Raw genomic sequence first — 218723 nt, 5'->3', positions numbered from 1 at the left:
AGCGCGAGCAGGAGGAGCTGGCCGCGCTCACCGCCTTCTGCCCCGGCGCCGAACTCGGCGTCACCGTGCTCAAGCTGCCCGACGGACGGATGCCCGTCCACTGGGACGAGGCCAAGGCCGCGGTCGAGGAGCTGCGCGCACGCACCGAGCCCGACCTCGTCATCGCCCCGCGCACCGACGACGCGCACCAGGACCACCGCGGCCTCGCGCAGCTGATCCCCACCGCGTTCCGCGACCACCTCGTCCTCGGCTACGAGATCGTCAAGTGGGACGGCGACCTCGGCCGCCCCACCGCGTACCAGCCGCTGTCACCGGAGATCGCCGAGGAGAAGGTACGGCTCCTCCAGGAGCACTACCCCTCCCAACGGCACCGGCCCTGGTACGACCGCGAGGCCTTCCTCGGCCTCGCCCGGATCCGCGGAATCGAATGCCACGCGCGCTACGCCGAGGCGTTCGCCGTCACCAAACTCGCTCTCAAGCTGGGGGATTGAACCTTGCGCGTACTGCTCACCGGACACCAGGGCTACCTGGGCACCGTGATGGCCCCGGTGCTCACCGCCGCCGGACACGACGTCGTCGGCCTGGACTCCGGCCTGTTCGCCGACTGCGTCCTCGGCCCGCGCCCCGCGGACCCGCCGGGACCGCGCGTCGACCTGCGCGACGTCACCCCCGACCACCTGACCGGCATCGACGCCGTGATCCACCTCGCCGCGCTCTCCAACGACCCGCTGGGCGCGCTGGCCCCCGACCTCACGTACGACATCAACCACCACGCCTCCGTACGCCTCGCCCGGCTGGCCCGCGAGGCCGGAGTGCGGCGCTTCCTGTACGCCTCCACCTGCTCCGTCTACGGTGCGGCGGGCGGCGGCGAACTCGTCGCCGAGGACGCTCCGCTGCGGCCCGTGACGCCGTACGCGGAGTCCAAGGTGCGCGTCGAGGACGACCTGCACGCGCTCGCCGACGACGACTTCAGCCCCGTGTACATGCGCAATGCCACCGCCTTCGGCTACTCGCCCCGGCTGCGCGCCGACATCGTCCTGAACAACCTGGTCGGCCACGCCCTCCTGTCCGGGGAGGTCCTCGTCCTCTCCGACGGCACGCCCTGGCGTCCGCTCGTGCACGCCGCCGACATCGCACGGGCCTTCACCGCCGCGCTCGCCGCGCCCCGCGACGCGGTGCACGACCTGGCGTTCAACATCGGCAGCGAGACCAACAACGTCACGGTCGCCGAGATCGCCGAGCAGGTCGCCGAGGCGGTGTCCGGCGCGAAGGTGCGGATCACCGGCGAGAACGGCGCCGACCCCCGCTCCTACCGCGTCGACTTCGCCCGCTTCCGCGCCGCGATTCCCGGCTTCGAGTGCGAGTGGACGGTCAAGCGCGGCGCCCTCGAACTCGCCGACGCCTACCGCAAGCACGGCCTGACCCGCGAGGACTTCGAGCAGCGCTTCACCCGCCTCGCCGTGCTGCGCGCGGCCTCCGACGCCGGCACCGTCGACGACACCCTGCGGTGGCGCCGATGACCGAGACAGGCAGGCAGATGCACGCGCTGGTGGAGCGTCTCTACCCGCTCTGCCGGAGCATCACGGGCGACGGCGTGCGTGCCACCCTGAAGATCGTCGACGAGTACCTCCCGCTCACCGTGCACGAGGTGCCGACCGGGACGCGGGTGCTCGACTGGACGGTGCCGCAGGAGTGGAACATCCGCGACGCGTACGTCGCCGACAGCACGGGCCGCCGGGTCGTCGACTTCGCCGCGTCCAGCCTGCACGTGCTCGGCTACAGCGTGCCGGTCGCGGCGACCATGCCCCTGTCCGAGCTGCGCGAACATCTGCACACCCTGCCGGACCACCCGAGCTGGGTGCCGTACCGCACCAGCTACTACAAACCGGAGTGGGGGTTCTGCCTCTCCCAGGAGACCCTGGACGCGCTGCCGGACGGCGACTACGAAGTGCGCATCGACTCCACGCTCGCCGACGGCCACCTCACCTACGCCGAGCACGTCGTCCCCGGGCAGGTCGCCGACGAGGTCATCGTCTCCTGCCACGTCTGCCACCCGTCGCTGGCCAACGACAACCTGGCCGGCATCGCGGTGGCGACGTTCCTGGCCCGGGCGCTGGCCGAGCAGAACCCGTACTACACGTACCGGTTCATCTTCGCGCCCGGCACCGTCGGCGCGATCACCTGGCTCGCCCGCAACGCGGAACGCATCGACCAGGTCAAGCACGGGCTCGTGCTGGCCTGCGCGGGCGACTCGGGGCGGCTCACGTACAAGCAGAGCAGGCGCGGCGACGCGGAGATCGACCGGGTGCTGCGGCACGTCCTGACGGTCTCCGAACGCCCGCACCGCATCACGGAGTTCACCCCGTACGGCTACGACGAGCGCCAGTACTGCTCGCCCGGCTTCGACCTCGGAGTGGGCTCCCTCAGCCGCACCCCGTACGCCGGATACCCCGAGTACCACACCTCGGCCGACAATCCGGACTTCGTCTCCCCGGAGGCGATGGCGGACACCCTGGCGGTCTGCCGCGAGGCGTTCGGCGTCCTCGACCGCAACCGGACGTACCAGAACCTCAGCCCCTACGGGGAACCGCAGTTGGGCCGCCGCGGTCTGTACGACGCGCTCGGCGGCCGCAGCGACACCAAGCAGGCCCAGATGGCCATGCTCTGGGTGCTCAACCTCTCCGACGGCGAACACAGCCTGCTGGACGTCGCCGAACGGTCGGGGCTGCCGTTCGACGCCGTCGCCGTCGCGGCCGACGCCCTGCACGGCGCAGGGCTGCTCAAGGCATGACGCCGATGACCACGGAGCCGAGCGCGGAGCCGAGCGCTGAGCCCAGCGCACGGCGCGGCATCGTCGGCCGGCTGTCCTGGGGCCTCGCCGACCAGGCGGCCTCCAGCATGAGCAACTTCGCCGTGGGCGTCTACGTGGCCCGCTCGCTCGGGGTGACCGCGTTCGGCGTGTTCAGCCTGGCCTGGGTGACCTACGGCGTGGTGCTGAACGTCTCCCGCGGCCTGGCCACCGACCCGCTCGTGGTCCGCTTCAGCGGCGTCCCGGAGAAGGCGTGGCGGGCGGCGGCGGCCCGGGCGTCGGGCACCGCGCTCGGCACCGGCCTCGCCCTCGGCACGGCGTCCTCGGTGATCGGCCTCGCCGTGGGCGGCCGCGTCGGATCCGCGTTCGCCTGCCTCGGCGTCGTCCTGCCCGGGCTGCTCCTCCAGGACGCGTGGCGGTTCGCGTTCTTCGCCGCGGGCAACGGCCGCAAGGCGTTCGTCAACGACCTCGTGTGGTGCGTCGCGCTCGTCCCCGCCCTGCTGGTGGCGGCGCACGTCGGCAGCGTGGCGGCGTTCGTCCTCGCCTGGGGCGGATCCGCCGCGGTGGCCGGGGCGTACGGCTGCTTCCAGTCCGGGATACGGCCCCGGGTGACCGGTGCGCGCGAATGGCTCCGCACGCACCGCGACCTCGGCACCCGGTACCTGGTCGAGAACGTCAGCAACAGCGGCGCGAGCCAACTGCGGGCATACGGCCTCGGCGTCATCGTCGGCGTCGGCGCGGTCGGCGTCGTCCGGGGCGCCGAACTCCTGCTCGGCCCCTTCATGGCCGTCCTGATGGGGCTCTCCCTCGTCACCGTCGCCGAGGCGGCACGCGTCCTGCGCAGGGCCCCGCACCGCCTCGGCCAGTTCTGCCTCGTCCTCGGCGGCGGGCAGGCCGCTGCCGCGCTGCTCTGGGGCGGGGCGCTGCTCCTCGTACCCGACCGGGCGGGCGAGCTCGTCCTCGGCGACGTATGGGGCGCCGCCTCCGAGCTCATCGTGCCGGTCACGCTCGGCGTCGTCGGCGCGGGACTCGGCACCGGCGCCGCCGCCGGACTCCGTGCGCTGGGCGCGGCCCGGCGCAGCCTGCGCAGCCAGCTGTTCGCCTCCGCCTGCTACGTCACGGGCGGGCTCGGCGGGGCGGCCGCGGGCGACACCATCGGCTCGGCCTGGGGCGTCGCCGCCGCGACCGTCTGCGGCTCGGCCGTGTGGTGGCTGCACCTCCGGTGGGCCCTGCGCGAGCACCACCAGAACACCCTTCGCGAAGTGAGGACCACATGACTGCAACTCGGGGCAACCCCCGGCTGAGCATCGGCCTGCCCGTCTACAACGGCGAGGAGTACCTCGCCGAGTCCCTCGACGCCCTGCTCGGCCAGACCTACGAGGACTTCGAGCTGGTCATCTCCGACAACGCGTCGGCCGACGGGACGCAGGACATCTGCCGCAAGTACGCCGCGCAGGATCCCCGCATCCGCTACATCCGCCTCACCCGCAACATCGGCGCCGCACCGAACCACAACTACGTGTTCACCGAGTGCCGCGGTGAACTCTTCAAGTGGGCCTCGCACGACGACCTGTACGCCAGGGACCTGCTGCGACGCTGCGTGGAGGCCCTCGACGAGCGGCCGCACGTCGTCCTCGCCCACGCCGACCAGGCCGTCATCGACGGCGAAGGCAACGTCAAGGTCCCCTACGAGTACACGCTCGCCACCGACTCGCCGCGCGCACCCGAGCGGTTCCGCAGCATGCTGTTCGAGCCCGGCGGCGACGACTTCTACGGCGTCATGCGCGCCGACGTCCTGCGCCGCGTGAAGCCGCACGACAGCTACCACCACGCGGACCGCACCTTCGTCGCCGAGATCGGCCTGCACGGCCCCTTCCACCAGGTCCCCGAACTCCTCTACTTCCGCCGCGACCACCCCACCCGCGCCGAACGCGCCAACCCCTCCAAGCGTTCCCGCTGCGTCAACCTGGACCCGCGCCGCGCGGGACCGCTGCACCCCACGCCCCGGCTGCTCGCCGAGTACGTCGCCGGTTTCGTCTCGGCGATCCGCCGGGCCCCGCTCTCCGCGGCCGACCGGCGCGCCTGCTACGGCCACCTGGCCGCCTGGATGACCAGCCGGGCCCGCCCCGGCGCGGGCGAGCGGGTCGAGGACCGGACCCCGGTCGACCCGGCCGAGTCCGACGTCTCCGTCGACGCCCTCGTGGCCGGACGCGAGGGGCGCCGGGCATGAGGACCGCTTCACGGGTGGGCGTGTTCGGCCTGCTCGGCTCCGGCAACCTCGGCAACGACGGATCGCTCGAAGCCGTGCTCGGGTACCTGCGCGCCGAGCACCCCGACGCGGCCGTGGACGCGCTGTGCGGCGGCCCCGCGACCGTCACGGCCCGGTACGGGATTCCCGCCACGCGGCTGCACTGGAACCGCGGGGAGTACCGGACCGCGTCACGCGTGGGCGCGATCGCCGCGAAGGGCGTCGGCAAGCTCGTCGACATTGCCCGCACCGCCGCCTGGGTGCGCAGGCACGACGTGGTGATCGTGCCGGGCATGGGCGTCCTGGAGGCCACCCTGCCGCTGCGGCCGTGGGGTTTCCCGTACTCGCTGTTCCTGCTCTGCGCGAGCGGCCGGATCTTCCGCACCCGCGTCGCACTGGTCGGCGTCGGCGCCGCCCCGATCCGCGACCGGCCGACGCGGGCCCTGGTGCGCCTGTCCGCGCGGCTCGCCGCCTACCGCTCGTACCGCGACGACCTGTCCCGCGACGCGATGCGGGCGATGGGCGTGGACACGGCACACGACAAGGTCTATCCGGACCTCGCCTTCGCCCTGCCGACACCGCCGGCCGGTACTCCCAAGGGCACGGTCTGCGTCGGCGTCATGGACTTCCACGGCGGCAACGACGACCGCGCACGGGCCGAGGAGATCCACGGGCGCTACCTCGAAGGGACGACCCGGTTCGTCCGCGCGCTCGTCGAGGAGGGCAGGCCGGTCCGGCTCCTCACCGGCGACGCCTGCGACGCGTCGGTGGTCGAGGCGATCATCGACGCGGTGGACTCGCCGCTGGTCACCGCCGCCGAGACGGCAACGCTCACCGACCTCATGCGGGAGATGGCCGCCGCCGACTCCGTGGTGGCGACCAGGTACCACAACCTGGTCTGCGCGCTGAAGGCCGGAACACCGACGCTCGCCCTCAGCTACGCCGCCAAGAGCGACGCGCTCATGGCACGGATGGGCCTCGGCACGTACTGCCACCCGGCCCGCGAGGTCGACGCCGAGCGGCTCCTGGAACACTTCGGGGAACTGGAGAAACAGTCGGCGGAACTGCGCCGGACCCTCGCCGAACGGAACCGGCTCGCCGCACGGCAACTCCAGGACCAGTTCGACGCGTTGACCACCGCCCTGTTCGACAGGGCCCGCACCGAACGCACCTACACCGACGACGCCCACGCCCTGCGGGAGACACCGTGAAAGCCACCCGAGTCCCGGAGATCGACGGCGCGTTCCTCTTCGAGCCGACGCCCTACGCCGACGAGCGCGGCTTCTTCTGCCGCACCTTCGACGCCGACGTGGTCCGCTCCGTGGGCCTCGACCCGAACGCCTTCGTCCAGGACAGCCTGTCCCGCTCGGCCCGCGGTGTGCTGCGCGGCATGCACCTGCGCTCCGGCGCCGGTGAGGCCAAGCTCGTGCGGTGCTCGTACGGGAAGATCTTCGACGTCGTCGTGGACCTGCGGAAGGGTTCCCCGACGTACCGCAACCGGGCCTTCTTCGAGCTGTCCGACGAGTCGCAGCTGACCCTGTACATCCCCGCGGGGTGCGCGCACGGCTTCCAGGCGCTCACCAAGACCGCCGACACCTCGTACCGGATCGACCGCCCGCACGACCCGGCCGAGGACGTCACGATCGCCTTCGACGACCCCGACCTCGCCATTCCGTGGCCGCTGCCGCCCGCGAAGGTGTCCCACCGGGACCGCGAGGCGCCGAGCCTCGCCGAGGTCCTGAAGCAGAAAGAGAGCTGAACCGACCGTGGACGAACTCGCGATGGACAACGAAGAGTTCTCGCTGCCCCGGTCGCGGGCGGCGAACGAACGGCTGCACGCCATGATCCCCGGCGGCGCGCACACGTACGCCAAGGGCGACGACCAGTACCCCGAGAACCTGGCCCCGGTCATCAGCCACGGCCGGGGCGCCCACGTGTGGGACGTCGACGGCAACCGCTACATCGAGTACGGCTCCGGCCTGCGCTCGGTCAGCCTCGGCCACGCCCACCCCCGCGTCACCGAAGCCGTGCGGAAGGAGATCGACCGCGGCAGCAACTTCGTGCGGCCCTCCATCGTCGAGGCCGACGCCGCCGAACGCTTCCTCGCGACCGTGCCGACCGCCGAGATGGTGAAGTTCGCGAAGAACGGCTCCGACGCGACCACCGCCGCCGTGCGCCTCGCCCGCGCCGTCACCGGACGGCAGCGGGTGGCGATCTGCGGCGACCACCCGTTCTTCTCCGTCGACGACTGGTTCATCGGCACCACACCGATGTCCGCCGGCATCCCGGAGTCGACCAACGCGCTCACGGTGGCGTTCCCGTACGGGGATCTGGCCGCCACCGACGACCTGCTCACCCGGTACCGGGACGAGGTCGCCTGTCTGATCCTGGAGCCCGCCGCCCATGCCGAGCCCCCGCCCGGCTACCTCGCGGGCCTGCGCGAACTGGCCCACCGGCACGGCTGCGTCCTGGTATTCGACGAGATGATCACCGGCTTCCGCTGGTCCGAGGCGGGCGCCCAGGGCCTGTACGGCGTCACCCCCGACCTCTCCACGTTCGGCAAGGCGCTGGGCAACGGGTTCGCCGTCTCCGCGCTGGCCGGGCGCCGCGAGGTGATGGAGCGGGGCGGCCTGCGGCACGCCGAGGAGCGGGTGTTCCTGCTCTCCACCACGCACGGCGCGGAGACGCACTCCCTCGCGGCCGCCATGGCGGTGCAGACCGTGTACGTGGAGGAGGGCATCACGGCCCGGCTGCACGCCCTCGGCGAGCAGCTGGCCGCCGGGGTGCGGGACGCCGCGGCGAGCATGGGCGTCGGTGACCACGTCGTCGTCCGGGGCCGGGCCAGCAACCTGGTCTTCGCCACGCTCGACGGGAACGGGCAGCCGTCGCAGGAGTACCGCACCCTGTTCCTGCGCCGCCTCCTCGCGGGCGGCGTGCTCGCCCCGTCGTTCGTGGTGAGCAGCGCGCTCGACGACGCGGACATCGAACGCACCGTCGACGTGGTGGCCCAGGCCTGCGCGGTCTACCGGAAGGCGCTGGACGCGGGCGACCCCACGCCGTGGCTGGCCGGACGCCCGGTGAAGCCGGTCTTCCGCCCCCTGGCCTGACGTCAGATGTGCGTGGACGGCCGGGGGTCCGCGACCCGGTCGACCAGCCACGCCGTCACCGGGACCACCGCCAGGGCGGTGCACCAGCCGCCGAGGACGTCGGTCGGGTAGTGCGCGCTCAGCGCCACCTGCGCCCAGCCCATGGTGGCGCCCGCCACCAGCGCCGCCCCGAGCACGAGTGACAGACCGGCCGTCCTGCCGAGGCCCAGGCGGCCGGTCGCGACGAGTGCCACCGCGACCGCGAGTGCCGTGGCGAACGCGGTGTGCCCGCTCGGGTAGGACAGGTTGTCGTCGCCGTGAATGGTGCGTCCCACCACGGACTTGACGAGCGTCGTCGCCACCACGGCCAGCGCGGCTCCGACGACCACGAGCACCGCCCCGCGCCGGTGCCGCAGCAGCAGACAGCCCGCCACCGCCGCCACGACCAGCAGCGCCGCCCCGACGGGCTCACCCCAGAAGTCCGTGGCCAGGGCGACGCTCCGCCACGGCCCGCCCACACTGTCCGCCGTCGGGTCGATGAACCACCTGTCGACGCGTCCGGCCTCGCTGTGTCCCGCGTACTGGACTCCGACGACGACGACCGCCGCCGCGGCGAGGGCCGCGATCAGCCCGAGCCACGCGCGCAGCACGGCGGGCAGGGACGTGGAAGTCGTCGGGCGGCCGGTCACAGGCCCTTCCGTGGCAAGGCGGTCCACCTTCCCCTCCCGTCAGGGCCGTTGACGCGGATCGTCCCGCCACCCTAACCAACTTCCCCTCCTCATCCGTCAGTTCGATGCGGGAAAGGCCTGTTCGGTCCAGATGGTCTTGCCGGAGCGGGTGTACCGCGTGCCCCACCGCTGGACGAGCTGCGCGACGATGAACAGGCCGCGCCCGCCCTCGTCCTCCTCGGTGCTGTGGCGCAGGTGCGGTGAGGTGTGGCCGGTGTCGGCGACCTCGCACAGGAGGGTGCGATCACGGATGAGGCGTACCTGGATGGGACCTCCGCCGTAGCGGACCGCGTTGGTCACCAGCTCGCTGACGACGAGTTCGGTGGCGAACGACAGCTCCTCCAGACCCCACGCGTGCAGCTGCCGGGTGGCGAGCTCACGCGCCCGCCCCGGCGCCACCGGCTCGGCGGGCAGCTCCCACTCGTTGACCTGTGAGGCGTCGAGCTCGCGGGTGCGGACGAGCAGCAGCGCGGTGTCGTCGGCCGTCGAACCGCTCGGCAGGAGCTCCGCCACGGCCCGGTCGCAGAGCTCTTCGAGCGACGCGGCACGGTCGCCGAGAACCCGTCCCAGGGTGTCGAGCCCGTGGTCGATGTCGCGGTCACGGGCCTCGACCAGACCGTCGGTGAAGAGGGCGAGCAGGCTGCCCACGGGGAGCTCGATCTCCATGGACTCGAACGGCAGGCCGCCGAGGCCCAGGGGCGGCCCGGCCGGCAGCTCCGGGAAGGTGACCCGGCCCTCCGGGTCGACGACCGCGGGCGGCAGATGCCCGGCCCTGGCCATGACGCAGCGCCGCGAGACCGGATCGTAGACCGCGTAGAGACAGGTCGCCCCGGTCGTCACGTCGGCGTAGTCCCCGCCGGCCGCCCCCGCCACGCCCCACTGCTCCTCCGCCGACTGCGCCACCAGGTCGTCGAGCCGCGCGAGCACCTCCACGGGGTCCATGTCCAGCTGGGCGAACGCCCGTACGGTCGTCCGCAGCCGCCCCATGGTGGCCGCCGCCTGCAACCCGTGGCCGACGACGTCCCCGACCACGAGCCCGACCCGGGTCCCGGACAGCGGGATGACGTCGAACCAGTCGCCGCCGACCCCCGTCACGTCGTCCGTGGGCAGGTAGCGGTGGGCGAGGTCGACCGCGGACTGTTCGGGCAGCTGCTGGGGGAGCAACTGCCGCTGGAGGGCGAGGGAGGCGGTGCGCTCCCGGGTGAAGCGGCGGGCGTTCTCGATGGACACGGCCGCGCGGGCGACGAGTTCGTCGGCCAGCGCCACCTCGCCGCCGTCGAAGGCGGCCGCACCCGTGCCGCGCAGGAACGTGACGACGCCGAGCACGCTGTTCCCGGCCCGCAGCGGTACGACGAGCTCGGACTCGTCGAGCACGAGCCCGCCGGAGGACAGGCTGCGGTCCTGCGGAGAACCGGCCGGATACCGCACGGGGGAGGGGCCACCGGGACCGTCGGCCCTGACGGACTGTCCGTCCGGGCAGCAGCGGGCGACCCGCACCAGCGACGCCGCAGCCGCGCCGCTGGTGGCCGGCACCTCGCCATCGAGCACCGCCTGCGCCAGGTCGACGGTGACCTCGGCGGCGAACTCCGGCACCGCCACCTCGGTGATCTTCTCGGCGGTGACCTTCACGTCGAGGGCGCCCCCGACTCCGCGGCCCGCCTCGACGAGCAGGGCGAGACGCCGCTGGGCCTTGTAGCGGTCGGAGATGTCGAAGGCGTCCTCGCACACGCCGAGCACGTGTCCGTCGGCGTCCTGGAGCCGGTAGTAGGCGCAGGACCACAGGTGTTCCGTGTCCGGGTCGCTGGGCGGGCGGCCCTGGAAGTGCAGGTCGAGGAAGGGTTCGCCGGTGTCGAGGACGTGCCGCATGACCGCGTCGAGCGTGGGCGGATGCCCTCGGGTCACGAACTTCCCTTCGGAGTACAGCTCGTCGGCGCGCAGCCCGCGGAACTCGGCGAACGGGCGGCCTATCTCCCGTTCGTACGCCGTGTTGCACCAGGTCAGCCGCAGATCGGTGTCGTAGATGCCGAGGCCGACGGGGGACTGGGTGGCCAGCCCGTGCAGCAGGGCGAGACGGGCTTCCCACTGCCGGAGCGCCTTGAGTTCCGCCGCGACGAGGACGCGCACGGCCGGTCCTTCGCCCGGCAGGGTGCACACCCCGGTGGCGACGACCAGCTCGTGCCCGTCACGGTGGCGGGCGGCGCGGATCTCGTTCCCCTGGAACTGGAGCGGCGGGCCGGAGGACGTCCCGCCCGGCGCCAGAAACGTGGCCACCGGCCGCCCCACGATGTCGTGCGGCGCGTAACCGAGGAGGCGCTGAGCGGCCGGGCTCCACCCGATGACCGTGTCCTGGGCGTCGATGACCACCGTGGCGGCCCTGGTGACGTCGAGGGGACCACGGAAGTCGGCCTGCTCACGGTTGCCTGCCGTCATGGCGCCACACCAGCCCCGTTCATCTTCCAAAGAATCCGCTGTCCGCGGGGCGGGCACAACCGCGGTACGCCCAGTCAGCGGAGGACCGGCGCCGCCGCCGCTCCTGGTCTCTCGCCCGGGCCCTCCCCGCGGCCCGGTACCAGGAGGCGGCCACGACGACGGCGAGCGCGACTTCGACCAGGTCGCCGCCGTAGTACATGAGCTGGGACCCGGTGTGCAGATCCGCGGGAGTGAAGAAGGTGCCGGGCGGTGGCGTCGCGTACAGGGTCTTGGCGAGTACGGCATGCGCGGCGCCCGCGGCCAGCAGGGTCGCGCCGCGCACGCCGAGGCCCCAGCGGCGCCGCACGGGGTCGAGCCGGCAGACGGCGAAGGCGAACAGCAGCCCGGCGGCCAGTACGTGCGCGTGCACCACGCCGTGCAGCCACGGCTCGTGCCGCATGCCCGCGAACAGCCGCGTGCGGTACAGCACCCACAGCCCGCCCACGTCGAGCAGCGCCGCCAGCGGGGGAAAGACCAGCCAGCCGACGGGACGGCAATGGGCGAGCCCCAGCAGCCCGCGGCGCGCGGCGCCGGGCGCCAGGGCGCGCAGGGCGAGGGTGAGGGGGCGGGCCAGGACGAGCAGCAGCGGAGCGGCCATGCCGAGGAGGAGGTGACGGCCCATGTGCGCGGTGAACGGCCCGCCTGGCAGCGGCCCCACCGCGGCTTGGACGACGCCCGCGGCTCCGGCGACGAACGAGACGTCGCGCCACGGGGACCAGGCGTCCCCGCGCCTCCGCAGCCGACGCGCCGCGCACACATAGCCACCGGCCACGATCACCGCACCCACTACGGCGATCAGCTCCCCGGCGCCCGCCCCCGTCCCGGCACCGTGCTGACCGTGCGCGAACGTCACGACAGGGACCTCGCCCCACTCTGACGCACCGCACGGAAGGCCAGCACCCCACCGACGATCAGCAGCACGAGCCCGGCGAGGTTCCACGCCCAGTCGTACGGCGTGACGTCGACGCCGTAGCGGACCTGGTGCAGGCGCAGCAGCTTGTGGTCCACGATGCCGTCGAACACCTGGAAGGCGCCCGCTCCCAGGAAGAGTCCGGCCCGGGCGTGGGCCGGGGCGAGCGCACGGCGACGGCGCAGATCCGCGTACAGGAAGAACCCGGCGACCAGGGCGAGCAGTTCGGCGGTGTGCAGCAGTCCGTCCGACAGCAGCCCTGTACCGAGGGTGGATCGGTCGTAGAAGTGGTGCCAGTGCAGGATCTGGTGGAAGACGATCTCATCGAGCGCCGCCGTGACCGCCGCCCCGATCACTCCGCACACCACCATCGACCTGCGCGGATCGCTCCCCGTCCCGGGGGCCGTGTGCGGACGGGCCGAAGCGCTCATGGGGCTGCCTTCCTGAGGTGCGGTATCGGTCTGCTGCCGGGTACGCCTACCCGCGCGCACCGTTCGTGCGCAGGATCAGGGCGCAATCGGGTCCATGTGGCTGTGGATGTGGGTGAGCCGCCGCATTCGTGGAACCCGCGAGGCCTGAGGCGTCCGGCGGTGCCGGCGGGACGCGCCCGAACGCAGGACGGAGCAATGCGATGTCGATCGATCTCGCCGGATTCCTCGGGGTCGTACTGCTGGCCTATCTCGTGCCGGGCCCGGACTTCCTGGTGATCGTGCGGGCGGCCGCGCGGGACGCGTCCCTGGGACGCGCGGCGGCGCTGGGCGCCCAGACAGGTCTGTGCGTACACATGTGCGCGGCGGCCCTGGGTCTTTCGGTGATCGCCACGAGGTCCGCGCTGGCCTTCACGGTCATCAAGCTGGCGGGGGCGGCGTATCTCGTCTACCTGGGGGTGCGGGCGCTGCGGGACGCACGCAAGGCCGACGTCCCGGCCCCGAAGCCCACGACAGCGGCCGACGGCCGCCGGAGCAGCTTCACGCAGGGCTTTCTCAGCAACGTGCTCAACCCGAAGGCGGCTCTGTTCTTCCTCAGCGTCCTGCCGCAGTTCGTCGACCGGGGCGGCTCCCTGACGCGGCAGATCTTCCTGCTCGGCGCGGTCGACGTCGTCATCGGCGTCGTCTACTGGCTGGCCCTCGTCCGCGTCGCCGTCCGCCTGCGCACGGCCCTGGACCGCCCGGCCTGGCGACGGCGCTGGGAGCGGGTGACCGGCGGGGTGTTCATCGCGGTGGGCGTGGGGGTGGCGGTGGTGGAATGACGTCCCCTCGACCGCCCGATGGTCTAGACCGACTGCTAGCGTCTGGCGCACGAGTGGCGCGACGGATGTGGCGCCCGGGGCGAGAGGGGACAAGACGTGGTCGTCGGCAGGCAGGCGGGGCGGGCGTACATCGGATCCTTCACCGCGGCCGGGGGGCCGGGTGTGCTCACCGCGGCCGTCGCGCCGGACAGCGGTGCGCTGACCGTTCTCGGCGCCACGGACGCGGTCGCCGACCCGTCCTATCTCGCTCTCTCTGCCGACGGGCAGACCCTTTACGCGGTCAGTGAGACCTCCGACGGCGGTGTCGCCGCGTTCCGCACCGCGGGGGACAGGGCCGAGCTCACGGGGCCGCCCGTGCCGGTCGGGTCGGCGCCGACCCACCTGGCCCTGTACGACGGGCACGTGCTCACCGCCAACTACCGGTCGGGCAGCGTGACCGCGGTGCAGGTGCGGGCCGACGGGACCCTCGCCCCGACGCCGTCGAGCGAGCTCCGGCACACCGGCTCGGGACCGCACCCGCAGCGTCAGCAGAGTCCGCACGCGCATCAGGTCCTCGCCGACCCGAGCGGACGCTGGGCGGTCAGCGTCGACCTCGGCACGGACTCCGTGCGGGTCTGCGCGTTCGGCGAGAGCGGGCTGACCCTGCACCGCGAGGTGGCGCTGCGTCCGGGATCCGGACCGCGGCACCTCGTGTTCCACCCGCGCGGCGACCGCGCGTACATCCTGAACGAGCTCAGCCCCACCCTCACCGTCTGCGCCTGGGACGCCGCCGACGGCTCCCTCAAGCCGCTCGGCGAGCTGCCGATCCTGGCGGAGGCACCGGAGGGCGACACCTACCCCTCGGAGGTCGTGATCGCGCCCGACGGGCGGTTCCTGTGGACCGCCACGCGGGGCCCGGACGTCATCTCGGTGATCGCGCTCGACGGTACGGGCGACGTGCCGAGCCTGACGGCGATCGTGCCGTGCGGCGGGAAGTGGCCGCGCGACCTGGCGATCGACCCGGCGGGCCGGCACCTGTACGCGGCCAACGAGCGCTCCGGGGATGTCACCTGGTTCGTGATCGACCAGGAGACGGGCATCCCGAGCCGCACGGGTTCCGTCGCGGCGCCCGCGGCCTCCTGCGTGGTCTTCGGCTGACGGTCACGGCACGGTACGCCGATGGGCCCGCCCCCACATCGGGGCGGGCCCATCGGCGTACGTACGTACGGCTCCGCTTCAGTGCGCCGGTGCACCCGAGGGCTGCTGCGGCGTGATGCCGAGCGCCGTCGTGTACTTGGCGAGCGCCAGCTTGCCGATCGCCGGGTAGGCGCCGATCGGCTCGGCGACGGAGAGGCCCGCCTCCTTCGCGGCCGCCTCCAGCAGGGCGCTGTCGAGCTCCGGGCCGATCAGGTACGGCGCGAGGGCCAGCTGCGTCGAGCCAGAGCCGCGCAGCTGCTCGGCGGTCGCGGCGATGGCCCCCTCCTCGTCGAGCGCGGCGGCCATCACCGGCACCGCGAGGCGCGCGGCGAGCAGCATGCCGGTGATCCCGGCGGCCTGCACGGCCTCCTCGCCGCCGACGGTGGCCAGCACGATGCCGTCCGCTGCCGTCGCCACGGTGAACAGGCGGGCGCGGTCGGCGCGGGCGAGACCGGCCTCGGAGAGGCGCACGTGCAGGGCCTCGGCGAGCAGCGGGTGCGGGCCGAGGACATCCGTCAGCTCGGCGGCGGCACGGCTGTCCATGACGGCCTGGCGGAAGCGGCGCATCAGCGCGCTGTCGGGGCCCGCGAGCAGCGGCACGACGACGGCGACGGGGCCCTCGGGGTCGGCCACCTCGGCGCCCGCGGCGCGCGCACGCTCGACGCGGGCGGTGCGCTCGGCGGCCGTGTGCGCGAGCACGGAGTGCAGCGAGGGGAACTCGGGGAACGAGGTGACGGTGGCGTCTTCCGCACCGTCCAGGTAACCGATTCTGGCGTCGAGACCGGGCAGCTCGGAGCGGGCGATGCTCAGGACTTCCTCGGCAAGGCTGCGCATGGTGGTGCTGGGGGCGCCCGGCACGGCGATGACAAGTGCGGGCGCGCCCTCAGGAGCCGCGACGGGCTCCGGACGGCGGTGCCGGCCCGGCTGACGGGGGCGCGGCATTCGTACTGGCAGGCCGGATGCGGGCCCAGTGGGGGAGCTCATGCGCCCGCATGCTACTGGCTTGCGGGCCAGCCCTGTTCGGGGAGGGTGCAGGTGGGCGGTATAAGTCCGTTTTTGTCTGATGAATTACGTAGAGGTCAACTGTCACCTTGTTCATGGTCATCCGTGTCGTGTACTTCATGGTCACCCGTGTCGTGGACCGAGAGCATGCGCGGGTCGAGCGGCAGGCGCAACCGACCCCCGGCGATATCCGCCGCTATGCGCAGTGCGCCGTCGAGCGGGTCACCGGCCGCGGGGACCGGCCGCGCGTGCGGCAGTTGGTCCGCGAGTTCGGCGCGCAGGGGCGCGAGCAGTGGTTCGCCCAGGTGGAACAGACCGCCCGTGAAGGCGACTTCGCATGCGTCCGCGGCGGGGCAGACGGCGGCCGCGGACTCGGCGATGTGGCGGGCCGCGGCCCGCAGGATGCCGTCCGCCACCGGGTCGTCCGCGGCGCACTCCGCGACGTCGGGCGCGAAGGAGGCGAGGACCGCGGGCCGGTCGGCGCGCGGATAGAGCTGCCCCGGGAGTCCGGCCGGTGGACCGAATACCGCTTCGGCGCGTGCGAGGAGCGCCCGCGAGCCGCCGCGTCTGCCGTCGTGCGCCCGCATCGCCGCTTCGAGCCCGGCGCGGCCGATCCAGGCACCGCCGCCGCAGTCGCCGAGGAGGTGCCCCCAGCCGTCGGCGCGGCGCCAGGCGGTGAGGTCGGTACCGATCGCGATCATGCCGGTGCCCGCGGCGACGACGGCGCCGGGGCGGTCGCCGAGCGCCCCCGCGTACGCGGTGACGGCGTCGGCGGCCAGCGCCGTGCTGCGTACGCCCAGCGTCCGGCCGAGCGCGGCGGGCAGCGCCGCGCGGAGGTCGTCACCGAGGGTCGCCATGCCCGCGGCGCCGACCGCGACGGCCGCGATCCGGCCGCCGCCCGCCTGCTCCAGCAAGCCCCGCGCCATGGGCAGCAGTTGCTCTGTGAAGTGCCCGGCGTCGATGCCGCGCGGGCCCGTGCGCACCGGCTTCGCGGAGCGGACGGGCTCGGGACGGCGCAGGCCCTGCCGCACGTGCAGGGCCGCCCGCAGCCCCGAACCACCCGAATCGACCCCCAGCACGCACTCCGCGGGCTCCTCCGGGGTCACGGCAGCCGCCAGTCCACCGGCTGCGCTCCCTGCTGGACCAGCAGGTCGTTGGCCCGGCTGAAGGGGCGCGAGCCGAAGAAGCCTCGGTCCGCCGACATGGGGGAGGGGTGCGAGGACTCCACCGAGGGCAACTGCCCGAGCAGCGGCCGCAGGTTGCGCGCGTCGCGGCCCCACAGGATCGACACCAGCGGCTTGCCGCGCGCCGCGAGCGCCCGTATGGCCTGTTCCGTGACCTCCTCCCAGCCCTTGCCCCGGTGCGCGGCGGGTTTGCGCGGTGCGGTGGTGAGTGCCCTGTTGAGCAGCAGGACGCCCTGTTGCGTCCAGGGCGTGAGGTCGCCGTTGGTCGGCGCGGGCAGGCCCAGGTCGCTGTTCAGCTCGCGGTAGATGTTGATGAGGCTGCCGGGCAGCGGCCGCACCTCGGGCGCGACCGAGAACGACAGGCCCACCGCGTGACCGGGCGTGGGGTAGGGGTCCTGGCCGACGATCAGGACGCGGACGTCGTCGAAGGGCTGCTGGAAGGCGCGCAGGACGTTCGCCCCCGACGGGAGATAGGTGCGTCCCGCGGCGATCTCCGCGCGCAGGAAGTCCCCCATCGAGGCGATCCGTTCGGTCACCGGTTCCAGGGCCGCGGCCCAGCCGGTCTCGACGATTTCATGCAAGGGTCGTGGTGCCACGGCGTCACCCTACTGCCGTAACGGCCGGGGTGATCAACCGATGGCCGCGGCCCGCACGCACAGCACGTCCGGCAGGTGCGAGGCGAGTTGCCGCCAGCTGTCGCCGTCGTCGGCCGAGGCGAACACTTCCCCGTTGCGATTGCCGAAGTAGATGCCCGCCGGATCGCAGTCGTCGCTGCACATCGCGTCGCGCAGCACCGTTCCGTAGTGGTCCTCGTCGGGCAGGCCCGTGCTCAGCGGCTCCCACGTCTCTCCCGCGTCACGCGTGCGGTAGACGCGGCAGCGGTGGTCGGCGGGGACGCGGTCGCTGTCCGCGGTGATGGGGAAGACGTAGGCCGTGCCGCCGCGGTGGGGGTGGGCGACCACGGAGAAGCCGAAGTCGGAGGGCAGTCCGCCGCCGATGTCGGTCCAGTGCGCGCCCGCGTCGTCGCTGCGGTACACCCCCCAGTGGTTCTGCAGATACAGCCGGTCCGGATCGGCCGCGTCCCGCGCCACCTTGTGCACGCACTGGCCGAACTCGGGGTTCGGGTCGGGCAGGAACACCGCCGAGACGCCCTGGTTCGAGGGAGCCCAGCTCGCTCCGCCGTCCTCGGTGCGGAACACTCCGGCGGTGGACACGGCGACCGTCACCGCGCGCGGGTCGCGGGCGTCCGTCAACACGGTGTGCAGGCCCTCTCCGCCGCCGCCCGGCACCCACTTGGACCGGGTGGGGTGCTCCCAGAGGGGACGCACGAGCGAGAAGGACTCGCCGCGGTCCTCCGAGCGGTACAGCGCGGCGGGCTCCGTGCCCGCGTACACGACGTCCGGCTCGGCGGCCGCCGGGTGCAGCTGCCACACCCGCTCCAGTGAAGCCCCGGTCTCCTTGGGGAACTTCACGGCGGGCTTCGCCGGCTCCGTCCACGTCCGCCCGAGGTCGTCGGAGTGGAAGACGGAAGGACCCCAGTGCGCGCTGTCACCGCCTGCCAGAAGGCGCGGGGAGGGGCCTCGGGCGTCGATGGCCACCGAGTACACGGCTTGCGCGTTGAAGTACGGGCTGTCGTCGAACTCCCAGGCACCTCCTCGCCTGCGGCCGATGAAGAGGCCTTTGCGGGTGCCTACGGTCAGGATGATGTCGGGCATGCCGACCACCTCCGGGACGTCGTTGTCTCAGGTACGGGTCAGTCTGCACCCCGGCACTGACAGTCACCCCTGGAGACGGTATCCGCGCAGGTCAGAGCCGTGTGTCCAGGTCCGCGGGGCCATCCGTCGCCAGCTCGCGGGACACCTCCGCGATCGCCGCGGGCCCCACCCGGCAGCAGCCCCCGATCAGCCGCGCCCCGGCCGCCCGCCACCCCACGACCCGCCCGGCCGCGAACCGGGCGGGCCCCCGCCACGACCGTGCGGCCGCGTCCCACTCCTCCCCGCTGTTCGGATAGACGACGACGGGCTTCCCGGTGATCCGCGCGGCGAGCGCCACCGCGGCCTCCGCGTCCCCCGGGTCGCAGCAGTTCACGCCGACCGCGATCACCTCGTCCGCGTCGGCGGCGAGCGCGAACGCCGCTTCGAGGGGCTGTCCCGCGCGCGTGCGCGTGCCCGCGATGCTGTACGACAGCCAGGCGGGCACCCCGAGCCCGCGCACCGCCCGCAGCAGGGCCCGCGCCTCGTCGGCGTCGGGCACGGTCTCCAGGGCGAGGACGTCGGGTCCGGCCGCGGCGAGGGTCTCGAGCCGGGGCCGGTGGAAGCGTTCGAGCCCGTCCACGGAGAGCCCGTACCGCCCCCGGTACTCGGAGCCGTCGGCGAGCATCGCCCCATAGGGCCCGGCGGACGCGGCCACCCACACCTCCCGCCCGGCCGTGGACCCGGCGCGCCGGGCCAGGTCGACGCTCAGGGTCAGGAGTTCGCGGGTGCGTCCGGCGTCGATGCCGTGCCGTGCGAACCCCTCGTACGTCGCCTGGTAGCTCGCGGTGATCGCGACCTCGGCGCCCGCCTCGTAGTACGCGCGGTGGGCGGCCTCGATCGCGGCGGGCGCGTCGGCGAGCAGCCGCGCGGACCACAGGGCGTCGCTCAGGTCGTGACCGGCGGCCTCCAGCTGGTTGGCGAGGCCGCCGTCGAGCACGACGGGGCGCTGGGCGAGGGCATCGGTGAGTCTCACACCGCCGACGCTAGCCGAGGTGAGACGAGGGGGAAGTGACAGGCCACCCGGTGTCCCGCGCTGTTCGGCGTGCTGACCGGCGGTTCGGTCGTGGCGCACACGTCCTGCGCGAGGGGGCAGCGGGTGCGGAAGCGGCAGCCCGACGGCGGCTTCGCGGCGGACGGAGTCTCACCCGCCAGCGGCGCACGCCCCGCGCCGGATGCGCCCGGCGTGGCGGCCGCGGCCGCCGGATCGGGCAGGTTGACGGTGTCCAGGAGCCCGCGCGTATAGGGGTGCAGCGGATGCGCGTACACCTGCTCGGCCGGGCCCGTCTCCACGAGCTTGCCCAGGTACATCACGCCGACGGTGTCCGCCAGATGGCGTACGACGGCCAGGTCGTGCGAGATGAACAGATAGGTGAGACCGCGCTCGCGCTGCAGCTCCCGCATCAGGTTGAGGATCTGCGCCTGCACGGACACGTCGAGTGCGGAGACCGGCTCGTCGGCGACCACCAGGTCGGGCGAGAGTGTCAACGCCCGGGCGAGGCCCAGGCGTTGGCGCTGGCCGCCGGAGAACTCGTGGGGGTAGCGGTGCACGGTGCCGCGCGGCAGGCCGACGGCGTCGAGGAGTCCGGCGACCAGCTTCTCCTGTTCGGCGCGGCCGCCGACGCCCTGGATGACGAGCGGTTCGCGCAGGATCTCGCCGACCCGCATGCGCGGGTCCATCGCGGCGGTGGAGTCCTGGAACATCAGCTGGACGCGCCGCCGGTGCGCGCGCCGTTCGGCCCGCGACATCCGCGACGGGTCGGCGCCCTCGAAACGCACCGCGCCGCCGGTCGGCTCCTCCAGGCCGGCGACGATCCGCCCGAGCGTCGTCTTGCCGCAGCCGGACTCGCCGACCATGCCGAACGTCTCGCCCTTGCGGATCGTCAGCGACACCCCGCCGACCGCACTGACCGTCCCTCGACTGCGCGAGAACGCGCCGCCCTTGAGGGGGAACTCCTTGACCAGTGCGTCCAGTTCGAGGAGTACGTCACCGGGGGCGCGGGCGGCGGGGGCGGCCGCGGGGGCCACGACCTCGTCCTCCGACGCGGCGCTCTCGGGCACCGGGTGGAAGCACGCGAACCGGTGCTCCGCGCCCGGCGCTTCGTCGGCCACGAGCGGTGGTTCCGCCGTGCGGCACGCGTCCGTGGCGAAGGTGCAGCGCGGCGCGAAGCGGCAGCCCGTGGGGCGCGTCACGAGGTTCGGCGGCAGGCCGGGGACGGTGTGCAGTTCCGTGCCGCGGTCGGCTGCCCGCTCGGGGAGTGCGGCGAACAGTGCCTCGGTGTAGCGGTGGCGCGGGCGAGCGAACAGGTCGCGTACGTCCGCCTGTTCGGCGACCTTTCCCGCGTACATCACCGCGACCCGGTCCACCCGGTTGGCGATGACGCCCAGGTCGTGCGTGACCAGGATCATCGCCATGCCGAGCCGGGCGCGCAGATCGTCGACGAGCTCCAGGATCTGGTGCTGCGTCGTCACGTCCAGGGCCGTCGTCGGCTCGTCCGCGATCAGCAGCTTCGGCTCGCACACCAGCGCCATGGCGATGGCGACGCGCTGCCGCATGCCCCCGGACAGCTGGTGCGGGTAGGCCTTCATGCGCTCGGCGGGCTGCGGCATGCCGACGAGCCGCAGCATCTCCTGGGCCCGGTCCCACGCCTCCTTCCCGCCGATTCCGGGACGGTGCAGGAGCAGCGGCTCCGCCACCTGCGCGCCGATGGTCATCGTCGGGTTGAGGGAGGTCAGCGGGTCCTGGAAGACCATGCCGATGGTGTTGCCGCGGACGTCCTGGAGGACGGGCGCCGCGGCCGCCGCGAGGTCCCGTCCGTCGAACAGGACGCGGCCTCCGGTGATCTCGCCGCCCGGCGGCAGCAGGCCGAGGATGCTGAGCGCGGTCATCGTCTTGCCGCAGCCGGACTCGCCGACGATGCCGAGGGCCTCGCCGGGGGCCAGGGAGAGGGACACGCCGTCGAGGGCGTGGACGGTGCGTTCGCGCGACGCGATGTCGACGCGCAGGTCCTCGATGGAGAGCAGGGGTTCAGTCATCTTCGCGGTACTCCCTCTTATTTCCGCAGCCGTACTTCGAACGCGTCACGCAGCCCGTCGCCGATGAAGTTGAACGCGGCGACGACCAGGACGATGGCGATGCCCGGCGGGAAGATCAGCCACCAGTAGCCGTTCTGGGTGTAGGTGATGCCGGCCGACAGCATCGATCCCCAGTCGGCCGAGGGCGGCGGGATGCTGAGGCCGAGGAACGCGAGGTAGCTGACGTAGAGGATGGCGTCGGCGATCTGGAACGTGCAGTTGACGATGACCGTGCCGATGGCGTTCGGCACGATGTGCTTGAAGACGGCGCGCGTACCGCCGCCGCCCATCATCCGCATCGCCTGCACGTACTCGCGGTTGCGCAGCGACAGGGCCTCGCCGCGCACCAGACGGGCGGGGGACAGCCATGCGACGCCCGCGATGATCATGATGAGGACGCCCTTGCTGGGCGTGATGATGGCGGCCACCACGACGAGCAGGAACATCGCGGGGATGGCGAGCGCCGCATCTGTGATCCGCATCATCGCCGCGTCGACCCAGCCGCCGAAGTAGCCGGAGACCGCGCCGTAGACGGTGCCGAAGAGCGTGGCGAGCAGGCCCGCCGCCAGGCCGATCTCCAGGGACGTCCGGCCGGCGACCATCAGGCGGCCGACCATGTCGTAGCCGAGGTCGGTGGTGCCGAGGAGGTGTCCTGAGCTGCCGGGCGGCAGATTGGCCCGCGACAGATCGGTGTGGACCTGCTCGGTGTCGTACAGCAGCGGGCCGAGGTAGCTGAACGCGAGCAGCAGGACAAGCACCACCACGCCCGTCAGGGCGAGTTTGTTGCCGGTGAAGACCCGGAGCGTGCGGCGGGCCAGGGACGGCGTGGCCCGCGCGGCGTCCTCGTGGCCTGGCGCGGTGACAGGGGCGACCGTGGTACTCATGCCACGCTCCGTATCCGGGGGTCGAGGACGGCGTACAGGACGTCGGTGAGCAGCGAGCCGACGACGGTGGCGACACCGACGACGAGCGTCACTCCGAGCAGCACGGGGAAGTCGGAACCCTGCGCCGCGTTCCAGAACAGCAGCCCCATACCGGGGTAGTTGAACATCGACTCGACGACGAGGGCGCCGCTGAACAGCGTCGGCAGATAGAGGCCGAGGAGCGTCGCGAGGGGGATCAGCGCGTTGCGCAGAACGTGCCTGACCATGATCCGGCGGCTCGACTGGCCCTTGGCCATCGCCGTACGGACGTAGTCCTCGGTGAGGTTGTCGAGCACCGCCGAGCGCATGTAGCGGCTGAACATCGCGACGATGCCGAAGGCCATGGTGACCACGGGCAGGACCAGCCCCGTGAAGTCGCCGAGGAGCGCGCCGATCGTCTCGCCCTGCGGTGCCTCCGCCGGGAAGACGGGCATGACCTGCGCGAACAGGATGATCATGATGAGGCCGAGGAAGAACACCGGCGTCGCGTACAGCAGGAAGGCGAGGCCCGTCAGCGCGTAGTCCGACGCCTTGCCGCGCCGCACGGCCTGCACCAGACCGAGCGGGACGGCGATGACGACCGCGAGGACGGTGGAGAGGACCGTGAGGAGCAGGGTCTTCGGCAGGCGCTGCTTCAGCAGGTCGAAGACGGGCGAGTTGAGCTTGAAGGAGTCGCCGAGGTCACCCGTGAGCAGCCGCTTCACATACATCGCGTACTGCATCGGCAGTGAACGGTCGTACCCCTGCTGGTGGTTGAAGTGCTCGATCTGCTGCGGCGTGCCCTTCGGGCCCAGGATGGCGCGGGCGGGGCCGCCCGGCAGCAGGTGCAGGAGCACGAAGACGATGACGGACACCAGGAAGAGGACGACGATCGCCTGGAGGAAGCGCTTGACCAGAAAGCCGGTGAAGCCGGTCACTTCGCGGCCCCCTTCTTCTTGACGTAGTACCAGTGCTGGGGCGCGAAGGTGACGGTCGGGTTCTGCGAGACGCCGCGCAGGTCGTTGCGGATCACCGAGACCTGGTACGCGGGGTTCGGCATCCACATCACGGGCAGCTGCTCGGCGAGGTACTCCCCGTACTCGTGCACGGACTTCATGTCGGGGGAGTACTGCACGCCCCGGATGATGCGGTCCGCCTCCTTGTCGCTGTAGTTGCCGAAGTTGGCGGAGGCGCCCGTCGAGAAGAGCTGTTCGCCGCTGGGGTTGAGCGGGTAGTACCAGCTGCCGGCCGTCCCGAAGAACGACATGTCCCAGTCGCAGCCCGGGTCCTTCGCCTCGCACGGAACGGAGTTGCCGAGGACCGAGTTGAGCGGCTGCTGCCGCACGGTCAGGTCGATGCCGCCTTTGGAGAGCGACGACTTGAGCTCCTGCATCATGTTCGTCGTCTCGGTGGACCCCGACTGGGAGAGCAGGGTGAGTTCGAGGGGCGTGTCCTCGTCGATGCCCTTGCCGCATTCGTCGGCGCCCGTTCCGGGGCGTACGCAGCGCGCCGTGCCGTCCTCCATGCGCCAACCGTGCCGCTCCAGCAGCGCCTTGGCCTTGGCGACGGAGAACGGGTACTGATTCTTCTCCATCTTCTCGGACAGGTACTGGCTCTTCGGCGTGACCGGCACCGGGCCGAGTGTCGGGGTGGCGCTGCCCTGCCAGATGACGTCGCTCATCGCGTTCTGGTCGACGAGGTGCTGCATGGCCTGACGGATGTACAGCTGGCCCATCATCGGGCCGCCGCGCGTGGAGTTGAAGTTGTAGACGATGTACGTCGCCGCCCAGCCCTCCCACGGGTCGACCCGGTAGCCCTTGTCCTCGAACTTCTCCTTCTGCGCCATCACGGAGGGCGGGATGTAGCCGTAGTCGACTCCGCCCGAACGCAGCACGTTGTACTCGGAGTCGGCCGTCGTGAACGGTTTGAAGACCACCTTGTCCAGGTGCGGGCGCTCCGACTCCGGGCCGGTGAACTTCTCGTTCGGCACGATCGTGACCTGTCCGCTGTCGCGCCAGCCCGCCAGCTTCCAGGGCCCGTTGACCGTCTTCCAGAGCGGATCGGAACCGTACGAGCCGAGGCTCTTCGCGTGCTTCGTCAGCCGCGCGAAGACGGCCTTGGCACCTGCCGGGGTGCGGTCCCAGTCGCCGATCCTCCCGCCGTCGGTCTTCGCGTCCCAGGCGTGCTGGGGCAGCGCCCGCAGCAGGACCAGCTGGTTGGCGGTGAACCAGTCCGGGTTGTACGCACGGGTGAGGTGCAGCCGTACCGTGTGGTCGTCGAGCGTCTCGAACCGCTTGACGTTGTCGGGCATCGTGCCGACCGAGTAGCTGCCCCACTCCGCCTTGTTGGCCTTGACCAGGTGGAACCAGAATTCCAGGTCGCGGGCGGTGACCGGCGTACCGTCGGACCACTCGACGCCCTCGCGCAGCGGCACCGTCACGGTCTTGTTGCCGTCGCTGTACTTCGGCTCCAGGCCCAGCGTGCCGGGCCCGTGCGTGGTCAGCTCGCCCTCCGCCTCGTCCTGCACGGCGTCGTACACCGGCGTGAACAGCAGCGAATTGATCCCGTAGTTGTACGAGGCGCCGTAGCCCGGCGCGCCGATCGGGAAGATCCAGTTGGGCGTCGCCGACGGCGGCAGGGCCATCGTCGCGGTGCCTCCCTTGACGGGGGTGCCGCCGGTGGGGCCCATGTCGATGCGGCCGCCCTCGCGGGTGCAGCCGGTGAGGGCCGCCGTGAGGACGAGCAGCGCGGCCGCCGCGGACCTGAATGAGCGCATGGCGATGGGCCTCCAAGGGGTACGGGGCCGGCCCGTGCCGGAGTACGACGGGGCGGCGCCCGAACGCTAGGCCGACCGCGAAAAACAAGTCAATAGCTTCCTTCGGCAAGAAGTGGAAAAGCGGGGACCTCTGGTCAACTTGCTTCGACTGGCCCTAGTGTTCGTCCTGCTGTCGAATGAAGAAGCTCGAACAAACACTGTCGAACGAACGCTGTCGAACGAACGCAGCGAAGCAGCAGGTATGCAACTGGGGGCGGCCGCATGACCGGAACACCACTTGGCGAGCCGGGCTCGGGGCAGCACATCGTGCACCTGGTCTCGTCGGGGGCGGCCGCATCACGCGCCGACCTCGTACGCGAACTGGGCCTCGCCCCCTCCACGGTCTCTCTCCGGGTACAGGAACTCGTCGACGCCGGGCTGCTCACCGAGTCAGGCGAAGGCGCGTCGCGCGGCGGCCGCAGGCCCCGGCTCCTGCGGGTGGCCGCACAGGGCGGCGTCGCCCTCGCCGCGGATCTCGGCAGCCACCACGCACGGCTCGGCGCCGTCGGCCTCGGCGGCACCGTCACCGACGCCGTCGACCTGCCGCACGACATCACCGCGGGCCCCGAGTCCGCCGTCGACTGGCTCTGCGAACAGGCCGACGCGCACGTCGCCCGCCAGCGCGCGGAGGGCCGCACGGTACGCGCGTTCGGCGTCGCCTTCCCCGGCCCCGTGCAGCCCGGCACCGGCCGCGTCCTCAGCCCGTCCCGCATGCCCGGCTGGCACCGCTACCCCCTGCGCGACGTGCTCGCCGAACGCCTCGGCATCCCCGTCACCGTCGACAACGACGCGACGATGATGGCCGTCGGCGAACACCGCGTCGCCCGGCCCGAACTGGAGCACCTCGTCGTCGTCAAGGCGGGCCGCGGCATCGGCAGCGGCGTCATCTCCGCGGGCCGCCCGCACGACGGCGCCAACGGAAGCGCGGGCGACATCAGCCACGTCCGCGTCGACGCCGCGGGCGACCGCCCGTGCAGCTGCGGCAACATCGGCTGCCTGGAGACCGTCGCCAGCGGCGCCGCCCTGATCCGCGAACTCGCCCTGCAAGGCGTCGACGTGTCCGACACCAGCGACCTGCTGCGGCTCGTCGCGGACGGCGACCCCCAGGCCACCACCCTCGTCCGCACCGCCGGACGGCACATCGGCACGGTCCTTTCCGTCGTCGTCAACTTCTTCAACCCGCAGGCCGTGGCCCTCGGAGGCGTACTCGCCACCGCGGAACCCCTGGTCGCGGCCGTACGAGGCGTCCTCTACGAACGCTGTCTGCCGCTCGCCACGGCCGACCTGGAGATCACCACGACCGTGACGGGCGTCGACGCGGGCCTGCTCGGCGCGGGCCTCACGGCGCTGCGCCGCAACCTCCCGACCGTTTACGGACCCGCCCCCACCCCCGCACCGCAGGAAGAGAGCGCACGCGCATGACCCCCTCCGCGTCCCCGAGCCCCGGCCCCCGCCGCCTGCGCATCGGCATCGGCGGCATCGGCATCGAGTCGTCCACGTTCTGCCCGCACCGCTCCACCACCGACGACTTCCGCCAGACCCGCGGCCGGGACCTCCTCGCCCGCTACACCTGGACGCGGGCCGACTCCGACCTCGCCGCCACCGTGGAGTGGGTGCCCCTGCTGCACGCGACCTCGCTGCCCGGCGGTCCGGTGGAAGCCGAGTCGTACCTGATCCTCAAGGACGAACTCGTCACCCGCATCAGGGAAGCGGGCCCGCTCGACGGCCTGGTCTACGACATTCACGGCGCGATGAGCGTCATCGGCCTCACCGACGCCGAGGCCGACCTCACCGAAGCGGTGCGCGCCGCCCTCGACTCCGTGGGCACCCCGGACGGCACGGGCCGCCCGATGATCTCGACCGCCATGGACCTGCACGGCAACGTCTCGCGCCGCTTCGCCGACCCCGTCGACCTGCTCACCGCCCACCGCCTCGCCCCGCACGAGGACGCGTGGGAGACCCGCGAACGCGCGGCCCGCAACCTCGTGCGCTGCCTCCTCGACGGCACCCGCCCACACCGCGCCTGGGTCCAGGTCCCCGTGCTCCTGCCCGGTGAGAAGACCAGCACCCGCCTGGAGCCCGCCAAGTCCCTCTACGCCTCCCTCGCCGAGATCGAGAAGCTCCCCGGCATCCTCGACGCCGCGATGTGGGTCGGCTACGCCTGGGCCGACGAACCGCGCTGCCAGGCCGCCATCGTCGTCACCGGCGACGACGCCGACCTCGCCGCCTCCGAAGCGGAGAAGCTGGCCCGCCGCTACTGGGCCGCGCGCCGCGACTTCGTCTTCGTCGGCCCGACGGGCTCCGCCGAGGAGTGCGTCGAGAAGGCGGTGGCGTCGGACGCGCGGCCCTTCCTGATCAGCGACTCGGGCGACAACCCGACGGCGGGCGGCGCGGGCGACCTCGCCTACATGCTGGCCAGGCTGCTCGACAACGACGACATCCGCTCGGGACGGGTCACCGCGGTCCACCCCGGCATCACCGACCCGGTGGCCGTCGCACGGTGCTTCGAGGCGGGCGTGGGCGCGGAGGTCACGCTGAGCGTCGGCGGCAAGGTCGACGCGAACCACGGCGGCCCCTTCGACCTCACCGGCACCGTCGTCGCGTTGCAGCGCGCGGCCGACCAGAAGGACCGGGCGGAGGGCGGCGCGTACGACCGCGGCGTCGACATGGCGGCCGTCCGCCACGGCGGCCTCACCGTGATCCTCGTCGAGCGCCGCAAACCGTTCCACACGCTTGCCGACTTCACGGGCCCGGCGGAGGGCGGCCTCGGCATCGACCCCCGTACGTTCGATCTCGTCGTCGTCAAGATCGGCTACCTGGAGCCCGAACTCCACGACATGGCCGCGGACTGGCTCCTCGCGCTCACCCCGGGAGGCGTCGACCAGGACCTGCCGCGGCTCGGCCACCACCGGGTGGAGCGGCCGCTGTATCCGTTCGACGAGGACGCGTATGACGACGCACACGACGGTGGGGCGCCCGCCCTGACCCCGGTCCGGCTCGCCCCGCTCGCCCCGTCGGCCCCGTGCACCCCGGTCGCACCGTAAGGAGTCCCCTGTGAAGCGTGCTGCCACCCTGTCCGCTCTGGTCTGCCTGCTGGCTGTCACCGCAGCCGCGCCCGCGGCGCCCGCCGCGCCCGCCGCACAAGCCGCGCCGGAAACGGCTTCGCGGCCGGACCGGGGGATCGACCGCGGGATCAAAGGGACACTCCTCGACTCCGTCCCGAAGAACGGCGTACTGAGGGTCTGCACGACCGGCGACTACGCTCCCTTCACGAAGCTGGACCCCGCCGAAGGCACGTACACCGGCGTGGACATCGACATGGCGCGGGACCTGGCCGGAAGCCTCGACGCGAAGCCGAGGTTCGTGGCGACGACCTGGGCCGACCTGACGAAGGACGTGGCGGCGAGGCGCTGCGACATCGGTGTCGGCGGCGTCTCGATCACCCTGCCGCGCGCCCGGCAGGTCTACTTCAGCGAGCCGACGCGCGAGGACGGCAAGACACCCATCGTGCGCTGCGCCGACAAGGACAAGTTCGGCGCGGGCGCCCTGACGGACATCGACAAGCCGGGCACGACCGTGGTCGTCAACCCCGGCGGCACGAACGAGCAGTTCACGCGCGCCCACATCAAGAAGGCGACGATCAAGCTGCATCCGGAGAACACCACGATCTTCCAGGAGATCATCGACGGCCGCGCGGACGTGATGATGACGGACGCGAGCGAGACGCTCTACCAGTCGAAGGTCCACCCCGAACTGTGCTCCCTCCACCCGGAGAAGCCCTTCACGTTCTCCGAGAAGGCGTACGCGACACCGCGCGGCGACGACGAGTTCCAGGAGTACGTCGACCAGTTCGTGCACATGGCGAAGCATGACGGGACGTACGCGAAGTACGAGGGGGAGTGGATGAAGTGAGCCCTGCGGCTGGGCTGTGCGGTACACGCGGCGCAGGGCCGTACCTCCGCCGCGACGGAGGCGGAACGCACGGTCAGGCACGCGGTGCGCTTCGTGCCGGCGGCGCCGGCCGCGGTGCACTGTCCCGGACGCGACCTTGGGGGTGTTGTGGGTCGTGTGATGCGTGACGTCGGGCGGGCCATCAGCTCTCCATGAGGATGGGCGCGGGTGGTGGCGCCCACGCGGCCGTGAGCAGCGAGGCGGTGGCCGCCCGCGTATAGAGGGACGCGGCGAGCCACGCCTCCGCGTAGGCGTCGGGGTCGGCGGGGCGCAGCCGGCCGAGTGCGTCATGTTCGCGGTCGGCGGCGGTGGCCGAGAGGCGCTGCGCGGTCAGGGCCCCCGTGGTGAGGCCTACCGCCCGCAGGCGGCGCGGGAGTTCGCCGCCGGTGTCCGCCGCGGCGACCCGCCGACCGTCCGCCACCGCGCGGTCCACGGCCCGGCGGAGCAGGCCGAGTTCGGCGGGGAGGGCCGGGGGGTGGGCGGCCGGTTGTGGCGCCGCGGGTTCTGTGTGCGGCGGCAGTTGGATGGTGTCCAGGCGCCGCAGGCCGAGGTCGGCGCGGAACGTCCGTCCGTCGTGGCCGGTCCACGCGGCGGCCAGGGCGAGGACGCCTCCGGGGCGGTCGGGGGACACGCGCGCGATCACGCGCAGGGGCAGGCCGGGGCGTGCGGTGAGCAGGCGCAGGTTCTCCGCGTACGGCAGCTCGGGGCGCTCGTCCGGGGCGAGCAGGCGGAGCGTAGGGCCGCCGAGCACGGCGACAAGACCGGTTGCGGTGACCGTCCCTCGTAGGAAGACGAGGTCACCACCGGCGGACGTCCGCTCCTCGACCGGAGTCGCCAACCATGCGAGATTTCGGGCGAGTTGGTCGTGCGGAGGGCGTTGCCACAGGTCGTCGAGCGGGGACTGGGACCATGCGGCCCCCGATGCCCGGACCGAGCGCACCTTGTTCCCCGCGCCGATCCGGCCGTCCGGCGACACGGTCGGTGCGGTGAGGGTGGCGCCGCCGCCGTCGCCGAGGTCGCGCAGCGACAGCGCGCAGCCGCCGGGGACGGAGGACCCCGCCGCCCGCAGGACACGGTCCGGGCCGCCCGGCGCCACGTCGGACACGGTGCGCAGGGTTCCGTCCGGGGCCAGGGCGTAGGTCACGGCTCCCGCGTACCCCGACGCGGTCACCACCGGCTCCGTGCACAGGCCGTACAGGCGCAGGGGTTGTTCCGGCCGGTAGGCGCGGCGTGCGGTTCCGGTGAGGGTGGGGCCCGCGGAGTGCCGCGTCCGCAACTCACGCAGTACGTGCAGGAGGTCGGTGCCACGTGTCCACCTGGACGCGGCACTCCCGCTCGTGCCGCTCGAGCCACTCGGCGAGCTGGCGCAGCCGCACCACTTCGGCGTCGTCGCGCAGTTTCGCGGGGACCTGCTTCAGCGTGCGCCCCGCGGCGTTCCTGCACAGCACCCGCGTGCCGTCCAGGGTCACCGCGTACCCACCCGCCGTTTCGACCCAGCCCATGTCAGGACCCCTCCCAGACCTCCTGCTTGCCATCTCGATCACAGTAGGTGCGCCGCCGTTTGGAAACGACGGCGCGGGAAACCCGGTCGGCATGACCGTCCACAAGAACACCGTGCTCGTGCTCGACTGCTCCGAGCCCGAACGGCTCGCCGAGTTCTACGCCGGACTGCTGGGCGCCGAGGTGCAGTTGAGCAAGGACCCCGACTACGTAGAGGTCACGAACGACAGCGGGGTCTGCCTGGCCGTGCACCGGGAGCGGGACTACATCCCGCCGAGCTGGCCGCGCCCCGAGGACTCGCAGCAGGCCCATCTGAGGATCATGGTCGCCCGGTACGACATGGACGAGGCGGAACGCGAGGCGGTCGGTCTCGGTGCACGGCCCATCGACACGAAGGACAACAGCGGTCCCCGGGATACCCGGACGTACTCCGATCCGGCAGGGCACTCCTTCACCCTGGCGGCCATCCCCGAGTGAACCGGACGGTCCGGTGAACCGGACGTCCCGGGCCGCGGACGTGGCTCAGTCGTTGTTCCCCGGGATCAGGAACAGGTGGATCGACTGGTCCTTCGCGCGGAACCGTTCGTTCGCCGCGCCCTTCTTCGCCCGGTCGGACACGATCACCACATGGTCGGCCGAGACCCAGGACACGCCCTCGGGGTTGCCGTAGACCGTGCGGCCCTTGCCGTCCGTGGGGAGGCGGTGGACCTTGCCCTCGTCGACCTCCCACTTCTTGGTGTCGAGGCGGCCCACCCACAGGGCGGACGACGCCTGCGACAGGACGGCGATGCGCCCGTCGCGCACGGACACGCTGCTGTAGTCCTCGAACGGCAGTGACTTGGGCAGCCGGATCGTGGCCGTGTTCGTCCACCGCTTGCCCTCGCGCCGGAAGACCTGGATGCGTCCGCCGCCCGGCGTCCTGCCCTTCTTGCCGCCCGCGCACAAGTTGCCCTCGCACAGGGCGAGCAGGTGGCCCGTGCCGGAGCGGTCGACCCACTCCAGGCCCTCCATGCCCTTGTTGGCGTCGGAGATGTCGAAGTCGAGGTGTGCGGAGCCGATGGGCCGCAGCTTCGCGTCGTACTCCTGGACGCGGGCGCGGAAGCCCTTGGGCTTGACCGGTTCGGCCTCGCTCAGCGTGTAGTAGTGGTCGCGTGCCGCGTCGTGGGCGAGGTCCTCGAACCCCGCGTTCGCCGCCGCGGCGGCACCCTTCTTGCCCTTGCCCGCGACCTTGCCCTTGTCCGTGCTCTTGATCTGCGTCTTCTGGCGGCTGAGGACGCCGTTCTCCGGGGCCTTGGGCGACAGTTCGCTGCTGACGCGGATGAGGGAGGGCAGGTTGTCGCAGACGATCAGGAAGGCGCCGTCGCGGTAGAGGACACCGCTCGCCTCCAGACGGGTGCCGGCGCTGTCCCCGATCAGGTCCTGGATCTTGGCTTCCTTGACGAGCCGGAGCTCGCGCGCCGCTTCGGCCTTGTCCTTGCCGGTCTTCTTCGTCGCGGTCATGAGGGCAGTACCTCCATCGCGCCCGGGAACGACGCCCCACTGGCACCGTTGGGATAGGTCTTGCGCAGTTCGGCGAGCTGTTGGCGTGCGTGGTCGTAGCGCATGCGCGTGTAGTGGAAGATCCCGTACGTGAACTGCGAGCCCCGGCTCAGCTCCCACTGCCGGTACGCCGCTCGGTACACCTCGTCGTTGGTGAACTGCCGCCCGGTGAACGGCTGTCCGTGCGGGGTGGTGGCTTCGGCGTAGGCGGCGGGGGCGATCAGCTGCCACAGTCCGTCGGTCCGGCCCGAACCCTCCGCGCCGAGCAGCGCGGCGACCCGCTCGGGTTCGAACTCCGTGTCCAGGAGGTACTCGAGGTGGTCGAGGTAGTACTGGCAGAAGTCGTGGTGGCGCAGCAGGTTGGTGAAGAGCGGCAGGCGGGACACCTGGTGCGGCGCGTGCGTGATCCGGCAGTAGTTTCGGCTCATCGCGGGCCAGTCGAGCAGGTCCGTGTACTGCCACTGCGTCGAGAAGAAGTCGATGCCCGAGCTGTTGTCGTAGTCCCAGGGGATGAACGTGAAGTACGGGCGGGACATGAAGCCCGAGGGGTCGCCGAGCCTGCCGGAGTTGTAGAGGTAGTAGTTCGACGGTGTCGCGAAGTAGTTGTCCCAGCTGCCCAGGAGGACGTTGGCGCCCGCCCAGCGCAGGAACGCCGGCACGTTCAGGATCCGCTCGACCGCCTCGCGGAAGGCGTCGGAGGTGAATTTGCGTTCGTCCCCGGGGAGTTGTACGCCGTTGACCGTACGGACGAGAGCGGCGAGGTCGTCGTAGGTGGCCGCGAGCGGATCGTCCTCGTTGGTCTTCAGGCGATAGGTGCGGTCGTCCTCCCTGCTGCCCGCGGTGAAGTACTGGCGGCCGCTGTCGGCGCCGTCGGTGCCTGCGCGGTGCTCCAGGGTCGCGCAGCCGACGTCGCCGCAGTACGCCTTGTAGAGGTTGCCCTCGGAGTTCTTGCCGAAGTGGTCCTTGAGGAACTTCTTGTCGACCTGCTCGATGACCGAGAAGAGGCCCATGTAGCGGTCGTTGATCGAGAACGTGGCGTACGTGTGCTGCGCCGCCGGGATGCCCGCGCGCTCCAGAAGCCGCCAGGCGACAGCCTCACGCATCTGCGACGGGTCGTTGTACATCGCCTTGAGGTTGATCCGCTCCATGCCGAAGAGGCGGTCCTCGCTCGCGCCGACCTCGAAGTTGATCTTCCAGCTGCGCTTGGGCGCATGCGCCGTCAGGTTGCCGCTGTTGACCATCGAGAACGACGGCGTCGCCAGCAGTACGTCGTCCGGCGCGCCGCTCCGCGCCAGGGACAGCAGCGCGCCCGGCGGTGCCTCCATGACGTCGTCGGCCGTCAGGACGCCGGGCGGCCATCCTGTGACCTTGACCTGATACATGTCCTGAGCGAAGAACTCCGCTTTGTTCACGGCCGTTTCGAGGTAGGCGTCCACCATCCGGCCGATCGCGGTGACCTGCCCGTCCGCGTCGAGGAGGACGAGGCTGCCGTCTCCCGAGAGGTCGGTCTGCTCGGCGAGCAGCAGGTCGTACAACGCGCTGAACTCTGCTTTCGTCCGCAGCGCGGCGTCGGACGGACCCGCTGCCGCGTTGGCCCGCTCGGCGAACCGCCGTGCCGTGCCCGGCGGCAGCGCGGAGACCGCGACGACCTGGTTCTTGAAAGCGTCCTGGAACGTTCCCTTACCGATGATCCTGTCCACGTCGGCCTCCCTGGGGGCCCTGGGTGAACCTCTCTCTCTACGCCCGGCACCGCATGTCCGCCAGACCGAGAACCGGCCTGGTGGTCACGGATCGGTCCACCGGCACAGCAGCCGCACGAATCCGATCAGCGTGAGTGACCACAGCCCGGCGAAGGCCCAGACCATGCCGGCGCTCGACGTGGTGAGGCCGATGAAGAGGAGCGTCCCGGAGAGCGCCGCGAACAGGGCGACGGTGAGCGGGTGCGGCCTGTTCGCGAGGGCCGTGCGCGTACGGGGCCCGAGCCGCAGGAGCCACAGGCGGGCCGTGAGCTGCCGGTCCCTGCGCAGGACCGTCTCCATCTCGTCGAGGATGCGCTGCTCACGCTCCGGAAGTCGACCTGTCGACATCGTCGCCCCTCTTACGCAGTCGTCCGCAGTAAGGTCCTGGTGCCCACCATGACCCATCATGAACGAGGAGCGCGGGGAACGAGGGGCGCGCGTCGACAGTCGTGGAGGCGTCCCGCGGCCCGGGGCGGCGGCTGTCAGACGGAGCGGTGGTACTGCTCGGGTACGTGCACCTCCGCACCGAGTTCACGCCCCGCGCGCCGCGCCCACGAGGGGTCGCGCAGCAGTTCGCGGCCCAGCAGTACGGCGTCCGCCTCGCCGTTGGCGACGATCTTCTCGGCCTGCTCGATGTCGGTGATCAGGCCGACCGCGGCGACCGGCAGCTCCGTCTCGGCCTTCACCCGTGCGGCGAAGGGGACTTGGTAGCCGGGCTCGACGGGGATGCGGACGCCCGCCGCGTTGCCGCCCGTGGACACGTCGAGCAGGTCGACGCCGTGCTCCTTGAGGTCGGTGGCGAAACGGACCGTGTCGTCCGCGGTCCAGCCCGCCTCCTCCAGCCAGTCGGTGGCGGAGATGCGGAAGAACAGCGGCTTGTCCTCGGGCCACACCGCCCGTACGGCGTCGACGACTTCGAGGGCGAAGCGTGTGCGGTTCTCGTACGAGCCGCCGTACGCGTCGGTGCGCCTGTTGCTGTGCGGGGAGAGGAACTCGCCGACCAGGTAGCCGTGGGCGCCGTGGATCTCGGCGATCTCGAAGCCGGCGTCCAGCGAGCGCCGGGCGGCGTCGGCGAACTGTCCCACGATCTCGCGGATCCGCTCGACGGTGAGCTCGGTCGGCACGGGGTGGCGCTCGTCGAAGGGGACCGGGCTGGGTGCGACCGGCTGCCAGCCGTGCTCGTCTGCGCCCACCGGTGCGCCGCCCTTCCATGGGCGGTCGGTGGACGCCTTGCGTCCCGCGTGGCCGAGCTGGATCGCGGGGACGGTGCCCTGGCTCTGCAGGAAGTCCGTGATGCGGCGGAACGCGGCGGCCTGGGTGTCGTTCCAGATGCCCAGGTCGTACGGGCTGATGCGGCCGTCGGCGCTGACCGCGGTGGCCTCGACGATGATCAGTCCGGTGCCGCCGGTGGCGCGCGCCGCGTAGTGCGCGAAGTGCCAGTCGCGCGGGGCCCCGGCCTCGGCGCCCTCGGGGGCCGCGGAGTACTGGCACATCGGAGGCATCCAGACCCGGTTCGGGATGGTCAGGGATCGCAGGGTGTACGGCTCGAACAGCGCGCTCACGGCGGGCTCCATTCCTCTGGGGTTCCTCGGGGGGTGATGTGCTCCTCGTACGATAGACCTCGTAGTACGGCAGATGTCAAACTACGATGGCTCTCGTACAATGAGGCGCAGACCGCCAGAGGACGCCGTACGCCAGAGGACGAAGTGGAGCCGCCATGACGACCGCCGCCGCCGCGACCGGCAGCGCGAGCAGCAGGACGCTCGCCCACCCCGAGCCCGGGGACGTCCGCCTCGAAGCCGTGCTGCACGCGCTCGCCGACCCGATGCGCATGCGCGTCGTGCGGGAGCTGGCCCGGGAGGAGAGCGCGGGGGGCCTCTCCTGTTCGTACTTCGCGCTGCCCGTCACCAAGTCGACGTGCACGCACCACTTCCGGGTGCTGCGCGAGAGCGGCGTCATCCGGCAGATCTACCGCGGCACGACCAAACTGAACGTGCTGCGCCGCGACGACCTCGACGTACTCTTCCCCGGCCTCCTCGACAGCGTCCTGGACGCGGCGACCCGTCAGGAGACCCGCCTTGAGGGTGCAGGGGCGGGCGCCTGACACGCGCCCCTACGGGCAGCCGGGTCTGCCCGGTCGGCTCCTGACGGCCGCCACCGGCCCCCCTAGCGTCGTGGGGTGAGCCTTTGGACCTCCCTCGAACCCGCCTCCGTGACCGTCGACCCCGGCAGCACCACCACAGTGCAGCTGCGGGTGCGCAACACCGGCGACATCGTCGACGCCTACCGCTTCGAGCCGGTCGGCGACCTCGCCCCCTGGACCACGGTGGAGCCACCCGTACTGCGGCTCTACCCCGGGACGACCGGCACGGTGGAGCTGACCTTCGCACCGCCCCGCACGGCGGACGCGAGAGCCGGCGCGCATCCGTACGCGCTGCGGATCGCCCCGACGGAACACGCGGGCGCCGTCGCCGTCCCGGAGGGGAACGTCACCGTCAACCCGTTCACCGAGGTGCGCGCCGAGCTGGTGCCGCCGACGGTGAAGGGATGGTTCCGGGGCCGCCCGCAGCTGGCGGTGGACAACGTCGGCAACACCACCGTCACCGCGTCGCTCGGCGGCAACGACACCGGCGACCGCCTGTCGTACGACATCCAGCCCGGCAACGTACAGATCGAGCCGGGACGGGCGGCGTTCGTGAAGGCGACGCTGCGGCCCCAGCAGATCACCTGGTTCGGCTCCAAGCAGGACCAGCCCTACTCGCTGAGCGTGCGCCGCTCCGGCGCGGAACCGCTGAACGTGGACGGCACCTTCGTGCAGCGCGGCATCCTGCCGGGCCGGCTGGCCGGCACGCTCGGCCTGGTCCTCGCGCTGACCATCGCGTTCGTCACGATCTGGCTGACGCACAGCCCGCAGATGAAGACGGTGGCGCGGGAGAAGCCGCAGGAGTCCGGCGCGATCGCACCGGCCAGCCCGTCCCCACCGGCCGAGAAGGCGCCGCCGCCGCCCAAGGAGGACAAGGAGACCGCGCCTCCCGCGGAGTCCGACAAGGGCGGCGCGCAGGAGCCGGAGGGCGGCGGCGGTGGCGGTGGCGAGGAGGAGGCGCCCGACGAGAGGACGGCGGCCGACGCGGTGAACGAACTCGGCGAGGGCCGCCACATCTGCTACCGCGCCTTCGTGGGCGACGCCTGGCAGGAGCCCGTGTGCGACGGCGCCGAGGCGGGCACGCCCGGCCAGGACACGCCCATCAAGTCGCTCAACGTCGCCGTGTCCGGCACGCAGGGAGTCACCGGCACCGGCGCCTTCGTCGGGGAGGGCTGGCGCGAGGGCATCCCGTGGTCGGACGCGGAGGACGGCGCGGACATGTTCTTCGGCAGCACCGAGAGCGCCGACCCCGCCCTGGAGGGCTATACCTACAAGGTCAACGACGGCTCGGTGTGCAGCGACGCCTTCGTGACGGACAGGGACTGGATGGGCGAGGTCTGCACCGACCCCGGCCAGTGGAAGTACCACGGAAGCCCGATGGAGTTGAACCAGAACCTCGAAGCGGTCCGGTTCACCGTCTGAATCGTCACCGTGACGTCCAGGGGCCTCTCAGATGTAGCCCTCACGCAGCGCGTAGGCCACGACGTGCGCGCGGTTGCGCAGGTGCAGGCGCGTGGTGAGGCCGTGCATCACGTTCTTGACGGTGCGTTCGGAGTACGACAGCTTCTTCGCGATCTCCGAGGTGTCGAACCCCTCGGCCACCAGCCGCACCACGTCCACCTCGCGCTTGGTGAAGCTCAGGAAGAACCCCGGCTGGTCAGGGCCGCCCTGGTGGAGGCGCCGCACCTGCCCGATGAGCTGGCCGAGGAGGTCCGTGGGCAGGTCGCCACCGCCCTGCGCAGTGGTGAGGACCGCCTGGGCAAGCCGGTGCGCGGTGGCCTCGCGGCGCCAGACGATGGCTCCGACACCGCATTCGATGACGTCCAGGAGCTCATGCTCGCGGACCGCTCCCGCGACGAGCACGGCACGGGCGCCCTCGGCGCGCACGGCACGCCGCAGCCGAGTGAGCGCGGCCTCGTCGAGGGTGTCCTCGACGAGCAGGGTGACCGACGCGGAGCCGGCGTCGCCGCGCACCTCGACGTCGGGGTGGCGGCGCAGCTGGCTGACGACGCCCTCGCGGCTGATCGGGTCGGGGGCGGTGACGGAGACGCGGACGCGCTGGGCCTTCGGCACGGGCAGCACGGCGGGCGTGGCGGGGGTGATGGAGGCGACGGGCGCGGCGGGCGTGACGGGCGCCGGGACAGCCACGAGGGCCGGGGACGAGCTGGACAAGGGAACTTCCTCATTTCAGCGGCTTGAGACACCCCGGCAGGGCCGGGGGAGGGCGCCGCCGGTTCCGGAGAGAACCGGCGGCGCCCGGAGGTGACGTTCAGAAACCGGTCAGGTCAGGAGCACGACGGTCGGGTCAGGAGCACGACGTGTAGAAGTGCTTCCAGCCGTCGCCGGGCATGGCCGGCGGCTCGGCCGGGGTGCCCCAGGCGCCGTACTTCTGCTCGTGGTCCTGGTTGTGGTTGCCGGGGCCGCTGTTCGCCTTCGACAGGCGTACGTTGCGCTCCCACACGCCGTCACCGGCGTTGCCGAGGATCGCGAGGTCCGGGTACGCGTCGTCGCCGTAGTTGGCGATCCGGAGCTCCTTGGCCTCGCGGGAGTCGCCGATGTCCAGGTGGCGGGTGCGGGCGGAGGTCAGGTCGGCGCGCTTGAGCGGTCCGGGCCGGTAGTCGGCGACGCGGGCCGTCGCGGGGTCGTCGACACCGGACGGCTCGACGATGTTGACGACCAGGTCCAGCTTGCCGTCCTTCTGGAAGTCGGCGACCGCGGCGGTCGCGACCTCGCCCCGCTTGACGCCGACCAGCTTGCCGACGTTCTGCTTCGTGCCGAACGAGCCGTCGGCGGCCCCCCACTGGACCGTCATCTTCGTGCCGTTGAGCCCGGGGTTCGCGATCCTGTCCGGGCGGCCGTCGCCGTCGAGGTCGCCGAGCAGGGTCGTGGCGTCGGACAGGCAGGGGGCCGCCGCACGTGCGGTCGTGACGGACCGGCCCGTTCCGTCCGAATCCGACGTCCCGGCCGCACTGGCCTGGTAGCCGGTGACGGTCAGGGTCAGGGCGACCGCCGCGACCGGGGCGGCGATCAGACGTGAGCGCTTGCGAAGCATGTACGAACTCCCATGTCGTTGCCGTGAGATCCGTGCTCCAGAAGCCGTGAGCGGAACTCCCGGCGAGCACGGTCCAACCCTGCGGGGTCACCCGTCCCAACCGCCACGAATGCCGGGCAGTTGGGGACGCTGGAACGCCAAATGGGCCTCTGACCTGGGGGAACGCGGGTCGCCTGGAATGCGCGACTGGGACGCGGCCGCCCGCGGGGCCCCCGCACCGGCGCCGCTGTCCGTCGTCTCCTACGCCGTGCGATGCACGGCACCGTGCGGAGCCGTCACGTGAACTCCGACCTCGTCGCCGGGGCGCCGAACTGGCCGTCCTCGGCGGAGACCCTGATCACCCAGGGGGCCCGGGCTCCCGCGCCACGGCCGGAGACCTGCTGCGCCAGGCCGCCGCGGCGGCGCACGAGATGGGCGCGACCCCACTCGCCACGGACATCACCGTGTTCGCCGCCCGCGCCCGGATCCCGTTCCACCGGGACGGACCGGTACCCGCTCCGCCCCCGGCGGCGGCCCTGGGCCTGACCGCACGGGAGCGCGACGTGCTGCGCCTGGTGCGGCCGGACGCAGCAACCGCCAAATAGCGGAGGAGCTCTTCATCTCACCGAAGACGGCGAGCGTCCACGTCTCCGACATCCTCCCCAAACTGAACGCGTCGGGCAGCGGCGGCGGCTCACCGGCTGGGTCTGCTGGACGAGTGAGGCAGCAGCGCCGCTTGGAGCCCGTGTCATCGCCCCACCCCCCGGGCCGCCGCCGCCCGTAGCCCCGCCCAGTCCGGGATCTTGACGATGCCGCGGCCGAGTGAGTGGCCCAGTTCCGCCTCCGCGCGTTCGATGGCCAGCCAGCCCGGCCACTCGACCGGTCGCACTCCGGCCGCCCGCAGCCCTGCCAGTGGATCCGCCGGGAGCTGCCTCCGTACGAGCGCGGGGGCGTCGTCCAGCAAGGAGAGCACCGTCTCCTTGGAGCACGGGCGGTTCGTGCCGATGACGCCGGTCGGGCCGCGTTTGATCCAGCCCGCCACGTACTCGCCGGGCGCCGGGACCCCGTCGCGCAGCACCCGCCCCGCCGCGTGCGGCACCGTGCCCCGCCCCGCGTCGAACGGCAGCCCCTCGATGGGCACCCCTCGGTAGCCCACCGAGCGCAGCACCAGCTGCGCCGGGATGTCCTCGTACCGCCCCGAACCCGTCACCCCGCCCGAGCCGTCCGGCAGGGTCCGCTCGAACCGGGTCCCTGCGACGTGCCCCGTCGTCCCCGCCGCCAGGGAGACCGGCCGCAGGAAGAAACGGAGCCTGATCCGGCGGGTGAGGCCCTGCTCGGGGCGCTCGGCCCAGCCGCGCAGCACCTCCACGTTGCGACGGCTCGCCGCGGGCAGCCCCGACGGGTCGGCGAACGCGGGGTCGAGTGCCAGCTCCGCCCGGTCCACCAGGATCTCCGTGTCCGGCAGCGCGCCGAGCTCCCGCAGTTCCTTGGTGGTGAACCGCGCCTGCGAGGGCCCGCGCCGGCCCACCATCGACACCTCGCGCACCCCGCTGCCCGCGAGCACCCCGAGCGCGGCGTCCGGCATGTCCGTGGGGAGCAGTTCGGCGGCGCCGCGCACCAGCATGCGGGCGACGTCCACCGCGACGTTGCCGATTCCGATGACGACGGCGGACTCCACGTCCCGTACGAACCCGTCCTTCCCGTACGCGTCCGCCGACGCGTCCGGATGCGCGCTGTACCAGGAGACGAACTCCGTCGCGGAGAAGCTGCCCGGCAGGTCCTCGCCGGGCACCCCGAGCCTGCGGTCGGCCGCCGCGCCGACGCAGTAGACCACCGCGTGGTAGAGGCCGAGGAGCCGGGCCGGGGGCAGGGCGCCGGGGCCGATCTCGACGGAGCCGAGGAAGCGCACGCGCTCGTGCTCGAGGACCGTGCGCAGGTTGTTCTGCAGCGACTTGATCTTCTCGTGGTCCGGCGCCACCCCGTACCGCACCAGGCCGTACGGGCAGGGGAGGCGGTCGAGCACGTCCACCCGCACGTCCGGCACCCGGTCCTGCTGGACGAGGGACTGCGCGGCGTACACCCCGCTGGGACCCGAACCGACGACGGCGACCTGCAGCACGGTGGTGCTCCTTCCGCGAGACGAGCCCGGGACGGTCTCAGGATCGCACCAGGGGAGCGTGATGTCAGGGGTGCGCGTCCGTCCGAGCGGCCGTCCGCGCATCCGTCCGTGCGGCTCGGCGTCCCGTCAGAGGGCGGGCCCGGGCGCCCTCAGCCCATCTCCCGCATCCGCCCGATCTCACTCGACTGCTGCGCCACCACGTCGTTCGCCATCTCCTCGACCTGGATGTTGTTGCCCTCGGAGAGCACATCCGTGGCCATCGTGACCGCCCCGCTGTGGTGCGTGATCATCAGTTTCAGGAAGAGCTCGTCGAACGCACCGCCCTTCGCTGCGCGCAACTGCTTCAGCTGCGCCGCACTGGCCATGCCCGGCATGGTCGCGTGGTCGTGCCCGGCGTGTTCGCGCGGGCCGCCGTGCTTCTTCAGCCAGCCCTTCATCGCGCCGATCTCCGGCCGCTGCGCCGCGGCGATGCGTGACGCGAGCCGCTCGACCCGCTTCGACTCCGCTCGCCCGGGCGCGAGTTCGGTCATCTCCAGGGCCTGGCCGTGGTGCACGATCATCATCTGCGTATAGGTGAAGTCGGCGGTGTTGGGGGAGTCGTCCTCGGATCTCTGCCGCGCGGCGTCCTCCGCGGACATCGTCGCCGCGGTCTCGCCCGGTTTGCCCGGCGCGATCACCGAGGGCTCGGCCGCCGCCTTGGGTTCGGCGTCGGGCCCGCTCCCGCCGCCCCCGTCGGAGTCGCACCCCCCGAGCACGAGAACGGCTGCCGCCAGGAACGCGGTGACGGCGGATGTACGACGGTTGAGCACAGAGACCTCCTGCGGCACACGGCGACGAGTTGGGGTCCGTACTAGCACGCGGATGACCACTCGCGATCGGAAACTCTCGTTACGGGTCCGCTTCCCCCTCTGTTGATCTGTGCATGATGAGCACGATACTTCGGGTGTCCGTGAACCGTTCAACTGCGAACGGCGACAAGGGAGGACGCAGTGACCCTGTTGAACAATTCCCGAACTCGACGCAGACGCCTGGGAGTCGGAGCGGCCGCGGCCGGACTGCTGGCCGCGCTGCTGACCGCCGCACCCGCGGGAGCCGTCCCCGACCCCGGTGACAGCCCCGCCGCCCCGAAGGGCGTCTCCAAGAGCGACGAAGCCCGGACGGAGAAGGCCATCGAACGCGGGGAGATACCCGCGCCCGGCGAGGTCGTCCACTCCGCCAACATCGAGCACCTGGCCAACATCCCCAAGGACGCGCTGCCGGGCCTCAACACGGACATCGCGTTCCAGGGCAAGTACGCCTTCGCCGGTAACTACGACGGTTTCCGCATCTACGACATCAGCAACCCGAAGGCCCCGAAGACCGTTTCGCAGGTGCTGTGCCCGGGATCGCAGAACGACGTCTCCGTCTCCGGCAACCTGCTCTTCCTGTCCACGGACTCCTCGCGCAGCGACAACTCCTGCAAGAGCACCACGCAGCCCGCCACGGAGAAGTCCTCCTGGGAGGGCATGAAGATCTTCGACATCAGCGACAAGTCGAACCCCAGGTACGTCTCCGCCGTCGAGACCGCCTGCGGCTCGCACACGCACACGCTGGTGCCGGAGCGCAGGAACGTCTACGTGTACGTCTCCTCGTACTCCCCGAACGCGACGTTCCCGGACTGCCGGCCTCCGCACGACGGGATCTCGGTCATCAAGGTGCCGCGCAAGGCCCCGCAGAAGGCCGCGGTCGTGAACTTCCCCGTGCTTTTCCCCGGTGAGAGTCCTGACGGCGGCGGCAACCCCGGCGGGCCCACCAACCCGGGCGTCTCCAAGACCACCGGCTGCCACGACATCACCGTGCTGCCGTCCGAGGACCTCGCGGCGGGCGCCTGCATGGGCGACGGCATCCTCTTCTCCATCAAGGACCCGGAGAACCCGAAGGTCATCGACCAGGTCCAGGACAACACCAACTTCGCGTTCTGGCACTCGGCGACGTTCAACCAGCGGGCGAACAAGGTCGTCTTCACCGACGAGCTCGGCGGCGGCTCCGGCGCGACCTGCAACGCGGCCACCGGACCCGAGCGCGGCGCCAACGGCATCTACGAGGTCAAGGGCAAGGGCGACAAGCGCAAGCTGGTCTTCAAGAGCTACTTCAAGATCCCGCGTCACCAGGCCGACACCGAGAACTGCGTGGCCCACAACGGCTCGCTGATCCCGGTCAGGGGCAAGGACCTCATGGTCCAGGCCTGGTACCAGGGCGGCGTCTCCGTCTGGGACTTCACCAACTCCAGCAAGCCCAAGGAGATCGGCTACTTCGAGCGCGGCCCGCACACCACCGACAAGATCACCACGGCGGGCTCGTGGTCCGCGTACTACTACAACGGCCGGGTCTACTCGAACGACATCGAGAAGGGCCTCGACGTCCTGAAGATCAACGACAAGCGGACCGACTCCGCCCAGCGGGTCCGCCTGGACGAGCTCAACGTCCAGACGCAGCCGGACTACTTCGACTAGTCCCGTTCGGGGAAGCCCCGTCGGGCGGTTCGCCGCCCGGCGGGAAGCCGAGCTTCCAGTCGAGGTCGTACCGCTGGAACAGCTCGGCGCGCAACGTCTTCAGGGGCATCGGCGCACCGGGGATGAGCAGCGCGAAGACCGCGCCCATCAGGAGCGCGCGCAGCAGCGGATAGTCCCGGTCGGGGTCCTGCGACCCGTACCGCACCACGGTGTCCCGCAGCAGCTCCGCGAGACGCTGCTGCTCGGGACATTGCACGAACCCCTCCGCCTGGAGGATGCCCGCCATGTGCGTGCGCATGAGCAGCGGTTCGTCGACGGCCAGGCCCAGGATCGCGTCGACGGCGCGCGCCAGCCGCTCGTGCCCGTCCGCGGTGCGCGGCTCCCGCTCCAGCGCCTCGTCCAGCGTGCGGTGCATGAGCCGGTGCACCGCGGACTGCAGCAGTTGGCGCTTGCCCGGGAAGTAGTACGACACCAGGCCGCGGGCGGCGCCGGCGCGGTCCGCGATGTGCCCGAGCGTCGTGGCCTCGTAACCGCGCTCGCCGACCAGCTCCACCGTCGCCTGCAGCAGCCGCTCCCGGGAACGTCTGCGCAATTCTTCATTGACCGATGGACTGCGCGGGGACATTCTGTAACTCCTGCGTTGACTGGCTCCGAGCCAATATACTCAGTGCGGGCCTGGGGCAGGCAGCACCGCGGGGGAGTGTTGCCTGCCCCGGACCTCTGTGTCCCGTCCGTTGAAGAGCACGCCCCTGATGGTCATGCGCGGGATCCTCCATGGAGTCGGGGGCGGTGGGGCGGTCGGTGACCGGAGTGCGCGGTCACGTCGCGTCGGGCGTGCGTTTGCCGGGGCCGTACGTGTACGTCGCGATGGCCAGCGCCACCATCAGGGCTCCCAGCAGCCAGCCGCCCACGACGTCCGACGCCCAGTGCACGCCGAGCCAGATGCGGGTCACGCCGACGCCGACGACGGAGAGCGCGGCGAGGGCCAGGCAGGTGCGCCACAGGGCGGGGCGGGCGCCGTACATGTGCAGCACCCACAGGAGCAGGCCGCAGACGAGCACCGCCGTCATCGCGTGCCCCGAAGGGAACGCCGCGTAGTGCGCGGAGTCCACCGGGTCCGGCCAGACCGGGCGCGGCCGGTCCACCGCGGCCTTCAGGCCCTGCTGCAGCGCGGAGCCGACCGCGCAGGTGCCGGTCAGCCAGAGCGCCGGCCGCCACGCCCCGCGCAGCGCGAGCCGGATCACCACCACGGCGCAGAGCGCACGCATCGTCCAGGGGTCCCACACCCAGTCGGTGAGGATGCGGCTGACGCGCGTGATCCCGGATTCGTCCACGGCCCAGCGGTGGGTGGTGCGCGCGATGTCACCGTCGAGCGTGAGCAGCGGTCCCCACTCCAGCGAGACCAGGAGGAGCAGAAGGAGCGAAAGCACGCATAGGACCGCGGCGATGAGCGCGGCCCGGGCGCCGGGCGGTCGGGTCGGGGTGTCGGTGGGCGCGGAGTACATGAAGTGATCCTCGCCGACAGGGCGGGTTCCAGGCCATCCCGGGGCGGCAGGGCGTGGCGCGCCGCCCGCCGGAGGGCCATGGCACAGGCGCTCAGCCCAGCGCGCGCAGGCCCGGCACGAACGTGACGAGGACGGGGATCACCGGCACCAGCGCGGCCGTCGCCGTCAGCCGGAGCCTGCGGCCCGCGGTGAGGCGCGGGCGGGCCGCGAGGAGACGGTGCACGCGCTGCGGGACGTGCGCCTGATGGGCCGGACAGGGGCCGAAGACACCCCGGTCCTCGTTCAGTTCGACCAGCGCGAGGGCGATCGTCAGACGGCCGAACCGACGCGACGCCACATCGTCCGCGGCCAGCTCCACCAGCCGGTGCATCTCGTCGCGGAACGCCGCGAACACCCGCACCTGCGGGAACCCGATGGCCAGCGCCCCCGAACAGTGCAGCAACCAGTCGTGCCTGGCCTGCGCGTGACCCTGTTCATGGGCGAGCACCGCATCCAGCTGACGGCCCTTCAGGCGGCGCAACGCGGCCGTGGTGACGACCAGTTGAGGTGCCTGGCCCGGCAGCCACCAGGCGTCGGGGCGCTCGCCCTCCAGGACCACGAGACGGTTGTTGCCCGGCTCCTCGCCGGGCAACAAGGGGGAGCGTACGATCAGTTCGGCCCTGCTGCCCGCCCGCCGGACCCGCGCCCGCACGATCTCCCTGGCCAGCATGACCGCACTCCACACACCACCACAGGCGAGGACTACGGCGGTCGCGGCGGCCCAAGGGCCGGGCGCCTGCAGCGCGTACGCCTCGACCACGGCGTGCGGCGCGGGCGCGAAGAGGTGGCCGCGCACGGCCTGCCACGCGGCGGCCGCGCTCAGGGTCATCGAGAGAGCGCAGCAGAGCAGGACACCCGCCACCACGCACTGCCAGGCCCACAGCGCGACCACGGGTTCGCGCTCCGGCCAGTCGGCCCGCGCGAGCATCCGGGGGGCTACGACAGCGGTCAGGGCGCCCAGCAGCAACAGTGCGACGGGGACCATCATGGCGCCCAGCCTATGAGGGTCGGACTACCCGAGGGTATGGGCAGCCACTCCAAGTGACGCACGCCACGGCCGACACGGGCATACCTCACGTACGAGTGACGCCCCCAAACCGGACAGCGGGTGACCGTTAGGGTGCGGATGATGATCGAGACCATCGTGTTCGACGTGGGGGAGACCCTCACCAAAGACGACCGCTACTGGGCTGCGTGGGCGGACTGGCTGCAAGTGCCGCGCCACACCCTGTCCGCGCTCGTCGGAGCCGTCGTCGTCCAGGGCGGGGACAGGGCCGACGCGCTGCGGCTCGTCAGCCCCGACATGGACATCACCTCGGCCAGTCGCGCCCGCGAGACGGCGGGCCGGGGCGAGCATCTGAGCGAGGCCGACCTCTACCAGGACGTGCGGCCCGCCCTCGGCGGTCTCCAGAAACTGGGCATCCGCGTCGTCGTCGCCGGGGACGGCACGGCGCGTATGGCGGAACTTCTGCGCGGCCTCGACCTGCCCGTCGACCACATCGCCGCCTCGGGCGACTGGGGCGTGGCCAAGCCCGACCCGGACTTCTTCACGCGGGTGCTCGAAGCGGCCCAGGCCGACCCGAAGGCCACGCTCCACGTCGGCGACCACCCCGCCCACGACATCTTCCCCGCCCAACGGGCCGGGCTGCGGACGGCGCACATCCGCCGCGGCCCCTGGGGGCACTACTGGGCGGACCATCCGGACGTCGCCGACGCGGCGGACCTGCGGATCGACAGCCTCACGGCGCTGACCGAGCTGATCGGGCGGAGGTCGCAGGACGCCGCGCCTCCTACAGCGTGAGCAGCATCGCCACCATCCCGATCCCCATCGACAGCCGGCACGCCAGCGCCACCTCGGAGCGGTCCGCCCACCCCAGCACCGCCGCGCCGCCCGCAGGCGAGGAGACCGCCCGGGGGGCCAGCCGCGCGCCGGACCACAGGACGTACCCGGCGAAGTACAGCAGGAGCGCGCCGGTCAGCAACGGAACGCCGGCTCCCCCGTGCCCCGCGTGCGTGCCGGGCGCCGTGGCCATCGCCACCGACATGTAGACCATCGCGAACGCGCCGACGAGGTGATGGAGGTGGTGCGGGTCGGTCCGGGCCGCCCATACGGTGTGCAGCGCGGCCGCGCCGAACACCGCGGCGTAGACCAGCCACGCCCAGCGCGGCGGCGCGAGGACGGCCGCGGGCACGGCCATCACCGCCATCCCGAACCCCATGAGCGCCTCGCCGCCGGCCGTGCGGCGCTGTTCCTCGATCCGACTGCGCATGCGCAGCAGACAGTAGGCCCCGGTACCCGCGCAGAGCGCGACGAGCAGCCAGGCGGCCTGTGCCGGTCCGTGCACCGCACCCTCCCCTGTCGACGGTGTCAGCTGTCGAACGGTGTCGTCGGGTCGATGCCCGCGCGCGCGGCGCCGTACGCGAGCGCATGGGGGTGCACGGGGAGCACGGGGGAGCGGGCGCGGCGCGGGAACCAAATCGTTTGCGGGTAAAACACTTGCTAACCTTTTGGGTATGAGCAGTACGCCACCGTCCCCGCACCCCGAACCCGCGGCAGGTTCCGAAGCCGAAGCCGTCGCGCCCGGAACCGAAGCCGCTCCCCGCCCCGTCCGCGCCCGCAGGCTCCCGCTCGCCGGTGTGCTGCGGCCGGGCAAGCCGTCCGACATCTGGTTCAAGCCCGCGACCAGCGTCGTCGTGGCCACCGCCCTGCCGAACCTGACGCTGCTCGCCCTCGGCAGGCTCGACCTCGTGATGTACACGATGGCCGGATCCTTCTGCGCCCTCTACACCCACAACCTCCCCTACGCGGCCCGCGCCCGGGTCCTCGCCGGAGTCGTCGCGGGCATGACCGCGAGCATCGCCGTCGCCCTCGTCACCGCCTCGCTCACCGGCTCCGCCGCGGTCCTCGTCGCGGTCGGCGCGCTGCTCGCCGCCGCGCAGAAGACGCTCTGCGACGCCACACGCGTCGGACCGCCGGGACATCTGATCTTCACGTTCATCAGCTCGGCGACCCTCTTCGCGCCGCAGAGCCTGGGCCAGGTCCCCGGCCACCTCGCCCTCACCCTCGCGGGCGGCGCCGTGGCCTGGCTCGTCGGCATGGCCCCCGCCCTCGTACGCCCGCACGGACCCGAGCGCCGCGCCACCGCACGCGCCCTGCACGCCACCGCCGCCTACGCCGAAGCCGCCCACGCCGACGCTACCCGCGCCGACGCCACAGGACCCGGCACCCCCACCGGACCCGGCACCGAGCGGGCCCGCGCCGCCGCGGCCGGTGCCGTGCACGCCGCCTGGCAGTCGCTGCTCGCCACCGGCACCCGGACCGTGCAGGCCCGGCGCTCCCTGGCCCGCCTCGTCGTCCGCGCCGAGGAAGCCCTCGCCGTGCCCGAGGCCGCGGACCCCGAGACGCTGCGCTCCTGGGCGGCCGGGCTGCGCGGCACCGGCGCCGTCCCGCGCCCGCGCGGCGCGCACCCCGGCGAGGAGGCGGAGCTCCTCGGCGTCGACGCCGAACTCGCCGGGCCGAAGGTCCCGCTGTGGCGGCGGCTCGCCCCGGGCTCCCCGCTGCTGCCCGTGGCGCTGCGCACCGCGGTCGGCTGCGCCCTCGCCGGGTACGCCTCGCTCGCGCTCGGCATCGGCCGGCCGTACTGGGCCCTGGTCACGGCCGCCTCCCTCTACCAGGCCAACGTCACCCTCACCTGGAACCGCGGCGTGCAGCGCGTGGTCGGCAACCTCATCGGAGTGCTCGCGTTCGCCGCCATCGCGCCGTTCGCGCACCTCGGCCACGCCGAACTCATCGTGTGCTGCCTGGCCCTCGCCTTCGGCGCGGAGGCGCTGATCACCCGCAACTACTGGCTGGGCAGCGTGTGCGTGACGCCGATGGCGCTGCTCGTCACCGAGTTCGCACGGATCCAGCAGCCCGGCGAACTGATCCTCGACCGCGTCGTGGACACCCTCGTGGGCGCCGTCCTCGGCGTCGCGGCCGCCGTCCTCGTCACCAACCGGCGCGCCGTCGACCAGATCGAGAACGCCATCGCGGCCACCGACCGGGCGCGCGAGCACGCCGAGGCGGGCCTCGCAGGAGCGGGCGCGGTCGAACCCGCCCGGCGCCGCCTCACCGCGGCCCTCGTCGAACTGCGGGCCGCCGCGGACGCCGCCGCGGGCGAATGGTGGCAGCGAGCCCTGCCCGAGCAGCGGGTGCTCGCCGCCGAACGCGCCGGACACCGTACGCTCGCGGCGACGGTCCGCAGGCTGCACGGCCACGGCGGAGAGAACGGTCAGGGGACGCGGGCCCGCGCAGGGGCCGCCGACGCCTGGGAGGGCGCACGAGCATGACGACGGAGAACGGCCCGGTGACCGGCCACGGCGGGGACACCGTGGCCGCGGTGGTGCGGCAGTGGCAGACGGTGCGGCCCGACATCGACACCGGACCCATGGAGGTGATCGGCCGCATCAACCGCTGCGCCGCCCTCCTCCAGCAGGCCGAGGACGCGCCGCTGCGCCGGGCGGGCCTGACCCGCGCCGAGTTCGACCTGCTCGGCGCGTTGCGCCGCACCGGACACGAGCTGACCCCCGGCGAGCTGGCCCGCGAGACCTTCTCCTCCGGGGCCGCCGTCACCAAACGGCTCAAGCAACTGCAGGAACGGGAACTGGTCGAGCGGCGTGCCGACGCGCGGGACCGCAGGGTCGCGCACGTCGGACTGACCGACGCGGGACGCGACCTGGTCGACGCGATCCTCCCTGAACAGCTGGCGTACGAGACGGTCGTCCTGTCCGTGCTCGACGGCTCGGGTCAGGGGCAACTCAGCGGACTACTCGGCGAGTTGCTCGCACAGCTGGAGGGACGCCTCGGCGTGCGCAGAGGCTGAGGCGCCCTCAGGCCGCCTCCACCCGCTTCATGATCTCCTCCTGCGTCAGGTAGGCGTCCGTCATCTCGAAGTCCTTGAGCGTGGCGGGCCGCTGCGCCTGGAAACCGGTGCGTACGTAGTCGTCGCCCGCGACCGCGTTCAGGCCCCAGTTCGCGGCCGTCCGGAAGCGTGCGGTGACCGTGCGCAGCGCCCCCAGGTGGTAGCCGCGCGCCACCACCTGGGCGGGCAGCCCCGTCAGCTGCACACCGAGCGGCTTCGACACCGCCTGGATGCCGCCGAGGTCCACGACCAGGCCCATGTCCTTGTGCCGGTAGTCGGCGAGCGGGAAGCCGCGCAGGGCCGAGACGACGTTCTTCGCCGCCGCCCAGCCCTGCCGCATGGCGTGCTGCGCGGTCGGCGGGCAGATCGCGTCGCCGCCCTTGGCGAGGTCGGGTACGGCCGCCGCGTCGCCGAGCGCGAAGACGCCGTCGAGCCCGGGAACCGTCAGATCGGGGCGCACGACGAGCCGGCCCCGGTTCGTCTCCGCGCCCAGCGTCGCGATGAGCGGGCTCGGCGCGACACCCGCGGTCCAGATCAGCGTGCGGCACGGCAGGACGCGGTCGTCGGTGAGCGTGACGGTGTCCTCGGTCGCCTTGGCCACGGACACCCCGAGCGACACGTTCACGCCCCGGCGCTGGAGGATCTCCATCGCCTTGTCGCCGAGCCGCGGGCCCAGCTCCGGCATCAGCTTCGGGGCGACGTCCACCACGTGCCACTTGATCTGCGACACGTCCAGGCCCGGGTAGCGCTTGACCGCGGCGCACGTCAGGCGCTGGAGGTACGCGGCCGTCTCCACGCCCGCGTAGCCGCCGCCGACCACCACGAACTGGAGCCGCTGTTCCCGCTCCGCACGGCTGGAGCTCGCGGCGGCCAGGTCCAGCTGGGAGATGACGTGGTCGCGGATCCACGCGGCCTCGGCGAGCGTCTTGACGCCCACCGCGTACCGGTCGACGCCGGGGATGTCGAACTGCCGCGTGACACTGCCGGGCGTCAGGACCAGGTAGTCGTAGCGCTCCACGACCTCCTCGCCGTTGATCTTCCGTACGACCACCGCCTTGGCCTTGGGGTCGACGCCGACGGCGCCGCCCGGCACGATCGCGGTGCGGCGCAGCATCCTGCGCAGCGGCACGGCCACCGACTGCGGAGTGAGCACTCCGGAGGCGACGTGCGGCAGCAGCGGCAGATACAGCTGGTGGTCCGTCGGACTGATCAGCCGCAGCTCGGCCTCGTGGGGCGAGAGCTTCTTCTCCAGCTTGTGTGCGCACTCCATGCCGGCGAAACCGCCGCCGACGATGAGGATCCGGGGAGCTGCCATGTGATGTCTCTCCTGAGCGGTTGGAGATCGACTTCAGGGCTGTCGGGCCTGTCAGGGCTCTGAAAGATCTTCTGCGGACCGTACCCGTGGCCTTGTACCCCTGCATCCTGGATGGATTGCTCGTGTGACGTGCTTCACACATCTGCATCTGTACTACCCGGCTTGCGCGCCTTGCGTAAATGGCCGGCGCCGCGCCGGGGGAGGGCGGGATGCTCCCTGAGGGGCCTACGGACCGCCTCCTCCGCAGTTCGGCGGCGCCCCGGACCGGGTCACTCGGTGCCTGCCACGGCCTGGACGTGCCCCTCGTCTTCGGCAACCTCGACCGCGGCCAGCCCGCCGCGCTGATCGGCGACGGAGGTACGGGGGAGGGGACCGAATCCGAGGCGGAGACCCTCTCCGCCCGTATGCGCTCCGCATGGACCTCGTTCGCCGCGAACGGCGACCCCGGCCGGCCGGCGTACGACCGCCAACGGCGCCTCGTGCAGCTCTTCGACGCGGCGCCGAGCGTCACCGCCTGCCCGGAGGAGCCGTCACGCCTGATCTGGCGCGACCACACCTTCCCCGTGCTGCCGTTGCACGCGTCGGACGGTTCGGAGGGTCAGACGCCCGGCCGGTAGCGGATGGGGTGGTCCCGCGGGACCTCGACGAGAACGATCCTGACGCCGTCCGGGTCCGCGATCCACATCTCGACCAGTCCCCACGGCTCCCGGACCGGCGGCCGCACCACCTCGACGCCCCGCTCCACCAGCTCCGCGTGGGCCGCCGCGACGTCCGCGACCTGGAGCCACAGCCGGAGCCCCGGCGCGGGCGGGGCATCCGAGCGCCCCGACACCTCCAGGAAACCCCCGCCGAGGAAGTAGACCGTGCCGCGCTCGGGACCGGTGCCGAACTCGCGGTAGACGCCGAGGCCGAGCATCCCGCCGTAGAACACGCGCGAGCGCTCGGGGTCGGTGGGACGCAGAAGTGTCCTGCTGCTCAATACGTGGACCATGCGACCGCACCCTAGGGCCCGCGGCCCGGGGGTTAGGCTCGACGGCGCCCAGACATCACGCCAAAATTCGGAGAGCCAGGTCCATGGACACCGCCCCGCGCCCCACCCCAGGAGAGCTCACGTTCCGCGCCGCCGAAGTCGCCGACGTGGACGCCGTCGTCGCGCTCATCGAGTCGGCGTACCGCGGAGACGCGAGCCGCGTCGGGTGGACCACCGAGGCAGACCTCCTGGAGGGGCAGCGCACCGACCCGCAGGGCGTCGTCGACGTCATCGAGTCGCCGGCGAGCCGGCTGCTCGCCGTCGAGCGGGACGGCGCACTCATCGCGTGCTGCCAGCTCGAACACCGCGGGGACCACGCCTACTTCGGCATGTTCGCTGTCAGCCCGGCCCTCCAGGGCGCGGGCTTCGGCAAGGTGATCATCGCCGAGGCCGAGCGGACGGCACGCGAGACGTGGGACGCCCGCGAGATGCACATGACCGTGATCTCCGCCCGCGACGACCTCATCGCCTGGTACGAGCGGCGCGGCTACCGCCGTACGGGAAAGATGAGCCCCTTCCCGTACGGCGACGAGCGCTTCGGCATTCCGCAACGCGACGACCTGCAGTTCGAGCTGCTGGTCAAGGACCTGGCCTAGGGCCTGGGGCCTGTGTCCCTAGGCCGTGAAGCGGCCCGTCCGCTTGATCTCCGGGTAGTCCGTGGTCGCGCCGTCCAGCTGCAGCGCCCGCACCAGGCGCAGGTCGTCCTGGCTGTTCACGACCCAGCCGATGATCCGCAGGTCCGCCTTCCTGGCGCGCTCGACGATCTCCAGCGTCAGACGCCGGATGTTGAGGACGAGCGTGGTCGCGCCGACGGCGGTGGCGCGCTCCACGACATCCGTGCCGTAGCGGCTCGCGACGAGCGCGGTCCGCACGCCGGGGACCAGGCGGGCGATCTCGGCGATCGCCTCGTCGTGGAAGGAGATCACCTCCACCCGCGCGACCAGATCGCGGCGCAGCATGACCTCGGCGAGGGCGCGTGCGGCCGCGACGTCCTTGATCTCGGCCTGCAGCGGCGCCCTCACCGCGTCCAGGACCTCCTCGAAGACGGGGACGCGCTCGCCGCGGCCCGCGTCGAGCTCCCTCAGCTCGGCGAGGGTCTTCTCGGCGATCGGCCCCTTGCCGTCGGTCGTACGGGCCACGTCGGCGTCGTGCATGACGACGAGGGCGCCGTCCTTGCTCAGATGCAGATCCAGCTCGATGAGGTCGAGGCCCGCCGCTTGCGCGGCGACGAAGGAACGCAGGGTGTTCTCGGGCTCGACGCCCATGACCCCACGATGACCGATGGTGAGGAAGTTCAAGATCCACTCGCTTCCGTCGACGGAGGCTCGGCGTCCGCGCGGCCGGGGAGCCGCGCGCAATGTCGCAGCCTAATGGCCCGCCTCGGTGAAGGAACCGTGTGGACGGGGGTGAGTGGACTCCTCGGATCTGGTTCCCGCGATCCCCAGGATGAGGCCGGTGATCAGGGCGGCGACAAGGACGGCACGGGTGCTCACGGGTGCGCTGCTCCGAACGGCGGGGGACGACTGGCCCCCTCCGTCCTACCGCCGGGGGCACCGCCGGGGCGAGCCGCTTCACCCTGGCGTGGGCGAGTCCCCCACGGGTTGACCCGGCGGCGGAACGGGTTCCGCTTCGGCGTCCGGGTGGGGCGCGGGGGCCGTCGACGGCGCGTCGACGCCCAGGGCCCCTCCTCGCGCCGCCAGCTCGGACAGATCGTCGAGCATCGCCTCCGCCAGCCCCACCTCCGCCTCCAGACGCCGTTCGCTCCACCGCAGCGCGACCCGCGGATGCGACCACGCCTGGGGCCCCTCCACCCGCTCCACCCGCGCGAGGGCGTCCCTGACCTCCTTCAACTCGCCCCTGGTCTGCGCGATGTGTCCGGCCACGAGGTCCCGCAGCCGGTCGGGGGCGGTGAGGTGACCGAGCCAGATCCGAAGGAGCAGCGGGTGCTTGAGGACGGGCGGGCCCACGTCCCGGCCGCCGTCGGCCCAGCAGGCCAGCGCGGCCCGGCCCTCGTCGGTGATGGCGTACGCCCGCTTCGTACGGGGCTCCTCGGGGCCGGAGCGGCGCGACGTGGCGTACCCGAGCGCTTCGAGGCGGCGCAGCTCGGCGTAGATCTGGCTGATGGCGGGCGACCAGTAGAAGAAGCGCAGGGAGGCGTCCGCCCACTTCTTCAGCTCGTACCCGGTCCGCTCCCCGGGAAAGGAGAGCAGCCCCAGCACGGCCCACGCGGTCGGCGGCAACCCGGCGCCGCCGTCGGCGGACGCGGTGCTGTCGTGCTGCTGCGAGGTGGTTCGACGGGCCGCCATAGGGCGCATTGAAGTGAAGGGGGTGGGGCGGGCGCAAGGCTCCCACGACGCGGTCGCGTCCAGAACCTTCAGCACTCGGCCCGCGAAACCGTCGCACGCGGTCGACTGGATGGCGGTGCCGGACGCCGGGAGCCGCCGAACCGTACCGCGGCGCAAGGCCTCGCGCCCACGGAGTGACATCAGGCCGCGGGTCCCCGCCCCGGTCGACGGTTCGCCGCCAGCGTCAGTGTGCGGGCCCGCTGGGCGATCTCGTCCAGCCGCGCCGCCGGGCTGTAGACCGTCAGGGCGGAGCGCAGCTTGTCGAGGATCAGGGCGTCCGGCGTCGGCGCGGTCTCACCGTCGTACGCGAGTCCCGTCACGTCCTCTAGGCCGCTGAGCCGCAACTCCTCGACGCGCTCGGAGCGGAACACCCGCGAGCGCCGCAACGCGCCGCCCAGCGCGGAGAGCGCGACGCGCGTCCGGGCCAGCGGCGCCTCCGCGTCGACCGTGCGGATGTCGAGGAGGCCGTCGTCCAGCCGGGGCCGGTGCGTGAGCGCGAGGCCGTCCGGCACGTACTGCCCGTTGCCCGCGAAGAGCAGCCACAGAACGCGGTCGCGGCCGTCGAGCCGGACGCGCAGCGGTGCCGCGGTCCGCAGCACCTCGACGAACGACACGGCCGCCGCGGGCCACTTGCCGATGCGCCCCTCCAACTTCTCGCGCTTGTGCACGAGTTCCGGGTAGATGCCGATGCTGAAGGTGTTGACGAACCCGGCGACCTCCTCGCCCTCTCCGTCGCGCACCCGTGCCAGGTCGACGCGGACGGCCTCGCCCCGCGCGACGGCGTGCGCGGTGTCCTCGAAGGTGGGTGTGCCCACGTCCAGGGCGAAGTGGTTCAGGGTGCCACCGGGGAAGACCGCGAGCGCGAGCCCCGCATCCGCCGCGCGCCCTGCCGTGGCGTTCACCGTGCCGTCCCCGCCGCAGACGCCGAGCACCCCGGCCGCGCCGGTGGCCCGCGCCACCGCCTCGTCCAGGACCTCGCCGAGGTCGTCACCGGGACCGCACGCCACGATCTCGGCCTTCGGCAGCAGCAGCTCCAGATGCTCGCGCGCAGGCAGACGCCCCGGAACACCCTTCCCGGAACCGGAGTTGAGGACGACGACGAGCCCTTCGCCCTCGGGCAGCACGGGCGCCTTCACCCGGGTGCGGCGGAACTGGGCGGGCGAGGGGTGCGGCGGCCACCAGTAGCAGGTCACCGCGGCCGCCGCCGCGCCGAGCGCGCAGCCCGCGAGGACGTCACCGGGGTAGTGCACCCCCACGTACACCCGCGAGAACGCCACGGACGCGGCGACCGGCGCGAGCAGCGCGCCGTACCGGGGCGTCTCCAACGCCACTCCCACCGCGAACGCCGCCGCCGACGCGGCGTGCCCGGACGGGAACGAGGACGTCCACGGCGCCTTGGAGAGGCGTCGCATCGCGGGTACGGCGGTCAGGACGGGGCGGCGCCGGCGTACGGCGTACTTGGCCACGGCGTTCGTCGTCACCGAGGCCAGCGCGAGGGCGCCCACCCCGCGCCGCGCGGCGCGCCGGGCGGCGGGGCCCCCGACGACCGCGAGGGCGGCCGCCGTGCCGAACCAGAGGCGCCCGTGGTTCGCCGCCCTGCTCAGCGGCGGCAGTACCTGCTCCGCGCCCGCCAGCCGCGCCGACGCCACCCGTTCGAACCACCGCCGGTCGATGTCCCCGATCCGTCGCTTCATGGACACACTCGAGCAGGGCGACACGGCGGCGGCCCGTGATGCTCGTCCGAACGGGGTAGGTGGTTCAGTCTTGGGAGCGGCGCCCGCCTGCCGGGCGGCATCCGACCGTACGGACTCGACCGCTTCGACGCGTCCGCCGATCGCCTCGGCGCGTTCGCCGATCGCTTCGGCGCGTTCGCCGACCACTGAACAGGAACTCCAGGAGGTACACACCGTGCACGTCGACCTTTCCGGCAAGACCGCGCTCGTCACCGGGTCCACCCAGGGAATCGGCGCGGCGATCGCCGTCGGCCTGGCGCGGGCGGGCGCCGAGGTCGCGGTCAACGGGCGGTCCCGCGACTCCGTGGACGCCGCCGTCGACCGGCTCAAGGGCGAGTGCGACGGCGCCGGTTTCGTCGCGGCGCCGGGTGACCTCGCCACCGACGAGGGCGCGCAGCAGGTCTTCGAGGCCGTGCCGCGGGCGGACATCCTCGTGAACAACCTCGGCATCTTCGGCGCCGAGCCCGCCCTCGACATCACCGACGACGAGTGGCGCCGCTACTTCGAGGTCAACGTGCTGACCGCGGTGCGGATGATCCGCCACTATCTGCCGGGCATGAGGGACCGCTCCTGGGGCCGCGTCCTGAACATCGCCAGTGACTCGGCGCTCGTCACGCCCGCGGAAATGATCCACTACGGCATGTCGAAGACCGCGCTCCTCGCCGTGTCGCGGGGCTTCGCGAAGGAGGCGGCGGGGTCGGGCGTCACCGTCAACTCCGTGATCGCGGGACCGACGCACACCGGTGGCGTGGAGGACTTCGTCTACGAACTGGTCGACCGCGCGCTGCCGTGGGACGAGGCGCAGCGGAAGTTCATGACCGAGCACCGCCCCCAGTCGCTGATCCAGCGGCTCATCGAGCCGGAGGAGATCGCGAACATGGTCGTCTACCTCAGCTCACCGCTGGCGTCCGCGACGACGGGCGGCGCGGTGCGGGTGGACGGCGGTTACGTGGACTCGATCGTTCCGTAGACGGCCGTTTCGCGGTCGCGGTCGTTCTTGTAGGCGTGGGGGCGCGCCTTTGCCGGAACGGCAACGAACATCGTCCCGCCGCCGGCGCGCGCCGCATGCTCGGGGCAAGTCGTCGCCGGAACCCAGGAGTGCCCATGTCCCCCGCGCAGCAGCAGCCCTCCCCGTTGCCCCCGTTGCCCCCGTTGCCCCCGTTGTCTCCGTTGTCTCCGGGGGATCTGACCCACCGTCTGGTCCCCTCGCCCGCAGGCCGTGTCCACCTGGTGGAGCAGGGTGAGGGACCCCTCGTCCTGCTGGTGCACGGCTTCCCCGAGTCCTGGTACTCCTGGCGCCATCAGCTGCCCGCCCTGGCCGCGGCCGGGTACCGCGCGGTCGCCGTCGACGTGCGTGGCTACGGCCGTTCGTCGCGCCCCGCGGACATCTCCGCGTACCGGATGCTCGACCTGGTCGAGGACGGCGTCGCCGTGGTGCACGCGCTGGGCGAGGAGACCGCGGTGATCGTGGGGCACGACTGGGGCGCGACCGTCGCCGCGCATTCCGCGCTCGTCAGGCCGGACGTGTTCCGCGCGGTAGGCCTGCTGAGCGTCCCGTACACGCCGCCGGGCGGCCCGCGGCCGAGCGAGGTGTTCGCCGGGATGGGTGGGGACGAGGAGTTCTACGTCTCGTACTTCCAGGAGCCCGGCCGCGCCGAGGCCGAGATCGAGCCCGACGTACGGGGCTGGCTCGCCGGGTTCTACGCCGCGCTCTCCGCCGACACGATGCCGGGGCCCGACGCGCCGGACCCGCACTTCGTGAGCCGCGGCGGGCGGCTGCGGGACCGGTTTCCCGTGGTGGCGGCGGGCTCGGGTGCGCGGCTGCGACTGCCCTCCTGGCTCGACGAGCGGGACCTCGACGTCTACGCCGAGGAGTTCGAGCGGACCGGTCCGACCGGCGCGCTCAACCGCTACCGCGCCATGGACCGGGACTGGGAGGACCTCACGCCGCGCTTCGCGGGCGCCCCGATCCGACAGCCGTCCCTGTTCGTCGGGGGAGGCATGGACGCCTCGACCAGGTGGCTGGCCGACGCGATCAAGGCGTTCCCCGACACCCTGCCGGGCCTGCGCTCCTCGCACGTCCTCGACGGCTGCGGCCACTGGGTCCAGCAGGAGCGGCCCGACGCGGTCAACGGGCTTCTTACGGAGTGGCTCGGCGGCTTGGGAGACTGAAGGGCCGCGACGGGAGGGCTCGGTCGGGCGCGCGCTCAGCCCCGCTCACGGAAACGTGATCGCCGGGTCCACGGGCGTGAGGACCAGCCAGCGCAGCGCCGTGTCGCCGAAGCGTCCGTACGCCGCGACGCGCACGTCGACCGGGTCGGGCGCCACGAGCGGGAAGTACATGGGGAGCGGCGCGTCGTCGTGCGGCGCCCGGACGTCCGCCGTGTGATCCCACAGCTCGGCGACGCCCGGCTCGCGCCGCACGGTCCGCACCACGCCGTCCAGACGCTCGTTGTCCGGCCAGCGCTGCCAGGCCAGGCGCAGCCGACTGAGCAGCGGGCCCGCCCACCGCGTGTCCCAGTCGCGCAGCTGATACCGAGCCTCGCGCGAGAACGCCCAGGTCATGACGTTCGCGTCCGGACGGGCCAGCCAGGGGCAGTGGCGTGCCGCCACGGCGTTGACGGCGACCACGTCCCAGGCCTGGTCGCAGATCCAGCTCACCCGGCGCTGCTGGTGCAGCAGATCGAGCATCGCGTCGTCGGGCCGCGCGCTCCCGGCGCGGTAGCGGGGCGGCTGGTGGCCGGTGCCGCGGTGGAGGGCGGTCGCCTGACCGGGGGAGAGGTCCAGGATCCGTACGACGCCGTCGATCATCTCGCGCGCGTACTTGCGGTCCTCGCCCCGCTCCAGAGCGCGGTACCAGCGTTCGGAGACGCCGAGCAGCAGGGCCATGTCGAGCTGGGTGAGGTACGAACGGTGGCCGCGGAAAGGGACGGGGTCGGGGAGCAGAGCGGGGTCCCGCGCCATCCGCCACGCCCGCAGCATCCGCCCGAGGTCCTCGCGTCGCGCGTCCACCAAGTGTAAAGACCTCGCAAAGAAGGGGTTGTCGTACGGGGGTGCCGCGCGCCCTTCGCCGATCTCGGCCCGGGCCGGTGCACGGTGTCAGCCTCGCACACGGCGGCGGCGACCGGAACGTGAGCGTGCCGGTATTCGGGTGTGCCGACCTTGGCGCGGGGTGCGGAGGCATGGTGGGCGCGTCGCCGACCGGCACGGTCCGGAACTCGGAGGTTCCGGGTTCGGGTGCCGGGTCCCGTTCACGGGGTCCCGGCTGCGGTACCGCTGCCACCGCGTCGCCAACGCGTGTGTCAGCCGCCGTGTCGCCGACCGGTGTGCGGTGCGCCGCGGCCGACCGGCGCGTCAACCACCACGCGCCGCCCGGCGCGTCGGCCGTCCCGGATCAACCGTCGCCGCCGCCGACCTCCGCGTCAGCCGCCCCGTACGCCAGCCGCCACCAGCACACCCTTGGAGAGTTCACCGATGAGCCACTTCCTGCCGGAGACCGATGCCGTGCTGACCGCCGCCCGAGGGCTGGCCCTGGCGCACCCCGGCATGATCGAGGTCAACAGCAGCCCGCTCTACCTGCGGGCGCGCGACGCCGACCCGGCCCGCACGGTCGCCCTGGTCTCCGGCGGCGGCTCCGGTCACGAGCCGCTGCACACCGGCCTCCTGGGCCGGGGCGGCCTGGACGCCGTCTGCCCCGGCGAGATCTTCGCCTCCCCGCACAACCGGCAGATCTACGAGGCGAGCGCGGCGGCCGCGAAGAGCGGCGGCGTCCTGCACATCGTCAAGAACTACACCGGCGACGTGATCAACTTCCAGATCGCGGCGGAGCGGCTGCGGCACGACGGCATCCCCGTCGCCACCGTCCTCGTCGACGACGACCTGGCCACCGACAGCGCGGACAGCGCGACCGGCCGCCGGGGCACCGCCGCGACGGTCGTCGTCGAGAAGCTCCTCGGCGCCGCCGCCGACCGGGGCGCCACGCTGGAGGAGCTCACCGACCTCGGCCGCCGCGTCGCCGCCCGCTCCCGCAGCATCGCTGTCGCCGCCCGCGCCCAGACCTCGCCCACCACGGTGCACCCGGCCTTCGAGCTGGACGAGAACACCCTCGACTACGGCGTGGGCATCCACGGCGAGCGCGGCATCCGCACCATCGCCAGGCCCGCGACCGGCGACCTCGTCCGGCGCATGACCGACGACCTCCTGGACGCGCTGCCCGACGGGCCCGACGACGTGCTGGCCCTCGTCAACGGCCTCGGCGCCACCACCGAGCTGGAGCTCAACGCCATCGCGGTGCTCCTGAACGACGAGCTCACCGCCCGCGGCCTGCGCCCCGTCCTCGTCGTCCCCGGCACCTTCACCGCCGCCCTGGACATGGCCGGGTTCTCCCTCACCCTCACGCGGCTCGAAGAAGGCTGGGCCGACCTGTGGACCACCCCCACCCGGACCCCGCTCGTCCTGCCGCGCCCCGCCGAGGGTGCCGTCGGCGTAGAAAGCCTTGAGTCGCCCACGCGTACGCCCGCACGCACCCCCGCGTCCGCGCCGTCCGAGACCGGCGACCGCACCCTGCTCGACCGCTACGCGCTCACCGTCACGCAGGTCCGCGACAACCTCACCAAGCTCGACCAGCTCGTCGGCGACGGCGACTTCGGCGACAATCTCGCCGGGGGCGTGCGCCGCGCGGTGAAGCTGGCCGACGAGACCGGTATGGACGGCACGGCAGCGCTGGCCGACGCCTTCCTCAACGACGTAGGCGGCACCAGCGGCCCCCTGTTCGGCCTCCTCTTCCAGCACTTGGCCGCCGCCTCGCCCGCGGACGGCAGCGCCCCGAGCGCGGCCGCGCTCGCGGAGGCCGCGGAGGCCGGCCACGCCGCCATCCACCGGGTGGGCGGCGCGGTCCCCGGCGACTGCACGCTGGTCGACGCCCTCGCGCCCGCCGCCGAGTCCCTGGTCGCCGCCCGGGACGCGGACGCCCCCGAGGCGCCGCTGACCGAGGCCGCGCAGGCGGCCATCCGCGGCGCGCTCGCCACCGCGTCGCTGCGCCCCCGCCGCGGCCGCGCCAGCTACGTGGGCGACCACGCGCTCGGCGTGCCGGACCCCGGCGCCCTGGCCGTCGCGCTGCTCTTCATGGCCCTCGCGGACATCCACGAACCGGCCACGGCCCCGCGCCTGCCCGCACCCGGCCACATCACCGTCCTCTGAGCGATTCCCTGAACCGTCCTCAGTCTGGAGGCCGACGGCTTGGTGGTGGAACCGATGCGCACCCGCGTGACCGCAGGAGCGCATCGGTTCCACCACCTAATAGCGATATCAGTTTGCCTAAAAGCTTTAGGCAACTCCATAATTGTTTAGCCGGAGACGGGTGTGTAGAAGTTGTAGGAGTTACGGAGAAGGTCGAGGAAGGGGAACGTCATGGTGCGCGTAGGGCTGACCACGGAACGTCTGGTCCGGGCGGGAGCGGAGCTCGCGGACGAGGTCGGCTTCGAGCAGGTGACCGTCTCCGCGCTCGCCCGCCGCTTCGACGTCAAGGTCGCGAGCCTGTACTCGCACGTGAAGAACTCCCAGGACCTCAAGACGGGCATCGCCCTGCTCGCGCTCGCGGAACTCGCCGACCGTGGCGCCGACGCGCTCGCCGGACGGGCGGGCAAGGACGCGCTGGCCGCACTGGCGAACGTCTACCGCGACTACGCCGGGGAGCACCCCGGCCGGTACGCCGCGGCCCAGCTGCGGCTCACCCCCGAAGCCGCCGCCGCGAGCGCGGGCGGCCGGCACGCGGAGATGACACGCGCGATCCTGCGCGGGTACGAGCTGACGGAACCGGACCAGACGCACGCGGTCCGCCTCCTCGGCAGCGTCTTCCACGGCTACGTGAGCCTGGAGCTCGGGGGCGGGTTCAGTCACAGCGCACCCGACTCCGACGAGACATGGACGCGGGTCATTGATGCCCTTGACGCCCTGCTGCGCAACTGGCCCGAACCGGCCGTTTAATCCACACACTTGATCAACAGGTTGAGGCAATGCACACGAACGACACCGACACCGACACTGACCGCGACCGTGGCCACGATCACTCCTGGATCACCACCGACATCACCGTGGAGCTCCTGCGGGGCGCCCTTGACGTGGAGCGGACCGAGCACGGCGTACTGCCGCACCGGCTCCCCGCCCGGGCCCGCGCCCAGAACACCGACGGGCAGCTCGCCATGGCCGAGTCCCAGCCCTCCGGCGTACGGCTGGCGTTCCGCACCCGCGCCACCACGATCGAACTCGACACGCTGCCCACCAAGCGGTCGTACGTGGGCGCGCCGCCCCGCCCTGACGGCGTCTACGACCTGCTGGTCAACGGCCGCCCGGCCGGTGCGACGACGGTCGAGGCGGGGCACGTCCTGACCATCGACATGGCCGCGGGCACCGCCGAACGCAGCTCCGGAGAGCCCGGTACCGCACGCTTCGCCGGACTGTCCGACACCATGAAGGACGTCGAGATCTGGCTGCCGCACAACGAGACCACCGAACTCATCGCGCTGCGCACCGACGCGCCCGTGGAGCCCGCGCGAGACCCCGGCCGCAAGGTCTGGCTGCACCACGGCAGTTCGATCAGCCACGGCTCCGACGCCGCGAGCCCCACCACGATCTGGCCCGCGCTCGCCGCCTCGCACGGCGGTGTGGAGCTGATCAATCTGGGCCTGGCGGGCAGCGCCCTGCTCGACCCGTTCACCGCCCGTGCCTTGCGGGATACCCCCGCCGACCTGATCAGCGTCAAGCTCGGCATCAATGTGGTCAATGCCGACGTGATGCGGCTGCGTGCCTTCGCGCCCGCGGTGCACGGGTTCCTGGACACCATCCGTGAGGGGCACCCGGAGACGCCGCTCCTGGTCGTCTCGCCCATCCTGTGCCCCATCCACGAGGACACCCCCGGCCCCAGCGCGCCGGACTTCAGCGACTTCGGAGAGGGGCGCCTCCGGTTCACCGCGATGGGCGACCCGGCGGAGCGGGCGGGCGGGAAGCTCACCCTCAACATCATCCGCGACGAACTCGCCCGCATCGTGAAGCAGCGCTCGGCCGACGACCCGAACCTGCACTACCTCGACGGCCGCGACCTCTACGGCCCCGCGGACGCCACCGGCCATCCGCTCCCCGACGACCTCCACCCGGACGCCGGGACCCACCGCCTCATGGGCGAACGTTTCGCGGCGAAGGTCTTCACGGCGGGCGGGGCTTTCGGCGGCTGAGTGGGCCGTAACCCTTGCGACTTCACGAACTGACGGTTAGTCATATGACTAACCGTCATGCGCAACTCTCCCTCTGGAGGGCACGTGAAGTTCTCCGTGATATTCGAGGCCCAGCTCGCCGATCCGACCGTCGAGCGGGAGCATCAGGTCATCCACGACAGCGTCGAACAGGCCGTGCTCGCCGAGGAGATGGGGTTCGACCGCGTCTGGGCGGTCGAGCACCACTCCCTCAAGTGGTACGCGCACATGAGCGCGCCGGAAATCTTCCTGACCTGGGTCGCGGCGCGCACGAGCACCATCAGGGTCGGGCACGGCGTCGTCTGCATGCCGTTCAACTTCAACCACCCGGCACGGGTCGCCGAGCGCGCCGCCATGCTGGACCTGCTCTCGGGCGGACGGCTCGACCTCGGCGCGGGGCGCGGCGGCACGGAGCAGGAGACGTCGCTCTGCGGAGTGGACAGGGAACGTACGACCCAGGAGGTCGAGGAAGCGCTCCGCGTCATCGGGAAGGCCTGGGAGAAGGAAGAACTGGAGCATCACGGCGAGCTCCTCGACATCGGACCGCACCCGATCCTCCCGCGGCCGAAGCAGACCCCGCACCCACCGCTCTTCCTCGCCTGCAGCAGGACCGAGACCCTCACGCAGGCGGCCGAACTCGGCATCGGCGCTCTGGTGATGGGCTTCGCCGGGCCCGAGTCGATCGCCGCGATGCGGCAGGCGTACGACGCGGCGGTCGCGGCCCGCACCGGCGCGCGCTTCGTGTCGGGCGCCGTCAACGACCACTTCTCCGTGCTCTGCCCGACGATCGTGCTCGACGACCGGGAGGCCGCGCGGCGCGTCGGCATCCGCGGCCAGCGGTTCTTCGCGCAGTCCATCGGCCACTGGTACGGGGGTGCGGGGCTCCCCGACGAGGCGGTCGTGGAGGGCGGTGACGAGGCCGCCGAGATGCGGAAGGCCGCCGAGCAGGTCGTCGCGCGCCTGCACGAACAGAACATTCCGGTACGCCCCACCTCGACGGCCACGTTCAACACCGACCACGCCTACGGCACGGCGGATGACGCCATCGCCTACGTGGAACGCCTGCGCGACGCGGGAGCCGACGAAATCATGTGCCTCATCCAGATGGGCACGGTTCCCCAGGAGGCCTGCCTGGAGACGCTGCGACAGTGGGGCGAGAAGGTCATCCCCTACTTCCGCGCCCAGGAGGCGGGACCGATCTGATGCGACGACCCGCCCCGGACCGGCCTGCCCCCGCCCCCCTCGCCTCCGCCCCCCTCGCCCCCTACGCCCGCCCCCTCGTCGACGCCCTCACGGACGCCTTCCCCGACCTCGGCGGTGCCGTCACCGATGCCGGTGAGGCGCGTCGGATCCTCGCCGCCGCGTCCGTTCCGCGAAAGGCGCCGCCTGCCGTCGGGACCGTCGTGGACCGGACCATCCCCGGGCCACCGGGCGCGCCCCGGCTCCCCGTACGCCTCTACATGCCGGACCCGAAGACGGACTCGCGCCCGGCCGCGCCACGCCCCACCGTCGTCTTCTTCCACGGTGGTGGTTACGCCCTCTGCGGGCTCGACTCCCACGACGCCACCGTGCGTGCGCTCGCCGCCCGTTCCGGAGCCGTCGTGGTCTCCGTCGCGTACCGGCTCGCGCCCGAGCACCGGTTTCCCGCGGCCGTCGACGACGCGTACGCGGCGCTCTGCTGGGCGGCGGGGGAGAGCGCCGCGCTCGGCGGCGATCCGGATGCCGTCGTCACCGCGGGGGACAGCAGCGGAGGCGGGCTCGCCGCCGCCGTGGCGCTGCGGGCCAGGGACGAGGGCGGCCCCGCCATCGCGTTGCAGGTGCTGCTCTACCCCCTCCTGGACGCCGCCCAGGACACCACCTCGTACCGCGAGAACGCGCACGGCTACTTCCTGACCGCCGCGCACCTGCGCTGGTTCTGGCAGCAGTACCTCGGCGCCGATGGCCAGGGCGAGCACCCTCATGCCTCACCGTCGCGCGCCGCCGACCTCCACGGCCTGCCGCCCGCGTACATCGTCACCGCGGGCTGCGACCCGCTGCGCGACGAGGGGCTCGCCTACGCGGCCCGCCTGCGCGCGGTCGGCGGGCAGGTCACCACCGACCACCACCCGCACATGTTCCACGGCTTCCTCGGCTTCCCCGAAGTTCTCCCCGACGCGGTGCGGGCGATGACCGGTGCGGCAGAAGCGATCGGGTCGACAGGAGGCCGCAGGAAAAACGGCGGCGGATGTGGGGGTGGCGCAGGATAATTTCCGGAGACCCCTCTTGTCGCGGAGAACCTCACCCGCATACGGTGTTCTAACGTGAGGTTCTCCCGTGGAGGATGGGACATGACGGAAATTCTTGTGCAGTCGGGTATCGAGGGTGCGGTTCCTTCCGCTGCTGGGCGGGTGGTGGACCACCCCGCGTGGCCGGTGCTCAAGGACGCCGTGGAGGACATCCGGCCCTGGCAGTCCGCGGACGGCTCCATCGACTTCGAGGCGGACGGCGCCCCGGCCAAGGGCATCGCCGAACTCGCCGTTGACCGTGTGATCTCGGCGGTCGAGGAGCTCTCCCCGCTCCTCCCGCACGACGCCGCGTACCACCGCGCGCTCGTCGCCGACCTGCGCCGCTGGGCCGGGACGGGCTTCCAGGTGCCCGACTTCCTCGACTCGCTGCTCGCCTTCCAGCCCGCCGCGCACCGCGAGGACGGCCTGCAGCACCTGGTCGTCTTCCCGATGTACACGCAGAACGGCAACCCCGACCGCAACCTCGAAGCGGTCGTGCTGCGCATGGTCTGGCCCGAGTGGCTGGCCGAACTCGAGCGCACGCGCTACGACAACCCGCTGTTCTGCGGCATCACCTTCGAGGACTTCACCGCCGGGTACGACACGAACTCGGCCGTCCTCTTCCCCGAGACCATCGCCGTGCGCGAGGCCCCCGAGCGATTCTCCTGGGGCGGCATCTTCTGCGACCGCGAGGCCGCCCGCTTCCGCCGCGTCACCGAGGCCGCCGTGGACCTCCTCGGTCTTGAACTGCCCGACGACATCCGCGAGATGGTCGGCGACCAGGACCGCTGCCAGCAGGCGTTCGTCCTGTGGGACATGGTCCACGACCGCACCCACAGCCACGGCGACCTGCCGTTCGACCCCTTCATGATCAAGCAGCGCCAGCCGTTCTGGATGTACGGCCTCGAGGAGCTGCGCTGCGACCTCACCGCCTTCAAGGAGGCCGTGAAGCTGGAGGCCGAAGGCGTCCCGCAGGCACGCGACGTGCAGTACGCCGTGCTCTTCGACCGGATGTTCCGCTTCCCGGTCACCGGCGACCGCGTCAAGAACTACGACGGGCTCGGCGGCCAGCTCCTCTTCGCGTACCTCCACAAGCACGACGTGGTCCGCTGGACCGACAACCAGCTCAGGATCGACTGGGAGCGCGCGCCGGAGGTCACCAACCAGCTGTGCGGCGAGATCGAGGACCTGTACCGCGCGGGCATCGACCGCCCGAAGCTGGTCCACTGGTTCGCCGCCTACGACCTGGTGTCCCGCTACCTCGCCCCGCACCCCGGATCGCGCTGGGCCAAGGGCCCCGACGCCCTGGACACCTCGCTGCCGCCGCGCAAACTGGTGGACGAGGTGCTTCCCGACGAGTTTCCGCTCAGCATGTTCTATGAGGCGCTCTCCAAGAAGCTGAAGCACGTGATCGCCTCCACCAAGGGGATCACTGCTACCTCGGGCGCCGAGAAGGCCGCCGCGTGAGCGGCCGCCAGGAGGAGGCGAGGACCATGTCCGCACTCGATGGAGCCGTGGTCGCGGTGGCCGGAGCGGCCGGACCCGCAGGGCGCGCCACCCTGCTCAGGCTGGCCGAGGCCGGAGCCACCGTCGTGGCATCCGACGCCGACGCCGCGCGCCTGGCCGAAGCGGTGGACGCCGCCCGGTACGCGCACGGAGGGGCCACCGTCATCGGTGACACCGTCGACCTCCTCGACCTGGACGCCACCCGGGAGTGGGCGGCGCGCACGGAGAAGGAGTTCGGCCGCGTCGACGGCCTGGTCCACCTCGTGGGCGGCTGGCGCGGCAGCAAGAACTTCGCCGAGACCGACCTCGCCGACTGGGACCTCCTCGAGAAGCTCCTGATCCGCACCGTGCAGCACACCTCCCTCGCCTTCGAGGGCGGCCTGCAGCGCAGCGACCGCGGGCGCTACCTGCTCATCAGCGCCGCGGGCGCCTCCAAGCCGACGGCGGGCAACGCCGCGTACTCCGCGTCGAAGGCGGCGGCCGAGGCCTGGACGCTCGCGCTCGCCGACGCCTTCCGCAAGGCGGGGGGCGAGGACGGGCCGCGTGCGGCGGCTGCGATCCTGGTGGTCAAGGCGCTGGTGCACGACGCGATGCGCGCGGAGCGGCCCAACGCGAAGTTCGCGGGCTTCACGGACGTCAAGGATCTGGCCGATGCGGTCGCCGGCGTCTGGGAGAAGTCCGCAGGAGAAGTGAACGGAAACCGTCTGTGGCTGACCGAGAAGCCGTGACCGTACGCGACACGACCGGTCGTGACCGAGAAGCCGTGAATCCGCCGAAGACCGACGCCCGCCGCCACCACGACCCGGACGTGCGCGGTTTCGCCAGCGACAACTACGCGGGCGCCCACCCCGAGGTCATGGCGGCCCTCGCGCTCGCCAACGGCGGTCACCAGATCGCGTACGGCGAGGACGACTACACGGCCAACCTCCAGCAGGTGATCCGCGGCCACTTCGGACCCACCGCCGAAGCGTTCCCGGTGTTCAACGGCACGGGCGCCAACGTCGTCGCGCTCCAGGCGGTCGCCGACCGCTGGGGCGCGGTGATCTGCGCCGAGTCCGCGCACATCAACGTGGACGAGGGCGGCGCGCCCGAGCGCATGGCGGGCCTCAAGCTGCTCACCGTGCCCACCCCGGACGGCAAGCTCACCCCCGAGCTGATCGACAAGCAGGCGTTCGGCTGGGACGACGAGCACCGGGCCATGCCGCAGGTCGTCTCGATCGCGCAGAACACCGAACTGGGCACGCTCTACACGCCCGACGAGATCCGCGCGATCTGCGACCACGCGCACCAGCTGGGCATGAAGGTGCACCTCGACGGCTCCCGGATAGCCAACGCCGCGGCTGCCCTGGACGTCCCCATGCGGACGTTCACGAACGCCGTCGGCGTCGACATCCTGTCGCTGGGCGGCACGAAGAACGGCGCGCTGTTCGGCGAGGCCGTCGTCGTCATCAACCAGGACGCCGTCCGGCACATGAAGCACCTGCGCAAGATGTCGATGCAGCTCGCTTCGAAGATGCGCTTCGTCTCGGTGCAGTTGGAGGCCCTGCTCAGCAAGGACCTGTGGCTGCGCAACGCGCGTCACGCCAACGAGATGGCGCAGCGCCTCGCGGAGGGCGTCCGCTCCGTGCACGGCGTGGAGATCCTCTACCCCGTGCAGGCCAACGCGGTCTTCGCCCGCCTCCCGCACGACGTGAGCGAGCGCCTGCAGAAGCGGTACCGCTTCTACTTCTGGGACGAGGCCGCGGGCGACGTCCGCTGGATGTGCGCGTTCGACACGCGCGAGGACGACGTCGACGGGTTCCTCGCGGCGCTCAAGGAGGAGATGGCTCGCTGAGCCGCCGCTCACCGAGCAGGGCCGCATACTTATACGCCCGACCGTAAAGTCATTGACGTACGGTCGGGCGTATTCCTATGCTCCCGTGGCATGCGGCTGACCCAGGAAAAACCCGACCTGTCTGCGTACTTGGCGGCGGACGAGATCGTCGACCACCACCATCCACTGGTCCGGGAGGTGGCGGCCGGTCTCGCAAAAGCATCCGCCGATACGTACGCCTACGCGCGCGCCGCCTTCGAGTACGTGCGCGACGCCATCCCGCACTCGCAGGACGCGGGCCGCATGGAGGTCACCTGGCGCGCCTCCGACGTCCTGCGTGAACGCACCGGCATCTGCACCGCCAAGTCCCACGCCCTCGCCGCCCTGCTGCGCGCCGAGGACATCCCCACGGGGTTCTGCTACCAGCGCCTGCGGGACGACAACACCAGCGGCTACTCCCTGCACGGCCTCGTCGCCGTACGGCTCGACGGCGCCTGGCACCGGCAGGACCCGCGCGGCAACATCCCGGCCGGCGTCGACGCGCAGTTCCGGATCGGCGCGGAGCAGCTGGCCTGGCCCGTGGACCCGGAGTCCAACGAAGTGGACTACCCGGTCCTCTATGCTGAACCGAGCCCCGTGGCCCTCCGTGCGCTCAAGGAAGCCCGGGACCGGCACCACCTCTGGCAGATATACCCCTCAGAACTGTGAGGCACGACGGACCATGACCCTCCACCTGACCGTCTCCGACGAGGTCCGCGCCCTCGCGCCCGACTTCACCCACGTCGTCATCGAGGCCCGCGGGCTCGTCAACGGACCCGGCACGGACGCCACCGAGGCCCTCCTCGACGACGCGACCCGCCGCCTCGCCGCACGGCTCGAAGGACGCGCCCCGCACGAGGACCCGCACATGGCCGCCTGGCGCGCCGCGTACACGGCCTTCGGCGCGAAGCCCTCGCGCACCCGCAACTCCGCCGAGGCGCTCGCCAAGCGCGCCCTCGCGGACGGCGGACTGCCGCGCATCAACCTGCTCGTCGACCTCTACAACGCCGTCAGCGTCGCCCATCTGATCCCGGTCGGCGGTGAGGACCTGGACCGGATCAAGGGCGGCATGCGGCTGGTGCGGGCCACCGGCGACGAGGACTTCGTGTCCGTCGCCGCCGGGGAGCGCGTCGTCGAGCACCCCGACGCGGGCGAGGTGGTCTGGTGCGACGACGAGGGCGTCACGTGCCGCCGCTGGAACTGGCGCCAGGGCCCGCGCACCCGCCTCACCGAGGAGTCGGTCGACGCGATCTTCCTGCTGGAGGGCATGGGCCCGGACGCGGGCCTCGACGCGGCGGGCGCGGAACTGGCCGGGCTTCTCGCGAAGTTCAGCCCCGGCGCGGACATCACCCTGCGCTGAGAGGCGCGACCGAGGGCCGCGGCCGTCAGCCCGCCTCGGTGGCCTTTACCTCGGCGGGGGTCGGCGCCGTGCCGCCGAGGTGCGCGGGCATCCACCAGGTGTCGTCCGGCCCCTTGGGACGTACGGGATAGGCGCGCTGCGCGGCCTCGAGGAGCTCCTGGCAGCGCTCGCGCAGCCGCCGGGTGATCGCACCCGCGAACTGGTCCTTCGGCGCCTCCACCGGCTCGCCGACCCGGATCGTGATCGGCAGGTGGCTGCGCTTGAAGTTGCGCGGCTTGCCCTTGGTCCACAGCCGCTGCGTGCCCCACAGGGCCATCGGGATCAGCGGCACGCCGGCCTCCTGGGCCAGTCGCGCGGCACCCGACTTGAACTGCTTCAGGGTGAACGACTGCGAGATCGTCGCCTCGGGGAAGACGCCGATGATCTCCCCGGAGCGCAGCGAGTCCAGCGCGTGCGCGTAGGCCGTTTCGCCCTGCTCGCGGTCGACCGGGATGTGCTTCATCCCGCGCATCAGCGGGCCGGAGATCTTGTGCCGGAACACCGACTCCTTCGCCATGAACCGCACCACACGCTTCTGCGGCAGGGCGGCGAGGCCGTCGAAGATGAAGTCGAGGTAACTGATGTGATTGCTCACCAGAACCGCGCCGCCGGAGCGTGGGATGTTCTCCGACCCCTTGCAGTCGATCTTGAGGTCCCATGCCTTGAACAGCGTTTTCGCGGCACCGATGACGGGACGGTAGACAAGCTCTGCCATGGGTGGGAAGGGCCCTTCGTTTCCTGCCTGGGGAGGGGGTCCCGGCATCAAGTTACGCAGCCGTAGGTTTTTCGGCGTTGCGCAGATCGTGCCCCATCAACGGACGGCTGACCAGCCTTGGTGCCGCCGATACGGGAGATTCTCGTCACGTCGGAATCATTCGGGGCGCATGCACGCTGTACTACGGAGCGCATTGGTGCGGGAATGGCGAGGGAAGAGGTGTACGTGCGGGGACAGGAGGCCAGGCGCGGGCTCGGCGTGGCGGACATCGGGCGGCTGGGGGAGCGGGCGACGCTCGTGCAGTTCTCCAGCGCCTTCTGCCAGCCTTGTCGCGCGACGCGCAGAGTGCTCGCGGATGTGGCCGGAATGGTCCCCGGCGTGACCCACGTGGAGATCGACGCCGAGGCCGAGCTCGATCTCGTACGGGAACTGCGCATCCTCAAGACACCCACCGTGCTCGTCCTCGACGCCGCCGGCCACGTGGTCCGCCGCGCCGTCGGGCAGCCCCGCAAGGCCGATGTGATCGCGGCCCTCGGCGAGGCCGTATGACGGGCCGACCCGCAGGTCACGGCGGGCGGAGGGGCCCCGCGACAGTGATCCTTCTTTCATATTCCGAAACGGACTTGACTGCACGCGGCATCTATCGCGAGCCTGCTTTCATGCCCCGGGACCTCCTTCTGTACGAGCGCGTTCACGTGGACCTCGGCCGCCACGCCAGCGCCCGCTGTCCGCAGTGCTGAGCAACGACGCCTCCGCTCGCACCTCCGGCAACCCCCGGCAGAAGGACAACTCGATGACGGCATCGCCTGCCCTCAGCACGCCCCGGCTCGCCACCCCCGATCTGCTGCGCTCGGTCTTCCGGCAGCACGCCGCGGGGGTCGCGGTGATCACCGCCGCGCACGGCTCCCGCCCCGTCGGCTTCACCGCCACCTCGCTCGCCTCGGTCTCCGCCGAGCCCCCGATGCTCTCGTTCGGCATCGGCACCGGCTCCTCCTGCTGGCCCGCGGTCTCCGAGGCCGAGCACGTCGGCGTCCACATACTCGGCGAGCACCAGCAGGGCCTCGCCGCCACGTTCGCCCGCAGCGGAGCGGACCGCTTCGGCCCGCCCACGCAGTGGCGCGAGGGCCCCGAAGGAGTTCCCGTCCTCGACGGCGCGCTCGCCTGGCTGGTCTGCCGGATCGTGGCGCGCGTGCCCGCGGGCGACCACCGCATCGTGCTCGCGCAGGCCGTCGTCGGCGACGGTGCGGAGGAGGGGCGCCCGCTCCTGTACCACCACGGGCGCTTCAACGCGTTGCGGGACTGAAAGTTCCCGTCGGGCGGGCGCGCGGGCCGATAACGGAGCGTTGGGAAGGTCACAGTTCAAAGCGCTTGCTCAGCGGGAATGAACTGGGTGTACTCATGAGTAATATTTCGGTGGGAGCGCGGTCCGCCCCGACCGGGATCCGCCGCTTCAGGCGCCTATGCTGCCTGCAAGAAGGCAGTAGCCATAAGCCAAGGCAGCAGCCCAGTAAAGACGATGCAGTAGGAGAGCCGGCGTGAGCTTGAGGATCGTTGTCTGTGTGAAGTACGTGCCCGACGCCACCGGCGACCGGCACTTCGCCGATGACCTGACCGTCGACCGCGACGACGTCGACGGCCTCCTTTCGGAGCTCGACGAGTACGCGGTCGAGCAGGCACTGCAGATCGCCGACGAGGCGGACGACGCGGAGATCACCGTGCTGACCGTCGGCCCCGAGGACGCCAAGGACGCGCTGCGCAAGGCGCTCTCCATGGGCGCCGACAAGGCCGTCCACGTCGAGGACGACGACCTGCACGGCACCGACGTGATGGGCACCTCGCTGGTGCTCGCCAAGGCCATCGAGAAGACCGGTTACGACCTGGTCATCGCCGGTATGGCCTCGACCGACGGCACCATGGGCGTGCTGCCGGCGATCCTCGCGGAGCGCCTCGGTGTCCCGCAGGTCACGCTGCTCTCCGAGGTCTCCGTGGCGGACGGTGTCGTGAAGGGCCGCCGTGACGGCGACACCGCCAGCGAGCAGCTCGAGGCGTCCCTGCCGGCCGTCGTGTCCGTGACGGACCAGTCGGGCGAGGCCCGCTACCCGTCCTTCAAGGGCATCATGGCCGCCAAGAAGAAGCCGGTGGAGTCGCTCGACCTGGACGACCTGGACATCGACGCCGAAGAGGTCGGCCTCGAGGGTGCCTGGACCAAGGTCGACTCCGCCGCCGAGCGTCCGGCCCGCACGGCCGGCACGATCGTCAAGGACGAGGGCGAGGGCGGCAAGCAGCTCGCCGCCTTCCTTGCGGAGCAGAAGTTCATCTGAGCTTCAGTCACCCCTCAACCGCCCAACTTCTTCGTAACTGCAGGAGATTGAAGTCCCATGACTGAAATTCTCGTCTACGTCGACCACGTGGACGGCGCCGTCCGCAAGCCCACCCTTGAGCTGCTGACCCTGGCCCGCCGCGTCGGCGAGCCCGTCGCCGTCGCCCTCGGCTCCGGTGCCGAGGCCACCGCCGCCACGCTCGCCGAGCACGGCGCCGTGAAGGTCCTCACCGCCGACGCCCCCGAGTTCGCCGACTACCTCGTCGTACCGAAGGTGGACGCGCTCCAGGCCGCGTACGAGGCCGTCTCCCCGGCCGCCGTGCTCGTCCCGTCCTCCGCCGAGGGCAAGGAGATCGCGGCCCGCCTCGCGGTCCGCATCAAGTCCGGCATCATCACGGACGCCGTCGACCTCGAGGCCGGCGACGAGGGTCCGGTGGCCACGCAGTCCGCGTTCGCCGCCTCGTACACCACCAAGTCCCGTGTCTCCAACGGCACCCCGGTCATCACGGTCAAGCCGAACTCGGCCGCCGTGGAGGCCGCCCCGGCCGCGGGCACCGTCGAGGCCCTCACGGTCTCGTTCTCCGAGAAGGCCACCGGCACCAAGGTCGTCTCGCGCACCCCGCGCGAGTCGACGGGCCGCCCCGACCTCACCGAGGCCGCCATCGTGGTCTCCGGCGGCCGCGGCGTCAACGGCGCCGAGAACTTCTCGATCATCGAGGACCTCGCCGACTCGCTCGGTGCCGCCGTGGGCGCCTCGCGTGCCGCGGTCGACGCCGGCTGGTACCCGCACTCCAACCAGGTCGGCCAGACCGGCAAGTCGGTCTCCCCGCAGCTGTACATCGCGTCCGGCATCTCCGGCGCGATCCAGCACCGCGCCGGCATGCAGACGTCGAAGACCATCGTGGCCATCAACAAGGACGCCGAGGCCCCGATCTTCGACCTGGTCGACTACGGAGTGGTCGGCGACCTCTTCGACGTCGTCCCGGCGCTGACCGAAGAGGTCAAGACCCGCAAGGGCTGACCCCGGCGACCCGACGAGGCCCTCGCACCGCACCACGCGGCGCGGGGGCCTCGGCGCGTCACAGCGTCAGGCTCGCCTGCACCGGCAGATGGTCGCTCGGAAACTGCCCGTCCAGCGCGAACGTGTTGATCGTCGCCTCGTGGACGCGCACGCCCGGTGTCGCCAGGATCCAGTCGATGCGGTCGCCGTCGGGGGTGAGGGGCTTGTAGCCGTGGAACGTGGCGTACGCCTTGCTCCGCCGGTCCGCCGCGTCCCAGCTGTCGACGAGACCGGCGCCGAGCAGCGTGTCGTACACCGGATTCTTGTGCGCGGCCACATTGAAGTCGCCCGTCACGACGAGCGGCAGGGACCGGTCCAGGCGGGCGAGGCGCTCGACGATCAGTTGGGCGCCGCGCGCGCGTGCGGACTGGGACGCGTTGTCGAGGTGCGTGTTGAGCACGTACAGCTCGTCGTCCGTGCGCAGGTCGTGGAAGCGGACCCAGGTGACCATCCGGATGGAACCGCCGCCCCAGGTGTTGGAGCCGATCACCTCCGGGGTGTCGGAGAGCCAGTAGTGGTCGTACTCGACCGGGGCGAGTCTGCGGGTGTCGTAGAAGACGGTCATGAACTCGTCGCGGCTGCCGCCCGCGCGGCCGGTGCCGATCCAGTCGTAGTGCGGGCCGAGGTCCGCCGCGATGTCCCGCACCTGCTGGTAGAGCCCCTCCTGGGTGCCGACGATGTGCGGCCTGGTGCGGCGCAGGAGCTCACGGGTCACCGGACGGCGGTCGGCCCAGGTGTTCGGCGGTGTGGCGCTCGCGTAGCGGAGGTTGAACGACATGACCTCCAGGCGGCGGCCCGGGCGCTGCACGGCGTGCGCGGGCGCGGCGGCCAGCGCGGTGGTGAGCAGGGGGAGGGCGGCGGCTGCGGCGAACGCCGTCCGCAGGCCGGAACGGCGCGTGACGCGGGGATCGGTCGGCACACGGTCTCCTTCGGTTCGGGGCGCGCGGTCAGGATGGGGTGCGCGCGTACGGCTGCGTAAGCAGGATCTGAGACAGCGGCAGAAGAATCCGGGACCGGCGTGAACTCCTGTGGTCGTGGACCGGTCTACGGCGGGTCTGCGACGGGTCCACCACACGAGAGGGTGTTGACCAGCACGAAGGTCACGGATAACTTCGCTATGCGGAGTACTGATTCCGTGTAGCGGAAATGCCGGGCGCGGCACCGAGCGTGTGGAGGATGCAGGAATGGGTCAGCAAGAGAAGGTGGCGACGAGCCTCGCCGGCGCGGTCAGCGACGGCATCAGCGCTTCCCTCGCCCCGGTGGACGCGGAGCTCGAGCGCCGCTATCCCGGCGACCCAGGCACCCGCCAGCCCGTCCACACCGTGTACGTCCCCGGGGAGCGGTTCGCCGCCGACTCGATCCGCACCTGGGGCGACGAGGCCCTGGCGATGCTCGACGAGCACGCCCCGGACGCCGCCTCCTTCGCCGCCGTCCTCGGCCTGGGCGACGACCTCGCCGAAGCCGTCTACACGCGCGTGCGCACCAAACTGGAGCGCGAGCCCGTTGAAGACCTGCGCATCGACTTCGAGGACGGCTACAAGGGCGCCGACGAGGACCAGGACGCCGCCCGCGCGGCCCGCCTCGTCGCCGAGGCCTACAAGAACGGCACCGCCGCCCCGTACATGGGCATCCGTATGAAGTGCATGGAAGAGGCGGTGCGCGCCCGCGGCATCCGCACCCTCGACATCTTCCTGTCCGGCCTCATGGAGGCCGGCGGCCTCCCCGACGGACTCGTCCTGACCCTGCCCAAGGTCACGTACCCCGAACAGGTCACCGCGATGGTGCGCCTCCTGGAGGAGTTCGAGAAGGCCCGCGGCATCGAGCGCGGCCGCATCGGCTTCGAGATCCAGATCGAGACCAGCCAGTCCATCCTCGCCACCGACGGCACCGCCGCCGTGGCCCGCATGATCCAGGCCGCCGAGGGCCGCGCCACAGGACTGCACTACGGCACCTTCGACTACAGCGCCTGCCTGCACGTGAGCGCCGCCTACCAGGCCAGCGACCACCCGGCCGCCGACCACGCCAAGGCCGTCATGCAGGTCGCCGCCGCGGGCACCGGAGTACGCGTCTCGGACGGCTCCACCAACGTCCTGCCCGTCGGCCCCACCGCGAAGGTCCACGACGCCTGGCGGCTGCACTACGGCCTCACCAGGCGCGCCCTGGCCCGCGCCTACTACCAGGGCTGGGACATGCACCCGGGCCACATCCCCACGCGCTACGCCGCGGTGTTCGCGTTCTACCGCGAGGGCTTCGAGGCGGCAGCCGCCCGCCTGGCCGCCTACGCGGGCCACCACGAGGGCGGCGACGTCGCCGACGAGCCCGCCACCGCCAAGGCCCTCGCCGGCTACCTGCTGCGCGGCCTGGACTGCGGCGCCCTCGACGCGGGTGAGGTCACCCGCCTCACCGGCCTCACCCTGGCCCGCCTCCAGGGCTTCGCGGGACCGCGCCGCGGCGACCTGACGAAGTCCGGCAAGTAGCGGCGTGCCAGGTCGGTAACAGCAGACACTGACAGTCACTGCTGCCCCGTAGTCTGTACGCCACGGAAAGTGGTGTGACAGGAACGGGGCAGCGGTGTTTTCGGGGGATCAGGAACAGACGGGCGAGGCGGGCAGACTCCTCGCCGGGCGCTACCGCGTCGTGGCACAGCTCGGCCGGGGCGGCATGGGCGTCGTATGGCGCGCCGTCGACGAGGTATTGCACCGCGAAGTCGCGGTCAAGGAACTCCGCACGTATACGGACGCGGCGGGCCCCGAACTGGCCGACCTGCGCCTGCGCATGCAGCGCGAGGCCCGCGCGGCCGCCCGCGTGCGCCACCCCGGAGTCGTCGCCGTGCACGACGTCACGGAGGTCGACGGACGGCCCCTCATCGTCATGGAGCTCGTCGACGGCCCCTCCCTCGACGACGTGCTGCGCGACCGGGGCGCCCTCGCCCCCCGCGAAGCCGCCGACATCGGAGCCAAGGTCATGGACGCCCTGGCCGCCGCCCACCGCGTCGGCGTCCTGCACCGCGACGTGAAGCCCGGCAACATCCTCCTGGAGACCGGCGGCCGCGTCGTCCTCACCGACTTCGGCATCGCCACGATGGAGGACCCGAACGACGGCTCGGCCACGCACCTCACCCGCAGCGGCGAACTGGTCGGCTCCCTCGACTACTTGGCGCCCGAGCGAGCCCAGGGACACGACCCGGGCCCCGCCTCCGACGTCTGGGCCCTCGGCGCCACGCTGTACGCGGCGGTGGAGGGCTCATCACCCTTCCGGCGTACGTCCACGTGGTCCACGCTCACCGCGATCGTGGTCGACCCGCTGCCCGAGCCACGGCGCTCGGGGCCACTGACCCCCGTACTCCAGCAGCTGATGAACAAGGACCCGCAGGCACGCCCCGACGCGGACGCGGCGCGGCTGCTGCTGGCCGGGGTGGCGGCCGCGGAGCCCGCGGGCACGGGATCGCCCGCCCCGGCGCCCTACGGGCCGACGGAGCGCAGCATCCCCACCGCACCGCCGCCGGGCTTCGGCCCGCCGCCGGCGGTGGCGCAGTCGCCCCAGGCACCCGCCCCGTCGCCGAGTCCTGCGTCGCCGAGCCGTGCGGAGACCCGCGCCGAGACGCGCTCCACCCAGCGCCGCCCGCGCCGTGGACGCGCGCTGCTGGCCGCCGCTGCCGTCGCCGTCGTCCTCACGGCGACCGGAGCCACGGTGGCCGTCCTCAACGGCAAGGAAGACGAGGGGAACCAGGCCCGGGAAGGCACGTCATCCGCAGGCGCGGGGTCGAACGACGACGACGGCAGCCGCGGCCCCCTCGGCGGTGAGTCGGAGCGGCCCAAGCCGTCGGGGCAGGGCGACGAGAAGCCCCGCAAGCCGCGCACGAAGCCCTCCGACGACGCGAAGGACGCCGACAAGAGGGACGGGACCGGCAAGGACGACAAGGACGCGTCCGACCGGGACGCCGACAAGAGCAAGGACGGCGGCAAGACCCCGTCCCGCCCCGACGCCACCACCAAGCCGACCGAGGGCGGCTCCGCGCCGGACCCGGTCTGCCACCCGGCGGGCGGCGGCAAGTACAACTGCGACGTGTGGCGCACCGCGAGCTCGTACACCGCGGGCGGCGCCCGGGTCGGCACGCTCAACGCGGGCACCAACTATTTCTACTGCCAGCAGAACCTGGGCCGTCGCGAGACGTCGGGCCAGTGGACGAACGTCTGGTGGGCCAAGACGGACGACGACAGCGGCAACACGAACGTCTTCGTCAGCGACGTCTACTTGAAGGGCGGCGACAACGACAAGCCGCTGCCCGGACTGCCGGTCTGCTGATGAGCGAAACGCTGTACGCCCGCGTCCGGGCCGCCACGGCGGACACGTCGTACCGGCTGCAACGCACCGGGCGCGGCTTCGACATGACCGTGGACGTCCCACAGGTGGGCCGAAACACCACACAGGTGCACACGTACCGCGTCGAACTGCACCCGCGTGAGAAGACCTTCACCATGACGGACATCATCCGCACCCAGGAAAGGGGCGCGTTCGGGACATCGAGCCACACGGTGGAGCGCGGCCGCGCCGGATACCGCACCTGGGGCCGCTCCCTGGACGGCAGCGAGCGGACCTCGTTCTCCTCCGCCGACGGCCACCGGCTGATCCGGGGCGCGGCGCAGGAACTGGGCTGGGAGGAGCTCCGCCCCGCCTCGGAGAAGACGGCGCTCATCGCCGGAGCGATCGGCGGCCTGATAGCCGTCGGCACGCTCATCGCGTGCGCCGTGGTCTTCTTGCTCTGAACGCTCTGAACGCTTACAACGCGTCGGGTCCCTGGGTCTAGCGGCCGGCGGGCGGCAGTTCCCCCGACCCGCGCGTGATGAGCCGCGTCGGCAGCTCGACCCGCTCCGGGGCCTCCGACACACCGTCGAGCTGCCGGAACAGGCGTTCCGCCGCCGTCCTGCCCAATTGCGCCGCGTCCTGCGCGACGACGGTCACGCCGGGGCTCAGCAGATCCGCGAGCTCGATGTCGTCGAAGCCGACGAGCGCCACGGGACGGTCGAGCGAGGCCAGAACGCGTACGACCGTCACCGTCACCCGGTTGTTGCCCGCGAACACCGCCGTCACCGGTTCCGGACCGCTCAGCATCGTCTCGGCCGCCAGGCGGACCCGCTCCGGATCGGTGACGCCGAGCGACACCCACGCCTCGTCGACGGAGATCTCCGCGTCCTCCATCGCCGCGCGGTAACCGCGCAGGCGTTCTATGGCGGTGTGGATGCGCGGCTGGTCGCCGATGAAGCCGATGCGGCGGTGACCGTGGGCGATGAGGTGCGCGACGCCGTCCCGCGCGCCGCCGAAGCTGTCGGAGAGCACCACGTCGGCGTCGATCTTCCCGGCGGGCCGGTCGACGAAGACGGTGGCGACACCGGCGGCGATCTCCGGCTCCAGATAACGGTGGTCGTCCCCGGCCGGAATCACCACGAGCCCGTCGACGCGCCGCGCGCACAGCGCGAGCACCAACTCCTGTTCGCGGTCCGGGTCCTCCGCGCTCGACCCGTTGATGAGCAGCGCGCCGTGCGCCCGCGCGACCTCCTCGACGGCACGGCTCAGCGGACCGTAGAAGGGGTCGGCCAGATCCTCCAGTACGAGGCCGATGCTGGCGGTGCGCCCTTTGCGCAGCACGCGCGCGCTGTCGTTGCGGCGGAAGCCCAGCGCGTCGATGGCCTCCTGCACGCGGCGCTCGGTGTCGGGGGTGACGCCCGGTTCACCGTTCACGACGCGTGAGACGGTCTTCAGGCCGACCCCCGCGCGCGCGGCGACGTCCTTCATGGTCGGCCGGTTGCCGTAACGGTTCTCGGGTCGTCGGGCGGCGGTCTCGGCCACGGTGCGCTGTCCTGTCCTGTCGTCCATGAGGTCGTTCATGAGGTGGTCCATGAGCATGTGGCGTCGAGCATAGGGCCTGGACAACGTTGTCAGATGCAAGGGAGACTGACCTTCGCACTCTCCGGCCTGCCGATACACCAGGAGACCCGACACAGATGCACATGGACCTCGTCGCCGCACTCGACATCGGCGGCACCAAGATCGCCGGAGCCCTGGTGGACGGGCGCGGCCGTATCCTCCTGCGCGCACAGCGGCCGACGCCCGCGCGTGAGGACGGCGACACGGTGATGCGGGCGGCCGAGGAGGTCCTCGGCGAGCTGACCTCCGGTGAGCTGTGGGGGCGCGCGACAGCCGTGGGCATCGGCAGCGCGGGCCCCGTGGACGCCTCCGCGGGCACGGTCAGCCCGGTCAACGTTCCCGGCTGGCGCGGCTATCCGCTGGTCGACCGCGTCCGCGCGGCGACCGGCGGGCTCCCCGTCGTCCTGGTGGGTGACGGCGTGGCCATGACCGCCGCCGAGCACTGGCAGGGCGCGGCGCGTGGCCACGACAACGCGCTGTGCATGGTCGTGTCGACGGGCGTCGGCGGCGGCCTCGTTCTCGGCGGCAAGCTGCACGCCGGTCCCACGGGCAACGCGGGCCACATCGGCCACATCAGCGTGGACCTCGACGGCGACGCCTGCCCGTGCGGTGCGCGGGGCTGTGTCGAGCGGATAGCGAGTGGCCCGAACATCGCGCGCCGCGCCATCGAGGGCGGCTGGCTCCCGGGCGCCGACGGCGACACGTCGGCGGCCGCGGTGGCGAGCGCCGCCCGTGCCGGGGACCCCGTGGCGCTCGCCTCGTTCGAGCGGGCGGCGCAGGCGCTGGCCGCCGGGATCGCCGCCACGGCCACCCTCGTCGAGATCGACATCGCGGTGATCGGCGGGGGAGTGGGCAAGGCGGGCGACGTGCTCTTCACGCCACTGCGCCGCGCCCTGCGGGACTACGCCACGCTGTCCTTCGTACGCCAACTCACCGTGGCGCCCGCGCTGATGGGCACGGACGCGGGGCTGGTGGGCGCGGCCGCCGCCGCACTCGACCTGGAGCCGAGCGCGGCGGTGCGGATGGGGAGTGCGGTCGGGGGCTGACAGCTGGGGTCACGACACAGGCGCTGAGGGCCGGGGCCATGGCACAGACGCTGAGGGCCGAAGTCATGGCACAGGCGCCGCGGGCGCTGCCACTCCGCTGCCCGCGCACCGCCACTCCGCTGCCCGCTGTCAGCAGCTCAACGTCGCCTCCGCCCAGTCGCCGTGGTCGGAGTCGATGCCGTCGCCGCCGTCCGTGACAACGAGGCGTACGACCTGGGCGCCGGTCACGTCCGCGGAGAGTTCCTGCGCGGGCATGGCGTTGGTGAGGACACCCGTCGACGCGGCCTTCCTGCCGTCCGCCCAGATCTCGAAGGCGACCGTGCCCTTCACCATCGTCTCGTCGTCGACGCCGACCTGCGCGGTGACCTTCTCGCAGGCCGCTCCGGTGTAGTACTCGACGGCGCTCTCCGCGTGCACGCCGAGTCCCTTCGCGTACACCTTGCCGCCGATGGTGATCGGCCGGCCGTCGCCGAGGCCGCTGTCGCCGTTGCTGGTGTCGCGTTCCACGGGGCCCCAGCCGTTGGTCGCCGACAGCCACGGCAGGTCGCCGAGGAGCGAGTCGCCGGCCGGGGGCGCCACGACCACCTGGGCGGTCAGTGGCAGTACGTTCTCGGCGCGGACGCCCTGCGGCGAGCGGTACGTGGCCTTGAGGCGGACGTCGTACGAGCCCGGCTTCGTGCCCGTCGGCGCGGTGACGGTCCAGGTCGTGGCGAGCGACTTGCCGGTCCGCAGTGAGCGTGCCGTGCTGGGCGAGGTGGCTTTCACGGTCCATCCCGAGGGCGCGGCGAGGGTCACGGAGACCCGCTGGGCGGCCGTACGGCCCAGGTTGGTGACCTCGGAGGTGACTCCGGTGGACTTGTCGGCCTCCACGAACAGGCCGCCTTTCAGGCCGAGTTCGGTGGCGGGCGGGTGGTGCGCCCACTTGCCGTCGGCGGAGACGCGCAGCAGCACGGTGCCGTGTGCGGGGACGGTGGCCGCGATCCGGCCCGCCGTGTTGTAGCTCTTGTGCCGCCACAGATCGCGCAGCGTGTACGCGTCGGCGTCGGGAAGCCCGACCGCCTTCGCCGTCGTGGCGACGGACTGCGGGCTGCCGGTCTCGTTGAAGAGGGCGACGGCGCGGCTGCCGTCCTTCATCTCCTTGGCGACGACCCAGCGTCCGCCCTGGGACGAGACGACCTCGCCCTGCTTGCCCAGCGGGTCCTGGTCGACGGCGATGACTTCCTTGTTGCCGAGGATCTCGAAGGTCTCGGGGGAGGCCTTGCGCAGGTCGGAGCCGATGAGCAGCGGCGCGGCCATGATCGACCACATCGAGAAGTGGGTGCGGTACTCGGTGTCGGTCATGCCGCCGTTGCCGACTTCGAGCATGTCGGGGTCGTTCCAGTGGCCAGGACCCGCGTACTGCGCGAGCGGCAGGTTCCTCTTCATGATCGACAACATGGAGCCCCAGTTGTCACTGATGTCACCGGTGGTGCGCCAGAGGTGGCCGACGTCCGCCGCCCACTCCCAGGGCTTGTTCTCGCCCCATTCGCAGATGCTGTAGACGATGGGCCTTCCGGTGCTTTCGGAGGCGGCCTTCAGCGCATCGCGCATGGCGATGTACCGCTGCTTGGCGTCGACACCTTGGTTGTTGCAATTGTCGTACTTGAGATAGTCGACGCCCCAGTCGGCGAACTGCTGGGCGTCACTGCGTTCATGGCCGAGTGCGCCGGGGAAGCCCGCGGAGTTGCAGGTCTTGGTGCCCGCGCTCGTGTAGATGCCGAGTTTGAGGCCTTTGGAGTGGACGTAGTCGGCGACTGCTTTGATTCCGTTGGGGAAACGGGCAGGGTCGGGCACCAGTTTTCCGTTGGCGTCACGCTGCGGCAGCGCCCAGCAGTCGTCGAGGTTGACGTACTGATATCCGGCGTCCTTCAGTCCCTTCTCGACGAAGGTGTCCGCGATTCCTTTGACCATGGCCTCGTCGAACTCGGCCCTGCAATGGGTGGAGTTCCAGTTGTTGAAGCCCATGGGCGGAGTGGGGGCGAGACCGTCGGGCAGTTTTGCGGACGGGGTGGCGGGGTCAGGCATGGTGGCGGGTCGGGCGTCGGCGGATGGGGTGGCGGCGGCTGGGGTGACGGTGTCACGTGCCGCCGCGGCGGGCGTGGCGAGCCCGGCGGCGCAGAGCAGGGCGGCGGTCAGTGATCCGACCACTCTCGTACGGGTCGTGCGGGCTGGGAGATGACGCATCGTTACGTTCCTCCGTACTCGCGTTCTCGCGTACCTGGTGTACGCGCGAGAGATGGGGGGTGAGGAGCTTGCGTGAATGTGTCACGCGCGCGCTTACGGTAGGGCTTGTTGGACTCTGTTGGAAGAGGAGCGGTACGGGTTCGGTTGCCCGGCGCCGGACCCCTTGACGGCGGTGCCCGTTGGGAGTGAGATCCACCCCGCGCGTTCGGTTGTGTTCGGTTGCACCCCGAGGAGGGGCACATGGCACAGTCATCGTTCAGCGGACCCGTCGGGCCGTCAGGTGTGACCGGCATGACAGGACATCGGATGTCCCGGCGCAGACTTCTGCGCGGTGCGGCGGCCGGGGCGGGAGCGGTGACGCTGCCCGCACTGCTCGCCGCCTGCGGCGAGAAGCCCGGCGGCAACAAGAACGAAGTCACCGTCGGCTCCAACTCCTCGGACACGGTACCGAAGAAGGCGTTCCAGGACGCTTTCGACGCGTACGAGAAAAAGACCGGGAAGACCGTCGAGGTCCACACCACGGAGCACAATGAATTCCAGCAGAACATCACACGCTATCTCCGCGCCACACCCGACGACGTCTTCATGTGGTTCGCCGGCTACCGCATGCAGTATTTCGCGGAGAAGGGCCTGCTGGTCGACATCAGCGACGTGTGGCAGGACTTCACTGGTTTCTCGCAGGCGCTGAAGGACCAGTCCACGCACGAGGGCAAGCAGTACTTCGTGCCGTACTACTACTATCCGTGGGCCGTCTTCCACCGCAAGAGCCTCTTCGAGAAGCAGGGTTACGAACAGGCCAAGACGTGGGACGAGTTCATCGCGCTGGCCAAGAAGATGCACGGGGACGGCATTCCGGTCGCCTTCTGCGACAAGGACGGCTGGCCCGCCATGGGCACCTTCGACTACATCAACCTGCGCTTGAACGGTTACGACTTCCACAAGAGCCTGATGGCGGGCGACGAGGCCTGGACCGACACTAAGGTCAAGAAGGTCTTCGACCTGTGGCGCGAACTCATGCCGTACTACCAGAAAGGTGCGCTCGGCCGTACCTGGGAGGAGGCCGGCCAAGGGCTCCAGCGACGCAAGACGGGCATGGCCGTCTTCGGCATGCCCCACCCCGGCCAGCAGTTCCCCGCGGACGAGCGGGACGACATCGACTTCTTCGCCTTTCCCGAGATCGACCCCGCGTACGGCCAGGACGCGGTGGAGGCGCCGATCGACGGTTTCCTGATCGCCGAGAAGGCGAAGAACGTGAAGGCGGGCAAGCACCTCCTCAAGTGGCTGGGAACACCCGCCGCCGAGGACGTCTATCTCGCCGGTGACCCGAACAACGTCGCGGTCAACGACGGCGCCGACACCTCCACGTACAGCCCGCTGCAGAAGAAATCCGCCGAACTGGTCTCGGGGGCCAAGCAGATCTCGCAGTTCCTGGACCGCGACACGCGCCCCGACTTCGCACAAACCGTCATGATCAAGGCGTTGCAGGACTTCATCGACGACCCGAACGACGTCGACGGCCTCGTCAACAGCATCGAACGGCAGAAGAAGGACATCTTCTCGCAGGACGTCGGCTGACCATGGCCAGGACGACCCGATTCTCGCGCCGCGACATCACCGTACTCGGCGTACTCCTCGGCATTCCCGTCCTGATCGAGGCCGTCGTCATTTGGGGGCCGACGCTCGCCTCCGTCGGCCTGTCCTTCACTTCGTGGGACGGCATCGGCGACATCGAATGGGTGGGCGGAAAGAACTACGAGAGCCTCGCCGACAACTATCCGGCGTTCTGGCCCGCGGTACGCCACAACCTCCTCTGGATCGCCTTCCTCGGCCTCGTCGCCACGCCCTTCGGCCTTCTCCTCGCGGTCCTCATCGACCGCGGCGTCCGGTTCGGCCGCTTCTACCAGTCCGTGCTCTACATGCCGGTGGTGCTCTCGCTCGCGGTCGTCGGATTCATGGCGCAACTTCTCCTCGGCACCGATCAGGGCGTGGTCAACACCGCTCTCGGCAACGAGAAGGACCCGATCGACTGGCTCGGCAATTCCGACCTCAACATCTGGATGATGATGCTGGCCGCGAGCTGGCGACACACCGGCTATGTGATGATCCTCTATCTCGCCGGACTCAAGTCCGTCGATCCCGCCCTCAAGGAAGCGGCCGCGATCGACGGCGCCAACACCCGTCAGACGTTCTTCCGCGTCGTCTTCCCGACACTGCGACCCGTCAATGTCATCGTCGGAGTGATCACGGTCATCGAAGCGCTGCGCGCCTTCGACATCGTCTACGCGGTGAACAAGGGCCGCAACGGCCTGGAACTGCTCTCCGTACTCATCACCGACAACATCATCGGCGAGGCCAGCCGTATCGGATTCGGCTCGGCCATCGCGGTCGTCCTGCTCACCGTATCCCTGGCATTCATCGTGACGTTCCTGGTCCAAGAGCTACGAGGGGCGCGCGACCGATGACGACGAAACACGCGCACGCAGCACTCGGCGGAAACCGAGACCGAGACCGAGAGCGATTCCGACACCGAGACCGCCGCACGCACCGAAGAGGCGCCCTAGGAGTCCCCCTCTTCCTGACCGCGGTCTCCCTCGCCTTCCTGGCCCCGCTCCTGCTGGCGGTCTACGCCTCGCTGCGCCCGTACGAGGAAACGGCGGCGAACGGCTACTTCTCCTGGCCCGACCGTCTCTCCCTCGACTACTACCGCGAGGCCTACACCGAATCCGGTATGGGCAGATACTTCACCAATACGCTCCTCATCGCCGTGCCCGCCGTCATCGTCACGCTCTTCCTCGCGTCCTTCGTGGCCTTCGCGGTGTCGCGCCTGCGGATACGCGGAGGCATGCTCCTCCTGATGCTGTTCACGGCAGGCAACCTGCTGCCCCCACAGGTCATCGTCACCCCCCTCTACGCCCTCTTCCTCAAGATCCCGCTCCCATGGTGGATGTCCGACTCACTCACCCTCTACGACTCCTTCTGGGCCCTCATCCTCGTCAACATCGGCTTCCAGATCGGCTTCTGCGTGTTCGTCCTGTCCAATTACATGCGGACGCTGCCGAAAGAGATCCTGGAAGCAGCGATCGTCGACGGCGCCGGAGTCTGGACCCAGTTCTGGCGCATCACCCTCCCCCTGTGCCGTCCCGCCCTCGCGGCCCTCGCCACCCTCGAATTCACCTGGATCTACAACGACTTCCTCTGGGCCCTGATCTTCATCTCCAACCCGGACAAACTCCCGATCACGTCGTCCCTGAACAACCTGCGCGGCCAATTCTTCACGGACTACAACTTGTTGGCGGCGGGCTCAGTCCTGGTGGCGCTCCCGACGGTCCTGGTGTTCCTCATCCTGCAACGGCACTTCATCGCGGGGCTGACGCTGGGGGCGGGGAAGGGGTGAGCGATCGGTGGCGGAAAATCCGGCCCGCCGACGCCGCATCCAAAAGCGTGCCCGCCCACGAAGTACCTGACGCAGGGACGTATCCGGCACCCCCTCGACCGGGCACGCCCCTGCACCGCGGTGCAGCCGCTGGCGTCGGGCGCCCACCGACCCCGACGCCAGCGGCAATTGTCAGTGGGGGCTGCCACGATGGCACGCATGGAGATCTTCGAGTGGGGGCCGTGGCTCGAGCGGTGGAGCGGGGAGTGGCTCGACGCGCTGGCCGCGAGCGAGCCTGAGGAGTTCGAGGAGCTGGACGAGGACATCGTGCGGAGCCGCTGGCTGGGGTTCGGGCCTGCCGGTCCCGCGCGGCTGGCCGCGTTGGAGGAGCGCGTGCGCGCGCTGGGGATCGCGTCGCCGCTGCCTCCCTCCCTCCGCGCCTTCCTCGAGACGACGGACGGCTGGCGGTACGCGGGGGGCTCGGTCTACCTGCTGGCGGGAGCGGAAGACATCGTGCCGTACGGGGACCCGTCCGCCCTGCGGAAGCTGTACGAGGACAACCTGGGCGAGAACCCCGCCGAGCAGGATGTGCGGCAAGCCGGTATGTGGGGACGGGCGTTGCAGATGTCGCTCGACTCGGACATGACCGACGTGCTGCTCGACCCCGGAGACGTGGGCGCGGACGGGGAGTGGGCTGTCTACGTACACCGTGGGTGGAGCGGCGACGAGCCCGAACGGTACGCGTCGTTCCGTGCGTACATGGAGGGGATGTACAAGGACTTCTACCGCTCGGGCGGCAACGACTCCGGTTTCGAGAACGCCGTGACGCACGAGCTCGACGACAGGGTGGAGGAGGCCAGACTCGCTTGCCTGAGAGGCGAGTTGGACGAGGCGCTAGCCGCCTTCGACGAGGCGGCGGACCTCGGCAGACCGCGGGCGCGGGTCATGGCCTCCCAGCTCCGGGCACTGCTCGAACGGAGCGGCGCGGTGCCGCTCGACCCGCGCATGGACGATCCGTTGTACGCGGGCGAGGTGCTGCCCCTGAAGGTCCGGAACCACCTGCGCGAGGGCCGGAGTGACGACCGCTTCGTGCTGGGCCCCGTGACCGATGACTACGCGTCGGACAGGGACCGGGCCGCGGTCGTCCTGGAGCAGATCAAGGGGCGTACGTACGAGTACGTGTCGCCGGGCGTCTTCGGGCGTGCCGTCGAGGAGGCCAGGGAACTGGCGCGCTGGGGCGACACGGACGGCGCCTGGCGGGTGCTGGCGGCGGCGGTCCCGCGGTGGGAGCCGTACGGGGAGGATCACGTGGCGCCGATCGGCCTGCTCGGCGACCCGCTGCTCGGTCCGGTGATCACCCCGGAGCGGGGCAGGGAACTGCTGCTCACGCCCCGGGCCGGGCAGGGGGAGGCGGCGCCCGTGCCCGCCGCCACGGTCGGGAGCACGCGCGACGGGCTCGCGTGGCTGGCGCGCGGGGACGCCGCGGGAGGAGCCCGCCGCGACGCGTACCGGTTCGTCCTCGTCGCGGGGATACGCCCCGAAGAGCTGGCGGAGCGGTTCGGGACGGGGCCGCTTGGGCCGGTGGCGAGCGAGATGGAGCTCATGGGCTTCCAGTACGGGTGGCAGCGGGAGCGTCGTGGTCCCCTGGCCCGCATAGGTGCCGTGGGACGGACAGACGCCGCGGACAACTGGAGTTTCACCTTCGAGTCGCACCGCCTGCTCAGCTTCAACCCCGACCGCCTGACTCACCCGGCCACCGGACTGTCGCACGGCACCCGCGCCCTCACGGTCTGGCGCCGGGACGACCTGTTCCACTTCGCCTACGCGGAAGACGGCGAGGAGTGCTACGGCTTCATGGTCCACCAGGCCAACCGCGCCCAATGGGGCGACCTCCCCGCAGAGCTGACCCCCGACCACCTGTTCCCGAACCCCACGGGCCCGGCCGCCGACCGTTCGGACGAGGACCGTGCGTTGCATGCGATAGCGGACCTGTACGAAGTGTCGCTGCCGCGATTCGCCCTGACACAGGGCAGATTGCCGACGCTGTCGACCCGACCGTGGACGGGACCGGCGGGGCCGGGGGAGGGCCAGGTGACGGTCACGGTCACCCCCCGGTGAGCCAATCCGTGCACGTCCGGTAGCGAGAGGGGGGCGTTTCTCTGCCGCCGTGCTCGCTGCCGGGCTCACAACACGCGCCGGAAGCGGAGTTCCGTGAGCGTGACCTCGTCGTAGGCGTCGTCCTGCGTGGCGCCGTCCGCTTCGTAGCCCGCCCGCTCGTAGAAACGCCGAGCGCGTCGGTTGTCGGCGAGCACCCACAACACCGACGTTCCGAAGCCCTGGTCCTTCATCTGCCTGTGCGCCTCCTCAAGGAGCTCGCCACCGATGCCCTGGCCGGTCAGTTCGGGGGAGACGTACAGGGCATACACCTCACCGATCCGTACCTCCACCTCCACCCCCACCTCCATCTGCATCTGCGTCTGCATCCGCCCCGCGACGGACACCTCACTCCGACACGGCCCGAAGCAGACCCAGCCCACCGTGTCGCCGCTGTCGTCGACCGCAACCAAGTCCCGGGAGGTACGGTGGGGTTGGGAGAGCATCCGCCGCCGCAGGACCGTGTCGCCCTCGACCGTCATCGCCGACAGGTACGTCTGGGGGACGATGCCCGCGTACGCCGCCTGCCACCCCCGGACTCGCACCGCCGAGACGGCCGCGATGTCGGCCTCATCCATTGCCCGCACGTGAACCATCGGGCCACAGTAGTGCCGTGGGTACGGCGGCCCTCTGGTGCCTGGAGCCGCCGCATGCGACGTAGGTCAGTACTGGCGACGGCCGGGGTCGCGGCCCTGGTCTGGGGTGAATGGCTGAACTGCGCTCTCATCCCACTGCGTACTTGCGGCGGCAGCGCCCCGACCTCGCGGAGAAGCTGGTGCGCGCAGAGGACTACCGCCTCGGTGAGTGGGTGCTCGGCAAGCCGCTGCTGGCCCTGTACGGGTTGTGGTCACTTCGTGGTCTCACGGCCGATGAACGGAGCCGATGAACGGAGCCGATGAACGGAGCCGATGAACGGGGCCGCTGAACGGAGATGAACGGCAGGGCGGGCCGTAGGACTTAGCCGCTCGAGCCCCACGTCTCACCCCGCCCCCACCCTGATCCGCCGTGCCAGCAGGCTCCCCGCCGCCGCCAGCACCGCCGTCAGCGTGAACGTCGCCGTCAGCGCGGCCGACACCGACGACCCGTGTGACGACCCGTGCGGCGACCCGTGTGCGTCGGACAAGGCCACCGCCGCGCCCCCGAGACCGCTGAGGACCGCGACCGCCAGCGTCTGTGCGAGCTGCATCGAGCCGCTCGCCTCGCCCTGCCGGTCGGCGGGGGCCTGCTCCATGGTGTCCGTGGTCGCCGCGTTGAAGGCGACGCCCATGCCGGCACCGCCGATCGCCCACCCCGCCACGGCCGTCAACGAAGGTGTCGCGTCGACCAGGACGCCCAGGGCCATCACCACGATGCCGACCAGCAGCACCACGAACCCCACCCCGATCGGCACAGCCCGCGACCGGCCGCTCCAACGGCTGTCGGCCCTGCCCTGCCAGGCCGCACCCAGCACCCACGTGATCGCGCCCGCCGAAAGACCGAGCCCCGCCTCCGTCGCGCTCAGTCCCCGCAGCTCGACCAGGCCGAGCGGCAGGAACGCCTCGCTCCCGAAGTACGCGCCGCAGAGCAGGAAGCGCAGGACGACACCCGTCGGCACACCCCGTCGCGCGCTGAGCGTGCCGGCCGGGGTCACCGAGCGCAGCGCCCCGACGGCCGCGGCGCCACCGGCCAGTACCAGCACTGCCAGCAGGACCGGTTGACGCAGTTCGAGGCCGGCCAGGAGAACGCCCGTGCCCGCGGCGAGCAGCACGCTGTGCGCCACCGGCGTGGACCACCACGGTCCGCATTCCGGCGCCGGTACCCGTTCCGGTCCGCCCAGGCGGCGCAGCGGTGGCAGCGCGAGCCCGCCGCCAGCGCCACCAGCGGAAGGAGGAGCACGAACACGCCCCGCCACGACACATGGTCGGAGATGAGTGCGGCGATCGTCGGGCCGATCAGTGAGGGGACGGTCCAGCCGCCCGACACGAGCGCGAACATCCGGGCGCGCAGCCGCTGCGGATAGGCCAGCGCGATCGCGGTGTACGCGAGTGCCATGACGGCGCCGACGCCCAGCCCTTGCAGGAAGCGCCCGGTGAGGAACAGCGGCCAGTCGGGCGCCGATCCGGCCAGCGCGCAGCCGACGGCGAAGACGGCGAGGCCGAGCGCCAACGGCCGGGCGGGGCCGCGCCGGTCGGCGGTGCGGCTCGCGGCGACGGTTCCGATGAGGTTGGCGAGCATCAGCGCGGACAGGCCCCAGCCGTACGCGCCGAGGCCGCCGAGTCTCCCCGCGATCTCGGGCAGGACGGTGGCCACGCCCATCGACTCGAAGGCGACCAGTCCGACCGAGAGCACGATGCCCCACGTCAGGGCGGCGTAGGGGGCACGGAAGACGCTTTCACGGTGGTCGGCAGCGGCAGTAGCGGCGTCGGCACGTATTCCGCGGATTCCGGCAACGGAGTCGCGTAAGTCCTCACGTACGCCATTCCCCGCACGTGCCCCTGCCCCCTTCCCCGTCCCCGCGCCCGCATCCCCACAGCCACCCGCGTCCTCCGCCGCCTTCGGCTCCTGCTCAGGCAAGGTAGCTCCTCCTTTACGTTTCGATCCGGTCCGGAACGAAACGTCATGCTACCTATACTCGCCCCCATGGCAACCCCCGACCCCGCGCAGGCCCGCCCCGCAGGACGCCCCCGCGACACGCGGCTCGACGAGGCGATCCTGACGGCGACTCAGGAGCTGCTGGAGGAGGCGGGTTACCCCGCCCTGACGATGGAGGCGGTGGCGCGGCGCGCCGGTACGACCAAACCGGCCATCAGGCGTCGCTGGCCGTCCAGGCAGCACCTCGTCATCGCGGCTCTGGCCGACACGATGGGGACGGCGCCCACGCCGGACACGGGATGCACGCACTGCGACCTGATCGCGGGCATCGACACCCTCAGCCGTGCCTTCGGGGGGAGCCTCGGCCGACGTACGCTGCCCGCGCTCATGGCCGAGCTCGCCGACGACCCCGCCCTGGACCGCGTCTTCACCGAGACGATCTTCCACCCCAGAAGGGCCACCACGGAGGCGGCCCTACGGCGTGGAGTCGAGCGCGGCGACATCCGCCCCGACGCCGACATCGACCTGCTCCTGGACATGCTCGGCGCCCCCACGTACCACCGGGTCCTCTTCGGTCACCTGCCCGTGACGGACACCCTCGCCCACGACGTGGTGATGACCGTCATGGGCGGCGCGGCGACCCCGAGTTGGCGCGAGCACTACCAGTTGCACCACGAGACGGCGCAGAACGTCAGGACGCCTCGTGGTTGGGCGGATCGAGGAGTGCCGCGCTGAGCGTCGGCGCCGGTGACAGGGCCGCGGTGAGCTTCGTGACGCGCAGCATGCGCAGCGTCAGCCGGTGCGAACAGACGATGCACAGCCGCCCGCCGCGCGCCGTCACCCTCCGGTGGGCCCGCATGAGGAGGGAGAGTCCGGAACAGTCGATGAACGTGATCCGGCTCAGGTCGATGACCACGACGGCCTCCGGGCCCGCGGTCACGGCGTCCATCAGCGCGACGGCGCGCTGGTAGGCCACCAGGTCGATCTCTCCGTAGAGTTCGATCACTATGGCGTGGTCGAGTCCGTACACCCGCGGAGGCTGATCGGAGTCCTCGCGCGTGAATGTCTTCAGTTCGTGCTGCCGCATCCATCCCCCCAGCGCCGGCGCCGAATGCCCCCGACGGGGGTGTGGCGCAACGGGAGTGCCAGTTAGTGAGAGACACCCGGGGACTGGGGGGCCTGCCGGGAAAACGCTAGCGGGGGTAGATGCGCCCTGCACTGCGGGAACGATTCACGGAAGGGCAGCGCCACACCTTGGGGTGAAGTTGCGCCGATCCACTTGACGAGGTGTGCCGCGACATCGGAGAGCCGTGGGCGGTTCCGCTCCCATCAGGGCCGGGTTTCCATGGCAGGGTGTTGCGGGCAAGCCACAGGGGGCCAACAGAAGAGGGGGAACCGTGATCGTCTGGATCAATGGTTCCTTCGGTTGAGGTGCAGGTCAGGGCGTTCCTGCAGGTTGGCGACTGAGGCTGATGGCCGTACTTAGCTCGGATTAGCTCTAGTTAGCCTCAGCTCTCAAGATCGATTCCCCATCCGTTCCCCATGGGGAACAGCAGCAGCCCCCGGCGGACGAACCGCGGGGGCTGCTCTGTGTGAACCAGGACGGGAACTCCACCCGGGGAGGCGGACATGCTCCCGCCCTGGCCATTCTGTGTAACGCGCCGACCTGGCACGTGTCACGGACATGTCGCCTAGCTGATGGTCGGATTTGGTGAACGAGTACCGAATGTGAGGGGGGTCGCCCGCTCGCCGACGAGGGGGTACTCACGGCGGGCGGGCGACCGTCTGGCGGTAGTGACATCCCAGTCCAGGTGAGAGCCACTGTTAACGCAACCGTGCGTACTGCGCGCTCCTATGTGTGCAGCGCACGCGGGGTGCGAAGTTGTAACGCTCCGTACGGGCGTTGGCTAGAGATCACGCATTTATCTGCGGAATCCCAAGATCTCAAGATTTACCATCGCTGGTAAAGACTTCCGAACAAGATCGTTCCAGCGTGTACGAGTGCCCCTCGACCCGATGCCCGTATGGGTACACGCCCACCTCCGGGTCATCGGCGAGCGCATCCGACAGGCACGCAAAGGTGCCCACCTTTCGCAAGTCCAACTGGGCGAACGTGTTGGCCGTGACCACAAGACGATCCATCGGTGGGAGTCGGCTGCCACGCCACCCAACTTGATTGATCTCCTGCTCGTCGCGGATGCTCTCAATACCCCGCTGTCCGACCTGGTCCGCTAGCGGTGGGCGGCCTCGGTCGGATCGGGGGAGCCGGCCGAGGCCGCGGTCAGGTAGGGCTGGCGGGTCAGGTGGCCCGTCCGCCCTCACGCCAGTACGGGCCGTCGAGAATCGCGTTCTGCCTATGCACGATCAAGGCTGTCTGCGCCGGCGTCGCACCGAGGGGTGTACAGACAGGGCAGATGCTGGACCCCGCCGAGCTGCGGATCGTACGCATCGGCGGCCCGTCGTGCTCAGCGCAGATAGGACCGCTCGCCAGCGAGCGCCCGTTGTCGCGCGGCGTCTCGCTGCCCGGGTCAGGTTGTGGCGGCAGCTGCTGCTGCGAGCTCGCCCTCGCTCGCCCGGAACTCGTCGAACTCACCCGCGATCACCCCGTCGAAGAACTTACTGATCTCGAGTCGGCTCATGTACAGCACTGGCGACTCCTGGTCCTTGTCGTCGCTGATCGCGACCATGCGCGTCCCGTCCGGGATGCTGTGGTGCGGATGGCCCTTGGCGTCCGGGGCCGCGGCGAGGATCACGCAGTCCTTCAGGATCGGGTCGAGGTCGGTCCGGCCCGCCTTACGCCAGTCGAGGTGGGGCGCAGACCAGTTGTCGAAGGGGATCGTGGTCCTGCCGTTGGTGAGCGTGCCCATGGGGCGTCTCCTTGGGGTAGGTCCTGGCCGGGCCAGGGCTGGGTCACCTGCCGCGTGCGCGGCAGGAGGTTCTGGGGTGGTCAGCCCTGCGGGCCTGACGCGAGCCGGGCCTGAGCGCGCGCCGTTTGCAGCGCCTCGCTCTCCTGCATGACCGGGCACCGGCACGGGCAGTCCGTGATGGGCCCGACGACAAGGTGGGCCCCCTCAATGGCCACTGCCGTCGTCAGCTGGCAGTCGTGCGGCTCGGCGGGCGCCTTCCGCAGCATCGCCCGCAAGCAGGGCGGGCACGGGACGCGAACGCGCGCGCTCACTGCGCACATGGCTGGTAGGGAATGAGGTCGCGCAGGCGGCGGCCGAGCTCCGAGCAGCGCATGGCCAGCACGAGGGGGCTGGGATTGTCGTCACCCACCGTGTCGAGTAGCGCGTCGGTGGCGGCATCCACGATCCGCTGGTGTGCGTGGTGGCTCATCGTGCCCTGACCGGCGGTGGCGGCAGCCTGCTCGACGGTCGGGAGGCGTCGGCGTACCTCGTGCCGCAGGCGGAGGTACAGGTCGAGCAACTGCTCCGGGGGCGGCAGGTCCCGGCAGGCGGAGAACGCCGCGCTGAGGAGGTGGTCGACGTATCCGCCAGCTGCACAGTCGCGGCAGGCGCGGGGGTACCAGCTCACGACCGCGCCGAGGCACTTTGCGTCCTGGCGGCCGAGTTCGACGGCGTCGTCGGTCAAGGTGATTACGCAGAACACGCAGTCTTGTCCGCGGACTTGCCCGTCGGACAGGAGCCCTGGTGAGGGCAGCAGAGGCGCCGCGAGGCGGTCGGTGAGCTTCATCGGGAGCCCCCTGGCCGCAGGCTGAGGGCCACGAGCGCGGCCACGGCCGGTACGGAGCACAGGACGCCGGCACTGTGTGGTCGCACTGCCCAGCGCAGGCCGGTCGGTCCGGTGAGGTCGGCGGCGGGCACGCTGAGGAACTGGCCACTGCTGAGCATGGGCGCGATCTCGCCGTAGGCCCACCGGGCGGGCGGGTACGGGGTGATGAGTGCGTGGTACGTGTGCAGGAGGCTGTTGTGGATCACGGGGCCGTGGAGCAGTTCGGCCAGCGTCGCGTTGACGGTGTCGCGGTCGGTGGCCCCGACCCCTGCGTGCACGAGCCGGGCGGACAGGCACACCGCGCTGAACCGTCGGCCGAGGGGCAGCAGAGCGACCCCGCTCACCCACTCCAGGTGCGCCTGGCTGGCTTGGTCCTGAGCGTGCGCCAGCCAGTCGAACGCGGCGCCCAAAGGGTTGCTGCTCCCCGCGCCGAGAGCGTCTCCGCTTGCCGGTCCGGTCATCGTCCGCCTACCCCTACGGTCACAGTGACGTGTCTCACACGTGTGAACGTAGGGGTGGTGGTGAGCAACCGACGACCGGATTCCGGTCGCTACGTCTCTCAGGCGGCGAGGATGCCGACCTTCATGGCGAGGTCGCTCGCGCGGCGTCGACGCTCGGCCACCTTCGACTCGATCTCTTCGAGGATGATCCTCCTGGCGTACCCGTTGTACGCGATCGTCTCCGGAGCCGCCTCGTGCGCTTTCTGCAGCGTGGCGATCGCCACGTCCGGCTGCCCGTCGAGCTGGTACCCGCGGGCCTCCTCAATCCTGTGCCGGGCCCGACGGGGCTTCGACTTGATGACCGTCTTGTCCGCCTTCGCCGCTTGGCGCACGGATTCCCCGCCCTGGTGCAGTTCTACAGCGACAGTGACAGCGTGCGCACCCATGATCGCGCGGGAGAAACTGGTGATGGGGTGGTAGTAGTCCCGTGGCAGCTTCTTGGCCATCCTGCTGGCCTGGTCCCAGTGCCGCCACGCAGTGCCAGTCTCTCGGCGCCGGGCTGCGGTATAACCGAGCTCGAACTCCAACGCCCCTGCGATGGCCCGCACGTTGTCGGACGCGTCCGGGAGGAGAGGCGCCAGAAACGCAATGGCTTCGCGGTTCACGGCATCGGCCGCATCGAAGTGGCGCGGGCCGCTGTCGCGGTGGGCCTGCGCGAGGAGCCACGCGGCCACACCGATCGCGTGCGGGTCCTCAGACTCCTGCGCGGCAGTCATGCCGCGCTCGGCGACCCGCCACAGCAAGGAGCTGTCCGGCTGGTAGGCAGCGAAGAACTGGCAGAGGCTGTATGCCTCGGCGAGCAGGGCTTGAGCGGCCCGACGGGACGCCGAGGCATCAGCGTGCCGGACCAAGGCCTGACCGTCGCGGATGAGGTCGGGTAGCAAGCGGCCGACGACCTCGCGGTGATTGCGGGCTTCATGGCGTGCCTTCCACGCGGCATGAAGGCGTGCCTCCAAGTGCGCGACCGGCGGCGGCTCGATGCCGGAGCCCAACGTGAAGGAGTCGACAGCGGCTTTCACGGACGCGAGCCGCGGGTGGCCAGGGCCGATGAATAGGTCGACGTGCATGTCGGGATGGCCTGTCAGTTCGGCAAGGTCGCGGACCCGTAGGGCTTCAGCAATCCTCATTACTCGATCAAGGTCGGGGGCCTTCTGCTGCCCGTTTTCGATCTTGCGCAAGGTGTGTGGGGAGATCCCCACGAGATCCGCGAGTTGCGCTTGCGTCATTCCTCGACGCTCGCGAAGAATTTGGACACGTTGCCCGAAGCGCAACGGGTCGGCGTACGGGTCCGGGGTAGCATCTGAAGACATTGCGGCCTTGCCCCTCTCTGAACAGCTCGACACTGTCAGGGTATGGGCAGGGCCGTTTTCATGTGAGGCGTCTGTCAACCCTGCCCAGGGCACGACGAAATGGCCCCCTCCCGCCCGAAGGCGGAAGGGGGCCGGTGTCACGGGTACTGGCGGCGGGCGGGATCGAGAGCGGCCGTCTCAGGTCCCGGGTCGCCGGGTTCGGGCTGCGGTGCCCCATCGCGGCGGCAGACCAGGGCGTCCGGATCGGACGCCGGCGCCTGCAGCGAGTAGCCATCCGGGCACGACGGCCCGGCAGGACCACGCTCCCCGTCAGCGCCGTCCTTCCCCGCAGGTCCCTCGGGTCCGGCCTGGCCGGGCTCGCCTTGTGGGCCGGGCGGGCCCGCTGCGCCGTCCGCGCCCGGGGTGCCCGCCGCACCGTCGGCGCCGTCCTCGCCTACGCCGTCGGCCCCCTGCTTGCCCGCCGCACCGTCCTTGCCGTCTTCACCAGGCCTGCCCGAGGCGCCGGTGGGGCCCGGCTCTCCGGCGTCCCCGGCAGGTCCTCGTGAGCCGGGCCGGGACTGGCCGGGCTCGCCGCGGCTGCCGGGCGGCCCGGCGATCGGCGTCCCGCCCATCCGCTCAACCTGACGCGCCAGCTGGTCGCGCGCGGAGTTGGCGTTGTGCAGATCTCGGGAGACCTGCGACGTCTGCCACCAGATGTAGGCGACGAGGAGCGCCAGGAGCACGCCGAGCAACAGGGCGACCGGGTCGCGCCGGACGGGCCGGTGGCCGCTCATGTCCCTCCTCCTCGGTTGGCGTTGTACAGCTGGATCGCGAGGAGCAGCACGGGCACGACGAGGGAGAAGAAGATCAGGCGCCGGTCGGCGACTCGCTGCCGTTCCTTCTCCGCGGCCTGCTCCTCCAACTTCGCCACGCGGGCGACGAGGGTGGTGTGTCGCTCGTCCTGCGCCTCTTGGCCCATGCGCAGGATCTCGCCGTCCACCTTCTGGTTGACGAGTGCGACGACTCCGTGGATGTCCTCCTTCAGGTCCTGGCGGACGTCTTCCAGGCGGCGGACGACTTCCCCGGTTGTCCACTGCTCGTCAGCCACGTGTGCGGCCTCCTGTCAGCTCAGATCGAGGTCGGGCGCCGCGGGGTGTCCGGCGTGGCGACGGTCTCAGCGCGGCCGGGGCCGACCGGTCCGCCGCTGCTGCCGATGGCGGTGAGCAGGGCCAGCGCCGCAGCGAGGCCGCCCACGGAGAAGGCCTCGCCCCAGTCGACGTCGAGGATGCCGAGCGCGTCGGCGGACACCGCGCCGAGGGTGCCCTGCGCCATGGTGCGGATCATGCGCTCGGCGGTGGCCTTCCAGAAAGCGAGCGTGTTCACGGGGTCCTCTTCTCCAGCGCGGTGACGCGCTTCTCCAGAGCGGTCAACCGCTCGCCGGTGGTGGGGGGTTTGGGCGTCGGCGGTGTGGTCTCGCCGGGCGACCAGCTCGCCGCGTGCTTGAGGCGCTCGGCGACACGCTTGCGGACGTCGGGCATGGTGATGCCGGGCCCGCGCGGGTCGACTTTTCCGGGCTGCCACTCGGCGTGCCCAATGACGGAGGTATCGCCGCCCTCGCCCCAGCCGTGCGCCCGGCACAGCGCGGCGGCGGCCCGCACGATTGCCTCGACCTGCTCCTTCGGCCACGGGTCCTTGCCGTCGCCGAGGTTCTCGCACTCGAAGCCGTAGAAGCGCGCGTTGCCGTCGACGGATGCCTCGTTGTCGGAGGGCAGCTTCCGCTCCTCGATGACGGCCTGGAGCACATCGTCGTCGCCGAGCCCGGCGTGGTTGGCGCGGCCCCAGCCGACGAGGTGGACCTGTCCGTCCTTGGTGATGACGCCGTGGCACAGCGGGCCGGGCAGGGACGAATGCCCGTCCCGGCAGATCTTGACGGTGGCTGCGGCTCCCCGGGTGACGGTGTGGTGGATCATCACCCCGTTGACGGGCCCCCACGCGCCCTTGTGGTTGCGGTTGCGGGTGGACCACCCGGTGACCTCGACGACGCGCACGCCCTCAGCGCGCAGCGCGGCCAGCGCCTTCGCGGCGGATAGCGGCGTGGCCATCAGCGGCCACCGCCGCGCGGTGCCGATTCCAGTCCGGCCTGATACATCGCGCTGGCCGTCACCGTCCAGGCGGCCTGAATGTCCTCGCCGAGCTCCTCCCACGGCGGCATCGAGCGGCCGTCGTGGGTGAGCCCGCCGGTGGCCGTGCCGTACGCGGCGTAGCCCTTCTGCCCGAGATCACTCGGGAGCGGATCATGTGACATGGGCCCTCCAGGGCATGAAGAAAGCCCCGGCCAGGCGGCTCGGGGCGTGCAGTGGGATCGGCCTACTGGATGTCGGTCGCGGTGGTGTTCGGCGATGTCGAGGCGTCATCGATGCCGGTGCCGCCAGCGCCCGACCACGTGCCTCTCATGTCGTTGCCGAAGCGGTGAATGCCGGTACCGCTGGAGATGGACAGGCCGCGCACGGCCTTCGTGGCGCTCGCTCCAGGGCGGCATTTGTTGCCGCTGATGGCGATGGCTACCGGGTTGGTCGACACGCGGATGCCGTAGGCGCTGGACGCGACGCGGTTGGCGCCGTCCACGAAGTTGTTGCGGATCTGGACGTCCGAGCCGCCCTGCACGAGGACCCCCGAGTTCGCAGGGTCGCGGATGTGGTTGCCGAGGATCTCGCTGTTGTCGCTGGTCACCATCGTGATCCCGTGCGCTCCGGCAGTCCACACGACGTTGCCGTTCAGCACGGTGTTGTTCTGGTTCTCGGTGCTGATCCCGCTCCCTGACGTGTTGGCGATGACGTTGTCCGCGACCACGGCGCGGGACACGCGGTCGAGGCGGACCCCGGCCTGGCTGCTGGTCGTTCCGTCGATCGTGTTCCCGACGATGGTCAGGTTCAGGACCGTTCCGGACACCTCGCCGAGAGCGATGATCGCGTGGTCGTAGCCGCCGCCGGAGCGCATGCTGTTGCCGACCACAGCGATGTTGCGCATGTTCTGCGACGCCCCGGTGGGGTTGCCGTTGACATCCTTGGTGTCCTCGGCGTCGGACAGGATCACCACGCGGAGCCGGACGGAACCGCCGCAGGACACGAAGGTGTTGCCGACGATTGTGCAGTCCTCGTAGTTGTACGCGCTGATCGCGTACTGGAGGATCCCCTCGAAACTGTTGTTGGCGATCCGGATGCGGCGGTGCCAGCGTCCGATCGTCGCCGAGTGGCTGCCGATCCCGCGCGGCCATGCGGTGGTGCCCGCGGTCCCGCTCGCTCCGAAGTGGCAGCCGCTGATGAGGATGTCCTCACAGGGGGTGTGGTCGTACGGCCCGAACCCGCCGAACACGCCTGAGCTCTTGGCGAGGTCGATCTGTACGGCCTCGGAGAAATCCCTTCCCCCAGGGTCGACGTAGCCGCGGAACTGGCACCCAGTGATCGTGCCGTGGGTCGTCGAGTTGAGTTCGATCCCGTGGAAACCAGGCAGATCCCGGATCTCCAGATCGCGGATGACGATGTCCGTGGCGTGCCCGATCGAGATGCACATGGCGCTCGCGGTCAGACCGCTCGTCGTCCCGCGCATGTTCCACAGGCCGCCCTCGATCGTGATCCGAGAGTGGCCGGTGTACCCGCCGAACGCCTGCCCGCTGTCTCCGTTGATCAGCATCGTCCCGGCGACGTTCCGCCGGAACTCCGCGCCTGCCATCAAGGACAGCCTCGTGTTGTTGTAGATCCGCAGGGTCTGCCCGATCAGGTAGACCCCGGGCGGCACCACGACCTGCGCGCCGCCGAGGTCCCGCGCGGCGTTCAGCGCGAGCTGGATACCGGGGGCCGCGGACGTGCTGCCGGACGCGTCGGCTCCGTAGTTGGTGACGAGCAGCGAGGTGGCCTGCGCCATCGCTCCCAGGCGGCCGGCGGTGATGTCCATGCCGGGCTGCCAGACGACAGGGGTGGTCACGTCACGGTCCCTCCTTCACAGTGAGGCGATGGCCGGGCGCGCGAGGCTCACCGGCGTGCCGATCGTGTGGGGCTTGCTGACCCCGTTGACGGAGCGCACGACGGTGAGGCGCTGCTCGCCCACGCCCGCGAGGGCGGCAATCGCCGTGGCGTTGACCTCCTCGCCGCCGAGCTGCAGCGTGATCGGCATCTCGGACGGCTCGGTCGTCCACGACAAGGCGCTGACCACGTCCAGCGTCGTAGCGGTGGCCGTAGCTGCGGTGAGCAGTTGGCAGCCGTCCGTGTCGGCCTTCGCGGGTTGGTAGGCGCCGAGGACGAAGCGGAGGTCGTCGACGTAGACGGCGTCCTCGCCTGCCGTGGACGAGTTGTCCTTGGCGTAGCGGAACAGGACGACGCTCTTGCCGATGACGTCGAGGGTGGTCTTCGTCCACGGGGTGACCCCCTGGGCGCGCAGTACCTGCACGCCGTCGACGAGGACCAGGAGCCGGTCGCCCTCGAATCCGGGGCCGCTCGTCTCGCTGGACGTGCGGTACCAAAACGAGAGCGACGTCGCACCGGGCGGCAACGTGATCGCCGCGTCGGAGGTCTGGTTGTTGCTGATCGCCCCGGAGCGCAAAGAGTTCGTCCCCGAGCGGGCCTGCGCGCTGGTCCGCGTCCACGGCAGGGTGCCGCCGGGCGTGATCGGCACCTCGTACGTGTCGTCCTCGAACCCCTCGTGGATGACGTTGACCTTCGCGAGGTCCCAGGGGCCGCCCGGCTCGCACGTGAACGTGATCTCCCACGTGCGCGGCAACATGACCTCGCTGTAGCCGGTGACGAGGAGGTCCACCGGCCCGTACGCCACCCACGGGGGGAGATTCATCAGCCGGATGACGTCGCCCTCGCGCAGTGCGAGGACCGCGGGGATCAGGGTCGGGCGGCGGTGCAGCCGGATTCGCGCAGACGGGTAGCGCGCCCCGTCGTAGGTGCCCAGGTGCAGCCGCCAGTACGAGTGGAAGACCGGTTGGACGTCGTCGTCCAGGTTCAGCGTGACCGACTCGTCGTACAGGCCGATCCCGTCCGGCGGAGGCTGCACCGACAGCGGGCCCTCCTCGAGGACCGCCCGCGCCGAGGACCCGCCCGTCCTGGTGACGGTGATGTCGTTCCGAGTCGCGGTGTCGTCGTCGACCGGTTCGAGCGGGGTCGAGATGGTCCCGTCCGCGTAGTCGAGGACGAGTGCGGGCTCCTGCGTGTACAGCGACGACCGGTCCCGGTACAGCAGCCCGAGCCGCTCACGGGACTCCAGTAGCATCCCGCCGTCGGCCTCGGCCGCTTCCTGGAGCAGGGCGAGCAGGGTCTGCGGACGCTGAGGGCCGACCCGCTCGGGAGTGAGCGGCCCCGCGATCCGAGCCAGCGGAATCTGCTCCTCGTTGGCCAAGCGCAGCATCCTGCCCCACGCGGTCTCGCCCGCGTACCCATCATCAGAGCCGGTGTAGAGGGAGGAGTCAGCAGCAGGCAGCACCGCCAGGTGCCCGATCGCCCACCCCTCGGTGCGCGGGCCCCAGTTGGCCGTGACCGCGGTGACGCGGCCCGGCAAGGCCGACGTCGTGTTCGTCGCCACGCCTGCGGTGCCGCCGACGTCCTGCCAGGCGAGCTGATACTCCATGGTGCCGCCGCCGAGGTCGCGTGCCCACAGGCGCATGCGCACCCAGCCGTGGAAGACGTCGCCGCCGATGCCGATGCTGTGGTGGACGAGCTCGGCGCCGGAGGCGTCGTAGCCGAGCAGCCGCGCGCTGTCCGTCCGCATGCCCACCCACCAGCGGCGTACCGTGCCGGTGGTCGAGACGCTGATGACCTCCGGCCACGGTTCTGCGGCTGGCGGGGCCTTGTCGTCTGCGGTGTAGACGAACTCCACCTGCCACTGACCGACATCGACGTACGTGGGCACGATCGCGGAGAGGGTGGCGGCCGCGGTGAGTTTGGGCAGGGCTTTGGACGAGGGCAGCGTGTCCACGCCCGCGAACTCCAGCCCGGTCACCGCCGCGGGCGTGACGCCCTTGATGGGTGAGTAGGCGCGGGTCGCCTCCCGCTCCTCCTCCATCGGCCAGTAGGCGAGCGGACGGCCGGACGGGATCCGGCGCCGCAGCGTGCTGTCCAGCGCCTTCTGCCCCTGGCCGTAGCGGCGCAGGATGCCCGACGCCTCCACCGTGGTCCACACCGCCTTTTCGGACGGCACCCACCTCTGCGGCCACGTCGAGATCTCCCCGACGAACCGCTCCTGCCGGTCCGCGATGGCGGTCGAGGCGTAGCTCCAGACGCGGCCGGCCGAGTCCGTGAGCCCCGTCGAACCGAGCCCCTGAGCCGCAAAGTTCGGCGCTGCCACGACCGTGCCACCGATACCGGAGCGCACCTCCGCGGCATAGACGCGGCCCTCGATCGGGAGCCGCGGCACGGAGGTGGTCAGGTCACTCGGTGCCACCGTGAGTGGGGCGGTGCCGGAGTAGATGCTGATGGGCCCGGCGAGCGCGACCGGCGCCCCGAACTCAGCCCAAGGCCCGACCAGGGACGGAGCCCAGTAGAAACGGGCGGTGCGCCCACCGGACCCGTTGTCGACGTCGAGGGTGGCGCGCAGCGCGGCGCGCGGGGGCAGGGCAGGCAGGGAGCGACTGTGGAAGAAGCTCCCGGCGCTCGTGCCGTCGGTGGAGTAGGAAAGGTACAGCTGCCCGTCCTGGAGGCGCAGGAGATAGGAGCGCTGGTTGCCGGCGGTGTCCCACTTGCCGATCAAGGTGTGCGGGCCAGGGGCGTACCAGCTCGTCGCGGCCTCGATGCGGATGTCGAGGTCGCCGGTGATGTCCAGCACCGCGGCGTCGGGCGTGCTCGCCGAGATGGTCGGGGAGCCGTCGAGGTCGAGGAAGTGCGGGCCGCCGGGCAGCCACATGCGCATGGGCGTGTTGCGGCCGATGAGCCCGTAGTAGGGGCTCATCGGGTTGCGGGGCGAGTAACGGCCGTCCTTGTTGTCGATCTTCAGCGGGCAGGTGGCGGGATCCGCAGCCGTACCGGAGTTGCGGATCCCGCGCGCGTGCGTGATGGGGTCGGCGGTCTTCACGTCCGCCGTGATGTCCGTCCACACCGTGCCGGTACGGATCTCGACACGGAGACCCAACGGGTCCTCGGGGAACGCCATGGTCACCTCTTCTTCCCCAGTACGAACTGGACGTCGCCGCCGCGTGCGCCGACCGCGTTGCGAAGCGTGCCGATGATGAGGTCAGCGAAGCCGCTGCCGTCCGAGCGGAGCGTGACGACCTTGTCCGGCCCCGCCCCACCCGCGGTGCGCCCGCTCGCGCCGATGGCGCCGCCGCCCATGGCCATCGCGGCGGACGGGGTCGGCGTGGACACGAGGTTGGCCATCGTGCGGTCGAGGACTCCCGTGTTCGCCTCCGCGCCCATCGCGATGCCCGGCGGGATCCAGTGGCCGATCTCGTCGGCCATCAGCCTGGAGGGCGAACCGATGTGCAGGGCCTTGGCGATCGGCCCGGGGATCATGCCCTTGGCGAAGCTCATCAGCTGGCCCTTCAACCAGCCGCCCATGGACTTGATGCCGTTGTACAGGCCACGGACGACGTCCTTGCCCTTGCCGACCAGGAGACCCGCCAGAGATCCGATACCGCGCGCGATGCGCCCGGGCAGCCCCCGCACCCACGAGATGAAGGCCACGGCCTGAGTCGCAGCCGCGATCTTGAAGGCGGTGAAGCCGCGCACCGCAGCTGTGCGCAGCGAGCCGACCAGACCTGCGAGCGCTGCCAGGGCGCGGGCCGGTAGGCCGCGCATCCACACGAGGAGCTCCAACAACTTGCGGACCGCAGCCGTCTTCGCCGCGCCGAACCAACCCGCCAGCTTCCCGGGCAGGGAGCCGAACCAGGCCAGCGCCGCACCGATCCCGGCGATGGCCAGGTCGGTGGCCAGCTTGATGAAGTTCCAGGCGTACGTCCACGCGGTCTGGAACCACGTGGTCTTGGTGGCGATCAACACGATGATTGCGATCAAGGCCGCGATGGCCGCGACCACCCAGAAGATCGGGCTGGCGAACATCGCGGCATTCAGGGACCACTGGCTCGTCGTCCAGATGGCGTTGCGGGCCGCGACGATCGTCTGCGCGACCGCCCACAACTTCATGGCTGCCGTGACCGTGCCGATCGCCACGGCGAGCGCGGTCAGTACCGGTGTCGGCGTAGCGCTGATGATGCTTGCCAGCCACGTCGCAAGCTCCGCCGTCAGGCCGATCAGCGGTGCGAGCGCGACGAGGAGGTCAACCCCAGCGGTCGCCAGGGCACCAAGTGCGGCACCGCCCTCTCGTGCCGTCTCCAGGAACTGAGCGAAGCCCGCAGAATCGGGGAGCGACGAGCCCCAGTTGGCGAATGCCTGGGACATCTGGGCCAGGCCGCCGGTCATCCCGTCCGACACCGGCAGGAACGCCTGTAGGAGCCCGGCGAAGCCGATCGCGAGGTTCTTGATGATCGTCAAGAAGTTGCTGAGCGCGGGCCCGGCCGCCGACGACATGTCGGCCGCCCACTCCTTGAACCCGGCGCTCTTCACGCCGACAGCGACCTCGTCGAGGAAGCCGCCGATGGCCCCGGCCGCCGCCTTCACGAAGGGCGTCAGGCTGGGGAGCAGGTCCCTAAGGATCTCGATGCCCTTGGTGAACAGGGGCATCGTCGTGCCGGACATCTCGTCGGACCACGACTTGTAGTCCGACTTCAGCCCGATGAAGGCGCGGGCCGTGGCCTGCGTCGCGGGCGGCAACTGCGCCAGCGCGTCCTTGTACGCCTTCTGCTTCTCGGCCGCGTCCGCCGCCCCCGACGCGAGTGCCTTCTGTGCCTCCTCCGCGAGCTTGGAGACCTCAGTGACCGACTCCAGCTGCGGACCCGCCGCCAGAGAGAACGCCTTCACCGCGAGCCCGGCGGCCGCCGCGCCCGCAGCGAGCCCCATGAGGGCAGTCGTCGCCGCGGCGACAGCAGGCAGCCCCACCCCGATGCCAGCCACCGCCGGGCCCACACGCCGCAGCGCGTTCACGGCCATGCGGGCGCCCGCGCTGATCCGGTCCCCGAGTGCCCGCCCGGCCGAGTCGCCCTCGGAGACGAAGCGGCCGTGCAGGTCCCGCAGTCGGCCGTTGACGTCGCGGGTCAGGCCCTCCATCCGTAGGCGTGCGTTGTTCAGCCCGCGGACGAAGCCGCTGTCGTCCGCGCGCAGTCCTGCGACCAGATCGCCGAGGTGGAGGGCCATGGGCGCACCCCCTCGGGGAGATCAGTGACGGGGGGTGCGCCGGGAAGGCTTCGGCTCAGGTGGAGCGAAGTGCCTGCTCAGCCGGGACTCGGCGGAGAGCAGGCCGAGGATGCGGATGCGCAGCCATCGCCAGGTGCGGGCCTGCATGAGGCCGGGGGTGTCGAGGTCGATGCCGTACACCTCGTGGAGGTCGGCCTCGATGAGGGCCCACTCGTCCAGGAGCAGGCCCCAGGTCAGGTCTTCGCGGCCTTTCGGGCGCGGCCGGTGGCCGTGCGGGTGCTCGTACCACTCGTAGAGCCCCGTCGCTTCGTCGTACTCGCCGCAGCCGATGAGGCCGCCCGTCGAGCCGCTCGATTCGGCGGGGCCACCCGAGAAGGGTCGCCCTGCGCTTCCCAGTACTTCTCGGCCATCTCCAACCCGGCTGTGATCCACATGACGGCGGTCATTGCGACGTGCCGTACACGGGACCAGTCCAGCCCGGCGCCCATCAGCTCGACGTACGCGGAACCCAGCGCGGTCTGGAACAGGTCGAGCTCTTGGGCGTCGTCGAGGACCTCGGCGTCCATCGGGGTGCCGGAGTCGGCCATGCGGGCGCCCTGCTCCATGAGCTTCTGCACCTTCAGGCCGTCCTCGGCGGACGGCGAGGGGATACGGAACTCCTTCACCAATCCGTCGGAGAGGCGTACCGGCAGTGTGAGCGCGTCGTCCTGGAACTCCTCCAGGACCGCGAAGTTCCCGGCCATCAGGGGGCCACCGGGTTCGTGATCGGGGTGAGCGGGCCCGTGCCGGTGAACGTGACCTGCACCTGATCCAGATCCCTCGCTTCGCCGCCCTGGGGCTCCCAGTTGGGCAGGCCCTTGCCGACGTACGCCTCGGGCAGCCCGTTGCGGTCGAAGAAGCGGAGGTGCACCTTGGACGGCTCGCCGTAGGCGAAGAACGCCAGCCGGATCGCCTCGTGCACGGCGGAGTACGCGGTCGAGTCGGGGGTGGCCTTGCGGTTGAACGTGACCTCGACCTCCCAGTCCTGGCCGGTCTTGGTGTTCTCACCCCACCCGTCGGTGTCGTAGCTCGTGTCGTCCTCGTGGTTCGGCTCGGCTGTCCACTGGAACTCGGTCACAGCGGGGCAGAGCTGCCAGTCGGGCACGGCCTCGGTGCCCATGTTGATCTCCAGCCGCCACCGGCGGGCCAGAGCGGTCTCGGTCGGCGTCGACATGACGGCCGCCTCCTTCTACTCGTACACGTGGGGTGAGGGGCGCGTCGAACGCGCGTAGTAGTTGCTGGTCAGCTCCTCGCGACCGTGCTCGTCCTGACCCATCGGGGCCTGCGACTGCCGCCAGATCAGCGAGAGCCGGACACCGCCGACGACGGTGCCCTCGCGCATGTGGAGGAGGTCGCGGACCGCGTCGGCCATGTCGAGGACCTCGCGCGGGTCCGGACCCGCACGCATGCGGATCTGCAGGCCGTCGGTCACGTCGGTCAGGCCGGTGTCCTCCACCGGGTACGGGGTGATCGCGAACGCCTTGTCGGGGGCCTCGGGCATGCGGTGCAGGAAGATCGCGATCTCGTCAGGCGCATACACCCCGGCGGGCCGGTACACGCCGAGGCCCTCGGCCGCCAAGAGCTCGGCGAGACCGGAGACGATCGAGCTGGTGTGACCCACGGGCAACCTCCGGACATGCGAAAACCCCCGCAGCGGGCGGGGGTTCGAGGTGTGGGAGGTCAGCCGCGGAAGAAGCGGCGCAGCGTGACGGCCATGAGCTGGAGCATGACCTCGCGCTCGTCGTTCATGGCGCTTTCCAGGTATTTGGCCTGGCGGCCGGGCAGGTGCTTCCAGGTGAGCTCTTCGTGCTGGCGGACCGCGTACACCGTGTCGTAGGAGATCGCGCCGTTCAGCCCGTCCACGTCCACGCGGCCGGAGCGTTCGAGGGTGCCCTCCTCCAGCGGCACACGGGTGTTGGAGACGCCGAGACCATGCTCCAGCGCACGCTGCACACCCTCGGATGCCAGACGCCGGCCGCGCGAGGTCCACAGCCTGGAGCCCTGCCAGTCCATGCGCGCGTACTGCGTCACTGGAGCTGCACCTCCAGGTGATTCGGCACCGGCAGGCCCGCACCGTCCTGCCGCACCGCCGCGATCACGACCGTCGTCCTGCCGTCAGGCAGCTTCACGCGGCTCTTCGCGGGAGCCGCGGTCTCCAGCGGCGCCCGAAGAGTCGAGGACGAGGTGACCTGCTCGCCCGCAGCGTTGCGGACGAGTCGGGTCTTCTGCTCCAGCAGGCCCCGCACCTCGACGGCCGGACCGTACACGGACCCGGTGGAGGAGTTGCCGAGGAACGGCTCCACCAACACCGTGTGCCGCTGAAGGAAGCGCGGGAACCTCATGCCGACCACACCACCTGACACAGGTCCAGATCCGCGAGGATCTCCAAGGCCTCGGGGGTCAAGGTCGTGTCGTCGGCCGACGTCGTCGGCGCCGACGGCCGAGAGAACGACAGCCCACCCGCACTGACCGACGTCCACGGGCCCGCCACGACGTCGTCGCTCTCCCCAGACCCGGCCGCGTCCCTCTTCGCCCACTCCGCGACCTGCGCGCAGGTGGCGTCACGGAACGCCGCGCGGATGTCCGTGTCGGTCGGGTAGCCCGCCGGGTCGGTGTCGTAGATCGCGGCCTTGGTGGCGGCTGACACGAGCCGTGAGGCCCGTGCCAGCAGCCGGGGAGCGTTCGCCGGGGCGGGCTGCCCGGTGAACGCCTCCAACTCGGCGGTCGTGGCGTACACCCTGCCCACGGCAGCCTCCTATGCGCTCGCGCCGACGATGACGATGTCGTACGTGACGCTCGACCCGGCCCCGGAGTTGGCGACCTTCAACAGGTCCCCGGTACCAGCGGTGACCGCGTACGCCGTGGCGTCCGCCTGCCCCGCCATCGCCCCGAACGTCGCGCCCGGCCGCAGGGTCACCGTGCCAGCCGCATTGAGCAGCGTGGCCCACTGGGTCGCCGAAGCCGCCCCGACGATCACGTTGTTCGTGTTCGCGGCGGCCGCGCTGATGTAGATGCCCTTGACCCGGGCGAAGGTGATCGCCGCGCCGAACGCGTCGAGGAGTACCCCCGCGAGGTCGAGGTCCTCCGTACCCGACGCGGCGAGCGTGCGCCGGTCGTGGAACACCCGGTCTGCCTTGCCCGCGGCGGTGCCGTCCGTGAGGTTCACGGCCCGCCGGAACTGCAGCGGGTCCGCCACCGTGGTCAGATCCAGGGCCTTGGTCTGGCCGATCGTCGCTGCCATCGACAGCGCACTCGATACAGGCATCACGATCTCCGATCAGGTCGCGATGACGAGCGGCACGTGCCGCTTGAACGCGGGCGTGGCGATCGTCGTCGGGGCTGTCGCGCCGATGCCAGAGCCGGACGTCTGAGACAGGTTGCCCTCGCCGGTCAGCACCGGCTTCGCACCGACCGAACCAACCAGGGTGGGCACCGTGGACGCAGCGATCGACAGGCCCGCGTAGTAGATGCCCGACTTAGTGATCCGCTGCGCCGACGCCAGCGCGAACACCTTCGCCGTATCCGCCGCCCACGCCTCGGACGTCTTGTCCGCCGACTGCGCCATCAGGGCGCCCGCCCCGTTGTACAGCATGGCGATCTGGTTCGTCAGCGTGCCACCAGCCGTACCCGCACTGACGAACGTCAGGTTGCTGACGAGGTCGCCGTCCTGGAGGTAGATCGCGACGGAGCACATGACGCCGGTCGCCGCGGCGGGGACGTCGTCCAGACCCACGCGGGGCAGGTTCGCCCGGTGGAAGGTGACGTCCGGATCAGGGCGGCCGGCGGAGTTGAGCCAGCCGAGGTCGTTGCGGGGGTTCCCCTTGAACGTGCCGAGGAGCGTCATGCCGACTGTCCCTTCGCGTCGTCCCCGCTCTTTTGCGGCACGGGGGTGGTCTTCCGCTCGTAGGCGGCGATCTGCTTGCGGTCCTTGCCCGCGGCCTCGGCGGCCTTGACGCGCTGCACCTCGTCGTCGTCGGCCATGTCGAGGTAGGCGATCACCTCGTCCTGGCTGCGCTTGGACGGGTCGAAGTCGACGGGGGTGACGGGCGGCTGCTGCTCGGGGGTGCCGATGCCGAGGCCGACCGAGGGGGCGGAGCCGTGGCCGAGGTTGGTCAGCGCCTCGTCAGTCTCGGGGCTGGAGGTGGCTTCGGTGTCCTCCTCGGTGGCCTCGTCGGCGGGGAAGATGCCGTAGGCCTGCCGGCGGAAGTACTCGATGGCCGCGCGGCCTTCCTTCGTCGAGTCGTCGACGTAGCCGGTGCCCTTGGTGAAGGAGACGCCAACGGACTCGCCCGTGTAGGAGCGGACGGGGGCCTCGATCCGGAACTTGTTCATGGTCATCGCACCTTCACGTTGCGCAGGACGCCGCAGGACTTCGTGTTGCGCAGGACAGCCGCAACCGGGCCCATCTCGACCTCGCCGCTCTTGACGGCGCCGGGCTGGGTGAAGTCGGGCAGGTAGGTCTCGACGAGCGGGGCGCTGGCCATCGAGGCGCCGTGGAAGGCGTCCAGGCCGAGCGACACCGCGTAGATGTCGGTGAGGCCGGTGATGGTGCCGCCCGCGCCGCCGCCGTCGGTGTCCGCCGAGCGGATCGGGATGATCGGGGCGGAGCCGTCGGCGCGGTCGCCGAGGTCGACGAGTGCCCAGTCGCCGTAGCGCTCGACGAGGACTCCGAGGTCGTTGCGCTCCGACGTGAACTGGGATGCGCGCCGGGCCAGGGCCTTGATGCGGGCGATGGACTTGGTGTTGCCGAGGATCGCCTTGACGCCCGGAGGGACGGAGCCGTCGGCGCCGGTGTCGCCGGATCCGGTCTGCGAGCCCATGATCCGAGAGAGGAAGTCGTCGAACGCGTCGAACGCGCTCATGGCGATGTCCTCGCTGTTGACCGTGGCCGGAGACCAGTCGAGGTAGCCGATCGCCACCCCCTCGGCGAGTGGCAGGTACTCCGTGGTTTGCCCGGTGAGGGCCTTGTCGAGGCCGTCGAAACCCGCGTCATCGACCGCGGTGTCACCGAGGATGAGTTCCTGCTGGAAGCGGGTCCGCATGCTCGTGAGCTTCTGCGCGAGCTGGAAGCTGATCTCGTTCGAGGCGGCGGGGCCGAGCCGAGCCAGCTTGCGGTCGACGGTGAACGCGCCGCCGAGCGGGTGGAGTTCCACGCTCTTACGCTCGCGGGTGGCCTGGTTGGGGACGTACTCCTCGTTGAACCGGCGGAACGACACCGAAGACGGCGCCAGGAGCCGGGTGTAGCCGTAGGTCAGCGAGCTGTCGCCAGTGCCCGGGGTCGCCGTGTCGTCCCACACGAAGTTGTTGAACAGCCAGCTGTTACGCCGGAGGTTGTCGATGACGGCGAAGTCGATGTCCGCCTGGGTGTTGAGCTGCGCCTGAGCGAGCGTCACGGGCATGGGGTACTCCTGATGTCAGTTTCCGTAGTGGGTTTGGACCGCTCCCGCGAGCGATCCGGCACGCTTCTTTGCCGCGCCTTCGCCGGTACCGCCGGAGAGGTCGCCGCCGCTCTTCCCCGCCGCGGCGGGGACTGCGAACGCGGCGTTCTCCTTCACCGCTTCCTTGATCGCGGTGTCGAGGGCGGTCGTGAAGCCCTTCTCGGAGGGGTCGAGCTCGGCGAGCTTGGCGACGAAAGAACGCGAGTCGAGCAGCGCGCCCGCGCGGGCCTGGAGCTTGTCGGCCCGCGTCCACACCGCGAGCTCGACGTCCTTTGCGCGGATCACCGAGTCCTTCTGGGTGATCGTGGTGTCCTTCTGCGCGATGGCGTCGGCGAGTGCCTTCGGGTCCGGCGGGGTGTCGTCCTTGACGAACCCGAGCGCCTTGCCGAGCTGCTGCGTGAGCGCTGAGACCGCGTCGTCGGCCGCCTGCTTCTTGGCGTCGGTGCGGGCCTTGCCCGCGTCCTTGCGGGCCTCGGCGAGTTCCTTCTCCAGACGCCTAACCGTGGCGGCGAGGTCGTCGCCGTCCTTACCGCTCTTGCCCTGCCCGGTGTCGGTGCCCTTGCCGGAGCCAGCACTCGAGCCGCCGCCGTCTCCGTCACCGGAGCCGCCGTCACCTCCCGAGCCGTGTTGGCCGTCACCGCTGCCGTCGCCGTTGTCGGATCCGGAGCCGTCGCCGTCCCCTCCGTCCGCGTACAGGAACGGGGAGAATGGGGCAGCACCGTAGGGGTGTGCCCATCCGGCGCCTGCGAGTCGGTATCGGGGCAGGGTCTTCTTCGGCATCGTGCCCTCCGGGGCATATGTCGCCCGCGCCTGGCGAGCTTGGGGGCGGGCCGCGCCTGGCGTGCCCGAGGGATGTGCAGATGGCCCGCGCCTGGCGGGCCTTCAGGAGTGACCCGCACCAGGCGGATCGGTGTTCCCGGCCCGCACCAGGCGGGCCGAAGCCAGAGTCGTGACGCCGCGCGCCCATCGCCCTACCTTCGAGAGATGAGCGATATCCGGGATCAGTGGAAGCCTGATGGAACCTGCCCGAGTTGCGAACAGACTCGGTACGCCCGCTACACGGTGGACGCCGATGGCGAGGTGATCGGCCGGGCTATGGGGCAGAAGTGCGACGGACACTGCACGCCTGAACAAGTTTCAGATGCCGAGGACGCTGCCGAGGAGGCGTAGTCAGCGAGCGCCTAGCTGCTCACGCTGCGGCTTGCGCCGTAGGTCGTCATGGGCTTCCACATGCTCGCGCTGCGCAGCCTGCCACTTGCGCACGAATGCGCTGGCACGGCGGCGTGCTGCGTCATCCATGGCGACGGCCTGCGCGCGTTTCCAGCGGCGGATGTGCCGCTCGATCTGTCGCTGCCGCTGGGTGTCCTCGTACGTCGTGCCGGGCGTCGCGTGATGCGGCGGCCGCGTCGTCACTCCGGGCAGGTACGCGGCCAAGCTGTGGCGGCAGTTCGGATGGAACAGGCCCTTCGAGCGGGCCTCGACGAGCGACCCGGCCACGTGCACCACGACCGTCCGCGTCGGCGCGAGCCAACCGCCAGGCTGCACCGTGTGCTCGGCCACGACCGTGTGCGGACCCGCTTCGCCGGACAGATCCAGCACCTCGCCCTCCCACTGCGCGCACAGCGGGCACTCCAGCGGCGCGTCGGAGACGATGACCAGGCCCACCCCGATCTCCGCGAGGGCATCCGTGTGCCCCTCGATCGCCGCCCGTGCGGTAACTGACCGGACCGCCATCTCGGCATACGAGGCCATGTCCCAGGAACGCCCGGCTTTGTCGACAAACCCGGTGATGCCGCGGGCCGCGAACTGATCGAGGGCCCGCTGCGAGGCCTGCCGCCGCGTCATAGCGCCGAGCAGCAACCCGCCCGACGCGCGGCCCACGATCGACCGGAACGCGTCCACCACCGCGCGCGTGATGCGCACGTACAGCGGGCGCGTGTCCTGCGCGAGCGACGCCGCCAGCCGGTCCACCGCGGGCGCGCCCGGAAGGGTGCGGCGAGCGACGAGCTCACGGCCGATGTCCAGCGCACCGAGCTCGGCGACAGCCGCCTGCCGACCGCGGTTGTACGCCTCGACGAGGGCCTCGCGGACCTTGCCGTCCGTGTCGGCCTGGAGCGCTTCGGTGACCGCCTCGACTGCCGTCCGCAGGTTCCCGATCGCGGCGAGCTTCAGCTCCGCCCACCGCGGCGACTCAAGGTCCGCCTCCAGGGCTTTAGCGAGGCGCTCCAGGAGAGCGCCCTCGGCGTCCTCGTAGAGCCGGACGACCTCACTAGCCAAGTCCTCCGCCATCGCTGGGGAAACCGGCATGCGGCACCCCCTCACCCTCGGCCCCGGTAAGGGCCGGATCGGCGACGTCGCGGCCGGACTCCTTCAGGATCCGGTCGACCTCTTCGCGCTGCGCGGTCTCGTCAAGGTCGGGCCGGGTGAGGCCAACGAGGGTCTCCGTGGACGCGGCCTCGGCACGGCGCAGCAACTCGGCGGTCTCGGCGAGGGTCTTGATGTCGTCCTGCACCGAGTCCTGGAACTCAACTCGCGGCCGCTCGACCTGGACGGTTGGGGCGCCAGGGAACATGGGCGAGGCGAGGAGCATGAGCCACGACTCGGTGATGTCCGCGATGCCCGGGACGGAAAGCTCCGCCTTACGGGCGCGGGTGGTCATACTCCGCGCCGTTCTCGCCTTGATCTCCGTGGCGGTCACCGCGGCGCCGTCACCGTCGTCCCCGAACGTTCCGCCGGAGTAGCCCGCGTTGCGGATGACCTTGCCCGCGAACTCCTCGATCGTGGCCCGATGCTCCTCGTGCCGGATCGCGAACTGGTTCACCGTGATGGACTGGTCCGCGGTGGGCGGGATGTTCATTGCCGCGTACACCTCGCGGTCCTGCCACAGCGCCCCATCACCAGGCCCGTTGGACTGGAGGTACCCGGACGGCACGATGATCCGCGCCTTGGCCAGACGGATGTCCCGCATCCACGACGTGTACGTCTCGTCGATCGCCGACAGGAACGTCTCCGCGCCCTGGAAGTCCGACGTGCCGAGGCCTGCGGCGCCGGGGATGTCGATCCAGTCGGGGGCGTCCATGGTGTTCGGGACGTACGAGGCGAGGATCCGCCGCTCCATGCCGACGGGGAGCTGCCGCACGGGCAGGAGGCCCTTCGTGGCCGTGAACTCGTCCAAGCCGCGGGGCTTGCCGAGGTTGTCCTCGGTGCCCTCGTACACGCCGTGCAGGATGACACCCGGCTCGTGGCGCTCCAGGTGGCGGACGACGCGCTGACCGTCGACCTCCAGGACCGTCCAGAACGTCACCGCGCGCAGGCGCTCGCCGTGCACAAACTCAGGGACGGCGCAGTCGGCCCGGACGCGGCTGATCCACGGCAGGGGGCTGACGTCGTCGTCCCACACGATCCGCAGGTAGGAGCCGCCGAGCGCGGCCCCGGTCTCGCCCGCGGCGATCAGGGTGCGCTTGAGACCGGTGTTCAGGAGCTCTTCGAGGACCTCCTGGGTGGCCGTGTGGTCGACCTTCAGGGCAGGCGGCTCGGAGTACAGGAGGTCGGAGGAGGTGCGGGCGATGTCCCGGGCGAGCGGCATGAGGAGGTTGGCGCGCTTCTCGCCGAGGGGGGTCGGCTCACCCCAGAACCAGCGGGACACGCGGCCGACGACGCCGCCGCGGTACTGGCTCGGCCGGTTCTCGGCGGGCCCGAAGCGCGCGTTGTCGCGGTGCCGGTTGAGGTAGCGGTAGGCGAGCCTGTCCGGGTTCGCGGCGAGCCAGGCAGACCAGTCCGCCATGTCGGCCCGCACCGCGGGGTGGACGGGCGGCCAGGCGATGCCCTTACTCGGGAGCGGCATCGTCCACCCCCTCGTCGGTGTTCTGCTGCTCGGCCTCGCGTGCTCGTGCTGCTTCGTCCATGGCGTCGGCCGTCTCACGCAACGCGGCCGAGATGTCGAACGCGGTCAGCGTGATGACGCCGCGCGAGTCCGCGGTGAGCTCGATGGTTCCGATCTCCACGGTGGAGCCGCCGCCGATGCTCAGGTACACGGGAATCGACACAGTTGCCGCCATCACGCAGCCACCTCCAGGGATGTCACCGGCAGCAGGTGCCGCCACTCATGCACCGAGCTGTGCAGCCCGTACCGCAGTCCGTCCACGCTGTGGTCGTCGACCTTCAGCGGCTTGTCCTCGCCCTTCGCGGACGCCTTCTCGTCCCACACGTACGAGGGCAACTCCTGGAGGAGGCCCGTGCACGAGCGGTGGATGGACAGGACGTCCTCGCCGAACGCCGTGCTGACGCTTCGGATGCCGTCCTTCACGTCGTTGTTGGCCTTCGCCACCCCGGGCACTCCGTCCGCCCACAGCTGCGTCATGAAGCTCGCCGCCGACGGGTCCACGAAGATCCAGGAAGGCTGGACGCCCTTCTGCCCGCGGTGTTCGTAGTTCGCCAGCCAGCGGCGCACCCCGACGCTGTACTGCGCGTCGGTCATCTGCCTGCGCGCGACCCGTGAGTCGTGCCGGTACTCGCTAGCCACGTACAGCCGGTCGTCCGTGCCGATCCCGATGAGCAGGGCGGCGAACGGGTTGACGGTGCCGTAGTCCAGGCCCACGCACATCCACCGGGAGATCTCCGGGACCAGGTCGACGACATGCTTCGCCTCGTCGAACGCGTCGTAGATGACGCCCTCGGCCAGGCACCACTCGCCGAGGATGTACCGGCGGAAGAACAGCCCCTGATGCGACCGCCGCAACGAGGCCACGTAGTCGGCCGGCAGGGTGGGGTTGTCGTCCAGCGTGAACGAGAACCGGGCCAGGTCGAGGGCGTCCGGGTCTTGCGTCTCCACCAGGGTTCCGTCGCGGCGCAGGTGCAGGCGGGCGCGGTCGAGGTACTGCTTCTTCAGCCAGTGGTTCGGGCCCTCGGGGTTGGTCGTGGCGAACCACTGCGCCCCGGCGACGCTGAGGCGGGTCTCCAGCATCTGGAAGAACGTCTCGGGGTACGTGGTCACCTCGTCGCAGTACGCGCCCGCGAGGGTCAACCCCTTGATCTTGTCGACGGCCTTCTCATCGTTCGCCCCAGCCACGTAGATCGTGCGGCCGAAGATCACGACCTCGCCCGCACCGGCCCGGTAGACGCAGCGCTTCTTGCCGACCATCTGCTCGATGACGTCGATGATGTTCCGCTTCAGCGTCCGCTCGGTCTTGCCGACCATGAGCAGGGCGCCGGGCGGGCCGGTGCGGATGTACCGCAGCCACACCATGATCGACCCGATCGTCTTGCCCGAGCGGACCGCGCCCTCCCACAGATTCCCGCGCGCGGCCGCCAGCTGCGTCGCGCGCAGGGACTTCCCGGCCAGGGGCTTGAACATCGCCGCCCCCTACTCGCCGCCGATCATTCCCCTCAGCCATTTGTCGACGGCCGCCAGGCCCTCGGTGTCCTCGCGCTCCGGGGGAACGAGCTTCAGGCTCTTCTCGATGGCGATGCCGGCCGACGCCATCAGGTCCTTCTTCGCGTCAGCCGGGGGCTCGTCGACCTTGCGCTCGGTGTACGAGTTCGAGGAGCCGCCGATACGGAAGACGGTCGAGGGCTCCCACAGTTGGGCGCTCAGCCGCTCGGCATCGTCCTGGAGGGCTTCGGCGAGCATGGCGCGGCGGTCGGCGAGTTGGGCGACGCGGTGGCGGGTGGCTTCCTCGGTCATGGTGACGTCGAAGACGAGTCCCTCCTCGCCGCACACGATGCTGACGGTGCGTGGGGCGCGGCCGATGAGGCGGGCGATCTCGTTGCGGCCCTTGCCCTCACCGTGCAGGCGGATGATCTCGGCGCGTTCGGCGTCGGTGACCTTGCGCATGTCCCGGCGTACGGCCACGGGGTCACCTCCTGTGGGCGTGCGAAGGCCCGGCCGCTCACGGGAGGGGCCGGGCCGGTCTACGGATGGATCAGCAGGACTCTTCGAACTTCACCGCGTTGAGCTTCACCGGCTGCCCGTCGAGCTTGGCGCCCGCGGTGGGCTCCTGCGAGCACACCTTCCAGTTCGACTCCATGAGGATGAACCGGCTCTGCCCGGAAGCGTCCTCAACGGTGAGGCTCGTCCCGGAATCGAGGGCACCGCGCGCGACCTTGACGGCCTTGCCCTTGAAGTCGGGCATCGTCGCACCTGCGGCCTGCGGTTCCTCGGCGCCGGCGTCCTTGCCCGGGCAGGTCTCTTCGAGCTTCACCGTGGCGAAGTCGACCTTCGCGTCGGTCGGGTGGTCGCCGGCCTTCGGGGTCTGCGAGCAGATCTTCCAGTTCCGGTCGAAGGCCTGCATGCGGTCGCGGCCGAGCGCGTCGTGGGAGGTGAGGGCGTAGAACCCGGCCTTCTGCGCCTGGTCCTGCGCGGACTGGAGGCCCTTGCCGGTCATGTCGGGCAGTGCCGCTGTCTCGGTTTTCTCGCTCGCGTCCTTGGTGGCGGCGGGCTTGTCCTGGCTGGTGCCGGTGCTGGTGTCCTCGTCGGGGCCGCAGCTGGTGAGTGCGAGGAGGCTGGCGCTCGCGATGAGTGCCGCGATGGTGGTGCGGGTGTGCATGATCCCCCCTGGGATGCGCGTGTGCTGAAAGGGGCATCATGCGGCATGTGGGGAGATCGTGAAGGCATAGTGACGTCGCTGTGACACGGTGATGGCGGAGCAAGGCCTGTATACGCGTCAGGCCCGCGCGGTGGCGGGCCTGTTGTTTCCGGGCATGCCGGATCTGCGGCTCAGTGTGGGGCACGATCGATCGGAACGCAACTACGGGCGTAGTGATCGGGCACCAAGGGCGGTGCGAAGAGGTCCGCCCCTGACGGTGGGGGCGGGCCTGCTGTGTGTGCGGGTCAGTAGCGCGTGAGCTGGTCGGCGGGCTGGAGTCCGTTGTGCATCTGCCCCTCGCGGTCGAAGGTCTTGATCCGGCACATCAGGTCCGGGCCGAGCTGCAGGACATCCACGACGTGGAACTGGACGTACTCACCACGGCCGTTGATGGCGAAGCCGCTGGCGCGGCGGAGGAGGACCGTGTCGCCGACGTTGATTTCGATAGACACGAGCTTCTCCCTGGGGTCAGGCGGCGAGCAGTAGGCGGGCGGCGAGCTGGTGGTGGCAGTGCGAGCCCTTCAGTCCGGCGGGGCAGGTGCAGGCGGTGGGGGCGCTGCGGTAGGTCTCGGTGCCGTCGGTGGAGGCGGTGAGGAAGACGACGCTGCGGAGGGGGGTGATCGCGGCGTCGGCGATCAACTCGCGGGCCGACTGCACCTGGTGGGGCTTGTAGTCGGCGAGGTCGACGGCTGAGGTGCGGATCTTGCGGGCGCAGGTGGGGCCATAGCCGGTGGCGCAGCTCTTGGCGCTGGTGAGGGTGCGGCCGCAGCGGAGGCAGTTGGTGTGGGTTGTGGTGTTCTGCATTGCTGCCCCCCCGGTCGTTAACTTTGTGGGTACACGGTAAACGTGAACCGTGTACCCACACAAGAGGTGGCGCCAAACTAACTGTGTGGGAACATGAGGCTCATGGCTGAGACGTCGACGGACCACACCTTCAGCACCAAGTTCCGCATCCCACGCCGCATGTGGGACGCCTACGGAACCGCCGCCGGACGACAGGGCATTGATCGCAGCGCCGACCTCGTCGAGCATGTGCGCACGTTCATTCAGCAACACGGCGACGAGCACGAGCTCGCCGAGCTCGCCGCCGCCGAGGAGGAACTGGCCGAGCGGCGCGCGCGCAAAGGCGGCCGGCCGAAAAAGGAGGCAAACACGTGAGTGACCTGCCACAGGGCGAGATCGACTGCCCTCACTGCCACGCCACCCAGGACGCCCAGGACGTGCGCATCATCGTCGGCCGCACAGACGGGACAGTCGTCGAGATCCGGCACGTAGAGGGCTGCGTGGACTACCCGGAGCGCCCAGGCGAGACGCCCACCGCATGACGAGGGCCCCGCCCGGAATCACCGGGCGGGGCCCTCTGCATCATCAGCCCGGGAAGTCGTCCCCGAGTACAGCCCGCCGCTCCCGCTCCGCCCGCCGATTGAGAGCGCTCGTCATCCGCACCGCCACCACGGTCGCCACGATGCCCAGCCCCCCGAACACCACCTGCGTCACCACACTGACTATGCGGATGTCCTGCGAGGCGATGATGACGCCGAGCCCCACCCAGCCCCCGCACATCCACGCGAACCATATCCGCAGCTTTTCGACCCTGACGGCCTTCTGCACGTCGCTGTACCTGGACACCTGCACCCCCTGGTGTATGCGGCTGTGGCGCCGGAGCGTAGCGGGGCGGGGAGCCGGCTGGGGCGGGAACGGCGTAGGCCCCGCCAGTGCGGCGGGGCCCGGCGCCGAGGTCAGTCCTCCCAGTGCATTTCGGGGACCGCCGGGAGCCCGGCGGCTTCACGCCGGTCCATCTCGGCACGAACGGCGTCGGCTGTCTCATCGGACATGCTGGCCACGGTCGGTCGGTGCAGCGGGTCGTCGGCGAGGTCGTCGTATTCGGTCTCGTCGGCGAGTTGGTCGGTGTAGTGGTCGGGGTCGTATCCGAGCTCGCTGTCGGGGTCGTCCATGTGCATGGTGGTGTCCCTTCTGTGTGCACGCCCGTGGCGATATGGGTGAGGCCCCGCCGCAACGGGGGTGCGGCGGGGCCTCGGTCTCAGTGTGGACTGGGTCAGATACAGGGGAAGTGTGAGACGGGGAAATGCCCGCCGCAGCGGGCGCAGTAGTACGTCGTGTGGTCGATACCGAGGGCGGCGCGGATACGCGCCAGGCGTCGTCGCATGATGGTGGTCCTGTCTCGTGTGTGCGGGATGAGGACCGGGGCGGTCGGTCAGCTGCCAGGCGGGCGGCCGCCCCGGGGTTCAGTGGGTGGGCGTGTAGCGGGCGAGCAGCACGGGCTGCTGCACCGTGACGACGTCCCCGGTGATCTCGACCGAGCGCTCGTCGTACAGCACCTCGGTCATGGCCAGGCGCAGGATGTGCCCGGTGGTGGGGTGCGAGGCATCCCAGGTCTTTCCGTCGTCGTAGCTGGCCTGCGCTGCGTAGGGCGCGGCCGGGTCGATGTCGGCGACGGGCGGACTGTCGAAGATCCGCAGCCACCGGTCGTGATCGCGCTTCGGTGGCGTCTTCATCAGCTGTAGGAGTGCAGTCGGGCGGACGCGGCGCGAGCGGCGCGGAGTCCGTCGGCGGGGCTCAGCTCCTGCGCCAGGTCACGCTCGTCGGCGTCGAGGTGCGGGGCGTGGTCGTGAGCGATGGCATCGACCACCGCCTCGTACAGCATCGAATCCGTGGTGTCGCCGTACGGCATCTGCCAGTTGGCGTCACCGTGGATGGCGAGGCGGGCCGCTGCGTCAGCGTCGAGCCGGGGGTCTGTCTCCATCGCGCGGATGGTGGCGTCGAGGGCCTCGGCGGTCTGCGGGTGGGTGGGCATGGTCATGGACTTCTCCACGGGCGGTAGACGGCGGGTAGATACGGCGGTAGACGGTGGTAGATGAGCCGGTAGACGTGCAGGTCAGACGGCGGTAGACGGCGTGGTAGACGTCCCTTGCGGCGCGGCTGGGGAAGGGGCCAGATCCTCACGCCGGACGCCCCGCGTGGGGCCCCCGCCGCAGGCCTTGACCTTGGGGTGGACGGGGATGTTCTGGGCCTCCAGACGGGAGCGCAGATCGGCGATCGTCCAGGAGGCCGTCAGCGACGCCGTCTCGGGGTCTCGCTGGAGGTGCTGCAGGACGGTGCGCAGGTGCACCGCGGAGCCCGTGCCCATGAGGTCGAGGAGGAGGGTCCGGAGTGCCTCGCCGTCGCCCCCGGAAGGGACCCCGGCGGGGTACTCCTCCGCGGGGGGAGGGGGACGTTTGCGGGAGGCTCTCCAGGCGGCGCCGAGCCACAGCGCGCCGAGGAGCCACAGCAGCCAGGGCAGGGCCCGCACGATGCGGGCGGCGAGGTAGGCCCCCAGGCCCAGCACAAGGGCGCGGACGAGGATGCCGAGGACAGCCTTCCAGCCGGTCAGATCCTCGCGGCGGCCACGCGCGCACCAGGCAGCCGCCCCGGCGAAAAGTCGCCGGGTCAGGATGCTGGAGCCGGTGGCGATCCGGTCGGCGGCTCGGGAGAGGCGGCTCACAGGACCCCCGTCCCCTGCACCGCGTCGACCACGGCGACGCCGGTCGTGTTCAGGGCATCGGGCAGCCAGGCCAGGGCGCCCGCCACGCCTGCGGTGAGCAGCAGGACGGATCCGACGAAGGCCCCGCCGAGGATCCTCTTCTTGTCCTGCTTCCCGGCGGCCTTGTAGGCGAGCACGACCAGGAAGACGACGCACACGGCGATGACGGCTCCGGTGGCGCTGAGGCCGAGGAGCTGTCCGTTGGTGATTCCGGAGGCGGAGCTGGTGCCGGTGGCTACGGAACCGGTGCGTTCGCCTGCGCCGTTGGCGATGGTGCCGGAGCGGGTGTGGGCCCAGCCGAGGAGGCCGCCGGGGCAGGCGGCGGCGCAGGCCGCCGCGATGAAGCCTTTGCCGAACGCGGCGAGCTGCTTCATTTCCCGGTTGCCGGTCCACCACGGGTACAGGTTGGCGATCAGGACCAGGAGGGCGGCGAGGAGACCGCCGAGGGTCAGGGTGGCGGTGCCGGTCATCGGGAGACTCCGGTGAGGAAGAGGAAGGGATCCCACCAGTCCATGACGCCGAGCGCGCCGACCATCGAGGTGACGAGCAGGGCGCGGTGCAGGAGGCGGCCGGTGCGGTCGAGGAGCAGCGCCGCCCCGATGCCAACGCCTGCCAGGACGTAAGCGGCGCCAACGGATGCGGTGGTGCGGGCGTCGTGCAGGGCGGCGCCCCAGCCGGTCGCCAGGCTGTAACCGTCGAACACCGGGAGCAGGGCGATCCCGGCGGCGGCGAGGGACTGCCAGGGGCGCAGCCAGTTCCACAGCCACTGCCAGCGCGACGGCTCGGGCTCCACGGGTACGGGCGCGTAGGTGACGCGCAGCTCGATCGTGCCGGGTGCCGGGGGCGGCGGCCACCACGGCGGCGGTGGCGTGGCCGCGGCAGGCGGTGCGGGAGGAGGCGGCGGGGTGTGCCAGGGCGGGACCTCGCCGGGCTGGGGCGGCCGCGCGGGCAGGGGTGCGGCGGCGGGGATGACGCGGGTCGGAGTGATGGGCGGTGGTTTGTCGGTCACGAGTGCCTCAGTGAAGGAGGGCCGCGGCGAGGTGGCCGGCGGTCGCGGTGGCGGTCAGGGTGAGGGCGGGGCGCCGGTGGCCGTGCAGGAGCGCGGCGGTGGCGAGCAGCGCCGCGGCGGCCTCGGTGGCGGTGGTGGCGGTGGGGTGGGCGAGTCCGGCGAGCACGCACAGGTGCCAGGCATCCGAGATGTCCGTGAGGACGGTGCGGTCGCTCATGGCCGGAGCCCTTCGGCGACCTGAGCGATGGTGGCCAGAACGAGGCAGAACCCCGCGAGCGCCATTGCGAAGACACTCGCGACGTCGGCGAGCCAGTGCGTGCTGCGGTTGCCCCATGTGACGGCCGCGATGGCGGCGGCGAGGCCGACGGTGGCGAGGCAGATGAGGGCGAGGACGAGCCCGCCGACGGCGATCACGGTGTGCCCCCTTGGGCGAGGGCGGCGCGTACCTGCTTGGCGCGCGTCTGGCCGATGTGCAGTCCGGACTTGAGGGCGCGGATTGAGACGGGGCGGCCGTCGTGGGTACACCTGTACTCGGCGTCGAGTACGCGGGCGCGGGCCAGGAGCGGGTCCTCGTCGGCTGGCGTACCCGGGGGTGTACTCGGCTCGGGTACGGCGGGCGGAGGCTGGCCGGTTGCGGCCTGCTCGCGCTCCTCGGCGGCGCGCCGCTTGATGAGATCGACGATCTCCTCCGGGCCCGGGTCGGGCACGCGGGCATGTACCTGGGTACGGGGGTGCTCGGCCGCGCAAACTGGTTCGGGTGCGCGTACTTCGGGGTGTACCTCGGGCATGGGCGCGAGGTCGAGCGTGAGCGTTGCGGCAGGTGAAGGCGCGGGTACGGCGTCGGGTACGGGCTCAGGTACAGCGCTCAGCTCGGGCCGTTCGGCGGTGGACGGGTCGATGACCGGGCCCTCTCCCCACCGGCCCGCGCGCAGGGCGAGACCGGCCTGCGCCTCGGTGACGGGTACGCCGTACTCGGTGCACAGTGCCGCTAGTTCAGCGGGCCCGGCAGGCAGGTTCGCGCGGTGCACGAGGAGGATCGCCTCGATCGGGTCCATGCGCCGCAGCTGCTCGCCGGTCACACCGAGCGGGGTACGCGGGTACACCTCGGGTACGGGCTGCTGTACCCACGGGGAGACGACGGGTACGGTCCGCAGGTCGCCAGCGCTGCGCCGTCCGGCGAGCTGTTGCATGAGGGTGTGGCGCTGCTCGCCGTTGGTGGCCGCCCCGGAGCGGTCCAGGGCGGCCGCGAGCCGGGCCTTGCCCCACGGGCTGAGCCAGCGGCGGGCGCCGAGGCGTACGGCGCGCGCGGTGGCACGGTCGCGGGTGATCTGCTCCGCGGTACGGTTCCGCGTCGCCAGTCCCAGCCGGGACAGCAGCCGCTCGCGCAGCTCACGGCCGATCGTCGCGGGCAGCCCGGTAGAGAGTGCTTCGGGGCGGACGAGGCGGATCTCCAGGCCCATGGCAAGGTGCCAGAGCAGGCCGGCCATGACGGGGCCGATGACGGCGCGGACAGTGCCGCCGACGAGCCCGGACTCGGCGTAGCAAGGGATGACCAGCACGGCGGTGATCAGCCACATGAGGACGCCCGGTACGCCCGGGGTGCCGGCCTCGCCGTCGGTGGTGGTCACGGCCTTGTTGGCGCGGGCCATGACGGCGCAGGCGAGGAGCGCGAGCTCGGCGGCCGCGAACATGACGGCGCGCTCGGTGACGGCGGTCATACCGAGGTGGTGCTCGGCGAATCGCCAGGATGCGTCTGCGGAGTATGCCGTGCACACGAGCGCCCCGGCGGCGGCGACCACGACGGCCGCGGGCGGGCGGGGCATGGCGCGGATGGCCCGCCCGACGGCGTACGCAGTGAAGGCGGTGACACCGAGCGCCGCGGTGGCCGCCACGGTGGTCGGCCACGGGTGAGCGAGCGCCCACCCGTGGAGCTGATCAAGAGTCACAGTGGCTTCCTTCGGAGCCGTCCGGCTCGCAGCCGTGCACGCGGTCCTCGCCGGACTGCTGCTCGCGCCGGGCCTGCGCCTCGGCGTAGTCGTCGGCGGCGCGCTGGAGGAGCTCGGCGACGGAGGCCTGCGGGTCGGTGACGATGGGCTCGCTCATCACAGCCCCCGGGCAGCTGCGCGGAAGCGGAGCGCGTACTCGCCACGGGTCACGCCATCGATGGACGGCAGCGCGGCGTACAGCCGGTCGAGGCTCTCGCGGCTGACCACATCGGGCAGATGACCGAGGACCGTCTGGGCTGCGGTGTCGATGACGTGCTCGCAGTGCAGGTAAGTCATGGGCGCGGTGGCGTCCGCGTCGAGGAGCTCTGCCGCGGCGAGGGCGGTCTGTGCCGCGTAGGTGGGCTGCTCGAGGAGGACGCGGAGGGCTACGTCGACGGGGTCAGGTGCGGCGGGCTGTGTGTTCATGCGGGCACCGCCGTGGACACCTGGGCGGGGATGACGTGGATGGTGTCGAGGAACGTCGGGTCGGCGAGGCGGACGATGCGGAGCGGCTGGTCGTCGCGGTCGGCGATGGTCCACTCGTCGATGGCGGTGCCGGCCGCGCGGGCCTCGGCGATGTCGGCCTCGGTCTCCTGCAGCGTGCTGGTTCCCCAGGTGCTGCCGTAGCTGTCGAGGTTGAGGACGGTGCCGAGGCTGGGCTGTGGGGTGGAGTGATCGGTACGCTCCATGGCGGACCTGCTCCTTCTCGCGTTGTGGGTGGGTCCGGCCCCGGCCATACGGAGGTGCGAACTCCGGCCGGGGCCGTTTTGCACAGCAGCCGTGCTGCTTGCCCAGGACTGTAGGGGTCCCCTACAGTGCGGCGCAAGCGGCCCGCCGAAATGAAAGGGCCGGGATGAGCGACGAGGAGGTACGCCGCGTGTCGGACGCCCTTGACGCGGTCGAGCAGATCGCGGACTTGGAGCAGCGGGTCAGGGTGAAGAGCCAGGTGATGGCGACCCAGGCTGAGCGCAACAAGGAGTGGTCGCGTGAGCGGGATGAACTGATTCGTCACCTGGCTGCCGAGGAGGAGCTCTCGTACCGGCAGATCGCGGCACGCCTCAGCATCAAGCTCAGTACGGTGCAGGCGGTGTTCCGGGGTTACAAGGGGTCCGGGACGACGCGGCCGAAGAAGAGTGACGCGGAGGCGTAGCGGTGGATGATCTCGCGCGGCGGTGCGAAGAGCTCACCGAAGGGGAGCATCAATGTGGTCCACCCTGATCGCCGTACTCGGCACGCTCGGCGGAGCCGCCTTGGCCAGCCTCACCGCACACTGGACGGACCGCCGCGCCCGCGCCGCCGAGCAGAGGCAGCGAGTCCTGGACGCCACCGCGCAGCTGCTCGCCGCGGCCCTGGAGTACCGCCAGCAGTACTGGATTCAGGTCGCCGACCTGCGTGACGGCGTCCCTGTCGGCAGGGAGGCGCGGGTCGATCTGTATCGAGCGCGCTCGGCCGTCACGCAGGCTTTCGACCGCATGGCGCTCACCACGGCTGACGCAGGCCTGGCTGCCATCGCGGTTGAGGCCGCGTGGTCGGCCATCGACCTCGGTGACATTTCCCTGGGGAACGTGCGAGACGGTCGGTTCAGCGATGAGGTCGAAGATGCTCTTGCTGTGGGCCGGGAGCGGAGTCGGGACGCGCACACTGCGCTGCGTGATGCCGCCAGGACTCTTAGCTGATCTATGTGCCTGCCGCGCTTCCGGGCTGTCTTGCCGACCGGCCCGCGTGGCACTCCTGGTGCTGGAGCCGGTCGTCAATGATCTCGCCGAGCCGTACGCCGACCGGCCCGGCTACCGCGAGGAGTGGCGGCCGTAGCCGCGTGCATCGAAGCCCCTGTCTCGCGGGTCAAGGCAGGGGCTCCTTGCTGTGGTTCGGCTACCGGGCGAGCTGCGCCTTGACCGGTACGTTCGGGCACCGCGTCGCGTTCTCGGCGAGGGCGGCTTCCTCGCTCGGGTCGATGGCGAGCTTCCATCGGGTCTTGATGGCGATCCACTGGCTCACGTACTCGCAGCGGTTGCCATCGGCCGGCGGCATCCACGTGGCGGGGTCCTTGTCGGCCTTGGACCGGTTGGACTTCGCCGTGACGGCGATCAGCGCCCGCTCGTCACCGAGGTCGTTGGCGTAGGCCTGGCGCTCGGCCGCAGTCCAGCCCTTGGCCCCGGAATCCCAGGCCTCCGCGAGCGGTACCCGATGGTCAATATCGATCTTGGAAGGTCCCTCAACGTACTGGTCATCGTAGGCGGAGTACCAGCGGCCTCCGGAGAGCTTGCACTTCGCACCGCGCTCGGGGGCGGTGACCGCTTCGTCGAGCAGCACTTCGTTGCGGGTCGAGCAGCCGTCCTTGTCGGCGTCGACCCAGTGCTTGAACGAGGTCCGCTGGTAGCCGGTGCGGTCCTCCTCCTTGACGTGGAGGGCTTTGAGGGCGGACCGGAGGGGCCGCTCGACCGTCTTGCCCGGCTCAGCGGCCTGAGCGGGGGCGGCGGTGGGGATGGTGAGGCTGGCGACGGCGGCGAGCAGGACGGCGGCGCGGGTGATGGCGGGCACGGGTCTCCTCGAAGAGCGCGAATGGTCGCGTTCTTCGTAGCTAGCCAGGATGGGCCGACGTGCCGCGTATGCCGTTCGTGTCACCCGCGCGAGCGGTAAGTCAGATCGGCGTGAGCCGCGTCTAAGATCCGCTCGTGGCCGACATCACCGATGAACTGATCATGCTGGAACGATCCTCCGAAGAGGCACGCGCACGGCTCGCGGGCCTCGACGGCGAGGGATACGCGGAGCAGTGGCGCGCGTGGGCCGCCGCAGCCGAGGCATTCCAGGCGGCGGTCACAGCGCACGCCACGGAGACTGGGCAGCCGCGGCACGAGGTCGAGATGGCCGCGAAGAAGGCCGTGCGCCATGCCGACGAGGACCCGGTCGAGTAGGGCGCGGCTACTCGGAGCGCATGGCCACGGTGAACAGGAGCTCCCGCGCGTCGATGTCGTGGGGGATCGGGACGTCGTGCCCGTTGACGCAGGTGAGCGTCACGGGCGCGGTGTCGTCGTCGAGGTCTCCGCGGATCAGGTGGGAGTGCGTGGCGCTGCAGGTGGGGCAGTCCACCTCGGCGTAGTCGTGGCCGTGGGTGATCTGTCCGTGGATGGTGATCTCGACGCTCGCCATGGGGGGATCCTCTCGCGGGTGTGCTCGCGACGGTAGGCTGCGCCCTCGCTAGACTCGAACATGTGAACGATCCGATTCCGCTTACCCGCCTCGACCTACTGCGCTTCCTGGAGCGCGTACAGGAGCGGGACCTCGCGCGCACGCGCAAGTGGATCTCCGACGAGGAACGACGCGAAGCCGAGCGGGCCCGCGGCGAGCAGGCGCGGCCGCCGGTCCCCGACTGGATCGTCGAGCTCGGAATCGGGCAGGGCAGCCCGCCCATCGAGGTGCACCGCGGCGACTGTCACGCGGCGGGAAAGCGGCGCGGACCAGTGACGCGGGACGAGGCGCGGCGGGCGCTCGCGGACGGGATCCGGGCGTGCACGCACTGCAGGCCGGACACCGCGCTCGGCGTGCTGGACTGACGGGCCCGTCGCACCCTGGAGTCATGAGCGCTCCGATAGTCGTCCACCCGCCGCAGGGTAGTGGCGGCCGACGGGTGACCGTGCACGGGCAGATCGTCGGCCTCGCGCACGACGACCGGGACCTGTTGGAGTTCCTACGCCGCGCGGGCCTTCCAGACGCAGAGAGCCTGCTCGACGACTCGACATGGGTGCTGTGGCGGGGCGGGCGGGCGCACCACTACGAAGCGGCGTAGATCAGGCGCTATCCCTGCGTGGCTTGTACTGCTGCGGCCCGAAAGGCCTCCAGGGCGGTCAAGGTGTGTTGTCGTGCTGTACGGATCTGATCCGTCTGAGGGGCGTGGCTGTCGGGATCAAGCTTCCCGGCCAAGCGCCAACTCCATTTGTATAGCTCCTGCACAATGTTGCTGGCTGCGGAAGCCACGAACTGAGGACCTTCCAAGAAGATCACGACGCCTGATGACCGGGCGGTCACCAGATGCTCGTCGACCACGTTTAGAGCCTGCTGAAGATCTGCGCTGGCTGCGCTGGCTGCGCCGGCGTAGCACTTCTGGGCTGAATCTAGAGCGGATATCGCCGCAGAAACTGCGACCAGGTGAGCTGCATAGGCATCTCTGCGGACTTGCCTTCGCCAGTGATTGTGTTGCGACTGCGCTTGCTTGCGTCCGGTCACCGCAGCTGCCCCTACGGCGCCACCAGCGCCGACAGCGGCACCCAGTACTGCTGCCACAGCTCCCACCAATGCCACGTCTCCTGCATCCATGTCGCGCATTGTGACGGTTATCCACAGGCTCGCGTGGGGAGTTGGTGATCGCCGTAGCGTGCTGCTCCTGTGGATCACAAGGGGGGGCGTTATGCACAGGGTGGAGCTCACGCGTGCGGCCGACGAGGCGCTGTCCGCGATGCCGGACGACGTGCACGAGGAGACGCTGGCGCTCATCGACTCTGTGGCCGACGAGCGCGAGCACGGTGCCGGGCCGATGACGGCGGCCGGCGCCGTGCTGCGGGGGCGGTGCTTGATCGTCTACGCGGCGATCGGCGGTCTTCTGGTAGTGCTCGACGCGGGCAAAGCGGGATGACGGCCGTGGAGCTACGTTCCGTCAGACTGCTGCCACTTGCGCAGATACCTGGCGAACCAGCCCATCAGCTCGCTCGTAAGGTCAGACAATTTGGTCGTCAGGTCCCCCAGGTGGTCCTTCGAGATGGGATCAAATCGCGGGGACTCCTGACCTTTGGTATAGCGCATGGCCAGGTATGACGGTTCAGCAGGATTGCTCTGGTCCACGGACCAGGCTCCGTGCACGTAACCGTGTCGCCTCTCCAGCAGTGGTCCCACACGCGAGAGGAGCGGCACCAAGTCAGCGGACTCCTCATCGGTGACGTTGGGGTTTGCCTTGGCCAGGTCCTTGATCAGCTTTGTTGCCGCTGAGGCTGCGGCGCCATGGACCCAGAGGTGCGCGTATGAGCTTTCGGAAAGGCGTACCGCGATGAGTTGAAGCCGGAGCTCGAGGTCAGCTGCTGCACGGACCATGAGACCCAAGAGGGCGTACAGCTCCATGTCTTCGTCTCGCAGGTAGTTGGTCATCGGCCGAGTGTTGCAGGGCAGCGGGTCGGCCGTAGACGAATTCATGCCGCGACCACGCCGCCCTCCGTCCAGACCTGCCCGCATCCCGTGCAGTGCGCGAGCGGCTGCCGGCCTTCACCACCATGCACATCGATTGCACCGCCGCAATCGTGCCGCTGCTCCAGCGTGCGGCGTTGCGCGGCGATGTCGAGGGCCCGCTCCACCCGCCCGGCCGCGCCCGCAGCGACGACCGCGATGCGCCGCTCCTCCCGCTCGGGAAGCGCCGTGAACGGGCCAGCCGCCCGCGTCACGCGCGCCAGCAGCCACAGCGCGGCATACGGCGCCGTCCTGCACCCCGTGTACCGCCACCGCCGCGGGTCGAGCGCGTCCGCCCGCGCGAGCTGGTCGCGGCGTGCCCGGTCGGCGTCCGGCCATCCCCGCGGGGCGTACGCCATCGGGGACCGCTGTACGACGGCGGCGGTCTGGTCGGCGCAGTCGACGAGGGCGGCCTCGACGGCGCGCATCGTGTCGAGCACGGACAGGCGTACCGGGACCGGGCGTTCACCGAGGGCTTCGGGGTTGGAGTCGGCGCGCTCTGCGGCGCGGGCGAGGGCGGCGTCCATGAGGGCGCGGTCGGCGTCGAGGTCGTCGAGGCGGGCGAGGTAGCCGCGAAGGCCGAGCCCGAAGGCTCCGGCGATGACGGGGGTGCCTGCGGCTTCGTGTAGGTCGTGCCAGTGGACGGCGATGGTGCGGAGGTGTGTGGCGGTGGTGGTCATCGTGGGTGCTCCTGTGGTGCGCGGGAGGTACGGTGATCAGCACCTGAGGGGCGTGCCTGGTCTGGGGAGATCGTGGGCGCGCCCCTTTGCCGTGGGGCAGGTCAGAGGAACTTGAGCTCTGCGCTAGCCCACTTCACGCAGTACGCGTGTCGGCCAACGACGAGTGCGAGGCCGATGGTGGCCTTGCTGAACTGGTTGGCGTACTGGTTGCGGGTGAGGCGCAGGCCGCGGTCGGCGACGCGGTAGCGGTAGAACTTGGGCCGGTGGTACTCGGGGCGGTGGTTGAGCTCCCGGCCGAGGTCGTCGAAGTTCTGTCCGGTCATGGTCATTTCCTCCTCTGTGCGGGCCCGTACGGCGACTGCCATGCGGGCCGGTCCCTGCGCTTGGTGGGCTTCCCGTCGTTCTCGACGAGCCCCGCCTGGTGCAGCGTCTGGAAGGCTCGCGCCGCCTCGACCAGGAGCGGGCGGGCGGCCTCCGCGTACGCGTGCATGAGCGCGGTCATGGCGTCTTGGACTTCGTGGATGCGTTCGGTGATGCGGGTGATCTGCTGCTCGTCGTAGATCACGACGTTCGTGATGCCGTGGACGGGCTTCCATTCGTCGTCGACGAGCTGCTCAACACGGGTGGGCTCCACGGTCACTTCTCCTTCCGGAGGACGCGGTGCACGGCGCGGTAGTAGCGGTCGAGGGCGATGGAGACCCAGGGCGCGGCGAGGAAGAGGACGATGCAGCCGCCGAGGGTGATCAGGAACTGCACGGGTCACGGCTCCTTGGTCTGGCGGGTGATCCGGAGCCGCGGGCGGGCCGCGGCCGGGTGCTCGGCGGTGACGGTGTATCCGGCGGCCTGGAGCGCCTGCGCGTACCGGTCGAGGTGGTTCTGCTCGTCGGGTCCGTCGTGCCAGAGGCGGACGGTCTTGGGGCTGGCTTGGGTGGCGCGGTGGCCGGGCCTCCAGGCCCTTCCGGTCAGGGAGTTGGTGTGTCCTCGGGCGGTGAGGGCGCGAGCGACTTCTGCGGCGAAGACGCGTTGGTGCATGGCTACTCCGTGGTGTGGTCGGTGGGCGGGAGGAGTGCGGCGTGGAGCTCGGCGAGGCGTGCGTCCCACCAGCGGGACATCAAGGCGCCGAGCGGCGGGGGCCCGGCTTTCACCCACTGCTCGTACAGGGCGGTGACGCGGCTGATGTCCTGCTCGCTGGTTGCGTGGCACGTGCACATCTCGTCGCGGCACACGTTGATCGCGCTGAAGTCGTAGAGCGCGTTGTGCATCAGCTTGAGGCGGCGCTGTCCCGCGTGGATGGTGAGCCGTGCGGGCTTCTCGATGCGGAGTCCTTCGATGCTGATCTCGTCGTCCGCGACCGTGATTTTGGGGCCTTCGAGGCGAATGAACGCGTCGATCGCCGCGAACCCGACAGGCTCGGTCGCTGCGGCTGCTGCCGGGCGGGGCTGCTCGTCGAGGGCTGCGCGGACCATGGCGAGGGCGTGTGCACCGGCTGCTTCGCCGCTGCCCAGGAACGACATGCGCCAGTGCTCCTCGACCTCGCGCGCCCGCTTGATGGTGGCCTCGGCCTGCTCGGCGCGGACCATGTACCGGGTACCGAGCTGTGACGCAGCCTCCGCCCGCTGATCGGCTGACGCCGTGCCGTCCGCGGGCTCGTAGGTCTCGGCGAAGATGCCGGGCTTGCAGGGGTAGAACTCACCCTGCACGCCTCGGATGATCCAGTCGTCGAGGTCGGCGCGCATCGTCCCTTCGAGAGTCCGGATCTCGATGGAGTGCGGAGTGTCCCCGTCGTTCGTCGCGCACCGGTCAGGGTTCGAACAGGCGTAGATGGCCGTGGCTCCGCCGTTGAGTACCCAGTCGATGATCGATGTGGCGCCGTCGGCGGTGCCGTCCCATTGCGCGGCATCGATCTCTACGGGCTTCTTGCGGTAGCGGGCGGCGGTCATCGGTTCTTCCTCCGTGCTGCGCGCGCGAGGGCGCGGCGGGTCTGTCGGTTCGGGCGGGGGTCGGGTGCGTCGTCGTCGACCATCTGCTCGACGCGGACGAGTTCGGTCTGCCAGGTGCCGCCAGGGCGGGGCGCGCGTTCGCCGTGGGGCGTGGACGACGGGCCAGTCACTGCCCGTCCTTCCTGAGTGATGGCGCCACGCGCCGGGTGGCCTTCTCCAGGCTCTTGGCGAGGTCTTCCATCGCTTGCTCCGCGCTCTCTCCGTCCGCGACCTTCACGGCGAGCGCGATGCCGTTGATGGCGCCGGACAGGAACCACGTCGCGGGGGCCTCGGCCGGATCGGTGGACAGTCCGCGCTGGAACTCGGCGGCGATGGCCTTCAGGTGGGTACGTGTTCGGGCGTCGAGCGTCATGCGGCGTTGCTCCTCGGAGTGCGGGTCGGGCAGGTGTCCTCGTGGTCGGCGCCACGGCTGACGAACCCCTCGGCGCAGCAGGCCGAGTTGAGCTCGGCCGTGGGGTCGGGCTCGGTGTCGGGTGGCAGGGTGCAGTCGGGCCCGTGGACGGTGCCGCCGGAGTGCCGCCAGACCGAGCAGCACGGGACGAGGGGGTCGGCGCCCTGGCAGGCGGCGCGGCGGGCCTGCTCGTGCTCGACGAGGACTCGGCGGTGATTGCCGTAGTCCCGCTGTGCGGACCAGGCGAGGACAGCTGCGACGTACACGACGGGCACGGCCCACAGGGGCGTGTTGGTGGTGGCGAGGTAGGCCGCGGTGCCGCTGCTGAGGGTGGCGCCGGCGGTGAGGCCGCGGGCGCGGCGGAGGTAGTGCGTCACGGCTGCACCTCCGGGGCAATCAGCTCGACGGCGGCGTCCAGGCCGTCGTCCAGGCCCCGGATGTAGTCGGGCGTCCATGTCGGCCGCCGGGGGATGAAGTGCTTGCGTGGTCGGTCGGCGAGTTCTTCGGCGTGCTGTCGCATGACCTCCTTGGCCGCGTGCTTGGCCTGTTCGGGGGTGTGTGGGACGGAGAGGAGGCCGATGAGGATGGCTTCGATGGTCTTGCTCATGTGGTGCTCCTTGGCGTGTGCGGCTCTGTACGGCCCGTGGGGGCGCTGGTGCGGGTGCGGGCGAAGTCCCGGGCGTTGCGGCGCCCAAGGGCCCATGACGGGCGCCTGGCGCGTCTGCGTGCGGCGTTCCAGGCCCACGTGAGGGCGGCCGCTGCGCCGAGCGTGAGGAGCGTGGCCAGCGCGGCGCCCGCGGCGATCCAGATGCCGAGCACGACGAAGAACCGGTCGAGGACGCCGATCACGGTGACTCCGGCGGGTGCTCGGTCTGCTGCGCCTCGTCGGCCATGAGGGCAGCGATGATCAGCCCTCGGTATTCCAGGGCGGTGCGGTTCAGGACGAGCTCCGACTCCAGGACGTGGCGGACGCGCTGGACCGTCGCAAGTTGGCGCTCGGCCTCCGACTCGGCTTCGTGCAGCACGGCGGCCCGGTCGGCGGGCGCGGGGAGGACGGCCAGCACCGCGTCGGCGTTGTCGCGGTAGTGCTGCTGGGTGTCGGTGCTGAGGGTGTCCCACGGGTGTCCGTCGTCGGCGGCGATGGCCTGCGCGATGCGGTCCCGGTCGACGGGCGCAGACAGCGCGGCCGGGTGCTCGGTCTCGAAGGAGAGCATCGAGTCGAGCAGCTTCCGGACGGCGGGCGTCTCCTCGTCGGCGGTCAGGTCAGCGGCGTGACTGTCCAGGGCGGACGCGGCCACCCAGGCACCGCGGCCGGGCGACTCACGCCAGCGGGCGGCGATGACGTCGGCGTGGTGTGCGAGGAGCGCGGCGAGCTGGTCGCGGTTGAGCGTGATGCGGCCCGCGGGTGCGGGCGGCGCGGCGGCCTCGGCGCGGGCGCGGCGGATCAGCTCATCGAGCGCGCCCTTCGTGCCGGGGTAGCCCTTGGCGATCACGAAGTTCCGGAGGTGCTCGGTCGGCATCTCGACCTCGCAGTCGAGCCCGCAGTGCGTGTGGTCGCCGCGGGTGTGGTCGCGCTCGGTCTCCAGGCGGTCGGTGCGCTGCTCGTCGGTCTCGGGCGATGCGGCCTCGGAGTCGGTGAGCGCCGCGTCGATGGCCTCGACGAGCGCGGTGCGGGCCTCTGCGGGCATGTCGGGCGCGTACGCGAAGTGAATGCGGGCGGCGGGCCGGCCGTCGAGGTCGACGCCGAGTGTGTGCTCGGTGGACGGGACGAGGCCGTCGGCGCCGAGGCGGACGGCCCACTCGCCCACGGGCGCCGCGGGGATCATCAGCTCGTGGATCTGGCGAGCTGCCTCGGTCAGGCCGGCGTGGTCCAGGAGGTCGCCCCAGGTGGCCTCATCGCCGTCGGCGTGCAGGTGCGGGACGTAGGAGTTCCGCAGGGAGGTAGCGATCTCCTCGACGGTCGGCAGGTGAACCAGAGCGGAGAGGGCGAGCCCGGCTTCGGTGCGGAGGTCGTCGTCGGTGTACGGCGTCTCGGTCATGGTCTGCTCCAGGTGGGGTGTGGTGTTCTGGTGGTACGGTCGCCCCTGGTTCCGACAGGGACGACCGTGCTGTCGTTCACGCCGTGGCGTCGAAGTCGAGGACCCCCTGCGCGAACCGCTCCTTAGCGAGGTCGTGGTAGGCGGCGTTGAGGTCGATCCCGATGTACTTCCGGCCAAGCTGCCGGGCTGCGGCGCCGGTCGTGCCGGAGCCGCTGAAGGGGTCGAGCACGGTCCCGCCGGGGCGGCAGCCGGCCTTGATGCAGCGAAGCGGCAGATCGATCGGGAACGTCGCGAAGTGCGCGGCCGGATACGGGCGGGTGCTCATCGACCACACGTCGCCAGGGTTCCGGCCGCGAGCGTGCGGCCCGGTGTAAGAGCCCGTGCCGGTGCGCTGGTGGTTGAGGTCCCGGGCGCGGAATGCGTTGGCCCCGGCAGTCCGATCCGGCGCCGAGTGCGGCTCGCGGACTGCGTCCAAGTCGAAGGCATAGCGCGGCGACTTGGTGAGCAGGAAGAGGTGCTCATGCCGGGATGAAAGTCGATCGCGGACGGATTCGGGCATCGCGTTCGGCTTGTCCCAGATGATCTCGTTCCGGAGAATCCAGTCGTCGTCTTGGAGCGCGAACGCGACGCGCCACGGGATGCCGATCAGCTGCTTCGCGGACAGCCCGCCGCCACTCTTCCCTCCGCTCCCGGCGGGCGTTGTCAGGTGGTTGCTGCGCCCGTTCAGGCTGTTGACCTTGGACTCGCTGCCCTTGGGACTGCATACGTAGCTGTCCCCCAGGTTGAGCCACAGCGTCCCGTCCTCAGCGAGCACACGCCGCGCCTCGGCGAACAGGGCCCGCATCGTCTCGACGTACTCGGCCGGCGTCGCCTCCGCCCCGTACTGGCCGGGTGTGCCGTAGTCGCGGAGCCCGTAGTACGGGGGGCTGGTGACGATGCAGTCGACCGAGGTGTCAGGCAGCGTGCGCAGGACGTAGAGAGCGTCGCCAAGCAGCAACGTCACGTGATCGTCCTGGTAGTAGGGCGGTGGGCTGGCCATGTCCTGCTCCTGGTGGTGTCGGGTCGGGCGGGTGGTCACTCGCTGGTCTCGGCCGCGCCCCACGCCTCGCACGCGGCGTCGAGGGCCTCGTCGTGCTCCCAGGTGTGGCCGATCAGCCCGCCGTCCCACGCCGCCTGGCCGAAGTTGTGGAAGTGGCCGGCGCCGATCTTGCGGGCGATGACCTTCTGCGTGGCCTCCACGACGGCGGCCGGGCTGGCGTACCCGTACACCGGCAGCGACGTCGGGTACTCGTTGGAGCCGTCGGCCTTCAGCTCGGCGAACAGCCACTGCGGACCACGCTCCGGTTCTCCCTGCTCCGCCTCGGCGCCCGTGTGCCACTCCCAGATCAGCAGCAGGCCGTGCGGCCACGCGGCGTCCGCGGGGACGTCCTCGTCGTCGGAGGTGATGGTGCCGCTCGGGTCGAGGGTGGTCACGGCGTTCAGGTAGCAGTACGTGCCGCGGGTCTCCCCGTCGTCCGTCCAGCTGTGGTCAGTGAGCGGGATGCCAGCGGCGGTGAGTGCCTCGGTGACGGCGGTGATGTACGGGTCGTGGGGCAGGGGCTTGGTCATGGTGATCTCCGTTGCGTTCGCGTTGGGTTGGTCGCGCGGGGCTGGCTGTATCCGGATGTGCGCGCGGCTAGGCGGCGTTGGTGTTGGTCTCGTTCGCGATGAGGCGGAGGTGGCGGCGTTCGGCGTCGCGGGTGTCCTCGTCCCAGGCCCAGTCGGTGAGGGCGGTGAGGAGGTCTGCGCGGTGCTGGGCTTGCTGGATGGGTGTCCAGGTGGCTGGGGGGCGTGAGGGGCCTTCTGGGGCGTGTTGGGGCTGTGCGTGTCCGAAGGTGCCGGTGGGGATCTCTTCGGCGGCGAGACGGTCGTACGCGGTCATCCGGCGTCTCCCTGGCGATCTCGGTGGCGGTCTGCTTCGGCGGCGGCGTCGAGGGCGGCCATGCGCTGCTGGAAGGACGGGGGCGTCGGTGTGGGAGGTGTGGCGCCGCCTCCGGGCAGGCCGACGAGAAACGTGCCCTGAGTGGGCGGTTGGGTTCGTTCGCGGGCAAGCCAGGTGACCCAGAGGGGGCCGAAGTCGGCCGCGTGGGTGGCCTTGGCGGTGTGATGGCGTACGAACTTCGCGGTGGCCGTGGCGGCGCTGGCGGGGCCGAGGCGGTCGAGGTCGGCTTTCGCGCTGTCGAGGTCGGCGTGGCTGGGGTGCCAGTCGGGGGTGATCAGAGAGTGAGCGGCTTCGTCTCGCGCGCTACTACGGTCACTTCTCTCTCTACCTGAACCACTACTACGGGTGCGGGCCGGGACGGGCCGGGACGGGGCAGCGTCTCTAGTACCGTCTCGCGACGCGTCTCGTGACGCGTTTGTAGACGCGTCTACATCCGGGGTGCTGCCGGGTGGGTCCGGGTCGGGCGTGGCGCCCTGCTTCTTCTGCCGCCACCGCTGCTGACGTGCAGTCCTCTGTGCCCGGTCGGCCCGAACCTGCTCGGCGGTGGGGTTGTACTCGTGGTAGTCGTGGATCTTCCAACCGACACCATCGACGACGTCGAACAGGCCAGCCTCGACGAGCTCTTTCGCGCGCGCTCGTGTCGCCCTCACGTCGGCTACGAGTCGCAGTTCTGCCGTCTTGATGACGCCGTCGGTGAGATTCTCGGCGGACCAGCAGATCGCGGAGACGTAGAGACGGAACGCTCCATCGCTCAGGAGGCGCACCTTCCGGTTCGAGGGGAACCGGTCGTCGAATCGTGCCCAGGGCATCGGTGCTTCTTTCGGTTGGGCGCCATGCGGCGTGATGTTGCGGAAGCGATACGGCAAGATCCGGGCCCCGGAGCGGCCGCTGGGGCCGCCCCGGAGCGCGGTCACCTCACGTACTCGTTGCGGCGGCGGTCCGCGACCGCACGCTTGTGGGCCTTCAGCTCGTCCTCGGTGGGCTTCGTCTCCGTGATGTCCAGAAGCGCGGCGTCGGGGCGCTGCGGGCCCTCGCCGACCTCGTCGAGCGTTCCGTCGATCTGCCGGCCCCTCCACATGGCTCGCTTGGCGTCGGCCAGGGCGGCGGCGTCCTCGGTGCTGCGGGCGACCTCGCACTCGGTGACGCGGACCTTGACCTGTGGGTCCTTGTCCTCGCCGTCGGCGTGCCCGGTGTAGCTCTTGGAGGTGAGCGCGACGATCGCGTATACGGTCGTGCCGGGCCTCTCGAACAGGCCGCGGCGCTGTTCGCGAGAGAGCGACGCTTCGATGTGCGCGGCGCCGGAGTCGAGCTTGACCTCGGGGACATCGACGGAGCTGAGCTTGGGCATGTGCTGTTCCTTTCGGGTGGTGCTACTTGCGGCGTGGCTTGGTGAGGGAGTGGTGGAGGGCGGCGTACTGGCGCCGTGCCTGCTCGCGGACTTCGGGGACTGGGCAGGAGTCGCGGCGGTGTCGTTGTGCGCGGATGACGAGCTGCTCGGTCTCGGCGTAGCCGACGGCGTCCTCTGCGTGGCCGCAGGGGCAGGTGAAGTCGGCGGCGGCGAGGGACTTGGCCTTGGCGTTGTCGAGGCGGACGCGGATGCCGTAACCGGGGTGTGGGTTGCCGATCGTCGGCCCCAACCCGTTCACGCGATCGCTCCGCGGCGCTTCAACTGGCGCCATACGGCAAAGCGTTCGGGTCCGGTGAGGGCGGCGACGACGCCGTGCCGGTTGTCGGGGTGGCGTGCGCCTTCGTGGCGGATGATGTCGCGCAGGCAGGTGCGGTAGACGGGGCAGTGTTCGCAGACGGCCTTGGCGGCGGCGATGTCCGCGGGGATGGTGCCGGGGAACATGACCTCGGGCTTGACGGCTGTGCAGGCGCCGCGCCTGCGCCAGTCGTCGGCGGTGGGGGTGTCGGGGGTGGCGCGCTGGTAGGTGGTGTGGCGGATCATCGGGCGGTCACCGCCTCGCGGTCCGGCCAGACGGCTCCGGCGAGAGCTTCGGCCTGTCGCTCCGGGAGGTCTGCAAGGGGGTGACCAAGCCAGTGGTAGCCCGCGGCAGCGAGCGCGAACCCGTCGCACTCATCCGCCGCTCCAGGGCCCTCGAAGGTACGGCCGAAGGTCTGCTCTGCGGCAGCCCGCATCTGCGCCTTGGACGCCTTGCCGTACCCGGCGAAGAACAGCTTCAGCGAGGACGGCGGGACGATGGCGTACGGGATCTCGCGGCGCCACAGCCAGTGCTGCACCATGACGCGCAGTCCCGCGAGTTCCTCGTGTCCACCCTGCCCGGCGTGGCCGAAGGAGGGGCCTTCGAGGACGACGAGGTCGGCGTTCTTGAGGAAGGAGCCGATCTCCTCCATGAGGTACGCGAGGCGAGGGTTGCCGCGCAGGGCGGCCTTGGGCTTGATGTAGTCGGTCCACTCGGCGGAGCCGATGCCGGTGCAGCGGAGGGAGAGGTCGCCGCCGATGACGAGGGGCCGGGGCCCGGCCGCCGTGGTGGTGGCCGGGGTCTCGGTGTCGACGAGGGTGGGAGCGGTCACTGGGTACCGTCCTCGTCGGGCCAGATGATGCGGGGCTCGATACGGACCGCGCGGCCGTCGCGGACCACGACGCGCCACAGGTCGGTGTTCTCGTCGCCCTCACAGTCCAGGCGGCCGGTGAACGTGTGGCCGGGGAACAGGTCGATGCAGCGCTGTACCTGTTCGACGAGATCGCGTGCCCGGTACTCGTCGATGTGCCGCATGACGAAGGCCGTCCCGGTACGGCGGACGAGAGTGCCCTCGTCGGTGTCGACGGAGCTCTCCTCGACACGGAGGTCGAGGTCGATATCCACCGCGCCGTACCGGCCGCGCCCGACAGGCTCGAAAGGGCTGGCCTGGATCTCGTTCCAGGTGAGGGGCGGCCCGATAGTGAACTCGCCTTGGACGTGCGTGGTGTAGCCCATGGTCAATCCCCCTTGATCTTCCGGCTGGTCTTGCGGGTGTTGGTGAGGCCGAGAGCGTCGAGGAGGTCCGCGCGGTCGGAGGCGTCGACGGCGCGCTCGTCGACCAAGTCGCTGACCTTCTCGGCCTGCTCGGCGGTGATGCGGCCGGTGCAGACGGCGTCGACGCCGTCGATGTCGAGGTGGCCGACTCGGCGAGTGGTGGTCACTGGTCACCTGCCGTGGTCGTCCCGCACGTCCAGCAAGTGCGGCTGCCGTCGGTGTGGATGGCGTGGAACGTCTCGCGCTGTTCGGCGCCGCAGAACGCGAAGTCGTTGGCTTCGATGTCGCCGTCCTCGATCGCCTCGGCGAGGGCCTGCTCGTCGAGCAGCTCGGGCGACTCGTCGGTCGGCGGGAAGGACGGCTCGGCGCGGTGGCGGCCGGTCCCGTGGAAGAGGCGCCGCATGACGGCGAGGGGGCTCATGCGACACCTCCGCGGAACGTGTCCGAGCGGCGCTTCTGCCAGTTCGCGCCTGCCTCGACCGCCGGGGCGGTGAGGCCGAGGACGTCGTCGAGGCGGGTCTGGAGCCGGGTCAGGTCACGGGACCCGCGGGCGAGGTCGGCTCGGTAGCGGACGCAGGCGCGGATCAGGCGGTCGATGCGGTCGGCCTGCTCCTCGATGTCCGCGTCGTGCGCGGCTTCAGCGGCGGTCAGCCGCTCGACCTGTTCGGCGAGGATCGTGTTGCGGCCCGCGGTGCGGATGGCGGCTGCCTCCGCTTCGGCGGCCGCGGTGAGTGCGGCATCGCGCTCGGCTTCGGCGCGCTGGAGACGGGCGTGCAGTTCATGCACGAGCCAGTCCCGTCGGCGCCGGATGGTGAGGCCCCACATCAGCGGTCACCTGCCTGGCGCGGGGCCGGGATGAGCGGCCAGGACCCGTCGATCACTTTGTTCGGGTCGCCGCCCTGCTCCGGCGTCGCCTTCTTCCGGAACCAGTCCTGCAAGCTCGCCTGCTGCTCCGCACGCCAGGCCTTCTGCGCGGCGAACAGCTGCTGCGGACCCATCGCACCGAGCTGGCGCGAGAACTTCGCGAACTGCGCCTCGGCGATCAGCAGGGCCGCCAGCGCGTCGGCCTCCGCGGTGTGCCAGTCCTCCAGCTCCACGCCGTACCGCTCTGCGGTGGGCTTGAGCTTCCGCATGCCCGTGCCCTTGACGTACTTGTCGACTTGCTTGTCGATGACGTGCGGGTCCACCAGGGGCAGCGCGGACACGCCGGGGAGCCGCTCGGTCATCGACGGCAGCCCGTTGCGCGCCAGCTCGCAGGCCAGGACCGTCCAGTCGAAGCTGAGGTTGAACGCAATGAGCGGCATGCCATACCGCAGGGCAGCGGTCAGGTTCCCGGCGATGTCGTCGAGGGCTTCCTTCGGGTCGGCACCCTCAGCGGCCTGCGCGTCGTCGATGCCGTGGACCTCGGTGGCTTCGGCGGGGATCGGGATGCCGGGGTTGATGAGCCAGGACATGACCTTGTCGTCCCGGCCGCCGCCGCGTACGACGAGGGCCGCGGTGACGATGCGGTCCTGGGTCGGGTCGGGGCCGGTGGTCTCGGTGTCGAAGGCGGTCTTGCGGATGGTGGCGAAGGTCATCGGATCTCACCGGCCTTGACCGCGGTGAGGAACGCGGTGAGGCGTTCGGCCGAGGCGGTGGCGGGCATCAGTCCGCCGTTGTGCTCGGAGAACTTGGCCTCGACCTGCTCGGTGGTCCATCCGCGCGGCCCGGCGGCGGCGATGATCTGGAACCAGAGGCCTTCAACGTCGTCGTCCTCGACGACCTCGACGTCGTGCACCTCGTCGTCGGCCTCGTCCGGGACCGACGTCGTCGGATCCGGGGCGGGGGGCGGGGCAGGAGGCTCGCTCTTGCGGGGCGCGCCGAGCTCGGCAGCCCGCGCGGTAAGCGCGTCGCCGACCTCCTTCGTCATGTGCCCGGCCTTCGCGGCCTGCTTGAAGATCTGCCTTACCTCGTCGGCCGTGTCCGCCACAGACGCCAGCTGGACGTAGTCAGGGCGGGGCGCCTCAAGGGCCGCTCGCTGCGGACCGCCTGCGAGCGCTGGACCGGCCGCGCTACCCGACATCAGGGCGGCCGGGGTCACGGCCACGTCGATCGTCGGGACCATCCAGTGGTGCGTTTTCCCGTCACGCTTCGCGGTGCGCTGCTCCAGGCCGAGGAACGCCTCGACGTAGCCGCCGGCCTGCGCCAGCAGCTCGGCCACGCCGGGCAGTTCGAGGGCCGCGTAGTAGCCGTGGGACTCCAGGCGCCACACGCCGACGCCCTCGATCTCGGAGAGGACGACGTTCAGGCGGGTGGTGGGCTTGCACTGCCGCTGCTCGGGGTCCGGGCCGCAGATGCACGGCCGGTCCTTCAGCAGCTCGGTGACGCCGTCGCAGCGGCGCTGGCAGCCGCCGCCGGACCACAGCTCGAAGTACTGGGTGACGGGCTGCGGCGGCACGTGGATGGGCATGCGCTTGGCGTCGGTGATGACCTCGTACTGTGCGGCGCCGCCCTCGGGGGTCCATGGGGCGACGGTGCCGCCGTACTTCGCGGCGACCCGGTCGAGCAGCTCGCGCGATGGGGAGGTCAGGCGGAAGCGGTCGAGCTTCGCCGGGCGGGTGCCGCCCTTGGCTGTGGCGACCTTCTGCCCGATGCGGATGCGGCCCAACTCGCGGAGCCGTTGCTGGAGAACAAGGATCGGCATCAGGCAGCCGTCCCTTCTGCGAGGTCGGGCAGCGTGAGCGGGGCGCCGACGACGGACTTGGACAACACGCGCTGGAACTCGGCGAGGGCCTGCACGTGGCGGAACGCCTCGTACACGTCGTCGCCGCACTTCAGCGGCATCGGGCGGTAGCCCTCGGGGCGCAGGTGCAGGACGATCCCGACGTCGTGCACCTTGGGCATGGGCATCTGTGTGCCGTCACGGAGCCAAGCGACCTCAGCGCGGCGGTACGCGGCCATCTGCGCCCCGGCTTCGGGGTAGACGCCTTTCTCGTCGAGCTCGCCGCCGGTCTTGGTGTCGCCGACGAACAGCGTCGTGACGGGCACCTTCAGCGCGGCCGCGACGCGGGGTGAGCGGAAGAGGTAGTCGAGCGTTCCAGCCCACCCGTCGGTGAGGTTCCCGACGACCATCTCGGAGGCCTCGAAGGTGATCTCCCACTCGTCGACGAAGCGGAGGAACTGATCGACGAACGGGGCGATCTCGTCGTCGGTGAGGAAGGACTCCGGGACCGGCTGGCCGAGGACGTGCGCCTCGATGACGTCGTGGACGGCGCCGCCGATCTCGGCGCGCTCGTTCTTCTTGCGGATGTGGCCCTTGCGGAGCCAGTCGTAGGCCTCCTCCCGGTCGGCGGGGCGCAGCGAGGCAGCGACGAGCTTGGGGAGCGTGGCGAACGCATCCTGCGCGGTGAGGTTCGCGGCCCAGAACACGAGCTGTGGCTTCGGGAACCCCTGCGACAGGATCGTGGTGACGCGGCGGAGCTTGATGTCGGTGCCGGGGACGCGGTACCAGCCCTGCGAGGGGCGGGGGATCCGGTCGGGGCCGGCGGCCGGGGCCGAAGCCCCGGCCTGCGCGGTCGTCGTCATCCGGCATCACCGCGCTTCGGCGGCTTGACCCCGGCCACGTCCCACCACGCCTGAGCGTCACGGTGCGGGAGGCCGCTGTCGGCCTCGCCGTCGAGCGGAGCGCCCATCGCGGTCGCGGCGGCGAGGGCGAGTGTCGCGCGGACCTGCGCCGCGGCGAGGACTTCGGCGGTGCCGTCGTCGAGCACGAGTGCGCCGCTGTCTGTCGTGCAGGTCGCGAGGATGCGCTCGGCCTCCAGGTAGTGCTCGGGTCCGGTCGCCATCAGGCACCGCCCTTCGAGTTCGTGGGAGGGGAGTTGAGAGCATCGGCCCGTGCTGTGTCGGCTGGCCGGGCCCAGCCCCCCGCAGGGGCAAGCAGCCCCTGCGAGAGGGCCTTGAACACCGCCTGCGCACCGGTCTTGGCCCCCAGCCGCCGGTAGAGCCGCCGTTTGTGCGTCTTGATCGTGTCCTCGCTCAGACACATGCGTCGCGCGGTCTCGAGGCTGGTTTCACCTGCGGCGATTGCCTGGAGCACCGCCGCCGTCTGCGGGCTTAGCGACGTGGCTGTCAGCGTGACGTTGCGCCTGGCCGCCTCGATCTGCGTCGAGAGCTGGTCGGCCAGGTCCTGCGTCTGCCTGACGGTCAGGGGCAGGTTGAGGTGCGTGGCGGCTCGGGACACGTGCTGGCGGTAGAAGTCGTTGCGGTTCATCGGTGCCCCCTGGCGGGGTGGTAGGTGCGGCGGCCGTCGACGTCCACCGGCCGGAGGAGACCTCGCTGGCTGAGCGAGCGGAGCTCCTTCCGGGCGGTGTTGCGGTGGCAGCTCCACGTCGTGGTGGCGAGCAGCTGCGCGGCGCGCTGCGTGGTGATGGGGCCGGACTCGCGCTGTATGGCGGTGAGGAGCCAGGCGCGGCGCGTGGTCTGGTCAGGCACGGCGGTCCTCCCGCGTCGCGAGGGTGTAGTAGCGGCCGTCGACCGGGCCGTGCTCGACGAGGTGGCCTCGGCCGTGGAGCTCGGCGAGGTCGTGGCGGGCGGTGCCGCGCTGCGCGGTCTGCCCCCGGCGGCGACGCATGTCCTGCACGCGGCTGGTGGTCCAGCGGCCGCCGTGGGTGCGGATGGTGTCGAGCAGCTGCTCCAGGCGGCGCTCGCGGGCGGAGTCGCGCGTCGGCTTCGGGGCGAGCCAGGCGGCGACCTTGTCGCGCGCCTCCGTGTCGAAGAACAGCGCGACCGGGCGGCCGTCGGCGGCGACGGCGCCCACGATGAGGACGGGCGGGTCCTCGGGGGCGGGCTCCATCGCGGTGTCGAAGCGGTCCACGATCAGCGGGTCGGTGGTGTCCGTCTCGGGCAGCAGTTCCGGAGTGGCCGTCGCCGCCGGTGTGACGGTGGCCTTCCCCACGACCGTGCCGAGCTGATCGGCGTGCCCGTCAAGGATGAGTGCCGCGCGCAGGAGGCCCTCCCGCACTCCGGACGCGTCTGCCGGGGTCTCCTCACGCTCGACACGTCGGAGGGTCGCGGCCTGCTTTCGGAGGGCCTCAGCCTCGTAGGCGAAGGCCAGACGGTACGCCTCGTGAGCGTCGAGCCGCAACGACAGCGCGACGTGCAGTTCCATGGCGGCGCTCATCCGACATCACCGCCCCGACTGTTCGCGAGCGGCGTGATGCCTCGCTCGGCACGGAACTCGGCGATCGCCGCGTAGCAGCACACCGGCTCGCCCTCGACACTGTGCTCGTCCTGCCGGGTCGACTCGTCGGCCGCCTCGTCGGCGGTCAGCGCCTCGAACTCCGAGCGGCAGTGCGTGCACAGGGTGATGTCGTCAGCAGTGAACGCCGCCCCGTAGCCGGGGTAGTTCGCGGCGAGGAACTTCTGCACGGCGGGCCAGACCTCGGACCGCATCGCAGCGGTCTCGTCCGCGTAGTCCGTCGTGTCCCAGAACGCTCTGACAGGACCGGTGATGGTCAGGCGGCCGTTGATCTTCGCGGGCTTCTTCACGCGGCACCTGCCTCACGCTGGCCCGGCACCGGACGCGGCGCCGTCAGCAGCGCGAGCCGGTCCCGCAGCCGCGCAACCTGCTCCCCGTACACCGGGATCACCCCGTCGTCCGCGACCTCCGCCAGCAGCTCGGCGACCCGCTCGTCCCGCTCATGCGCGGCGTGCGAGTCCGAGCCCTGGTGGGCGGCAGACCGGGCCAACTCGGCGATGTACCGCAGGTCGTCGAGGAGGCTCTTGCCGTCCTCGTCAGCCGCCTGCGCGAGGCCGAGGACCACCGCGGTGAGGTAGTGCGACACGTCGATCCCGACCCCGGTCGGGCGGGCGTCCACGTGGATACGGAAAGGCCCGGTGACGGGCGTGCGGTCGGCGCTCATTCGTCGGCCTCCTCGTCGTACGCGGAGGCGATCTCGACCGGGGTCACGACGTAGCCCGTCGGGTTCCACGTCGAGGACTCGTGGGTGCCGTACTCGTACAGCTCCTCGGACTCGCCCGGCTCGGGCCCCCCGTCGTCGCCCTCGCGCCACGGGCCGTCCGGCCGCCACTCGAACGTGGCAACGGGGTTTTCGCGGCGGGCGACTGTCTCGCAGTGCCTGCGGGCCACCTTGCGGCTGGCGTACGTGCCGAGGGTGATGCCGGAGTCCGGGTGCTCGGCCCGGTACGCGAACCGCTGCGCCTCAGCGGCGGGCTCGTCCTCGCGGAGGGCCTGCGTGGGCGCCAGGAGCCGCGTCAGCCGATCCGCCGACCGGTCCGACGCCCGGGCCCGCAGCGCCTGCACCGCGTCGTCGAGCGCCTCATTCGTCGAGTGCCGCTCCGCCTCCAACTCGGCGACCCGAGCCCGAAGACGCTCCAACTCCGCTGCGCCGCCCTCCGGAACGAGCATCCCCAGACCGAGCAGAGTCTCCGCAGCCTGCGACCCCACCTCCTCGGCCGACAACGCCCACGCCGCCCACATGTGTCGGCGCGCTCGCGCCAGCAACTCCTCGCGCGTCATGCCGCCACCCCGCACGCGTCCGCAGCCGCCTCCAGCACCGCAACCGCCGACTCCGTCGTACGACCCTCGACATCACCCCACGAGTCCACGTGCCAGGCGAGCGCCAACTCGTCCTCGGCGTACGGCCCCAGCTCGTTCACGAGCAGGCGGTGCGCGAGCGCCGCAATCGCAGCCTTCGACAGATCGGAGGGCAGATGCGGATCGCCCGTCGTCGCGCAGTTCAGTGCGGCCACGATCGACATCGGCCGCTCGGCGTGCGGGGTCGTCAGCTCACGGTTGAACGTGTCCGGGATCAGATCCCCCTGGTGCAGACCGTTCGCGGCGAGAATCCGAGCCGCAGCCCGCTCCACCTCGCGGACGGTCCTCGGCGTGCGGGCGGGGAGGGTGAAGCCGGTGACGAGCACCGGACGCCGATCTCCTCGCGGGAGATCAGTAGGCTGTGTGGTCATCGGTGACCTCGTTTCTCTTGTGGTGAGGCGCCGTAGTCGTGGGGTCGCTCAGGCCGGGAAGTCGGAGCGGCCTCGCGGCGCATTTCTTGGGATGAGTCAGCTGGTGACGGGGCGCCTGCGGCGCGTCGGCCGTGACCGGCCCGTGCGCGGGTCTCCCGCCGAGCGGGCCTCGTGGATACCGCTGCGCTGCACGCGGTCCGTGACGATCCGTCCGCGCTCACCGTTCCGGCCGCACAGCTCCGGCCGCGTCACCAGAAGGCGACGCAGCCAGGAGACGCTGCACTTCAGGACGTAGGCGGTCTCCTGGACCGTCATGTACTCCTGGTCCGGGTCGGCGGGGGCGGTGGGGACCCCGTACTTCTCGTAGGCCCTGGTGGCCATCGTCATGTCCCTTCTTGGGGAACCGCCTCGGTGGGGCGAGGGCTGAGGCGTTCATCAGTGGTGTCGAGGGCCGCGCGGAGAGCGATGTAGAGCGGGGGGCTCATGCGGTCACGGGTGCCGTTTTCGAGGTGGCAGAGGTAGCGGCGGCTGAGTCCCGCCGCTGCTGCCAGCTGCTTGCGCGTCATCCCCGCCTGCATGCGCTCCGTGCGGATCGCGTCTCCGTCGACCGTGTAGGTCAGCGGTTGGTGCATGCCAGGAAGTTAGCCTCAGTTAGCCCTGCTTGTCTAGCCTTAGTTCGCCTCGCGTTGGGCGTAAAACGGCGACAAGCTAGCCTTAGCTAGCCTGACCTGGGCTTTTCTGCTCCTGAATTCGGCCGAACTGCAGGGTGGACCTAGCTGGCCCTAGCTGGCCCTGCCAAGATGTCGACATGGCAACTCGCGATCTCCGCCGCCTCGCCTCTCACGTGAAGGCACACCGGATGGAGCTGTACTCCTCGCGCCGCACGGCGGCGGAGGCCGTCGGCATCTCCAAGGACACGTGGCAGAGAGTCGAGGAGGCGCAGGTGGTGCGTGAGGTGACCTACGCCAAGGTTGATCGCGCGCTTGGATGGGCTGCGGGCAGCTGCGTCGAGGTGGCCGAAGGGGGCGAGCCGGTTCTGGTCGGTGGCGCTGATGGCGATGGAGTGCCCGCTGAAGGGGTGAGCGCCCTAGATCCCGAGACCGTGCGCCGCGCGGCGTTCGACGCGGCGCGCGCGACGCTTCCCACGGCGAGCATCGGGGATCTCGATGCATTCACGGATGAACTTATTGAAGCCCTGCGCCGCTCCGGCGATGTGGCTGAATAGGAAAGGAAAAGTCGGCCGACCGTACAACCATTCGGTCGTAACCTGATCGTAATCACTGGAGGTGACGAAACATCACCTTCCCCCTCCCGCCCACCCGTTCGGCGTGTAACTCTGACCAATCAACACCCACCCGGGGAGGTCTCCGTACGGAAGCACAGGGGGACCGGTGAGTAATGTCATCAGCCTGGATCTTGGGCCGTCGTCCAGTTTCCTTGGATACGCCACCCAAGTAGCAGGCGAGACGGTGTGTGTCCTGTCGTCCAGAGTGAGCCGCGACCGCGCGCTCCAAGAGCGCGTCCAGCGGTACATGAAGGCGCAGGGCCGCGACTGCCCGTCCTGCCGCGGATGCCCAGTCGGGCAGCGGCGGTAGGCCGCCAGCCGCCGCGGAGGGATCGACGGTAGGGGTACCCGTCGTCCTCCCGCGACAGCTCAGCAACACCATCCGGGGGGATGGAAGATGCCCAGTGTGGAGAGGCGCGGGAATTCGATCCGCGTGAAGTGGTGGGGCGGAGAGTATCTCCTCGACGACGAGGGAAATCCCACCAAGAAGAAGAAGTACGAAAGCGCGTCCGGCCCCGAGGATGGCGTCCCGTTCCAGGACGAAGACGAGGCGTATGCCTACGGGCTCGACCGAGAGTCCGATGTGCGCAACAACCGGCACCGACCACGGAACAAAGATCGCACGATGATGAGCGAGTACTGCGACCTCTGGTTCAAGAGCCTCGACCTGAGGGTGCGGTCCAACAAGACGTACCGGTCGCGACTCGACGCCGTCATCAAGCCCTATTGGCGGCACTACTCTGTCGACCAGGTCACCGCGATCGACTACGCCGCCTTCGACAAATTCGTCACCGGGAAGTACTCCGCCAGCTACCGCAAAGGCGTCCTCGCCGTCTTCAAGATGATGATGGACGACGCCATCGTGAAGTACCGGCTCCGCGAGGACACCCCGATCGTCGAGCAGCGAAGGCGCGGGAAATACAAGAGGGAGCAAGTCCGCAGGAAGAAACGCAACCTGCCCATCGAGGCCATTCACAAGGTCGCCGTCAATGCGCACACCATCTGGGGATACAGCGGGTGGACGTACATCTGGACCCTCGCGTTCACCTGCATGCGACCACCGGGCGAATCCTTCGGACTGCAGCGCGGATTCTGTTCCGCGCACTGGCCCGAATCAGAGCCGGACAAGGAACTCCGCGAGGAGTCCGTGGCCCGCTATCGGGGCCTGTCAGCGCTCCGCGTTCAATACCAGACGTACGTCGCCGATGGACGGCACGTTCTCGCGGCTCCGAAGTACGACAGCTGGAGAACAACGGTGATCCCGCCCTTCCTGGATGAGATGCACAACGCGGTCCTCGCGTCGCATCGAAGCCCGTGGCTCTTCGTCTCGATGACGGGCAAGCCGATGCTGTCGACCAACTTCAAGTCGGACTACTGGTATCCGATGCGGGACGGTGCGGACGAGAGGCCTGCGCGGCTGCGGTACGACCGCTGGCAGCGGCCCGAGATCCCTCCGGTGCCCGAGTTGGCCGGCACGGACATCTACCGTCTGCGGCACTGGGCCAAGGCGAAGCTGGACGAGCCGGGGGACATCCCGAAGGTGGCGATCGAGGCACGGATGGGGCATGAACTGCCGGGCGTGGAGGGCACATACAGTGAGGTGACCCTCGCCATGGAGGAGCGGATTGTGGAGTACCTTCAGTCCGTTTGGGAGAAGGAGGTAGTGGGGGCTGGTCTGTGGGTGCCACCGTTTCCCATCTCGTCCCCAGATGATCTATTGAATGAGGCTCCGCCGCTGTTCAGCGGCCTTCCGGTTCTGGAGAACTGATGATCGTCTGGATCAATGGTGCGTTCGGCGCGGGAAAGACGAGCGCCGCACGGGAACTGATCGAGCTGATCCCGAACAGCACGCTCTTCGACCCCGAGGTCATCGGTGGCACCCTGCCCTACCTCCTGCCGCCCAAGCGCCTCGACGAGGTGAACGACTATCAGGACCTGCCGATCTGGCGCCGTCTCGTCATCGACACCGCGGCCGCGCTGCACGCCGAGGTCGGCGGCGTTCTCGTGGTGCCGATGACACTGCTGCGCCAGGAGTACCGCGACGAGATCTTCGGCGGTCTCGCGGCGCGCAGGATCAGCGTGCACCACGTTCTGCTCGCGCCCGACGAAACGATCCTGCGCGAGCGGATATCCGGCCGGCCCGTGCCGCCGGAGCCCGACGGCGAGCTGCGGGTGCGACAGTGGGCCTTCGATCACATCGAGCCGTACCGGGCCGCGCGCGCCGACTGGATCGATGGTGACGCCCACGTCGTCGACACCAGTGTCCTCACGCCCTTCCAGACCGCCGAACGCCTCGCCGAGGCCGTCCGCAACGGCGCCGCACCCGTCTGCGACATCGTGCAGACACCGGAGCCCACCGCCGAGACCCTCGCCGCAGGGGTGCTCCTCTTCGACGAGCAGGACCGGGTGCTGCTCGTCGACCCCACGTACAAGGCCGGCTGGGAGTTCCCCGGCGGTGTCGTCGAGCCCGGCGAGGCGCCCGCGCGCGCGGGTGTGCGTGAGGTCGCCGAGGAGACCGGTATCCAGCTCACTGGCATGCCGCCCCTGCTGGTCGCCGACTGGGAACCGCCCAACCCGCCCGGCTGGGGCGGAATGCGCTTCCTCTTCGACGGAGGGCGGCTCGACAGCGGTGCGGTCCGCATGCTCCTGCCGGGACCCGAGCTCCGCGACTGGCGCTTCGTCACCGAACAGGAAGCGGCCGACCTGCTGCCCGCCGTGCGCTACGAACGACTGCGCTGGGCGCTCCGCGCACGGGAACGCGGCGCCACGCTCTACCTGGAGGCAGGCGTACCGCTCCGCGGGTAGCCGTCCGCGGAGCGGCGCAGCACGTCGTCCATGCGCCGACCATGAAAAGGAGCCCCGGACCCGCCCCGTCCCGGCGGGCCGGGTTCAGTTCGCCGCGTACTTCTGGAGGAACAGCGCCTCGGCCACCGAGAGCCGCTCCAACTCCTCGGGCGACACGCTCTCGTTGGCCGCGTGGATCTGCGCCTCCGGCTCGCTCAGGCCGATCAGCAGGATCTCCGCGCGCGGGTAGAGCGCCGAGAGGGTGTTGCAGAGCGGGATCGAGCCGCCCTGCCCCGCGTACTGCATCTCCTCGCCGGGGTAGGCCTCGGCCATCGCCTCGGCCATCGCCGCGTACGCCGGGCTCGTCGTGTCCGCGCGGAACGGCTGACCCTGCCCGATCTCCTCCGTCCGCACCCGCGCGCCCCACGGAGTGTGCGCCTCCAGGTGCGCCTGGAGCAGCTTCGTCGCCTCGACCGCGTCCACGCCCGGCGGCACCCGCAGGCTGATCAGCGCCCGCGCGGCCGCCTGCACCGACGGCGTCGCGCCGACCACCGGCGGGCAGTCGATGCCGAGGACCGTGACGGCGGGGCGCGCCCAGATGCGGTCGGCGACCGTGCCCTCGCCGATCAATTCCACACCGTTGAGGACCTTCGCGTCCCTGCGGAAGTCGCTCTCCTCGTACTGAAGCCCGTCCCACACGGCGTCGCTCGTCAGACCGTCGACCGTCGTCGAACCGTCCTCGGCGCGCAGCGAGTCAAGGGCGCGCACCAGCGCGGCGAGCGCGTCCGGGGCGGCGCCGCCGAACTGTCCGGAGTGCAGATTCCCCTTGAGGGTGTCGACACTGACGCGTACGAGCGTCATGCCGCGCAGCGTCGACGTCACCGTCGGCAGACCGACGCGGAAGTTGCCCGCGTCACCGATGACGATGGTGTCGGCCGTCAGCAGGTCGGGGTGGGCCTCCGCGTACCGCTCGAGACCGCCCGTGCCCTGCTCCTCGGAGCCCTCCGCGATGACCTTCACGTTCACCGGCACGCCGCCGTTGGCCTTCAGGGCGCGCAGCGCGAGCAGGTGCATGATGACGCCGCCCTTGCAGTCGGCGCTGCCCCGGCCGTACCAGCGGCCGTCGCGCTCCGTCAGCTCGAACGGCGGGGTCGCCCACGCGGCCTCGTCGAGCGGCGGCTGGACGTCGTAGTGCGCGTACAGGAGGACCGTCGGCGCACCCTCGGGGCCCGGCAGGAAGCCGTACACCGACTGCGTGCCGTCCGGGGTGTCGAGCAGCGCCACGTCCTGGAAGCCCTCGGCGCGCAGCGCGTCCGCCACCCAGCCGGCGGCGGCCTCGCTCTCGCTCTTCGGGAACTGGTCGAAGTCCGCCACCGACTTGAAGGCCACCAGTTCGGTGAGCTCCGCCTTCGCCCTCGGCATCAGTGAGGCGACGGTCTCGGCGATCGGATTCTGCGACATGGGCACGGTCCTCGTAGGTGCGACGTTGAACGGGGGAGTACATGTGATCCTCCCACAGGAGGGGCCCGGGAGGGTCCGCCGTAGGATGCCGGGGGAAAGCGCGGCCAACAGCGGGATCAGGAGCGGTAGACCAACGTGAGCAGCGAGAACTCAGCGGACGACACCCGGCACGTGTGGGACGTCGTCGTGGTCGGAGCCGGGCCCGCGGGGGCATCGGCGGCCTATGCGGCGGCGGTCGCGGGACGCACCGTCCTCCTCCTGGAGAAAGCCGACATCCCCCGTTACAAGACATGTGGCGGCGGCATCATCGGCCCCTCGCGCGACTCCCTGCCGCCCGGCTTCGAGCTGCCCCTGCGCGAGCGGGTGCACGCGGTGACGTTCACCCTCGACGGCAAGTTCAGCCGTACCCGCCGCTCCCGGCAGATGCTGTTCGGGCTGATCAACCGCGCCGAGTTCGACGAGCAGCTCGTCGAGCACGCGCAGAAGGCCGGTGCCGAGCTGCGCACCGGTGTCACCGTCGCGCGCGTGGAGCAGCACGGCACGGAGGTGCCCGACCGGCGGACCGTCGCCGTGGTGCTCCAGGGCGGCGAGACCGTCCTGGCCCGTGCCGTGGTCGGCGCGGACGGCAGCGCCAGCCGCATAGGCGCGCACGTCGGCGTGAAGCTCGACCAGGTCGACCTCGGTCTCGAGGCCGAGATCCCGGTGCCCGAGACGGTCGCCGAGGACTGGGCAGGCCGGGTCCTCATCGACTGGGGCCCCATGCCGGGCAGTTACGGCTGGGTGTTCCCCAAGGGCGACACCCTCACCGTCGGCGTGATCTCCGCCCGCGGCGAAGGCGCGGCCACCAAGCGGTACTTGGAGGACTTCATCGCCCGGCTCGGCCTCGCGGGCTTCGAGCCCAGCATCTCCTCCGGACACCTGACGCGCTGCCGCGCCGACGACTCGCCGCTCTCCCGTGGCCGCGTCCTGGTCTGCGGCGACGCGGCGGGCCTCCTGGAGCCGTGGACCCGCGAGGGCATCTCCTTCGCGCTGCGCTCCGGACGGCTCGCGGGGGAGTGGGCGGTCCGGATCGCCGAGGCGCACGACGCGGTCGACGCGCGCCGCCAGGCCCTGAACTACGCCTTCGCCATCAAGGCGGGCCTCGGAGTGGAGATGAGCGTCGGCCGCCGCATGCTCAAGGCCTTCGAGCGCCGCCCCGGCATGCTGCACACGGCGATCACGGGCTTCCGGCCCGCGTGGAACGCGTTCGCGAGGATCACGCGCGGTTCGACGACGCTGGGCGAGCTGGTGCGTACGCATCCGATGGTGGGGCGTGTCCTGCAAGGGCGGGGCGACCCGGCCGCCCGCTGACGGCCGTCGCGTCGCGCGTCCAACCGCTTTCCCGTCGCTCGTCCTACCGTGTCCTCTGCACGGTGATCCGGAAGACGGGGTGGTCGGGCGCGGCCGCAAGGATCTCCGCGTCGGAGGAGTCCGCGGTCACGCCCTGGAAGTACTGGTCGACCTCCCAGCCCCACTTCTTCAGGTAGCCGCGCAGCAGCGGCAGCTTCTCGGCGTCGGGCACCTCCACGGCGGTGAACTCGCGCACCTTGCGCCCCACCCGCAGCTGCCCGCCGCCCGCGACCCGCATGTTGCGCACCCACTGGGAGTGCCCGCGCGCCGACACGAGGTACTGACCTTTGTCGCCGTCGTTCGTGTACGGGTTGACGGGGATCCGCTGCATCTTGCCGCTCTTGCGTCCCCGGACGGAGAGCTCGGCGCTGCCCATCAGGCTGACTCCGTGCCGCGCCAGCCAGCCGATCACGCTGTTCAGGCGGACGTTGAGGCGGCTGCCCTCGAGGTAGTACGGCGTGGGAGTCGCGGACATGGTGCCCTCCTGGGGTGGTGGTGGGGAAGCCGTTCGGACCGACCGGAGCCGGGTTCGAGAGCACTGCTCGAGAGCACTGCTCTCGCTTGCGAGCAGTGTGCACGACGGCAGTGCTCCAAATCAAGAGCAGTGCTCTCGTTCGTGTGCACTGCTCCGACTGCGTGGCACACTGGCCGTATGAGCACCAGCACGAACGCCAGCTCCAGTACCGGCCCCCACGCCGACTCCAACGCCGGAACCAGCGCCACCCGAGGGGCCCGGGCCCGCGCCCGCGAAGAAGTGACCGCGGCGATCAAGGACGAGGCGCGCAGACAGCTCGCGGCCGACGGCGCCGCGAAGCTCTCCCTGCGCGCGGTCGCCCGCGAGCTCGGCATGGTCTCCTCGGCCCTCTACCGCTACTTCCCCAGCCGCGACGACCTCCTGACCGCGCTGATCATCGACGCGTACGACGCGGTCGGCGCCGCCGCGGAAGCCGCGCACGCGGACGCGGCCGGTGCGGAGCCGGTCCGGCGGTGGACGGCGGTGTGCGAGGCGGTACGTTCCTGGGCGCTGGAGCACCCGCACGAGTACGCGCTCATCTACGGCTCGCCCGTCCCCGGTTACAGCGCGCCGGACACGACCGTGCGGGCCGCCGCGCGCGTCGGCCTGGTCCTCATCGGCATCGTGCGCGACGCCCACCAAGGCAGGGGCGTCGCCTACGAGCGCCTGCCCGCCGAGCTGCGCACGGAAGGGGAGCGGCTCGCGGCGGACATCGCCCCCGACCTGCCGCCCGCGACGATCACCGCGATGGTCGCGGCATGGGCGCAGCTCTTCGGGCTCATCGGCTTCGAGGTGTTCGGCCAGTTCAACCGGATCGTCGAGGACCGCCCCACGTTCTTCTCGCACGCGGTGACGCAGTTGGCGCATGGGGTGGGGCTGCTGAGGTGCCCCACGGGGACGTCCTGATGGCCCTTGAGGCTGGTGACGCCCCCGAACGAGACCCACACCGTGGACCTCAAGTGGCCCGCGGGCGCGGGCGACATCAAGGGTGCGTACACCGACGTGCAGGTCTACCCCACGCACACCACCAAGTAGAGGGGTGGCTCAGGAGTGACCCCGTCGGGTACCGCCTACTCCCGCGGGAGTACGCGTGATCACCTCGCCCGTCGGACGCCCGCGCCACCCGCTCCCGTCTAGCGTGACCGTCATGGACGAGCAGCGCGAAGGCAGGCCGGGCGGTCCGCCCCCGAGGTGGGGCGGACCGTTCATGTGGCGGCACGGGCCGCCCTGGTGGATCTCCGGGGTCGGTGGGACGGCGGCGACGGCAGGGCCCGAGGCGTCGACGGCGCGTCGTCCGCCCTGGGTGACCACGGCCGCGCTCACCGTTTTCGTGCAGGTCGGGTCCCGCTTCGCCGAGCAGGGCCAACTCGACCGGGTGGACCTCAACGCCTTCGCGCGGGTGCTCCTGTTCCTGGCCACGGCGGTTCTCCTGCTCCGCCACCGGCACCCCGTACCGGTCGTGTACGCCACCGCGGCGCTCACACTCGTCTACGTCGCCGCCGGTTTCCCCTACGGCCCCGTCTTCCTCGCCATCGCCGTGAGCTGCTTCGCCGCGATCGTCGCGGGGCGCCGGCGTGCGGCCTGGGGAGCGGTCGGCGGGCTGTGGGTGGGGCATCTGCTGATCGCGCACTGGCTCTACCGGTGGCTGCCGCCCGGCGACGACGGCGCCCGCCCCTGGAGCGAGGAACTGGCCGCCGCCGTCTGGGTCGTCGCGATCGTCGCCGTCGCCGAACTGGCCCGCGTACGACGTGAACAGTGGGCGAAGGAACGTGCCGAGCGCGCGCAGGCCGCGAAGCGGCGGGCGGACGAGGAACGTCTGCGAATGGCACGCGAGCTGCACGACGTCCTCGCGCACAGCATCTCCGTCATCAACGTGCAGGCAGGCGTCGGCCTCGCGCTGCTCGACTCCGACCCGGAACAGGCCCGCACCGCGCTGACCACCATCAAGGCCGCGAGCAAAGAGGCGCTCGGCGAGGTACGTCAGGTCCTCGGCACCCTGCGCGCCCCCGGGGACGCGCCGCGCGCCCCGGCGCCCGGCCTGGACCGGCTGCCCGAACTCGTCGAGCAGGCCGGAAGCGCGGGTCTGGCCGTCGAAGTCACCACGGAGGGTGCTGTGGTGAAGCCCGCGCCCGGTACGGACCTCGCCGCTTTCCGCATCGTTCAGGAGGCGCTGACCAACGTCGTACGTCACTCGGGTTCGCGGCACGCACGCGTGCTGGTGCGCCACGAGACGGCGTCGCTGACCCTGCGGATCGACGACGACGGACCCGCCACCGGCACCGACGCGGGCGGCAGCGGCAACGGACTTGCCGGAACGCGGGAGCGCGCCGCCGCCCTCGGTGGCACGATCGAGGCGGGCCCGCGCCCGGACGGCGGCTTCCGCGTGACCGCCGTACTGCCCCGGGCGGCGGACGGGGTTTCCCGGGCCCGCACCGCACCTCGGGAGGAATAGTGATCCGCGTACTGCTCGCCGACGACCAGTCTTTGGTCAGAGCGGGTTTCAAGGCGCTGCTCGACGCGCAGGACGACATCGGAGTCGTCGGGGAGGCGGCGGACGGCGACGAGGCGGTGCGAATGGTGCGGGAACTGCGCCCCGACGTCGTCCTGATGGACATCCGCATGCCGGTCCTCGACGGGCTCACCGCCACCCGCAGGATCACCGACGAACCCGGTCTGGGGGACGTGAAGGTGGTCATGCTCACCACCTTCGAACTGGACGAGTACGTCTTCGAGGCGATCCGATCCGGAGCGTCCGGCTTCCTCGTCAAGGACACCGAACCGGACGAACTGCTGCGCGCCGTAAGGGCGGTGGTCGAGGGGGACGCGCTGCTGTCACCGGGTGTGACGCGGCGCCTCATCGCCGAGTTCGCCGCGCGTTCCAAGGAGCCCGCGGCCGCCGACACCCTCGTGGGCCTGACCGAACGGGAGCGTGAGGTGATGGCCCTGGTCGGCATCGGCCTCTCCAACGGGGAGATCGCGCGCCGCCTGGTCGTCTCTCCGCTCACGGCAAAGACCCATGTCAGCAGGACCATGGTGAAGCTGAACGCCCGGGACCGTGCCCAACTCGTCGTCCTCGCCTATGAGTCGGGGCTGGTCCGCCCGGGCTGGCTGGGCTGATCCGGACGGTCGGGCCGATCCGCTCGGTTCGGCCGGTCCGGCTCGTCGCGTCGGTGCGGTGCTCGTCCGTGGCGCAGGAGGATGGTCGCCAGGACCGCGAAGAAGGCGACGGCCCCGGCGATCACGCCCGCCCGGACCAGCGTCCCCTCGCTGGGCGACGTCACGCCGAAGAAGAACGCCGGTGACGCCACCGCGAGCATCGTGCAGCCGGCGAGGGACGCCGCCACGAACAGCGCGTACGCGATCTCGACCGTGTCCGCGTCGCGCTCCGCCTGCGTCCGTCGCTCCATCCTCCGAGTGTGCGGCGCGCGTTCCGCACGGGCAATGACCCGGTCGCGTACGGATACGGATACGAACACGGGTGCCGGTACGGGCGGGGGTGCCGCGCGTACCGCCGACAGGCCCCCTTCCGGTGGCGGCCCGCATGAAGCGTGCATACAACGGGATACACGCTCATGTGCGGGGCGAGAGTGTCCCGCTGAATGGAGAGACGAAATGGCCGCTGAGTCATTCTCCGCCGCAGGGGAAACGTCCGGGACCGGCGAACCGCTGATGTCCACATCGGTCCATTGGGGCACCGCCCGACTCGGCGTCCCGACCCGAGTGGAACCCGCCCCCTGGCCGCAGGCAGCGGGCCACACCACCGACGGGATCGCCACGGAACGGGAACGGGCCGTCGACGACGTCGAAGTCAGGGCTCCGGAGCCGGTGGTGCCCGACGCCGAGGACGACGCGGTGGAAGAGCTCATACGCGTCGCCGTGGTGTCGAGGCCGCTGGACGACGTGGTCGACCTCGTCACCCTCCTGGAGCAGTCGCCTGACGGTATGCCGACCGCCCGCTCCGTGCTCCGCCTGGCCGCCGTGGCGCGCTCCGTCGACGACGTCACCAGGCTGGTCGAACTCCTCGGCCCGCCGGAGCACCCCGCCGACCACATGGACGAGGCCATCCGGCACGCCGCCGAGGAGCGGCCCATCCCCGAGGTGAGCCGACTCGTCCACCTCCTGTCCCGTCCTCCGCACGACCCGCACAGCGGCGCCGAGGTGGTGCACGCCGCGGGTACGACCAGGTCGGTCGAGGACCTGATGCAGCTGATCGGCAGCCTGCGCGAGCAGAAGGAGAACGGTGCCTCGGGGGCCGCGGGCATGCCGGTCGGCGACAGCGCCACGGCCATCGGCACGGACAGCGGCGAGGCCGCCCACGCCGCCCACGGTGCCGCGGGTACCGACGCCAGCAACACGGCCGCCGTTCCGGCCCGCCCCGCGGCCGCCCCGGACACCCCGGCCACGCAGGTGCGGAACCGGACCTCCTTGGTGTGGCTGCGTCGCGTGGCGGGTGTGCTGCTCCTGCTCTGCGCGGCGGCACACGCCCCGCTGACCTGGTCGGACGCACCCCCCTTCGGTCTCGCCGTCGCGGTCGGCGTCTCCGCAGTCTGTGCGGTGGCGGGCGCGGCACTGTGCCTGAGCGGATCGCCGTTCGTGGCCGTGGCCGGCACCTTGGTGGCCGGTGCGCTGACCGTCGCCCATCTCGTGGACGACCGCATCGACTCGCGGGCGCTCGCCTACGTCCTGCGGCCGGAGCGGGTGACGGCGCCGCTGCCGACCCTGTCCGCGGCGATCGCGGCACTCGCCTCCCTGCTGGTCGTGGCGCTCACGATCGCCGCGCTCAGGGCTTCGGCGGGCCGGGACCGCACCTGACCACATCGTATGCGTATGCATTTAATGACGGTGCAACAAAGGGTCGGAACTCTGCTACCGTGCGGTCCTATGGCGGCGAAAACGGCCGAGCAGGGCCTCGTGAATCACGAGCAGCGGCTCGTGGATGAGTGGCGCGACATCCTCGCGGTGCATGCGCGCACCCTGTGCGAGCTCGACCGGGAACTGCACCCGTACGGTCTGGGCGCGAGCGACTTCGAGGTCCTCGACGTACTGGCCGAGGGGTCGTCGGACGACGGTGGCTGCACGTTCCGCGTGCAGGAGATCTCCGCGCAGGTCCACCTGAGCCAGAGCGCGCTCTCCCGCCTCATCGGGCGGCTGGAGAAGGACGGCCTCGTGGAGCGCGGCATGTGCAGCGAGGACCGTCGCGGCGTACGCGTATCCCTCACCGACAAGGGGCGCGCACTGCACCAGGAGGTGCGGCCGTTGCAGCGGGCCGTCCTCGGACGGATGCTCGACACCCCCACCGACTGACACCCCCACCGACTGACGGCCCCACCGGCTGACGGCCCCACCTGCCGTGCCGCTCACCTCACCCCATGACGATCGCGGACTTCTCCCGCCACAGCGCCGCCAGTGCGGTGTCACCCGTCACCTGCGGGAACGGCAGCCGGTTCCACAGCGCCAGATAGAGCCGCGTCGCCGGGCCCGACACCTCGCAGTCCGCGTGCGCCGTCGCGCCGTGCTCCGCGACCGGCGGCCCGTCGGAGAGACGTACGGTCCAGGTCCGCTCGTCCGTGGCCCGCACCCGCAGCACGCACGGAACGTCACTGCGCACCCGGCTCTTCTCGCGGCCGTGGAAGCCGAACAGCAGCTCCTCGATCCCGTCCACGGCGAAGTCGACATCCATCGGCGACGGCGTGCCCCCGCGCGCGGACTCGGCGTCCACCCGGTGGACCGTCGTCTCGTTCGCCTGCCGCCGGGCCCAGAACGCCAGCGGCGAAGGCGCGGGCAGGAACGTCCAGCACTCGACGTCGGGCGGGGCGGATTCGAGCGTCGCGACGAGAGCGGCGTGCCCCTCGCGGAACCACTCGACAAGGGCGTCTCCGTCCAGGTCGGGGAGTTCGCCGCCCAACTGGTAGGAGGTGCGCCGCTCGGTGATGAACGCGGCAGCCCACCGGTGGACCATTCCGGCGTGCCGCAGCAGGTCCCGCACCTGCCAGCCCGGACAGGTCGCGACCTTGGCGTCGGTCCCCGCCTCGGCGGCGGCACGGGACAGCAACTGGCCTTCTTTGGCAACTACTTGAATGTGCTCGGAGATCTCCATGCGGGCGATTGTGTCGGATGGAGTGCGCTGGAACCGGAACCTCCGGGGGATCTGGGACCGATTGCGTACGCTCCGTAGCCATCCGGGTCGTGGGCTCCTAGGGTGACGCCCATACGGAGAGGTGTGAACGTCCCCAACTTCGGGCCGGGGACGCACCCGGAGTACCTCGCCCGTTGGGCCGAGACCGTGGAGGGTCTCGGCTTTGAACTGCTGCTGACCATCCAGGACGTCGTACCCGGCTCCGTCTCAGACCATGAACTGGTCGTACTTCGCCATGTGTGCGCGCAGCTCCTCCATGCTGGGACTGCGCCCGTCGGCCGTCAGCCGGCCCAGGCCGCGGAAGTAGTCCTCGCGGTCGTAGATCGGGTAGAACATGATCAGCAGGGTGGCGTCTGCGGTGCCCCGGTTGGTGAAGCCGTGCGGTTCACCCTTGGGGACGTACGCGAACGCGCCCGGCTCGCCCACCACCTTGCGGTCGCCGACGGTGAACTCGATCTCACCCTTGACCACGTAGAACATCTCGGTGGACCGCTTGTGGGTGTGCGGGGCCGCGCCCTTCGCCTCCGGAGCCATGTGGTGCTCGAAGAAGCCGAACTCCCCGTTGGAGTCGGGCGTGGTGAGCTTCAGATACGTCCTCTTCGTGTCCCGGATGTCGACATATTCGCCTTCACCTGCGGGGTCTTGGCGCTCTGGGCCCGCGCCCATCGGCCGACGACCGGCGCGGCGAGGCCGCAGACGGCGAACAGCGCGGCCAGTACGGCCCACCCGGTGGTGCCGGACGTGATGACCAGGCCGACCACAAGCGGTGCCGCGATCTGCTGGACGGCCACGCCGAGCCAGAAGACCGACAGGTAGACGCCTTCCTGGCCGGGCGCCGCGAGCAGATACGACCCGCCCCAGCCGCCCGCGGACTGGAACAGTTCGCCCGCGGTCAGCGCGACCATGGCGAGGAGCAGCACGCCGACCGCCACGAGGACGGGCGGCCTCGGTGCCGCGATCAGGAGCAGGCAGCAGACGGCGAGGGCGATGCCCGCCCGCACCAGCGCCCGCGCGGACCCGGCGATGGTCTCGGTGCCGCGGCTGGCACGCACCTGCAGAGCCACCGCGAGCACGGTGTTCACCGCCACCAGGGGCGAGATCACCGCGGCCGGGACCTCCGTGTGCTCGACGACCCACAGCGGGATGCCGATGCTCAGCAGCGTCATGTGCATCGTCAGCACCGCGTTGATCCCGGTGAACGACAGGAACGGCCGGTCCCGCAGCGCGTCGACGGAGAAGCGGCGCCGCAGGCTCTTCGCCGGGGTGCTGAGCACCGGCAGCCGGTGGGCGAGGAGTGCGAGTACGGCGAACGAGGCCGCGTTGAGCAGGAGGATCGCGGCGTAACCGGCCCGGGTGTCGATCAGCAGCCCGACCCCGCCGAGCAGCGCGCCGACGGTGAAGCCGACGTTGCGCAGCGACCGCAGCACCGCGACCACCCTGACCCGGTCGTCGGTCGCCGTCACCTGCCCCACCAGGGCCTGTTCCATCGGCGCCGCCGCCTTGTCGACCAGGCCGAGCAGGCACACCACCGTCAGGAACTGCCACAGGTTCTGCACGAACGGGTAGAGGACAAAGCAGGCGCAGCGCCACAGGCTGACGCCGACCAGGACCTTCTTCGGGCTGATCCGGTCGGCGAGGATGCCGAGGGGGACGGCCGTGGCCAGCGCGATCGCGGCGGACAGCGTCAGGCCGAGGCTCAGCTCGCCCACGGAGAGTCCGACGGACCGCGTGATGAACGGTACGGAGACGGCCAGGAAGGCGCCCGTGCCGACGGCGTCGATCATCGCCATCACGGAGAGCCGCAGGCCGACCCGTCCGCCGGGGACGGACCGGGGCCAGCCCCTGACGCGCTGCCGGAGAGCAGACATGGCTTCCTCACTCCGTGGTGATGTGGATGGCCGCGTCCGCGGCCAGGACGCTTCGGTGCGCGCTGGCCGCGTCGGGCCCTGTCGCGATCACGTGTCCTGCGCGGTCCCACGAGGACGCCCACGGCCGGACCTCCTGCCCGGCCTCGACGTCGATCTCCACCGTCCGTACGCCGGGCAGTGCCCGCGCCGCGTCCGTCCCGTCGACCGCCGTGACGGTGCCGGGCTCGGCGGCGAGGAACCGGATGGCCGAGGTGCGTCGGGCGGTACGGGGGAGGGTGACCGGACGGCCTGCCAGCAGGTCGATGAGGGCCAGCCTGATCCGCGTGCCGTACGCCAGGTCGTTCAGGTCGATCAGGTAGTCGCCGGGGCAGCGTCCCGCGCACTCCACCAGCGCCGGACCGGACGCGGTCAGGATCCACTCGGCGTGCAGGATGCCGGTGCGGTAGCCGGTCGCCTTGGCCGGAAATGGGGGTTGACGTATCGCCCGGCGTGGTGCGCTCAGGTCACTCCGCACTCAAGGCGCGCAGGCGTGCGGCCCCGTCTCAGGGGCGCGTGGTGTAGCCGATCACGGCGGCGAGACCCGCGAGCACGGCCACGCTGGTGAGGGCGGTGGGCAGGGTGAACCAGTCGGCCATGAACCCGATGGCGGGCGGGCCGAGGAGCATGCCGCCGTAGCCGAGGGTGGAGGCGGTGGCGACACCGTTGGGCCCGGCCAGGGCGCCGGCGCGCTCGATGGCGACGGGGAAGATGTTGGCGAGCCCGAGACCGGTGACGGCGAAGCCGAGGAGTGCCGCCCATACCGTCGGGGCGAGCGCGCCGAGCAGCATGCCGGCGGCCGCCGTGGCGCCGCCCGCGACGAGTATCGGGGTCTGGCCGAACCGTTCGAGCAGGGTGGTTCCGCTGAGCCGGCCGAGGGTCATGGCGAGGGCGAAGCAGGAGTAGCCCGCGGCGGCGATGCCCGGGTGGGCGGCCAGGTCCTGTTCGAGGTGGAGCGCGCCCCAGTCGGCGAGCGCGCCTTCGCCGAAGGCGGTGCAGAGCGCGATGAGCCCGAAGACGAGGACGAGGCGGCGGGTGCGGGTGGTGGGGCGGTGGGGGGTGTGGTCAGAGCTGTCGCCGTCCGGGCCGACAGCTGCGGCCAGGTCGGTGTTCGCGTCCGGGGTGCCATCGCGGTCCTGGGTGCCGTCGGCCGGGTTCCGGCTCCCGGCTGGGGTCGGGGGCTCCATGCGGAGGAGGGCGCGTCCGGCGAAGCCGGTGACGAGCAGGCCGATCACGGTGAGGGTGAGCAGGTGGCGCGTGGGGGAGAGGGAACCCGCGATCAGTCCGCCGAGCCCGGCGCCCGCCATGCCGCCGAGGCTGAACGCCGCGTGGAAGCTGGGCATGATCGGGCGGCGCAGGGCGGCCACGAGGTCGACGGCGGCGCTGTTGAAGGCGACGTTGATGCCCCCGTACGCCGCTCCGAAGACCAGCAGCACCGTGCCCAGCGCCGGTGCCGAGTGGGTCAGGGGTGGCAGGGCGACGCTGAGTGAGAGCAGTACGGCGCAGGCGACGGTCACGGGATGCGTGCCGAAGCGGCGGCAGAGCCGTCCGGTCAGCGTCATCGTGATGACCGCGCCGACGGAGACTCCGAGCAGCGCGAGCCCGAGATCGCTGGCGGACGCGCCGGTCTGGTCCTTGATCGCGGGGATGCGGACGACCCATCCGGCGAAGATGAATCCGTCCAGGGCGAAGAAGACCGTGAGGACGACACGGAGGCGGCGGAGGCCGGGGGGTGTGGGGGAAGGTCGCGACGCTGCGGTCCCGATTTTGTTTAGTAGCGGCACAAAGTCAGAGTAGGGGTGCGCGCGGGGCACGGACAAGACGGGTGCGTGGCGGTGCGCGCGAGGGCCGCGTGACGTGAAGTGACCGGGTGCACGACGAAGCGACGGCATGCCGGTGGCATACGCGGCGGTTCACGGGAGGAACGGGCGGATGACGAATGAACGGCGGGGCCGTGTACGGATCATGGGAGACTCGCCCACATGAACGGCAAGGCTGACCCCCGTGCCGAGGGGGAAGTGACCACGCGTACCCGCCTGGAGCGAGGGCGCGGTGCGCTGGGCCCCGCGCTCGAACTGGTCCACACCGGGCGTGCCCCCACCCGTGCCGTGCTCACCGCGGAGCTGGGCGTCACCCGCGCCACGGCGGGCGCGGTCGCCGCCGAGCTCGAGGCGCTCGGGCTGATCCGGATCGACGCGAAGCCGAGCGCGGCCGCGGGCTCGCAGGGCAGGCCGTCGCACCGGCTCGCCGTCGCGGAGGAGGGGCCTGTCGCGCTCGCCGCGCAGGTGCACGCCGACGGGTTCAGGGCCGCGCTGGTCGGGCTCGGCGGGGGCATCGTGGCGACGGCACCGGGCTGCGAGACCGTCGATGCCGACCCGGCGCAGGTCCTCGGGGCGGTCGTCGACGCGGGCGCGCGGCTGCTCCGCGAGACGGGACGGCGCTGTGTGGGCTCGGGGCTCGCCGTGCCGTCCGCGGTCGCCAAGCCGGAGGGCACCGCTCTCAACCCCCTGCACCTGGCGTGGCCCGCGGGCGCGCGGGTCAGCGAGATCTTCGCTGAGTGCGTACGGGACGCGGGCATCGAGGGTCCGGCCTTCGCGGGCAACGACGTGAACCTCGCCGCGATCGCCGAGCACCGCCACGGCGCGGGCCGCGGCGCCCGGGACCTGCTGTGCGTGGCGACCGGCCACCGGGGCGTCGGCGGCGCGCTCGTCCTCGACGGCCGCCTGCACACCGGGAGTTCGGGCCTCGCCCTGGAGGTGGGGCACCTCACGGTGAACTCCGCGGGGCGCCCTTGCTACTGCGGCAGCCGGGGCTGCCTGGACGTCGAGACGGACCCGCTGGCCTTCCTGACTGCGGCGGGCCGCGAGCCGGGACTCGAGGGACTCCTCGTACAGGCCCGCGAACTGCTCCGCGGCGCCTACGGGGACCCGTCCGTGCGCTCCGCCGCCGAGGCACTCATCGACCGGCTCGGCCTCGGACTCGCGGGCCTGGTCAACATCCTCAACCCCGACCGCATCATCCTGGGCGGCCTGCACCGCGCCCTCCTGGAGGCGGACCCGGAACGGCTGCGCGCGGTCGTCGCGGACCGGAGCCTGTGGGGGCGGAGCGGCGGCGTACCGATCCTGGCGTGCACGCTGGACCACAACAGCCTGGTGGGAGCGGCGGAGCTGGCCTGGCAGCCGGTACTGGACGATCCGCTGGGGGCGTTGGGGTAGCGGCCGGACAGCGGCACTCGCGCGCAGCCGGTCAGGAAGACTCGTCCTGCGAGTCCTGCGAGTCCTGCGAGTGCTGCGAGTCCTGCGAATGCTGCGAGTGCTGTGCGCGCCGCGCCGCCGGGAACGTGACACCGAGGACCCCGCCCGCGCCCCCGCCCATCACCAGGCCCATCGCCATGTTGTCGAAGACGGCCGGCCCGAGCACCAGCCCAACGGCAACGCCGATCAGCATGCCTACAGCCAGGCCTGCACCGACGGACGGTGCCACAGCGTTCTCATTGTTCGTCACACGATCAGTGTGGCTGGATGCCGGGCGAGCGGGCAAAGCCGCTCCAGGGCGTCAGACAGGCCGCCGCACTCGCTCAGCCACCCCGTGGGACAGCTCCAGTTGGCCGTCCTCCAGATTCCACTTGCCCTTCTGATACGCGTGGTTGCTCACCCAGAACACCATGATCCGCTGGCGGCGGTACTCCGCGACCGTCCCCAGTGACCAGTCGTTGCCGCCGTCGTGCCAGGCGACCCGGCCGTCGTCGGTGTCGACGACGACCCAGCCGTAGCCGTACGAGCCGTCCAGCTCCGGCACCCGCACCTGAGGGGAGAACAGCTTCCGTTTCGCGGTACTGGAGAGGACGGTGTCGCCGGTGAGGGCACGGTGCCAGCGGAACATGTCCCGGGCGGTGGAGAGCATTCCGCCGTTGCCGCGCAGGTTCCAGAACGGGCCGTCGGGCGCCCACGGGTGGTCCATCGGCCGTCCCTGGGCACGCCCGTGCCGGTCGTATTCGACGGCGACCTGAGCGCGGTCCCAGGCAGGCAGCACGTAACCGGTGCCGGTCATTCCGGCGGGCCGGAACAGGCGCTCCGCCAGGAAACGTTCGTAGCTCTGTCCGGAGACCTTCTCGACGATCGCGGCCAGCAGGCTGTAGCCGACGTTCGAGTAGTGGAACTCCTTGCCCGGCGCCGACCGCAGCCGTGCCTTCATCGCGCCGGTGAGCATCTCCGCGCGCGACACCGGCTCGTAGTCGTCGCCGAGGCCCTCGGGCAGGCCCGCCGTGTGCGTGAGGAGCTGGTGCAGGGTGATGTCCCGCTTGTCATCGGGGACCGGCCCGAGGTACCGGTCGATCCGGTCGGTCACTCGCAACTCGCCCGCCATCTCCAGCTTCAGGACGGCGGCGGCGGTGAACTGTTTCGTCATCGACATGACGTCGTACACGGTGTCGCACGTGGCAGGGGCCTCCGCCGCGCGGTCGGCGAGACCGCGTCCCGCGCAGTGCTTGAGCGCACCGCCCCGGGCGGCGGCCACGGTGATGCCGGGCCCCTTGGGCAGCACCCCGTCGAGGTAACGGTCGACAGCGGGGTCGACCCGCTCCGACGCACCCGGATCCTCCCTCGCCTCCTTGCCGTCACCGTCCGCCGAACCGGACAGGGTGCGGACATCCGAGCACCCGACGAACGCGGGCGTGAGAACGAGCAGCAGCACGAGGGAACCGAGGCGATTCACGCAGGACTCCAAGACAGCGACGACAGTTACGAGGCCGAGACTGACCGCCGCTGCGCCACTCGCTCGACGGTTGAGCTGTTCGAGAGTGTGCGAGTTTCCGTACGTGCAGGTCAGCGGAGTACGCCGGAACCGGAGGAACCCCACCATGACGTCCCCGATGTCACCGCCCGCGCCGCCCCGCACGGCGGGCCCCGCCGACGAGGCCGCCTTCATGGCCGAGCTGCGCCGCCTCAAGGCCTGGTCGGGCCTCAGCTACCGGGAGCTGGAGCGCGCGGCGGACGCGGCGGGCGAGGTGCTGCCGTACTCGACCGCCGCGACCATGCTCCGCCGGGACCGTCTGCCCCGCGAAGCCGTACTCGTCGCCTTCCTCGTCGCGTGCGGGCTCGACGCCGACGACACCCGGCGGTGGGTGACCGCCCGCCGGGAACTCGCGGCGGGCCCGCGGTCACCCGTCCCCACCGTGGAACAACCGCAGCCGCCCGTGCCGGAGCCGCTTGTACGGCACCGGCACCGGTGGCGACGGGCGCGCCTCGCGGTCGTCGGCCTCGTGGCGGCCGCGGCGGTCCTCGTCGGCGCGGGCGCGGCGGCGACCGGCGCGACGACCGTGCAGGAGGAGCAGCACACGGCGGGGATCGGGCAACGGCCCTAGCGTGCGTCAGCCTGAGCGCGCGTCAGCCTGAGCGCGCGTCAGCCCAAGCGCTCGTCACGCCGGCGGATACACCAGCGTGATCTCGCGGTTCAGGCCCGTCTCGTCGGCGTCCGGGTACATGGAGACCTCACCGTCGGACCAGCGCACCAGGAAGTCGTCCGGGTGGCGGTTCTCCGTGTAGTCGCCCGCGGCCAGGACCGTGGCGTGCTCCCAGAGGCGGTTGGGCTTCTTGACCTGCGTCTCGCCGTGGAAGCCGTTCTGGTCGATGTCCTTGTAGAGCGTCAGCTCGCCGTCGGTCCAGCGGACCATCAGGTCGTGCTGGTCGTTGCCGGTGAAGTCGCCGGACGTGAGCGTCGAGGCGTGCTTCCAGGTGCCGTTGGGCGCGGCGAGCTTCTTCTCGCCGTGGAAGCCGTCGCGGTTGACGTTGGTGTAGAGGGTGACTTCGCCGTCGCTCCAGCGGACCAGGAGGTCGTCGGTCCACTTGTTGTCGCTCGTGTAGCGGCCGCCGGTGACGGACGTGGCGTTCTTCCACAGCTCGTTGGGCTTCTGGAGCTGGACCTCGCCGTGGAAGCCCTTCTCGTCGACGTCCGGGTAGAGCGTCAGTTCACCGTCGGACCAGCGGACGATGAGGTCGTCGCGGTCGGCGCCCGTGAAGTCACCGGACGCCATGGTGGCGGCGTGCTTCCAGGTGCCGTTGGGCCCGGTGAGACGTATCTCCTTGTCGAAGTTGTCGGCGTCCTCGCCCGCGCCCCGGAACAGGGTGACCTCGCCGTCGGACCAGCGCACGATCAGGTCGGAGTAGTCCCACGTCCCGGCGTTGCCGTCGGTGAAGTAGCCACCGGCCATCGCCTCGGCGTGCTTCCAGGTCTCGGCCTTGCCCAGGACACCGCGCCCGGCCGGCGGCCGGTTGTTGACCGCGTCGTCGTACAGCGCCTTGGCGTCGCCGTCGAGGTACGAGCTGTACGAGATGTCATCCTTGTCGCCACCGGTCTTCCAGCCGCCGATGACGCCGATGAGACCCCAGCCGTTGCCCTGCTTGACGAGGAACGGGCCGCCCGAGGCGCCGCCGGAGTACTTGTCGCACTGGATGCGCAGGAAACTGCCGGGGATCTTCGGGTCGGTGCTGTTGTAACGGACGGTCTTGTCCGTGCAGTCCAGCGGGCGCTTCTGGTTGGCCGGGTAGCCGATCAGACGGACCGGGGAGTGGTCGTACCCCGCGTTGATCTTCAGTTCGGCGCCGCCGACGACGTCCTCGACGTTCTTGCCGCCGCGCGGTTCGAGCTGCAGGAAGTTGAAGTCGAGGTCCGCCGCGGCGTCGGGGCCCTTGGACAGGTACCGCTTGTCGACGTAGATGCGTCCGGGCTTGACGGTGAAGGCGCCGTGCGGCTTCTTCCCGTCGTCGTACTGCGGGACGAACGTCAGGTTCTTGCGGGCGTCCTGGTCGTCGAAGCAGTGACCGGCGCTCATCACGAGGTTCTTGCCGGGGCTCTTGACGACGGTGCCGCCGCAGAAGCGGCCGGTGTTGGTGCCGTCGTTCCAGAAGAAGGTGCCGACGATCGGCAGCCCCTCGAAGGGCCGGCTGGCGGAGCGGGGCAGCCGGGTGGGAGCGGCGAACCGCTTGTCCTCCTGCTCCTGCACGGGCCGGGCGTCCCGCATGCGCTCCGGGGTCCAGTAGTCGTCGGCGTCGGCCGGCGTGAACCCGCGCGCGTCCTCGTCACCGTGGGCCGGGACGGGAGTCGGCGGGACGGTGGCCGAAGGTGTGGCGGGCGCCGGGGTGGCGGTCGGAGGAGCGGCGGTCGGAGGGGTGGCGGGCGGCTGCGCCGCGGTGGCTTCCCCCTTGGGCGTCGGATCGCCGGGGTCCGCGTACGCCGGTAGGCCCGGCAGCAGGATCAGTGCCGCGGCCCCCGCCGCGACGCCCAGCGCTCTGCGCACATGCATGGTCGTTTCCCCCACAGAAGACGAGAGGCGGGTCACCCTTTGTGGCGTGACCGCGCCAATATGAGTCATGATCGTAGAACTATGGCGGACTGGAGGACATATGGACAACTTCACTTCTCTGTCCGTACGTAGCGGATATGTCGCAATTGCCGTGCCTGTACTGCTTCTTGGGGCAGCGGGCGCGGCTCACGGCGACGCGCTGCCGTTCCCGGGGCGGGGTTACGTGTCCGTGGGAGGCCCCGCGGAGGCGGGCGGAATCGTGGACCTCACGGTGAAGGAGCGCCCCGGCAATCCGCATCCGACGGCGGTGGACGTCACCAGCCCCGCACTGACCGACGACACGGTCCTGGGGGACTCGGGGCGCGCCTGGGTGGGCGCGGCCTGCATCAAGGAGAACACCAGGCCCGGCACGTACGAAGTGAAGGTCACCCTCCGCCACAAGGACGCGGACTGCGTGGGCGAGGGGGAGCAGGAGTACGTGTGCGACTACCCGCCGATCGTGCTCAAGGGAAAGGTGAAGGTGGCGGCGCCCGGGGCGGAGGCGTCCGGCGACACCGAGGAGAGCGGGCCCGGCTTCGGCGCGGGCGTCGCGGTCGGCGTCGGCTCGACGGCCGCCGCGGCGGCGCTCGGCGCGGGAGCGGTATGGGCGCGACGCAAGCGCCGGGCAGGGGGCGAGACGTCGTGATCTCGCGACGCATGAGGATCTCGCGACGCGCGATGATCTCGCGACGCAAGGCGAGCGAACGGGCCGCGCTCCTCGCAGCCCTGCTGCTCCTCGTCGGCACCGCCTGCACCGGTGGCGAGGGCGGCCCGGCGGCCCGGCCGGGAGCGAGCGGAGTCAAGGACGCGCTCTTCCCCACGCTGGGCAACGGGGGTTACGACGTCTCCCACTACGCCCTCGATCTCGACTACACCCCCGAGACCAACCGCCTCAAGGGCACCGCCGTCATCACCGCCCGCGCCACCCAGGGCCTCAGTCGCTTCAACCTCGACCTGGCCGGGCTGAAAGTGCGCGCTGCCACCGTGGACGGCGCGAAGGCCCGCTTCAGCCGGTCGGGGAACGAACTGACGGTGACGCCCGCGAAGGCGCTCGGCGACGGGGACACCTTCAAGGCCACCGTCACCTACGACGGCACCCCGAAGATGTTCAAGGGCGCGGACGGCGGCCTGGAGGGCTGGATCGAGACGGACGACGGCTCGACCGCCCTCGGCCAGCCGACCGGCTCCATGACGTGGTTCCCGGGCAATCACCACCCCTCGGACAAGGCGACGTACGACATCGCCGTCACCGTGCCGAAGGACGAGGACGGCGACCCCTACGACGTCGTGAGCAACGGGGAGTTGACCAAGGAGCAGGACAAGGGCGACCGTGTCACCCGGCGCTGGCGGACCGAGGAGCCCATGGCGAGCTACCTCGCCAACGTGACCGTCGGCTACTTCGAGACGCACAAGGGCCGGACCTCCGACGGCGTACCCCTCTACATCGCCGTCGACCCCGACGAGAGCGAAGACGCCGCGGACGTCGAGGAGTTGGTCCCCGACGTCATCGACTGGGCCACCGAGAACTTCGGCCCCTACCCCTTCTCCTCCGCGGGCGCCGTCGTCGACCACCTCCCCGGACTCGACTACGCCCTGGAGACCCAGACCAAGCCGTACTTCGAAGAGGCGCCCGAGGACACGCTGGTCGTGCACGAGATGGCACACCAGTGGTTCGGCAACTCGGTCACCCCGCGCGGGTGGAAGGACATATGGCTCAGTGAGGGCCTCGCCACGTACGCGGAGTGGCTCTGGCAGGAGGACCAGGACGGCAAGTCCGCGCAGGAGACCTTCGAGGAGTTCTACGACGGCACGCACCCGGAGAGCGAGGGAATCTGGGACTTTCCGCCTGCCGCGCCGCCCAGCGGGGGACGCGTGTCGGACTCGCCCGTCTACGGGCGGGGCGCCATGGTCGTGCACAAGGTGCGCGAGGCCGTCGGCGACGACACCTTCTACGACATCCTCCACACCTGGACGAAGCGCTACCGCCACGGGAACGCCGACACCCGGCAGTTCATCGACCTGTGCGAGGAGAAGTCCGGCAAGGACCTGTCCGAGGTGTTCGACACCTGGCTCTTCGAGGCAGGGAAGCCGTCAGGCGTCTGACGGGGCGGCCAGCTCCAGGCGGGCCCTGGCGGCTCGCCGCCGCAGGTCGGGCACCAGGGAGACCAGGCCGAGCGCGGCCAGACCCGCACCGATCCACAGCGGGGCGCGCAGCCCGAACGTGTCGATGGCGGGGCCGCCGACGGATGTCGCGATGATGATGCCGAGCGTGATGAAGGACGTGTGCACGGTGTTGACCAGGGACCGCGCGTTGCCGACGCGCTGGACGCGGGTCACCAGAGCGGGGTTCATGGTGACGCCCACGAGGCCGATGCCGAGCATGAACAAGACGGCCGGGGCGGTCAGTTCGGTGAAGAGCGCGAAGCCGATGAGGAAGGCCAGGTTGAGCACCAGGCCGACGACGAGCACGGGCAGGGTGCGCCGGTCGGCGAACCGGCCGACGACGGTGTTGCCGATGACGGTGGCGGCGCCGTACGCGATGAGCAGCAGCGGCACGGTCCCGGTGGAGAAGCCCGTGAGCTCGGTGAGGATCGGGTTGAGGTAGCTGAAGGCGGAGAAGGTGGCGCCGATCACGAACGTGCTGGTGGTGAGGGTGAGCCACAGCCTCGGGCTGCGGAAGACGCCCAGTTCCTGGCGGAGGCCGCTGCTCTCCTCGCCCTCGCCGTCGGCAGTCGGTACGCCGATGAGTGTGGCCACCGCGGCGAGCACGGTCAGCATGGTGATCGCCCAGAACGCGGCGCGCCAGCCCAGGTGTTCGCCGACGACCGTGGCGAACGGCAGCCCCAGCAGCGTGCCCAGCATCAGCCCGTTGAGCGCCACCGCCACGGCGCGGCCGCGCACTTCGGGCCGGGTGATGCGGGATGCCAGCGAGATGGAGACGCCGAAGAACGCCTGCGACGCGATGCCGGTGAGGACGCGGGCGACCAGCATGGTGCGGTAGTCGGGGGCGAGGGCGGCGAGCACGTTGCCCGCCAGGAAAATGACGAACAGCAGGATCAGGGCCGACTTCTGACGCATCCTCAGCACTGCGACGGTGAGGAAGGGCCCGCCGAGCGCCATCGCGGCGGCGAAGGCGGTGATGAGATAGCCGATCTCGGAAATCGTGGCGTCCAGACCGTCCGCCATCTGCGGCATCAGTCCTGCGACCACGAATTCACTGGTCACCATGGCGAAGATGCCAAGGGCTAGTACGTATACGGCGCGCGGCATGGCGGAGTACTCCTGTCGGACGGTTTTGGATAGATCAGTACAGAAAAAGGGCATGGCGAGGCACGGGAAGGCGAAAGAGGAGGAACGGGGGAAGGTGAGAAAGGAGGAACGGGGAAGGTGGGAAAAGAGGGGCGGGGCAGGGCGTGACCCCGCTAGTAGCCCGTCAGCGCGTCCATTGCCGTATCGGCGATGGCCAGCAGGGTGGCCCGGTCGGCGCCGCCCTGTGCGGAGACCCGCATGCCGCCGATGACGGCGTTGACGTAACGGGCCAGCGTGTCCGCGTCGCGCCCGGACGTGATGTCGCCGTCCCGCTGGCCGGCGCGGATCGTGGCGCTCAGCACGGTGAGCCGCGTGGCGAGGTCCCGCTCCAGCAGCGCGGCGGCCTCCGGGTCGCGCCCGGCGAGCTCGACCGTCGTGTTGACCGTGAGACAGCCGATGCTGTTGCCGTCCCCGCGCCGCTCGAACTCGCCCTCGATGACCCGGTCGAGCAGTGCGCGCAAACGCTCCGTGGCCGGTCGCTCCACGTCCTCCAGGATCTGGAGCTGCCCGGCGTTCATGGTGTCCATGTACCGGGTCAGGGCGCGGCGGAACAGGTCGTGCTTGCTGGTGAACGTGTTGTAGATGCTGCTGCGGCCCAGGCCGGTGGCTTCGCACAGGTCCTGGGTCGAGGTGGCTTCGTAGCCGTTCGCCCAGAAGGCATGCATCGCCGCGTCCAGGGCCCGCTCCTCGTCGAAGCTTCTCGGTCGGGCCACGGGGAGAACGTACAGGTTTTGGAACGGGCAGTGCAATACGCGGTGCCTACCTCCACCGCACCCCGAAGGCCCGCCCCGGATTCACCGTCAGGATCCGCTCCACCAGTTCCTCGCCCACGGCGGCCACGAGTCGCGGCCGCACCCGGCGCAGCAAATGCGGCATGCCGGGCCCGCCGTGCACCGACTGCGCCCCCGCCGTCGTCGTGTCGCCACCGAGAAGGAGGCGGTCTCCGAAGCCCGCGTCCGCCAGGTCGCGCATCGCGTCCGGCATGCGCCAGTCCGTGGCGTGGTGGGCGCGGGACGGGCCGTCCAGGGCCAGGTACGCGCCCGACGCGGCGGCCTGGAGGTGGGCGGTGAGGTCGGGGGAGCGGTTGAGGTGGCCGAGGACGACACGGTGGGGCGGCACGCCGCAGTCGCCGGAGAGCAGGTCGAGTACGTCGAGCGCGCCGGTGCCCAGCTCCAGGTGGACGGTGATGGGCGCGCCCGTCGCGTGGTGCGCCTCGGCCGCCGCCGTCATGGTCCAGCGGGCGTGCGCGTCCAGGCCGTGGAACCCGCCCGCGACCTTGATCAGGCCCGCCCGCGGCCCGGACTCCCCGATGCCCTCGGTGAGTTCGCGGGTGAAGAGCGCCGCGAGGTCACCCGCACGCAGGCGATCCAGCAACTCCGGTCCGTAGTGGACGGCTTGATGCAACCCCGTCGCGGCGACGACCCGCACACCTGCCGCCCTCGACAGCTCCGGCAGCAGCTCGGCCCGGCGCCCCATCCCGTACGGCGTCCACTGGATGACGCTCTGCCCGCCCACCTCGCGGAACGCGGCCAGTTCGGCCGCCGCGGCCGTGGGCGAAGCCAGCTCCTGGCCCGGGAGTCGAGGGCTGCGGAGGAAAAGGTGGTCGTGGGCGTCGCAGACGCCGAGATCCGCGGGGCCGACATCCCCATGAACGGTCCGGACCACCGGGGCGCCTGCGTGATCGTCCGCCCGTGCCCGCGCGGTCCCGCTCACCACTGCCGCCCCCGACGCAACGCGCCCCGCTCCGGCGCCGAGACGTGCAGCACCTGGAACACGTCACCGACCTCCTGCGGCGCCTCGCCCTCCCAGAGCGAGAAGTGCACGGCCTCCCAGGTCCGCGGATCGACCGCGGTCAGCGCGCTCACCGCACCGTCCTGCCGCGCCAAACGCCCCGTCTCCGCGACGAGTTCCGCCGCCAGGCCGGGAAGAGGCACGGGCACCGGAACGCGCTGCCGACGGCGGACGGCGGTCCTCGGTACGGCTCCGGACGCGGGCCCTTCCTCGTACGCGAGCGTCGTCCAGTGCTCCACCACCGGTCGCCCGAAGTCCTCACTCAGCCCCTGGAATCCGGGCCCCCACAGGAACGAGTTCATGCCCTCGGCCGTGTTCCAGAGGTAGAACGGCGCGTACTGGTTCACGGGCGAGTCGTCCTTGCCGCGCTCGCGCATCAGGTACGCCTTGAAGCCGAGCCCGGGAAATTCGTCCAGCAGGTGGCCCTTCGACTCGACCCGGTGGCGGATGACGCCCATGTCGTAGTCGGCGGGCAGGGTGATCTCGTACTGCATCGCATGCATCGCGTACTCCTTCCGCAGCAGGGTCAAGAAGCGCAGCTGTGGGCGTCGACCAGGTCGCCCCACTCGGCCGTCGTGCCGTCGGCCGCCGCCTCGACCACGGCCAGGTGCGTCATGAACGTGCGCGGTCCCGCGCCGTGCCAGTGCGACTCGCCGGGCTCGATCCAGGCCGTGTCGCCCGCCCGGATCGGCTCGACGGGACCGCCCTCGCGCTGTACGAGCCCCTCGCCCTCGGTCACGTGCAGGACCTGGCCGTGCGGGTGGCGGTGCCAGGCCGTGCGGGCGCCGGGGGCGAAGTGGACGTTGAACAAGCGCAGACGGGAGGGGGCGCCGGGCGCGGCTATCTCGTCGAGCCAGACGGTGCCGGTGAAGTGCTCGGCGGGTCCCTGGAGGGTGTCGGGCCGGTTCCGGGTGATGTGCAACGTACGCATCCTTGGTGAGCGAAGGTCGATTGGGGTCACGAGCGAGCGGCGGGGGTCCGGGCCGCCGCGAGCAGCGCGAGCAGGCCCCGCACCGCCGTGTCGAACGCTGCCGGGGACCCCGACGACCGCGCGAGGACATAACCGCCCTGCACCGTCGCGACCACCGTCGACGCGATGGCCTGCGGCACGAGCGCATCCGTGAACTCGCCCTGGGAGAGCCCCTCTTCGACGATCCCGGCGATCCGGTCGCGCAGCCAGTCGAGGGTCTCGGTGACGGGTGCGCGCAGCTCGTCGCTCGCGATGACGTCCGGGTCCATCGTGAGCCGTCCGACCGGGCAGCCCTTCAACACGTCGCGCTCGCGCAGCAGATACGACTCGATGCGCGCGTACGCCGACCCGCTGCCGCCGAGGACCGCCTCGGCCGTGGCGCGCATCTCCTCGGCGGTGCGCCGGATCGCGGCGAGCGCGAGATCGGGCTTGCCCGCGAAGTGGTGGTACATGCTGCCCTGGCCCGCGCCCGCGTGCTGCTGGATGGCCTTGGGGCTCGTGCCGACGTACCCCCGCTCCCACAGCAGCTCGCGAGTGGACTCGATCAGACGCTCCGGAGCGCTCATGCGGCCACTGTACATACTAGTAGGTACAGAGATCCAGAGGGCTCGGTGCGCTCCCGGTGACCACCCCGTGATCACCTGGTGATCCGGCCCGGCGTAGCCGCCGCGGCCCCGCGTACTCCCTGGGTGGTACGCGCGGTGCCGCTGGCCGTACGACGACGTGAGGGCACCCCCGGAGCGAGTTTGGAGGCATCGCAGAAACCGCTTCGGAGGAGATGAGTTCAGATGCAGACCCTGGCGCACTGGGACGGCGGACCCGGCCCGTGGATCCTGTTCTTCCCGCTGATCTGGGTGGCCGTCGCGGTCGGCGCCGTCACCCTGCTCCGCCGCACCGTGTGGCGAGGCCGCCGCGGCCCGTTCCGGGGCATGGGCGGACCCGCCGGGCCCACGGGGTACGCCGGGCACACCGCCGTCGACGAGCACTCGCCCATCGCCGTCCTCGGGCGGCGCTTCGCCTCCGGTGAGATCGACGAGGACGAGTACTGGCGCAGGCTGACCGTCCTCAACGAGGAGTTCGGCCGCACCTCCAAGGGCGGTCGGGCATGAGCACCGCCACCGGACGGGTCACCAGGCCCGTGGACACCGGCGCCGCCCGCGTCGCCGACGCCGTGAAGGTGTACGGCAGCGGGGGCACCGCCGTACGGGCCCTGGACGGGGTGAGCGTCGAGTTCGGCGCCGGACGCTTCACCGCGATCATGGGCCCGTCCGGGTCCGGCAAGTCCACCCTGATGCACTGCGCGGCGGGCCTGGACACCCTCACCTCGGGCGCCGCGTTCATCGGCGACACGGAGCTGGGGAAGCTGGACGACCGGCGCCTCACCCTGCTGCGGCGCGACCGCATCGGCTTCGTCTTCCAGGCGTTCAACCTGGTGCCGACGCTGACCGTCGCCGAGAACATCACCCTGCCCATGGACCTCGCCGGAGTCCGCGGCGACCGGGAATGGGCCGACGCCCTGATCGACGTCGTCGGGCTGCGCGACCGGCTGCACCACAGGCCCGCCGAACTCTCCGGCGGCCAGCAGCAACGCGTCGCCGTGGCGCGGGCGTTCGCCGGACGGCCCGACGTCGTCTTCGCCGACGAACCGACCGGCAACCTCGACTCGCGCTCCGGCGAGGAAGTCCTGAACCTGCTCGGCCGCGCGGTACGTCAGATGCGCCGCACCGTCGTCATGGTCACGCACGACCCGGTGGCCGCCGCCCACGCCGACGAGGTCGTCTTCCTCGCCGACGGACGCCTCGTGGACCGCATGGAGTCACCGACGGCCGACCGGGTCCTGGACCGCATGAAGGCGTTCGACGCACGGCAACAGACGCCTGCTGCGCCCCTCGCCGCACCCCCCGCCACGAACTCCGCCGCACCCACCACCGCCCACACCGCCGCACCGCCCCACACCCCCGGCGCGCGGCCCAGCGCAAAGGAGTCGCCGTCATGGACTCCGTGACCGCCTCCCTGCGCCTGAGCATGTCCTCGCTGCGCGGCCACAGGCGCCGCTTCGCCGGTACGTTCCTCGCCGTCATGCTCGGCGTCGCCTTCCTGGCGGGCACCCTCGTCATGGGCGACACCCTGCGCGCCAGCTTCGACACGATGTTCGGCAATGCCACGAGCGGCACCGACGCCGTCGTCCGCAGCGCAGGCACCATCACCACCCCGGACGACAGCCAGGGCACCCGCGAGCCGGTCGACGCCGACCTCGTGGAGACGATCGGGAAGACGGGTCACGTGGCCGCCGCCGCGCCCGACATCCAGGGCGCGGGCCAGCTCCTCGGCAAGGACGGCGAGCCCATCGGCGGCCAGGGCCCGCCCACCCTCGCGGGCAACTGGATCGACGACGGCGAACTGAACGCGTACCAACTCGCCGAAGGCCGCGCCCCGTCCGGGCCGGGCGAGGTCGTCGTCAACCGCGGCGCCGCCGAGACCGGCAACCTGAAGATCGGCGACACGACGACCCTGCGCACCCCCGACCCGGTGGAAGTGAAGATCGTGGGCCTCGCGACCTTCGGCGGCGAGGACGGCATGGCGCAGTCCACCTTCACGGGCATGACACGCGGCGACGCCGAGAAGTACCTCACCCCGAAGCCCGGCGAGGCCTCCGCCATCCGGGTGCGGGCCGGTCCCGGCGTCAGCCAGCAGGAGCTCGTCGACGCACTGACTCCCGTACTGCCCAAGGGCGTTGAGGCCATCACGGGTGAGGCGTCGGCCGCGGAGAGCACCGACAACATCTCCGGCCAGTTCCTCTCCGTCTTCACCACGTTCCTGCTGGTGTTCTCCGGAGTGGCCCTGCTGGTCGCCACGTTCAGCATCCACAACACCTTCGCCATCGTCGTCGCCCAGCGCACCCGCGAGAACGCGCTCCTGCGCGCACTCGGCGCCTCGCGCCGTCAGGTGACGGTGTCGACCCTCGTCGAGGCGAGCGCCGTCGCCGTCGTCGCGTCGGCCGCGGGTCTCGCGGGCGGCATCGGCGTCGCCGCCGGACTGCAGGCGCTCTTCCCGGCCATCGGTTTCCCCTTCCCCGAGGGCGACTTGGTGATCAGCGCGCTCTCCATGCTGCTGCCGCTCGGCGTCGGTGTCGTGGTCTGCCTGGGCTCCGCGCTGCTGCCCGCCGCACGGGCCGGGCGCACCGCCCCGCTCGCCGCGCTGCGCGAGACGGCCGTCGACCACTCCGGCGCCTCGCGCCGCCGCGCCGTCGTCGGCACCGGCCTCGCCCTGACCGCCGTGGGTCTCACCCTCACCGGCGTCCTGGTCAGCCCCTCCATCTGGCTCGCCGCCGCGGGAGCGGTCCTTGCGCTCGTCGCCTTCGTGGTGCTCGGCCCCGTCGCCTCCTCGCGGGCGGTACGCGTCCTCGGCGGACCCCTCGACCGGCTGCGCGGCGTCACCGGCGGCCTGGCCCGGCGCAACGCGCTGCGCAGCCCGAAGCGGACCGCGGCCACCGCGAGCGCACTGATGATCGGCGTCGCCGTCGTCTCCCTCTTCACGGTCTTCGGCGCCTCCCTGAAAGCCACGATGGACCAGACCGTGAACCGCTCCTTCGCGGGGGACGTCGCGGTGAGCACCCCCGGCTTCGGCGCGGGTGGCAGCGGGCTCAGCCCGAAGCTGGCCCCGGCCCTCGCGAAGCAGCCGGAGGTCGAGACCGCCGTCGGCCTCGGCAAGGGCGCAGCGGAGGTCAACGGCGAGGGCCGCGCCCTCACCGTCACCGACCCGAAGCCCTTCGCCAGGTCCTTCGACCTCGGCGATGTCGACGGTTCGCTGAGCGCCCTCGGCGACCGGGGCATCGCGATCACCAGGTCGGAAGCGGAGAAGCAGGACCTGAAGGTCGGATCACGGGCCGAACTGGCCTTCGCCGACGGCGAGAAGGAGACCTTCACGGTCCGCGCCGTCTTCGGCAGGTCGGAGCTCGCCGGCGACTACGTCATCACCCGCGAGGCCTGGGCACCGCACCGCATGCAGGACTCCGACACGCTGGTGTCGGTCACGTTCAAGGACGGCGTGAGCACCGCCGAGGGAAAGGCCGCGGTCGCGGCGACAGCGCGGGACTTCGGGAACCCGGACGTGCAGACCCGGTCCGAGTACGCGGAGGCCTCCGCGAGCGGCATCGACATGATGCTCACCCTCGTCTACGCCCTGCTCGCCCTCGCCGTGCTGATCGCCCTGCTCGGCATCGCCAACACGCTGACCCTCGCGATCCACGAGCGCACCCGTGAGCTGGGGCTGCTGCGCGCGGTCGGCCAGACCAGGGCACAGCTGCGCGCCATGGTCCGCTGGGAGTCGGTGCTCGTCGCCGCCTTCGGGACGGCGGGCGGGCTCGCGCTCGGCGGGTTCCTCGGCTGGGTGCTCGTCAAGGCGTCCGACAGCACGACGGAGAGCGCCTTCGCGTTCGCCGTACCGCCGGTGCAGCTGGTGGTGGTCGCCCTGGTGGGCCTGACGGCGGGCGCCTTGGCGGGCCTGCGTCCGGCTCGGCGGGCGGCGCGTCTCGACGTGCTGCGGGCCATCGCCACCGAGTGAGAGCGTGTGTCACGACTCCGGCCCGAGGCAGCCGGGGGAGCGGACGATCACCGCCCGGTCAGCCGACAACGGCCGACCGGGCGGGAGTCTTCTCGGCCGCCCCGTACACGGGATACGGGGCGAGCGTCACCGCCGGGGAGACGGCGGGGAGCGTGAACCACACGATCTTTCCCGCGTCGCCCTGCGGCCGCACGCCCCAGCTCTCGCTCACCGCCGCGACCATCGCGAGCCCCCTGCCACAGGTGGCGAAGGGATCCGTGTCACGGAGTTCGGGAAGCCGGGGATCGTGGTCGTGGACGGAGACCGTGAGCCGGTCGAGCAGCAGCTCGATCTCCACGGTGCACATCTTGTCGGGCTCGGCATGCCGGTGGACGTTGGTCAGAAGCTCCGTCACACCGAGGGCGGCCTGGTCTATCAAGGGATCGAGATGCCAGTAGCGCAACTGCGCAGATACGATTCTGCGGACCTGGCCGATCCGCGACGGCAGGGCTTGGAGCTCTACCGTGCAATGCCTGCTTGGCTGGCTGATCACGGCTGCGACTCCCCGAATTGAGGTCCGGAAGAGGACGACGATCGGATCCAGCAGGGGCCGCGTGGTCTGCCGCCTGCTGTGTGGCCGGCGGGGCTGGTTCGCAGCGTCATCGCCGGTAAACCCAGAGTGATGTGAGACCAGAGTGACCCAGGGGGTGCGGGCATGCAACTCGCGCGTCGTGCAGAGGGTCCGGTCAGCTCCGTCGGACCCGGTGTTCCGTGGCGTTGCGCACCGCCTCGATGAACCCGCGCACCGTGGGCGGGCCGGCCTCGCCGGGGCGTGGCTCGTGCTCGCCGAGTGTGAGCCGGTAACGGGTGCCGTTCACATCGGCGAGAGCGTGGTCGTCCGGGGCGAACCAGGGCTTGCCGGTGCGCACCGCCTGCAGCGGCGCGCTGTCGATCTCCGTGCCGTAACTGGTCAGCAACTCCAGCCTGCCGTCGGCGATGCGGACCTGACCGGCACGGGTGAGGGAGCGCAAGCGCCGCCCGATCCGCACGCCCGTGGCCGTGAACTCCGGCTCCGCCATGGCACTCCGCCCCCTAGTGCGTTTCGGGTGAATCGCTCCGACCCGGGACAGGTGCCCCGTGCCGTGAAGTCTGCACGTCCGAGGCGTCGAGCACCAGTACGCATGGGGACGTCCGTCCATGACTTCCGGGGCGCCCGCGACGGCACGCAGCCAAGCTCTGCCCAAGGTTGCCACGGCTGCTCCTTTGAGGTGCTCAAAGGTGTGTTTATGCAGGTGGGACGGGTGTTGGAGGTGTTTAAGATCGAGGTGTACGGCCGCGTCCGAATCGCGTCCGGCACGACGCGAAGGAGCCCCGCCGTGAGCACCCCACAGCAGTTTCGAGCCGACGGACCCATGCCGACGCTCGACGTCGACCACAGCGACGCGACGTACCGCGCATGGCTCAAAGAAGCCGTGCGCAAGGTGCAGGCGGACGCCAACCGGTCGGCCGACACCCACCTGCTGCGCTTCCCGCTGCCCGAACACTGGGGCATCGACCTGTACCTCAAGGACGAGTCCACCCACCCCACCGGCAGCCTCAAGCACCGCCTCGCCCGCTCACTGTTCCTCTACGGCCTGTGCAACGGCTGGATTCGGCCGGACCGGCCGGTCATCGAGGCGTCCAGCGGGTCCACGGCCGTCTCCGAGGCGTACTTCGCGAAGCTGATCGGGGTGCCCTTCATCGCGGTGATGCCCCGCACGACCAGCGCCGAGAAGATCCGTCTCATCGAGTTCCACGGCGGCCGGTGCCACTTCGTGGACGACCCGCGCACGATGTACGCGGAGTCCGCTGCCCTCGCCGTCCAGACGGGCGGTCACTACATGGACCAGTTCACCTACGCGGAACGGGCCACCGACTGGCGCGGCAACAACAACATCGCCGAATCGATCTACCAGCAGCTGCGTCTCGAGCGCTACCCGGAGCCCGCGTGGATCGTCGCCACGGCGGGCACCGGCGGCACGTCGGCGACCATCGCGCGCTACGTCCACTACATGCAGCACGACACCAGCATCTGCGTCGCCGACCCGGAGAACTCCTGTTTCTTCGACGGGTGGACGAAGAACGACCCGGACGCGACGAGCGACTGCGGCTCCCGCATCGAGGGCATCGGCAGGCCCCGCATGGAGCCGAGCTTCGTACCCGGCGCCATCGACCGCATGATGAAGGTGCCGGACGCGGCGTCCGTCGCCGCGGTCCGCGCCCTGGAGCAGGCCATCGGCCGCAAGGCGGGCGGCTCGACCGGCACCGGCCTGTGGAGCGCGCTGCGGATCGTCGCCGAGATGGTGGCCGCGGGGCGCACGGGAAGCGTCGTCACCCTGCTCTGCGACCCCGGCGACCGCTACCTGGACAGGTACTACTCGGACGCGTGGCTGGCCGAACAGGGCCTGGACATCGCGCCCTACGCGCGGGCCATCGACACGCTGCTGGGAACGGGGGCGTGGCCCGAATAGCGGGGTGCCAGCCCGGCGCACACGTCTCCGCGGGGCTACGCAGCCGACGAGGTGAGCCGCTTGTCCAGCGCCGTGACGGCGTCCCGGAACGCCCGGCCAAGACCCGCGCGGCCGAGCTTCAGGGCGCCGCGCAGGGGCGCCACGCCGTCCATGGCGAAGGTCCACTGCACGCGGGTGCCGGTACCGGTGCCGCCGCCCGCCGGGGTGAGCCGCCACTCCTCGACGAGGGCGCGCAGGCCGGGCGCGTTCGTCCGGTCGACGCGGTACGCGTAACGCTCGGGGCCGTCCGCCGCCAGGATCGACTCCTGGAAGCGCGTGCCGCCCTTGAGCCGGACCTCGCGGCCCGTGCCGCCCCCGGTCGGCCGGCACAGGGTGACCGCGGTGAACCACTGGGGCCAGCCCGTCACGTCGTCCGCCAACGCCCCGTACACCACGCCCGGCGGCGCGCACACCTCGCGCGCGAAGACCAGACGCACCGGAGCGGACTCGACGAAGTCGAGCCCCACCGGGCTCAGTCGGTGTGCCATCGGACTCTGCCCCCAGCGGAACGTGACGGTTGACCGGGCGACGACACCATAGCTGGCGGGCCGTCAGATGTCTGCGTCGGCCTCGGAGTCGTCGACGGACGACGCGAGCTCACCCGTCACCACGACCTGGTTCACGTGCTCCGAGATGTCCACGTGCGCCTCCGCGGGCAGCCCAGAGTCCGTCACCAGCGTGTCGACCTGCGAGAGCGAGGCGAACGAACTCAGCCCCACCGTCCCCCACTTGGTGTGGTCCGCGACGACCACCACGCGCCGCGCCGACTGCACCAGACGCCGGTTGGTCTCCGCCTCCGCCAGGTTCGGCGTCGACAGGCCGGCCTCCAGCGATATGCCGTGCACACCGAGGAAGAGCACATCGAAGTGGAGCGCGCCGATCGCCTGGTCCGCGACCGGACCGACCAGCGAGTCCGACGGGGTCCGCACCCCACCGGTCAGCACGACCGTCGCCGCGCCCTGCCGCTGCCCGGAGGTGCGCTGCGCGGAGTGGAAGACGTCCGCCACCCGCACCGAGTTCGTCACCACCGTCAGGTCCGGCACGTCCAGGAGGTGGTGCGCCAGCGCATACGTCGTCGTACCCCCGGAGAGCGCGATCGCCGTGCCGGGCGCCACCAGGGACGCCGCGGTCCGCGCGATGTCCTCCTTGGCGGTCAGCTCCAGGCCCGACTTGGCCTCGAACCCCGGCTCGTGCGTGCTCGCCTCGACCACCGGGACCGCGCCGCCGTGCACCTTCTCCAGGACGCCCTGGCGGGCCAGCGCGTCGAGGTCGCGGCGGACCGTCATGTCGGACACACCGAGCTTGCGCGTGAGTTCGTTGACCCGGACCCCGCCGCGACGGCGCACCTCGTCCAGGATCAGGGCACGGCGCTGCTCGGCCAGGAGGTTCTGATTGTCGCTCACGCCCGGTCCGGCCCTTCTGCCTCGTCATCCCCGGCGCGCCCGCCCGGCGCGCCGCCTCATCCTCGCACGCGCCTCCGACAGCCGTCCCACTGACCGGGTGGGCGGGCCGGCGGCGGGGAAGAACACGGGAGGGGGAGATTACGTGACGACGGGTGCGCCGAGGCCCGCGCCCCTGGATCCTTGTCCTCTCACCACGCGCATCTCGGGGGAAAGCGGAACAGTGGAGCGAGCACCGCAGGACGAGACGGCCCTGGAACTCCTGGTCCACGGAGTCGGGGGAACCACACCGGAAGAGATGCTGGGCGACCCGCGCACCGTGCGGATCTCCGGCGACGACACGGCGGCCGTGTTCCGCCGCACCGAGGACGCCGACGCGGAACGCCGCCCCGACGACTACCGCGGCAAACCGGTGCCCGAGGCGTACGTCTGGTGCAACCTGACCTCCGGCAACGGCTCCCGCGCCCTGTGGCTCCTGCTGCTGCCCTTCATGGTGGTCAACCTCGCCCACTGGATGCGGCCCACCTCGCGCCACCGCAAACGCCTCGTGCGCACCTACGGCCTCCTGGTGCGGCTCGTCGGCCTCACCCTCACCGTGCTCCTCGTCGCCGCTGCCTGCGAGCTCGCCCTCGACCTCACCGCCTGGCAGTGCGCGGGCACCCCCGAGTGCTCGGGCGACCGTGCGTGGCTCGGCTTTTTCGCCACCGACGGCTCGGGCAACGGCGGCTGGTGGTCCCAGCCCGGCCGCCGCCTCGCCCTCGCCGCCCTCCTGCCCGTCGCCCTCACCGGCCTCCTCTGGTACCTGTCCCACCGCACCTGGAGCGCGTACGAATCCCAGCAGCCGCTGCCCCAGCAGCCCGACCCGGAGGAGGAGACCAGCCGCACCGCACTCGGCAGGCCCGGGTTCTGGTACGGGCGGCGCCTGGTGGCCCGGCTGCGCGCCGCCCACACGGCGGCCGGTCTGCTCACCGTCGCCGCCGCCGTCGGCACCGCGGCCGCGCGCCACGACCGGCGCCCGGGCGGCCCGGGACCGCTCGACGCCATCGGCTGGGCACTGGTCGCGACGCTCGTCCTCGGCGGAGTGGTCGTGGTGTGGGTGGTGTGCCGCAGGGGACGCACGGAGAAGAGGCTCGACCGGCGACTCGACAGGACCCTCGTCCGTCGGCTGCCGCTCGGCGCGCTCGTCCTGCTCGTCCTCGTCCTCCTGTACGCGGGCTGGTCGCGCCCCGGCTGGCGCTCCGAGGGCAGGCTGCCGGGCGACGCGACGTTCGGCGGCATCGCGCTCGTCCAGGGCGCCCTGATCCTCGGCCTCGCGGTCGTCGCCCACCTCCTGTACCGCACGTCGCCCGACTCCAGGACCGCCATCCGCGGCTTCGGCGGACCCGCCGTCGCCATGCTGTCCTGCGCGCTCGGCGGCGTCATGACCGGCGGCGGCGCACAGCGCGTCTCCGACTGGCTCGACGGCAATCAGGGCTCCATCGACGGACCCGCCCTGGTGCTCACCTGGCAGGCCTCCGTGATCCCGCCGCTCCTCGTGGTCGTCGCGGTGCTGTGCGGCTGGTTCGGGGTCCGCACCGTCCAGCGCAAGCGCGGCGAGATGGCGCGGATGGCCGCCGACTACCCCGACGAGCGCAAGGACTCCACCCGCACCCGCCGCATCGCGGGCACACGCGCGCGTGCCGCCCTCACCGACCGCGCGCCCCTGCTCGTCGGCATCATCTCCGCTGTCACACTGCTCCTGGGCGCCGCCGCGGTCACCGGCGCCTGGGTGACGGACGAAGGGCCGGCGAAGGCCGCGGACGGCCTGCCCGACGTCCTGGAAGGAGCGGCGCAGACCTCCCAGGCCCTCGGATCCTGGCTCATCGGCTTCGGCTTCATACTCTTCGTCACCTGGGGCCGCCGCGCCTACAAGGACCCGTCGGCCCGCCGCACCATCGGCATCCTCTGGGACGTCGGCACCTTCTGGCCCCGCGCCGCCCACCCCTTCGCCCCGCCCTGCTACGCGGAGCGCGCGGTGCCCGACCTGACCTGGCGGATGGCCAGTTGGACGCGCGCCGCCAGCGCCACGGGCGGCCGCCTCGTCCTGTCCGGCCACTCCCAGGGCAGTGTCCTCGCGGCGGCCGCCGCCTGGCAGCTGCGCCCCTCGGTCCGCAGGCGCGTCGCCCTGCTCACCTACGGCTCACCCCTGGAGCGTCTCTACGGACGGTGGTTCCCCGCCCACTTCGGCCCGGCGGCCCTGACCTCCCTGCACCGCGAAGTCGACTGCTGGCGCAACCTGTACCGCACCACCGACCCGATAGGCGGCCCCATCCAGCTGCACGGCGACTGCGGCCCCCAGGTCGACCGCGCCGCCCTCAAGGACCCCCTCGCCTACGGCCGCACCGAGGAACACCCGCTGCCCGCACCCATCCTCGGCCACGGCGACTACCAGGCGGACCCCGCGTTCGGGGAGGAACGGGCACGGCTCCTGGCCCGCCTCAAGGCGAGCGTCCCGCCACCGAGGCCCGAGGCGACGCCCTCGGCGGCGGCGCAGGGCGCCCCGGAGGCGGAGAGCCTCACACCAGCTCCGGCAGATCCTCCGGATACAGCAGGGTGAGGTCGTCCGTGCTCGGCTCGCCGAACTGAGCGACCCGCCCCGCGTGCCGCTCCACCATCGCCTCGAAGGTCTGGCGCGCGGTACGGCCGTTGCCGAACGCGGGACCCTTGGGAAGCGCCGTGAAGTACTTCAGGAGCGCCTCGGACGTCCCCGTGCCGAGGCGGTACTCGTGCTCCTCGGACTGCTGCTCCACGATCCGCAGCAGTTCCTCGGGTGCGTAGTCGCTGAAGGTGATGGTGCGTGAGAAGCGGGACGCCACACCGGGGTTGACGGAGAGGAACCGCTCCATCTCCGCGGTGTACCCGGCGACGATCACCACGACGGCCTCGCGGTGGTCCTCCATCAGCTTCACGAGCGTGTCGATGGCCTCACGGCCGAAGTCGCGCCCGGAGTCCTCGGGGGAGAGGGCGTACGCCTCGTCGATGAACAGCACGCCGCCGCGCGCCCGGTCGAAGGCCTCCTGGGTGCGGATCGCCGTCGAGCCGATGTGCTCGCCGACCAGGTCGACGCGGGACACCTCGACGAGGTGGCCGCTCTCCAGGACGCCGAGCGAGGCGAGGATCTCGCCGTAGAGCCGGGCGACGGTCGTCTTGCCGGTGCCGGGGGAGCCGGTGAAGACGAGGTGGCGGCGGACGGAGGCGGCCTTGAGTCCGGCCAGCTGCCTGCGCCGGCCCACCTCGATCATGTCGGTGAGGGCGCGCACCTCGCGCTTGACGCTGTCCAGGCCGACCAGGGCGTCGAGTTCGCCGAGGACCTCCTTGGAGGCTCGGGCGCTCTTCTCGGCGGCGGGCGACGCGGGCTGGGGGATCTGCGTGCTCTGCGGGCTCTGTGGGCTCTGCTGGGCGGGCAGGGTGCCGAGGAGACCGACGGTCTGGGTGGCCGCCTGCACGGCGGGTGCGGGCTGCGCCGGTGCCGTGGGAGTACGCAGGCCGCCGCTCTCGTCGCTGGCGCAGTCCTCGACGAGCGGGCCCTCCTCCGAGAACTCGAACCCGCCGCGGGCGCACCGCTCCGTGCGGCACTTCTTCAACGTCGTACGGCATCCGTCTATGACGTGGAAGCCGTAGCCACCGCTGCCGCTGACCCGGCAGCCGTGGAAGCTGCCGCGGCCGCCCGCCGACACGTAGAAACCGGCTTCGGCAGGCGAGGTGACCGTGCAGCGCTCGATCGTCGGGTCCGCCCCCTTGGTGACGATTACGCCCGTCTGGACGGCGTCGACCGTGCAGTTGGCGAGGGTGCCGCCGCTGCCGTGGTCGCGGAACCAGGCACCCGTCGCCGCCTCGCGGATACGGCAGTCGTCGAGCTGCGCGGTCGCCCCGTCGCTCACCGACACCGCCGTGTTGCGCACTTGGAAGAGGTCGCTGTCGACGACGTCGGTGCGCGAGCCGCGGTCCAGGACGAACAGCGCGTCCGGCACATCGTGCACCCGGCACGACTCCAGGACCGCCGTCGCGCCGTCGCTGACCCAGACCGCGGGGTAGTCACCCGTACTGTCGTGGATCTCGCACTGATTGGCGTCCACGCGCGTGCCCGGGTCCCACACCGAAAGGCCGTTGCGCCCGAACCGGCTCACCGTGGACCGGGTGAGCGTGAGCACGGAGCGCGAGCGCAGGTCGATCGCGTTCTCCGGGATGTCGTGGATACGGCAGTCGGCCAGCGTGAGGACGGCGTCCGTGTCGAGCGTGACACCGTCCGACGTGGTGCGGTGCACGTCGCAGTCGGTCAGGTGCGCCGCGGCCCGCGCGGTGACCTGCACGCCCGAGCCCTTGACCTCGTACACCTCGCAGCCGATCGCCTCAAGACCCGTGTGCTCCCCGGTCACCGAGAAGCCCGCGCCCGACGCGTGGTGCACCCGGCACCGCTCCAGACGGGGGTGGGCGCCGCCGCGCACGGCGACGCCGGACTGGCCCGCGGCGACGATCTCGCACTCCTCGTAGACACCGCCGCCCCCGTCGAGCACCGCGATGCCGATGCCGCCGGGGTTGTCGACCGTGCAGCGGCGCACCGTCGGGCGGGCCCCGCCGCGCACTTCGAGGCCGGCCGCCGACCGTGTCACCACGCGGATGCCGATGAGTTCGGGGGCGCCGTCCTCGACGAGCAGCGCGGGCGCGGACGAGTCCTGGCCCTCGATGTGCAGGTCCTGGACGACCGCGGAGGCACGGATGGTCAGGGGCACCCCGTCGGAGGGCGCGATGCGCACCGAGCCGGGGGAGCTCTCGGGGCCGCGCAGCGTCACCGCGCGCTGGACGACGAGGTTCTCGCGGTAGGTGCCTGCGGCGACGGTCAGTACGTCGCCGTCGCTCGCGGCCTCCAAGGCAGCGGCGAGCGATGCGTACTCGCCGGTGCGGCGCCGCCACCGCGACGTGCCGGTGTGCGTCACCTGGACCGTGCCCTGTGCCATGGAGTTGCTCTGCCCCCACCTTGTCGTACGCCGGACCTCGCGGCGCTGGATGTGTCACTGCATGTCGTGGCACCGCGCGAGGGGCCGAGGAGTTCGGCCGGTCCACCGTAGCGCGCGCGAGCAGGCCGAGTTGACCTGATGGCCGGGGTGGTGGGTCAGGAGCCGGTGCCGGTCCGCCCCCAGTCGGGTCCCGCCTTCTCCCAGGCACGGTCCAGGCGGGCGTGCCGCGCTCGCACCATGCGCCAGAGGATCAGCCTGCGGGTGCCCTCGATCAGTCCGGCGCTCGCCGTGGCGGCGCCGAATCCGGCCAGGACCGCGTGCGTCGTCGCCGTCGCGCCGTCCAGCGGGCGTCCCACGAGACTGCCGTGCTCGTCGGTCCAGAGCCGGAAGTGGTCGCCGGGATCGGGGGACTTGAGGTCGGAGAGCACCACGCCGTAGTGATCCGTGCGGTCCGGGGCCTTCCAGCGGGCCAGGACGCGACTGTGCGCGTCGCGTGCCGACGAGGTCTCGGGGTCGGGGTCGATCGGGGAGTGGCCGACCTCGCGCAGGACGGTGCCGGTGATCGCGTGGCGGTCCTCGTGCTGCTGTCGCACCGAGGCGAGCAGGGCGTCCCGCGACAGGCTCGTGGTCAACGCCCCGACGACCGGGACGGCGACGAGGATCGACACCAGGGCGGCCAGGGCCAGCCAGGCCTCGGCGAGGTCGGTGCCGCGGCGCAGTGGATTGTGCCGCCACCGCCAGAGGCCGACGATTGCCCGCACTGCCCCGCACCCCCTCCCGCATCCCTCCGCTGTGCTGTATGCCCAGGATCCCAACGTCCATGGTCCGGCGTCGAGTTCCCATTCGGGCATCGATGATTCGGGGAGCGCGAACGCGTCCCCGATGCGGATTTTTCAGGCGGATTCGGGCAATAGGCGTGCGCTCGCTGCCGGACGCGGACGCACGAAAGCCGCCGCCGGGCCGTGGCTCGGCGGCGACCGGCGCCCTGCGGGCTCCCCGGCGGCCTCACGCGGAGCGTGCCCCCCGGCCGCCTGGGACCCGGCGGCGATCAGTACCCGCGGTAGGGGCGGTTGTACGGATCCTCGTACGACGCCGGGGCCGGGCGGGGCTGCGCGGGGCGCATCGCCTCGTACCCCGTGCCCGGGGCCGGCCGCTGGGGCTGGGCGCCCGGGTAGCCGCGCGGGCCCCCGTTCTGCTGCGGGATGTACGGCGCCGGGGCCTGCTGCAGCGGTGCGGGCTGCTGGGCCTGGGGGTAGCCGTACCCCTGCTGGGGATGGGACGGGGCGGCGGGCAACGCGGGCAGCGCGGCCGGCAGCGCGGGCAGGTGACTGCCCGTGTCGTAAGCGGAGGGAACCCGGATCGGGGCGATCTGAGGAGTGCCCCGCTCTGCGACGAGGGAGTCGTAGATCGGAGTGTCCGGGAAGGACGGCGCGGAGTAGTAACCGCCGCCATAGGTGGAGCGGGGGGAGGTCATGCTCCATAAGTTAAGCCCTTGATGTGCTGGTTGGGGAGACCGATAAGAGGGTTGTTTTACGTGTCGGCTGTGGCAGCGGATCCCCAATGCGAGCGAACGTGGGAAAATCGGTCGCCGAACGATGTTCGGATCGTGTAAAGGCCGAGCTCCTGGGGGGTTACCTGGGGTTGGCCCCGGGGCCCGCCGGATGTGGTCGTGGGCCTTCGGGGGCTCCGGGTAATAGGTTGGTCATGAACGGAAACGGCGGCCCTGCCGGACGGCGACTTGCGATGGGGGCGGACATGACAATGTCTAAAGGATCGAATGTTCCCGTACCGGCACCCGCGGTACGGATCGAATTGGGGTGGGGTTCCGGGGCCGGAGTGCCCGACACCGATGCGTCCGCACTGTTGTTGTCGCCTTCCGGAAAGGTGCGCTCGGACGCGGACTTCGTCTTTTACAACCAGCCCGCGCACTCCTCCGGCGCGGTGCGCCACGAAGGCAAGACGACCTCAGGCACCGGCGTCAGCGATGTGCTGAGCGTCGACCTCGCGCGCGTGGAGCCGGAGATCGAGAGGGTCGTGCTCGCCGCGTCGGCCGACGGCGGCACGTTCGGCCGGGTGCCCGGCCTGTACATCCGCGTCCTGGACGCGGCGAACGGCGCGGAACTCGCGCGCTATGACAGCGCGGACGCCACCGTGGAGACCGCCTTCGTCCTCGGCGAGCTCTACCGGCGGCAGAACGCCTGGAAGTTCCGTGCCGTCGGCCAGGGGTACGGCAGCGGCCTCGAAGGGCTCGCCACGGACTACGGCATCTCGGTGGACGAGCCGCAGCAGGCCGCCGCTCCGGCGCCCGTGGCCCCGCCCGCGCCCGCCCCCGCCGCGCCTCCCGCTCCGATGGCCCCACCCGCCCCACCCGCCCCACCCGCCCCCGCCACCCAGCAACCCGCCGCCCCCGCGCCTCCGCCGGCCCCCGCCGCGCCCGTGCGCCTGACCAAGGTCACGCTGACGAAGGACGCGCCGTCCGTCTCCCTGACCAAGCAGGGCGGCACCTCGGGCGGCATGCGCGTGAACCTCAACTGGGAGGTGCGCAAGCAGTTCAAGGGCTGGGGCGCCAAGCTCGGCAGGGCCGTCGCCATGCACGCCGACCTCGACCTCGACCTCTGCGCCCTCTACGAACTCACCGACGGCCGCAAGGGAGTCGTCCAGGCCCTCGGCAACGCCTTCGGCGCGATCGACCAGCCCCCGTACATCCTGCTCGACGGCGACGACCGCACCGGCGCCGTCGCCACCGGTGAGAACCTCACCGTCAACCTCGACCACATCAAGGACTTCCGGCGCATCGTCATCTTCGTGACCATCTACGAAGGGGCGCGCAGCTTCGCCGACCTCAACGCCACGGTCACCCTCCAGCCGCAGCACGGCGCCCCCATCGAGTTCTCCCTCGACGAGTGCACGGTCCCCTCGACCGTGTGCGCCCTGGCCCTGCTCACCAACAACGGCGGCGACCTCGTCGTCCAGCGCGAGGCCCGCTACCTGGTGCCCGACCGCGGCGTGAGCCCACAGCGCACCATGGACCACGCCTACGGATGGGGCATGAACTGGACGCCCGGCAGGAAGTAGCCGCTCAGGGCTGCTCCGGAGAGGGCTCCGGAGCGTTGGCGTCGGGGCGTGTGTACGTACGCCCCTTCCACGCGGCACCACGCCCCCTGTAGTGCTGCACCGCGGAATCCACCGTCATCAGGAGGTAGAGGAAAGCGGTTGCCGGCAGCAGGAGCGCGAGGACGAGCGGCTGGCGGTAGTAGCGGAGCATCGGCAGATACGTCGCCGTCATCACCAGCCAGGCGAGGCCACCGGCCACCGCCGCCGCACGGCTGCCCGTCACGAGCCCCGCGACCAGCGCCACCGGAGGAACGAGATACACCACGGCGAGCCCCGCGACCGTGCCGACGAGCAGCGGCACGTTGTGCCGCAGCTGTGCGTACGCGCTGCGCGAGACCATCCGCCACAGATCGGCCAGCCGCGGATACGGCCGCACGCTGTCCACACCGTCGGCGAGGCCCAGCCAGATGTGGCCGCCCGACCTCTTCACCGCCCGCGCGAGCGCCACGTCGTCGATCACCGCCTGCCGGATGGCGTCGGGGATCCGGGCACGCTCGGCGGCGTCGGTGCGCAGCAGGACACAGCCGCCCGCCGCGGCGGCCGTCCGCGCCCCCTTCCGCGCGATCCACCGGAACGGATAGAGCTGCGCGAAGAAGTACACGAAGGCAGGGACCACCAGGCGCTCCCACAGGCTCTCCACCCGCAGCCGGGCCATCTGCGACACGAGGTCGTAGCCCCCGCTGCCCGCGGCGGCCACCAACCGGCGCAGACTGTCCGGCTCGTGGGCGATGTCCGCGTCGGTGAGGAGGAGATATTCGGGGTCCCGCGCACGGGCGAGGCCGATGCCGTGACGTACCGCCCAGAGCTTGCCCGTCCAGCCCGTGGGCGGCTCGCCGGGGGAGCCGACGGTCAGCGGAAGACCGCCGTGCCGCTCGGCCAGCGCGCGTGCCAGCTCGCCCGTGCCGTCCGAACTCCCGTCGTCGACGAGGAAGACCTCGGCCCGCCCCGGATAGTCCTGCGCGAGCAGCGAGGGCAGGCTCCGGGCCAGCACGGCCGCCTCGTCCCGCGCGGGGACGACGACACCGACCGAAGGCCAGTCGTCCGGCTCCTCGCGCGGTGGCAGACGCACGTCGGTACGCCAGAAGAAGCCCTGCCCCAACAGAAGCCACAGCCACGCGGCAAGCGATCCGGTGGCGGTCCACGCAACGGCGCTCATCCGCCGAAGTCTGCCCCACGGGACGGTGCCTGTGGGGCCCATCGACTATGGTGACCGGGTGAAGATCGCGCTCATGGACTCCGGCATCGGACTGCTCGCCGCGGCGGCCGCGGTGCGTCGCCTTCGACCCGACGCCGATCTCATCCTCTCCTCCGACCCGGACGGCATGCCCTGGGGCCCGCGTACGACGGAGGACCTCACCGCACGTGCCGTCGCCGTCGCCGAGGCCGCGGCCGCGCACCGCCCCGACGCGCTGATCGTGGCCTGCAACACCGCGTCCGTGCACGCGCTGCCCACCCTGCGGGCCCGCTTCGAGTCGGAGTTCCCGGTCATCGGGACCGTCCCGGCGATCAAGCCCGCCGCCGCGGCCGCGGGCGGCGGACCCGTGGCCATCTGGGCCACCCCCGCCACCACCGGCAGCCCCTACCAGCGTGGACTCATCGAAGAATTCGCGAACGGCGTCGCCGTCACCGAGGTGCCCTGTCCCGGTCTCGCCGACGCCGTGCAGTACGCGGACGAGGAGGCCATCGACGAGACGATCGCCGCCGCGGCGGCCCTCACGCCACCGGATGTAAGGGCCGTCGTCCTGGGCTGCACCCATTACGAACTGGTCGCCGAGCGTATTCGTGCCGCCGTCCAGCAGCCCGGACAGCCGCCCCTGGTCCTGCACGGTTCGGCCGGTGCGGTGGCGGCCCAGGCGCTGCGCAGGGCCGGTGCCAACATCGGCGCCGCGGACGTGGTGCCCGGCCTCACCGTGCTGCTCAGCGGGCGCGCGGAGCAGCTGCCCCGCGAGGCGCTCGCGTACGCCGAGGGGCGCATGCTCGCGGAGACCAGCCCGGCGCTCTGACCCGGCGGTCGCTCTCCGTGACGCGGTGGCCCCGCGGCGGAATCTGAGTAGTCTCGGATGCATGAAGGACCAAGCCCCCGAAGAGCGGGCCGCATCCGACAGCCCGCACGAAGTCTGGACCGGACGCGCCACCAACCGCGCCCAGTGGCTCCTGGCGTGCGCCGGTGCCGCCTGTCTGGCGCTCGGCATCGAGCTCGCGGTCGACTCCATGTGGACCTCGGGCATCCTGCCGCTGGTCATGTCCGTCGTCGGATGCATCGCCGTCGGACTCCTGATGCTCTTCGGGACACTCGCCTTCGTCCACGTGGCCGTGAAGGTCGAGAAGGACTACCTGGAGGTGCGCTGCGGCCACCTGGGCCTGCCGCGCCGCCTCATCCCGCTCTCCCAAGTCGTCGGCGCGGACTTCGCCCCCGCCGTGACGCCCCGCCAGTGGGGCGGCTGGGGCTACCGCTGGCGCCCCGAGAAGGGCACCGCCGTGGTGGTCAGGCGCGGCGAGGGCCTGGTGCTCAGCCTGGGCGACGGCCACAAGTTCACGGTGACGGTCGACGACGCGGAGTCGGCGGTGCGGGCGATCCGGGCGCGGCTCGGTCTCAAGGGCACCGCAAGCTGACCGTCCGGAGCCGCGGTGCCGGACTCAGCCGGTGAGCGAGGGGTCCTCCTCGTGGCGTCCCGCGGTCAGAGGCCGCGCCGTCGCGATGCCCGCAAGCAGGCCCGCCCCCGTCGTCACCGTCGTCACGCTCAGTGCGTTCCCGACCGCCGCCACGGCCGTCAGCGCTGTGAGGGCAGCCCCTGCCGACAGGACGACCTGCGTCGAGCCGGGGGAGCGCCACAGGGCGTAGAGGAGCCAGCAGAACACCGCCGCCAGCAGTGCCACGCCGACGACGCCCTGCTCCGACGCCTGCTGGAGCGTGGCGGAGTGCGGCTTGCCGTCCGCCACGAGGTCGTCGGCGGCGACCGGGCTGACATCACCGAACCGGCCCGGGCCCACGCCCATGGCGGGCTCCCGCTCCGCGAGGGTCAGCGCGTCCTGCCACAGCACCACGCGGTGGTGGCCGACGCTGCCCTCCAGCGGTGCGGTCAGCCCCTCCGGGAGCGAGTCGTCGGCCAGGGCCAGGGACACCCCGGTGAACAGGACCGACGCGGCGGCGAGCCCGACGATGCCCAGGGCCCGGTTCCGCACCCGCGCCGCCGCGAGCGAGCAGAGCAGCACCACGACGGCGCCGGCGCAGCCGACCGGTGAGCCGAGGACCGCCGCCGCGCCCGCGATCCCCGCGGCGAGCAGCCGCAGCGCGAGGCGGAGCGAAGGGGTCCGGGCCGCCCAGGCCGCGCAGCAGGCCGCACCGGCGGCAAGGATCAGCAACGCGGCGGTGGCACCGGTGTGGCCCAGAGGAGAGGAGGGGCTGAGCGTGAGACGGGGCGCCCCCACGGCGAGACCGAACCCGGCGAGCGCGCCCGCACACGGCGCGGCGACGGGAAGCAGCGCTCCGCAGATCCGTCCGCCCGCGTACCCCGCGGCCACGGCGAGCACCGCGAGGAGCATTCCTTCGGGGCTGCCGCCGTGCACACCGGCGGTGATCAGCGCCCACGCGGCACAGGCGCCGAGCAGCGCCCCGCCCGTCGCGTCGGACGCGCTCCGCCGCTCGTGCGCCGCTGCCGGACAGGCCGAAGCGGCCGTACCCGTTGACCCCACCCCGTCGCCCCCCGGAATATGACGGGCCCCCACCGGCGCGGACCGCTCCACGTTGACGTGGACCGGACGGGCCTCGGGGACTCGGCCACACGCTAACGGCTGACGCCCCGCTTTGGGACCAGTTGTGCAGGAACGATTCATCGAACGGGCCCCGAGGGCCGGTCCGGCAGCAGCCGCCCACCGCCCCCGTACCGAGCTGTCGGCGCCCAGGTGACGCGCCGTACACTCCCCGAGTGACCGCCACCACCACCTCCGTAGACGAGCCGGATCAGCTCGATCCGCAGCCCCCGCAGGCCTCCCGCGCCACGCGCCTCCTGCGCCGGTTCGTGCCCGCCGCCGTGGCGGCCCTCTCCGGAGTGCTGCTCTACGTCAGCTTCCCGCCCCGCACCCTGTGGTGGCTGGCGCTCCCCGCCTTCGGCGCGCTCGCCTGGTGTCTGCGCGGCCGCACCTGGAAGGCGGGCCTCGGCCTCGGCTACCTCTTCGGCCTCGGCTTCCTCCTGCCGCTCCTCGTGTGGACCGGTGTGGAGGTCGGCCCCGGCCCCTGGCTGGCGCTCGCCGCCGTCGAAGCGGTCTTCGTCGCCCTCGTGGGCGCCGGCATCGCGGCCGTCTCACGGCTGCCCGGATATCCGCTCTGGGCGGCCGCTCTGTGGATCGCCGGAGAAGCGGCACGCGCGCGTGTGCCGTTCAGCGGGTTCCCCTGGGGGAAGATCGCCTTCGGCCAGGCGGACGGCGTGTTCCTGCCGCTCGCCGCACTCGGCGGCACCCCCGTGCTCGGCTTCGCGGTCGTCCTCTGCGGCTTCGGGCTGTACGAGGTGGTGCGCCAGGCCGTCGACGTACGCGCCACCCGTGCCCTGCACCGTGGCGCGGCCGCCGTCGCGGCGCTCAGCGTGCTCGTCCCCGTCGTCGGCGCCTTCGCTGCCCGCCCGCTCGTCAGCGACGAGGCGGAGGACGGCACGGCGACCATCGCCGCGATCCAGGGCAACGTCCCGCGCGCGGGCCTCGGCTTCAACGCGCAGCGCCGCGCCGTCCTCGACCACCACGTCCGTGAGACCGAACGCCTCGCCGCCGAGGTGAAGGCCGGCAGGGTGGCGCGCCCGGACCTCGTCCTGTGGCCGGAGAACTCCTCCGACATCGACCCCTTCGCCAACCCCGACGCCCGTCTCGCGATCGAGGGCGCGGTCAAGGCCATCGACGCGCCGGTCTCCGTCGGCGGGGTCGTCGAGAACGAGAACGGCAAGCTCTACAACGAGCAGATCCTCTGGGACCCGAAGAAGGGCCCCACGGACACGTACGACAAGCGGCAGATCCAGCCGTTCGGCGAGTACATCCCGCTGCGCTCGCTCGTCAGCGCGTTCAGCAGCGACGTCGACAAGGTGCGCAGGGACTTCAGCCGCGGCACCGACCCCGGCGTCTTCACCATGGCAGGCACGAAGGTGGGCATCGCGACCTGCTACGAGGCCGCCTTCGACTGGGCCGTGCGCGACACCGTCACCAACGGCGCCCAGATCCTCTCCGTACCCAGCAACAACGCCACCTTCGACCGCAGCGAGATGACCTACCAGCAGCTCGCCATGTCCCGGATCCGCGCGGTCGAGCACAGCCGCGCCGTCGCCGTCCCGGTGACCAGCGGCGTCAGCGCCGTCATCATGCCGGACGGGAAGATCAGGTCGAAGACGACGTGGTACACCGCCGACTCGCTCGTCGAGGAGGTCCCGCTGCGCTCCTCGCAGACCCCCGCGACCCGTCTCGGCGTGCTCCCCGAGGGCATCCTGGTCCTGATCGCCGCGGGCGGTTTCGGCTGGGCCGTGACGTCGGCGGCGCGGGCCCGGCGGAGCACCGGTCGGAAGTAGCCGGGGAGCAACTGCCGAGCGCGGGGCCCGGGTCGACGACCCCGGCCCCCGACTGGACGGCGGCGCATCGCCGTTAGGGTCGGAGCATGGCTACTCCTGACTTCATCCGCACCATCCGCGCCGACGCCGGCCAGCAGCTGCTCTGGCTCCCCGGAGTCACCGCCATCGTCTTCGACGACGAGGGAAGGGTGCTGCTCGGACGGCGCTCCGACAACGGCAGGTGGTCGGCGATCGGCGGCATCCCCGACCCGGGCGAGCAGCCCGCGCAGTGCGCGGTGCGCGAGGTGTACGAGGAGACGGCCGTGCACTGCGTGCCCGAACGCGTCGTCCTGGTCCAGGCACTCGAACCGGTGACCTACGACAACGGCGACACGTGCCAGTACATGGACATCACCCTGCGCTGCCGCGCCGTCGGCGGTGAGGCGCGGGTCAACGACGACGAGTCGCTGGAAGTCGCGTGGTTCGAGGTGGACGCGCTGCCCGAACTGCACGAGTTCTCGCTGTCGCGGATCAAGCGAGCGCTCGCGGACGAGCCCGCCTGGTTCGAGCCGGCCCCGGCGGGACAGTGACCTGGGAAGCCGTCGGCCCGCTCTCCGTTAGCCTGAGGGCACGATGAACCGTTTGAGCACGTCATGGGGCGCGTACGACCTCACCCGCTTCCCGGAGGACCCCCGCGACCAGCTGCGCGCCTGGTCGGCGGCCGACGCCTATCTGCTGCGGCAGCTCGCGGGCGAGGAGGACGCGGCGCCCGACGGGTTCCCCGCGACCGTCGACCTCTCCGGGACGGTGGCCGTCCTCGGTGACCGGTGGGGCGCGCTGACCACCGCGCTCGCCGGGCACGCGCGCGTGCCGGTGCAGATCACCGATTCGTTCCTCGCACAGCAGGCGACCCGCGCCAACCTCGCGCGCGCGGGCCACGCGCCGGACGCGGCACGGCTGTTGACGACCAGGGACGCGCCGCCCGCCCGCGTCGACGTGCTCCTCGTCCGCGTACCGAAGAGCCTCGCGCTCCTGGAGGACCAGCTCCACCGGCTCGCGCCCGCCCTGCACGAAGGCACGGCCGTCATCGGCACCGGCATGGTCACCGAGATCCACACCTCGACGCTGGAGCTCTTCGAGCGGATCATCGGCCCCACCAGGACCTCCCTGGCCCGCCAGAAGGCACGGCTCATCTTCAGCGCCCCCGACCCGGCGCGCACGGCAGGCACCAGCCCCTGGCCGGGCCGTTACGTGCTGCCCGCCGACTCCGGGGCGGGCGCCGGCCTCACCGTCGTCAACCACGCGGGCATCTTCTGCGCCGACCGCCTCGACATCGGCACCCGCTTCTTCCTCAAGCACCTGCCGCGCGCCCGGGGCGGCGCCCACGTCGTGGACCTGGGCTGCGGCAACGGCGTGCTCGGCACCGCCGCCTCCGTCGCCGACCCCGACGCCACGGTCACCTTCATCGACGAGTCGTTCCAGGCCGTCGCCTCCGCCGAGGCCACGTTCCGCGCCAACGCCCCCGACGGTGCCGAGGCCCACTTCGTGGCGGGCGACGCCCTCTCGGCCGTACCGCAGGGGACGGTCGACGTCGTCCTGAACAACCCGCCGTTCCACAGCCACCAGGCCACGACCGGCGCCACCGCCCACCGCATGTTCACCGGCGCCCGCGCCGCGCTGCGCCCCGGCGGCGAGCTGTGGGTCATCGGCAACCGGCACCTCGGCTACCACCTGAAGCTCCGCAAGCTCTTCGGCACCGCGGACGTCGTGGCGAGCGACCCGAAGTTCGTGCTCCTCCGGGCGGTGAAGGGCGGCCACTGACCGCCTTCGGGGCCTGTTCGGCCCTCCCGCGGACGGCCGAACGGTGGCAGCGTCATGGTCCGGGGGTCCGGGCAGGCCGTCGGGGCCGGTCGGTCACGCGGTGCTCCGCCGTGCGCGCCGCCCGGTGGCGGCCGTCCCGCACGGCTGGTGTGCTGGACGCGGAGAAGCCATGAGCGCCCCGCACGACTGACCCGCCCTTCCCGTGGAACCCGCGGGACACCCTTGACCACAGCCGTACGCACCGAACCTGCGAGGAGGACCTTGTGGCACCCGTGGCGAAGGACCGCCTGGCGGCACTGGACGCCCACTGGCGCGCCGCCAACTACCTGGCCGTCGGCCAGATCTACCTGATGAGCAACCCCTTGCTGACCGAGCCCCTGCGGCCCGAGCACATCAAGCCGCGCCTGCTCGGGCACTGGGGTACCTCACCGGGCCTCAACTTCGTCCACACCCACCTCAACCGCGTCATCCAGGAGCGGGATCTGGACGCGCTGTGCGTGTGGGGACCGGGCCACGGCGGGCCCGCCGTGCTCGCCAACTCCTGGCTCGAAGGCAGTTACACGCAGACGTACCCGGACATCACACGGGACGCGGAGGGCATGGCGAAGCTGTTCCGCCAGTTCTCCTTCCCCGGCGGCGTGCCCAGCCACGTGGCGCCCGAGACGCCGGGATCGATCCACGAAGGCGGTGAGCTGGGCTACTCGCTCGCGCACGCCTACGGAGCCGCCCTGGACAACCCGGACCTCCTGGTCGCCTGCGTGATCGGCGACGGCGAGGCCGAGACGGGGCCGCTGGCCGCCTCCTGGCACTGCAACAAGTTCCACGACCCCGCGCACGACGGCGCGGTCCTGCCGATCCTCCACCTCAACGGCTACAAGATCGCCAACCCGACCGTGCTCGCCCGGCTCCCCGAGGCCGAGCTCGACGCGCTCCTCAAGGGCTACGGACACCAGCCGATCTACGTCACCGGCGACGAGCCGCACGAGATGCACCAGGCGATGGCCGCCGCGATGGACCGGGCGCTCGACCGCATCCACACGATCCAGGAGACCGCCCGCAGCGGTGACGGCGCACAGGGCCGCGAACCCTGGCCGGTGATCGTGCTGCGTACCCCCAAGGGCTGGACCGGCCCCGTGGCCGTGGACGGCCAGCCTGTCGAGAACACCTGGCGGGCGCACCAGGTGCCGCTGTCCGGAGTCCGCGAGAACCCGGACCACCTGCGGCAGTTGGAGGAGTGGCTGCGCTCGTACCGTCCCGAGGAGCTCTTCGACGCCGAGGGCCGCCCGAACGAGCAGATCGTGTCCTGCGTCCCCGAGGGCGAGCGCAGGCTCGGCGCCACCCCGTACGCCAACGGCGGCAGGCTCACCCGCAAACTGCCCGTCCCGCCGCTCGAACACTTCGCCGTCACCGTCGACAAGCCGGGCACGACGCTGCACGAGCCGACCAGGATCGCGGGTGCCCTCCTCGCGCAGGTCATGGCGGACACCGCCGAGCGCAGGGACTTCCGGGTCGTGGGCCCGGACGAGACCGAGTCCAACCGGCTCGGCGCGCTGTACGACGTCACCGGCAAGATCTGGCAGGACCGCACCCTCGACACGGACGAGCACCTCGCGCGCGACGGCCGCGTCATGGAGGTCCTCTCCGAGCACCTCTGCCAAGGCTGGCTGGAGGGGTACACGCTCACCGGCCGCCACGGCCTGTTCTCCTGCTACGAAGCGTTCGTCCACATCGTCGACTCGATGGTCAACCAGCACATCAAGTGGCTGAAGACCTCGCGCGCGCTGCCGTGGCGTGCGCCCGTGCCGTCGCTGAACTACCTGCTCACCTCGCACGTGTGGCGGCAGGACCACAACGGCTTCTCGCACCAGGACCCGGGCTTCGTCGACCACGTGCTGAACAAGAGCCCCCATGTCGTACGCGTCTACCTGCCGCCGGACGCCAACACCCTGCTGTCCGTGACCGAGCACGTCCTGCACAGCCGCGACTACGTCAACGTCGTCGTCGCGGGCAAGCAGCCGACCTTCGACTGGCTCTCCCTCGACGAGGCCCGCGCCCACTGCGCGCGCGGCGCGGGCGTCTGGGAGTGGGCGGGGACGGAGCAGGGCACGCGCGAGCCGGACGTGGTCCTCGCCTGCGCCGGTGACGTGCCGACGCAGGAGGTGCTCGCCGCCGCCGCGCTGTTGCGCGAGCATCTGCCGGAGCTCACCGTGCGGGTCGTCAACGTCGTCGACATCGCCCGTCTGATGCCCCGCGAGGAGCACCCGCACGGCATGGCCGACTCCGAGTTCGACGCGCTCTTCACCCGCGACAAGCCGGTGATCTTCGCGTACCACGGCTACCCGTGGCTGATCCACCGCCTCGCCTACCGCCGCACCGGCCACGCCAACCTGCACGTGCGCGGCTACACGGAGGCGGGCACGACCACGACACCCTTCGACATGGTCGTACGCAACAACCTCGACCGGTTCCGTCTCGTCATGGACGTCGTCGACCGCGTCCCGGGCCTGGCCGTGCGCGCGACGGCGGTGCGCCAGGCGATGGCCGACGCCCGCACGCGCCACCACGCCTGGATCCGCGAGCACGGCACGGACCTGCCCGAGGTCGCCGACTGGACGTGGCCGTACTGAACGAGCTGTTCCCGCGGGCCCGCACCGTCCTCGCCCCGGGGGCGGTGCACCTGCCCGACTGGCTGGCACCGGAGGCGCAGCTCCGGCTCCTTGAGGCGTGCAGGGAGTGGGCGCGGCCACCCGCCGGGCTGCGTACGGTCAGGACGCCCGGCGGCGGTGCGATGACGGCGCGGCAGGTCTGCCTGGGGTGGCACTGGTATCCGTACGGGTACGCGCGCACCGTCGTCGACGGGGACGGCGCCCCGGTGAAGCCGATGCCGCCGTGGCTCGCCGAGCTGGGCCGCGCGGGCGCCGCGGCGGCCGGTCACGACGTCGAGGGGCCGTACGACATCGCCCTCGTCAACTTCTACGACGCCGACGCGCGGATGGGCATGCACCGCGACAGCGACGAGAACTCGGGGGCCGCAGTGGTGTCCCTGAGCCTCGGGGACACAGGTGTATTCCGCTTCGGCAACACGGAGACGCGCACGAAGCCCTACACGGACGTCGAGCTGCGCAGCGGCGACCTGGTGGTGTTCGGTGGCGCCTCGCGCCTCGCGTACCACGGGGTGCCGAAGGTGCTTCCCGGCACCGCGCCGCCGGAGCTGGGGCTGACCGGGCGGTTGAACATCACGCTGCGGGTCAGCGGGCTCGCCGGGGACGGGCGCTGAGGGTCATGCGGCGTCGTGGAAGACGAGCCCCAGTGACCTGCGCAGCCCCGACCGCACCGTGCTCACGCCGTGCCGCACCGGCCCCGCGGACCAGCCGCGCGCGGAGCGCACCGGGCGGTCCCGGGTGGTGAAGACCAGGCCGTGGCCCTGCTTCAGGACGGTCGACGTGCCGCGCGACTGGGCCCGCGGCCGCTGCTCGACGAGCAGGAACTCGCCGCCCGTGTAGTCGGTGCCCTGCTCGTCCAGGCCGATGACGACCTGGAGAGGGAAGACCAGGTCACCGAACAGGTCGCGGTGCAGGGCGTTCCAGTCGCCTTCTTCGTAGCGCAGCAGGATCTGGGAGGACTTGGTCTGGCCCGCCGCGTGGCACCGGTCGAGCCACTCCTCCAGGGAGTCGGGCCAGGGGGCAGGGCGCCCCAGGCGGTCGGCCCAGTCGCGGGCGACGGCGAGCAGGTGCGGGTAGAGCGCCGACCGCAGTTCGGCGACGGGGTCAGGGAGGTCGTGGGTGAAGTAGCGGTACCGGCCGGAGCCGAAGCGGTGCCTGGCCATGTCGACGGTGGAGCGGAAGAGGGCGGGGTCGTCGTAGAGCTCGGCGATGCGGCGGCATCCGGCGGGATCGACGAGGCGGGGTGTGAGCGCGCAGCCGTGCGCGTCGAGCTCGGTGGCGAGCGCCGTCCAGTCCGCCGCGTCGACCGCCGCGCCGGGGGTGCGCGTGGTGGTGGTCATGCCGTCGCCTCCAGGTCGAGGAGCAGTTGCTTGCGCTCCAGACCGCCCGCGTAGCCGGTCAGGGAGCCGTCGGCGCCGATGACGCGGTGGCAGGGGCGGACGACGAGGAGCGGGTTGCGGCCGATGGCGGTGCCGAGGGCGCGGACCGCGGCGCGGGAGAGGCCGAGGCGTTCGGCGAGCCGTCCGTAGGTGGTCGTGGTGCCGTAGGGGATCGTGTCGAGGGCGTCCCAGACCTTGCGCTGGAACTCGGTGCCCGCCCCGGCGGCGTACTCGATGTCGAAGTGGGTGAGGCTCCCGGCGAAGTAGGCGCGCAGCTGCGCGGTGACCGCGTCGAACGCCTCGTCGTCGCGGACCCAGCCGTCCCTGACGGCGGCGCCGCCCTTCTGGTCCGGCACGGACAGCGAGACCAGGGCGGTGCCGCCCTTGGCGGTGGCCGACTCCTCGCCCACCAGCAGCAGCTCGCCCAGCGGGCTGTCGATCGTCGCGTAGACGGTCATCGGACTCTCCTCAAGCGTTCGGTTCCTGTCTCCAGTCTGCGTCTCGCGCGAGGGCGCGGCTGGCGGGATTCGGACATGGCACTGGGGGTTCCGGCTACCACCCGGGGAGACGCTGCTCACGCTTTATGCAACTAGTTGCATAACGGGTTCGGGCTGGTCTACAACTGTCCTGTAGACACCGCGTACGGAGGGGCCGCATGAGCCGTTACCCGAACCTGCTGAACCCGCTCGACCTGGGCTTCACCACCCTGCCCAACCGGGTCCTCATGGGGTCCATGCACGTGGGCCTCGAAGAGGCACCGAACGGTTTCGAGCGGATGGCGGAGTTCTACGCGACCCGCGCGCGCGGCGGCGTCGGCCTCATCGTCACCGGCGGCATCGCCCCGAACGAGCTGGGGCGCCCCTGGGACGGCGGCGCCAAACTGACCACCGACGCCGAGGCGAAGGAGCACGAGGCGATCACCGCCGCCGTGCACGCCGAGGGCGGGAGGATCGCGATGCAGATCCTCCACTTCGGGCGGTACGCCTACCACGACAAGCTGGTCGCCCCGAGCCCGCTCCAGGCGCCGATCAGCCCCTTCGTGCCCCGCGAGCTCACCGACGACGAGGTCGAGCAGACCGTCGAGGACTTCGTGCGCGCCGCCGAGCTCGCCAAGTCCGCGGGCTACGACGGCGTCGAGGTCATGGGCTCCGAGGGCTACCTCATCAACGAGTTCATCGCGGCCCCCACCAACCGGCGCACCGACCGCTGGGGCGGCAGCTACGAGAACCGCATCCGCTTCCCCGTCGAGATCGTCCGCCGCACCCGCGAGCGCGTCGGCGCCGACTTCATCATCATCTACCGCCTGTCCATGCTGGACCTCGTCCCCGGCGGCTCGACCCTCGAAGAGGTCGTCCACCTCGCCAAGGAGATCGAGGCGGCGGGCGCGACCATCATCAACACCGGCATCGGCTGGCACGAGGCACGCATCCCCACCATCGCCACGTCCGTGCCGCGCGGCGCGTACAGCTTCGTGACGAAGAAGCTCATGGGCGAGGTCTCCGTGCCGCTCGTGACCGTCAACCGCATCAACACCCCCGAGATCGCCGAACAGTTGCTGGCCGAGGGCGCCGCCGACATGGTGTCCCTCGCCCGCCCGCTGCTCGCCGACCCCGACTTCGTCAACAAGGCACAGGACGAGCGGCCCGAGGCCATCAACACCTGCATCGGCTGCAACCAGGCCTGCCTGGACCACACCTTCAACCTGCAGATCACCTCCTGCCTGGTGAACCCGCGCGCCTGCCACGAGACCGAGCTCGTGCTCTCGCCCACCCGCGCCAAGAAGCGCCTCGCCGTGGTCGGCGCGGGGCCCGCCGGCCTCGCCTTCGCCGTCTCCGCGGCCGAACGCGGCTACGACGTCACCCTCTTCGACGCCGCCGACGAGATCGGCGGCCAGCTCAACGTCGCCAGGAAGATCCCCGGCAAGGAGGAGTTCGACGAGACCCTGCGCTACTTCCGCACCCAGCTCGACCTGCGCGGCGTCACCGTCAGGCTGAACACCGTCGTCACCGCGGACGAGCTCGCGGGGGACGCCTTCGACGAGGTCGTCGTCGCCGCCGGAGTCACCCCCCGTACCCCCGAGATCCCCGGTATCGACCACCCCAGCGTCGTCGGCTACCTCGACGTGCTGCGCGACGAGGCCCCCGTGGGCGAGCGGGTCGCGATCATCGGCGCGGGCGGCATCGGCTTCGACGTCGCCGAGTTCCTCACCGACGGCGGCGAGAAGGCGAGCCTCGACCCGGCGACGTACTTCCGGCAGTGGGGCGTCGACATGGACTACCGCGAGCGCGGCGGCCTGACGAAGCCCGAGCGGCCCACACCGCCGCGCACCGTCCACCTGCTGCAGCGCAAGACGTCCAAGGTCGGCAAGGGCCTCGGCAAGACCACGGGCTGGATCCACCGCACCGAACTGCGCCACCGCGGCGTCGCGATGGTGGCGGGCGTCAGCTACGACCTGATCGACGACGCGGGCCTGCACATCACTGTCGACGGCGAGTCGTCCGTCATCCCCGTCGACACCGTCGTGCTCTGCTCCGGCCAGGAGCCGCGCCGCGACCTGTACGAGGAGCTCGTCGCGGCCGGGGCCTCGGTGCACCTCATCGGCGGCGCCGACGTGGCCGCCGAACTGGACGCCAAGCGCGCCATCAAGCAGGGCACGGAGCTGGCCGCCGCGCTGTGAGGCGGCCCTGAGCTTCGAGCCGCCGTCCCTAGGATTGCCCCATGTCACTCCCGCACGCGATCCTCACCGCCCTCCTGGAGAAGCCCTCGTCCGGCCTCGAACTGACCCGCAGGTTCGACAAGTCGATCGGCTACTTCTGGTCGGCCACGCACCAGCAGATCTACCGCGAGCTGGGCAAACTGGAGCGGGACGGCGCCATCCGCGCACTGCCGGGTCAAGGGGTGACACGCGGGCAGAAGAAGGAGTACGAGGTGCTGCCGGCGGGCCGTGAGGAACTGGCCCGCTGGACGGCGGCGAGCCAGGACCCCAAACCCCTGCGCGACACCCTCCTGCTGCGCCTGCGCGCCGCCGCGGTCGTCGGCACGCAGGGCATCCAGGAGGACCTGCACCGCCATCTCGACCTCCACAGGCGGCAGTTGGCCGAGTACGAGGAGATCGAGAAGCGGGACTTCCCGCCCGGCAAGGACGCCGTCGAGGACCGGCTGCGCCATGTGGTGCTGCGCGCGGGCATCGACCTGGAGACGTTCTGGACGCAGTGGCTCACGCGGGCGATCGACGAGCTGGAGGCACCGTAACGGCCGCGCGGGACGGGCCTCCGGCCGGTGACGCTCAGCTGATGTTGATGTGGATGTTGAAGCGGATGTTCACCACCGTGCAGAAGAAATTTCCCTGCTTCTTGCGGCGCTCCAGCGTGTCCCCGGTGGTGCCCTTGCCCTTCTCCTCCTTGTTCTCGACCGGCAGGTGGTCGAAGCCGCGGAACACCTTGTCGTCGGCGTTGGCCGCGATGCCGCCGACCCGCCGCCAGTGGCCGCACAGGTCGTCGTAGCGCTCCTTGGAGAGCTTCGGGCCGAACGTCATGTTGAGGCCGCCGCCGTCGATGTACTGGGCGCACACCTGCTTGAAGATGCTGACCGCGTGGTCGTCGAAGGTGTCGACGCCCTCGATCTGGCCCAGGACCTCGTCCCTGTCGCCGGAGATCTTCTCCCGGCGCGCCGTCTTCTGCGTCGCGCTCTGCCGGTCCTGCATGTCCTTGAGCACGGCCCGTTCGGCCGTGTCGATGCCGTGCTCCTTGGTGCAGGCGATCTCGAGGGTGTTCTTCCAGGTGGCCGCGGAGATCCACTCCCGCGAGAAGTCGATGCGGTCGCAGAAGAGGAGCAACAGCTCCTCCGCCTCCTTCTCGCTCTCCGCGTAGACGACGCCCTTGTATTCCTTCGTCACGGCGACTCTCCCTCCCCGGTGCCGCGGCTGCGGCGCTGTATGGGATGCGCAACGTCTCACCGGTCGGGGAGGCCGTCATCAGGTGGCGCCGCTTCCGCTATCCGAGGGTCGCCTCCTCGGGATCCCACTCCTCCGGCAGCGGCTCGGGCGGCACGATCTGCGCGGCGAGCGGCACGAACTCCGCCCGGTGCGCGGAGTGCGTGATCGCCGTCATCGTCTGGAGCACGTGCAGCGCGAGCGCGCCGGACGCCCGGTGGGGCCCGCTGCCGCGCACGGCCCGCGCCATGTCGACCACGCCGAGACCGCGCCCGTCGGTCCGCCCGCGCACCGGCAGCTCACGCCATGTGTCGGAGCCGTTGGGCAGCAGCTTCAGCGGCCCCACGAACGTGTTCGGATCGGGCACGGACAGCGTGCCCTCGGTCCCGGTGATCTCGAACCGGATGCGGGGGAGCGCCGAGTCGAAGCTGAACGTCGAGTGGGCCCGCACACCCGAGGCGAACCGGAGGAGCGACGACACGTGCGTCGGTACGTCGACGGGGAAGACCCGGCCGGCCTGCGGCCCCGAACCGACGACCCGCTCCTCGCGGGCGCGCGCCGCGGTCGCGGCCACCTGCTCCACGCTGCCGAACAGGGCCACGAGCGAGGTCAGGTAGTAGGGGCCGAGGTCGAAGAGCGGCCCCGCGCCCGGCTGGTAGAAGAACGCGGGATCGGGGTGCCACGCCTCGGGCCCGAGTCCCTGGGTGACCGTCGTCGCCGCCACGGGGGCACCGATGTGCCCGGTCGCGACGGCCCGCAGCGCCGACTGCAGGCCCGCGCCGAGGAACGTGTCCGGCGCGTTGCCGACGAGGAGCCCCCGCTCCGACGCCTCGGCGAGCAGCTTCTCCGCCTCCGTGGGGACGAGCGTGATGGGCTTCTCGCCGTAGACGTGCTTCCCGGCGCGCAGGGCGGCCGTCGACACCTGCGCGTGGGCGGCGGGCACGGTGAGGTTGACGACGAGTTCGACCTCGGGCAGGGCGAGCACGTCCGCGGGGCCGCCCGAGACGGGTACGCCGTGGGTGCGGGCGACGGTGGCGGCCCGCTCCTCGTCCAGGTCGGCGACGGCCACGACGCGGACGTCCGGGAACCGGCTCAACGTACGCAGGTACTGGGCGCTGATGACGCCGGCTCCGACGACGGCGACGCCGACGGGTCCCGCGCCGGTGGGGTTCGAGGTCATGCCGCCGCCAGGGAGGCGAGGTAGGTGCGGCTGGCGGCGAGCTCGTCGAAGAGGGCGTCGGCGTCACCGGCGCAGGAGTCGAACTCGACGATCCGCCAGGCGTCCGGCGCGGCGGCGAGGATCTCCGGCACGGGCATGGTGCCGCCGCCGACCGCCACGTTCGGGTCCTCCTTCGTGCCGGGCCCGTCCTTGAGGTGCAGGGCTCGCACGCGGTCGCCGAGGCGGCGCAGGAGCGCCGGGACGTCGGCGCCGCCGACCGCCGCCCAATAGGTGTCGATCTCCAGGAGGACGGCGGGGTCGAGGAGTTGGGCGAGTACGTCGACGGCGTGCGGGAGCGCTGCTTCCGCGTCGTCCCCGCCGCCCTTGTCGCCCTCGTCGTCGAAACGGGGCTCGATCTCCCACCAGTGGTTGTGGTAGCCGATGCGTATGCCGTGCCGACGGGCCACGTCGGCAAGGGAGTTGAGGCGGTCGGCGGTCCGTGCGAGGCCGTCGCGCGAGGTGAACTCCTCGGGCGGGATGCCCGCGGGCACGATCGCCAGGTCGGTGCCGAGGATGGCCACCGCGTCGAGGACGGGGCCCGGTTCCGGGCCGAGGAGCTGCACGGCGTGCGTGCCGGACACGGTGAGCCCGAGGTCGTCGACGATCCGCCGCAGGCCCTTCGGGTCGCCGAGCACGTCGTACGCCTCCACGGCGCCGTACCCGAGACCGGCGAGGCGGCGCAGCGTCCCCTCCCGGTCGGCGACGAGCTGATCGCGCACGGTGTAGAGCTGAACGCTGAGCGGTCGTGGCATGAACGCGCCCTCCCTGTCGGCTGGGAGGACGGTAAGTCGGTTCGGTGGGGCGGGCAAGGGTGCGTCGGCCTACGGGCAGGGCCTTACGGACGGGGCGCCTCGGTACGCGGCTGCCGCCCACCCGCGCTGGTGGCGGATGGGCGGCAGTCGGTGGCGCCGTGCCGGTCGTGGTTCCGACGTGCTCGTCAGGTACGGCCCGCTGCCGCACGTCGGCGCAGGTACCAGACGCCGCCGCCGGCCGCCGCCGCGGCCACCAGCGTCCCGCCGCCGACGAGCGTCAGCGTGCCCCGGTCCTCGGTGCCGCCGCCGAGCCCGCCACGGACGCCGCGCGCGGGCGCGGTCGTCGAGGAGGTCGTCGGCGCGGCGCCGACGGTGACGGTCTGCGGCCCGACCGACGTGCCGTCCTTGCAGGAGACGAGCACGGTGTAGACCCCGGCGCCGACGTTCTGCCACGTCGCGCTGCCGTTGACCAGCTGCGCCTGTTGCCCTCCGGCGAAGCTGGCGTTGGCGGGGTTCATCAGCGACGCCGTGCCGCCGTCGGTGCACGCGCCGGTCGTGGCCCGCACGGTGGAACCCGTGGCGGTGACGGTGAGGTCGCCGCCCGCGAACGCCGACGGAGCGGCCAGGAGCAGCGGCAGCGCGGCGGCGGTGGCGACCAGGCCGGTACGGACGCATATCTGAGTGGTACGCATGAGTCTGCCCTCCGGTGCACGGGAGGCGGTACAACCCATGCGCCGCCGGAGTCGGGGAACGGCCCGTGCTACCTGACGAAAGCCAACGTGGCGCGGGCGGGGACCGCATGCGGACGGCCGCCGGGCAGGTGACGGAATCCTTCGTCCGGCGCAGACGCCCTACTGAGGGGCGGGGGCGGGGGCAGGGACCAGGCCGGCCGCGACGAGTCCCTCCTGGACCGCCTGCCCGAGCGTCTGCACCGCGGACTGCGGGCGCACCATCACGGTGAACTCCTTGATCCGCCCTTCCTCGTCGAAGTGCAGCAGGTCGATGCCGTGGATGTCCTTGCCGTGCACGGTGGTGCGGAACAGCAGCACGTTCGACTCGGCCTCGGTGCCGTCGACGCTGGTCCGCGCCTCACCCGCGTACGCACCCACGTACCGGAAGTCGTCGAACGTGCGCAGCAGCACGCCGAAGAGCGCGAGCACCATGGGCCGCCCTTCGAAGGGCGTGAACTTGACCGGGCTGTAGAGCCGGACGTCCGGTGTGAACAGGTTCTCCAGGGCGTCGAGATCGCCTCGCTCGACGAGGGCGCGGAAGCGCGCGGCGGTGGGGTGGATGGGGGTCATGCGGTCCTCCGTAGGCATCCGTAGCCGTTCATAGTCATCAATCTGACTAGTCAGATTGATGACTATGATGGGGGCGCTGGACAGCGAAAGGGAAGGGGTCCCGACAGATGGCTCTGCGGCACGCGGTGCTCGCGGCACTGCTGGACGGCGAGTACAGCGGATACCAGTTGGCCAAGGGTTTCGACATCGGCGTCGCCAACTTCTGGCACGCGCTGCCCCAGCAGCTCTACGCCGAGCTGGCCAAGCTGGAGACGGAGGGCCTGGTCGCCGGACGCGAGGTCGTCCAGGATGGGCGGCCCAACAAACGGCTGTTCCGCGTCACCGACGAGGGCCTCGCCGAGATGGAGCGGTTCGCCGCACGGGCCGCGAAGCCGTCCTTCATCCGCGACGACCTGCTCGTCAAGGTGCAGGCCGTCGACGGCGTGGCCGCCGCGCCCGTGATCGAGCAGCTCACGGAGAGGGCGGCGGTCGCCGACGCGAAGATCGAGGTCCTGGAGAAGCTGCTCGTACGGCTGCGCGGCGACGCCGACGAGGACGACTTCCTGCGCACCGGCGAGCGGGTCGGCCCCTATCTGACGTGCCTGCGCGGGCTCGCCTTCGAGCGCGAGTCCCGCGACTGGTGCCGGCGCGCGGCAGCGCTGCTGAGCGAACGGGCAGCTGCCGCGCAGGGGTCTTCATGACGCGCACGGGCTTTCAAGACGCGTTCGCCGACGGTGGCCCGTCCCTGTCAGCCCGTGGTGACGGTCCGTTCGGGGGAGTAGCCGCCCCACGTCCCGTCCGGCAGCTTCGGGCGGATGCGTACCCGGTGCCGCTCACCGGCCGTCTTGCCGATGTAGAAGCTGTGCTCGGCCTTGTCCCGCGGAGCCGTCCCGCCGAAGACGAGCGACGTGGCGGTGCGCCCGTCCAGCTGGATCTGGTACTCCGCCACGGCGCCGCCGGTGCGTGGCGGAGTCCACGCCAGGTCGATGTAGTACGCCCCGTCGGCGCGGTGCGTGTCGGCACGGAACCCGGTCGGCGCGGTGCCGCGCCCCGAGTCCTTGCCCGCCGCGGTCCTGACGCGGACCTGGCGGCTCGCGGGTGAGAAGTTGTCGGCGGCGTCCCGCGCCTTGACGGTGAAGATGTAGTCGGTGCCGGGCCGCAGTCCGGTGACGAGCGTCGCGGTCTGGTTCCCGCCCACGCTGTGGACCTTCGAGCCGCCCTGGAAGATCTCGTACGAGGCCACCTTCTTGTCGTCCGACGACGTGCCCCAGGAGAGCATCGCCGCCCGGCTCCCCTCGGCCTCGCCCTTGAGCCGCCCGGGCCGGGACGGGGGCGTGCGGTCGGCGGCGGCCGCGGCGGGCATCGTGACCGTCAGCCTCTTGCTGTCCTCGCTGAGGTTCCCCGCGGCGTCGCGGGCGCGGACGGTGAAGCGGTACGTGGCGGACGGCTCGAGGCCGACGACGTCCACCATGGACTCCCGCCCCAGCACCTCCTTCACCTTCTTGGCGTCGCGGTACACCTCGTACGCCGTGACTTCGGTGTCGTCGGTGGCCTGGTTCCACATGACGTGGGCGGTGGTGGAGCTGCCCGCCTGCACGGTGACGCCGCGGGGCGCCGCCGGGGGATTGTTGTCCTCGGCGTCGCCGCCCCAGGCGCAGCCGCCCAGTGCGACCGCGGTCGCGGCCATGACGGTGAGCAGGGCCGGCGGGGCCGGATGGCCGGACGGGCGGGGAATCCGTCGCACGGTGCTGCTGCCTTCCACTCGACGGCATAAGACTGGCATGGGTTCGGCATTGGTACGGACCTATTTGACACAGGTGACGAGAGCACATCAAGGGGTGGGGCGTCCGCCGTACGGACTGTGATCGGCGGATGGGGCATACGGCGGTACACAAATTGGCATATGTGGCTTTCGAGCCGTCAGCTGTCTCCGAGGTCCTAGGTAGCCCGCCCTCGACGTCCTTGCTGTCCCTCCCCCACGAAAGGCCCTTCCCGTGCGCAAGAAGACGCCGGTCCTGGTCGCCGCAGCCGGAGCCGCTCTGCTCGTCCCCGCCTGGTACACCGTCATGGCCCGGGAGTCACCGGCCGAACCGATCGCCGACCCGCCTCCCGCGGCGGCGGGCCCAGTGGCCGAGGCGTTCCGCGAGAGGACGGTCCGTGAGAGAACGGCCCGTGAGGGAGCGGCTCGTGAGGGAACGGTCCGCGCCGCCGACTTGCTGGCCGCGACCCGGTCCTGCACGCCGGTCTCGAACGACATGTACAGCACCGACGACGGAGCCCTCGCGGACGTCCCCGTCTGCGCCACGCGCGGTGCGGTCTTCTGGAAGGCCGACATGGACGTCGACTGCGACGGCCGACCGGGCAAGACCTGCAACGACCGCACCGACCCCCTGTTCCAGCCCACCACCGCGTTCCAGCAGTCCGACGGCCGTGAACTGGACGCGGAAAGCCTGCCCTACGTGGTCGTGCCCGGCGCGAGCCACCGTTGGGATCACACCGAGCACGGCATCACGGGCGGCACCGTCGCCGCCGTCGTCCACCGCGACAAGGTCCAGTACGCCGTCGTGGGCGACACCGGCCCCACGGACCTCATCGGCGAGGCGTCGTACGCGACGGCCCGGGGGCTCGGCATCAACCCCGACCCGGGGATCGGCGGCGCGGGCGCCGACGTCACGTACATCCTCTTCGAGGGCTCCAAGGCGGAGCCGATCGAGAGCCACGGGGCGGCGGTCGCCCGGGGCGAAGAGCTGGCCAGGCAACTAGTACGAGGCAACTGACGCACCCTCCGCCCCCTCACACCTTCCGATAGGTGTACGCCTCCGCTGCCGCCGCCTCGACCGCGGCGAGGTCGGCGCCCGCGGACGCGGACACCACCGCCGCCACCGCCCCCTCCACGAACGGGGCGTCCACCAGGCGTGTGCCGTAAGGGAGTTCGTCGCCCTCGGCGATCAGGGCCTTCACGGTCAGGACCGCGCTGCCGAGATCGGTGAGGACGGCGACCCCGGCTCCGCCGTCCACGCGCGAGGCAGCCGCCGAGATCAGCTCCGCGCTGGTGCCGAGACCGCCGTCCGCTGTCCCTCCGGCGGCGGCCACCGGCGCCGTCGTGCCGCCGCCCGCCAGCCCGACGGCGAGCGCGGCGACCGCCTCGGCGACGGGCCCGCTGTGCGACACGAGGACGACGCCGACCAGCGGACCGTCAGCCACGGCTGCCCTCCCGCGAGCCGCCGACACCCTCCGCGGTCTCCGCGAGGGCTTCGAAGAGCAGCGCCGAGGACGTGGCGCCGGGGTCCTGGTGCCCGATGCTCCGCTCGCCCAGATAGCTGGCGCGTCCCTTGCGCGCCTGCAGCGGAACCGTGGCCAGAGCACCCTGGAGTGCGGCCTCGCGGGCCGCGCCGAAGGAGCCGGACGGGCCGTCGAGCGCGTCGATGCCCGGGAAGAGCGCGTCCAGCATCGTCTTGTCACCGGGTGCGGCACCGCCGAGCGCGGCCACCGCGTCGACGCCGTGCCTCAGCGCCGCGGCGAACAGTGCCCGGTCGACTTCGAGGGCGTCGCCGAGCTCCTTGCCGGTGCGGCGCAGCAGCGTTCCGTAGAGCGGCCCGGACGCTCCGCCCACCGTCGATATCAACTGCCGTCCCGCCAGCGTGAGGACGGCGCCGGGCGTGTCCGGCGCCTCCTTCTCCAAGACGGCGGCGACGGCCCGGAAGCCGCGCCGCAGGTTGCTGCCGTGGTCGGCGTCGCCGATGGGCGAGTCCAGTTCCGTGAGCCGTTCCGCCTCACGGTCGACGGCGGCGGCGGTGGCGGTCAGCCAGCGGCGGAAGAAAGGGGCGTCGAACACGGAGCCTCCTTGCGTTGCGGATCGGGAGGGGACGACGGCCGGACGCAACAAACCGGCGTCAGCACCCCCACCGCAGCCCGGGGGTGCGCACGGGCGCGTCCCACAACCGCAGTATCTCCTCATCGATCTGACACAACGTCACCGAGGCGCCCGCCATGTCCAGGGAGGTGACGTAGTTCCCGACGAGCGTGCGGGCCACGGCGACGCCGCGCTCGACGAGGACGCGCTGGACCTCGGCGTTGAACCCGTACAGTTCGAGCAGGGGGGCGCCGCCCATGCCGTTGACGAGCAGCAGGACCGGGTTGTGCGGCGCGAGATCCTCCAGTACGGCGTTCACGGCGAAGTCGGCGATCTCGCGGGACGTCATCATCGGGCGCCGCTCCCGTCCCGGCTCACCGTGGATGCCCACCCCCAACTCCAGCTCGCCCGGCGGCAGATCGAAGGTGGGGCCGCCCTTGGCGGGCGTACTGCACGCGCTGAGTGCGACGCCGAAGCTGCGCGTGTTCTCGTTGACCCGCCGGGCGACGGCCTCGACCCGCTCCAACGGCATGCCCTCGTCGGCAGCGGCCCCCGCGAGCTTCTCCACGAAGAGCGTGGCGCCGGTGCCGCGTCGTCCGGCGGTGTACAGACTGTCGGTGACCGCGACGTCGTCGTCGACGAGCACCTTCGCGACCTGGATGCCCTCGTCCTCGGCGAGCTCCGCGGCCATGTCGAAGTTGAGGACGTCACCCGTGTAGTTCTTCACGACGAAGAGCACACCCGCGCCACTGTCCACGGCGGCCGCGGCCCGCACCATCTGATCCGGCACGGGCGAGGTGAACACCTCCCCAGGGCAGGCGGCCGACAGCATCCCCGGCCCCACGAACCCACCGTGCAACGGCTCGTGCCCGGACCCCCCGCCCGACACGAGGGCGACCTTCCCCGCGACGGGAGCGTCCCTGCGTACGATCACCCGGTTCTCGACGTCGACGGTCAGCTCGGGATGAGCGGCGGCCATCCCGCGCAGCGCGTCGGCGACGACGGTCTCCGCGACGTTGATCAGCATCTTCATGGGTGCCTCCTGGAAAGGCCGGCAGGCAGGTCCTTCAGGCGGGTCCTCTGCTCGGCCGAGTCACGGTTGGAGTGTCACTGTCGGCAGTATCGACCTTGCGGCAGCGAAGGTCACGCGCGAGGACTTCAGGGCCGCGTCCGGGCCCCGAATCGACAACCATCTCGTGTGGCTGGGTGCCGGTGTCTTTGCCTACGCCGTGCGCTGTCTGCGTGCGGTGTGCGGCGAACCTGCTGGCCTTGCGAGTCGGCGGTGGCTGTTTCCAACGCCATCCGAGCAGGTTCTTCGTCTGCTGGTGGTACGCCAACTGGCCTGCCTTTGACCTGCGGCAGCGGCTGGAAGTACCTGATGCGGAGCCGAGTTGGTCCGTCCCTGGTCCGGATCTTGGCACGAGGTGCCCGTGAGTCGGCTGCAGTGTCACCGCTGTGAGCAGTCTGGGTCGGGTTCTCCTGCGAGCCCGATGGCGGAAGCGTGATTCTCGATCGGTTGGGAATGCCGATGCCCACGGGGCCGTGCCGGGCTCCGTGGGCCTGCGGGCGGTGTTGTGCGGTCAGGTGATGGTCAGTTCCACGGTGATCTTTCCGTCATCGGAGCCAAGGGTGTAGGTGCCGTTTCCTGTGAAGGGGGTAGTACCGCGGGCGAGGTAGTCGTCTCCGTTGCCGGAGTCGGATTCATCGACGTGCGCGGCGATTTCAATGACCTGGTCGGCGCCGAAGGGAAGGTCCAGGTCGATGGTGGCCGAACTGGTGCTGGGCACGCTGTGGTTGACCTGGGTCCACAGGCGGTACGTGGCACCGTCCTTCGTGACAAGCCAGATCTTTCCGTAGGGCTCGGGCACCCCGGATTCCCCCGGGTTGGAGAAGGTGATGGCGCCCTGCGCGTGTGCCACCGTGGGAGTGTGGGAGGGCAGTACTTGCCCGGTGGCGAAGTCGGTGCCCTCCAGCCCCGGCAGGGCGTCAGCGATGGACTTCACACCGCCCTTCAGTGTGTTCCCGGCATAGTCGTAGGCGACGTGCTGGTCCCCTTTGAAGAAGTGGACGGTCGTTTCGATGTTGCCGTATCCGTGGGGCTGCTCCGCAGTCGTGACCGCGGCGTCCAGGTCCCGGTCGAAGCCGACCCTCTTCAGCGCCGGCCAGATCTGCCCGATGCTGCCGACTGTGAGGACCTTGTTGTTGATCGCGTCATACTTGAGGCACCGGTCCCCCTTGAAGAACCAGTAGAACCACTCGGTCTTGAGCCCGCGAAGGATGGCCGCGTCGGTCGCCGCGTCCAGGTCCCGGTCGAAGCCGTGTTCCGCAAACCCCGACCAGTCGTTCAACGGTCGCGGCCCGTAGACGAGCTCCTTGTTGGCGATGTCGTACTGCGCGTACTGGTTCGTCTTGAACAGGTAGCAGGGCGCCGGCCTCTTCCTGCCCGAGACGAGCCGTGCGGCAGAGCCGGCGATGCTGGACGGCAGATGTAACCCGTCGAGCAGACGGAGCCCCGTGTCGAGGCCCGCCGCGAACTGGGTGCCCTCCAGCCCGGGCCAGCCCTCCACCGTGAGCTGGGGCCCCTCGGCCACCTTGCGCTCTTCCGCCTCGTAGCCCACGTACCGGTCCCCTCGGAAGAGGTAAAACATGCTGTCGGAGTAGGCCAGTGCAGCTTGAATCATCATGCCTCCAGCGATGGCGGGTGGGTGATGCCCGAACGGATCTACGTCCGCCGCTCAGCCTGCCCGGCACGGCGAATATCCGGTAGATCATCTTTGGG

At 71.3% G+C, this 218723-nt stretch carries 251 protein-coding genes and 3 pseudogenes (1 of these 254 only partly in view); 90 read left to right on the top strand and 164 right to left on the bottom strand.

The window, feature by feature from the left end; all coding sequences use genetic code 11:
- The 8 genes in view from NOO62_RS06005 to NOO62_RS05970 are tightly spaced (at most 22 nt apart) and all read left to right on the top strand, a layout consistent with a single transcriptional unit that may run on beyond the window.
- Positions 1-491, top strand: the 3' portion of a protein-coding gene (locus NOO62_RS06005) for a PIG-L deacetylase family protein (protein WP_268769867.1). The gene continues 157 nt to the left of window position 1, outside the view; only the last 491 of its 648 coding nucleotides appear in the window; its start codon lies off the left edge, out of view; it ends in the stop codon at positions 489-491.
- A gap of 3 nt (positions 492-494) precedes the next feature.
- A complete protein-coding gene (locus NOO62_RS06000; protein ID WP_268769866.1) occupies positions 495-1520 on the top strand; it encodes an NAD-dependent epimerase/dehydratase family protein in 1026 nt (341 codons plus the stop codon).
- A complete protein-coding gene (locus NOO62_RS05995) occupies positions 1517-2791 on the top strand; it encodes a DUF4910 domain-containing protein (protein ID WP_414930769.1) in 1275 nt (424 codons plus the stop codon). The genes NOO62_RS06000 and NOO62_RS05995 overlap by 4 nt, the downstream gene beginning before the upstream one ends.
- Entirely contained in the window at positions 2788-4086 is a 1299-nt protein-coding gene (locus NOO62_RS05990) for a hypothetical protein (protein WP_268769864.1), read from the top strand. The genes NOO62_RS05995 and NOO62_RS05990 overlap by 4 nt, the downstream gene beginning before the upstream one ends.
- Positions 4083-5039: a glycosyltransferase family 2 protein gene (locus NOO62_RS05985; protein WP_268769863.1), complete on the top strand. Its 957-nt coding sequence runs from the start codon at positions 4083-4085 to the stop codon at positions 5037-5039. The genes NOO62_RS05990 and NOO62_RS05985 overlap by 4 nt, the downstream gene beginning before the upstream one ends.
- Positions 5036-6268 (top strand): polysaccharide pyruvyl transferase family protein, encoded by a 1233-nt coding sequence (locus tag NOO62_RS05980; protein WP_268769862.1) that lies wholly within the window; start codon positions 5036-5038, stop codon positions 6266-6268. The genes NOO62_RS05985 and NOO62_RS05980 overlap by 4 nt, the downstream gene beginning before the upstream one ends.
- Positions 6265-6816: a dTDP-4-dehydrorhamnose 3,5-epimerase gene (gene rfbC, locus NOO62_RS05975; protein WP_268769861.1), complete on the top strand. Its 552-nt coding sequence runs from the start codon at positions 6265-6267 to the stop codon at positions 6814-6816. Before NOO62_RS05980 ends, rfbC begins: the two co-directional genes overlap by 4 nt.
- A gap of 22 nt (positions 6817-6838) precedes the next feature.
- Positions 6839-8164, top strand: coding sequence for a glutamate-1-semialdehyde 2,1-aminomutase (locus tag NOO62_RS05970; RefSeq protein ID WP_268775483.1), 1326 nt, complete (start codon positions 6839-6841; stop codon positions 8162-8164).
- Positions 8165-8166: 2 nt separating this feature from the next.
- Here the strand turns inward: NOO62_RS05970 and NOO62_RS05965 are convergent, their stop codons facing one another.
- The 4 genes from NOO62_RS05965 to NOO62_RS05950 all read right to left on the bottom strand — a co-directional run bounded on the left by NOO62_RS05965 (position 8167) and on the right by NOO62_RS05950 (position 12681).
- On the bottom strand, positions 8167-8859 hold the full coding sequence (locus NOO62_RS05965) for a phosphatase PAP2 family protein (RefSeq protein ID WP_414930768.1): 693 nt from the start codon (positions 8857-8859) through the stop codon (positions 8167-8169).
- 69 nt (positions 8860-8928) lie between these two features.
- Entirely contained in the window at positions 8929-11301 is a 2373-nt protein-coding gene (locus NOO62_RS05960; RefSeq protein WP_268769860.1) for a SpoIIE family protein phosphatase, read from the bottom strand.
- Positions 11302-11320: 19 nt separating this feature from the next.
- Positions 11321-12193, bottom strand: coding sequence for a cytochrome c oxidase assembly protein (locus tag NOO62_RS05955; RefSeq protein ID WP_268769859.1), 873 nt, complete (start codon positions 12191-12193; stop codon positions 11321-11323).
- The gene (locus NOO62_RS05950; protein WP_268769858.1) at positions 12190-12681 is read right to left on the bottom strand and encodes a DUF2243 domain-containing protein; all 492 of its coding nucleotides are present in this window, start codon (positions 12679-12681) and stop codon (positions 12190-12192) included. Before NOO62_RS05950 ends, NOO62_RS05955 begins: the two co-directional genes overlap by 4 nt.
- Before the next feature lie 200 nt (positions 12682-12881).
- Between NOO62_RS05950 and NOO62_RS05945 the strand changes: the two genes are divergently transcribed.
- Positions 12882-13499 (top strand): LysE family translocator, encoded by a 618-nt coding sequence (locus NOO62_RS05945; protein WP_268769857.1) that lies wholly within the window; start codon positions 12882-12884, stop codon positions 13497-13499.
- Between the two features lie 96 nt (positions 13500-13595).
- Positions 13596-14636 (top strand): lactonase family protein, encoded by a 1041-nt coding sequence (locus NOO62_RS05940; protein ID WP_268769856.1) that lies wholly within the window; start codon positions 13596-13598, stop codon positions 14634-14636.
- Between the two features lie 78 nt (positions 14637-14714).
- On the opposite strand, the gene NOO62_RS05935 is transcribed toward NOO62_RS05940, so the two are convergent.
- From NOO62_RS05935 to NOO62_RS05895, 9 genes are all read right to left on the bottom strand, one after another.
- Positions 14715-15659, bottom strand: a complete 945-nt coding sequence (locus NOO62_RS05935) for a sirohydrochlorin chelatase (RefSeq protein WP_268769855.1) — start codon at positions 15657-15659, stop codon at positions 14715-14717.
- Positions 15660-15754: 95 nt separating this feature from the next.
- Positions 15755-16783 (bottom strand): N-acetylglucosamine kinase, encoded by a 1029-nt coding sequence (locus NOO62_RS05930; RefSeq protein WP_268769854.1) that lies wholly within the window; start codon positions 16781-16783, stop codon positions 15755-15757.
- Positions 16780-17457, bottom strand: coding sequence for a uracil-DNA glycosylase (locus tag NOO62_RS05925; RefSeq protein ID WP_268769853.1), 678 nt, complete (start codon positions 17455-17457; stop codon positions 16780-16782). The genes NOO62_RS05930 and NOO62_RS05925 overlap by 4 nt, the downstream gene beginning before the upstream one ends.
- A gap of 33 nt (positions 17458-17490) precedes the next feature.
- Entirely contained in the window at positions 17491-18576 is a 1086-nt protein-coding gene (locus NOO62_RS05920; protein WP_268769852.1) for a WD40/YVTN/BNR-like repeat-containing protein, read from the bottom strand.
- Positions 18577-18667: 91 nt separating this feature from the next.
- Positions 18668-19588 carry a homocysteine S-methyltransferase gene (gene mmuM / locus NOO62_RS05915; RefSeq protein WP_268769851.1) on the bottom strand — a complete coding sequence of 307 codons (921 nt, stop codon included), beginning with the start codon at positions 19586-19588 and terminating at the stop codon, positions 18668-18670.
- Positions 19585-21648 (bottom strand): dipeptide ABC transporter ATP-binding protein, encoded by a 2064-nt coding sequence (locus NOO62_RS05910; protein ID WP_268769850.1) that lies wholly within the window; start codon positions 21646-21648, stop codon positions 19585-19587. The genes mmuM and NOO62_RS05910 overlap by 4 nt, the downstream gene beginning before the upstream one ends.
- A gap of 17 nt (positions 21649-21665) precedes the next feature.
- Entirely contained in the window at positions 21666-22571 is a 906-nt protein-coding gene (locus tag NOO62_RS05905) for an ABC transporter permease (RefSeq protein ID WP_268769849.1), read from the bottom strand.
- Positions 22568-23527 (bottom strand): ABC transporter permease, encoded by a 960-nt coding sequence (locus tag NOO62_RS05900; protein WP_268769848.1) that lies wholly within the window; start codon positions 23525-23527, stop codon positions 22568-22570. Before NOO62_RS05900 ends, NOO62_RS05905 begins: the two co-directional genes overlap by 4 nt.
- Positions 23524-25365 (bottom strand): peptide ABC transporter substrate-binding protein, encoded by a 1842-nt coding sequence (locus tag NOO62_RS05895; protein WP_268769847.1) that lies wholly within the window; start codon positions 25363-25365, stop codon positions 23524-23526. The genes NOO62_RS05900 and NOO62_RS05895 overlap by 4 nt, the downstream gene beginning before the upstream one ends.
- 261 nt (positions 25366-25626) lie before the next feature.
- Between NOO62_RS05895 and NOO62_RS05890 the strand changes: the two genes are divergently transcribed.
- The 3 genes from NOO62_RS05890 to NOO62_RS05880 are packed head-to-tail and all read left to right on the top strand — an operon-like array spanning position 25627 to position 29316.
- Complete coding sequence (locus tag NOO62_RS05890) at positions 25627-26826, top strand: ROK family transcriptional regulator (protein ID WP_268769846.1); 1200 nt, start codon at positions 25627-25629, stop codon at positions 26824-26826.
- On the top strand, positions 26823-28448 hold the full coding sequence (locus NOO62_RS05885) for a M81 family metallopeptidase (protein ID WP_268769845.1): 1626 nt from the start codon (positions 26823-26825) through the stop codon (positions 28446-28448). The genes NOO62_RS05890 and NOO62_RS05885 overlap by 4 nt, the downstream gene beginning before the upstream one ends.
- A 10-nt stretch (positions 28449-28458) precedes the next feature.
- Complete coding sequence (locus NOO62_RS05880; RefSeq protein WP_268769844.1) at positions 28459-29316, top strand: transporter substrate-binding domain-containing protein; 858 nt, start codon at positions 28459-28461, stop codon at positions 29314-29316.
- A gap of 181 nt (positions 29317-29497) precedes the next feature.
- Here the strand turns inward: NOO62_RS05880 and NOO62_RS05875 are convergent, their stop codons facing one another.
- Together NOO62_RS05875 and NOO62_RS05870 are read right to left on the bottom strand one after the other, a co-directional pair.
- Positions 29498-30631, bottom strand: a complete 1134-nt coding sequence (locus NOO62_RS05875) for a hypothetical protein (protein ID WP_268769843.1) — start codon at positions 30629-30631, stop codon at positions 29498-29500.
- Between the two features lie 28 nt (positions 30632-30659).
- Positions 30660-30857, bottom strand: a pseudogene (locus tag NOO62_RS05870) (DUF4132 domain-containing protein); the annotation flags it as partial.
- A 91-nt stretch (positions 30858-30948) separates the two neighbouring features.
- Between NOO62_RS05870 and NOO62_RS05865 the strand changes: the two are divergent.
- Positions 30949-31332: a VOC family protein gene (locus NOO62_RS05865; RefSeq protein WP_268769841.1), complete on the top strand. Its 384-nt coding sequence runs from the start codon at positions 30949-30951 to the stop codon at positions 31330-31332.
- 45 nt (positions 31333-31377) lie between these two features.
- Here the strand turns inward: NOO62_RS05865 and NOO62_RS05860 are convergent, their stop codons facing one another.
- The 4 genes from NOO62_RS05860 to NOO62_RS05845 form a co-directional block, all read right to left on the bottom strand.
- On the bottom strand, positions 31378-32355 hold the full coding sequence (locus NOO62_RS05860) for a hypothetical protein (protein WP_268769840.1): 978 nt from the start codon (positions 32353-32355) through the stop codon (positions 31378-31380).
- Positions 32352-34094 carry a CotH kinase family protein gene (locus NOO62_RS05855; protein WP_268769839.1) on the bottom strand — a complete coding sequence of 581 codons (1743 nt, stop codon included), beginning with the start codon at positions 34092-34094 and terminating at the stop codon, positions 32352-32354. The genes NOO62_RS05860 and NOO62_RS05855 overlap by 4 nt, the downstream gene beginning before the upstream one ends.
- Positions 34095-34178: 84 nt before the next feature.
- Positions 34179-34481 (bottom strand): DUF3040 domain-containing protein, encoded by a 303-nt coding sequence (locus NOO62_RS05850; RefSeq protein ID WP_268769838.1) that lies wholly within the window; start codon positions 34479-34481, stop codon positions 34179-34181.
- Between the two features lie 134 nt (positions 34482-34615).
- The gene (locus NOO62_RS05845) at positions 34616-35695 is read right to left on the bottom strand and encodes an NADH:flavin oxidoreductase/NADH oxidase (protein WP_268769837.1); all 1080 of its coding nucleotides are present in this window, start codon (positions 35693-35695) and stop codon (positions 34616-34618) included.
- A gap of 155 nt (positions 35696-35850) precedes the next feature.
- Here NOO62_RS05845 and NOO62_RS05840 point away from each other — a divergent pair, with 155 nt between their 5' ends.
- The gene (locus NOO62_RS05840; protein ID WP_268769836.1) at positions 35851-36237 is read left to right on the top strand and encodes an ArsR/SmtB family transcription factor; all 387 of its coding nucleotides are present in this window, start codon (positions 35851-35853) and stop codon (positions 36235-36237) included.
- Positions 36238-36312: 75 nt separating this feature from the next.
- A complete protein-coding gene (locus NOO62_RS05835) occupies positions 36313-37698 on the top strand; it encodes a hydrolase (RefSeq protein ID WP_268769835.1) in 1386 nt (461 codons plus the stop codon).
- Between the two features lie 27 nt (positions 37699-37725).
- On the opposite strand, the gene NOO62_RS05830 is transcribed toward NOO62_RS05835, so the two are convergent.
- Both NOO62_RS05830 and NOO62_RS05825 read right to left on the bottom strand, forming a co-directional pair.
- A complete protein-coding gene (locus NOO62_RS05830) occupies positions 37726-38379 on the bottom strand; it encodes a helix-turn-helix transcriptional regulator (protein ID WP_268775481.1) in 654 nt (217 codons plus the stop codon).
- A 202-nt stretch (positions 38380-38581) separates the two neighbouring features.
- Positions 38582-39328, bottom strand: a complete 747-nt coding sequence (locus tag NOO62_RS05825; RefSeq protein ID WP_268769834.1) for an FG-GAP repeat domain-containing protein — start codon at positions 39326-39328, stop codon at positions 38582-38584.
- A 410-nt stretch (positions 39329-39738) separates the two neighbouring features.
- Between NOO62_RS05825 and NOO62_RS39245 the strand changes: the two genes are divergently transcribed.
- Together NOO62_RS39245 and NOO62_RS39240 are read left to right on the top strand one after the other, a co-directional pair.
- Entirely contained in the window at positions 39739-39912 is a 174-nt protein-coding gene (locus NOO62_RS39245) for a hypothetical protein (protein ID WP_414930767.1), read from the top strand.
- Positions 39909-40091, top strand: a complete 183-nt coding sequence (locus NOO62_RS39240) for a LuxR C-terminal-related transcriptional regulator (protein ID WP_414930972.1) — start codon at positions 39909-39911, stop codon at positions 40089-40091. Before NOO62_RS39245 ends, NOO62_RS39240 begins: the two co-directional genes overlap by 4 nt.
- Here the strand turns inward: NOO62_RS39240 and NOO62_RS05815 are convergent.
- Positions 40056-41426: an FAD-dependent oxidoreductase gene (locus tag NOO62_RS05815; protein WP_268769833.1), complete on the bottom strand. Its 1371-nt coding sequence runs from the start codon at positions 41424-41426 to the stop codon at positions 40056-40058. The genes NOO62_RS39240 and NOO62_RS05815 overlap by 36 nt on opposite strands.
- A 149-nt stretch (positions 41427-41575) precedes the next feature.
- Positions 41576-42235 carry a DUF305 domain-containing protein gene (locus NOO62_RS05810; protein WP_268769832.1) on the bottom strand — a complete coding sequence of 220 codons (660 nt, stop codon included), beginning with the start codon at positions 42233-42235 and terminating at the stop codon, positions 41576-41578.
- 180 nt (positions 42236-42415) lie between these two features.
- Here NOO62_RS05810 and NOO62_RS05805 point away from each other — a divergent pair, with 180 nt between their 5' ends.
- Positions 42416-43918 carry an LVIVD repeat-containing protein gene (locus NOO62_RS05805; RefSeq protein ID WP_268769831.1) on the top strand — a complete coding sequence of 501 codons (1503 nt, stop codon included), beginning with the start codon at positions 42416-42418 and terminating at the stop codon, positions 43916-43918.
- Here NOO62_RS05805 and NOO62_RS05800 read toward each other — a convergent pair.
- From NOO62_RS05800 to NOO62_RS05790, 3 genes are all read right to left on the bottom strand, one after another.
- Positions 43884-44543, bottom strand: a complete 660-nt coding sequence (locus NOO62_RS05800; RefSeq protein ID WP_268769830.1) for a TetR/AcrR family transcriptional regulator — start codon at positions 44541-44543, stop codon at positions 43884-43886. The genes NOO62_RS05805 and NOO62_RS05800 overlap by 35 nt on opposite strands.
- A 193-nt stretch (positions 44544-44736) precedes the next feature.
- On the bottom strand, positions 44737-45423 hold the full coding sequence (locus NOO62_RS05795; protein WP_268769829.1) for a phosphatase PAP2 family protein: 687 nt from the start codon (positions 45421-45423) through the stop codon (positions 44737-44739).
- A gap of 91 nt (positions 45424-45514) precedes the next feature.
- Positions 45515-46450 carry a M56 family metallopeptidase gene (locus tag NOO62_RS05790; RefSeq protein ID WP_268769828.1) on the bottom strand — a complete coding sequence of 312 codons (936 nt, stop codon included), beginning with the start codon at positions 46448-46450 and terminating at the stop codon, positions 45515-45517.
- A 141-nt stretch (positions 46451-46591) separates the two neighbouring features.
- Between NOO62_RS05790 and NOO62_RS05785 the strand changes: the two genes are divergently transcribed.
- Positions 46592-47263 carry an HAD family hydrolase gene (locus tag NOO62_RS05785; RefSeq protein WP_268769827.1) on the top strand — a complete coding sequence of 224 codons (672 nt, stop codon included), beginning with the start codon at positions 46592-46594 and terminating at the stop codon, positions 47261-47263.
- Here the strand turns inward: NOO62_RS05785 and NOO62_RS05780 are convergent.
- Positions 47253-47807 carry a DUF5134 domain-containing protein gene (locus NOO62_RS05780; RefSeq protein WP_268769826.1) on the bottom strand — a complete coding sequence of 185 codons (555 nt, stop codon included), beginning with the start codon at positions 47805-47807 and terminating at the stop codon, positions 47253-47255. The two genes, NOO62_RS05785 and NOO62_RS05780, sit on opposite strands and share 11 nt — an antisense overlap.
- Positions 47808-47976: 169 nt before the next feature.
- Here NOO62_RS05780 and NOO62_RS05775 point away from each other — a divergent pair, with 169 nt between their 5' ends.
- Positions 47977-49791: an FUSC family protein gene (locus NOO62_RS05775; RefSeq protein ID WP_268769825.1), complete on the top strand. Its 1815-nt coding sequence runs from the start codon at positions 47977-47979 to the stop codon at positions 49789-49791.
- The gene (locus NOO62_RS05770; protein ID WP_268769824.1) at positions 49788-50324 is read left to right on the top strand and encodes a MarR family winged helix-turn-helix transcriptional regulator; all 537 of its coding nucleotides are present in this window, start codon (positions 49788-49790) and stop codon (positions 50322-50324) included. Before NOO62_RS05775 ends, NOO62_RS05770 begins: the two co-directional genes overlap by 4 nt.
- Positions 50325-50331: 7 nt before the next feature.
- Here NOO62_RS05770 and NOO62_RS05765 read toward each other — a convergent pair whose 3' ends face one another.
- Positions 50332-51678 carry an NAD(P)/FAD-dependent oxidoreductase gene (locus NOO62_RS05765; RefSeq protein WP_268769823.1) on the bottom strand — a complete coding sequence of 449 codons (1347 nt, stop codon included), beginning with the start codon at positions 51676-51678 and terminating at the stop codon, positions 50332-50334.
- Between the two features lie 209 nt (positions 51679-51887).
- Here NOO62_RS05765 and NOO62_RS05760 point away from each other — a divergent pair, with 209 nt between their 5' ends.
- Positions 51888-52295 carry a hypothetical protein gene (locus NOO62_RS05760; protein ID WP_268769822.1) on the top strand — a complete coding sequence of 136 codons (408 nt, stop codon included), beginning with the start codon at positions 51888-51890 and terminating at the stop codon, positions 52293-52295.
- On the opposite strand, the gene NOO62_RS05755 is transcribed toward NOO62_RS05760, so the two are convergent.
- Positions 52277-52669, bottom strand: coding sequence for a VOC family protein (locus NOO62_RS05755; RefSeq protein ID WP_268769821.1), 393 nt, complete (start codon positions 52667-52669; stop codon positions 52277-52279). The genes NOO62_RS05760 and NOO62_RS05755 overlap by 19 nt on opposite strands.
- An 83-nt stretch (positions 52670-52752) precedes the next feature.
- Here NOO62_RS05755 and NOO62_RS05750 point away from each other — a divergent pair, with 83 nt between their 5' ends.
- Entirely contained in the window at positions 52753-53304 is a 552-nt protein-coding gene (locus NOO62_RS05750; RefSeq protein ID WP_268769820.1) for a GNAT family N-acetyltransferase, read from the top strand.
- A gap of 18 nt (positions 53305-53322) precedes the next feature.
- Here NOO62_RS05750 and NOO62_RS05745 read toward each other — a convergent pair whose 3' ends face one another.
- From NOO62_RS05745 to NOO62_RS05735, 3 genes are all read right to left on the bottom strand, one after another.
- Positions 53323-54006 carry a glycerophosphodiester phosphodiesterase gene (locus tag NOO62_RS05745; protein WP_268769819.1) on the bottom strand — a complete coding sequence of 228 codons (684 nt, stop codon included), beginning with the start codon at positions 54004-54006 and terminating at the stop codon, positions 53323-53325.
- Between the two features lie 273 nt (positions 54007-54279).
- Positions 54280-55014 (bottom strand): PadR family transcriptional regulator, encoded by a 735-nt coding sequence (locus tag NOO62_RS05740; RefSeq protein ID WP_268769818.1) that lies wholly within the window; start codon positions 55012-55014, stop codon positions 54280-54282.
- Positions 55015-55193: 179 nt separating this feature from the next.
- Positions 55194-56747 carry a bifunctional phosphatase PAP2/diacylglycerol kinase family protein gene (locus NOO62_RS05735; RefSeq protein WP_268769817.1) on the bottom strand — a complete coding sequence of 518 codons (1554 nt, stop codon included), beginning with the start codon at positions 56745-56747 and terminating at the stop codon, positions 55194-55196.
- A 214-nt stretch (positions 56748-56961) separates the two neighbouring features.
- On the opposite strand from NOO62_RS05735, the gene NOO62_RS05730 reads away from it, so the two are divergent.
- Both NOO62_RS05730 and NOO62_RS05725 read left to right on the top strand, forming a co-directional pair.
- Entirely contained in the window at positions 56962-57756 is a 795-nt protein-coding gene (locus NOO62_RS05730; protein ID WP_268769816.1) for an SDR family NAD(P)-dependent oxidoreductase, read from the top strand.
- 134 nt (positions 57757-57890) lie between these two features.
- Positions 57891-58958 carry an alpha/beta fold hydrolase gene (locus tag NOO62_RS05725; RefSeq protein ID WP_268769815.1) on the top strand — a complete coding sequence of 356 codons (1068 nt, stop codon included), beginning with the start codon at positions 57891-57893 and terminating at the stop codon, positions 58956-58958.
- Positions 58959-59003: 45 nt separating this feature from the next.
- Here NOO62_RS05725 and NOO62_RS05720 read toward each other — a convergent pair whose 3' ends face one another.
- Positions 59004-59798 carry a helix-turn-helix domain-containing protein gene (locus tag NOO62_RS05720; protein WP_268769814.1) on the bottom strand — a complete coding sequence of 265 codons (795 nt, stop codon included), beginning with the start codon at positions 59796-59798 and terminating at the stop codon, positions 59004-59006.
- Positions 59799-60260: 462 nt separating this feature from the next.
- Between NOO62_RS05720 and NOO62_RS05715 the strand changes: the two genes are divergently transcribed.
- The 10 genes from NOO62_RS05715 to NOO62_RS05670 all read left to right on the top strand — a co-directional run bounded on the left by NOO62_RS05715 (position 60261) and on the right by NOO62_RS05670 (position 71015).
- Positions 60261-61985: a dihydroxyacetone kinase family protein gene (locus NOO62_RS05715; RefSeq protein ID WP_268769813.1), complete on the top strand. Its 1725-nt coding sequence runs from the start codon at positions 60261-60263 to the stop codon at positions 61983-61985.
- Between the two features lie 210 nt (positions 61986-62195).
- Positions 62196-62771: a TetR/AcrR family transcriptional regulator gene (locus tag NOO62_RS05710; protein WP_268769812.1), complete on the top strand. Its 576-nt coding sequence runs from the start codon at positions 62196-62198 to the stop codon at positions 62769-62771.
- Positions 62772-62800: 29 nt separating this feature from the next.
- Positions 62801-64015 carry a GDSL-type esterase/lipase family protein gene (locus NOO62_RS05705; RefSeq protein WP_268769811.1) on the top strand — a complete coding sequence of 405 codons (1215 nt, stop codon included), beginning with the start codon at positions 62801-62803 and terminating at the stop codon, positions 64013-64015.
- Positions 64016-64099: 84 nt separating this feature from the next.
- Positions 64100-65236 (top strand): LLM class flavin-dependent oxidoreductase, encoded by a 1137-nt coding sequence (locus tag NOO62_RS05700; protein ID WP_268769810.1) that lies wholly within the window; start codon positions 64100-64102, stop codon positions 65234-65236.
- On the top strand, positions 65236-66279 hold the full coding sequence (locus tag NOO62_RS05695; protein ID WP_268769809.1) for an alpha/beta hydrolase: 1044 nt from the start codon (positions 65236-65238) through the stop codon (positions 66277-66279). Before NOO62_RS05700 ends, NOO62_RS05695 begins: the two co-directional genes overlap by 1 nt.
- Positions 66280-66360: 81 nt before the next feature.
- Positions 66361-67764, top strand: coding sequence for a DUF6421 family protein (locus NOO62_RS05690; protein ID WP_268769808.1), 1404 nt, complete (start codon positions 66361-66363; stop codon positions 67762-67764).
- Between the two features lie 26 nt (positions 67765-67790).
- On the top strand, positions 67791-68531 hold the full coding sequence (locus NOO62_RS05685) for an SDR family NAD(P)-dependent oxidoreductase (RefSeq protein WP_268769807.1): 741 nt from the start codon (positions 67791-67793) through the stop codon (positions 68529-68531).
- Positions 68532-68566: 35 nt separating this feature from the next.
- The gene (locus NOO62_RS05680) at positions 68567-69637 is read left to right on the top strand and encodes a threonine aldolase family protein (RefSeq protein WP_268775480.1); all 1071 of its coding nucleotides are present in this window, start codon (positions 68567-68569) and stop codon (positions 69635-69637) included.
- A 90-nt stretch (positions 69638-69727) separates the two neighbouring features.
- Entirely contained in the window at positions 69728-70324 is a 597-nt protein-coding gene (locus NOO62_RS05675; protein ID WP_268769806.1) for a transglutaminase-like domain-containing protein, read from the top strand.
- A 13-nt stretch (positions 70325-70337) separates the two neighbouring features.
- Positions 70338-71015: a B3/4 domain-containing protein gene (locus NOO62_RS05670; RefSeq protein WP_268769805.1), complete on the top strand. Its 678-nt coding sequence runs from the start codon at positions 70338-70340 to the stop codon at positions 71013-71015.
- A 25-nt stretch (positions 71016-71040) separates the two neighbouring features.
- Here the strand turns inward: NOO62_RS05670 and NOO62_RS05665 are convergent, their stop codons facing one another.
- The gene (locus tag NOO62_RS05665; protein ID WP_268769804.1) at positions 71041-71769 is read right to left on the bottom strand and encodes a lysophospholipid acyltransferase family protein; all 729 of its coding nucleotides are present in this window, start codon (positions 71767-71769) and stop codon (positions 71041-71043) included.
- 204 nt (positions 71770-71973) lie between these two features.
- Here NOO62_RS05665 and NOO62_RS05660 point away from each other — a divergent pair, with 204 nt between their 5' ends.
- The 4 genes from NOO62_RS05660 to NOO62_RS05645 all read left to right on the top strand — a co-directional run bounded on the left by NOO62_RS05660 (position 71974) and on the right by NOO62_RS05645 (position 75110).
- The gene (locus tag NOO62_RS05660) at positions 71974-72318 is read left to right on the top strand and encodes a thioredoxin family protein (RefSeq protein ID WP_268769803.1); all 345 of its coding nucleotides are present in this window, start codon (positions 71974-71976) and stop codon (positions 72316-72318) included.
- Positions 72319-72562: 244 nt separating this feature from the next.
- On the top strand, positions 72563-73072 hold the full coding sequence (locus NOO62_RS05655; protein WP_268769802.1) for a flavin reductase family protein: 510 nt from the start codon (positions 72563-72565) through the stop codon (positions 73070-73072).
- 232 nt (positions 73073-73304) lie between these two features.
- A complete protein-coding gene (locus tag NOO62_RS05650; RefSeq protein WP_268769801.1) occupies positions 73305-74090 on the top strand; it encodes an electron transfer flavoprotein subunit beta/FixA family protein in 786 nt (261 codons plus the stop codon).
- A 57-nt stretch (positions 74091-74147) separates the two neighbouring features.
- Positions 74148-75110: an electron transfer flavoprotein subunit alpha/FixB family protein gene (locus NOO62_RS05645; protein ID WP_268769800.1), complete on the top strand. Its 963-nt coding sequence runs from the start codon at positions 74148-74150 to the stop codon at positions 75108-75110.
- A 58-nt stretch (positions 75111-75168) separates the two neighbouring features.
- Here the strand turns inward: NOO62_RS05645 and NOO62_RS05640 are convergent, their stop codons facing one another.
- Positions 75169-76068 (bottom strand): endonuclease/exonuclease/phosphatase family protein, encoded by a 900-nt coding sequence (locus tag NOO62_RS05640; RefSeq protein WP_268769799.1) that lies wholly within the window; start codon positions 76066-76068, stop codon positions 75169-75171.
- Positions 76069-76333: 265 nt separating this feature from the next.
- Between NOO62_RS05640 and NOO62_RS05635 the strand changes: the two genes are divergently transcribed.
- From NOO62_RS05635 to NOO62_RS05625, 3 genes are all read left to right on the top strand, one after another.
- Entirely contained in the window at positions 76334-77626 is a 1293-nt protein-coding gene (locus NOO62_RS05635; protein WP_268769798.1) for a DUF6986 family protein, read from the top strand.
- A gap of 94 nt (positions 77627-77720) precedes the next feature.
- On the top strand, positions 77721-79454 hold the full coding sequence (locus NOO62_RS05630) for a serine/threonine-protein kinase (RefSeq protein ID WP_268769797.1): 1734 nt from the start codon (positions 77721-77723) through the stop codon (positions 79452-79454).
- Positions 79454-79915 (top strand): hypothetical protein, encoded by a 462-nt coding sequence (locus tag NOO62_RS05625; protein ID WP_268769796.1) that lies wholly within the window; start codon positions 79454-79456, stop codon positions 79913-79915. Before NOO62_RS05630 ends, NOO62_RS05625 begins: the two co-directional genes overlap by 1 nt.
- Positions 79916-79952: 37 nt before the next feature.
- On the opposite strand, the gene NOO62_RS05620 is transcribed toward NOO62_RS05625, so the two are convergent.
- A complete protein-coding gene (locus NOO62_RS05620) occupies positions 79953-81023 on the bottom strand; it encodes a LacI family DNA-binding transcriptional regulator (protein WP_268775479.1) in 1071 nt (356 codons plus the stop codon).
- Between the two features lie 128 nt (positions 81024-81151).
- Between NOO62_RS05620 and NOO62_RS05615 the strand changes: the two genes are divergently transcribed.
- On the top strand, positions 81152-82120 hold the full coding sequence (locus tag NOO62_RS05615; RefSeq protein ID WP_268769795.1) for an ROK family protein: 969 nt from the start codon (positions 81152-81154) through the stop codon (positions 82118-82120).
- A 129-nt stretch (positions 82121-82249) separates the two neighbouring features.
- Here NOO62_RS05615 and NOO62_RS05610 read toward each other — a convergent pair whose 3' ends face one another.
- Complete coding sequence (locus NOO62_RS05610) at positions 82250-84343, bottom strand: NPCBM/NEW2 domain-containing protein (protein ID WP_268769794.1); 2094 nt, start codon at positions 84341-84343, stop codon at positions 82250-82252.
- Between the two features lie 306 nt (positions 84344-84649).
- Between NOO62_RS05610 and NOO62_RS05605 the strand changes: the two genes are divergently transcribed.
- The 4 genes from NOO62_RS05605 to NOO62_RS05590 all read left to right on the top strand — a co-directional run bounded on the left by NOO62_RS05605 (position 84650) and on the right by NOO62_RS05590 (position 89834).
- Positions 84650-85918, top strand: coding sequence for an ABC transporter substrate-binding protein (locus tag NOO62_RS05605; RefSeq protein WP_268775478.1), 1269 nt, complete (start codon positions 84650-84652; stop codon positions 85916-85918).
- 2 nt (positions 85919-85920) lie between these two features.
- Positions 85921-86805, top strand: coding sequence for a carbohydrate ABC transporter permease (locus NOO62_RS05600; RefSeq protein ID WP_268769793.1), 885 nt, complete (start codon positions 85921-85923; stop codon positions 86803-86805).
- Positions 86802-87737 (top strand): carbohydrate ABC transporter permease, encoded by a 936-nt coding sequence (locus NOO62_RS05595; RefSeq protein ID WP_268769792.1) that lies wholly within the window; start codon positions 86802-86804, stop codon positions 87735-87737. The genes NOO62_RS05600 and NOO62_RS05595 overlap by 4 nt, the downstream gene beginning before the upstream one ends.
- Positions 87738-87935: 198 nt before the next feature.
- Positions 87936-89834 carry an SMI1/KNR4 family protein gene (locus NOO62_RS05590; RefSeq protein WP_268769791.1) on the top strand — a complete coding sequence of 633 codons (1899 nt, stop codon included), beginning with the start codon at positions 87936-87938 and terminating at the stop codon, positions 89832-89834.
- A 65-nt stretch (positions 89835-89899) separates the two neighbouring features.
- Here the strand turns inward: NOO62_RS05590 and NOO62_RS05585 are convergent, their stop codons facing one another.
- Positions 89900-90448 carry a GNAT family N-acetyltransferase gene (locus tag NOO62_RS05585; RefSeq protein ID WP_268769790.1) on the bottom strand — a complete coding sequence of 183 codons (549 nt, stop codon included), beginning with the start codon at positions 90446-90448 and terminating at the stop codon, positions 89900-89902.
- A 155-nt stretch (positions 90449-90603) separates the two neighbouring features.
- Between NOO62_RS05585 and NOO62_RS05580 the strand changes: the two are divergent.
- A pseudogene (locus NOO62_RS05580) lies at positions 90604-90756 on the top strand (YdcF family protein); the annotation flags it as partial.
- Positions 90757-90849: 93 nt separating this feature from the next.
- On the opposite strand, the gene NOO62_RS05575 reads toward NOO62_RS05580, so the two are convergent.
- Both NOO62_RS05575 and NOO62_RS05570 read right to left on the bottom strand, forming a co-directional pair.
- Complete coding sequence (locus NOO62_RS05575; protein ID WP_268775477.1) at positions 90850-91464, bottom strand: MFS transporter; 615 nt, start codon at positions 91462-91464, stop codon at positions 90850-90852.
- 32 nt (positions 91465-91496) lie between these two features.
- Positions 91497-92198 (bottom strand): MFS transporter, encoded by a 702-nt coding sequence (locus NOO62_RS05570; RefSeq protein WP_268769789.1) that lies wholly within the window; start codon positions 92196-92198, stop codon positions 91497-91499.
- A gap of 291 nt (positions 92199-92489) precedes the next feature.
- Between NOO62_RS05570 and NOO62_RS05565 the strand changes: the two genes are divergently transcribed.
- Positions 92490-93176, top strand: a complete 687-nt coding sequence (locus NOO62_RS05565; protein ID WP_268769788.1) for a TetR/AcrR family transcriptional regulator — start codon at positions 92490-92492, stop codon at positions 93174-93176.
- On the opposite strand, the gene NOO62_RS05560 is transcribed toward NOO62_RS05565, so the two are convergent.
- Positions 93133-93528 carry an STAS domain-containing protein gene (locus tag NOO62_RS05560; RefSeq protein WP_268769787.1) on the bottom strand — a complete coding sequence of 132 codons (396 nt, stop codon included), beginning with the start codon at positions 93526-93528 and terminating at the stop codon, positions 93133-93135. The genes NOO62_RS05565 and NOO62_RS05560 overlap by 44 nt on opposite strands.
- A gap of 929 nt (positions 93529-94457) precedes the next feature.
- Between NOO62_RS05560 and NOO62_RS05555 the strand changes: the two genes are divergently transcribed.
- A complete protein-coding gene (locus NOO62_RS05555) occupies positions 94458-94676 on the top strand; it encodes a helix-turn-helix domain-containing protein (protein WP_268775476.1) in 219 nt (72 codons plus the stop codon).
- Between the two features lie 293 nt (positions 94677-94969).
- Here NOO62_RS05555 and NOO62_RS05550 read toward each other — a convergent pair whose 3' ends face one another.
- The 32 genes and pseudogenes from NOO62_RS05550 to NOO62_RS05395 all read right to left on the bottom strand — a co-directional run bounded on the left by NOO62_RS05550 (position 94970) and on the right by NOO62_RS05395 (position 120066).
- Positions 94970-95308 carry a DUF397 domain-containing protein gene (locus NOO62_RS05550; protein WP_268769786.1) on the bottom strand — a complete coding sequence of 113 codons (339 nt, stop codon included), beginning with the start codon at positions 95306-95308 and terminating at the stop codon, positions 94970-94972.
- A gap of 307 nt (positions 95309-95615) precedes the next feature.
- Positions 95616-96032 carry a DUF6415 family natural product biosynthesis protein gene (locus tag NOO62_RS05545; protein ID WP_268769785.1) on the bottom strand — a complete coding sequence of 139 codons (417 nt, stop codon included), beginning with the start codon at positions 96030-96032 and terminating at the stop codon, positions 95616-95618.
- Between the two features lie 98 nt (positions 96033-96130).
- Positions 96131-96634, bottom strand: a complete 504-nt coding sequence (locus NOO62_RS05540; protein ID WP_268769784.1) for a hypothetical protein — start codon at positions 96632-96634, stop codon at positions 96131-96133.
- 98 nt (positions 96635-96732) lie between these two features.
- The gene (locus NOO62_RS05535) at positions 96733-97983 is read right to left on the bottom strand and encodes a helix-turn-helix domain-containing protein (protein ID WP_268769783.1); all 1251 of its coding nucleotides are present in this window, start codon (positions 97981-97983) and stop codon (positions 96733-96735) included.
- A gap of 137 nt (positions 97984-98120) precedes the next feature.
- Positions 98121-98756: a collagen-like protein gene (locus tag NOO62_RS05530; protein WP_268769782.1), complete on the bottom strand. Its 636-nt coding sequence runs from the start codon at positions 98754-98756 to the stop codon at positions 98121-98123.
- Entirely contained in the window at positions 98753-99070 is a 318-nt protein-coding gene (locus NOO62_RS05525) for a hypothetical protein (protein WP_268769781.1), read from the bottom strand. The genes NOO62_RS05530 and NOO62_RS05525 overlap by 4 nt, the downstream gene beginning before the upstream one ends.
- A 20-nt stretch (positions 99071-99090) precedes the next feature.
- Positions 99091-99345, bottom strand: a complete 255-nt coding sequence (locus NOO62_RS05520) for a holin (RefSeq protein WP_268769780.1) — start codon at positions 99343-99345, stop codon at positions 99091-99093.
- A gap of 5 nt (positions 99346-99350) precedes the next feature.
- Positions 99351-100064 (bottom strand): annotated as a pseudogene (locus NOO62_RS05515) (N-acetylmuramoyl-L-alanine amidase); the annotation flags it as partial.
- Positions 100064-100267, bottom strand: coding sequence for a hypothetical protein (locus NOO62_RS05510; RefSeq protein WP_268769778.1), 204 nt, complete (start codon positions 100265-100267; stop codon positions 100064-100066). The pseudogene NOO62_RS05515 and the gene NOO62_RS05510, both read right to left, overlap by 1 nt.
- Before the next feature lie 62 nt (positions 100268-100329).
- The gene (locus NOO62_RS05505; RefSeq protein WP_268769777.1) at positions 100330-101943 is read right to left on the bottom strand and encodes a right-handed parallel beta-helix repeat-containing protein; all 1614 of its coding nucleotides are present in this window, start codon (positions 101941-101943) and stop codon (positions 100330-100332) included.
- Positions 101944-101958: 15 nt separating this feature from the next.
- Positions 101959-105105, bottom strand: a complete 3147-nt coding sequence (locus NOO62_RS05500) for a hypothetical protein (RefSeq protein WP_268769776.1) — start codon at positions 105103-105105, stop codon at positions 101959-101961.
- A 2-nt stretch (positions 105106-105107) separates the two neighbouring features.
- Positions 105108-107201: a hypothetical protein gene (locus NOO62_RS05495; protein ID WP_268769775.1), complete on the bottom strand. Its 2094-nt coding sequence runs from the start codon at positions 107199-107201 to the stop codon at positions 105108-105110.
- A 21-nt stretch (positions 107202-107222) separates the two neighbouring features.
- Complete coding sequence (locus NOO62_RS05490) at positions 107223-107381, bottom strand: hypothetical protein (protein WP_268769774.1); 159 nt, start codon at positions 107379-107381, stop codon at positions 107223-107225.
- A 53-nt stretch (positions 107382-107434) separates the two neighbouring features.
- Complete coding sequence (locus NOO62_RS05485; RefSeq protein ID WP_268769773.1) at positions 107435-107944, bottom strand: hypothetical protein; 510 nt, start codon at positions 107942-107944, stop codon at positions 107435-107437.
- On the bottom strand, positions 107944-108414 hold the full coding sequence (locus NOO62_RS05480) for a phage tail tube protein (protein WP_268769772.1): 471 nt from the start codon (positions 108412-108414) through the stop codon (positions 107944-107946). Before NOO62_RS05480 ends, NOO62_RS05485 begins: the two co-directional genes overlap by 1 nt.
- A 15-nt stretch (positions 108415-108429) precedes the next feature.
- The gene (locus tag NOO62_RS05475; protein WP_268769771.1) at positions 108430-108861 is read right to left on the bottom strand and encodes a minor capsid protein; all 432 of its coding nucleotides are present in this window, start codon (positions 108859-108861) and stop codon (positions 108430-108432) included.
- A 59-nt stretch (positions 108862-108920) separates the two neighbouring features.
- Positions 108921-109271 (bottom strand): hypothetical protein, encoded by a 351-nt coding sequence (locus tag NOO62_RS05470; RefSeq protein WP_268769770.1) that lies wholly within the window; start codon positions 109269-109271, stop codon positions 108921-108923.
- Positions 109268-109582, bottom strand: coding sequence for a hypothetical protein (locus NOO62_RS05465; protein ID WP_268769769.1), 315 nt, complete (start codon positions 109580-109582; stop codon positions 109268-109270). Before NOO62_RS05465 ends, NOO62_RS05470 begins: the two co-directional genes overlap by 4 nt.
- Positions 109579-109986 carry a hypothetical protein gene (locus NOO62_RS05460; protein WP_268769768.1) on the bottom strand — a complete coding sequence of 136 codons (408 nt, stop codon included), beginning with the start codon at positions 109984-109986 and terminating at the stop codon, positions 109579-109581. The genes NOO62_RS05465 and NOO62_RS05460 overlap by 4 nt, the downstream gene beginning before the upstream one ends.
- 9 nt (positions 109987-109995) lie before the next feature.
- Complete coding sequence (locus NOO62_RS05455) at positions 109996-110505, bottom strand: hypothetical protein (protein WP_268769767.1); 510 nt, start codon at positions 110503-110505, stop codon at positions 109996-109998.
- A gap of 12 nt (positions 110506-110517) precedes the next feature.
- Entirely contained in the window at positions 110518-111084 is a 567-nt protein-coding gene (locus NOO62_RS05450) for a hypothetical protein (RefSeq protein ID WP_268769766.1), read from the bottom strand.
- Positions 111081-111572, bottom strand: a complete 492-nt coding sequence (locus NOO62_RS05445; RefSeq protein WP_268769765.1) for a hypothetical protein — start codon at positions 111570-111572, stop codon at positions 111081-111083. Before NOO62_RS05445 ends, NOO62_RS05450 begins: the two co-directional genes overlap by 4 nt.
- A gap of 2 nt (positions 111573-111574) precedes the next feature.
- Positions 111575-112639, bottom strand: coding sequence for a major capsid protein (locus NOO62_RS05440; protein WP_268769764.1), 1065 nt, complete (start codon positions 112637-112639; stop codon positions 111575-111577).
- A 15-nt stretch (positions 112640-112654) separates the two neighbouring features.
- Positions 112655-113458, bottom strand: a complete 804-nt coding sequence (locus NOO62_RS05435; RefSeq protein WP_268769763.1) for a hypothetical protein — start codon at positions 113456-113458, stop codon at positions 112655-112657.
- 390 nt (positions 113459-113848) lie between these two features.
- Positions 113849-114985: a phage minor capsid protein gene (locus NOO62_RS05430; RefSeq protein WP_268769762.1), complete on the bottom strand. Its 1137-nt coding sequence runs from the start codon at positions 114983-114985 to the stop codon at positions 113849-113851.
- The gene (locus NOO62_RS05425) at positions 114948-116522 is read right to left on the bottom strand and encodes a capsid protein (protein WP_268769761.1); all 1575 of its coding nucleotides are present in this window, start codon (positions 116520-116522) and stop codon (positions 114948-114950) included. Before NOO62_RS05425 ends, NOO62_RS05430 begins: the two co-directional genes overlap by 38 nt.
- The gene (locus tag NOO62_RS05420; protein ID WP_268769760.1) at positions 116506-116736 is read right to left on the bottom strand and encodes a hypothetical protein; all 231 of its coding nucleotides are present in this window, start codon (positions 116734-116736) and stop codon (positions 116506-116508) included. The genes NOO62_RS05425 and NOO62_RS05420 overlap by 17 nt, the downstream gene beginning before the upstream one ends.
- Complete coding sequence (locus tag NOO62_RS05415; protein ID WP_268769759.1) at positions 116736-118031, bottom strand: PBSX family phage terminase large subunit; 1296 nt, start codon at positions 118029-118031, stop codon at positions 116736-116738. The genes NOO62_RS05420 and NOO62_RS05415 overlap by 1 nt, the downstream gene beginning before the upstream one ends.
- 9 nt (positions 118032-118040) lie before the next feature.
- Positions 118041-118529, bottom strand: a complete 489-nt coding sequence (locus NOO62_RS05410; protein WP_268769758.1) for a helix-turn-helix domain-containing protein — start codon at positions 118527-118529, stop codon at positions 118041-118043.
- A gap of 70 nt (positions 118530-118599) precedes the next feature.
- Positions 118600-119223 (bottom strand): hypothetical protein, encoded by a 624-nt coding sequence (locus NOO62_RS05405; protein ID WP_268769757.1) that lies wholly within the window; start codon positions 119221-119223, stop codon positions 118600-118602.
- A gap of 284 nt (positions 119224-119507) precedes the next feature.
- Positions 119508-119714, bottom strand: coding sequence for a hypothetical protein (locus NOO62_RS05400; protein ID WP_268769756.1), 207 nt, complete (start codon positions 119712-119714; stop codon positions 119508-119510).
- 16 nt (positions 119715-119730) lie between these two features.
- A complete protein-coding gene (locus NOO62_RS05395; protein WP_268769755.1) occupies positions 119731-120066 on the bottom strand; it encodes a DUF6011 domain-containing protein in 336 nt (111 codons plus the stop codon).
- 102 nt (positions 120067-120168) lie between these two features.
- Between NOO62_RS05395 and NOO62_RS05390 the strand changes: the two genes are divergently transcribed.
- Positions 120169-120420 carry a hypothetical protein gene (locus NOO62_RS05390; RefSeq protein WP_268769754.1) on the top strand — a complete coding sequence of 84 codons (252 nt, stop codon included), beginning with the start codon at positions 120169-120171 and terminating at the stop codon, positions 120418-120420.
- A complete protein-coding gene (locus NOO62_RS05385) occupies positions 120417-120587 on the top strand; it encodes a hypothetical protein (protein ID WP_268769753.1) in 171 nt (56 codons plus the stop codon). The genes NOO62_RS05390 and NOO62_RS05385 overlap by 4 nt, the downstream gene beginning before the upstream one ends.
- 43 nt (positions 120588-120630) lie before the next feature.
- On the opposite strand, the gene NOO62_RS05380 is transcribed toward NOO62_RS05385, so the two are convergent.
- The 13 genes from NOO62_RS05380 to NOO62_RS05320 form a co-directional block, all read right to left on the bottom strand.
- Complete coding sequence (locus NOO62_RS05380; RefSeq protein ID WP_268769752.1) at positions 120631-120891, bottom strand: hypothetical protein; 261 nt, start codon at positions 120889-120891, stop codon at positions 120631-120633.
- Between the two features lie 110 nt (positions 120892-121001).
- On the bottom strand, positions 121002-121223 hold the full coding sequence (locus tag NOO62_RS05375; protein WP_268769751.1) for a hypothetical protein: 222 nt from the start codon (positions 121221-121223) through the stop codon (positions 121002-121004).
- Positions 121224-121508: 285 nt separating this feature from the next.
- Positions 121509-121778 (bottom strand): hypothetical protein, encoded by a 270-nt coding sequence (locus NOO62_RS05370; RefSeq protein ID WP_268769750.1) that lies wholly within the window; start codon positions 121776-121778, stop codon positions 121509-121511.
- A complete protein-coding gene (locus NOO62_RS05365; protein ID WP_268769749.1) occupies positions 121778-122083 on the bottom strand; it encodes a hypothetical protein in 306 nt (101 codons plus the stop codon). Before NOO62_RS05365 ends, NOO62_RS05370 begins: the two co-directional genes overlap by 1 nt.
- Positions 122084-122158: 75 nt before the next feature.
- A complete protein-coding gene (locus tag NOO62_RS05360; protein WP_268769748.1) occupies positions 122159-122764 on the bottom strand; it encodes a hypothetical protein in 606 nt (201 codons plus the stop codon).
- On the bottom strand, positions 122761-123273 hold the full coding sequence (locus NOO62_RS05355) for a hypothetical protein (protein WP_268769747.1): 513 nt from the start codon (positions 123271-123273) through the stop codon (positions 122761-122763). Before NOO62_RS05355 ends, NOO62_RS05360 begins: the two co-directional genes overlap by 4 nt.
- Positions 123270-123812 carry a hypothetical protein gene (locus NOO62_RS05350; RefSeq protein WP_268769746.1) on the bottom strand — a complete coding sequence of 181 codons (543 nt, stop codon included), beginning with the start codon at positions 123810-123812 and terminating at the stop codon, positions 123270-123272. The genes NOO62_RS05355 and NOO62_RS05350 overlap by 4 nt, the downstream gene beginning before the upstream one ends.
- Positions 123813-123819: 7 nt before the next feature.
- Positions 123820-124029, bottom strand: a complete 210-nt coding sequence (locus NOO62_RS05345; protein WP_268769745.1) for a hypothetical protein — start codon at positions 124027-124029, stop codon at positions 123820-123822.
- Entirely contained in the window at positions 124026-124226 is a 201-nt protein-coding gene (locus NOO62_RS05340; protein WP_268769744.1) for a hypothetical protein, read from the bottom strand. Before NOO62_RS05340 ends, NOO62_RS05345 begins: the two co-directional genes overlap by 4 nt.
- Positions 124223-125758 carry a hypothetical protein gene (locus NOO62_RS05335; RefSeq protein ID WP_268769743.1) on the bottom strand — a complete coding sequence of 512 codons (1536 nt, stop codon included), beginning with the start codon at positions 125756-125758 and terminating at the stop codon, positions 124223-124225. Before NOO62_RS05335 ends, NOO62_RS05340 begins: the two co-directional genes overlap by 4 nt.
- Positions 125748-125915, bottom strand: a complete 168-nt coding sequence (locus NOO62_RS05330; RefSeq protein ID WP_268769742.1) for a hypothetical protein — start codon at positions 125913-125915, stop codon at positions 125748-125750. Before NOO62_RS05330 ends, NOO62_RS05335 begins: the two co-directional genes overlap by 11 nt.
- Complete coding sequence (locus NOO62_RS05325; protein WP_268769741.1) at positions 125915-126223, bottom strand: hypothetical protein; 309 nt, start codon at positions 126221-126223, stop codon at positions 125915-125917. Before NOO62_RS05325 ends, NOO62_RS05330 begins: the two co-directional genes overlap by 1 nt.
- Positions 126220-126486: a hypothetical protein gene (locus tag NOO62_RS05320; RefSeq protein ID WP_268769740.1), complete on the bottom strand. Its 267-nt coding sequence runs from the start codon at positions 126484-126486 to the stop codon at positions 126220-126222. Before NOO62_RS05320 ends, NOO62_RS05325 begins: the two co-directional genes overlap by 4 nt.
- A 164-nt stretch (positions 126487-126650) precedes the next feature.
- On the opposite strand from NOO62_RS05320, the gene NOO62_RS05315 reads away from it, so the two are divergent.
- The 3 genes from NOO62_RS05315 to NOO62_RS39235 are packed head-to-tail and all read left to right on the top strand — an operon-like array spanning position 126651 to position 127609.
- Complete coding sequence (locus NOO62_RS05315) at positions 126651-126947, top strand: hypothetical protein (protein ID WP_268769739.1); 297 nt, start codon at positions 126651-126653, stop codon at positions 126945-126947.
- Between the two features lie 52 nt (positions 126948-126999).
- On the top strand, positions 127000-127473 hold the full coding sequence (locus tag NOO62_RS05310) for a hypothetical protein (protein WP_268769738.1): 474 nt from the start codon (positions 127000-127002) through the stop codon (positions 127471-127473).
- Positions 127385-127609 carry a DUF6221 family protein gene (locus NOO62_RS39235; RefSeq protein WP_414930766.1) on the top strand — a complete coding sequence of 75 codons (225 nt, stop codon included), beginning with the start codon at positions 127385-127387 and terminating at the stop codon, positions 127607-127609. The genes NOO62_RS05310 and NOO62_RS39235 overlap by 89 nt, the downstream gene beginning before the upstream one ends.
- Positions 127610-127669: 60 nt before the next feature.
- Here NOO62_RS39235 and NOO62_RS05300 read toward each other — a convergent pair whose 3' ends face one another.
- The gene (locus NOO62_RS05300; protein WP_268769736.1) at positions 127670-128338 is read right to left on the bottom strand and encodes an HNH endonuclease family protein; all 669 of its coding nucleotides are present in this window, start codon (positions 128336-128338) and stop codon (positions 127670-127672) included.
- A gap of 134 nt (positions 128339-128472) precedes the next feature.
- Between NOO62_RS05300 and NOO62_RS05295 the strand changes: the two genes are divergently transcribed.
- Entirely contained in the window at positions 128473-128712 is a 240-nt protein-coding gene (locus NOO62_RS05295) for a hypothetical protein (protein WP_268769735.1), read from the top strand.
- Between the two features lie 7 nt (positions 128713-128719).
- On the opposite strand, the gene NOO62_RS05290 is transcribed toward NOO62_RS05295, so the two are convergent.
- Positions 128720-128947 (bottom strand): hypothetical protein, encoded by a 228-nt coding sequence (locus NOO62_RS05290; protein WP_268769734.1) that lies wholly within the window; start codon positions 128945-128947, stop codon positions 128720-128722.
- A 62-nt stretch (positions 128948-129009) separates the two neighbouring features.
- Between NOO62_RS05290 and NOO62_RS05285 the strand changes: the two genes are divergently transcribed.
- Positions 129010-129351, top strand: coding sequence for a DUF6233 domain-containing protein (locus NOO62_RS05285; RefSeq protein WP_268769733.1), 342 nt, complete (start codon positions 129010-129012; stop codon positions 129349-129351).
- A 23-nt stretch (positions 129352-129374) separates the two neighbouring features.
- Positions 129375-129584, top strand: a complete 210-nt coding sequence (locus NOO62_RS05280) for a hypothetical protein (protein ID WP_268769732.1) — start codon at positions 129375-129377, stop codon at positions 129582-129584.
- Positions 129585-129592: 8 nt separating this feature from the next.
- On the opposite strand, the gene NOO62_RS05275 is transcribed toward NOO62_RS05280, so the two are convergent.
- Complete coding sequence (locus NOO62_RS05275) at positions 129593-130111, bottom strand: hypothetical protein (RefSeq protein WP_268769731.1); 519 nt, start codon at positions 130109-130111, stop codon at positions 129593-129595.
- Between the two features lie 91 nt (positions 130112-130202).
- On the opposite strand from NOO62_RS05275, the gene NOO62_RS05270 reads away from it, so the two are divergent.
- Positions 130203-130427: a hypothetical protein gene (locus NOO62_RS05270; protein ID WP_268769730.1), complete on the top strand. Its 225-nt coding sequence runs from the start codon at positions 130203-130205 to the stop codon at positions 130425-130427.
- 11 nt (positions 130428-130438) lie between these two features.
- Here NOO62_RS05270 and NOO62_RS05265 read toward each other — a convergent pair whose 3' ends face one another.
- The 37 genes from NOO62_RS05265 to NOO62_RS05085 form a co-directional block, all read right to left on the bottom strand.
- Positions 130439-130933: a hypothetical protein gene (locus NOO62_RS05265; RefSeq protein ID WP_268769729.1), complete on the bottom strand. Its 495-nt coding sequence runs from the start codon at positions 130931-130933 to the stop codon at positions 130439-130441.
- Between the two features lie 41 nt (positions 130934-130974).
- A complete protein-coding gene (locus tag NOO62_RS05260) occupies positions 130975-131688 on the bottom strand; it encodes a hypothetical protein (protein ID WP_268769728.1) in 714 nt (237 codons plus the stop codon).
- A gap of 101 nt (positions 131689-131789) precedes the next feature.
- On the bottom strand, positions 131790-132011 hold the full coding sequence (locus tag NOO62_RS05255; protein WP_268769727.1) for a hypothetical protein: 222 nt from the start codon (positions 132009-132011) through the stop codon (positions 131790-131792).
- Between the two features lie 2 nt (positions 132012-132013).
- Positions 132014-132322 carry a hypothetical protein gene (locus NOO62_RS05250; RefSeq protein WP_268769726.1) on the bottom strand — a complete coding sequence of 103 codons (309 nt, stop codon included), beginning with the start codon at positions 132320-132322 and terminating at the stop codon, positions 132014-132016.
- A gap of 125 nt (positions 132323-132447) precedes the next feature.
- Entirely contained in the window at positions 132448-132720 is a 273-nt protein-coding gene (locus tag NOO62_RS05245; protein WP_268769725.1) for a hypothetical protein, read from the bottom strand.
- Between the two features lie 2 nt (positions 132721-132722).
- Positions 132723-133628 (bottom strand): hypothetical protein, encoded by a 906-nt coding sequence (locus tag NOO62_RS05240; protein WP_268769724.1) that lies wholly within the window; start codon positions 133626-133628, stop codon positions 132723-132725.
- The gene (locus NOO62_RS05235) at positions 133625-133798 is read right to left on the bottom strand and encodes a hypothetical protein (protein ID WP_268769723.1); all 174 of its coding nucleotides are present in this window, start codon (positions 133796-133798) and stop codon (positions 133625-133627) included. Before NOO62_RS05235 ends, NOO62_RS05240 begins: the two co-directional genes overlap by 4 nt.
- Positions 133795-134040, bottom strand: coding sequence for a hypothetical protein (locus NOO62_RS05230; protein WP_268769722.1), 246 nt, complete (start codon positions 134038-134040; stop codon positions 133795-133797). The genes NOO62_RS05235 and NOO62_RS05230 overlap by 4 nt, the downstream gene beginning before the upstream one ends.
- A complete protein-coding gene (locus NOO62_RS05225) occupies positions 134037-134456 on the bottom strand; it encodes a hypothetical protein (RefSeq protein ID WP_268769721.1) in 420 nt (139 codons plus the stop codon). Before NOO62_RS05225 ends, NOO62_RS05230 begins: the two co-directional genes overlap by 4 nt.
- Positions 134453-134686 carry a hypothetical protein gene (locus tag NOO62_RS05220; RefSeq protein ID WP_268769720.1) on the bottom strand — a complete coding sequence of 78 codons (234 nt, stop codon included), beginning with the start codon at positions 134684-134686 and terminating at the stop codon, positions 134453-134455. The genes NOO62_RS05225 and NOO62_RS05220 overlap by 4 nt, the downstream gene beginning before the upstream one ends.
- Positions 134683-134928, bottom strand: coding sequence for a hypothetical protein (locus NOO62_RS05215; protein WP_268769719.1), 246 nt, complete (start codon positions 134926-134928; stop codon positions 134683-134685). Before NOO62_RS05215 ends, NOO62_RS05220 begins: the two co-directional genes overlap by 4 nt.
- Positions 134925-136118: a hypothetical protein gene (locus NOO62_RS05210; protein ID WP_268769718.1), complete on the bottom strand. Its 1194-nt coding sequence runs from the start codon at positions 136116-136118 to the stop codon at positions 134925-134927. The genes NOO62_RS05215 and NOO62_RS05210 overlap by 4 nt, the downstream gene beginning before the upstream one ends.
- Before the next feature lie 76 nt (positions 136119-136194).
- A complete protein-coding gene (locus NOO62_RS05205; RefSeq protein WP_268769717.1) occupies positions 136195-137157 on the bottom strand; it encodes a DNA-methyltransferase in 963 nt (320 codons plus the stop codon).
- 35 nt (positions 137158-137192) lie between these two features.
- Positions 137193-137726 (bottom strand): hypothetical protein, encoded by a 534-nt coding sequence (locus tag NOO62_RS05200; protein ID WP_268769716.1) that lies wholly within the window; start codon positions 137724-137726, stop codon positions 137193-137195.
- 67 nt (positions 137727-137793) lie between these two features.
- Entirely contained in the window at positions 137794-138039 is a 246-nt protein-coding gene (locus tag NOO62_RS05195) for a hypothetical protein (RefSeq protein ID WP_268769715.1), read from the bottom strand.
- On the bottom strand, positions 138036-138908 hold the full coding sequence (locus tag NOO62_RS05190) for a hypothetical protein (RefSeq protein WP_268769714.1): 873 nt from the start codon (positions 138906-138908) through the stop codon (positions 138036-138038). Before NOO62_RS05190 ends, NOO62_RS05195 begins: the two co-directional genes overlap by 4 nt.
- Positions 138909-139009: 101 nt before the next feature.
- A complete protein-coding gene (locus NOO62_RS05185) occupies positions 139010-139447 on the bottom strand; it encodes a hypothetical protein (RefSeq protein WP_268769713.1) in 438 nt (145 codons plus the stop codon).
- Between the two features lie 22 nt (positions 139448-139469).
- On the bottom strand, positions 139470-139745 hold the full coding sequence (locus NOO62_RS05180; RefSeq protein WP_268769712.1) for a hypothetical protein: 276 nt from the start codon (positions 139743-139745) through the stop codon (positions 139470-139472).
- The gene (locus tag NOO62_RS05175; RefSeq protein WP_268769711.1) at positions 139742-140047 is read right to left on the bottom strand and encodes a WhiB family transcriptional regulator; all 306 of its coding nucleotides are present in this window, start codon (positions 140045-140047) and stop codon (positions 139742-139744) included. Before NOO62_RS05175 ends, NOO62_RS05180 begins: the two co-directional genes overlap by 4 nt.
- Entirely contained in the window at positions 140044-140634 is a 591-nt protein-coding gene (locus NOO62_RS05170) for a hypothetical protein (RefSeq protein WP_268769710.1), read from the bottom strand. Before NOO62_RS05170 ends, NOO62_RS05175 begins: the two co-directional genes overlap by 4 nt.
- Complete coding sequence (locus NOO62_RS05165; RefSeq protein WP_268769709.1) at positions 140631-141038, bottom strand: DUF6205 family protein; 408 nt, start codon at positions 141036-141038, stop codon at positions 140631-140633. The genes NOO62_RS05170 and NOO62_RS05165 overlap by 4 nt, the downstream gene beginning before the upstream one ends.
- A 2-nt stretch (positions 141039-141040) precedes the next feature.
- Positions 141041-141244 (bottom strand): hypothetical protein, encoded by a 204-nt coding sequence (locus NOO62_RS05160; RefSeq protein ID WP_268769708.1) that lies wholly within the window; start codon positions 141242-141244, stop codon positions 141041-141043.
- A complete protein-coding gene (locus tag NOO62_RS05155; protein ID WP_268769707.1) occupies positions 141241-141498 on the bottom strand; it encodes a hypothetical protein in 258 nt (85 codons plus the stop codon). The genes NOO62_RS05160 and NOO62_RS05155 overlap by 4 nt, the downstream gene beginning before the upstream one ends.
- The gene (locus NOO62_RS05150; RefSeq protein ID WP_268769706.1) at positions 141495-141902 is read right to left on the bottom strand and encodes a hypothetical protein; all 408 of its coding nucleotides are present in this window, start codon (positions 141900-141902) and stop codon (positions 141495-141497) included. Before NOO62_RS05150 ends, NOO62_RS05155 begins: the two co-directional genes overlap by 4 nt.
- Positions 141902-142654: an exonuclease domain-containing protein gene (locus NOO62_RS05145; protein WP_268769705.1), complete on the bottom strand. Its 753-nt coding sequence runs from the start codon at positions 142652-142654 to the stop codon at positions 141902-141904. The genes NOO62_RS05150 and NOO62_RS05145 overlap by 1 nt, the downstream gene beginning before the upstream one ends.
- Positions 142651-143760: a hypothetical protein gene (locus NOO62_RS05140; protein WP_268769704.1), complete on the bottom strand. Its 1110-nt coding sequence runs from the start codon at positions 143758-143760 to the stop codon at positions 142651-142653. Before NOO62_RS05140 ends, NOO62_RS05145 begins: the two co-directional genes overlap by 4 nt.
- A complete protein-coding gene (locus tag NOO62_RS05135) occupies positions 143760-144641 on the bottom strand; it encodes a hypothetical protein (RefSeq protein ID WP_268769703.1) in 882 nt (293 codons plus the stop codon). The genes NOO62_RS05140 and NOO62_RS05135 overlap by 1 nt, the downstream gene beginning before the upstream one ends.
- Positions 144638-144901: a hypothetical protein gene (locus NOO62_RS05130; protein WP_268769702.1), complete on the bottom strand. Its 264-nt coding sequence runs from the start codon at positions 144899-144901 to the stop codon at positions 144638-144640. Before NOO62_RS05130 ends, NOO62_RS05135 begins: the two co-directional genes overlap by 4 nt.
- A complete protein-coding gene (locus NOO62_RS05125; protein WP_268769701.1) occupies positions 144901-145326 on the bottom strand; it encodes a response regulator transcription factor in 426 nt (141 codons plus the stop codon). Before NOO62_RS05125 ends, NOO62_RS05130 begins: the two co-directional genes overlap by 1 nt.
- The gene (locus tag NOO62_RS05120) at positions 145323-145547 is read right to left on the bottom strand and encodes a hypothetical protein (RefSeq protein WP_268769700.1); all 225 of its coding nucleotides are present in this window, start codon (positions 145545-145547) and stop codon (positions 145323-145325) included. Before NOO62_RS05120 ends, NOO62_RS05125 begins: the two co-directional genes overlap by 4 nt.
- Positions 145540-146235 (bottom strand): hypothetical protein, encoded by a 696-nt coding sequence (locus NOO62_RS05115; protein WP_268769699.1) that lies wholly within the window; start codon positions 146233-146235, stop codon positions 145540-145542. The genes NOO62_RS05120 and NOO62_RS05115 overlap by 8 nt, the downstream gene beginning before the upstream one ends.
- A complete protein-coding gene (locus NOO62_RS05110; RefSeq protein ID WP_268769698.1) occupies positions 146232-146603 on the bottom strand; it encodes a hypothetical protein in 372 nt (123 codons plus the stop codon). The genes NOO62_RS05115 and NOO62_RS05110 overlap by 4 nt, the downstream gene beginning before the upstream one ends.
- A complete protein-coding gene (locus NOO62_RS05105; RefSeq protein ID WP_268769697.1) occupies positions 146600-146977 on the bottom strand; it encodes a hypothetical protein in 378 nt (125 codons plus the stop codon). The genes NOO62_RS05110 and NOO62_RS05105 overlap by 4 nt, the downstream gene beginning before the upstream one ends.
- Entirely contained in the window at positions 146974-147594 is a 621-nt protein-coding gene (locus NOO62_RS05100) for a hypothetical protein (protein ID WP_268769696.1), read from the bottom strand. Before NOO62_RS05100 ends, NOO62_RS05105 begins: the two co-directional genes overlap by 4 nt.
- Positions 147591-147998, bottom strand: coding sequence for a hypothetical protein (locus tag NOO62_RS05095; protein WP_268769695.1), 408 nt, complete (start codon positions 147996-147998; stop codon positions 147591-147593). Before NOO62_RS05095 ends, NOO62_RS05100 begins: the two co-directional genes overlap by 4 nt.
- A gap of 141 nt (positions 147999-148139) precedes the next feature.
- Positions 148140-148430, bottom strand: a complete 291-nt coding sequence (locus NOO62_RS05090; protein WP_268769694.1) for a DNA-binding protein — start codon at positions 148428-148430, stop codon at positions 148140-148142.
- On the bottom strand, positions 148427-148675 hold the full coding sequence (locus NOO62_RS05085) for a helix-turn-helix domain-containing protein (protein WP_268769693.1): 249 nt from the start codon (positions 148673-148675) through the stop codon (positions 148427-148429). Before NOO62_RS05085 ends, NOO62_RS05090 begins: the two co-directional genes overlap by 4 nt.
- Before the next feature lie 176 nt (positions 148676-148851).
- On the opposite strand from NOO62_RS05085, the gene NOO62_RS05080 reads away from it, so the two are divergent.
- The 3 genes from NOO62_RS05080 (at position 148852) to NOO62_RS05070 (ending at position 152133) form a co-directional block, all read left to right on the top strand.
- Positions 148852-149268 carry a hypothetical protein gene (locus NOO62_RS05080; RefSeq protein WP_268769692.1) on the top strand — a complete coding sequence of 139 codons (417 nt, stop codon included), beginning with the start codon at positions 148852-148854 and terminating at the stop codon, positions 149266-149268.
- A 457-nt stretch (positions 149269-149725) separates the two neighbouring features.
- Positions 149726-151096, top strand: a complete 1371-nt coding sequence (locus tag NOO62_RS05075; protein ID WP_268769691.1) for an integrase — start codon at positions 149726-149728, stop codon at positions 151094-151096.
- A complete protein-coding gene (locus NOO62_RS05070; RefSeq protein ID WP_268775475.1) occupies positions 151093-152133 on the top strand; it encodes an NUDIX hydrolase in 1041 nt (346 codons plus the stop codon). The genes NOO62_RS05075 and NOO62_RS05070 overlap by 4 nt, the downstream gene beginning before the upstream one ends.
- Positions 152134-152217: 84 nt before the next feature.
- Here NOO62_RS05070 and NOO62_RS05065 read toward each other — a convergent pair whose 3' ends face one another.
- Positions 152218-153573, bottom strand: a complete 1356-nt coding sequence (locus NOO62_RS05065; protein ID WP_268769690.1) for a dipeptidase — start codon at positions 153571-153573, stop codon at positions 152218-152220.
- Between the two features lie 135 nt (positions 153574-153708).
- Here NOO62_RS05065 and NOO62_RS05060 point away from each other — a divergent pair, with 135 nt between their 5' ends.
- Entirely contained in the window at positions 153709-154923 is a 1215-nt protein-coding gene (locus tag NOO62_RS05060; RefSeq protein WP_268769689.1) for a geranylgeranyl reductase family protein, read from the top strand.
- 43 nt (positions 154924-154966) lie between these two features.
- Here NOO62_RS05060 and NOO62_RS05055 read toward each other — a convergent pair whose 3' ends face one another.
- Positions 154967-155437 carry a nitroreductase family deazaflavin-dependent oxidoreductase gene (locus NOO62_RS05055; protein ID WP_268769688.1) on the bottom strand — a complete coding sequence of 157 codons (471 nt, stop codon included), beginning with the start codon at positions 155435-155437 and terminating at the stop codon, positions 154967-154969.
- A 177-nt stretch (positions 155438-155614) separates the two neighbouring features.
- Here NOO62_RS05055 and NOO62_RS05050 point away from each other — a divergent pair, with 177 nt between their 5' ends.
- The 3 genes from NOO62_RS05050 to NOO62_RS05040 all read left to right on the top strand — a co-directional run bounded on the left by NOO62_RS05050 (position 155615) and on the right by NOO62_RS05040 (position 158593).
- Positions 155615-156382, top strand: coding sequence for a TetR/AcrR family transcriptional regulator (locus tag NOO62_RS05050; protein WP_268769687.1), 768 nt, complete (start codon positions 155615-155617; stop codon positions 156380-156382).
- Between the two features lie 241 nt (positions 156383-156623).
- Positions 156624-157928: a sensor histidine kinase gene (locus tag NOO62_RS05045; RefSeq protein ID WP_268769686.1), complete on the top strand. Its 1305-nt coding sequence runs from the start codon at positions 156624-156626 to the stop codon at positions 157926-157928.
- Complete coding sequence (locus NOO62_RS05040) at positions 157928-158593, top strand: response regulator (RefSeq protein WP_268769685.1); 666 nt, start codon at positions 157928-157930, stop codon at positions 158591-158593. The genes NOO62_RS05045 and NOO62_RS05040 overlap by 1 nt, the downstream gene beginning before the upstream one ends.
- Here the strand turns inward: NOO62_RS05040 and NOO62_RS05035 are convergent.
- Complete coding sequence (locus NOO62_RS05035) at positions 158554-158883, bottom strand: DUF6332 family protein (protein WP_268769684.1); 330 nt, start codon at positions 158881-158883, stop codon at positions 158554-158556. The two genes, NOO62_RS05040 and NOO62_RS05035, sit on opposite strands and share 40 nt — an antisense overlap.
- Positions 158884-159088: 205 nt before the next feature.
- Here NOO62_RS05035 and NOO62_RS05030 point away from each other — a divergent pair, with 205 nt between their 5' ends.
- Together NOO62_RS05030 and NOO62_RS05025 are read left to right on the top strand one after the other, a co-directional pair.
- A complete protein-coding gene (locus NOO62_RS05030) occupies positions 159089-160288 on the top strand; it encodes a hypothetical protein (protein ID WP_268769683.1) in 1200 nt (399 codons plus the stop codon).
- Between the two features lie 69 nt (positions 160289-160357).
- Positions 160358-160780, top strand: coding sequence for a MarR family winged helix-turn-helix transcriptional regulator (locus NOO62_RS05025; protein WP_268769682.1), 423 nt, complete (start codon positions 160358-160360; stop codon positions 160778-160780).
- 58 nt (positions 160781-160838) lie between these two features.
- Here NOO62_RS05025 and NOO62_RS05020 read toward each other — a convergent pair whose 3' ends face one another.
- From NOO62_RS05020 to NOO62_RS04995, 5 genes are all read right to left on the bottom strand, one after another.
- Positions 160839-161573, bottom strand: coding sequence for a maleylpyruvate isomerase family mycothiol-dependent enzyme (locus NOO62_RS05020; RefSeq protein ID WP_268769681.1), 735 nt, complete (start codon positions 161571-161573; stop codon positions 160839-160841).
- A gap of 246 nt (positions 161574-161819) precedes the next feature.
- A complete protein-coding gene (locus NOO62_RS05010) occupies positions 161820-162146 on the bottom strand; it encodes a cupin domain-containing protein (RefSeq protein WP_268769680.1) in 327 nt (108 codons plus the stop codon).
- A 50-nt stretch (positions 162147-162196) separates the two neighbouring features.
- Positions 162197-163480: an MFS transporter gene (locus NOO62_RS05005; protein WP_268769679.1), complete on the bottom strand. Its 1284-nt coding sequence runs from the start codon at positions 163478-163480 to the stop codon at positions 162197-162199.
- 7 nt (positions 163481-163487) lie between these two features.
- Positions 163488-163994: a hypothetical protein gene (locus NOO62_RS05000; RefSeq protein WP_268769678.1), complete on the bottom strand. Its 507-nt coding sequence runs from the start codon at positions 163992-163994 to the stop codon at positions 163488-163490.
- A 28-nt stretch (positions 163995-164022) separates the two neighbouring features.
- Entirely contained in the window at positions 164023-165300 is a 1278-nt protein-coding gene (locus tag NOO62_RS04995) for an MFS transporter (RefSeq protein WP_414930765.1), read from the bottom strand.
- Between the two features lie 198 nt (positions 165301-165498).
- Between NOO62_RS04995 and NOO62_RS04990 the strand changes: the two genes are divergently transcribed.
- A complete protein-coding gene (locus NOO62_RS04990; RefSeq protein ID WP_268769677.1) occupies positions 165499-166731 on the top strand; it encodes an ROK family protein in 1233 nt (410 codons plus the stop codon).
- A gap of 31 nt (positions 166732-166762) precedes the next feature.
- Here NOO62_RS04990 and NOO62_RS04985 read toward each other — a convergent pair whose 3' ends face one another.
- Both NOO62_RS04985 and NOO62_RS04980 read right to left on the bottom strand, forming a co-directional pair.
- A complete protein-coding gene (locus tag NOO62_RS04985) occupies positions 166763-167020 on the bottom strand; it encodes a hypothetical protein (protein ID WP_268769676.1) in 258 nt (85 codons plus the stop codon).
- Positions 167021-167071: 51 nt separating this feature from the next.
- A complete protein-coding gene (locus tag NOO62_RS04980) occupies positions 167072-168229 on the bottom strand; it encodes a serine hydrolase domain-containing protein (RefSeq protein ID WP_268769675.1) in 1158 nt (385 codons plus the stop codon).
- 145 nt (positions 168230-168374) lie between these two features.
- On the opposite strand from NOO62_RS04980, the gene NOO62_RS04975 reads away from it, so the two are divergent.
- On the top strand, positions 168375-168878 hold the full coding sequence (locus tag NOO62_RS04975; RefSeq protein WP_268769674.1) for a helix-turn-helix domain-containing protein: 504 nt from the start codon (positions 168375-168377) through the stop codon (positions 168876-168878).
- 54 nt (positions 168879-168932) lie between these two features.
- On the opposite strand, the gene NOO62_RS04970 is transcribed toward NOO62_RS04975, so the two are convergent.
- Positions 168933-170816: a trypsin-like serine peptidase gene (locus NOO62_RS04970; protein ID WP_268769673.1), complete on the bottom strand. Its 1884-nt coding sequence runs from the start codon at positions 170814-170816 to the stop codon at positions 168933-168935.
- Positions 170817-171045: 229 nt separating this feature from the next.
- Here NOO62_RS04970 and NOO62_RS04965 point away from each other — a divergent pair, with 229 nt between their 5' ends.
- Both NOO62_RS04965 and NOO62_RS04960 read left to right on the top strand, forming a co-directional pair.
- On the top strand, positions 171046-171501 hold the full coding sequence (locus NOO62_RS04965) for a hypothetical protein (RefSeq protein ID WP_268769672.1): 456 nt from the start codon (positions 171046-171048) through the stop codon (positions 171499-171501).
- Between the two features lie 11 nt (positions 171502-171512).
- Positions 171513-172958 (top strand): M1 family metallopeptidase, encoded by a 1446-nt coding sequence (locus NOO62_RS04960; RefSeq protein WP_268769671.1) that lies wholly within the window; start codon positions 171513-171515, stop codon positions 172956-172958.
- Here NOO62_RS04960 and NOO62_RS04955 read toward each other — a convergent pair.
- The 6 genes from NOO62_RS04955 to NOO62_RS04930 all read right to left on the bottom strand — a co-directional run bounded on the left by NOO62_RS04955 (position 172947) and on the right by NOO62_RS04930 (position 177506).
- Positions 172947-174125, bottom strand: a complete 1179-nt coding sequence (locus NOO62_RS04955) for an MFS transporter (RefSeq protein ID WP_268769670.1) — start codon at positions 174123-174125, stop codon at positions 172947-172949. The genes NOO62_RS04960 and NOO62_RS04955 overlap by 12 nt on opposite strands.
- Before the next feature lie 152 nt (positions 174126-174277).
- Positions 174278-174877 (bottom strand): TetR/AcrR family transcriptional regulator, encoded by a 600-nt coding sequence (locus NOO62_RS04950; RefSeq protein WP_268769669.1) that lies wholly within the window; start codon positions 174875-174877, stop codon positions 174278-174280.
- A 46-nt stretch (positions 174878-174923) separates the two neighbouring features.
- Complete coding sequence (locus NOO62_RS04945; RefSeq protein WP_268769668.1) at positions 174924-175829, bottom strand: phosphotriesterase; 906 nt, start codon at positions 175827-175829, stop codon at positions 174924-174926.
- A 44-nt stretch (positions 175830-175873) separates the two neighbouring features.
- Positions 175874-176458 (bottom strand): DUF4865 family protein, encoded by a 585-nt coding sequence (locus NOO62_RS04940; RefSeq protein WP_268769667.1) that lies wholly within the window; start codon positions 176456-176458, stop codon positions 175874-175876.
- Positions 176459-176481: 23 nt separating this feature from the next.
- Positions 176482-176877 (bottom strand): cupin domain-containing protein, encoded by a 396-nt coding sequence (locus NOO62_RS04935; protein ID WP_268775473.1) that lies wholly within the window; start codon positions 176875-176877, stop codon positions 176482-176484.
- 35 nt (positions 176878-176912) lie between these two features.
- On the bottom strand, positions 176913-177506 hold the full coding sequence (locus NOO62_RS04930; protein WP_268769666.1) for a TetR/AcrR family transcriptional regulator: 594 nt from the start codon (positions 177504-177506) through the stop codon (positions 176913-176915).
- A gap of 207 nt (positions 177507-177713) precedes the next feature.
- Between NOO62_RS04930 and NOO62_RS04925 the strand changes: the two genes are divergently transcribed.
- Genes NOO62_RS04925 through NOO62_RS04915 form a run of 3 tightly spaced genes read left to right on the top strand, consistent with a single transcriptional unit; the run spans position 177714 to position 181488 of the window.
- On the top strand, positions 177714-178034 hold the full coding sequence (locus NOO62_RS04925; RefSeq protein WP_268769665.1) for an SHOCT domain-containing protein: 321 nt from the start codon (positions 177714-177716) through the stop codon (positions 178032-178034).
- Positions 178031-178930: an ABC transporter ATP-binding protein gene (locus NOO62_RS04920; protein WP_268769664.1), complete on the top strand. Its 900-nt coding sequence runs from the start codon at positions 178031-178033 to the stop codon at positions 178928-178930. Before NOO62_RS04925 ends, NOO62_RS04920 begins: the two co-directional genes overlap by 4 nt.
- On the top strand, positions 178927-181488 hold the full coding sequence (locus tag NOO62_RS04915; RefSeq protein ID WP_268775472.1) for an ABC transporter permease: 2562 nt from the start codon (positions 178927-178929) through the stop codon (positions 181486-181488). The genes NOO62_RS04920 and NOO62_RS04915 overlap by 4 nt, the downstream gene beginning before the upstream one ends.
- Positions 181489-181546: 58 nt before the next feature.
- Here the strand turns inward: NOO62_RS04915 and NOO62_RS04910 are convergent, their stop codons facing one another.
- Both NOO62_RS04910 and NOO62_RS04905 read right to left on the bottom strand, forming a co-directional pair.
- Positions 181547-182020, bottom strand: a complete 474-nt coding sequence (locus NOO62_RS04910; RefSeq protein ID WP_268769663.1) for an ATP-binding protein — start codon at positions 182018-182020, stop codon at positions 181547-181549.
- Between the two features lie 193 nt (positions 182021-182213).
- Positions 182214-182546, bottom strand: a complete 333-nt coding sequence (locus NOO62_RS04905; protein ID WP_268769662.1) for a hypothetical protein — start codon at positions 182544-182546, stop codon at positions 182214-182216.
- A 333-nt stretch (positions 182547-182879) separates the two neighbouring features.
- Here NOO62_RS04905 and NOO62_RS04900 point away from each other — a divergent pair, with 333 nt between their 5' ends.
- Entirely contained in the window at positions 182880-183977 is a 1098-nt protein-coding gene (locus NOO62_RS04900) for a PLP-dependent cysteine synthase family protein (protein ID WP_268775471.1), read from the top strand.
- A gap of 35 nt (positions 183978-184012) precedes the next feature.
- Here NOO62_RS04900 and NOO62_RS04895 read toward each other — a convergent pair whose 3' ends face one another.
- Complete coding sequence (locus NOO62_RS04895; RefSeq protein ID WP_268769661.1) at positions 184013-184504, bottom strand: SRPBCC family protein; 492 nt, start codon at positions 184502-184504, stop codon at positions 184013-184015.
- Positions 184505-184567: 63 nt separating this feature from the next.
- Positions 184568-185419, bottom strand: coding sequence for a DeoR/GlpR family DNA-binding transcription regulator (locus NOO62_RS04890; RefSeq protein ID WP_268769660.1), 852 nt, complete (start codon positions 185417-185419; stop codon positions 184568-184570).
- Positions 185420-185618: 199 nt separating this feature from the next.
- Between NOO62_RS04890 and NOO62_RS04885 the strand changes: the two genes are divergently transcribed.
- Entirely contained in the window at positions 185619-188012 is a 2394-nt protein-coding gene (locus tag NOO62_RS04885) for a hypothetical protein (RefSeq protein ID WP_414930971.1), read from the top strand.
- Here NOO62_RS04885 and NOO62_RS04880 read toward each other — a convergent pair.
- From NOO62_RS04880 to NOO62_RS04870, 3 genes are all read right to left on the bottom strand, one after another.
- Positions 187972-190410, bottom strand: a complete 2439-nt coding sequence (locus NOO62_RS04880; RefSeq protein WP_268769658.1) for a right-handed parallel beta-helix repeat-containing protein — start codon at positions 190408-190410, stop codon at positions 187972-187974. The two genes, NOO62_RS04885 and NOO62_RS04880, sit on opposite strands and share 41 nt — an antisense overlap.
- A gap of 155 nt (positions 190411-190565) precedes the next feature.
- On the bottom strand, positions 190566-191171 hold the full coding sequence (locus NOO62_RS04875; RefSeq protein ID WP_268769657.1) for a hypothetical protein: 606 nt from the start codon (positions 191169-191171) through the stop codon (positions 190566-190568).
- A 287-nt stretch (positions 191172-191458) separates the two neighbouring features.
- On the bottom strand, positions 191459-191884 hold the full coding sequence (locus NOO62_RS04870) for a DUF6643 family protein (protein ID WP_268769656.1): 426 nt from the start codon (positions 191882-191884) through the stop codon (positions 191459-191461).
- Between the two features lie 269 nt (positions 191885-192153).
- Between NOO62_RS04870 and NOO62_RS04865 the strand changes: the two genes are divergently transcribed.
- The gene (locus NOO62_RS04865) at positions 192154-193485 is read left to right on the top strand and encodes a TerD family protein (protein WP_268775470.1); all 1332 of its coding nucleotides are present in this window, start codon (positions 192154-192156) and stop codon (positions 193483-193485) included.
- A gap of 4 nt (positions 193486-193489) precedes the next feature.
- Here NOO62_RS04865 and NOO62_RS04860 read toward each other — a convergent pair whose 3' ends face one another.
- Entirely contained in the window at positions 193490-194680 is a 1191-nt protein-coding gene (locus NOO62_RS04860) for a glycosyltransferase (RefSeq protein ID WP_268769655.1), read from the bottom strand.
- Positions 194681-194738: 58 nt separating this feature from the next.
- On the opposite strand from NOO62_RS04860, the gene NOO62_RS04855 reads away from it, so the two are divergent.
- Together NOO62_RS04855 and NOO62_RS04850 are read left to right on the top strand one after the other, a co-directional pair.
- Positions 194739-195527 (top strand): glutamate racemase, encoded by a 789-nt coding sequence (locus tag NOO62_RS04855; protein WP_268769654.1) that lies wholly within the window; start codon positions 194739-194741, stop codon positions 195525-195527.
- Positions 195528-195588: 61 nt separating this feature from the next.
- On the top strand, positions 195589-196137 hold the full coding sequence (locus NOO62_RS04850) for a hypothetical protein (RefSeq protein WP_268769653.1): 549 nt from the start codon (positions 195589-195591) through the stop codon (positions 196135-196137).
- Positions 196138-196161: 24 nt separating this feature from the next.
- Here NOO62_RS04850 and NOO62_RS04845 read toward each other — a convergent pair whose 3' ends face one another.
- Positions 196162-197217, bottom strand: a complete 1056-nt coding sequence (locus NOO62_RS04845; RefSeq protein WP_268769652.1) for an O-antigen ligase family protein — start codon at positions 197215-197217, stop codon at positions 196162-196164.
- 233 nt (positions 197218-197450) lie between these two features.
- Between NOO62_RS04845 and lnt the strand changes: the two genes are divergently transcribed.
- From lnt to NOO62_RS04820, 5 genes are all read left to right on the top strand, one after another.
- Positions 197451-199067 (top strand): apolipoprotein N-acyltransferase, encoded by a 1617-nt coding sequence (lnt, locus tag NOO62_RS04840; protein ID WP_268769651.1) that lies wholly within the window; start codon positions 197451-197453, stop codon positions 199065-199067.
- A gap of 86 nt (positions 199068-199153) precedes the next feature.
- The gene (locus tag NOO62_RS04835) at positions 199154-199636 is read left to right on the top strand and encodes an NUDIX hydrolase (protein ID WP_268769650.1); all 483 of its coding nucleotides are present in this window, start codon (positions 199154-199156) and stop codon (positions 199634-199636) included.
- 43 nt (positions 199637-199679) lie between these two features.
- On the top strand, positions 199680-200867 hold the full coding sequence (locus tag NOO62_RS04830; RefSeq protein WP_268769649.1) for a methyltransferase: 1188 nt from the start codon (positions 199680-199682) through the stop codon (positions 200865-200867).
- A 263-nt stretch (positions 200868-201130) separates the two neighbouring features.
- A complete protein-coding gene (locus tag NOO62_RS04825; protein WP_268769648.1) occupies positions 201131-203494 on the top strand; it encodes a phosphoketolase in 2364 nt (787 codons plus the stop codon).
- Positions 203482-204144 (top strand): alpha-ketoglutarate-dependent dioxygenase AlkB family protein, encoded by a 663-nt coding sequence (locus NOO62_RS04820; protein ID WP_268769647.1) that lies wholly within the window; start codon positions 203482-203484, stop codon positions 204142-204144. The genes NOO62_RS04825 and NOO62_RS04820 overlap by 13 nt, the downstream gene beginning before the upstream one ends.
- Before the next feature lie 3 nt (positions 204145-204147).
- Here the strand turns inward: NOO62_RS04820 and NOO62_RS04815 are convergent, their stop codons facing one another.
- Positions 204148-204870: a 2OG-Fe(II) oxygenase gene (locus NOO62_RS04815; RefSeq protein ID WP_268769646.1), complete on the bottom strand. Its 723-nt coding sequence runs from the start codon at positions 204868-204870 to the stop codon at positions 204148-204150.
- Positions 204867-205367: a methylated-DNA--[protein]-cysteine S-methyltransferase gene (locus tag NOO62_RS04810; protein WP_268769645.1), complete on the bottom strand. Its 501-nt coding sequence runs from the start codon at positions 205365-205367 to the stop codon at positions 204867-204869. Before NOO62_RS04810 ends, NOO62_RS04815 begins: the two co-directional genes overlap by 4 nt.
- A 197-nt stretch (positions 205368-205564) precedes the next feature.
- Between NOO62_RS04810 and NOO62_RS04805 the strand changes: the two genes are divergently transcribed.
- A complete protein-coding gene (locus NOO62_RS04805) occupies positions 205565-207586 on the top strand; it encodes an NADPH-dependent 2,4-dienoyl-CoA reductase (protein WP_268769644.1) in 2022 nt (673 codons plus the stop codon).
- Positions 207587-207627: 41 nt separating this feature from the next.
- Positions 207628-208161, top strand: coding sequence for a PadR family transcriptional regulator (locus NOO62_RS04800; RefSeq protein ID WP_268769643.1), 534 nt, complete (start codon positions 207628-207630; stop codon positions 208159-208161).
- 34 nt (positions 208162-208195) lie between these two features.
- Here NOO62_RS04800 and NOO62_RS04795 read toward each other — a convergent pair whose 3' ends face one another.
- The 5 genes from NOO62_RS04795 to NOO62_RS04775 form a co-directional block, all read right to left on the bottom strand.
- Entirely contained in the window at positions 208196-208804 is a 609-nt protein-coding gene (locus NOO62_RS04795; protein WP_268769642.1) for a hypothetical protein, read from the bottom strand.
- A gap of 97 nt (positions 208805-208901) precedes the next feature.
- On the bottom strand, positions 208902-210020 hold the full coding sequence (locus tag NOO62_RS04790) for a Gfo/Idh/MocA family protein (RefSeq protein WP_268769641.1): 1119 nt from the start codon (positions 210018-210020) through the stop codon (positions 208902-208904).
- Positions 210017-210811 (bottom strand): sugar phosphate isomerase/epimerase family protein, encoded by a 795-nt coding sequence (locus NOO62_RS04785; RefSeq protein ID WP_268769640.1) that lies wholly within the window; start codon positions 210809-210811, stop codon positions 210017-210019. The genes NOO62_RS04790 and NOO62_RS04785 overlap by 4 nt, the downstream gene beginning before the upstream one ends.
- A 185-nt stretch (positions 210812-210996) precedes the next feature.
- Positions 210997-211503, bottom strand: coding sequence for a hypothetical protein (locus NOO62_RS04780; RefSeq protein WP_268769639.1), 507 nt, complete (start codon positions 211501-211503; stop codon positions 210997-210999).
- Positions 211504-211662: 159 nt separating this feature from the next.
- Entirely contained in the window at positions 211663-212112 is a 450-nt protein-coding gene (locus NOO62_RS04775) for a nuclear transport factor 2 family protein (RefSeq protein WP_268769638.1), read from the bottom strand.
- Between the two features lie 107 nt (positions 212113-212219).
- Between NOO62_RS04775 and NOO62_RS04770 the strand changes: the two genes are divergently transcribed.
- Positions 212220-212792, top strand: a complete 573-nt coding sequence (locus NOO62_RS04770; RefSeq protein WP_268769637.1) for a PadR family transcriptional regulator — start codon at positions 212220-212222, stop codon at positions 212790-212792.
- Between the two features lie 47 nt (positions 212793-212839).
- Here NOO62_RS04770 and NOO62_RS04765 read toward each other — a convergent pair whose 3' ends face one another.
- A complete protein-coding gene (locus NOO62_RS04765; RefSeq protein ID WP_268769636.1) occupies positions 212840-213835 on the bottom strand; it encodes a fibronectin type III domain-containing protein in 996 nt (331 codons plus the stop codon).
- 250 nt (positions 213836-214085) lie between these two features.
- Between NOO62_RS04765 and NOO62_RS04760 the strand changes: the two genes are divergently transcribed.
- Positions 214086-214868 carry a glycoside hydrolase family 75 protein gene (locus NOO62_RS04760; RefSeq protein WP_268769635.1) on the top strand — a complete coding sequence of 261 codons (783 nt, stop codon included), beginning with the start codon at positions 214086-214088 and terminating at the stop codon, positions 214866-214868.
- Positions 214869-214884: 16 nt separating this feature from the next.
- On the opposite strand, the gene NOO62_RS04755 is transcribed toward NOO62_RS04760, so the two are convergent.
- From NOO62_RS04755 to NOO62_RS04740, 4 genes are all read right to left on the bottom strand, one after another.
- Complete coding sequence (locus NOO62_RS04755) at positions 214885-215295, bottom strand: PTS fructose transporter subunit IIA (protein ID WP_268769634.1); 411 nt, start codon at positions 215293-215295, stop codon at positions 214885-214887.
- A complete protein-coding gene (dhaL, locus tag NOO62_RS04750; RefSeq protein ID WP_268769633.1) occupies positions 215288-215926 on the bottom strand; it encodes a dihydroxyacetone kinase subunit DhaL in 639 nt (212 codons plus the stop codon). Before dhaL ends, NOO62_RS04755 begins: the two co-directional genes overlap by 8 nt.
- Positions 215927-215984: 58 nt before the next feature.
- Positions 215985-216977 carry a dihydroxyacetone kinase subunit DhaK gene (dhaK, locus tag NOO62_RS04745; protein WP_268769632.1) on the bottom strand — a complete coding sequence of 331 codons (993 nt, stop codon included), beginning with the start codon at positions 216975-216977 and terminating at the stop codon, positions 215985-215987.
- A 547-nt stretch (positions 216978-217524) separates the two neighbouring features.
- Complete coding sequence (locus tag NOO62_RS04740; protein WP_268769631.1) at positions 217525-218628, bottom strand: hypothetical protein; 1104 nt, start codon at positions 218626-218628, stop codon at positions 217525-217527.
- Positions 218629-218723 lie beyond the last annotated feature (95 nt).

The sequence above is a fragment of the Streptomyces sp. Je 1-369 genome (assembly GCF_026810505.1).
Lineage (GTDB): Bacteria > Actinomycetota > Actinomycetes > Streptomycetales > Streptomycetaceae > Streptomyces.
This window is presented reverse-complemented; position numbering and strand designations above follow the sequence as displayed.

Bases quoted from the DNA above. Each gene is read 5' to 3' on its own strand.
- NOO62_RS04990 (WP_268769677.1), top strand. From the start codon at position 165,499: ATGAACGGCAAGGCTGACCCCCGTGCCGAGGGGGAAGTGACCACGCGT.
- NOO62_RS05585 (WP_268769790.1), bottom strand. From the start codon at position 90,448: ATGGATGAGGCCGACATCGCGGCCGTCTCGGCGGTGCGAGTCCGGGGG.
- NOO62_RS05435 (WP_268769763.1), bottom strand. From the start codon at position 113,458: ATGCCGAAGAAGACCCTGCCCCGATACCGACTCGCAGGCGCCGGATGG.
- NOO62_RS05210 (WP_268769718.1), bottom strand. From the start codon at position 136,118: ATGACCGAGACGCCGTACACCGACGACGACCTCCGCACCGAAGCCGGG.
- NOO62_RS05325 (WP_268769741.1), bottom strand. From the start codon at position 126,223: ATGAACACACAGCCCGCCGCACCTGACCCCGTCGACGTAGCCCTCCGC.
- NOO62_RS05635 (WP_268769798.1), top strand. From the start codon at position 76,334: ATGGGTCAGCAAGAGAAGGTGGCGACGAGCCTCGCCGGCGCGGTCAGC.
- NOO62_RS04775 (WP_268769638.1), bottom strand. From the start codon at position 212,112: ATGACCCCCATCCACCCCACCGCCGCGCGCTTCCGCGCCCTCGTCGAG.
- NOO62_RS05465 (WP_268769769.1), bottom strand. From the start codon at position 109,582: ATGAGGTTCCCGCGCTTCCTTCAGCGGCACACGGTGTTGGTGGAGCCG.
- NOO62_RS05355 (WP_268769747.1), bottom strand. From the start codon at position 123,273: ATGACCGGCACCGCCACCCTGACCCTCGGCGGTCTCCTCGCCGCCCTC.
- NOO62_RS05190 (WP_268769714.1), bottom strand. From the start codon at position 138,908: ATGCCCTGGGCACGATTCGACGACCGGTTCCCCTCGAACCGGAAGGTG.
- NOO62_RS05620 (WP_268775479.1), bottom strand. From the start codon at position 81,023: ATGGACGACAGGACAGGACAGCGCACCGTGGCCGAGACCGCCGCCCGA.
- NOO62_RS05945 (WP_268769857.1), top strand. From the start codon at position 12,882: ATGTCGATCGATCTCGCCGGATTCCTCGGGGTCGTACTGCTGGCCTAT.
- NOO62_RS05205 (WP_268769717.1), bottom strand. From the start codon at position 137,157: ATGGCCAGCCCACCGCCCTACTACCAGGACGATCACGTGACGTTGCTG.
- NOO62_RS05245 (WP_268769725.1), bottom strand. From the start codon at position 132,720: ATGCACCAACGCGTCTTCGCCGCAGAAGTCGCTCGCGCCCTCACCGCC.
- NOO62_RS05710 (WP_268769812.1), top strand. From the start codon at position 62,196: ATGGTGCGCGTAGGGCTGACCACGGAACGTCTGGTCCGGGCGGGAGCG.
- NOO62_RS05150 (WP_268769706.1), bottom strand. From the start codon at position 141,902: ATGTGGGGCCTCACCATCCGGCGCCGACGGGACTGGCTCGTGCATGAA.
- NOO62_RS05260 (WP_268769728.1), bottom strand. From the start codon at position 131,688: ATGACCACCACCGCCACACACCTCCGCACCATCGCCGTCCACTGGCAC.
- NOO62_RS05690 (WP_268769808.1), top strand. From the start codon at position 66,361: ATGACGGAAATTCTTGTGCAGTCGGGTATCGAGGGTGCGGTTCCTTCC.
- NOO62_RS05450 (WP_268769766.1), bottom strand. From the start codon at position 111,084: ATGACGCTCCTCGGCACGTTCAAGGGGAACCCCCGCAACGACCTCGGC.
- NOO62_RS05310 (WP_268769738.1), top strand. From the start codon at position 127,000: ATGTGGTCCACCCTGATCGCCGTACTCGGCACGCTCGGCGGAGCCGCC.
- NOO62_RS04955 (WP_268769670.1), bottom strand. From the start codon at position 174,125: ATGCCGCGCGCCGTATACGTACTAGCCCTTGGCATCTTCGCCATGGTG.
- NOO62_RS05075 (WP_268769691.1), top strand. From the start codon at position 149,726: ATGCCCAGTGTGGAGAGGCGCGGGAATTCGATCCGCGTGAAGTGGTGG.
- NOO62_RS05685 (WP_268769807.1), top strand. From the start codon at position 67,791: ATGTCCGCACTCGATGGAGCCGTGGTCGCGGTGGCCGGAGCGGCCGGA.
- NOO62_RS04785 (WP_268769640.1), bottom strand. From the start codon at position 210,811: ATGCCACGACCGCTCAGCGTTCAGCTCTACACCGTGCGCGATCAGCTC.
- NOO62_RS05860 (WP_268769840.1), bottom strand. From the start codon at position 32,355: ATGACCGCGACGAAGAAGACCGGCAAGGACAAGGCCGAAGCGGCGCGC.
- NOO62_RS04865 (WP_268775470.1), top strand. From the start codon at position 192,154: ATGGGGGCGGACATGACAATGTCTAAAGGATCGAATGTTCCCGTACCG.
- NOO62_RS05590 (WP_268769791.1), top strand. From the start codon at position 87,936: ATGGAGATCTTCGAGTGGGGGCCGTGGCTCGAGCGGTGGAGCGGGGAG.
- NOO62_RS05840 (WP_268769836.1), top strand. From the start codon at position 35,851: ATGACGACCGCCGCCGCCGCGACCGGCAGCGCGAGCAGCAGGACGCTC.
- NOO62_RS05485 (WP_268769773.1), bottom strand. From the start codon at position 107,944: ATGGCCGGGAACTTCGCGGTCCTGGAGGAGTTCCAGGACGACGCGCTC.
- NOO62_RS05270 (WP_268769730.1), top strand. From the start codon at position 130,203: ATGCACAGGGTGGAGCTCACGCGTGCGGCCGACGAGGCGCTGTCCGCG.
- NOO62_RS05615 (WP_268769795.1), top strand. From the start codon at position 81,152: ATGCACATGGACCTCGTCGCCGCACTCGACATCGGCGGCACCAAGATC.
- NOO62_RS05115 (WP_268769699.1), bottom strand. From the start codon at position 146,235: ATGAGCGCCGCCATGGAACTGCACGTCGCGCTGTCGTTGCGGCTCGAC.
- NOO62_RS05950 (WP_268769858.1), bottom strand. From the start codon at position 12,681: ATGAGCGCTTCGGCCCGTCCGCACACGGCCCCCGGGACGGGGAGCGAT.
- NOO62_RS04895 (WP_268769661.1), bottom strand. From the start codon at position 184,504: ATGGCACACCGACTGAGCCCGGTGGGGCTCGACTTCGTCGAGTCCGCT.
- NOO62_RS05895 (WP_268769847.1), bottom strand. From the start codon at position 25,365: ATGCGCTCATTCAGGTCCGCGGCGGCCGCGCTGCTCGTCCTCACGGCG.
- NOO62_RS04860 (WP_268769655.1), bottom strand. From the start codon at position 194,680: ATGAGCGCCGTTGCGTGGACCGCCACCGGATCGCTTGCCGCGTGGCTG.
- NOO62_RS05715 (WP_268769813.1), top strand. From the start codon at position 60,261: ATGAGCCACTTCCTGCCGGAGACCGATGCCGTGCTGACCGCCGCCCGA.
- NOO62_RS05970 (WP_268775483.1), top strand. From the start codon at position 6,839: ATGGACAACGAAGAGTTCTCGCTGCCCCGGTCGCGGGCGGCGAACGAA.
- NOO62_RS04870 (WP_268769656.1), bottom strand. From the start codon at position 191,884: ATGACCTCCCCCCGCTCCACCTATGGCGGCGGTTACTACTCCGCGCCG.
- NOO62_RS04780 (WP_268769639.1), bottom strand. From the start codon at position 211,503: ATGCGTACCACTCAGATATGCGTCCGTACCGGCCTGGTCGCCACCGCC.
- NOO62_RS05775 (WP_268769825.1), top strand. From the start codon at position 47,977: ATGAGCAGTACGCCACCGTCCCCGCACCCCGAACCCGCGGCAGGTTCC.
- NOO62_RS04815 (WP_268769646.1), bottom strand. From the start codon at position 204,870: ATGACCACCACCACGCGCACCCCCGGCGCGGCGGTCGACGCGGCGGAC.
- NOO62_RS05005 (WP_268769679.1), bottom strand. From the start codon at position 163,480: ATGTCTGCTCTCCGGCAGCGCGTCAGGGGCTGGCCCCGGTCCGTCCCC.
- NOO62_RS05415 (WP_268769759.1), bottom strand. From the start codon at position 118,031: ATGTTCAAGCCCCTGGCCGGGAAGTCCCTGCGCGCGACGCAGCTGGCG.
- NOO62_RS05155 (WP_268769707.1), bottom strand. From the start codon at position 141,498: ATGAGCCCCCTCGCCGTCATGCGGCGCCTCTTCCACGGGACCGGCCGC.
- NOO62_RS05265 (WP_268769729.1), bottom strand. From the start codon at position 130,933: ATGACCAACTACCTGCGAGACGAAGACATGGAGCTGTACGCCCTCTTG.
- NOO62_RS05480 (WP_268769772.1), bottom strand. From the start codon at position 108,414: ATGTCGACGCCGACCGAGACCGCTCTGGCCCGCCGGTGGCGGCTGGAG.
- NOO62_RS04810 (WP_268769645.1), bottom strand. From the start codon at position 205,367: ATGACCGTCTACGCGACGATCGACAGCCCGCTGGGCGAGCTGCTGCTG.
- NOO62_RS05090 (WP_268769694.1), bottom strand. From the start codon at position 148,430: ATGACGATGGCCACCAGGGCCTACGAGAAGTACGGGGTCCCCACCGCC.
- NOO62_RS05605 (WP_268775478.1), top strand. From the start codon at position 84,650: ATGTCCCGGCGCAGACTTCTGCGCGGTGCGGCGGCCGGGGCGGGAGCG.
- NOO62_RS04940 (WP_268769667.1), bottom strand. From the start codon at position 176,458: ATGCATGCGATGCAGTACGAGATCACCCTGCCCGCCGACTACGACATG.
- NOO62_RS05725 (WP_268769815.1), top strand. From the start codon at position 57,891: ATGTCCCCCGCGCAGCAGCAGCCCTCCCCGTTGCCCCCGTTGCCCCCG.
- NOO62_RS05145 (WP_268769705.1), bottom strand. From the start codon at position 142,654: ATGACCTTCGCCACCATCCGCAAGACCGCCTTCGACACCGAGACCACC.
- NOO62_RS05080 (WP_268769692.1), top strand. From the start codon at position 148,852: ATGGCAACTCGCGATCTCCGCCGCCTCGCCTCTCACGTGAAGGCACAC.
- NOO62_RS05365 (WP_268769749.1), bottom strand. From the start codon at position 122,083: ATGACCATGCCCACCCACCCGCAGACCGCCGAGGCCCTCGACGCCACC.
- NOO62_RS05130 (WP_268769702.1), bottom strand. From the start codon at position 144,901: ATGGCGACCGGACCCGAGCACTACCTGGAGGCCGAGCGCATCCTCGCG.
- NOO62_RS05045 (WP_268769686.1), top strand. From the start codon at position 156,624: ATGGACGAGCAGCGCGAAGGCAGGCCGGGCGGTCCGCCCCCGAGGTGG.
- NOO62_RS05980 (WP_268769862.1), top strand. From the start codon at position 5,036: ATGAGGACCGCTTCACGGGTGGGCGTGTTCGGCCTGCTCGGCTCCGGC.
- NOO62_RS05495 (WP_268769775.1), bottom strand. From the start codon at position 107,201: ATGGCCCTCCACCTCGGCGATCTGGTCGCAGGACTGCGCGCGGACGAC.
- NOO62_RS05185 (WP_268769713.1), bottom strand. From the start codon at position 139,447: ATGCCCAAGCTCAGCTCCGTCGATGTCCCCGAGGTCAAGCTCGACTCC.
- NOO62_RS04930 (WP_268769666.1), bottom strand. From the start codon at position 177,506: ATGTACAGTGGCCGCATGAGCGCTCCGGAGCGTCTGATCGAGTCCACT.
- NOO62_RS04920 (WP_268769664.1), top strand. From the start codon at position 178,031: ATGAGCACCGCCACCGGACGGGTCACCAGGCCCGTGGACACCGGCGCC.
- NOO62_RS04850 (WP_268769653.1), top strand. From the start codon at position 195,589: ATGAAGGACCAAGCCCCCGAAGAGCGGGCCGCATCCGACAGCCCGCAC.
- NOO62_RS05280 (WP_268769732.1), top strand. From the start codon at position 129,375: ATGAGCGCTCCGATAGTCGTCCACCCGCCGCAGGGTAGTGGCGGCCGA.
- NOO62_RS05600 (WP_268769793.1), top strand. From the start codon at position 85,921: ATGGCCAGGACGACCCGATTCTCGCGCCGCGACATCACCGTACTCGGC.
- NOO62_RS05755 (WP_268769821.1), bottom strand. From the start codon at position 52,669: ATGGTCCACGTATTGAGCAGCAGGACACTTCTGCGTCCCACCGACCCC.
- NOO62_RS05220 (WP_268769720.1), bottom strand. From the start codon at position 134,686: ATGAGCAAGACCATCGAAGCCATCCTCATCGGCCTCCTCTCCGTCCCA.
- NOO62_RS05230 (WP_268769722.1), bottom strand. From the start codon at position 134,040: ATGACGCTCGACGCCCGAACACGTACCCACCTGAAGGCCATCGCCGCC.
- NOO62_RS05345 (WP_268769745.1), bottom strand. From the start codon at position 124,029: ATGAGCGACCGCACCGTCCTCACGGACATCTCGGATGCCTGGCACCTG.
- NOO62_RS04835 (WP_268769650.1), top strand. From the start codon at position 199,154: ATGGCTACTCCTGACTTCATCCGCACCATCCGCGCCGACGCCGGCCAG.
- NOO62_RS05200 (WP_268769716.1), bottom strand. From the start codon at position 137,726: ATGACCAAGCCCCTGCCCCACGACCCGTACATCACCGCCGTCACCGAG.
- NOO62_RS05085 (WP_268769693.1), bottom strand. From the start codon at position 148,675: ATGCACCAACCGCTGACCTACACGGTCGACGGAGACGCGATCCGCACG.
- NOO62_RS05330 (WP_268769742.1), bottom strand. From the start codon at position 125,915: ATGAGCGAGCCCATCGTCACCGACCCGCAGGCCTCCGTCGCCGAGCTC.
- NOO62_RS05750 (WP_268769820.1), top strand. From the start codon at position 52,753: ATGGACACCGCCCCGCGCCCCACCCCAGGAGAGCTCACGTTCCGCGCC.
- NOO62_RS05010 (WP_268769680.1), bottom strand. From the start codon at position 162,146: ATGGCTCCGGAGGCGAAGGGCGCGGCCCCGCACACCCACAAGCGGTCC.
- NOO62_RS05555 (WP_268775476.1), top strand. From the start codon at position 94,458: ATGCCCGTATGGGTACACGCCCACCTCCGGGTCATCGGCGAGCGCATC.
- NOO62_RS05420 (WP_268769760.1), bottom strand. From the start codon at position 116,736: ATGGCGGCAACTGTGTCGATTCCCGTGTACCTGAGCATCGGCGGCGGC.
- NOO62_RS04830 (WP_268769649.1), top strand. From the start codon at position 199,680: ATGAACCGTTTGAGCACGTCATGGGGCGCGTACGACCTCACCCGCTTC.
- NOO62_RS05430 (WP_268769762.1), bottom strand. From the start codon at position 114,985: ATGCCGGTTTCCCCAGCGATGGCGGAGGACTTGGCTAGTGAGGTCGTC.
- NOO62_RS05990 (WP_268769864.1), top strand. From the start codon at position 2,788: ATGACGCCGATGACCACGGAGCCGAGCGCGGAGCCGAGCGCTGAGCCC.
- NOO62_RS05795 (WP_268769829.1), bottom strand. From the start codon at position 45,423: ATGTACTCCGCGCCCACCGACACCCCGACCCGACCGCCCGGCGCCCGG.
- NOO62_RS05905 (WP_268769849.1), bottom strand. From the start codon at position 22,571: ATGAGTACCACGGTCGCCCCTGTCACCGCGCCAGGCCACGAGGACGCC.
- NOO62_RS05535 (WP_268769783.1), bottom strand. From the start codon at position 97,983: ATGTCTTCAGATGCTACCCCGGACCCGTACGCCGACCCGTTGCGCTTC.
- NOO62_RS05645 (WP_268769800.1), top strand. From the start codon at position 74,148: ATGACTGAAATTCTCGTCTACGTCGACCACGTGGACGGCGCCGTCCGC.
- NOO62_RS05425 (WP_268769761.1), bottom strand. From the start codon at position 116,522: ATGCCGCTCCCGAGTAAGGGCATCGCCTGGCCGCCCGTCCACCCCGCG.
- NOO62_RS05760 (WP_268769822.1), top strand. From the start codon at position 51,888: ATGCTCCCTGAGGGGCCTACGGACCGCCTCCTCCGCAGTTCGGCGGCG.
- NOO62_RS05540 (WP_268769784.1), bottom strand. From the start codon at position 96,634: ATGACCGGACCGGCAAGCGGAGACGCTCTCGGCGCGGGGAGCAGCAAC.
- NOO62_RS05395 (WP_268769755.1), bottom strand. From the start codon at position 120,066: ATGCAGAACACCACAACCCACACCAACTGCCTCCGCTGCGGCCGCACC.
- NOO62_RS05850 (WP_268769838.1), bottom strand. From the start codon at position 34,481: ATGTCGACAGGTCGACTTCCGGAGCGTGAGCAGCGCATCCTCGACGAG.
- NOO62_RS05390 (WP_268769754.1), top strand. From the start codon at position 120,169: ATGGCTGAGACGTCGACGGACCACACCTTCAGCACCAAGTTCCGCATC.
- NOO62_RS05255 (WP_268769727.1), bottom strand. From the start codon at position 132,011: ATGACCGGACAGAACTTCGACGACCTCGGCCGGGAGCTCAACCACCGC.
- NOO62_RS05055 (WP_268769688.1), bottom strand. From the start codon at position 155,437: ATGTCCGCGACTCCCACGCCGTACTACCTCGAGGGCAGCCGCCTCAAC.
- NOO62_RS05165 (WP_268769709.1), bottom strand. From the start codon at position 141,038: ATGGGCTACACCACGCACGTCCAAGGCGAGTTCACTATCGGGCCGCCC.
- NOO62_RS04975 (WP_268769674.1), top strand. From the start codon at position 168,375: ATGACGTCCCCGATGTCACCGCCCGCGCCGCCCCGCACGGCGGGCCCC.
- NOO62_RS05105 (WP_268769697.1), bottom strand. From the start codon at position 146,977: ATGAGCGCCGACCGCACGCCCGTCACCGGGCCTTTCCGTATCCACGTG.
- NOO62_RS05275 (WP_268769731.1), bottom strand. From the start codon at position 130,111: ATGGATGCAGGAGACGTGGCATTGGTGGGAGCTGTGGCAGCAGTACTG.
- NOO62_RS05960 (WP_268769860.1), bottom strand. From the start codon at position 11,301: ATGACGGCAGGCAACCGTGAGCAGGCCGACTTCCGTGGTCCCCTCGAC.
- NOO62_RS05675 (WP_268769806.1), top strand. From the start codon at position 69,728: ATGCGGCTGACCCAGGAAAAACCCGACCTGTCTGCGTACTTGGCGGCG.
- NOO62_RS05550 (WP_268769786.1), bottom strand. From the start codon at position 95,308: ATGGGCACGCTCACCAACGGCAGGACCACGATCCCCTTCGACAACTGG.
- NOO62_RS05740 (WP_268769818.1), bottom strand. From the start codon at position 55,014: ATGGCGGCCCGTCGAACCACCTCGCAGCAGCACGACAGCACCGCGTCC.
- NOO62_RS05405 (WP_268769757.1), bottom strand. From the start codon at position 119,223: ATGCACACCCGCACCACCATCGCGGCACTCATCGCGAGCGCCAGCCTC.
- NOO62_RS05695 (WP_268769809.1), top strand. From the start codon at position 65,236: ATGCGACGACCCGCCCCGGACCGGCCTGCCCCCGCCCCCCTCGCCTCC.
- NOO62_RS05790 (WP_268769828.1), bottom strand. From the start codon at position 46,450: ATGATGGTCCCCGTCGCACTGTTGCTGCTGGGCGCCCTGACCGCTGTC.
- NOO62_RS05440 (WP_268769764.1), bottom strand. From the start codon at position 112,639: ATGCCCGTGACGCTCGCTCAGGCGCAGCTCAACACCCAGGCGGACATC.
- NOO62_RS05625 (WP_268769796.1), top strand. From the start codon at position 79,454: ATGAGCGAAACGCTGTACGCCCGCGTCCGGGCCGCCACGGCGGACACG.
- NOO62_RS05240 (WP_268769724.1), bottom strand. From the start codon at position 133,628: ATGACCGCCGCCCGCTACCGCAAGAAGCCCGTAGAGATCGATGCCGCG.
- NOO62_RS05500 (WP_268769776.1), bottom strand. From the start codon at position 105,105: ATGGCGTTCCCCGAGGACCCGTTGGGTCTCCGTGTCGAGATCCGTACC.
- NOO62_RS04925 (WP_268769665.1), top strand. From the start codon at position 177,714: ATGCAGACCCTGGCGCACTGGGACGGCGGACCCGGCCCGTGGATCCTG.
- NOO62_RS04740 (WP_268769631.1), bottom strand. From the start codon at position 218,628: ATGATGATTCAAGCTGCACTGGCCTACTCCGACAGCATGTTTTACCTC.
- NOO62_RS05785 (WP_268769827.1), top strand. From the start codon at position 46,592: ATGATCGAGACCATCGTGTTCGACGTGGGGGAGACCCTCACCAAAGAC.
- NOO62_RS05375 (WP_268769751.1), bottom strand. From the start codon at position 121,223: ATGCACATGGACGACCCCGACAGCGAGCTCGGATACGACCCCGACCAC.
- NOO62_RS05995 (WP_414930769.1), top strand. From the start codon at position 1,517: ATGACCGAGACAGGCAGGCAGATGCACGCGCTGGTGGAGCGTCTCTAC.
- NOO62_RS05655 (WP_268769802.1), top strand. From the start codon at position 72,563: ATGACGGCATCGCCTGCCCTCAGCACGCCCCGGCTCGCCACCCCCGAT.
- NOO62_RS05705 (WP_268769811.1), top strand. From the start codon at position 62,801: ATGCACACGAACGACACCGACACCGACACTGACCGCGACCGTGGCCAC.
- NOO62_RS05920 (WP_268769852.1), bottom strand. From the start codon at position 18,576: ATGCCCGACATCATCCTGACCGTAGGCACCCGCAAAGGCCTCTTCATC.
- NOO62_RS04805 (WP_268769644.1), top strand. From the start codon at position 205,565: ATGAGCCGTTACCCGAACCTGCTGAACCCGCTCGACCTGGGCTTCACC.
- NOO62_RS05595 (WP_268769792.1), top strand. From the start codon at position 86,802: ATGACGACGAAACACGCGCACGCAGCACTCGGCGGAAACCGAGACCGA.
- NOO62_RS39235 (WP_414930766.1), top strand. From the start codon at position 127,385: ATGAGGTCGAAGATGCTCTTGCTGTGGGCCGGGAGCGGAGTCGGGACG.
- NOO62_RS05890 (WP_268769846.1), top strand. From the start codon at position 25,627: ATGACCGGAACACCACTTGGCGAGCCGGGCTCGGGGCAGCACATCGTG.
- NOO62_RS05935 (WP_268769855.1), bottom strand. From the start codon at position 15,659: ATGAGCTCCCCCACTGGGCCCGCATCCGGCCTGCCAGTACGAATGCCG.
- NOO62_RS05510 (WP_268769778.1), bottom strand. From the start codon at position 100,267: ATGTCACATGATCCGCTCCCGAGTGATCTCGGGCAGAAGGGCTACGCC.
- NOO62_RS05290 (WP_268769734.1), bottom strand. From the start codon at position 128,947: ATGGCGAGCGTCGAGATCACCATCCACGGACAGATCACCCACGGCCAC.
- NOO62_RS05885 (WP_268769845.1), top strand. From the start codon at position 26,823: ATGACCCCCTCCGCGTCCCCGAGCCCCGGCCCCCGCCGCCTGCGCATC.
- NOO62_RS05020 (WP_268769681.1), bottom strand. From the start codon at position 161,573: ATGGAGATCTCCGAGCACATTCAAGTAGTTGCCAAAGAAGGCCAGTTG.
- NOO62_RS05175 (WP_268769711.1), bottom strand. From the start codon at position 140,047: ATGATCCGCCACACCACCTACCAGCGCGCCACCCCCGACACCCCCACC.
- NOO62_RS04790 (WP_268769641.1), bottom strand. From the start codon at position 210,020: ATGACCTCGAACCCCACCGGCGCGGGACCCGTCGGCGTCGCCGTCGTC.
- dhaK (WP_268769632.1), bottom strand. From the start codon at position 216,977: ATGAAGATGCTGATCAACGTCGCGGAGACCGTCGTCGCCGACGCGCTG.
- NOO62_RS05665 (WP_268769804.1), bottom strand. From the start codon at position 71,769: ATGGCAGAGCTTGTCTACCGTCCCGTCATCGGTGCCGCGAAAACGCTG.
- NOO62_RS04905 (WP_268769662.1), bottom strand. From the start codon at position 182,546: ATGGCGGAGCCGGAGTTCACGGCCACGGGCGTGCGGATCGGGCGGCGC.
- NOO62_RS05140 (WP_268769704.1), bottom strand. From the start codon at position 143,760: ATGCCGATCCTTGTTCTCCAGCAACGGCTCCGCGAGTTGGGCCGCATC.
- NOO62_RS05125 (WP_268769701.1), bottom strand. From the start codon at position 145,326: ATGAACCGCAACGACTTCTACCGCCAGCACGTGTCCCGAGCCGCCACG.
- NOO62_RS04900 (WP_268775471.1), top strand. From the start codon at position 182,880: ATGCCGACGCTCGACGTCGACCACAGCGACGCGACGTACCGCGCATGG.
- NOO62_RS04970 (WP_268769673.1), bottom strand. From the start codon at position 170,816: ATGCATGTGCGCAGAGCGCTGGGCGTCGCGGCGGGGGCCGCGGCACTG.
- NOO62_RS05825 (WP_268769834.1), bottom strand. From the start codon at position 39,328: ATGCTTCGCAAGCGCTCACGTCTGATCGCCGCCCCGGTCGCGGCGGTC.
- NOO62_RS05065 (WP_268769690.1), bottom strand. From the start codon at position 153,573: ATGTCGCAGAATCCGATCGCCGAGACCGTCGCCTCACTGATGCCGAGG.
- NOO62_RS05530 (WP_268769782.1), bottom strand. From the start codon at position 98,756: ATGAGCGGCCACCGGCCCGTCCGGCGCGACCCGGTCGCCCTGTTGCTC.
- NOO62_RS05565 (WP_268769788.1), top strand. From the start codon at position 92,490: ATGGCAACCCCCGACCCCGCGCAGGCCCGCCCCGCAGGACGCCCCCGC.
- NOO62_RS05370 (WP_268769750.1), bottom strand. From the start codon at position 121,778: ATGAAGACGCCACCGAAGCGCGATCACGACCGGTGGCTGCGGATCTTC.
- NOO62_RS05765 (WP_268769823.1), bottom strand. From the start codon at position 51,678: ATGGCAGCTCCCCGGATCCTCATCGTCGGCGGCGGTTTCGCCGGCATG.
- NOO62_RS05445 (WP_268769765.1), bottom strand. From the start codon at position 111,572: ATGAACAAGTTCCGGATCGAGGCCCCCGTCCGCTCCTACACGGGCGAG.
- NOO62_RS05660 (WP_268769803.1), top strand. From the start codon at position 71,974: ATGGCGAGGGAAGAGGTGTACGTGCGGGGACAGGAGGCCAGGCGCGGG.
- NOO62_RS04880 (WP_268769658.1), bottom strand. From the start codon at position 190,410: ATGGCACAGGGCACGGTCCAGGTGACGCACACCGGCACGTCGCGGTGG.
- NOO62_RS05320 (WP_268769740.1), bottom strand. From the start codon at position 126,486: ATGGAGCGTACCGATCACTCCACCCCACAGCCCAGCCTCGGCACCGTC.
- NOO62_RS05100 (WP_268769696.1), bottom strand. From the start codon at position 147,594: ATGACGCGCGAGGAGTTGCTGGCGCGAGCGCGCCGACACATGTGGGCG.
- NOO62_RS04800 (WP_268769643.1), top strand. From the start codon at position 207,628: ATGTCACTCCCGCACGCGATCCTCACCGCCCTCCTGGAGAAGCCCTCG.
- NOO62_RS04770 (WP_268769637.1), top strand. From the start codon at position 212,220: ATGGCTCTGCGGCACGCGGTGCTCGCGGCACTGCTGGACGGCGAGTAC.
- NOO62_RS05030 (WP_268769683.1), top strand. From the start codon at position 159,089: ATGGCCGCTGAGTCATTCTCCGCCGCAGGGGAAACGTCCGGGACCGGC.
- NOO62_RS05315 (WP_268769739.1), top strand. From the start codon at position 126,651: ATGAGCGACGAGGAGGTACGCCGCGTGTCGGACGCCCTTGACGCGGTC.
- NOO62_RS05670 (WP_268769805.1), top strand. From the start codon at position 70,338: ATGACCCTCCACCTGACCGTCTCCGACGAGGTCCGCGCCCTCGCGCCC.
- NOO62_RS05910 (WP_268769850.1), bottom strand. From the start codon at position 21,648: ATGACTGAACCCCTGCTCTCCATCGAGGACCTGCGCGTCGACATCGCG.
- NOO62_RS05025 (WP_268769682.1), top strand. From the start codon at position 160,358: ATGGCGGCGAAAACGGCCGAGCAGGGCCTCGTGAATCACGAGCAGCGG.
- NOO62_RS05455 (WP_268769767.1), bottom strand. From the start codon at position 110,505: ATGCCTGTATCGAGTGCGCTGTCGATGGCAGCGACGATCGGCCAGACC.
- NOO62_RS05035 (WP_268769684.1), bottom strand. From the start codon at position 158,883: ATGGAGCGACGGACGCAGGCGGAGCGCGACGCGGACACGGTCGAGATC.
- NOO62_RS05135 (WP_268769703.1), bottom strand. From the start codon at position 144,641: ATGACGACGACCGCGCAGGCCGGGGCTTCGGCCCCGGCCGCCGGCCCC.
- NOO62_RS05865 (WP_268769841.1), top strand. From the start codon at position 30,949: ATGACCGTCCACAAGAACACCGTGCTCGTGCTCGACTGCTCCGAGCCC.
- NOO62_RS05985 (WP_268769863.1), top strand. From the start codon at position 4,083: ATGACTGCAACTCGGGGCAACCCCCGGCTGAGCATCGGCCTGCCCGTC.
- NOO62_RS05610 (WP_268769794.1), bottom strand. From the start codon at position 84,343: ATGCGTCATCTCCCAGCCCGCACGACCCGTACGAGAGTGGTCGGATCA.
- NOO62_RS39245 (WP_414930767.1), top strand. From the start codon at position 39,739: ATGGGCGCGACCCCACTCGCCACGGACATCACCGTGTTCGCCGCCCGC.
- NOO62_RS05800 (WP_268769830.1), bottom strand. From the start codon at position 44,543: ATGTCCCCGCGCAGTCCATCGGTCAATGAAGAATTGCGCAGACGTTCC.
- NOO62_RS05195 (WP_268769715.1), bottom strand. From the start codon at position 138,039: ATGACCGCGTACGACCGTCTCGCCGCCGAAGAGATCCCCACCGGCACC.
- NOO62_RS05560 (WP_268769787.1), bottom strand. From the start codon at position 93,528: ATGCGGCAGCACGAACTGAAGACATTCACGCGCGAGGACTCCGATCAG.
- NOO62_RS05735 (WP_268769817.1), bottom strand. From the start codon at position 56,747: ATGAAGCGACGGATCGGGGACATCGACCGGCGGTGGTTCGAACGGGTG.
- NOO62_RS04960 (WP_268769671.1), top strand. From the start codon at position 171,513: ATGAGGATCTCGCGACGCGCGATGATCTCGCGACGCAAGGCGAGCGAA.
- NOO62_RS05050 (WP_268769687.1), top strand. From the start codon at position 155,615: ATGAGCACCAGCACGAACGCCAGCTCCAGTACCGGCCCCCACGCCGAC.
- NOO62_RS05770 (WP_268769824.1), top strand. From the start codon at position 49,788: ATGACGACGGAGAACGGCCCGGTGACCGGCCACGGCGGGGACACCGTG.